This window comes from Agromyces excoecariae, from assembly GCF_051715505.1.
GTDB lineage: Bacteria > Actinomycetota > Actinomycetes > Actinomycetales > Microbacteriaceae > Agromyces.
Map to the genome: position 1 here is coordinate 55,078 of NZ_JBPSLA010000014.1, position 227,634 is coordinate 282,711.

Annotated in this window: 207 protein-coding genes, 4 tRNA genes, 1 other RNA gene and 1 pseudogene (2 of these 213 cut by a window edge); 131 read left to right on the forward strand and 82 right to left on the reverse strand. The window is 71.3% G+C overall.

Going from position 1 to position 227,634, the window contains the following annotated elements; translation table 11 throughout:
* Positions 1–38 carry the 3' portion of a lysophospholipid acyltransferase family protein gene (locus tag ACSJD1_RS13660; protein ID WP_438855837.1) on the forward strand. It extends 658 nt beyond the left edge of the window, so only the last 38 of its 696 coding nucleotides appear in the window; its start codon lies beyond the left edge, outside the window; the stop codon is at positions 36–38.
* A 142-nt stretch (positions 39–180) separates the two neighbouring features.
* Entirely contained in the window at positions 181–1,509 is a 1,329-nt protein-coding gene (locus ACSJD1_RS13665; protein ID WP_438855838.1) for a class II 3-deoxy-7-phosphoheptulonate synthase, read from the forward strand.
* A gap of 72 nt (positions 1,510–1,581) precedes the next feature.
* Here ACSJD1_RS13665 and pknB read toward each other — a convergent pair whose 3' ends face one another.
* Positions 1,582–3,453, reverse strand: coding sequence for a Stk1 family PASTA domain-containing Ser/Thr kinase (pknB, locus tag ACSJD1_RS13670; RefSeq protein WP_438856039.1), 1,872 nt, complete (start codon positions 3,451–3,453; stop codon positions 1,582–1,584).
* 125 nt (positions 3,454–3,578) lie between these two features.
* A complete protein-coding gene (locus tag ACSJD1_RS13675) occupies positions 3,579–4,739 on the reverse strand; it encodes a LysM peptidoglycan-binding domain-containing protein (protein WP_438855839.1) in 1,161 nt (386 codons plus the stop codon).
* Between the two features lie 197 nt (positions 4,740–4,936).
* On the opposite strand from ACSJD1_RS13675, the gene ACSJD1_RS13680 reads away from it, so the two are divergent.
* Complete coding sequence (locus tag ACSJD1_RS13680) at positions 4,937–5,275, forward strand: Rv2175c family DNA-binding protein (protein ID WP_438855840.1); 339 nt, start codon at positions 4,937–4,939, stop codon at positions 5,273–5,275.
* A gap of 13 nt (positions 5,276–5,288) precedes the next feature.
* On the opposite strand, the gene ACSJD1_RS13685 is transcribed toward ACSJD1_RS13680, so the two are convergent.
* Positions 5,289–6,401: a polyprenyl synthetase family protein gene (locus ACSJD1_RS13685; protein ID WP_438855841.1), complete on the reverse strand. Its 1,113-nt coding sequence runs from the start codon at positions 6,399–6,401 to the stop codon at positions 5,289–5,291.
* Between the two features lie 76 nt (positions 6,402–6,477).
* Here ACSJD1_RS13685 and ACSJD1_RS13690 point away from each other — a divergent pair, with 76 nt between their 5' ends.
* From ACSJD1_RS13690 to ACSJD1_RS13805, 24 genes are all read left to right on the forward strand, one after another.
* A complete protein-coding gene (locus ACSJD1_RS13690; RefSeq protein WP_438855842.1) occupies positions 6,478–6,867 on the forward strand; it encodes a DUF3040 domain-containing protein in 390 nt (129 codons plus the stop codon).
* Between the two features lie 410 nt (positions 6,868–7,277).
* Positions 7,278–7,709, forward strand: coding sequence for a division/cell wall cluster transcriptional repressor MraZ (mraZ, locus tag ACSJD1_RS13695; RefSeq protein ID WP_438855843.1), 432 nt, complete (start codon positions 7,278–7,280; stop codon positions 7,707–7,709).
* Positions 7,710–7,812: 103 nt separating this feature from the next.
* Positions 7,813–8,766 (forward strand): 16S rRNA (cytosine(1402)-N(4))-methyltransferase RsmH, encoded by a 954-nt coding sequence (gene rsmH / locus ACSJD1_RS13700; RefSeq protein ID WP_438855844.1) that lies wholly within the window; start codon positions 7,813–7,815, stop codon positions 8,764–8,766.
* The gene (locus ACSJD1_RS13705) at positions 8,763–9,341 is read left to right on the forward strand and encodes a hypothetical protein (protein WP_438855845.1); all 579 of its coding nucleotides are present in this window, start codon (positions 8,763–8,765) and stop codon (positions 9,339–9,341) included. The genes rsmH and ACSJD1_RS13705 overlap by 4 nt, the downstream gene beginning before the upstream one ends.
* 52 nt (positions 9,342–9,393) lie before the next feature.
* Positions 9,394–11,184: a peptidoglycan D,D-transpeptidase FtsI family protein gene (locus tag ACSJD1_RS13710; RefSeq protein ID WP_438855846.1), complete on the forward strand. Its 1,791-nt coding sequence runs from the start codon at positions 9,394–9,396 to the stop codon at positions 11,182–11,184.
* 13 nt (positions 11,185–11,197) lie between these two features.
* The gene (locus ACSJD1_RS13715) at positions 11,198–12,742 is read left to right on the forward strand and encodes a Mur ligase family protein (RefSeq protein WP_438855847.1); all 1,545 of its coding nucleotides are present in this window, start codon (positions 11,198–11,200) and stop codon (positions 12,740–12,742) included.
* Positions 12,739–14,151, forward strand: a complete 1,413-nt coding sequence (locus ACSJD1_RS13720; RefSeq protein ID WP_438856040.1) for a UDP-N-acetylmuramoyl-tripeptide--D-alanyl-D-alanine ligase — start codon at positions 12,739–12,741, stop codon at positions 14,149–14,151. The genes ACSJD1_RS13715 and ACSJD1_RS13720 overlap by 4 nt, the downstream gene beginning before the upstream one ends.
* Positions 14,148–15,242: a phospho-N-acetylmuramoyl-pentapeptide-transferase gene (gene mraY, locus ACSJD1_RS13725; protein ID WP_438855848.1), complete on the forward strand. Its 1,095-nt coding sequence runs from the start codon at positions 14,148–14,150 to the stop codon at positions 15,240–15,242. The genes ACSJD1_RS13720 and mraY overlap by 4 nt, the downstream gene beginning before the upstream one ends.
* Positions 15,227–16,783 carry a UDP-N-acetylmuramoyl-L-alanine--D-glutamate ligase gene (murD, locus tag ACSJD1_RS13730; RefSeq protein ID WP_438855849.1) on the forward strand — a complete coding sequence of 519 codons (1,557 nt, stop codon included), beginning with the start codon at positions 15,227–15,229 and terminating at the stop codon, positions 16,781–16,783. The genes mraY and murD overlap by 16 nt, the downstream gene beginning before the upstream one ends.
* A complete protein-coding gene (gene ftsW, locus ACSJD1_RS13735; protein WP_438855850.1) occupies positions 16,740–17,987 on the forward strand; it encodes a putative lipid II flippase FtsW in 1,248 nt (415 codons plus the stop codon). The genes murD and ftsW overlap by 44 nt, the downstream gene beginning before the upstream one ends.
* Positions 17,984–19,084 carry an undecaprenyldiphospho-muramoylpentapeptide beta-N-acetylglucosaminyltransferase gene (gene murG, locus ACSJD1_RS13740; RefSeq protein ID WP_438855851.1) on the forward strand — a complete coding sequence of 367 codons (1,101 nt, stop codon included), beginning with the start codon at positions 17,984–17,986 and terminating at the stop codon, positions 19,082–19,084. Before ftsW ends, murG begins: the two co-directional genes overlap by 4 nt.
* A 43-nt stretch (positions 19,085–19,127) precedes the next feature.
* On the forward strand, positions 19,128–20,534 hold the full coding sequence (gene murC, locus ACSJD1_RS13745) for a UDP-N-acetylmuramate--L-alanine ligase (protein ID WP_438855852.1): 1,407 nt from the start codon (positions 19,128–19,130) through the stop codon (positions 20,532–20,534).
* Between the two features lie 10 nt (positions 20,535–20,544).
* Positions 20,545–21,600 carry an FtsQ-type POTRA domain-containing protein gene (locus ACSJD1_RS13750; protein ID WP_438855853.1) on the forward strand — a complete coding sequence of 352 codons (1,056 nt, stop codon included), beginning with the start codon at positions 20,545–20,547 and terminating at the stop codon, positions 21,598–21,600.
* 150 nt (positions 21,601–21,750) lie between these two features.
* Positions 21,751–22,950 (forward strand): cell division protein FtsZ, encoded by a 1,200-nt coding sequence (gene ftsZ / locus ACSJD1_RS13755; protein ID WP_438855854.1) that lies wholly within the window; start codon positions 21,751–21,753, stop codon positions 22,948–22,950.
* Positions 22,951–22,996: 46 nt separating this feature from the next.
* A complete protein-coding gene (locus ACSJD1_RS13760; protein WP_438855855.1) occupies positions 22,997–23,668 on the forward strand; it encodes a YggS family pyridoxal phosphate-dependent enzyme in 672 nt (223 codons plus the stop codon).
* Between the two features lie 36 nt (positions 23,669–23,704).
* Entirely contained in the window at positions 23,705–24,181 is a 477-nt protein-coding gene (locus ACSJD1_RS13765) for a cell division protein SepF (protein WP_438855856.1), read from the forward strand.
* A gap of 10 nt (positions 24,182–24,191) precedes the next feature.
* Positions 24,192–24,509: a YggT family protein gene (locus tag ACSJD1_RS13770; RefSeq protein ID WP_166548517.1), complete on the forward strand. Its 318-nt coding sequence runs from the start codon at positions 24,192–24,194 to the stop codon at positions 24,507–24,509.
* Between the two features lie 114 nt (positions 24,510–24,623).
* On the forward strand, positions 24,624–25,292 hold the full coding sequence (locus ACSJD1_RS13775; RefSeq protein ID WP_438855857.1) for a DivIVA domain-containing protein: 669 nt from the start codon (positions 24,624–24,626) through the stop codon (positions 25,290–25,292).
* A complete protein-coding gene (lspA, locus tag ACSJD1_RS13780; protein ID WP_438855858.1) occupies positions 25,282–25,887 on the forward strand; it encodes a signal peptidase II in 606 nt (201 codons plus the stop codon). Before ACSJD1_RS13775 ends, lspA begins: the two co-directional genes overlap by 11 nt.
* Position 25,888: 1 nt before the next feature.
* Positions 25,889–26,809, forward strand: coding sequence for an RluA family pseudouridine synthase (locus ACSJD1_RS13785; RefSeq protein WP_438855859.1), 921 nt, complete (start codon positions 25,889–25,891; stop codon positions 26,807–26,809).
* A 141-nt stretch (positions 26,810–26,950) separates the two neighbouring features.
* A complete protein-coding gene (gene dnaE, locus ACSJD1_RS13790; protein ID WP_438856041.1) occupies positions 26,951–30,421 on the forward strand; it encodes a DNA polymerase III subunit alpha in 3,471 nt (1,156 codons plus the stop codon).
* Between the two features lie 48 nt (positions 30,422–30,469).
* Positions 30,470–31,783 (forward strand): histidinol dehydrogenase, encoded by a 1,314-nt coding sequence (gene hisD / locus ACSJD1_RS13795; protein WP_438855860.1) that lies wholly within the window; start codon positions 30,470–30,472, stop codon positions 31,781–31,783.
* Positions 31,784–31,807: 24 nt separating this feature from the next.
* Complete coding sequence (nrdR, locus tag ACSJD1_RS13800; RefSeq protein ID WP_129233566.1) at positions 31,808–32,281, forward strand: transcriptional regulator NrdR; 474 nt, start codon at positions 31,808–31,810, stop codon at positions 32,279–32,281.
* 47 nt (positions 32,282–32,328) lie between these two features.
* Positions 32,329–33,384 carry a quinone-dependent dihydroorotate dehydrogenase gene (locus ACSJD1_RS13805; RefSeq protein ID WP_438855861.1) on the forward strand — a complete coding sequence of 352 codons (1,056 nt, stop codon included), beginning with the start codon at positions 32,329–32,331 and terminating at the stop codon, positions 33,382–33,384.
* A gap of 78 nt (positions 33,385–33,462) precedes the next feature.
* On the opposite strand, the gene ACSJD1_RS13810 is transcribed toward ACSJD1_RS13805, so the two are convergent.
* On the reverse strand, positions 33,463–34,521 hold the full coding sequence (locus tag ACSJD1_RS13810) for an App1 family protein (RefSeq protein ID WP_438855862.1): 1,059 nt from the start codon (positions 34,519–34,521) through the stop codon (positions 33,463–33,465).
* Positions 34,522–34,629: 108 nt separating this feature from the next.
* Between ACSJD1_RS13810 and ACSJD1_RS13815 the strand changes: the two genes are divergently transcribed.
* The 5 genes from ACSJD1_RS13815 to ACSJD1_RS13835 all read left to right on the forward strand — a co-directional run bounded on the left by ACSJD1_RS13815 (position 34,630) and on the right by ACSJD1_RS13835 (position 38,552).
* Complete coding sequence (locus ACSJD1_RS13815) at positions 34,630–35,289, forward strand: TetR family transcriptional regulator (RefSeq protein WP_438855863.1); 660 nt, start codon at positions 34,630–34,632, stop codon at positions 35,287–35,289.
* Positions 35,290–35,393: 104 nt separating this feature from the next.
* A complete protein-coding gene (locus ACSJD1_RS13820) occupies positions 35,394–36,206 on the forward strand; it encodes an ABC transporter ATP-binding protein (protein WP_438855864.1) in 813 nt (270 codons plus the stop codon).
* A complete protein-coding gene (locus ACSJD1_RS13825) occupies positions 36,203–36,889 on the forward strand; it encodes an ABC transporter permease (protein ID WP_438855865.1) in 687 nt (228 codons plus the stop codon). The genes ACSJD1_RS13820 and ACSJD1_RS13825 overlap by 4 nt, the downstream gene beginning before the upstream one ends.
* The gene (locus ACSJD1_RS13830; RefSeq protein ID WP_438855866.1) at positions 36,886–37,629 is read left to right on the forward strand and encodes an ABC transporter permease; all 744 of its coding nucleotides are present in this window, start codon (positions 36,886–36,888) and stop codon (positions 37,627–37,629) included. Before ACSJD1_RS13825 ends, ACSJD1_RS13830 begins: the two co-directional genes overlap by 4 nt.
* Positions 37,626–38,552: an ABC transporter substrate-binding protein gene (locus ACSJD1_RS13835; RefSeq protein ID WP_438855867.1), complete on the forward strand. Its 927-nt coding sequence runs from the start codon at positions 37,626–37,628 to the stop codon at positions 38,550–38,552. Before ACSJD1_RS13830 ends, ACSJD1_RS13835 begins: the two co-directional genes overlap by 4 nt.
* Here ACSJD1_RS13835 and ACSJD1_RS13840 read toward each other — a convergent pair.
* From ACSJD1_RS13840 to ACSJD1_RS13850, 3 genes are read right to left on the reverse strand one after another with little or no spacing between them, the layout of a single operon-like run.
* On the reverse strand, positions 38,549–39,298 hold the full coding sequence (locus ACSJD1_RS13840) for a DedA family protein (RefSeq protein WP_438855868.1): 750 nt from the start codon (positions 39,296–39,298) through the stop codon (positions 38,549–38,551). The genes ACSJD1_RS13835 and ACSJD1_RS13840 overlap by 4 nt on opposite strands.
* 35 nt (positions 39,299–39,333) lie before the next feature.
* Positions 39,334–40,266 (reverse strand): M56 family metallopeptidase, encoded by a 933-nt coding sequence (locus ACSJD1_RS13845; RefSeq protein ID WP_438855869.1) that lies wholly within the window; start codon positions 40,264–40,266, stop codon positions 39,334–39,336.
* A gap of 1 nt (position 40,267) precedes the next feature.
* A complete protein-coding gene (locus tag ACSJD1_RS13850; RefSeq protein ID WP_438855870.1) occupies positions 40,268–40,639 on the reverse strand; it encodes a BlaI/MecI/CopY family transcriptional regulator in 372 nt (123 codons plus the stop codon).
* A 110-nt stretch (positions 40,640–40,749) separates the two neighbouring features.
* On the opposite strand from ACSJD1_RS13850, the gene ACSJD1_RS13855 reads away from it, so the two are divergent.
* From ACSJD1_RS13855 to holA, 9 genes are all read left to right on the forward strand, one after another.
* On the forward strand, positions 40,750–42,162 hold the full coding sequence (locus tag ACSJD1_RS13855; protein ID WP_438855871.1) for a cytochrome ubiquinol oxidase subunit I: 1,413 nt from the start codon (positions 40,750–40,752) through the stop codon (positions 42,160–42,162).
* 12 nt (positions 42,163–42,174) lie between these two features.
* Complete coding sequence (gene cydB / locus ACSJD1_RS13860) at positions 42,175–43,179, forward strand: cytochrome d ubiquinol oxidase subunit II (RefSeq protein WP_438855872.1); 1,005 nt, start codon at positions 42,175–42,177, stop codon at positions 43,177–43,179.
* A gap of 1 nt (position 43,180) precedes the next feature.
* Positions 43,181–44,821, forward strand: coding sequence for a thiol reductant ABC exporter subunit CydD (cydD, locus tag ACSJD1_RS13865; RefSeq protein ID WP_438855873.1), 1,641 nt, complete (start codon positions 43,181–43,183; stop codon positions 44,819–44,821).
* Positions 44,814–46,535: a thiol reductant ABC exporter subunit CydC gene (gene cydC, locus ACSJD1_RS13870; RefSeq protein ID WP_438855874.1), complete on the forward strand. Its 1,722-nt coding sequence runs from the start codon at positions 44,814–44,816 to the stop codon at positions 46,533–46,535. Before cydD ends, cydC begins: the two co-directional genes overlap by 8 nt.
* Positions 46,536–46,633: 98 nt before the next feature.
* Positions 46,634–48,103 carry an aminodeoxychorismate synthase component I gene (pabB, locus tag ACSJD1_RS13875; RefSeq protein ID WP_438855875.1) on the forward strand — a complete coding sequence of 490 codons (1,470 nt, stop codon included), beginning with the start codon at positions 46,634–46,636 and terminating at the stop codon, positions 48,101–48,103.
* An 80-nt stretch (positions 48,104–48,183) separates the two neighbouring features.
* A complete protein-coding gene (leuS, locus tag ACSJD1_RS13880; RefSeq protein ID WP_438855876.1) occupies positions 48,184–50,757 on the forward strand; it encodes a leucine--tRNA ligase in 2,574 nt (857 codons plus the stop codon).
* 108 nt (positions 50,758–50,865) lie between these two features.
* A complete protein-coding gene (locus ACSJD1_RS13885; RefSeq protein ID WP_438855877.1) occupies positions 50,866–51,570 on the forward strand; it encodes a helix-hairpin-helix domain-containing protein in 705 nt (234 codons plus the stop codon).
* Between the two features lie 24 nt (positions 51,571–51,594).
* Positions 51,595–53,988, forward strand: coding sequence for a ComEC/Rec2 family competence protein (locus tag ACSJD1_RS13890; protein ID WP_438855878.1), 2,394 nt, complete (start codon positions 51,595–51,597; stop codon positions 53,986–53,988).
* A gap of 28 nt (positions 53,989–54,016) precedes the next feature.
* Entirely contained in the window at positions 54,017–55,036 is a 1,020-nt protein-coding gene (gene holA / locus ACSJD1_RS13895; RefSeq protein WP_438855879.1) for a DNA polymerase III subunit delta, read from the forward strand.
* A gap of 66 nt (positions 55,037–55,102) precedes the next feature.
* On the opposite strand, the gene rpsT is transcribed toward holA, so the two are convergent.
* The 4 genes from rpsT to ACSJD1_RS13915 form a co-directional block, all read right to left on the reverse strand.
* A complete protein-coding gene (gene rpsT / locus ACSJD1_RS13900; protein ID WP_129235614.1) occupies positions 55,103–55,363 on the reverse strand; it encodes a 30S ribosomal protein S20 in 261 nt (86 codons plus the stop codon).
* Between the two features lie 164 nt (positions 55,364–55,527).
* The gene (locus ACSJD1_RS13905) at positions 55,528–56,289 is read right to left on the reverse strand and encodes an alpha/beta fold hydrolase (protein WP_438855880.1); all 762 of its coding nucleotides are present in this window, start codon (positions 56,287–56,289) and stop codon (positions 55,528–55,530) included.
* A gap of 3 nt (positions 56,290–56,292) precedes the next feature.
* Positions 56,293–56,919 carry a response regulator gene (locus ACSJD1_RS13910; protein WP_438855881.1) on the reverse strand — a complete coding sequence of 209 codons (627 nt, stop codon included), beginning with the start codon at positions 56,917–56,919 and terminating at the stop codon, positions 56,293–56,295.
* Complete coding sequence (locus ACSJD1_RS13915; RefSeq protein ID WP_438855882.1) at positions 56,916–58,142, reverse strand: sensor histidine kinase; 1,227 nt, start codon at positions 58,140–58,142, stop codon at positions 56,916–56,918. The genes ACSJD1_RS13910 and ACSJD1_RS13915 overlap by 4 nt, the downstream gene beginning before the upstream one ends.
* A 70-nt stretch (positions 58,143–58,212) precedes the next feature.
* Here ACSJD1_RS13915 and ACSJD1_RS13920 point away from each other — a divergent pair, with 70 nt between their 5' ends.
* From ACSJD1_RS13920 to hemW, 4 genes are all read left to right on the forward strand, one after another.
* Positions 58,213–59,049, forward strand: coding sequence for a CPBP family intramembrane glutamic endopeptidase (locus ACSJD1_RS13920; RefSeq protein ID WP_438855883.1), 837 nt, complete (start codon positions 58,213–58,215; stop codon positions 59,047–59,049).
* 68 nt (positions 59,050–59,117) lie between these two features.
* Positions 59,118–60,974: a translation elongation factor 4 gene (lepA, locus tag ACSJD1_RS13925; RefSeq protein ID WP_438855884.1), complete on the forward strand. Its 1,857-nt coding sequence runs from the start codon at positions 59,118–59,120 to the stop codon at positions 60,972–60,974.
* Between the two features lie 8 nt (positions 60,975–60,982).
* Positions 60,983–61,633, forward strand: a complete 651-nt coding sequence (locus ACSJD1_RS13930) for a DUF1990 family protein (RefSeq protein WP_438855885.1) — start codon at positions 60,983–60,985, stop codon at positions 61,631–61,633.
* On the forward strand, positions 61,633–62,859 hold the full coding sequence (hemW, locus tag ACSJD1_RS13935) for a radical SAM family heme chaperone HemW (RefSeq protein ID WP_438855886.1): 1,227 nt from the start codon (positions 61,633–61,635) through the stop codon (positions 62,857–62,859). The genes ACSJD1_RS13930 and hemW overlap by 1 nt, the downstream gene beginning before the upstream one ends.
* Here hemW and ACSJD1_RS13940 read toward each other — a convergent pair.
* Both ACSJD1_RS13940 and ACSJD1_RS13945 read right to left on the reverse strand, forming a co-directional pair.
* Positions 62,856–63,305: a DUF4870 domain-containing protein gene (locus tag ACSJD1_RS13940; RefSeq protein WP_438855887.1), complete on the reverse strand. Its 450-nt coding sequence runs from the start codon at positions 63,303–63,305 to the stop codon at positions 62,856–62,858. The genes hemW and ACSJD1_RS13940 overlap by 4 nt on opposite strands.
* 114 nt (positions 63,306–63,419) lie before the next feature.
* Entirely contained in the window at positions 63,420–63,833 is a 414-nt protein-coding gene (locus tag ACSJD1_RS13945) for a DUF4870 domain-containing protein (protein WP_438855888.1), read from the reverse strand.
* Positions 63,834–64,037: 204 nt separating this feature from the next.
* Here ACSJD1_RS13945 and hrcA point away from each other — a divergent pair, with 204 nt between their 5' ends.
* The 13 genes from hrcA (at position 64,038) to leuA (ending at position 77,386) form a co-directional block, all read left to right on the forward strand.
* Entirely contained in the window at positions 64,038–65,057 is a 1,020-nt protein-coding gene (gene hrcA, locus ACSJD1_RS13950; protein ID WP_438855889.1) for a heat-inducible transcriptional repressor HrcA, read from the forward strand.
* Between the two features lie 58 nt (positions 65,058–65,115).
* Positions 65,116–66,219: a molecular chaperone DnaJ gene (dnaJ, locus tag ACSJD1_RS13955; protein ID WP_438855890.1), complete on the forward strand. Its 1,104-nt coding sequence runs from the start codon at positions 65,116–65,118 to the stop codon at positions 66,217–66,219.
* A gap of 19 nt (positions 66,220–66,238) precedes the next feature.
* Entirely contained in the window at positions 66,239–66,973 is a 735-nt protein-coding gene (locus tag ACSJD1_RS13960; RefSeq protein WP_438855891.1) for a 16S rRNA (uracil(1498)-N(3))-methyltransferase, read from the forward strand.
* Positions 66,974–66,997: 24 nt separating this feature from the next.
* A complete protein-coding gene (locus ACSJD1_RS13965) occupies positions 66,998–67,354 on the forward strand; it encodes a histidine triad nucleotide-binding protein (RefSeq protein ID WP_438855892.1) in 357 nt (118 codons plus the stop codon).
* Positions 67,355–67,430: 76 nt separating this feature from the next.
* Positions 67,431–68,465, forward strand: coding sequence for a PhoH family protein (locus tag ACSJD1_RS13970; protein WP_438856042.1), 1,035 nt, complete (start codon positions 67,431–67,433; stop codon positions 68,463–68,465).
* The gene (gene ybeY / locus ACSJD1_RS13975) at positions 68,462–68,923 is read left to right on the forward strand and encodes an rRNA maturation RNase YbeY (RefSeq protein ID WP_438855893.1); all 462 of its coding nucleotides are present in this window, start codon (positions 68,462–68,464) and stop codon (positions 68,921–68,923) included. The genes ACSJD1_RS13970 and ybeY overlap by 4 nt, the downstream gene beginning before the upstream one ends.
* Before the next feature lie 2 nt (positions 68,924–68,925).
* Positions 68,926–70,245 carry a hemolysin family protein gene (locus tag ACSJD1_RS13980; protein ID WP_438855894.1) on the forward strand — a complete coding sequence of 440 codons (1,320 nt, stop codon included), beginning with the start codon at positions 68,926–68,928 and terminating at the stop codon, positions 70,243–70,245.
* Entirely contained in the window at positions 70,242–71,135 is an 894-nt protein-coding gene (gene era, locus ACSJD1_RS13985) for a GTPase Era (protein WP_438855895.1), read from the forward strand. Before ACSJD1_RS13980 ends, era begins: the two co-directional genes overlap by 4 nt.
* Positions 71,136–71,253: 118 nt before the next feature.
* A complete protein-coding gene (locus ACSJD1_RS13990; RefSeq protein ID WP_438855896.1) occupies positions 71,254–72,447 on the forward strand; it encodes a sensor histidine kinase in 1,194 nt (397 codons plus the stop codon).
* The gene (locus ACSJD1_RS13995; protein ID WP_438855897.1) at positions 72,444–73,112 is read left to right on the forward strand and encodes a response regulator; all 669 of its coding nucleotides are present in this window, start codon (positions 72,444–72,446) and stop codon (positions 73,110–73,112) included. Before ACSJD1_RS13990 ends, ACSJD1_RS13995 begins: the two co-directional genes overlap by 4 nt.
* A gap of 99 nt (positions 73,113–73,211) precedes the next feature.
* Entirely contained in the window at positions 73,212–73,973 is a 762-nt protein-coding gene (locus tag ACSJD1_RS14000; RefSeq protein WP_438855898.1) for an ABC transporter ATP-binding protein, read from the forward strand.
* Positions 73,970–75,370 (forward strand): ABC transporter permease, encoded by a 1,401-nt coding sequence (locus ACSJD1_RS14005; protein ID WP_438855899.1) that lies wholly within the window; start codon positions 73,970–73,972, stop codon positions 75,368–75,370. The genes ACSJD1_RS14000 and ACSJD1_RS14005 overlap by 4 nt, the downstream gene beginning before the upstream one ends.
* Before the next feature lie 240 nt (positions 75,371–75,610).
* Complete coding sequence (gene leuA / locus ACSJD1_RS14010; protein ID WP_438855900.1) at positions 75,611–77,386, forward strand: 2-isopropylmalate synthase; 1,776 nt, start codon at positions 75,611–75,613, stop codon at positions 77,384–77,386.
* Positions 77,387–77,484: 98 nt separating this feature from the next.
* On the opposite strand, the gene ACSJD1_RS14015 is transcribed toward leuA, so the two are convergent.
* Together ACSJD1_RS14015 and ACSJD1_RS14020 are read right to left on the reverse strand one after the other, a co-directional pair.
* Complete coding sequence (locus ACSJD1_RS14015) at positions 77,485–78,144, reverse strand: trimeric intracellular cation channel family protein (protein WP_438855901.1); 660 nt, start codon at positions 78,142–78,144, stop codon at positions 77,485–77,487.
* A gap of 36 nt (positions 78,145–78,180) precedes the next feature.
* The gene (locus ACSJD1_RS14020) at positions 78,181–78,927 is read right to left on the reverse strand and encodes an SDR family oxidoreductase (protein ID WP_438855902.1); all 747 of its coding nucleotides are present in this window, start codon (positions 78,925–78,927) and stop codon (positions 78,181–78,183) included.
* 125 nt (positions 78,928–79,052) lie between these two features.
* On the opposite strand from ACSJD1_RS14020, the gene recO reads away from it, so the two are divergent.
* The 4 genes from recO to ACSJD1_RS14040 all read left to right on the forward strand — a co-directional run bounded on the left by recO (position 79,053) and on the right by ACSJD1_RS14040 (position 81,565).
* Positions 79,053–79,790 carry a DNA repair protein RecO gene (gene recO, locus ACSJD1_RS14025; protein WP_438855903.1) on the forward strand — a complete coding sequence of 246 codons (738 nt, stop codon included), beginning with the start codon at positions 79,053–79,055 and terminating at the stop codon, positions 79,788–79,790.
* Positions 79,787–80,605 (forward strand): isoprenyl transferase, encoded by an 819-nt coding sequence (locus tag ACSJD1_RS14030; protein WP_438855904.1) that lies wholly within the window; start codon positions 79,787–79,789, stop codon positions 80,603–80,605. Before recO ends, ACSJD1_RS14030 begins: the two co-directional genes overlap by 4 nt.
* A 145-nt stretch (positions 80,606–80,750) precedes the next feature.
* Positions 80,751–81,416: a DsbA family oxidoreductase gene (locus ACSJD1_RS14035; RefSeq protein ID WP_438855905.1), complete on the forward strand. Its 666-nt coding sequence runs from the start codon at positions 80,751–80,753 to the stop codon at positions 81,414–81,416.
* A complete protein-coding gene (locus ACSJD1_RS14040) occupies positions 81,413–81,565 on the forward strand; it encodes a hypothetical protein (protein ID WP_438855906.1) in 153 nt (50 codons plus the stop codon). The genes ACSJD1_RS14035 and ACSJD1_RS14040 overlap by 4 nt, the downstream gene beginning before the upstream one ends.
* A gap of 129 nt (positions 81,566–81,694) precedes the next feature.
* Here the strand turns inward: ACSJD1_RS14040 and ACSJD1_RS14045 are convergent, their stop codons facing one another.
* The gene (locus ACSJD1_RS14045) at positions 81,695–82,180 is read right to left on the reverse strand and encodes an aminoacyl-tRNA deacylase (protein ID WP_438855907.1); all 486 of its coding nucleotides are present in this window, start codon (positions 82,178–82,180) and stop codon (positions 81,695–81,697) included.
* Between the two features lie 93 nt (positions 82,181–82,273).
* Here ACSJD1_RS14045 and dusB point away from each other — a divergent pair, with 93 nt between their 5' ends.
* The 12 genes from dusB (at position 82,274) to ACSJD1_RS14105 (ending at position 95,730) form a co-directional block, all read left to right on the forward strand.
* A complete protein-coding gene (dusB, locus tag ACSJD1_RS14050) occupies positions 82,274–83,428 on the forward strand; it encodes a tRNA dihydrouridine synthase DusB (RefSeq protein WP_438855908.1) in 1,155 nt (384 codons plus the stop codon).
* 2 nt (positions 83,429–83,430) lie between these two features.
* The gene (locus tag ACSJD1_RS14055; RefSeq protein WP_438855909.1) at positions 83,431–84,690 is read left to right on the forward strand and encodes a deoxyguanosinetriphosphate triphosphohydrolase; all 1,260 of its coding nucleotides are present in this window, start codon (positions 83,431–83,433) and stop codon (positions 84,688–84,690) included.
* Between the two features lie 48 nt (positions 84,691–84,738).
* Positions 84,739–86,808 carry a DNA primase gene (dnaG, locus tag ACSJD1_RS14060; RefSeq protein WP_438855910.1) on the forward strand — a complete coding sequence of 690 codons (2,070 nt, stop codon included), beginning with the start codon at positions 84,739–84,741 and terminating at the stop codon, positions 86,806–86,808.
* 215 nt (positions 86,809–87,023) lie between these two features.
* Complete coding sequence (locus ACSJD1_RS14065; RefSeq protein ID WP_438855911.1) at positions 87,024–88,658, forward strand: ABC transporter substrate-binding protein; 1,635 nt, start codon at positions 87,024–87,026, stop codon at positions 88,656–88,658.
* Positions 88,659–88,743: 85 nt separating this feature from the next.
* The gene (locus tag ACSJD1_RS14070) at positions 88,744–89,835 is read left to right on the forward strand and encodes an ABC transporter permease (RefSeq protein WP_438855912.1); all 1,092 of its coding nucleotides are present in this window, start codon (positions 88,744–88,746) and stop codon (positions 89,833–89,835) included.
* A 1-nt stretch (position 89,836) separates the two neighbouring features.
* Complete coding sequence (locus ACSJD1_RS14075; protein WP_438855913.1) at positions 89,837–90,907, forward strand: ABC transporter permease; 1,071 nt, start codon at positions 89,837–89,839, stop codon at positions 90,905–90,907.
* Positions 90,904–92,598, forward strand: a complete 1,695-nt coding sequence (locus ACSJD1_RS14080) for an ABC transporter ATP-binding protein (protein ID WP_438855914.1) — start codon at positions 90,904–90,906, stop codon at positions 92,596–92,598. Before ACSJD1_RS14075 ends, ACSJD1_RS14080 begins: the two co-directional genes overlap by 4 nt.
* The gene (locus tag ACSJD1_RS14085) at positions 92,595–93,461 is read left to right on the forward strand and encodes an ATP-binding cassette domain-containing protein (RefSeq protein WP_438855915.1); all 867 of its coding nucleotides are present in this window, start codon (positions 92,595–92,597) and stop codon (positions 93,459–93,461) included. The genes ACSJD1_RS14080 and ACSJD1_RS14085 overlap by 4 nt, the downstream gene beginning before the upstream one ends.
* Positions 93,458–94,483: a D-isomer specific 2-hydroxyacid dehydrogenase family protein gene (locus ACSJD1_RS14090; RefSeq protein WP_438855916.1), complete on the forward strand. Its 1,026-nt coding sequence runs from the start codon at positions 93,458–93,460 to the stop codon at positions 94,481–94,483. Before ACSJD1_RS14085 ends, ACSJD1_RS14090 begins: the two co-directional genes overlap by 4 nt.
* 71 nt (positions 94,484–94,554) lie before the next feature.
* Positions 94,555–94,627, forward strand: a tRNA-Asn gene (locus ACSJD1_RS14095).
* A gap of 93 nt (positions 94,628–94,720) precedes the next feature.
* Positions 94,721–95,428: an AzlC family ABC transporter permease gene (locus ACSJD1_RS14100; RefSeq protein WP_438855917.1), complete on the forward strand. Its 708-nt coding sequence runs from the start codon at positions 94,721–94,723 to the stop codon at positions 95,426–95,428.
* Complete coding sequence (locus ACSJD1_RS14105) at positions 95,425–95,730, forward strand: AzlD domain-containing protein (RefSeq protein ID WP_438855918.1); 306 nt, start codon at positions 95,425–95,427, stop codon at positions 95,728–95,730. The genes ACSJD1_RS14100 and ACSJD1_RS14105 overlap by 4 nt, the downstream gene beginning before the upstream one ends.
* A 49-nt stretch (positions 95,731–95,779) precedes the next feature.
* On the opposite strand, the gene def is transcribed toward ACSJD1_RS14105, so the two are convergent.
* Entirely contained in the window at positions 95,780–96,346 is a 567-nt protein-coding gene (def, locus tag ACSJD1_RS14110) for a peptide deformylase (protein ID WP_438855919.1), read from the reverse strand.
* A 40-nt stretch (positions 96,347–96,386) separates the two neighbouring features.
* Here def and ACSJD1_RS14115 point away from each other — a divergent pair, with 40 nt between their 5' ends.
* Both ACSJD1_RS14115 and ACSJD1_RS14120 read left to right on the forward strand, forming a co-directional pair.
* Positions 96,387–97,304, forward strand: coding sequence for a DMT family transporter (locus ACSJD1_RS14115; RefSeq protein WP_438855920.1), 918 nt, complete (start codon positions 96,387–96,389; stop codon positions 97,302–97,304).
* Positions 97,305–97,500: 196 nt separating this feature from the next.
* Complete coding sequence (locus ACSJD1_RS14120; protein WP_438855921.1) at positions 97,501–98,742, forward strand: glycosyltransferase; 1,242 nt, start codon at positions 97,501–97,503, stop codon at positions 98,740–98,742.
* Positions 98,743–98,808: 66 nt separating this feature from the next.
* Here the strand turns inward: ACSJD1_RS14120 and ACSJD1_RS14125 are convergent, their stop codons facing one another.
* Positions 98,809–99,201, reverse strand: a complete 393-nt coding sequence (locus tag ACSJD1_RS14125; protein WP_438855922.1) for a cupin domain-containing protein — start codon at positions 99,199–99,201, stop codon at positions 98,809–98,811.
* A 231-nt stretch (positions 99,202–99,432) separates the two neighbouring features.
* On the opposite strand from ACSJD1_RS14125, the gene ACSJD1_RS14130 reads away from it, so the two are divergent.
* The 4 genes from ACSJD1_RS14130 (at position 99,433) to ACSJD1_RS14145 (ending at position 103,081) form a co-directional block, all read left to right on the forward strand.
* Positions 99,433–99,506, forward strand: a tRNA-Ile gene (locus tag ACSJD1_RS14130).
* A gap of 201 nt (positions 99,507–99,707) precedes the next feature.
* Complete coding sequence (locus ACSJD1_RS14135; RefSeq protein ID WP_438855923.1) at positions 99,708–99,959, forward strand: DUF4242 domain-containing protein; 252 nt, start codon at positions 99,708–99,710, stop codon at positions 99,957–99,959.
* Positions 99,960–99,992: 33 nt separating this feature from the next.
* Complete coding sequence (locus tag ACSJD1_RS14140; RefSeq protein ID WP_438855924.1) at positions 99,993–101,729, forward strand: BTAD domain-containing putative transcriptional regulator; 1,737 nt, start codon at positions 99,993–99,995, stop codon at positions 101,727–101,729.
* A 119-nt stretch (positions 101,730–101,848) separates the two neighbouring features.
* Positions 101,849–103,081: an aminopeptidase gene (locus tag ACSJD1_RS14145; protein WP_438855925.1), complete on the forward strand. Its 1,233-nt coding sequence runs from the start codon at positions 101,849–101,851 to the stop codon at positions 103,079–103,081.
* A 49-nt stretch (positions 103,082–103,130) separates the two neighbouring features.
* Here ACSJD1_RS14145 and dinB read toward each other — a convergent pair whose 3' ends face one another.
* Positions 103,131–104,327 (reverse strand): DNA polymerase IV, encoded by a 1,197-nt coding sequence (gene dinB, locus ACSJD1_RS14150; protein ID WP_438856043.1) that lies wholly within the window; start codon positions 104,325–104,327, stop codon positions 103,131–103,133.
* Between the two features lie 198 nt (positions 104,328–104,525).
* On the opposite strand from dinB, the gene ACSJD1_RS14155 reads away from it, so the two are divergent.
* A complete protein-coding gene (locus ACSJD1_RS14155) occupies positions 104,526–104,975 on the forward strand; it encodes a hypothetical protein (protein ID WP_438855926.1) in 450 nt (149 codons plus the stop codon).
* Positions 104,976–105,044: 69 nt separating this feature from the next.
* On the opposite strand, the gene ACSJD1_RS14160 is transcribed toward ACSJD1_RS14155, so the two are convergent.
* From ACSJD1_RS14160 to ACSJD1_RS14175, 4 genes are all read right to left on the reverse strand, one after another.
* Complete coding sequence (locus ACSJD1_RS14160) at positions 105,045–105,533, reverse strand: hypothetical protein (RefSeq protein WP_438855927.1); 489 nt, start codon at positions 105,531–105,533, stop codon at positions 105,045–105,047.
* 132 nt (positions 105,534–105,665) lie between these two features.
* Complete coding sequence (locus ACSJD1_RS14165) at positions 105,666–106,922, reverse strand: Fic family protein (RefSeq protein ID WP_438855928.1); 1,257 nt, start codon at positions 106,920–106,922, stop codon at positions 105,666–105,668.
* A gap of 84 nt (positions 106,923–107,006) precedes the next feature.
* Positions 107,007–108,452 (reverse strand): MFS transporter, encoded by a 1,446-nt coding sequence (locus tag ACSJD1_RS14170; protein WP_438855929.1) that lies wholly within the window; start codon positions 108,450–108,452, stop codon positions 107,007–107,009.
* Positions 108,453–108,552: 100 nt separating this feature from the next.
* Positions 108,553–109,893, reverse strand: a complete 1,341-nt coding sequence (locus tag ACSJD1_RS14175) for a M20/M25/M40 family metallo-hydrolase (protein ID WP_438855930.1) — start codon at positions 109,891–109,893, stop codon at positions 108,553–108,555.
* Positions 109,894–109,988: 95 nt separating this feature from the next.
* On the opposite strand from ACSJD1_RS14175, the gene ACSJD1_RS14180 reads away from it, so the two are divergent.
* Positions 109,989–112,877 (forward strand): helix-turn-helix transcriptional regulator, encoded by a 2,889-nt coding sequence (locus tag ACSJD1_RS14180; RefSeq protein ID WP_438855931.1) that lies wholly within the window; start codon positions 109,989–109,991, stop codon positions 112,875–112,877.
* Positions 112,878–112,895: 18 nt separating this feature from the next.
* Here the strand turns inward: ACSJD1_RS14180 and ACSJD1_RS14185 are convergent, their stop codons facing one another.
* Together ACSJD1_RS14185 and ACSJD1_RS14190 are read right to left on the reverse strand one after the other, a co-directional pair.
* Positions 112,896–114,119 carry a TolB family protein gene (locus ACSJD1_RS14185; protein ID WP_438855932.1) on the reverse strand — a complete coding sequence of 408 codons (1,224 nt, stop codon included), beginning with the start codon at positions 114,117–114,119 and terminating at the stop codon, positions 112,896–112,898.
* A gap of 135 nt (positions 114,120–114,254) precedes the next feature.
* The gene (locus ACSJD1_RS14190; protein WP_438855933.1) at positions 114,255–115,016 is read right to left on the reverse strand and encodes a hypothetical protein; all 762 of its coding nucleotides are present in this window, start codon (positions 115,014–115,016) and stop codon (positions 114,255–114,257) included.
* A 142-nt stretch (positions 115,017–115,158) separates the two neighbouring features.
* Here ACSJD1_RS14190 and ACSJD1_RS14195 point away from each other — a divergent pair, with 142 nt between their 5' ends.
* Positions 115,159–116,895 (forward strand): bifunctional 3'-5' exonuclease/DNA polymerase, encoded by a 1,737-nt coding sequence (locus tag ACSJD1_RS14195; protein WP_438855934.1) that lies wholly within the window; start codon positions 115,159–115,161, stop codon positions 116,893–116,895.
* Here ACSJD1_RS14195 and ACSJD1_RS14200 read toward each other — a convergent pair.
* Positions 116,874–117,494: a PadR family transcriptional regulator gene (locus tag ACSJD1_RS14200; protein WP_438855935.1), complete on the reverse strand. Its 621-nt coding sequence runs from the start codon at positions 117,492–117,494 to the stop codon at positions 116,874–116,876. The genes ACSJD1_RS14195 and ACSJD1_RS14200 overlap by 22 nt on opposite strands.
* Before the next feature lie 210 nt (positions 117,495–117,704).
* On the opposite strand from ACSJD1_RS14200, the gene ACSJD1_RS14205 reads away from it, so the two are divergent.
* A complete protein-coding gene (locus ACSJD1_RS14205) occupies positions 117,705–118,226 on the forward strand; it encodes a DUF3145 domain-containing protein (protein ID WP_438855936.1) in 522 nt (173 codons plus the stop codon).
* 154 nt (positions 118,227–118,380) lie between these two features.
* Here ACSJD1_RS14205 and ACSJD1_RS14210 read toward each other — a convergent pair whose 3' ends face one another.
* The 6 genes from ACSJD1_RS14210 to aceE all read right to left on the reverse strand — a co-directional run bounded on the left by ACSJD1_RS14210 (position 118,381) and on the right by aceE (position 126,022).
* Positions 118,381–119,616 (reverse strand): beta-ketoacyl-[acyl-carrier-protein] synthase family protein, encoded by a 1,236-nt coding sequence (locus tag ACSJD1_RS14210; protein WP_438855937.1) that lies wholly within the window; start codon positions 119,614–119,616, stop codon positions 118,381–118,383.
* 86 nt (positions 119,617–119,702) lie between these two features.
* Entirely contained in the window at positions 119,703–119,951 is a 249-nt protein-coding gene (locus tag ACSJD1_RS14215) for an acyl carrier protein (RefSeq protein WP_438855938.1), read from the reverse strand.
* A 69-nt stretch (positions 119,952–120,020) separates the two neighbouring features.
* Positions 120,021–121,025: a beta-ketoacyl-ACP synthase III gene (locus ACSJD1_RS14220; protein ID WP_438855939.1), complete on the reverse strand. Its 1,005-nt coding sequence runs from the start codon at positions 121,023–121,025 to the stop codon at positions 120,021–120,023.
* A 29-nt stretch (positions 121,026–121,054) separates the two neighbouring features.
* Positions 121,055–121,975 carry an ACP S-malonyltransferase gene (locus ACSJD1_RS14225; protein WP_438855940.1) on the reverse strand — a complete coding sequence of 307 codons (921 nt, stop codon included), beginning with the start codon at positions 121,973–121,975 and terminating at the stop codon, positions 121,055–121,057.
* A 91-nt stretch (positions 121,976–122,066) separates the two neighbouring features.
* Positions 122,067–123,281: a PucR family transcriptional regulator gene (locus ACSJD1_RS14230; protein ID WP_438855941.1), complete on the reverse strand. Its 1,215-nt coding sequence runs from the start codon at positions 123,279–123,281 to the stop codon at positions 122,067–122,069.
* 14 nt (positions 123,282–123,295) lie between these two features.
* Positions 123,296–126,022 (reverse strand): pyruvate dehydrogenase (acetyl-transferring), homodimeric type, encoded by a 2,727-nt coding sequence (aceE, locus tag ACSJD1_RS14235; RefSeq protein ID WP_438855942.1) that lies wholly within the window; start codon positions 126,020–126,022, stop codon positions 123,296–123,298.
* A 161-nt stretch (positions 126,023–126,183) separates the two neighbouring features.
* On the opposite strand from aceE, the gene ACSJD1_RS14240 reads away from it, so the two are divergent.
* The 5 genes from ACSJD1_RS14240 to rnpB all read left to right on the forward strand — a co-directional run bounded on the left by ACSJD1_RS14240 (position 126,184) and on the right by rnpB (position 129,047).
* Positions 126,184–126,645 (forward strand): redoxin domain-containing protein, encoded by a 462-nt coding sequence (locus tag ACSJD1_RS14240; RefSeq protein WP_438855943.1) that lies wholly within the window; start codon positions 126,184–126,186, stop codon positions 126,643–126,645.
* Positions 126,646–126,709: 64 nt separating this feature from the next.
* Positions 126,710–126,782: transfer RNA gene (locus ACSJD1_RS14245), tRNA-Val, on the forward strand.
* Between the two features lie 198 nt (positions 126,783–126,980).
* Positions 126,981–127,802: a Nif3-like dinuclear metal center hexameric protein gene (locus tag ACSJD1_RS14250; RefSeq protein ID WP_438855944.1), complete on the forward strand. Its 822-nt coding sequence runs from the start codon at positions 126,981–126,983 to the stop codon at positions 127,800–127,802.
* A 79-nt stretch (positions 127,803–127,881) separates the two neighbouring features.
* Positions 127,882–128,619, forward strand: coding sequence for a zinc ribbon domain-containing protein (locus ACSJD1_RS14255; protein ID WP_438855945.1), 738 nt, complete (start codon positions 127,882–127,884; stop codon positions 128,617–128,619).
* 52 nt (positions 128,620–128,671) lie between these two features.
* Positions 128,672–129,047: RNase P RNA component class A (rnpB, locus tag ACSJD1_RS14260), an RNA gene on the forward strand.
* Positions 129,048–129,072: 25 nt separating this feature from the next.
* On the opposite strand, the gene ppgK is transcribed toward rnpB, so the two are convergent.
* Positions 129,073–129,828: a polyphosphate--glucose phosphotransferase gene (gene ppgK / locus ACSJD1_RS14265; protein ID WP_438855946.1), complete on the reverse strand. Its 756-nt coding sequence runs from the start codon at positions 129,826–129,828 to the stop codon at positions 129,073–129,075.
* Positions 129,829–129,889: 61 nt separating this feature from the next.
* Positions 129,890–130,753, reverse strand: coding sequence for a type I methionyl aminopeptidase (gene map, locus ACSJD1_RS14270; RefSeq protein WP_438855947.1), 864 nt, complete (start codon positions 130,751–130,753; stop codon positions 129,890–129,892).
* An 11-nt stretch (positions 130,754–130,764) separates the two neighbouring features.
* Here map and ACSJD1_RS14275 point away from each other — a divergent pair, with 11 nt between their 5' ends.
* Positions 130,765–130,950: an SPOR domain-containing protein gene (locus ACSJD1_RS14275; protein WP_344368829.1), complete on the forward strand. Its 186-nt coding sequence runs from the start codon at positions 130,765–130,767 to the stop codon at positions 130,948–130,950.
* Positions 130,951–130,978: 28 nt separating this feature from the next.
* Here ACSJD1_RS14275 and panB read toward each other — a convergent pair whose 3' ends face one another.
* Complete coding sequence (panB, locus tag ACSJD1_RS14280; RefSeq protein ID WP_438855948.1) at positions 130,979–131,866, reverse strand: 3-methyl-2-oxobutanoate hydroxymethyltransferase; 888 nt, start codon at positions 131,864–131,866, stop codon at positions 130,979–130,981.
* 87 nt (positions 131,867–131,953) lie between these two features.
* Between panB and glnA (ACSJD1_RS14285) the strand changes: the two genes are divergently transcribed.
* Both glnA (ACSJD1_RS14285) and ACSJD1_RS14290 read left to right on the forward strand, forming a co-directional pair.
* Positions 131,954–133,291, forward strand: coding sequence for a type I glutamate--ammonia ligase (gene glnA / locus ACSJD1_RS14285; protein ID WP_400998356.1), 1,338 nt, complete (start codon positions 131,954–131,956; stop codon positions 133,289–133,291).
* 13 nt (positions 133,292–133,304) lie between these two features.
* Positions 133,305–136,319, forward strand: coding sequence for a bifunctional [glutamine synthetase] adenylyltransferase/[glutamine synthetase]-adenylyl-L-tyrosine phosphorylase (locus ACSJD1_RS14290; protein ID WP_438855949.1), 3,015 nt, complete (start codon positions 133,305–133,307; stop codon positions 136,317–136,319).
* Positions 136,320–136,489: 170 nt separating this feature from the next.
* On the opposite strand, the gene glnA (ACSJD1_RS14295) is transcribed toward ACSJD1_RS14290, so the two are convergent.
* On the reverse strand, positions 136,490–137,914 hold the full coding sequence (gene glnA, locus ACSJD1_RS14295) for a type I glutamate--ammonia ligase (RefSeq protein ID WP_376928697.1): 1,425 nt from the start codon (positions 137,912–137,914) through the stop codon (positions 136,490–136,492).
* 138 nt (positions 137,915–138,052) lie between these two features.
* Here glnA (ACSJD1_RS14295) and ACSJD1_RS14300 point away from each other — a divergent pair, with 138 nt between their 5' ends.
* Complete coding sequence (locus ACSJD1_RS14300) at positions 138,053–138,484, forward strand: RDD family protein (RefSeq protein WP_438855950.1); 432 nt, start codon at positions 138,053–138,055, stop codon at positions 138,482–138,484.
* Between the two features lie 105 nt (positions 138,485–138,589).
* Here the strand turns inward: ACSJD1_RS14300 and ACSJD1_RS14305 are convergent, their stop codons facing one another.
* From ACSJD1_RS14305 to lipB, 3 genes are all read right to left on the reverse strand, one after another.
* The gene (locus ACSJD1_RS14305) at positions 138,590–139,312 is read right to left on the reverse strand and encodes a DUF4191 domain-containing protein (protein ID WP_155841635.1); all 723 of its coding nucleotides are present in this window, start codon (positions 139,310–139,312) and stop codon (positions 138,590–138,592) included.
* A gap of 89 nt (positions 139,313–139,401) precedes the next feature.
* Positions 139,402–140,391, reverse strand: a complete 990-nt coding sequence (gene lipA, locus ACSJD1_RS14310) for a lipoyl synthase (protein WP_438855951.1) — start codon at positions 140,389–140,391, stop codon at positions 139,402–139,404.
* A complete protein-coding gene (lipB, locus tag ACSJD1_RS14315) occupies positions 140,388–141,029 on the reverse strand; it encodes a lipoyl(octanoyl) transferase LipB (RefSeq protein WP_438855952.1) in 642 nt (213 codons plus the stop codon). Before lipB ends, lipA begins: the two co-directional genes overlap by 4 nt.
* Before the next feature lie 246 nt (positions 141,030–141,275).
* Between lipB and ACSJD1_RS14320 the strand changes: the two genes are divergently transcribed.
* The gene (locus ACSJD1_RS14320) at positions 141,276–142,790 is read left to right on the forward strand and encodes a hypothetical protein (protein WP_438855953.1); all 1,515 of its coding nucleotides are present in this window, start codon (positions 141,276–141,278) and stop codon (positions 142,788–142,790) included.
* Here ACSJD1_RS14320 and sucB read toward each other — a convergent pair.
* The 3 genes from sucB to ACSJD1_RS14335 form a co-directional block, all read right to left on the reverse strand.
* Complete coding sequence (sucB, locus tag ACSJD1_RS14325; RefSeq protein WP_438855954.1) at positions 142,787–144,307, reverse strand: 2-oxoglutarate dehydrogenase, E2 component, dihydrolipoamide succinyltransferase; 1,521 nt, start codon at positions 144,305–144,307, stop codon at positions 142,787–142,789. The genes ACSJD1_RS14320 and sucB overlap by 4 nt on opposite strands.
* A gap of 67 nt (positions 144,308–144,374) precedes the next feature.
* Complete coding sequence (gene lpdA / locus ACSJD1_RS14330) at positions 144,375–145,748, reverse strand: dihydrolipoyl dehydrogenase (RefSeq protein WP_438855955.1); 1,374 nt, start codon at positions 145,746–145,748, stop codon at positions 144,375–144,377.
* Between the two features lie 94 nt (positions 145,749–145,842).
* A complete protein-coding gene (locus ACSJD1_RS14335) occupies positions 145,843–147,312 on the reverse strand; it encodes a leucyl aminopeptidase (protein ID WP_438855956.1) in 1,470 nt (489 codons plus the stop codon).
* Positions 147,313–147,427: 115 nt separating this feature from the next.
* Between ACSJD1_RS14335 and ACSJD1_RS14340 the strand changes: the two genes are divergently transcribed.
* The 4 genes from ACSJD1_RS14340 to ACSJD1_RS14355 all read left to right on the forward strand — a co-directional run bounded on the left by ACSJD1_RS14340 (position 147,428) and on the right by ACSJD1_RS14355 (position 152,034).
* Positions 147,428–148,345 (forward strand): proteasome assembly chaperone family protein, encoded by a 918-nt coding sequence (locus ACSJD1_RS14340; protein WP_438855957.1) that lies wholly within the window; start codon positions 147,428–147,430, stop codon positions 148,343–148,345.
* A 295-nt stretch (positions 148,346–148,640) separates the two neighbouring features.
* Positions 148,641–150,032, forward strand: coding sequence for an RNA polymerase sigma factor (locus ACSJD1_RS14345; RefSeq protein ID WP_438855958.1), 1,392 nt, complete (start codon positions 148,641–148,643; stop codon positions 150,030–150,032).
* A gap of 8 nt (positions 150,033–150,040) precedes the next feature.
* Positions 150,041–151,297: a Mur ligase family protein gene (locus ACSJD1_RS14350; protein WP_438855959.1), complete on the forward strand. Its 1,257-nt coding sequence runs from the start codon at positions 150,041–150,043 to the stop codon at positions 151,295–151,297.
* Positions 151,294–152,034, forward strand: coding sequence for a type 1 glutamine amidotransferase (locus tag ACSJD1_RS14355; protein ID WP_438855960.1), 741 nt, complete (start codon positions 151,294–151,296; stop codon positions 152,032–152,034). The genes ACSJD1_RS14350 and ACSJD1_RS14355 overlap by 4 nt, the downstream gene beginning before the upstream one ends.
* Before the next feature lie 80 nt (positions 152,035–152,114).
* Here ACSJD1_RS14355 and ACSJD1_RS14360 read toward each other — a convergent pair whose 3' ends face one another.
* Positions 152,115–152,348: a DUF7455 domain-containing protein gene (locus ACSJD1_RS14360; protein WP_155051263.1), complete on the reverse strand. Its 234-nt coding sequence runs from the start codon at positions 152,346–152,348 to the stop codon at positions 152,115–152,117.
* 145 nt (positions 152,349–152,493) lie between these two features.
* On the opposite strand from ACSJD1_RS14360, the gene ACSJD1_RS14365 reads away from it, so the two are divergent.
* Positions 152,494–154,572 carry a DNA gyrase/topoisomerase IV subunit B gene (locus ACSJD1_RS14365; protein ID WP_438855961.1) on the forward strand — a complete coding sequence of 693 codons (2,079 nt, stop codon included), beginning with the start codon at positions 152,494–152,496 and terminating at the stop codon, positions 154,570–154,572.
* Between the two features lie 135 nt (positions 154,573–154,707).
* Here ACSJD1_RS14365 and ACSJD1_RS14370 read toward each other — a convergent pair whose 3' ends face one another.
* Complete coding sequence (locus tag ACSJD1_RS14370; protein WP_438855962.1) at positions 154,708–157,176, reverse strand: DNA gyrase/topoisomerase IV subunit A; 2,469 nt, start codon at positions 157,174–157,176, stop codon at positions 154,708–154,710.
* A 78-nt stretch (positions 157,177–157,254) separates the two neighbouring features.
* On the opposite strand from ACSJD1_RS14370, the gene ACSJD1_RS14375 reads away from it, so the two are divergent.
* A complete protein-coding gene (locus ACSJD1_RS14375) occupies positions 157,255–158,400 on the forward strand; it encodes an alkaline phosphatase family protein (RefSeq protein WP_438855963.1) in 1,146 nt (381 codons plus the stop codon).
* A 66-nt stretch (positions 158,401–158,466) separates the two neighbouring features.
* On the opposite strand, the gene ACSJD1_RS14380 is transcribed toward ACSJD1_RS14375, so the two are convergent.
* On the reverse strand, positions 158,467–159,048 hold the full coding sequence (locus ACSJD1_RS14380) for a DUF3043 domain-containing protein (protein ID WP_438855964.1): 582 nt from the start codon (positions 159,046–159,048) through the stop codon (positions 158,467–158,469).
* A 42-nt stretch (positions 159,049–159,090) separates the two neighbouring features.
* On the opposite strand from ACSJD1_RS14380, the gene ACSJD1_RS14385 reads away from it, so the two are divergent.
* The 5 genes from ACSJD1_RS14385 (at position 159,091) to ACSJD1_RS14405 (ending at position 164,263) form a co-directional block, all read left to right on the forward strand.
* Positions 159,091–160,536: a dipeptidase gene (locus ACSJD1_RS14385; protein ID WP_438855965.1), complete on the forward strand. Its 1,446-nt coding sequence runs from the start codon at positions 159,091–159,093 to the stop codon at positions 160,534–160,536.
* 119 nt (positions 160,537–160,655) lie between these two features.
* Positions 160,656–161,006: an iron-sulfur cluster insertion protein ErpA gene (erpA, locus tag ACSJD1_RS14390; protein WP_438855966.1), complete on the forward strand. Its 351-nt coding sequence runs from the start codon at positions 160,656–160,658 to the stop codon at positions 161,004–161,006.
* A gap of 198 nt (positions 161,007–161,204) precedes the next feature.
* On the forward strand, positions 161,205–162,107 hold the full coding sequence (gene ctaC / locus ACSJD1_RS14395; RefSeq protein ID WP_438855967.1) for an aa3-type cytochrome oxidase subunit II: 903 nt from the start codon (positions 161,205–161,207) through the stop codon (positions 162,105–162,107).
* Positions 162,104–163,840, forward strand: coding sequence for an aa3-type cytochrome oxidase subunit I (ctaD, locus tag ACSJD1_RS14400; protein WP_438855968.1), 1,737 nt, complete (start codon positions 162,104–162,106; stop codon positions 163,838–163,840). The genes ctaC and ctaD overlap by 4 nt, the downstream gene beginning before the upstream one ends.
* Positions 163,841–164,263, forward strand: a complete 423-nt coding sequence (locus ACSJD1_RS14405) for a cytochrome c oxidase subunit 4 (protein ID WP_438855969.1) — start codon at positions 163,841–163,843, stop codon at positions 164,261–164,263.
* Between the two features lie 32 nt (positions 164,264–164,295).
* Here ACSJD1_RS14405 and ACSJD1_RS14410 read toward each other — a convergent pair whose 3' ends face one another.
* From ACSJD1_RS14410 to ctaE, 7 genes and pseudogenes are all read right to left on the reverse strand, one after another.
* The gene (locus ACSJD1_RS14410; RefSeq protein WP_438855970.1) at positions 164,296–164,973 is read right to left on the reverse strand and encodes a class I SAM-dependent methyltransferase; all 678 of its coding nucleotides are present in this window, start codon (positions 164,971–164,973) and stop codon (positions 164,296–164,298) included.
* A 52-nt stretch (positions 164,974–165,025) separates the two neighbouring features.
* Complete coding sequence (locus tag ACSJD1_RS14415) at positions 165,026–165,715, reverse strand: methyltransferase domain-containing protein (RefSeq protein WP_438856044.1); 690 nt, start codon at positions 165,713–165,715, stop codon at positions 165,026–165,028.
* A gap of 45 nt (positions 165,716–165,760) precedes the next feature.
* Positions 165,761–165,886 (reverse strand): annotated as a pseudogene (locus tag ACSJD1_RS14420) (putative RNA methyltransferase); the annotation flags it as partial.
* Positions 165,887–165,918: 32 nt separating this feature from the next.
* Positions 165,919–167,523 carry a cytochrome bc1 complex cytochrome b subunit gene (gene qcrB, locus ACSJD1_RS14425; RefSeq protein WP_438855971.1) on the reverse strand — a complete coding sequence of 535 codons (1,605 nt, stop codon included), beginning with the start codon at positions 167,521–167,523 and terminating at the stop codon, positions 165,919–165,921.
* Positions 167,520–168,596 (reverse strand): cytochrome bc1 complex Rieske iron-sulfur subunit, encoded by a 1,077-nt coding sequence (gene qcrA, locus ACSJD1_RS14430; protein WP_438855972.1) that lies wholly within the window; start codon positions 168,594–168,596, stop codon positions 167,520–167,522. Before qcrA ends, qcrB begins: the two co-directional genes overlap by 4 nt.
* A 32-nt stretch (positions 168,597–168,628) precedes the next feature.
* On the reverse strand, positions 168,629–169,420 hold the full coding sequence (gene qcrC / locus ACSJD1_RS14435; protein WP_155051251.1) for a cytochrome bc1 complex diheme cytochrome c subunit: 792 nt from the start codon (positions 169,418–169,420) through the stop codon (positions 168,629–168,631).
* Between the two features lie 50 nt (positions 169,421–169,470).
* Positions 169,471–170,109, reverse strand: a complete 639-nt coding sequence (gene ctaE / locus ACSJD1_RS14440) for an aa3-type cytochrome oxidase subunit III (RefSeq protein ID WP_438855973.1) — start codon at positions 170,107–170,109, stop codon at positions 169,471–169,473.
* Positions 170,110–170,239: 130 nt separating this feature from the next.
* Here ctaE and trpD point away from each other — a divergent pair, with 130 nt between their 5' ends.
* Entirely contained in the window at positions 170,240–171,292 is a 1,053-nt protein-coding gene (gene trpD / locus ACSJD1_RS14445) for an anthranilate phosphoribosyltransferase (protein ID WP_438855974.1), read from the forward strand.
* Between the two features lie 54 nt (positions 171,293–171,346).
* On the opposite strand, the gene glpK is transcribed toward trpD, so the two are convergent.
* Both glpK and ACSJD1_RS14455 read right to left on the reverse strand, forming a co-directional pair.
* On the reverse strand, positions 171,347–172,861 hold the full coding sequence (glpK, locus tag ACSJD1_RS14450) for a glycerol kinase GlpK (protein ID WP_438855975.1): 1,515 nt from the start codon (positions 172,859–172,861) through the stop codon (positions 171,347–171,349).
* A 113-nt stretch (positions 172,862–172,974) separates the two neighbouring features.
* Positions 172,975–173,748, reverse strand: coding sequence for an MIP/aquaporin family protein (locus tag ACSJD1_RS14455; protein WP_438855976.1), 774 nt, complete (start codon positions 173,746–173,748; stop codon positions 172,975–172,977).
* A gap of 220 nt (positions 173,749–173,968) precedes the next feature.
* Here ACSJD1_RS14455 and dhaK point away from each other — a divergent pair, with 220 nt between their 5' ends.
* The 4 genes from dhaK to ACSJD1_RS14475 all read left to right on the forward strand — a co-directional run bounded on the left by dhaK (position 173,969) and on the right by ACSJD1_RS14475 (position 176,813).
* Positions 173,969–174,970, forward strand: a complete 1,002-nt coding sequence (gene dhaK, locus ACSJD1_RS14460) for a dihydroxyacetone kinase subunit DhaK (protein WP_438855977.1) — start codon at positions 173,969–173,971, stop codon at positions 174,968–174,970.
* Positions 174,971–174,981: 11 nt separating this feature from the next.
* Positions 174,982–175,629: a dihydroxyacetone kinase subunit DhaL gene (dhaL, locus tag ACSJD1_RS14465; RefSeq protein ID WP_438855978.1), complete on the forward strand. Its 648-nt coding sequence runs from the start codon at positions 174,982–174,984 to the stop codon at positions 175,627–175,629.
* Between the two features lies 1 nt (position 175,630).
* Positions 175,631–176,344, forward strand: coding sequence for a dihydroxyacetone kinase phosphoryl donor subunit DhaM (gene dhaM, locus ACSJD1_RS14470; RefSeq protein WP_438856045.1), 714 nt, complete (start codon positions 175,631–175,633; stop codon positions 176,342–176,344).
* A gap of 139 nt (positions 176,345–176,483) precedes the next feature.
* A complete protein-coding gene (locus ACSJD1_RS14475) occupies positions 176,484–176,813 on the forward strand; it encodes a hypothetical protein (protein ID WP_438855979.1) in 330 nt (109 codons plus the stop codon).
* Positions 176,814–177,222: 409 nt separating this feature from the next.
* Here ACSJD1_RS14475 and ACSJD1_RS14480 read toward each other — a convergent pair whose 3' ends face one another.
* The 4 genes from ACSJD1_RS14480 to ACSJD1_RS14495 all read right to left on the reverse strand — a co-directional run bounded on the left by ACSJD1_RS14480 (position 177,223) and on the right by ACSJD1_RS14495 (position 181,159).
* Complete coding sequence (locus tag ACSJD1_RS14480) at positions 177,223–177,666, reverse strand: iron chaperone (protein WP_438855980.1); 444 nt, start codon at positions 177,664–177,666, stop codon at positions 177,223–177,225.
* A 163-nt stretch (positions 177,667–177,829) separates the two neighbouring features.
* Entirely contained in the window at positions 177,830–180,214 is a 2,385-nt protein-coding gene (locus tag ACSJD1_RS14485) for an ATP-binding cassette domain-containing protein (RefSeq protein ID WP_438855981.1), read from the reverse strand.
* Between the two features lie 81 nt (positions 180,215–180,295).
* A complete protein-coding gene (locus ACSJD1_RS14490) occupies positions 180,296–180,706 on the reverse strand; it encodes a VOC family protein (RefSeq protein WP_438855982.1) in 411 nt (136 codons plus the stop codon).
* 9 nt (positions 180,707–180,715) lie between these two features.
* Positions 180,716–181,159: a helix-turn-helix transcriptional regulator gene (locus ACSJD1_RS14495; RefSeq protein ID WP_438855983.1), complete on the reverse strand. Its 444-nt coding sequence runs from the start codon at positions 181,157–181,159 to the stop codon at positions 180,716–180,718.
* A gap of 102 nt (positions 181,160–181,261) precedes the next feature.
* On the opposite strand from ACSJD1_RS14495, the gene ACSJD1_RS14500 reads away from it, so the two are divergent.
* Together ACSJD1_RS14500 and ACSJD1_RS14505 are read left to right on the forward strand one after the other, a co-directional pair.
* Entirely contained in the window at positions 181,262–182,107 is an 846-nt protein-coding gene (locus tag ACSJD1_RS14500; protein ID WP_438855984.1) for a patatin-like phospholipase family protein, read from the forward strand.
* Positions 182,107–183,159, forward strand: coding sequence for a 1-acyl-sn-glycerol-3-phosphate acyltransferase (locus ACSJD1_RS14505; RefSeq protein ID WP_438855985.1), 1,053 nt, complete (start codon positions 182,107–182,109; stop codon positions 183,157–183,159). The genes ACSJD1_RS14500 and ACSJD1_RS14505 overlap by 1 nt, the downstream gene beginning before the upstream one ends.
* A gap of 30 nt (positions 183,160–183,189) precedes the next feature.
* Here the strand turns inward: ACSJD1_RS14505 and ACSJD1_RS14510 are convergent, their stop codons facing one another.
* Positions 183,190–183,585: a hypothetical protein gene (locus ACSJD1_RS14510; RefSeq protein ID WP_438855986.1), complete on the reverse strand. Its 396-nt coding sequence runs from the start codon at positions 183,583–183,585 to the stop codon at positions 183,190–183,192.
* Positions 183,586–183,833: 248 nt separating this feature from the next.
* On the opposite strand from ACSJD1_RS14510, the gene ACSJD1_RS14515 reads away from it, so the two are divergent.
* Positions 183,834–184,442 (forward strand): HdeD family acid-resistance protein, encoded by a 609-nt coding sequence (locus tag ACSJD1_RS14515; RefSeq protein WP_438855987.1) that lies wholly within the window; start codon positions 183,834–183,836, stop codon positions 184,440–184,442.
* Between the two features lie 95 nt (positions 184,443–184,537).
* On the opposite strand, the gene ACSJD1_RS14520 is transcribed toward ACSJD1_RS14515, so the two are convergent.
* Positions 184,538–185,305, reverse strand: coding sequence for an SDR family oxidoreductase (locus ACSJD1_RS14520; RefSeq protein WP_438855988.1), 768 nt, complete (start codon positions 185,303–185,305; stop codon positions 184,538–184,540).
* A 126-nt stretch (positions 185,306–185,431) separates the two neighbouring features.
* Between ACSJD1_RS14520 and ACSJD1_RS14525 the strand changes: the two genes are divergently transcribed.
* From ACSJD1_RS14525 to ACSJD1_RS14540, 4 genes are all read left to right on the forward strand, one after another.
* Positions 185,432–185,905 (forward strand): NfeD family protein, encoded by a 474-nt coding sequence (locus ACSJD1_RS14525; protein ID WP_230386245.1) that lies wholly within the window; start codon positions 185,432–185,434, stop codon positions 185,903–185,905.
* A complete protein-coding gene (locus ACSJD1_RS14530) occupies positions 185,902–186,852 on the forward strand; it encodes an SPFH domain-containing protein (RefSeq protein WP_438855989.1) in 951 nt (316 codons plus the stop codon). Before ACSJD1_RS14525 ends, ACSJD1_RS14530 begins: the two co-directional genes overlap by 4 nt.
* A 14-nt stretch (positions 186,853–186,866) precedes the next feature.
* Positions 186,867–187,619 (forward strand): glycerophosphodiester phosphodiesterase family protein, encoded by a 753-nt coding sequence (locus tag ACSJD1_RS14535; protein ID WP_438855990.1) that lies wholly within the window; start codon positions 186,867–186,869, stop codon positions 187,617–187,619.
* An 86-nt stretch (positions 187,620–187,705) separates the two neighbouring features.
* Positions 187,706–188,071 (forward strand): RNA polymerase-binding protein RbpA, encoded by a 366-nt coding sequence (locus ACSJD1_RS14540; protein ID WP_438855991.1) that lies wholly within the window; start codon positions 187,706–187,708, stop codon positions 188,069–188,071.
* On the opposite strand, the gene lnt is transcribed toward ACSJD1_RS14540, so the two are convergent.
* The 9 genes from lnt to ACSJD1_RS14585 all read right to left on the reverse strand — a co-directional run bounded on the left by lnt (position 188,068) and on the right by ACSJD1_RS14585 (position 198,106).
* Entirely contained in the window at positions 188,068–189,753 is a 1,686-nt protein-coding gene (lnt, locus tag ACSJD1_RS14545) for an apolipoprotein N-acyltransferase (protein ID WP_438855992.1), read from the reverse strand. The genes ACSJD1_RS14540 and lnt overlap by 4 nt on opposite strands.
* The gene (locus ACSJD1_RS14550) at positions 189,750–192,179 is read right to left on the reverse strand and encodes a DEAD/DEAH box helicase (protein ID WP_438856046.1); all 2,430 of its coding nucleotides are present in this window, start codon (positions 192,177–192,179) and stop codon (positions 189,750–189,752) included. The genes lnt and ACSJD1_RS14550 overlap by 4 nt, the downstream gene beginning before the upstream one ends.
* Positions 192,180–192,191: 12 nt before the next feature.
* Positions 192,192–192,956 carry a twin-arginine translocase subunit TatC gene (gene tatC / locus ACSJD1_RS14555; protein ID WP_438856047.1) on the reverse strand — a complete coding sequence of 255 codons (765 nt, stop codon included), beginning with the start codon at positions 192,954–192,956 and terminating at the stop codon, positions 192,192–192,194.
* A 50-nt stretch (positions 192,957–193,006) separates the two neighbouring features.
* Positions 193,007–193,288, reverse strand: coding sequence for a twin-arginine translocase TatA/TatE family subunit (gene tatA / locus ACSJD1_RS14560; protein WP_438855993.1), 282 nt, complete (start codon positions 193,286–193,288; stop codon positions 193,007–193,009).
* A gap of 63 nt (positions 193,289–193,351) precedes the next feature.
* On the reverse strand, positions 193,352–194,371 hold the full coding sequence (locus ACSJD1_RS14565) for a helix-turn-helix transcriptional regulator (RefSeq protein ID WP_438855994.1): 1,020 nt from the start codon (positions 194,369–194,371) through the stop codon (positions 193,352–193,354).
* Positions 194,368–195,387, reverse strand: coding sequence for a helix-turn-helix transcriptional regulator (locus ACSJD1_RS14570; protein ID WP_438855995.1), 1,020 nt, complete (start codon positions 195,385–195,387; stop codon positions 194,368–194,370). Before ACSJD1_RS14570 ends, ACSJD1_RS14565 begins: the two co-directional genes overlap by 4 nt.
* 49 nt (positions 195,388–195,436) lie before the next feature.
* Entirely contained in the window at positions 195,437–196,378 is a 942-nt protein-coding gene (locus tag ACSJD1_RS14575; RefSeq protein ID WP_438855996.1) for an FKBP-type peptidyl-prolyl cis-trans isomerase, read from the reverse strand.
* 40 nt (positions 196,379–196,418) lie between these two features.
* Entirely contained in the window at positions 196,419–197,435 is a 1,017-nt protein-coding gene (locus ACSJD1_RS14580) for a tRNA (adenine-N1)-methyltransferase (protein WP_438855997.1), read from the reverse strand.
* A complete protein-coding gene (locus tag ACSJD1_RS14585; RefSeq protein WP_438855998.1) occupies positions 197,432–198,106 on the reverse strand; it encodes an HAD family hydrolase in 675 nt (224 codons plus the stop codon). The genes ACSJD1_RS14580 and ACSJD1_RS14585 overlap by 4 nt, the downstream gene beginning before the upstream one ends.
* 77 nt (positions 198,107–198,183) lie before the next feature.
* Between ACSJD1_RS14585 and ACSJD1_RS14590 the strand changes: the two genes are divergently transcribed.
* On the forward strand, positions 198,184–199,092 hold the full coding sequence (locus ACSJD1_RS14590) for a PAC2 family protein (RefSeq protein WP_438855999.1): 909 nt from the start codon (positions 198,184–198,186) through the stop codon (positions 199,090–199,092).
* Between the two features lie 69 nt (positions 199,093–199,161).
* On the opposite strand, the gene ACSJD1_RS14595 is transcribed toward ACSJD1_RS14590, so the two are convergent.
* Both ACSJD1_RS14595 and ACSJD1_RS14600 read right to left on the reverse strand, forming a co-directional pair.
* On the reverse strand, positions 199,162–199,983 hold the full coding sequence (locus ACSJD1_RS14595; protein WP_438856000.1) for an undecaprenyl-diphosphate phosphatase: 822 nt from the start codon (positions 199,981–199,983) through the stop codon (positions 199,162–199,164).
* A gap of 70 nt (positions 199,984–200,053) precedes the next feature.
* Positions 200,054–201,382, reverse strand: a complete 1,329-nt coding sequence (locus ACSJD1_RS14600) for a M20/M25/M40 family metallo-hydrolase (protein WP_438856001.1) — start codon at positions 201,380–201,382, stop codon at positions 200,054–200,056.
* A gap of 186 nt (positions 201,383–201,568) precedes the next feature.
* On the opposite strand from ACSJD1_RS14600, the gene ACSJD1_RS14605 reads away from it, so the two are divergent.
* From ACSJD1_RS14605 to ACSJD1_RS14630, 6 genes are all read left to right on the forward strand, one after another.
* A tRNA-Leu gene (locus tag ACSJD1_RS14605) sits at positions 201,569–201,652 on the forward strand.
* Positions 201,653–201,915: 263 nt separating this feature from the next.
* Positions 201,916–202,761: a hypothetical protein gene (locus ACSJD1_RS14610; protein WP_438856002.1), complete on the forward strand. Its 846-nt coding sequence runs from the start codon at positions 201,916–201,918 to the stop codon at positions 202,759–202,761.
* Positions 202,758–204,368 carry a DNA polymerase Y family protein gene (locus ACSJD1_RS14615; protein ID WP_438856003.1) on the forward strand — a complete coding sequence of 537 codons (1,611 nt, stop codon included), beginning with the start codon at positions 202,758–202,760 and terminating at the stop codon, positions 204,366–204,368. Before ACSJD1_RS14610 ends, ACSJD1_RS14615 begins: the two co-directional genes overlap by 4 nt.
* Positions 204,368–207,838, forward strand: a complete 3,471-nt coding sequence (locus ACSJD1_RS14620; RefSeq protein WP_438856004.1) for an error-prone DNA polymerase — start codon at positions 204,368–204,370, stop codon at positions 207,836–207,838. The genes ACSJD1_RS14615 and ACSJD1_RS14620 overlap by 1 nt, the downstream gene beginning before the upstream one ends.
* Positions 207,839–207,903: 65 nt before the next feature.
* On the forward strand, positions 207,904–209,064 hold the full coding sequence (locus ACSJD1_RS14625) for an MFS transporter (RefSeq protein ID WP_438856005.1): 1,161 nt from the start codon (positions 207,904–207,906) through the stop codon (positions 209,062–209,064).
* 56 nt (positions 209,065–209,120) lie between these two features.
* Positions 209,121–209,993, forward strand: coding sequence for a DUF3097 domain-containing protein (locus tag ACSJD1_RS14630; RefSeq protein WP_438856006.1), 873 nt, complete (start codon positions 209,121–209,123; stop codon positions 209,991–209,993).
* Between the two features lie 54 nt (positions 209,994–210,047).
* Here ACSJD1_RS14630 and ACSJD1_RS14635 read toward each other — a convergent pair whose 3' ends face one another.
* Positions 210,048–211,163, reverse strand: a complete 1,116-nt coding sequence (locus ACSJD1_RS14635) for a VIT1/CCC1 transporter family protein (protein WP_438856007.1) — start codon at positions 211,161–211,163, stop codon at positions 210,048–210,050.
* Between the two features lie 244 nt (positions 211,164–211,407).
* A complete protein-coding gene (locus ACSJD1_RS14640) occupies positions 211,408–211,884 on the reverse strand; it encodes an Lrp/AsnC family transcriptional regulator (protein WP_155049992.1) in 477 nt (158 codons plus the stop codon).
* Between the two features lie 108 nt (positions 211,885–211,992).
* Here ACSJD1_RS14640 and ACSJD1_RS14645 point away from each other — a divergent pair, with 108 nt between their 5' ends.
* Positions 211,993–213,228 (forward strand): trans-sulfuration enzyme family protein, encoded by a 1,236-nt coding sequence (locus ACSJD1_RS14645; protein WP_438856008.1) that lies wholly within the window; start codon positions 211,993–211,995, stop codon positions 213,226–213,228.
* On the opposite strand, the gene ACSJD1_RS14650 is transcribed toward ACSJD1_RS14645, so the two are convergent.
* Positions 213,174–214,574 (reverse strand): MFS transporter, encoded by a 1,401-nt coding sequence (locus tag ACSJD1_RS14650; RefSeq protein WP_438856009.1) that lies wholly within the window; start codon positions 214,572–214,574, stop codon positions 213,174–213,176. The genes ACSJD1_RS14645 and ACSJD1_RS14650 overlap by 55 nt on opposite strands.
* Before the next feature lie 80 nt (positions 214,575–214,654).
* Entirely contained in the window at positions 214,655–216,481 is a 1,827-nt protein-coding gene (locus tag ACSJD1_RS14655) for a DEAD/DEAH box helicase (protein ID WP_438856010.1), read from the reverse strand.
* 102 nt (positions 216,482–216,583) lie between these two features.
* On the opposite strand from ACSJD1_RS14655, the gene ACSJD1_RS14660 reads away from it, so the two are divergent.
* The gene (locus ACSJD1_RS14660; RefSeq protein ID WP_438856011.1) at positions 216,584–217,387 is read left to right on the forward strand and encodes an SGNH/GDSL hydrolase family protein; all 804 of its coding nucleotides are present in this window, start codon (positions 216,584–216,586) and stop codon (positions 217,385–217,387) included.
* Between the two features lie 18 nt (positions 217,388–217,405).
* Here the strand turns inward: ACSJD1_RS14660 and ACSJD1_RS14665 are convergent, their stop codons facing one another.
* Entirely contained in the window at positions 217,406–218,716 is a 1,311-nt protein-coding gene (locus ACSJD1_RS14665) for a D-alanyl-D-alanine carboxypeptidase family protein (protein WP_438856012.1), read from the reverse strand.
* Positions 218,717–218,739: 23 nt separating this feature from the next.
* Positions 218,740–219,537 (reverse strand): TrmH family RNA methyltransferase, encoded by a 798-nt coding sequence (locus ACSJD1_RS14670; RefSeq protein WP_438856013.1) that lies wholly within the window; start codon positions 219,535–219,537, stop codon positions 218,740–218,742.
* 150 nt (positions 219,538–219,687) lie between these two features.
* On the opposite strand from ACSJD1_RS14670, the gene ACSJD1_RS14675 reads away from it, so the two are divergent.
* The gene (locus ACSJD1_RS14675) at positions 219,688–220,467 is read left to right on the forward strand and encodes a Sir2 family NAD-dependent protein deacetylase (protein ID WP_438856048.1); all 780 of its coding nucleotides are present in this window, start codon (positions 219,688–219,690) and stop codon (positions 220,465–220,467) included.
* 30 nt (positions 220,468–220,497) lie between these two features.
* On the opposite strand, the gene ACSJD1_RS14680 is transcribed toward ACSJD1_RS14675, so the two are convergent.
* Together ACSJD1_RS14680 and ACSJD1_RS14685 are read right to left on the reverse strand one after the other, a co-directional pair.
* On the reverse strand, positions 220,498–221,598 hold the full coding sequence (locus ACSJD1_RS14680; protein ID WP_438856014.1) for a glycosyltransferase family 4 protein: 1,101 nt from the start codon (positions 221,596–221,598) through the stop codon (positions 220,498–220,500).
* Positions 221,595–222,503 carry an alpha/beta fold hydrolase gene (locus tag ACSJD1_RS14685; protein ID WP_438856015.1) on the reverse strand — a complete coding sequence of 303 codons (909 nt, stop codon included), beginning with the start codon at positions 222,501–222,503 and terminating at the stop codon, positions 221,595–221,597. Before ACSJD1_RS14685 ends, ACSJD1_RS14680 begins: the two co-directional genes overlap by 4 nt.
* A gap of 61 nt (positions 222,504–222,564) precedes the next feature.
* Between ACSJD1_RS14685 and ACSJD1_RS14690 the strand changes: the two genes are divergently transcribed.
* A complete protein-coding gene (locus ACSJD1_RS14690) occupies positions 222,565–223,266 on the forward strand; it encodes an exonuclease domain-containing protein (RefSeq protein WP_438856016.1) in 702 nt (233 codons plus the stop codon).
* 53 nt (positions 223,267–223,319) lie between these two features.
* Positions 223,320–223,802, forward strand: a complete 483-nt coding sequence (locus ACSJD1_RS14695) for a hypothetical protein (RefSeq protein ID WP_438856017.1) — start codon at positions 223,320–223,322, stop codon at positions 223,800–223,802.
* Between the two features lie 68 nt (positions 223,803–223,870).
* Here the strand turns inward: ACSJD1_RS14695 and ACSJD1_RS14700 are convergent, their stop codons facing one another.
* The 3 genes from ACSJD1_RS14700 to glgA all read right to left on the reverse strand — a co-directional run bounded on the left by ACSJD1_RS14700 (position 223,871) and on the right by glgA (position 226,258).
* Positions 223,871–224,119, reverse strand: a complete 249-nt coding sequence (locus ACSJD1_RS14700) for a type B 50S ribosomal protein L31 (protein WP_129233276.1) — start codon at positions 224,117–224,119, stop codon at positions 223,871–223,873.
* A 108-nt stretch (positions 224,120–224,227) separates the two neighbouring features.
* A complete protein-coding gene (locus ACSJD1_RS14705; RefSeq protein ID WP_438856018.1) occupies positions 224,228–225,016 on the reverse strand; it encodes an ABC transporter ATP-binding protein in 789 nt (262 codons plus the stop codon).
* A gap of 51 nt (positions 225,017–225,067) precedes the next feature.
* Positions 225,068–226,258 (reverse strand): glycogen synthase, encoded by a 1,191-nt coding sequence (gene glgA / locus ACSJD1_RS14710; RefSeq protein WP_438856019.1) that lies wholly within the window; start codon positions 226,256–226,258, stop codon positions 225,068–225,070.
* Between the two features lie 78 nt (positions 226,259–226,336).
* Here glgA and glgC point away from each other — a divergent pair, with 78 nt between their 5' ends.
* Positions 226,337–227,584, forward strand: coding sequence for a glucose-1-phosphate adenylyltransferase (gene glgC, locus ACSJD1_RS14715; protein WP_438856020.1), 1,248 nt, complete (start codon positions 226,337–226,339; stop codon positions 227,582–227,584).
* On the forward strand, positions 227,581–227,634 hold the 5' portion of the coding sequence (serB, locus tag ACSJD1_RS14720) for a phosphoserine phosphatase SerB (RefSeq protein ID WP_438856021.1). 609 nt of this gene lie beyond the right edge of the window; the window shows 54 of its 663 coding nt (coding positions 1–54); the start codon lies at positions 227,581–227,583; its stop codon lies off the right edge, out of view. The genes glgC and serB overlap by 4 nt, the downstream gene beginning before the upstream one ends.

Below are 227,634 nucleotides of genomic sequence, written 5' to 3' on the forward strand. Positions count from 1 at the left end.
TCCGCGAGCAGCGCGCCGCCCAGAGCTCGCCGAGGTAACGAGCCGCCGCCCCACGGTAGGCTGGAGTCACGGCGTCGCGACGTGCGGCGCCGGTCTCGTTTCCGCGCCGTGTGCGCCCGAACCCCTCAGGACACTCCAGTGGTACAGCTCGTCGAGCCGGTCGTGAATGCAGATCCCTCCGTGATTGCCGGCCTCGACTATTGGCGCACGCTCCCCATCAAGCAGCAGCCCGGTTGGCCCGATGCGGAGGCCGCGCACGCGGCATCCGCCGAACTGGCCACCCTCCCGCCGCTCGTCTTCGCCGGTGAGGTCGACATGCTCCGCGACCGTCTCGCCGCCGCGGCACGAGGCGAGGCGTTCCTCCTCCAGGGCGGCGACTGTGCCGAGACCTTCGCCGGTGCCACGGCCGACCAGATCCGCAACCGGGTGAAGACCGTCCTGCAGATGGCGGTCGTGCTCACCTACGGCGCATCGATGCCCGTGGTCAAGATGGGGCGGATGGCCGGGCAGTTCGCCAAGCCCCGCTCGAGCGACACCGAGACGCGCGGCGGCATCACGCTGCCCGCCTACCGCGGCGACATCGTCAACGGGTACGACTTCACGCCCGAGTCGCGCGCGGCCGATCCGTCGCGGCTGCTGCAGGGCTACCACATGGCGGCCTCGACGCTGAACCTCATCCGTGCCTTCACGCAGGGCGGCTTCGCCGACCTGCGCCAGGTGCACGCCTGGAACCAGGGCTTCGCGGCGAACCCGGCCAACGTCCGGTACGAGAAGCTCGCCCGTGAGATCGATCGCGCCGTGAAGTTCATGGACGCCTGCGGCGCCGACTTCGACGAGCTCCGTCGCACCGAGTTCTACACGGGCCACGAGGGCCTGCTCATGGACTACGAGCGCCCGATGACGCGCATCGACTCGCGCACGGGTACGCCGTACAACACGTCCGCGCACTTCATCTGGATCGGCGAGCGCACGCGCGAGCTCGACGGCGCGCACGTCGACTTCCTCTCGCGCGTCCGGAACCCGATCGGCGTGAAGCTCGGCCCGTCGACGACGCCCGAGGTCATGCTCGAGCTCGTCGAGAAGCTCGATCCGAACCGCGAACCCGGCCGCCTCACGTTCATCACCCGCATGGGGGCGGGCAAGATCCGCGACTCGCTGCCGCCGCTCCTCGATGCGATCAAGCGGAGCGACGCCAACCCGCTGTGGGTGACCGACCCGATGCACGGAAACGGCATCACGACGCCCACGGGCTACAAGACGCGTCGGTTCGACGACGTCGTCGACGAGGTCAAGGGCTTCTTCGAGGCGCACCGTGCCGCGGGCACGCACCCCGGCGGCATCCACGTCGAGCTCACCGGCGACGACGTCACCGAGTGCCTCGGCGGTTCCGAGCACATCGACGAGGACACGTTGGCGACGCGGTACGAGTCGCTCTGCGACCCGCGACTGAACCACATGCAGTCGCTCGAGCTCGCCTTCCTCGTGGCCGAGGAACTCGCCGCGCGCTGAGCGCCGGCGCCGTCCGACGGGCGGTCGTGGCAGACGGATGCCGCGGCCGCCCGTCGGCGTCTGCCAGGCGGACTACGGCTGGAAGTTGACGGTCACCTCGGACCCGCGTGCGACCGACGTGCCCGCGGCCGGGTCCTGTACGGATGCCACGACCGCGCCCTCGAGGAATCCGGGCACGTTCGAGGCCACCGTGAAGCCGGCCTCCTCGAGCTGCGCGCGTGCCTCCGCGACGGTCTGGCCGGTGACGACGTTCGGGACCTCCACGAGGTCGGGGCCCTTCGACAGGGTGAGGCGCACCACGTCGCCGGGGTTCATCGGATCGTCGAGCCACTCCGCCGTGATGACCACGTCGACGGCCACGTCGTTCGAGAACACCGCGTCCGCGAACTCGACGGTGAGCCCGGCGCCCTCGAGGCGCGACTGCGCGTCGCCGACGGCGAGCCCCTCGACCGGGGGCACGGGGCCGACGGACACGACGAGCGAGAGCGCGCCGAGCTCCGCGTACTCCGCGCCGACGGGCGCGCCGTCGGCGTCGAGCACCGCGAGGACGAGGCCCGATTCGACGTCGGCCGAGAACTGCTTCGCGCTCTCTCCGGCGACGGTGAAGTCGGCGAGCAGCCCCCGAGCGGCGTCCTCGGGCTGCCCGATGACGTCGGGAACCGCGAGGATCTGCGGGCCGGTGGACACGAACATCCTCACGGTGGACCCCCGGCGTGCCAGGTCGCCCGCCGGTGGGTCGGTGCCGATGACCTGTCCGACCGGCACGACGGGGTCGTTCCGCTCGGCGGGTTCGACGGCGAAGCCCGCATCCTCCAGCGCCTGCGTGGCGTTCTGGGGGAGCATGGCCGCGGTGTCGGGAACGCTCGCGAGGGCACCCGGGCCGGCGCCGAAGTACCATCCGGTGCCGACCGAGAGACCGGTCAGCAGCAGCACGAGGGCGAGGATCCAATAGCCCCGGTTCCGGCGTCGCGCCGCGGTCCGTTCGAGCACGGCCGCGTCGTCGTCATCGTCGCCCGTCGCGATCGCCGTGCCGACCGACGTGATCACGCGCGTCTCGGCCGTGGGCGCATCGGTGCCGCGCCCGATGACGAGGGTGTCGTGCATCGCCGTGTGCTGCACGGTCGGGCGGAGCGCCGGCTCGATCTCGCGCAGGCGGTCGAGCATGATGCGGGCATCCGCCGGTCGCTGGTCGGGGTCGCGCGAGGTCGCCCAGAGCACGATCGCATCGAGCTCGGGCGGCACCGACGGCGCACGGGTGCTCGGCGCGGGCACCGACTCGTTGGCGTGCTGGTACGCGATCTGCATCGGTGCCTCGCCGACGTAGGGCTGCTCGCCCGTCAGCATCTCGTACGCCATGATGCCGAGCGCGTAGATGTCGCTCCGAGCGTCGGCGACGCCGCGTGTCACGAGTTCGGGGGAGAGGTAGGCGATGGTCCCGAGCAGCGCCTGCCCGGTCGCGGTGTTCGCGCTCGCGGCGCGGGCCAGGCCGAAGTCGCCGAGCTTGATGCGGCCGTCATCGGCCAGCAGCACGTTCTCGGGCTTCAGGTCGCGATGCACGATGCCGGCCTTGTGCGCCGCGGCGAGCCCGGAGAGCACGGCGTCGAGGATGTCGACGGTCTGCTCGGGCGTGAGCCGCTTGTAGTCCTTCAGCAGGTCGCGCAGCGTGATGCCGGGCAGGTACTCCATGACGAGGTACGCCATGTCGGCGTCCTGTCCCTGGTCGAACACGTTGACCACGTTCGGATGCGCGAGGCGGGCGGCCGAGCGCGCCTCCTGCACGAAACGCGTCTTGAACGTGTTGTCGTCGGCCAGGTGGCCGTGCATGATCTTGATCGCGACCCGACGCTCGAGGCGGAGGTCGGTGGCCAGGTAGACGGTCGCCATTCCGCCCCGCGCGATGCGCGAGCGCACCTGATACCGGCCGTCGACGAGACGGCCGATCATCGGGTCGGCGGGCGGCGCGGTGGTCACCGTACGAGTGTACGAAGTGGCATATGCCGTTCGGTGAACAAACGCCGGGCCCCTGCGGAAACGAAACGGCATCGTGACGAACGGACGCCGTCCTCCGTTCAGCCGAGTTCGTCCAGCCAGCGGCGGGCGGATGCCTCCCACTTGGCGTAGAGCTTCGGGTGAGCGCTGCGCTGGACGGCCTGCGCGGCATCCGTCACCGACATCTCCGCCCAGCCCGGGATGTCGAGGAGTCCCGGGGTCCGGCCCTCGTTCGGCGTCGTCGGCCCGCCGTAGAAGGCCGTGGCGGCCCGCACGGGGTCGAGGACCTGGTCCGGGGTGCCCCAGCCCTCGCTCGGCCGCTGCTGGAAGAGCCCGAGCGAGTCGCGGTCGCCATGGCGGACGTTCCGCAGCCCCGACTCCTGCGCGGCGGCGGCCAGCGCCACGACGATGCCACGGTCGGGGACGCCGAGCGACCGGCCGACCTCGACGACGATCCGGGCGTTCGCGCGCATCTCGTCGTCGAGGCGCACGTCGAGCGCGGCGACGCTCGACGCGTCGACGGGCGCGGCTCGCACGACGACCCGCTGGCCGGGGACGATCACGCCCTCGACCTCGATCCCGTTGAGCTCGAGCAGCCGGTCGAGGCTCACGGCGTAGCGCTCCCCGATGCCGATGAGCGTGTCGCCGGTCTCGACGACGTGCACCTCGTCGACGCGCACCTCGGATGCGGCCTGCTCGGCCGGTGCGTCGACGGACACCGCCCGGCCGTCCGCGGGGATCGTGATCGCCTGCCCCGGGAAGATCAGGCTCGTCCGGCCGAGGCCGTTCGCGCTGAGCACGACGTCGACGTCGAGGCCGTACTCGGCCGCGATGGCGATCATCGTGTCGCCCGGCGCGACGATGTGCCGGGCGATCCCGGAGTCCGACTCGGTCGCGAAGTTCGGAGCCCCGCCGGGCAGCGCGAGTCGCTGGCCGGGGAAGATCAGGCTGGACCAGCTGAGGCCGTTCTCGGCGAGCACCTCGGCGGTGGACAGTCCGAACCGCTCGGCGATCGCGCTCACCGTGTCGCCCTGGACGACGACCACCTCGCTCGGGACCGCCGACGCCGGAGCCGCGTGAGGCGGCGTCGGCGCTCCGCGGGTCTCCTTCGCCCTGGGTTGACGCTTCACCTGCTGCGGTGCCGCCTCGGCGGGCTGCACGATCCCGAGGGTGACGGCCACGGCGCCGACGACGGCGACGGGGACCGTGAGGAGGCGGCGGACGCCGACGCGCCGGACCATCCGGGTCCGATCATCCGGACCCGGTTCGCCCCCCGCGGGCATGTCGTCCCGGTGCTGCCTCATGTTCCCCCTCCGCCTGCGAGCGGATGCCGTCACGGTCTCACGGCGGCGATGGCGAGTCAAACTCATCGTCGCGAGTCGCGCCGCGCGGGGCCGACCCGGTTCCGACCGGGGCCCGGTCGTGGCAGGCTGGAGTGGTGACCGACGTCGAGCAGACCGAGTGGCTGACCATACCCGAGCTGGTCGAACTGATGGGGCAGAGCCCCGGACGGATCCGGCGCCTCATCGACGACCGCCACCTGCTCGGTGCCCGGGTCGACGGCGTGCTCAAGGTGCCGGCCGCGTTCCTCCGCGACGACGCTCCGCTGCCCGAACTCCACGGGACCGCGATCGTCCTCGCCGACGCCGGCTTCTCCGACGCCGAGGCGCTGGAGTGGTTCCTCGCCGAGGAGGACAGCCTCGGGACGACGCCCATCGCGGCGCTGCGAGCCGGTCGCAAGGCCGAGGTGCGCCGGATCGCACAGGCGCTCGCCTGAGCGACCGGGCGCGTCAGCTCTCGCGTCGCGTGACGGCGTGCGCGAGGCCGGCGAGGTCTCGCGTCGCCCGCGGATCGAGGTCGCCCGAGTCGAGCGCGGCCAGCGCGCGATCGGTGTTCGCCGCGATCTCGGCCTCGACCACGTCGACGGCGCCGCAGTCGCGGATCGTTCCCTGCAGCACGCGGATCTGCTCGGCGTCGAGATCGGGATCGCCGAGAAGTTCGTCGAGCAGCCGCCGCTGGCCGGAGGCGAGTCGCTCGCGGGCGACCGCGACGAGCACGGTGCGCTTGCCCTCGCGGAGGTCATCGCCGGCCGGCTTCCCAGTGACGGCAGGGTCGCCGTAGACCCCGAGCAGGTCGTCCCGGAGCTGGAACGCGATGCCGAGCGGGAGCCCGAACGCGCGCAGCGCCTCGAGCTGCCGCGTCGAGCCGCCGGCGATGGCGCCGCCGATCGCGAGCGGGGCCTCGATGCTGTACCGCGCCGACTTGTGGACGACGACGCGCTCGGCGCGGGCGCGCTGCTCCTCCTCGGGGCGGGTGAGCCAGGCTCGCTCCTCGAGGATGTCGAGGTACTGGCCGACGGTGACCTCCGTGCGCATCCGATTGAACTCGAGGCGGCTCTCGCGCGATGCCGACGGGTCGTGCAGCGCTGCGAGCCCCTCGTCGAGGAGTTCGTCGCTCCAGCCCAGCAGCAGGTCGCCGAGCAGGATCGCGGTCGCCCGGCCGTATTCCTCGGCGTCGCCCGCCCAGCCCCCGTCGAGGTGCTGCGCCTCGTAGACGCGGTGGGCCGCCGGGGCCCCTCGGCGTGTATCGGAGTTGTCGATCAGGTCGTCGTGCACGAGCGCCGCGGCATGGAAGACCTCGAGGGCCGCCGACGCCGAGACCACGGCGTATCGCTCGGCCGACGCTGCGGGACCTCCGTCGCCGCGATCGGTACCGCGGACGGCATCGAACCCCAGGCTGCAGAACTGGGCCCGGAAGCGCTTGCCTCCGCTGAGAAACCGCTTCGAGAATGCGGCCAGCGGGTCGAGGTCGTCGGCGATGGAGCGGAGAATGGTTGCACGGTCGGCGAGGAACTCCTCGAGGCGTTCGTTCACCGCATCGACGAGTCGGGGAGCATGGGCCACCTGCCTAGCCTAGCGAGGCCGCAGAGGACTAGAATGGCGTCACGAAGCGTCGGTCCCGAGAACTGAGGGGAATGAGATGCCGCTTTCGGAGCAGGAGCAACGCCTTCTCGAGGAGATGGAGCGGAACCTCTACAAGAACGACGCCGACTTCGTCGCGACCGTCGGCGGTGGAGGCAGAGGCCGCCCCAACTATCGAGCGATCGTGCTCGGCGTACTCCTGGCCGTCGCCGGAGCCGGCGCACTGATCGGAGGCGTCGCCTCGCAGCTCACCGTCGTCGGCGTGCTCGGGTTCGCAGTGATGTTCATCGGCGTACTGATCGCCATCACGCCGTCCAAGCGTCGGAGCGCGACGCCCTCCGTCCCCGGCGCCGGCCCCGGCGCATCGGCGAAGCCCGCCAGGCCGCAGGCCGGGTTCATGGATCGATTGAACGAGCGATGGGATCGCCGACAGGAGGGCCGCGACTGACCGTCGTGGTCGGCTGACTGAACCGATCGACGGGCTGATCTCGGATCAGCCCGTCTTTTCGTGTGCGAGGGAAAGGGCGGCATCCCGTCGGGGTGCCGTGCTGATTCCGCTCCACCGCGGCCGATCCGCGGCCTCCACTTCCCCCCACGTCGTCTCGGGCCATCCGCCCGTGGGGGGTTCGGCTGCGGATGTCGCCCATGGGAGGCGGTCGGTGGCCCGATCGCACCGCCTCATCCCGGCCTCGGATCGAGGACGACCATCCACTTCCCTCCACCTGCGAGAAGCCTGAGAATCCGGGCCTCCACTGAGTTCGAACACGCGAAAACGGGGCAATGTCATTGTTCGGTGGAGGGTAGTGGAGTAAAGTGGGGACCGCACCTGGTTCCTGGCCGGAGGATGGGGGTGACGGGATGTTCCTCGGAAGCTACGAACCGAAGCTCGACGAGAAGGGTCGCGTCATTCTTCCGGCGAAGTTCCGGGATGAGTTGTCGAACGGCCTCGTGCTCACACGAGGTCAGGAGCGCTGCATCTACGTGTTCAGCGCCCGGGAGTTCGAGGACATGAGCGAGAAGATCCGCCAAGCCCCCGTCACGAGCAAGCAGGCGCGCGACTACATGCGCGTCTTCCTCTCCGGGGCCTCTGCGGAGACCCCCGACAAGCAGCATCGGGTCACCATCCCGGCGAACCTCCGCACGTACGCGGGCCTCGACCGCGACCTCACGGTCATCGGAGCGGGGAGCCGGGTGGAGATCTGGGATGCGACGGCGTGGCAGACGTACCTCGCCGAGCAGGAGGCGGCCTTCGCGGAGACGGCGGAGGAGGTGATCCCCGGACTCTTCTGAGTCCCCGGGCCCCGACTCCCAGCCGTGCGAGCCTGCTGCACTTCCCCGCAGCAGGACGAACGGATGGGGATCGGGACCCGGAGGCCCGGAAGGAGGGAGATTCATGGACATCGAACGGATCCACACCCCGGTGATGCTCGAGCGAACGCTCGAGCTCCTCGCGCCGGCACTCGAACGCGAGGGCGCCGTGTACGTCGATGCGACGCTCGGCATGGGCGGACACACGGGGGCCGTACTGGAGCGGTTCCCGACCGCGACCGCCATCGGCCTCGACCGCGACACCGACGCCCTCACGATCGCGGCCGAGCGGTTGGCGAAGTTCGGCGACCGGGCGCGCTTCGTGCACACCGTCTACGACGGCATCGCCGAAGCCGTGCACGGCGAGGGATTCACGGAGGTCGACGCGATCCTGTTCGACCTCGGAGTCTCCTCGCTCCAGCTCGATCGCGCGGAACGTGGATTCGCGTATGCGAAGGACGCGCCGCTCGACATGCGCATGGACTCCACGGGCGGCCGGACCGCCGCGGACGTCATCGCCGAGTACTCGGAGGACGAGCTCCGCCGGATCTTCCGCGACTACGGCGAGGAGAAGCTCGCTGCGCGGTACGCCCGCGCGATCGTGCGAGCGCGCGCCGAGTCGCCGATCACCCGGTCGGGTCGGCTGGTCGAGGTCCTGCACGACGCGACGCCCGCCGCCGTGCAGCGCGCGGGGCATCCGGCCAAGCGCGTCTTCCAGGCGCTGCGCATCGAGGTCAACGAGGAACTCTCGGTGCTCGAGCGTGCACTGCCCGCCGCACTCGACCTCGTCGCCGTGGGAGGCCGCATCGTGGTGCTGTCCTACCAGTCGCTGGAGGACCGCCTGGTCAAGCGCGTCCTCGCCGCGGCATCCACCTCCACGGCTCCCGCGGGGCTGCCGATGGAACTTCCGGAGCATCGCCCGCAATTCCGGCTCCTCGTGCGCGGCGCCGAGCTCGCGAGCGATTCCGAGCAGGCGGAGAACCCGCGTGCGAAGCCGGTGCGACTGCGCGCCGCAGAACGAGTGAGGAGGCCGTCGTGAGCGCAGTGCCGGCCCAGACGCGACCCGCCAGGCGGTGGGCGCCGACCGCAGCGCCCCGGCTCCGACCGGCACCCGAGCCGGGTGCGAGCCGCGCGCGGCCACGACTCGCCTACGCCGTCGTGGCACTCGCCTCCATCGGAGTGATCGCGGTCGTCCAGCTGCTCCTCTCGATCGCCATGACGCAGGGCGCGTACGAGATGGACGCCCAGCTCCTCCGCCAGGCGGAGCTGCAGCGCGAGCAGCAGAAGCTGTCCGACGATCTCGATCGACTGGAGTCGCCGCAGTTCCTCGCCGCGAACGCGGAGGCGCTCGGCATGGTGCCGAACGCTGCACCGGTCTACCTGCGGCTGTCGGACGGCGCCGTGCTCGGAGACCCCACCGCGGCGGCCGGAGCCGCCTCGTCGTCGGCCGCGCTCGTCCCGAATGCCCTGATCGACGGCGTGCCGCTCGTGACCGAGCACGACGAGGTGGAGACTGCGAGGGGCGGGGAGGGCAAGCCCGCGACGCCTGCGGACGGCGCACCCGCGGCTCCGCCGGCGCTCTCGGGCGGCCTGCCCACCCCGGCGACGCACTGACGCGCTCGACCCGCACGACCACGACCGGAAGCCGGACGGAGCGAACCAGCCGATGAACCGAGTGAGCCGCCACCCGATGCGCCGCATCGTGGCCGCAGCGCTGGCCCTCGTGCTCGTCGTCGGATGGTTCGTGGTCCGGCTCGTCGACATCCAGGTGGTTCGGGCGGCCGAGCTGAACGAGGCCTCGCAGGACGTGCGGTCCGAGACGCGCGTGATCTACGGTGAGCGAGGCGCGATCGTCGACACCAACGGGACCGTGCTCGCGGAGAGCGTGATGCGCTACAACATCACCCTCTCGCCGAAGCAGGCGATGGCCACGGAGTCCTTCGAGCGGGGCGCCGGCGACGAGGCGGTCGACGTGACCCTCGACGATGCGCTCGGCGAACTCGGCGACGTGCTCGGCCGACCAGCGGCCGAGCTTCGCACGCAGATCGAGAGCGAGCTCGCCAAGGACCCGGGGGCCGACTTCTCGTACATCGCCAAGCGGGTCGACACCGACGTCTACGAACGGGTCAAGGCACTGCGCATCCCGTTCGTCTACTCCGAGGAGGTTCCGGGCCGCCGGTACCCGAACGGTGCGGTCGCGGGAAACCTCCTCGGGTTCGTCACCGACGAGGGGGAGGCGGGCGCCGGCCTCGAGTACTCGGAGGATGCCTGCCTCGCGAGCGAGGACGGCGAGATGACCTGGCTGCACAGCCTGAAGGACTGGGTCGCGATCCCCGGCTCGGAGGTCGTGAACAAGACCTCCCACGACGGCGGCGACCTCCAGCTCACGATCGATGCCGATCTGCAGTACTTCGTGCAGCGCGTCGCCGCGGCGCGGGTCGCGGAGACCGAGGCCGACTGGGCCACCGTCACGGTGATGGAGGCGAAGACGGGCAGGTTGCTGGCGGTCGCCGACGTGCCCACGGTCGATCCGAACTCGCCCAGCGCGGTCGACGCCGCCGACCGCGGTTCGCGGGCGTTCTCGGCGCCGTTCGAGCCAGGCTCGACGTTCAAGGCCCTGACCTCCGCATCGGTCATCGACGCCGACAAGGGATCGCCGACGAGCGGCGTGACCGCCGACTACCGCTACCTCCCGCCGAACGGCGCCGACATCAACGACAGCCACTACCACGGACCGACGAACTACACGATGACGGGGATGCTCATCGACTCCTCGAACACGGCGATGTCGATGTTCGGGGAGCAGGTCAGCGACGAGCAGCGCTACCAGGACATGCTCGACTTCGGCCTCGGGTCGGAGTCGGAGGTCGGCTTCGCCGGCGAGGAGCCCGGCGACCTGCACGGCGGACCGGAGAACTGGGACAACCAGACGAAGTACGCGACGATGTTCGGCCAGGGGTTGACGACCACGGCGATCCAGATCACGAGCGCCTACCAGGCACTCGCGAACGGGGGCGTGCGGAAGCCCGTGACGCTCGTCGAGGGATGCCGCCAGTCCGATGGCAGCGTGACCGAGGTGCCCTCCGACGCGGGCCGACGCGTGGTGTCCGAGAAGGCCGCCGACCAGACGAGCCAGATGCTCGAGCAGGTGTACCTCCACGGATGGCTCGCCGACCAGTGGGAGATCCCCGGCTACCGCGTCGCCGCGAAGACCGGAACGGCGCAGGTTCCCGACGGGAACGGAGGGTACCAGTCGGGCTACCTCGTCTCGGTCTCGGGCTTCGCGCCGGTGGACGATCCGGAGTTCGTCGTTTCGGTCAGCATCATGAACCCCGTTAAGATGAACTCGTCCGCCGCATCGGCTCCCGTCTTCCAACAGGTGATGAGCCAGGTGCTGAAGAAGTATCGGACCGTTCCGTCCGGCGCCCAGGCGCCCGAGTTGCCAGCCACCTGGTGAGAAAGTTGGGTTCGTGACCGGATCGCCTCCCACGGCACTCCGGCCGCAGCACCCGAGTCCTCGATCGCTCCGCGGCCTCGCGGACGCGTTCGGATTCGAGGTGCGCGGCGGGATCGACGACCTCGACGTGACCGGCGTCGCGATCGCCTCCGGGGCGGTGCACGGCGGTGACCTGTACGTCGGCGTGCCCGGTCGTCACGCCCACGGCGCCGACTACGCAGCCCAGGCCTCGGCGAACGGCGCGGTGGCGCTGCTGACGGATGCCGCCGGCGTCGAGCGCGCCGCCGGGTCGGGCCTTCCGGTGCTCGTCACGCCCGACGCGCGCGCGGCCCTCGGCGAGGTGGCGGCGTGGATCCACCGCACCGCCGAGAACCCCGCGACCCTGTTCGGCGTCACCGGCACGAACGGCAAGACGAGCGTGGTGTACCTGCTCTACGCCGTCCTGCGGCAGCTCGGCGTCGTCGCAGGGCTCACGTCGACGGCGGAGCGCCGTATCGGCGACGAGGCGGTGACGAGCTCGCTCACCACGCCCGAGGCGAGCGAGCTGCACGCGTTGCTCGCCCGCATGCGCGAGGTCGACGTCCGGGCCGTCGGCATCGAGGTCTCGGCGCAGGCGCTCAGCCGGCACCGCGTCGACGGCATCGTGTTCGACGTCGTCGGCTTCACCAACCTCTCGCACGACCACCTCGACGACTACGCGTCGATGCTCGAGTACTTCGACGCGAAGCGGGAGCTGTTCACCCCGGAGCGCGCGCGGCGCGGTGTCGTGACGGTCGATTCCGAATGGGGCGAGCGCCTCGTCGCGGAGTCGCGGATCCCGGTCGCGACGCTCGCGATCGAGCCTGACGTCGACGCTGACTGGCACCTCGCGGTCCTCGACGAGACGCCGACGCAGACGCGGTTCCGTCTCGAGGGCCCCGACGGGCGGGCGCTTGAGACGAGCATCCCGCTCATCGGCCGGTACAACGCCGCGAACGCCGCGCTCGCCATCGTGATGCTGGTCGAATCCGGCCATGACCTCGACCTGATCGCCGGGGCGGTCGCGGAGCACGGCATCGACGCCTACATCCCCGGGCGGACCGAGCGCGTCTCCGGTGATCGCGGCCCCGTCGTCTACATCGACTACGGGCACACGCCCGACGCCTTCACGCAGGCGCTCGAGGCGATCCGGCGCACGACCGACGGCCGCGTGGTCATGGTCTTCGGCGCCGACGGCGACCGCGACACGACCAAGCGCGCCGAGATGGGCGCCATCGCCGCGCGCGGCGCCGATGCACTCGTCGTCACCGATTTCCACCCCCGGTGGGAGGACCCCGCGGCGATCCGCGCCGCGCTGATCGCCGGCGCGCGGGCCGCCGTCCCCGACCGCGAGATCCACGAGATCGCCGACCAGCGCGCCGCCTTCCGGCACGCGCTCTCCCTCGTCGGCGAGGGCGATGCGATCCTCTACGCCGGCCCCGGGCACGAGGACTACCAGGAGGTTGCCGGAGTGAAGCATCCGTACTCGGCCAGGGACGACGCCCGGCTCGCACTGCAGGAAGCGGGGTGGCTCGGATGATCGCGCTGACCATGGCCGAGATCGCCGCAGCGACCTCGGGCCGATTCGAGTCCGCGGGCACCGACGCGACACCCGAGACCGTCGTCGACGGCGCCGTCACGACCGACTCGCGCGAGGTCGCGCAGGGCGGCGTGTTCGTCGCCAAGCGCGGCGAGTTCGACGACGGCCACCGCTTCGCGCCGGCGGCCGTCGAGCAGGGCGCGGCGCTCCTCATCGTCGAGCACGCCCTCGAGCTCCCCGTCGCCCAGATCGTCGTCGCCGATTCCGTCGACGCGCTCGGCGCGCTCGCGACCGAGGTCGTCCGGCGCGTGCGCGCGCTCGGTCGGTTGAGGATCGTGGGCGTGACCGGGTCCAACGGCAAGACCACCACGAAGAACCTGCTGCGCACGGTGCTCGAGCAGGTCGGTCCGACGGTCGCCGCGCGGAAGAGCTACAACAACGAGGTCGGTGCGCCGACGACGATGCTCGAGCTGACCGAGGAGACCGAGTTCCTCGTCGCGGAGATGGGCGCATCGGGCGTGGGCGAGATCGCCCGGCTGATCCGCATGGCCCGGCCCGACGTCGGCATCGTCCTCAAGGTCGGCCTCGCGCACGCCGGCGAGTTCGGCGGCATCGAGAAGACCGTGCAGGCCAAGTCGGAGATGGTCACCGACCTGCTGCCGACCGATGTCGCGGTGCTCAACGTCGACGACCCGCGGGTGGCACCCATGGCGGAGCGGACCTCGGCTCGGGTCGTGTGGTTCGGCCTCGGCGATCGAGCGGAGGTCCGCGGATCGGACATCACCGTGCATCCGCAGGGCACCGAGTTCACGATCACCGTCCCCGGCGGCGAGTCGGCCCGCGTGCGGTTCTCGGTACTCGGCGAGCACCACGTCATGAACGCGCTGGCTGCGACATCCGCCGCCCTCGAGCTCGGCGTGCCGCTCGCCACGATCGTCGCCGGCCTCGAGCGGGTCACGCTCGCCGAGCAGTGGCGCATGCAGGTCATGGGCGGTCGCGACGACATCACGATCATCAACGACGCGTACAACGCGAGCCCCGACTCGATGGCCGCCGCGCTGAAGACGCTCGCACAGGTCAAGCGTCCGGGGGCTCGGACCATCGCGGTGCTCGGCGAGATGAGCGAGCTCGGCGAGTTCTCGGGGGAGGAGCACGACAGGATCGGCCTCCTCGCCGTCCGGCTCGGCATCTCGCAGCTCGTCGTCGTCGGCGAGGCCGCGCGTCGCCTGCACATCACGGCCATCAACGAGGGGTCGTGGGACGGTGAGTCGGCGTACGTGGACTCGGCGGACGACGCGTTCGATCTCGTGACGGCGTCGGCTCGTCCGGGGGACACCGTGCTCGTGAAATCGTCGAACTCGGCGGGCCTCCGCCACCTCGGCGACCGACTGGGAGAATGGTTCGCGTGAGAGCACTTCTGACCGCCGGAGCCCTGTCGCTCTCGTTCACCCTGTTCCTGACGCCGCTGTTCATCCGGCTCTTCACGCGACTCGGGTGGGGCCAGTTCATCCGCGACGACGGTCCCAAGACGCACCACGTGAAGCGGGGCACGCCCACGATGGGCGGCATCATCTTCATCCTGGGCACGCTGTTCGGGTACTTCGTCGCGACCGCGCTCGTGGGGGACGGCCCGACCGCATCCGGACTCCTCGTGCTGTTCATGATGGTCGGCCTCGGCCTCGTCGGGTTCGTCGACGACTTCCTGAAGACCCGCAAGAAGCAGAGCCTCGGCCTCGGCGGCTGGGCGAAGATCGCCGGCCAGACCCTCGTGGCCGCCGTGTTCGCCCTGCTCGCCCTCCAGTTCCCCAACGCCGAGGGCGCGACGCCGGCCTCGACGAAGATCTCGTTCATCCGCGACCTTCCGCTCGACTTCCTGGTGCTCGGCACGGTCGTCGGCATCATCGCGTACGTCGTCTGGATCGTGCTCATCACCGCGGCCGCCTCGAACGGCGTGAACGTGACGGACGGGCTCGATGGACTCGCCTCGGGGGCGTCGATCCTCGCGATCGGCTCGTTCATCATCATCGGCTTCTGGCAGTTCAACCAGTCGCGGTTCAGCGAGAACCTCAACCCGAGCGACCTCTACCGCAGCTACGACGTGCGCGACCCGCTCGACCTCGCGATCGTCGCCACGGCGATCGTCGGCGCCGTCGTCGGATTCCTCTGGTGGAACACCAACCCCGCCCACATCTACATGGGCGACACGGGCTCGCTCGCACTCGGCGGCGCCCTCGCCGCGCTCGCGATCACGAGCCAGACCGAGCTGCTCCTGCTCCTGGTCGGCGGACTCTTCGTGATCGAGGCCGGTTCGGTCATCGTCCAGCGCGCCTACTTCCGGGTCACGGGAGGGAAGCGGATCTTCCTGATGAGTCCGATCCACCACCACTTCGAGCTAAAGGGCTGGGCCGAGGTCACCATCGTCGTCCGGTTCTGGATCATCGGCGGACTCTTCGTCGCCGCGGGCGTCGGTGCGTTCTACTTCGAATGGCTGCAGAGTTGACGGATGCCTCGGCCGGCGCAGCGCGCCTCGACGGCCTGACCAGCTGGCACTCCGAAGGGTGGCGAGGCCTGCGCGTCGCCGTGCTCGGGCTCGGCGTCACGGGGTTCGCCGTGGCCGACACGCTCGCCGAGCTCGGCTCGCGGGTCACGGTGTACGCGGCGTCGCCCGATGACGAGCGTGCTCGCATCCTCGACGTGATCGGCGTCGACTTCGTGGTGCATCCGCTCGACGTCGTGCCCGACGAGCTCGCGACATCCGCCCCCGACCTCGTCGTCGTCTCTCCCGGGTTCCACCCCGACCACCCGATGCTGCGGTGGGCGGACGGGGCGGGTGTGCCGGTCTGGGGCGACATCGAGCTCGCATGGCGGGTGCGCGACAAGGTGAGGGCGTCCGAGTGGATGCTCGTCACGGGCACCAACGGCAAGACGACGACCGTGCAGTTGGCGGCGACGCTGGTCGCGGCGGGCGGCGCGCGCGTCGCTCCGTGCGGCAACATCGGCGTTCCCGTGCTCGACGCGGTCCGCGACCCGCTCGGGTACGACGTGCTCGTCGTCGAGCTCTCGAGCTTCCAGCTGCACCATCTGCCGACGACGGGGCCCGGTGCGGTGCACCCGGTCGCGAGCGTGTGCCTCAACCTCGCCGACGACCACTACGACTGGCACGGTTCGGCCGATGCGTATCGCGACGCCAAGGCGAAGGTGTACGCGAACACCAAGGTCGCGTGCGTGTACAACCGTGCCGACGAGGCGACCCGCTCGATGGTCGAGGACGCCGAGGTCGAGGAGGGCGCCCGCGCGATCGGCTTCGGGCTCGACACTCCCGGGCCGAGCGACTTCGGCGTGGTCGACGGCATCCTCTGCGACCGCGCCTTCCTCGAGGACCGTCGGACGACGGCGCTCGAGATCACGACGCTCGAGGAGCTCGAGCCGCTGGGACTCGCGGTCCCGCACGTCGTCGCCAACATCCTCGCGGCCGCCGCGCTCGCGAGGTCGATCGACGTGCCCGTCGCGGCGATCCACGACGCGCTCGCGGGATTCACCCTCGACGCGCACCGCATCCAGGCGGTCGCGACCGTCGGCGGCATCCGCTGGATCGACGACTCGAAGGCGACGAACCCGCACGCGGCGGAGGCCTCGCTGCAGGCCTTCAGCCCGGTGGTCTGGATCGTCGGCGGGCTGCTGAAGGGCGTGGACGCCGACGCGCTCGTGGCTCGGCACGTCGCGCGGCTGCGTGCGGCCGTGGTCATCGGACTCGACCGAGCGCCGCTCGTGGAGGCGTTCCGCCGACACGCGCCCGGACTGCCGGTCTTCGAGGTGCTCGCGGATGACACTGAGAGCGTGATGCCCGACGCGGTCGCCCTCGCGGCCTCCGTCGCCGAGGAGGGGGACACCGTGCTCCTCGCGCCCGCGGCGGCATCGATGGACCAGTTCGCGGACTACGCCGACCGCGGCCGGCGCTTCCACGAGGCCGTCCGCGACCGGCTCGGAGGGGAGGGGCATGACCAGCCCACCTCGGACGACCCGGCCGACCCAGCGGACTGAGTCGACCGGGCTCGCCGCCCGGATCCGCCTCGGCGTCTTCCGCCCCGAGTCCAAGGACTACTTCCTGCTCCTCGGCACGGTGCTCTTCCTCGTCGTGCTCGGCCTCGTCATGGTGCTCTCGTCCTCGCAGGTCGAGTCCGCGCTGGCGAACGACGGTGACTTCACGTCCCGTGCGGCGCAGCAGGCGACCTACGCCCTGATCGGGGTGCCCGTGATGCTGCTCGCGGGCCGGATGCCCGAGCGGTTCTGGATGCGGATCGCCTGGCTCGTGCTCGGAGTCTCGTGCGTCCTGCAGCTTCTCGTCGTCGCGACGCCGCTCGGCGTCGAGGTCGGCGGGAACACGAACTGGCTGAACCTCGGGCCCGTCCAGTTCCAGCCCTCCGAGCTCATCAAGGTCTCCCTCGTGCTGTGGCTCGGCCTCATCGTGACGAAGAAGCAGGATCATCTGGGCGACTTCGGCACGGGCATCATGCCGATCCTGCTCGTGGGCGGCGGGGCCATCGGGCTCGTGCTGCTCGGCGGCGACCTCGGGACCGTCATGGTCATGGCGGCGATGCTCCTCGGCACGCTCTTCCTCATCGGGGTGCCCCTGCGCCTGCTCGCCGTGCCCGTGCTCTTCGGCGGGGCGGCGTTCGCGCTCGTGGCGGTCTCGAGCGAGAGTCGGATGCGGCGGATCACCGCGTTCCTCGAGGAGGACTGCGCGAAGTACAACCTCGGCGACTGCTGGCAGATCCAGCACGGCACCTTCGCGATGGCGAACGGCGGCATCTTCGGCGTCGGGCTCGGCAACTCGGCGGCCAAGTGGTCGTGGCTGCCTGCCGCCGACAACGACTTCATCTTCGCGATCATCGGCGAGGAGCTCGGGCTCATCGGAGCCGTCGTGGTGATCGGGCTCTTCGTGGTGCTCGCGATCGCGCTCGCCCGGGTGATGCGCGGCGCGGCGACGCCGTTCGGTCGCACGGTCGCGGCAGCCGTGCTCGTGTGGGTCGTCGGGCAGGCGTGTGTCAATATCGGTGTCGTGCTCGGCGTCTTCCCCGTCCTCGGTGTCCCGCTCCCGCTCGTGTCGGCCGGTGGCACCGCGCTCCTCACGACCCTCTTCGCGATCGGCGTGGTGCTCTCCGTCGCCCGGGACCCGGGGGTGCCGGCGCGCGCCGGCGCCAGGACCCCTGCGCGTCGTCCCTCGAAGGCGGCCCGCGCGCGATGACGACGTACCTCCTCGCCGGCGGCGGCACCGCCGGCCACGTGAATCCGCTGCTCGCCGTCGCCGACCGCCTGGGGGAGCGCGACCCCGAGTCGGTCGTGCTCGTGCTCGGAACGGCCGAGGGCCTCGAAGCGCGCCTCGTACCGGCTCGGGGCTACGAACTGCTGACCATCGAGAAGGTCCCCTTTCCTCGCCGGCCGAACGGCGCGGCGCTGCGCTTCCCATCGCGCTTCCGACGATCGATCGCCGACGTGCGCGAGATGATCGCCGCTCGCGGAGTCGACGTGGTCGTGGGCTTCGGCGGCTACGTGTCGACCCCGGCCTACCTGGCCGCGCGAAGGGCGGGCATCCCGGTGGTGATCCACGAGGCCAATGCCCGGCCCGGGCTGGCGAATCGCCTGGGCGCGCGGTTCGCGGCACGCGTGGGCGTCGCCTTCGCGGGCACGCCCCTGCCGCGCGCCGAGTTCGTGGGGATGCCGCTCCGCCGCGAGATCGAGGTCCTCGACCGCGACGCGCAGCGTGACGAGGCCGCCGCGCACTTCGGACTCGATCCGGCGCGGCCGGTGCTGCTCGTCACGGGCGGCTCGCTCGGCGCACGCCGCATCAACCGCACGACGGTCGACAGCGCGTCGACGATCGTCGGCACGGGCTGGCAGGTGCTGCACGTGACCGGCGCGAAGTCCGAGGTCGACGACCCCGGCATCGCCGACTACCGGATGGTCGAGTACGCCGACCGCATGGACCTCGCACTCGCGATCGCCGATGCAGCGGTCTCACGGGCGGGGGCGGCGACCGTGAGCGAGCTCTCCGCGCTCGGGATCCCGGCCGTCTACGTCCCCTATCCGGTCGGCAACGGCGAGCAGCGCTTCAACGCCGCCGGCGTCGTCGAGGCGGGCGGCGGCATCCTGGTCGACGACGCCGAGTTCCTGCCCGAGTGGGTCGCCCGCGAGGTGGTCCCGCTCCTCGCCGATCGGGACCGCCTCGAGCGGATGGCCCGGGCCGCGTCATCCGTCGGCGCCCTCGACGGCACCGACCGCATGATCGAGCTCGTCGACGGCGCGCTGCACCGCGAGGGCGGCGCGGGCGGCGCGGGCGCGTAACGTTGAACCGACCGAACCCCTCTCCAGGAAGCACCGCGATACCGTGACCATCAAGCCCGACCCCTCCATCGCGATCCCCGCCGACCTCGGCGCCGTGCACTTCATCGGCATCGGCGGTTCGGGCATGAGCGGCATCGCGCGCCTGGCGCTCGGCGCCGGCCACCGTGTGACCGGTTCCGACGTCCGCGACTCGGCGAACGTCTCGGCGCTCCGCGAGCTCGGGGCGACGATCTCGATCGGCCACGCGGCCGAGAACCTGCCCGACGAGGTCGACACGGTCGTCGTGACGGGTGCGCTCTGGCAGGACAACCCGGAGTACCAGCTGGCGCTGTCGCGTGGCCTGCCGGTGCTGCATCGCTCGCAGGCGCTCGCCTCCGTGATCTCCGGGCAGCGGCTCGTCTCGGTGGCGGGCGCCCACGGGAAGACCACCTCGACGGGCATGATCATCACCGGGCTGCTCGCACTCGGCGAGGACCCGAGCTTCGTCAACGGCGGCGTCATCGAGGAACTCGGCGTGAGCGCGGCGTCCGGCACGGGCGGGCTCTTCGTCGTCGAGGCCGACGAGTCCGACGGCTCCTTCCTCCTCTACGACACCTCGGTGGCGCTCATCACCAACGTCGACCCGGATCACCTCGACCACTACGGCTCGCTCGACGCGTTCGAGCAGGCATTCGTCGACTTCGCCGATCGCGCGAACGAGTTCGTCGTCATCTCCTCCGACGACTCGGGCGCGACGCGCGTCCGTGAGCGGCTGTCGCACGAGCGCGTGCTCACGTTCGGCGAGGCGGCGGATGCCACCTTCCGCGTGCACTCGATCGAGACCGACGGGCCCGTCTCGTTCGCCGTCGACCACGAGGGCTCGACGTACCGGGCCCGGCTGCGGATCCCGGGACGGCACAACGCGATCAACGCCGCGGGCGCGTTCGCCGTGCTGGTGGGCCTGGGATTCGATCCGGCGTCGTCGCTCGAGGGCATCTCGCGCTTCGCCGGCACCGGTCGGAGGTTCGAGCTGCACGGCGTGATCGACGGCGTCAGCGTGTACGACGACTACGCCCACCATCCGACCGAGGTGGCCGCGGCGCTCTCGGCCGCGCGCACGGTGGTCGGCGACGGTCGCATCATCGCCGTCCACCAACCGCACCTGTACAGCCGCACGCGGCTGTTCGCGAAGGAGTTCGCCGAGGTCCTCGAGCGCTTCGCCGACGAGACGGTCGTGCTCGACGTGTACGGCGCGCGCGAGGATCCCGAGCCCGGCGTCACGGGCGCGCTGGTGAGCGAGCGCTTCGAGCACCCCGATCGCGTGGCGTTCATCGCCGACTGGCAGGAGGCCGCCGACCACACGGCGCGCATCGCCCGGCCCGGCGACTTCGTGATCACGCTCGGCTGCGGCGACGTCTACCGGATCGTGCCCCAGCTGCTCGGATCGCTCGAACGCGAGCGGGATTCCTGATCGGAGTCCGGTGAAGCGGCCGCAGGGATTCGACGGAGCGCGACCGGTTCGAGCCGGGTCCGCGCCGTCCACGATCCCGCCGACCGGCGGCTCCGGCCCGACCGCCGAGGCGACTGGCGCCCGGAAGGGCAGGCCCGCCCGGCGTCCCGCGCCGACCTCGGGCGCGAAGGACCGCGACCGGAGTGCGACCGAGCCCATCGCGCTGCCCGTGGGCGATGTCGTGGTCGAGGCAGGGCCGAAGGGCTCCGCCGGCACGCGCGGGTCGGGGCGCGGTGCGGATGGCACCGGTTCCCCCCGCGACGATCGAGCCACGCGTCGGGAGCTCGCCGCAGCCGAGCGTGCCCGACGTAGGTACGAGCGGCAGGAGGTCCGGCGATTCACCCGGCGGAGCCGGCTCCGACGCGCGACCTGGATCACCGTCGTCTCCTCGGTCGTCGCCATCGGGATCGCGGCGGTCGCGGTCGCGTACTCGCCGCTCATGGCGCTGCGCGAGGTGCGGGTCGAGGGCACCTCCCGGATCGCTGCAGCGGAGGTCAGGGCCGCGTTCGACGATCGCGTCGGCACGCCGTTGCCGCTGATCGCACCGGACGAGGTCCAGCGCGCACTTGCGGCCTTCCCGCTCATCGAGACCTATGCGACCGAGACGGTGCCGCCGGGCACGCTGGTCGTGCGGATCGTCGAGCGCACGCCGGTCGGGGTGCTCGACACGTCGTCGGGGCTGATGGCGGTGGATGCCGCGGGCGTGGTCGTGGAGCGGGTGGAGGAGATCCCGGATGGACTCCCGCTGATCGAGGTCGAGGGCGGCGTCGACGGCGCGGCGTTCATCGCGGCCGGACGCGTCCTGCGCAGCCTTCCGCCCGAAGTGCGTGCGGCGATCGCGTCGGTCACGGCCGAGTCCGCCGACGACGTCCGGTTCGAGCTGGAGGAGGGCTCGAGCGTGGTCTGGGGGAGCGCCGACGATGCGGCGCTCAAGGCGACCGTCCTGCGCGACCTGATGGCGGCCGCGCCGCCCGACCAGGTCGCGCGCTACGACGTCTCCGCCCCGCTCAGCCCGGTCACCGGATGAGACACGGCGGTCGGGATCGCGACACGCCGGGACCGGCGAGCGAACGGCCCCGTGCCGCCCCCTAACGTTCGATTCAGGAATTGCATACTCGGCAAAACTTTAACCTTCGAGTAGAGGTTCAGGGTTTAGAGTTCGCAGAGAGGGCCGGACATGTCGACAAACCAGAACTACCTCGCCGTCATCAAGGTCGTCGGCATCGGCGGCGGCGGTGTCAACGCCGTCAACCGGATGATCGAACTCGGCCTCCGCGGCGTCGAGTTCATCGCGATCAACACCGACGCCCAGGCATTGCTCATGTCCGACGCCGACGTCAAGCTCGACGTCGGGCGCGACCTGACCCGAGGGCTCGGTGCGGGTGCCGACCCCGAGGTGGGACGACGCGCGGCCGAGGATCACGCGGAGGAGATCGAGGAGGCGCTCGCGGGCGCCGACATGGTCTTCGTCACCGCCGGCGAGGGCGGCGGCACCGGCACGGGGGGAGCCCCGGTCGTGGCGCGCATCGCGAAGTCGATCGGCGCGCTGACGATCGGCGTCGTGACGAAGCCGTTCAGCTTCGAGGGCAAGCGTCGCCAGACCCAGGCCGAGCAGGGTGTCGCGCGCCTGAAGGAAGAAGTCGACACCCTCATCGTCGTGCCGAACGACCGCCTGCTCGAGATCAGCGATCGCGGGATCTCGATGCTCGAGGCCTTCGCCACCGCCGACCAGGTGCTCCTGGCCGGTGTGCAGGGCATCACCGACCTCATCACGACGCCCGGCCTCATCAACCTCGACTTCGCCGACGTGAAGTCGGTGATGCAGGGTGCGGGATCCGCCCTCATGGGGATCGGCTCCTCACGGGGCGCCGATCGAGCGATCAAGGCCGCCGAGCTCGCGGTCGCGAGTCCGCTGCTCGAAGCCTCGATCGACGGCGCTCACGGCGTGCTGCTCTCGATCCAGGGCGGGTCGAATCTGGGTATCTTCGAGATCAACGACGCGGCCAGGCTCGTCCAGGAGGCCGTGCACCCCGAGGCGAACATCATCTTCGGTGCGGTGATCGACGACACGCTCGGCGACGAGGTCCGCGTGACGGTGATCGCCGCAGGCTTCGACGGCGGCGACCCGATGCCGAGGACCGCGGAGCTCCGCCAGCCGACCGCCGTCCCGGCGGCGGTCGGAGCGTCCGCCGCCGGCGGGGCAGGCTCGGGACTCCTGGGCGGCGAGGCGGTCGAGGGCATCACCGAGATCGACATCGAGGAACTCGTCGAGACCGCCAACTGGGGCGAGGCCAGCGCGACCGCCGACCAGATCGTCTCCGATCCGGCGTTCGGCGACGAGTCGGACGACCTCGACATCCCCGACTTCCTGAAGTGATCGCTCGCGCGCCGAGGCGCCGCCCGGACCTCCCGGGCGGCGTCTCGTGAGCGGGCTCGCAGAACGGCTCGAGTCGGTCCGTTCCGGCGTCGCCGAGGCGGCACGCGACGCGGGCCGGGACCCAGGGGACATCACCACGATCGTCGTGACGAAGTTCCACCCGGAGTCGCTCATCCGCGAACTCGCGAGCCTCGGCGTCCGCGACATCGGGGAGAACCGCCACCAGGAGGCGCAGGCCAAGGCCCGTGCGCTCGCCGACCTCGACCTGCGCTGGCACTTCGTCGGGCAGCTGCAGAGCAAGAAGGCGCGGCAGGTGCGCGCCTACGCCTCGGTGATCCACTCCATCGACCGCGACTCGCTCGTGGACGCGCTGCGCTCCGACGAGGCGACCGTGGACGGCTTCATCCAGGTCAACCTGACCGTGGACCCCGGGCGCGGGGGAGTCGCCCCCCAGGTGCTCGAGCCCATGGTCGAGCGCGTCCTCGCCACGCCCGGGATCCGACTGCTCGGCCTGATGGCGGTCGCGCCGCTCGACGAGCCGGCGCGGGCCGCCTTCGCGCGCGTCCGGTCGCTGTCCGAACGCGTCCGATCGATCGCGCCCGCCGCGACGGCGTTGTCGATGGGCATGTCCCACGACTATCGCGACGCGATCCTGGAGGGTGCGACACACCTTCGGATCGGCACGGCAATCACGGGGAACCGGCCGACCGGAGGCTAGCCTCGGAATCACGGAACCACCCTGACGGAGGCAGCGATGTCGAACCCGCTCAAGAAGACCATGGTCTACCTGGGACTCGCCGACGAGGAGCTCGAGCCGGAGTCGCCTCCGGCCGCCGCGTCACCGGCGCCGGTCGTGCACGCCGCGCCCGCACCGGCACCCAAGGGCGGCGCCGCCGTCACCCCCCTCCGAAAGCACCACGTGCAACCGACACCCCCGCAGGCGGAGATGAACGAGATCCTCACGGTGCACCCGCGCCAGTACCGAGACGCCCAGGTGATCGCCGAGTCCTTCAGGGAGGGCGTCCCGGTGATCATCAACCTGTCCCAGATGTCCGACGCCGACGCACGTCGACTCATCGACTTCGCGAGCGGGCTCTCGCAGGGCCTCCACGGCAAGATCGAGCGCGTGACGAGCAAGGTGTTCCTGCTCTCGCCGGCGCACGTCGTCGTGTCGGGCGAGGCGGGCGAGGGGGAGGCCGACGTGGATTCCTCCTTCTTCTCGCACGCGTAGACTCCCGGACGTGAGCGCACTCGCTGTCGTCTGGAACCTCGTCTACACGCTCCTCCTCATCTACTTCTTCGTGATGTGGGCGCGGTTCGTCCTCGACCTGGTGCGGACGTTCAATCGATCGTGGCGACCCCGCGGGGTCGTGCTGGTGCTCGTCGAGGCCGTCTACACCGTGACCGACCCGCTGGTGCGCTTCTTCCGACGGCTGATCCCGCCGATCCGCCTCGGTCAGGTGGCGCTGGATCTCGGTTGGAGCGTCGCCATGCTCGTCGTCATCATCGCGATGACCGTCGTCTCGTGGCTTGCGGCGGGCGCCGCAGCGGCCGCCTGAGTCGAGCGCGATCGGGGCGCGCCATCCGGCCGACGCTCTGCGGCAGCGAGGTTCTCTTTGCTACCGTTAGCAGAACGTGATCGAACCGTTCGACAGATTTGAGGGTGGGAAGCCATGGCGCTAACTCCGGAAGATGTGGTCAACAAGCGCTTCCAGGCGACGAAGTTCCGGGAGGGCTACGACCAGGACGAAGTCGACGACTTCCTCGACGAGGTGGTCGTCGAGCTGCGCCGCCTGAACCAGGAGAACGAGGAGCTTCGCCAGCGCCTCGCCGCCGCCGAGTCGCGCTCCACGGAGGGTGCCGGAGCCCCCGCCGCAGCGCCGGCTCCGGCCCAGACGTACGCCGAGCCGGCCGCGGCTGCTCCGACCGTCGCGGTGCCCACGCAGACGGCGATGCCGCAGTCCGAGATCGACGAGCAGACGAGCACCACGAACCTCCTGCAGCTGGCACGTCGACTCCACGAGGAGCACGTGCGCGAGGGTGTCGAGAAGCGCGATGCGCTGATCGCCGAGGGGCACGCCACCGCCGCTCGCATCGTCGCCGAGGCCGAGGCCAAGCAGCGCGCGCAGATGGGCATCCTCGACCAGGAGCGCGTCGCGCTCGAGAAGCGGGTCGACGAGCTCCGCGTGTTCGAGCGCGACTACCGCGCGAAGCTGAAGAGCTACATCGAGGGCCAGCTGCGCGACCTCGACACGGCGCAGCCGGTTCAGGTCGGCGGTGGCTACGCCCCGACGACGTCGGGCGAGCAGCCCGCCCCGACCTTCCAGGGCTTTGGCGGCTGAGCGAACGGCCAGGCTCGGCGTCACCGCACTGCTGGTCCTGGTCGGCGTCGCGATCACGGTCTACGCCGTCGACCAGGTCAGCAAGTACTTCGTCGTCACGACCCTCGCCGAGGGTGAGACCGTTCAGGTGATCGGCGACCTGCTGCACTGGCAGTTCGTCCGGAATCCGGGGGCGGCGTTCTCCTTCGCGAGCGGCATGACCTGGGTGTTCACGATCCTCGCGGCGGGCGTGATCACCTTCATCATCTGGTTCGCCCGTCGCATCCGCTCGATCGCCTGGGCGCTCGTGTTCGGGCTCCTGCTCGGCGGCGTGCTCGGCAACCTGACCGACCGCCTCCTCCGAGAGCCGGGCTTCGGCATCGGACACGTGATCGACTTCATCTCGACGCCCTGGATGCTGCCGGCGATCTACAACGTGGCCGACATCGCCATCGTGTCGAGCATGATCCTGTTCATGATCCTGACGATCCGGGGCATCGGGCTCGATGGTTCGCGACCGGTGCGCGACGGCGACGGTTCGGACGCCACGGCGCCCGAGCCGGGCCGTGAAGCGCGAGGCGGCGGCTCGCCGGCCGAACTCGCACGCGAGTCCTGACGTGGAGCACCGCGCACTGCCCGTCCCGGACGGGCTCGACGGCGTTCGCGTGGACGCCGGGATCGCGAAGCTGCTCGGCTTCTCCCGAACCCAGGCCGCGGAGTTCGCCGAGGCGGGTGGCGTCAGCCTCGACGGACGAGCCGTCGACAAGTCCGACCGACTCCGCGCCGGCGCCTGGCTCGAGGTGAGCTGGGCGCCGCCTCGGACACTCGAGATCGAGCCGATCCCGGTGCCCGACCTCGGGATCGTCCACGACGACGAGCACATCGTCGTCGTGGACAAGCCGGCCGGGGTGGCCGCCCACCCGTCGCTCGGCTGGGAGGGCCCGACCGTGGTCGGTGCGCTCGCGGCATCCGGCTACCGGATCTCGACGTCCGGCGCCCCCGAGCGCCAGGGCGTCGTGCACCGACTGGACGCCGGCACGAGCGGCCTGATGGTCGTGGCCAAGTCCGAGACGGCGTACACCGCGCTCAAGCGCGCGTTCCACGATCGCGAGGTCGAGAAGATCTACCACGCAGTGGTTCAGGGGCTGCCGGATCCACTCGCGGGCACCATCGACGCCCCGGTCGGGCGGCATCCGCGTTCCGAGTGGAAGTTCGCCGTCACGGTCGACGGCAAGCACGCCGTGACCCATTACGAGACCATCGAGGCGTTCCCGTACGCCTCGCTGCTCGAGATCCACCTCGAGACCGGCCGGACGCACCAGATCCGCGTCCACATGTCGGCGCAGCGGCACCCGTGCGCGGGCGACACGATGTACGGCGCCGATCCCACGCTGAGCGCGCGGCTCGGGCTCACCCGGCAGTGGCTGCACGCGCGGCAGCTCTCGTTCACGCATCCGGGCACGGGGGAGTGGGCGACCTACGAGTCCGACTACCCGGACGACCTGCAGCACGCGCTCGACGTGCTCTCCGGCGACTGACCCTCCGCCGCGCCGACCGCTCGGTGCCGGTGGCGGCCAATAGACTGCAAGCACCCCCAGAACCGCTCGCTGCACCATTCGATGAGGAGCCCTGTGGCCGCCGATTCCTTCGTCCACCTGCACGTCCACTCCGAGTACTCGATGCTCGACGGGGCGGCCCGGGTGGGCGAGCTGATGAAGGCCGCCGCGGCCGAGGGCATGCCGGCCGTCGCCGTGACCGACCACGGCAACGTGTTCGGCGCGTACGACTTCTGGAAGCAGGCGACGGATGCCGGGGTGAAGCCCATCATCGGGACCGAGGCGTACCTCACGCCGGGCACGCACCGGAGCGACAAGACGCGCGTCCGATGGGGCAACGGCGGCGGCGACGACGTCTCGGGTTCCGGTGCGTACACCCACATGACGCTGCTCTCGGAGACCACCGAGGGCATGCACAACCTGTTCCGGCTCTCGAGCCGGGCATCGATCGAGGGCTACTACTTCAAGCCGCGGATGGATCGCGAGCTGCTGCAGACCTACTCGAAGGGGCTCATCGCCACGACCGGCTGTCCGTCCGGCGAGGTGCAGACCCGGCTGCGGCTGGGACAGTACGACGAAGCGGTCGCCGCGGCGGCCGAATTCCGCGACATCTTCGGCAGGGAGAACTTCTTCGCCGAGATCATGGATCACGGGCTCGGCATCGAGAAGCGCATCATGGACGACCTGTTGCGGCTGGCCAAGCAGCTCGACCTCCCGCTGGTCGCCACGAACGACCTGCACTACACGCACGCGCACGACGCGAAGAGCCACGCCGCGCTGCTGTGCGTCCAGTCGGGATCGACCCTCGACGACCCGAATCGCTTCAAGTTCGACGCCGACGAGTTCTACCTGAAGTCCGCGACCGAGATGCGGCACCTCTTCCGCGACCACCCCGAGGCGTGCGACAACACGCTGCTCATCGCCGAGCGATGCGACGTGCAGTTCAACACCAGCGCGAACTACATGCCGCGCTATCCGGTCCCGTCCGGGGAGGACGAGCAGAGCTGGTTCGTGAAGGAGGTCGAGAAGGGCCTCCACGAGCGCTACCCGGCGGGCATCCCGGACGAGGTGCGGAAGCAGGCCGACTACGAGGTCGGCGTCATCTCGCAGATGGGGTTCCCCGGCTACTTCCTCGTCGTCGCCGACTTCATCAACTGGTCGAAGGACAACGGCATCCGGGTGGGTCCGGGTCGTGGCTCCGGCGCCGGCTCGATGGCGGCGTACGCCATGCGGATCACCGACATCGACCCCCTCCAGCACGGCCTCATCTTCGAGCGCTTCCTGAACCCCGACCGCGTCTCCATGCCCGACTTCGACGTGGACTTCGACGAGCGTCGTCGCGGCGAGGTCATCAAGTACGTCACCGACAAGTACGGCGACGAGCGCGTGGCGCAGATCGTCACCTACGGCACGATCAAGGCCAAGCAGGCGCTGAAGGACTCCAGCCGCGTGCTCGGGTTCCCATTCGGCATGGGGGAGAAGCTGACGAAGGCGATGCCCCCCGCGGTGATGGGCAAGGACATCCCGCTCTCCGGCATCCTCGACAAGGACCACCCGCGCTACAAGGAGGCCGGCGACATCCGCGCCCTCATCGAGACGGATGCCGAGGCGAAGACCGTCTTCGACACGGCGCTGGGGCTCGAGAACCTCAAGCGCCAGTGGGGCGTGCACGCCGCGGGCGTCATCATGTCGAGCGAGCCGCTGATCGACATCATCCCGATCATGAAGCGGGAGCAGGACGGCCAGATCGTCACGCAGTTCGACTACCCCGCCTGCGAGTCGCTCGGCCTGATCAAGATGGACTTCCTGGGCCTCAGGAACCTGACCATCATCGACGACGCGCTCGACAACATCGAGGCCAACCGCGGCTTCCGCCCCGTGCTCGAGGACCTCGAGCTCGACGACCCCGAGGCGTACGCGCTCCTCTCCCGCGGTGACACGCTCGGGGTCTTCCAGCTCGACGGCGGTCCGATGCGATCGCTGCTGCGGCAGATGAAGCCCGACAACTTCGAGGACATCTCGGCCGTCATCGCGCTCTACCGTCCGGGCCCGATGGGCGCGAACTCGCACACGAACTACGCGCTGCGCAAGAACGGGCTGCAGGAGATCACGCCGATCCACCCCGAGTTCGCGGAGTCGCTGAAGGACATCCTCGACACCAGCTACGGCCTCATCATCTACCAGGAGCAGGTCATGGCCATCGCGCAGCGCGTCGCGGGCTTCAGCCTGGGCCAGGCCGACATCCTGCGTCGCGCGATGGGCAAGAAGAAGAAGTCCGAGCTCGACAAGCAGTACGAGGGCTTCTCCGGCGGGATGAAGGCGAACGGCTACTCGGATGCCGCGATCCAGAAGCTCTGGGAGATCCTGCTCCCCTTCTCCGATTACGCGTTCAACAAGGCGCACTCCGCGGCCTACGGCGTGCTCAGCTACTGGACCGCCTACCTCAAGGCGCACTACCCCGCCGAGTACATGGCGGCCCTGCTCACGAGCGTCGGCGACGCGCGCGACAAGCTGGCGCTCTACCTCAACGAGTGCCGCCGGATGGGCATCAAGGTGCTTCCGCCCGACGTGAACGAGTCGATCGGATTCTTCGCCGCCGTCGGCGACGACATCCGCTTCGGCCTCGGTGCCGTCCGCAACGTCGGCTTCAACGTGGTCGATGCGATCCGCGCGTCGCGCGACGCGAAGGGGCGCTTCGAGACCTTCCACGACTTCCTGAAGAAGGTGCCGACGCAGGTCGCGAACAAGCGCACCGTCGAGTCGCTCGTGAAGGCGGGGGCGTTCGACTCGCTCGGCCACACGCGACGCGCGCTCGTCGAGATCCACGAGGGCGCCGTCGAGGCGGCCGTGAAGGAGAAGCGCGCCGAGGAGAACGGCGACGTCGGCTTCGACTTCGACAGCCTCTTCGAGGACCACGAGAAGGAGGCCGCGCCGTCGCCGGTGCCCGATCGGCCGGAGTGGGCCAAGCGCGACAAGCTGGCCTTCGAGCGAGAGATGCTCGGCCTCTACGTCTCAGACCACCCGCTCGCGGGGTTGGAGGCGACGCTCGCGAAGCACGCCTCGACGACGATCACCGACCTGATGAGCTCCGACGGTACCCAGGACGGCGACGTCGCGACGATCGCCGGTCTCGTGACGAGCGTGCAGCATCGCGTCGCCCGCCAGTCCGGCAACCAGTACGGCATGATCCAGGTCGAGGACTTCTCGGGCGAGATCACCGTGATGTTCATGGGCAAGGCGTACCAGGAGTTCGCGCCCGCCCTGAAGGGCGACTCGATCGTCGTCGTCCGAGGCCGGGTCAGCATGCGCGACGACGGCATGAACCTGCACGCCTACAGCGTCTTCGAGCCCGAGGTCGGACAGGACGACGGCACCGGGCCCGTCGTGATCTCGCTGCCCGACGTGCGGGCGACCACCGACACGATCACGGCGCTCGGCGACGTGCTCATCCGCCACCGCGGCGACACCGAGGTGCGGCTGAAGCTCACGAAGGGACGGACCGCACGCGTGTTCGAACTGCCGTACCCGGTCGCGGTGAGCGCCGACTTCTACGGCGAGCTGAAGAGCCTCCTCGGGCCGAACTGCCTCACGTGACGTCGCTCCCAGCGGCCGTTCCGCACGGATCGCTAGGCTGAGCGGGCCATGCTACGCACGATCGACCTCCGAGGCACCCGTCCGACCGCGTCCGAGCTGCTCGAGCTCGTCCCGAGGGCCGCGACCGACGTCGCCGCCGCACTCGAGCCCGCACGGGCGCTCATCGACGACGTGCGCGCGCGGGGGGAGGCGGCGCTGCTCGACCAGGCCGAGCGGTTCGACCGGGTCCGGCCGCGGGCCGTTCGGGTGCCGGCCGGCGAGCTCGCCGCCGCGCGGGACGCACTGCGGCCCGACGTGCGTCGCGCCGTCGAATCGACCATCGACCGCGTCCGTGCCGCGAGCGCCGCGCAGGTGCCCGCGCCCGAGCGCACGGTGCTCGCGACGGGAGCGGTCGTCGAGCAGCGGTGGCAGCCGGTCGGCCGCGTGGGGCTCTACGTGCCTGGCGGCAAGGCCGTCTACCCGTCGAGCGTCGTCATGAACGTCGTACCGGCCCAGGTCGCCGGCGTGCGGTCGATCGCCCTCGCCTCGCCCGCGCAGGCCGCGCACGGCGGGCGGATCCATCCGACGATCGCCGGGGTCGCGGGCCTCCTCGGCATCGACGAGGTCTACGCGATGGGCGGCGCGGGGGCCATCGGCGCGTTCGCCTTCGGCGTGCCCGAACTCGGCCTCGAGTCCGTGCAGCGGGTCACCGGCCCGGGCAACGTCTTCGTCGCCGCCGCCAAGCGCGTCGTGCAGGGCGTCACGGGCATCGACGCCGAGGCAGGGCCGACCGACATCCTCGTGATCGCCGACGACGCGGCCGACCCCGACTTCGTGGCATCCGACCTCGTCAGCCAGGCCGAGCACGACGAGCTCGCCGCGGCCGTGCTCGTGACGGACTCGGTCGGCTTCGCCGAGCGGGTCGCCGAACGGCTCGTCGTCCGCTCGACCGAGACCCGCCACTCCGATCGGGTGCGCGCGGCGCTCGAGGGCGTGCAGTCTGCGGTCGTACTCGTCGACGACCTCGCGCAGGCCGCCGACTTCGCGAATGCGTTCGGCGCCGAGCACCTCGAGATCCAGGTCCGGGATGCGGACGCGGTGCTCGCCCGCATCGAGAACGCGGGCGCGATCTTCATCGGGCCGTACTCGCCGGTGAGCCTCGGCGACTACGCCGCGGGCTCGAACCACGTCCTGCCCACGGGCGGCCAGTCCCGCCACGCAGCTGGGCTCTCCGCGGCGACGTTCCTGCGTCCGCAGCAGGTGGTGCGCTACGACGAGGCCGCGCTGCGCGCGGTCGCGCCGATCATCGCGACGCTCTCCGAGGAGGAGGACCTCCCGGCCCACGGCGAGGCGGTCGGCGCCCGCTTCGGAGAGCGGCACTGATCCCGGCGCTACGCTGAGAGCACCATGTACTGCCCCTTCTGCCGCCATCCCGATTCCCGCGTCATCGACTCGAGGACGAGCGACGACGGCCTGTCGATCCGCCGCCGCCGCCAGTGCCCGGAATGCGGTCGTCGATTCTCGACCACCGAGACGGCGAGCCTCGCCGTGATCAAGCGCTCGGGCGTGATCGAGCCGTTCAGTCGCGAGAAGGTCGTGCTCGGTGTGAAGAAGGCCTGCCAGGGCCGGCCCGTGACCGACTCCGACCTCGCCGTGCTCGCGCAGAAGGTCGAGGAGACGATCCGTTCGACCGGCGCCTCGCAGATCGAGGCGAACGACATCGGGCTGGCCATCCTGCCGCCGCTGCGGGAACTCGACGAGGTCGCCTACCTGCGCTTCGCGAGCGTGTACCAGGCGTTCGAGTCGCTGGACGACTTCGAGTCGGCGATCGAGGCCCTCCGCGAGGAGCACGGCCGGCTGCCGGCCCGGCCCGCGGAGTGACGAGGGCGTCGGGCGCCCCGACCCCGCTCCGGTAGCCTGATCCAGGCATGTATCGACTCCTCTTCTCCCTGGTCTTCTCGCGCATGGACCCCGAGCGCGCCCACCACCTCGCGTTCCGCGTCATCCGCGCGCTCCCGACGCTCGGAGTCGGCCGGCTCGTCGAGCGTGCGACCGGCCCCGCACCCGAGCTCGCCGTCGAAGCGCTCGGCCTGCGCTTCCCCTCCCCGTTCGGCGTCGCCGCCGGCTTCGACAAGGACGCGCTCGCGGTCGTCGGCCTCGGCAACCTCGGCTTCGGCCACGTCGAGGTCGGCACGATCACCGCGCTGCCGCAGCCCGGCAACGAGCGCCCGAGGCTCTTCCGCCTGATCGCGGACCGCGCGCTCGTGAACCGGATGGGCTTCAACAACGGCGGGGCGGATGCCGCGGCCGGCCGGGTCTCGCGGCTGTCGCGTCGTCGTCATCGCCCCGTGCTCGGCGTCAACATCGGCAAGAGCAGGGTGACGCCCGTCGAGGAGGCGACCGAGGACTACGTGCGGAGCACGAAGGTGCTCGCCCCGCACGCCGACTACCTCGTCGTGAACGTCAGCTCGCCGAACACGCCCGGCCTGCGCGGCCTGCAGGAGCTCGACGCGCTCGCGCCGCTGCTCGAGGCCGTCCGCGCGGCGGCGGGCCGGACCCCGCTGCTCGTGAAGATCGCGCCGGACCTCGAGGATGCGGAGCTCGTGCGGATCTGCGAGCTCGTCGTCCGACTCGGCCTGGACGGCATCATCGCCACGAACACCACGATCTCGCGGGCCGGGCTCGTCACGCCCGCGGCGGAGGTCGAGGCGATCGGCGCCGGCGGACTGTCCGGTGCGCCGCTGGCGGTGCGATCGCTCGAAGCGCTGAAGCTCATCCGCGAACAGGTGCCCTCCGGCCTCTGCGTCGTCTCCGTGGGCGGCGTCGAGACCGCCGAGGACGTGCAGGAGCGGCTCGACGCGGGCGCGACCCTCGTCCAGGGCTACACCGCGTTCATCTACCGAGGACCGCTGTGGGCGCGGCAGGTCAACCGCGGGCTCGCGCGGATCCGCCGCGAGCGCCGGGCCGCGGCATCCGTCGCCTGAGCCGCCCGCGCACGGGGGCCGGCGCGATCCGGTCGGCCGGGCCGGCCGCGGAGTGATCCGGGCGCGGGTGCGACGGCCTCAGAGCATCCCGACGTCGGAGAGCCGGTCGGCGAGCGTCGCACCGTCGCTCGCGGAGACCCACGGCACGTCGGCGCCGTGCTGCTCCGACTTCGTGCGCCCACCCGCGAGGACGGCCTCGCCGGGCGAGAGCTCGCGGATCGCGATCGCCGCGACGTTGTCCGGATGCTCGCGCGCGAAGGCCGCGTAGAGTTCCTCGTCGTGCTGCCCGTCGTCGCCGATCATGAGCCAGCGGACGTTCGGGAACTCATCCGCGAGGCGACTGAGGTTGTCGGTCTTGTGCTCGCGTCCGCTGCGGAACCATCGATCGTGGGTCGGGCCCCAGTCGGTGAGCAGCAGGGGGCCGGCCGGATAGAGGTTGCGGGAGAGGAACCGGGTGAGCGTGGGGGCGACGTTCCACGCACCCGTCGAGAGGTAGATCACCGGCGAGCCCGGATGGCGACGCGCGAGGCGCTCGTACAGCACCGCCATGCCCGGAGTGGGGCTGCGCGCGTGCTCGTCGAGGACGAACGTGTTCCACGCCGCCACGAACGGCCGGGGGAGGGCGGTGACCATGACGGTGTCGTCGACGTCGGAGATGATCCCGAAGTCGACGTCGGGTCCGACGACCCGGATGGGCGCCTCGACGGGCTCGGCGCCGTGCGTGTGGAGCACGACGTGGTTCCACCCGGGCTCCAGGTGCACCGGGATCTTCGTGTCGACGACGCCGCCGCGGTCCGCGAGGACCTCGATCCGCTCGCCTCCGACCTCGATGGTCACCGGTACGTCGCCGACCGGAACGCTCGTGAAGCTCCGCCACCCCCGGATGCCCTGCTCACGCCGCTGACGGCGGCGCTTGGACGTGTCGTCCGGCCGGATCGGCTTCGAGAGGAGCACGCGGCAGAGCACGCGCACCCATTCCGTGGAGCCGTATCCGGTGTACGGAACCACCGTGGGCACGTGACCACGGCTGCGCGCCCACCGTTCGCGGACGTCGTGGATCCAGTCCTCGGCGCGTGCGGCACCGTGCCGGGCCGGCCGACGCCGGGGACCGGCCGGGTCGGGGGAACTCACCGGCATCACGCCAGTCTTTCACGTACCCGCGCGTCGAAGCCAAACCCGCCGCCCCCCGAAGGCGGGACTTCCGCTCGGTCCCGGGTAGAGTGGTCCGGCGAACAAGGAGGACCCGTGCCGAACATCGACCTGATCCTGGGGGCCGATCACGGGCGGAGGCGCTCGGTGCGAACCGAGCCCACGCAGCGACGCAGCTCCCAACGGCTCGACGCACTGCTGGATGCCGCCGCCGAGATCGTCGACGAGCTCGGATTCGAGCGGCTGACCACGCAGATGGTCGCCGAACGGGCCGGCGCCTCCATCGGCACCGTGTACCGGTACTTCCCCGACCGCGTCGCGGTGCTCCACGCCCTTCGCGAGCGGAGCGTCCGGCGCTTCCGCGAGCGGCTGGCCGAGGCCGTCGACGTCGCGGAGCTCGCCGCCTGGTGGGACGTCATCGACCTCGCGCTCGACGTGTGCGCCGACCTCTACCGCGAGGAGCCGGGGTTCGCCGTGGTGTACTCCGCCCCGCGCGAGGCGTCGGAACTCGACGGCGAGCCCGAGATCGCGCACCGCGTCGCACGGCTCCTCGAGCACGACTTCGGCGTGATCGACGACCCCGAGGTCCGGCTCCGGCTCGGCATCGCCCTCGAGATCGGCGCGACGCTCATCCACCGCGCGTTCGTCCGCGACGCCGCCGGTGACGCACGGTACCTCGACGAGGCGCACCGCGTGGTGCGCGACTACCTCGGTCGGCACCTCGCCGACCAGCTCGCCGCCGCCCCCGCAGCCTGAACATCAGCGGCGAACCGCCGCGCCCCCCGTTGCTCCGCCGCGGCGGAGGTGTTTGGCTGGGGGATGCGGCGCCGGTCGGCGCTCGGGACCGACGGAGAGGCAGCATGATCGAGTTCCGCGGCGTCACCAAGCAGTTCCCCGACGGCACGGTCGCCGTGCACGACGTGGACATCGTCATACCGCCCCGCAAGACGACGGTCCTCGTCGGCTCGTCCGGATCCGGCAAGACGACGTTGCTCCGGATGATCAACCGGATGGTCGACCCGACCGCCGGGCAGGTGCTCATCGACGGCACGGATGTCGCGACGGTCGACCCGGTGCGGCTGCGACGCGGCATCGGCTACGTCATGCAGAACTCCGGGCTCCTGCCGCACCGGAAGGTGATCGACAACGTCGCGACGGTGCCCCTGCTCCGTGGCGAGTCTCGGCGTGCCGCACACGCTCGAGCACTCGAACTGCTCGACACCGTCGGGCTCGACCGGTCGCTCGCCGACAAGTACCCGGCGCAGCTGTCGGGGGGCCAGCAGCAGCGCGTCGGGGTCGCCCGCGGCCTGGCCGTCGACCCGAACATCCTGCTCATGGACGAGCCGTTCGGCGCCGTCGACCCCATCGTCCGCGCGGAACTGCAGCAGGAGCTCCTCCGGCTCCAGGAGGAGCTCGGCAAGACGGTCGTCTTCGTGACGCACGACATCGACGAGGCGTTCCTGCTCGGCGACCAGGTGGTGATCATGCAGCAGGGCGGGCTGATCTCGCAGGCGGCCTCGCCCGCCGAGATCCTCGCGCATCCGGCCGACGCGTTCGTCGCCGACTTCGTGGGTGCCGACCGCGGCAAGCGGGCGCTCCACCTCACCGAGGTCGACGGCCGTCGGGTCGTCGTCGACGCCGACGGCCGGGCGGCGGGAGTCCTGGCCCCGTGAACTGGCTCTGGTCGAACCTCGACCTCGTCGGGGAACTCATGCTCGTCCACCTCGCGTTGTCGGTGCCGGCGATCATACTGAGCTTCGTGGTCTCCGTGCCGATCGGCTGGCTCGCCCACCGCTACCGGTGGTCGAGGGGCGTTCTGCTGTCGCTGTGCGGACTCCTCTACGCCATCCCCTCGCTCGCGCTGTTCATCGCCCTGCCGGCGTTCACCGGCCTCAGCCTGCGATCCCCGGTGAACCTCGTCATCGCACTCACGCTGTACGGCATCGCCGTCATCGTGCGCACCTCCGCCGACGCGTTCGACTCGGTCGAGCGCGACATCCGCCAGTCGGCGACCGCCGTCGGCTACTCGACGACCGGCAGGTTCTGGGGCGTCGAGCTGCCGCTGGCCGGGCCGGTGCTGCTCTCGGGACTCCGCGTCGTGATCGTGAGCACCGTGAGCCTCGCCACCGTCGGCGCGGTGATCGGGGTGCAGAGCCTCGGCAGCCTGTTCACCGACGGCTTCCAGCGCGGCATCCAGGTCGAGATCATCACCGGCATCGTCGCGACGATCGTGCTCGCGCTCGGGCTCGACGCGCTCAGCGTGATGCTGGGTCGACTCCTGATGCCGTGGACCCGGCCCGCGGCGTCGAACGGAGGGGTCGCAGCCTCCCGGCGCATCCGGAGGGAGACGGCGTGAACCTCTTCCTCGACGCGTTCGCCTGGCTGGCCGACCCCGCGAACTGGACCGGACCCGGCAGCATCCCGCAACGGATCGCCGAGCACCTCTGGGTCTCCGCCCTCGTGCTCGTGATCGCCTCCGCCATCGCGCTGCCGATCGGCGCGCTCGTCGGCCACACCGGCCGCGGGCGCGAACCCGCGGTGATGATCTCCGGGGGTCTTCGCGCACTGCCCACCCTCGGCGTGCTGACCCTCTTCGGCATCTGGATCGGGATCGGGCTCGCGGCCCCGATCATCTCGCTCGTCATCCTCGCGATCCCGCCGCTGCTCGCGGGCGCCTACGCCGGATTCGAGTCGGTCGACCGGCGCACCATCGACGCCGCCCGGGCGATGGGCATGCGCGAGCTGCAGGTCGTCGGCAAGGTCGAGCTTCCGCTCGGCATGCCGATCGTCGTCGGCGGCATCCGTTCGGCGACGCTCCAGATCATCGCGACCGCGACCCTGGCGGCGTACATCGCCGACGAGGGCCTCGGCCGCTTCATCTTCGCGGGGCTGAAGACCCGCGACTACGGCGAGATGCTCGGCGGGTCGATCCTCGTGATCCTCCTCGCCCTCGTCATCGACGGATGCTTCGCGCTCACGCAGCGCGTCGTCGTCCCCGCCGGCGTCCGTGCGACGCGAACCGCAGAGCTCCGTTCGAGGCCGACCCGGTCGCGAACGGTCGTGGGGCGACCCAACACCGAAGGGAATCAGGAATGATCACAGCAGGAAAAGGCCGGCTCGTTGCGCTCGCAGCGGTCGCGGTCGGGGCGACAGTGGCCCTGGCAGGGTGTGCATCGGGCGATCCGCTCGACAGCGGATCGGGTGACGGCGGGGCCACGGGCGAGACCATCGTCGTGGGTTCGCAGGACTACTACTCGAACGAGATCATCGCCGAGATCTACGCCCAGGCACTCGAGGAGAACGGCTACACCGTCGATCGGCAGTTCCGCATCGGCCAGCGCGAGGTGTACATCCCCGAGATCGAGTCGGGCGCGATCGACGTGTTCCCCGAGTACACGGGCAACCTCCTCCAGTACTACGTGCCCGACACGACGGCCACGACGAGCGACGACGTCTACGCCGAACTCTCCACCTCGCTGCCCGACGGGCTGCGCGTGCTCGACCAGTCGCCGGCCACCGACCAGGACTCGTACAACGTGACGAAGGCGTTCTCCGAGGAGAACGGCGTCACGAGCCTCGCCGACCTCGCCGACGTCACGACGCCGATCACGCTCGGCGGCAACTCCGAGCTCGAGACCCGGCCGTACGGGCCCGAGGGCCTGAAGTCGGTGTACGGCGTCGACGTGGCGTTCACGCCGATCGAGGACAGCGGCGGGCCGCTCACCCTCAAGGCGCTGGTCGACGACCAGGTGCAGATGGTCAACATCTACAGCGCCGACCCGAACATCGCGGCGAACGACCTCGTGACGCTCGAGGACCCGGAGGGGCTCTTCCTGGCGTCGAACGTCGTGCCCGTCGTGAGCGAGAAGGTGACCGACGACATCGCCGAGATCATCGACACGGTGAGCGCTGCGCTCACCGCGGAGGACCTCGTGGCGCTGAACTCCCTGAGCGTCAACGAGCAGCAGTCCGCGGACCAGATCGCAAGCGACTGGCTCGCGGAGCAGTCGCTGTTCTAGGGGACGGTGTCCTCGCGTGAGGGGTCGGTCGCTCCGGCGGCCGGCCCCTCCGCCGTGTCCGCCGGCGAGATGTGCGGCGGGACCGCGGGGTGCGGCGCCGGTGCGGCGGCATCCGTCATGTGCCGTGCCTCGAGTCGGAGCAGGAGCTTCTTGCCGAGCCAGGCGAGCACGAGGAACAGGACGATGGCGCCGACGAAGAGGTAGCCCGCCCAGTGCAGGTTCTCGCTGAGCTCGCGATAGCCGCCGGCGGCCGCCGAGCCGACGCCGACGTAGGCGAACGACCAGATGATGCACGCCGGCGTGGTCCACGCCATGAACCGCCGGTAGGTCATGTCGCTCATGCCCACGGTGAGCGGGACGAGCGAGTGCAGCACCGGAAGGAACCGCGAGATGAAGACCGCCGGTCCGCCGCGCCGCGCGAGGTAGCGCTGCGCCCGGTGCCAGTTGTGCTCGCCGATGCGGCGACCGAGTCGCGAGTGCTGGATGTGCGGGCCGAACCATCGGCCGAGCGCGAAGCCGATGCTCTCGCCCGCGAGCGCCCCGATGATGACCGCGATGGCGAGCGCGACGAATTCGACCGCGCCCTCGACACCGGTCGCGGCGACGAGGACGATCGTGTCGCCCGGCACGATGAGGCCGACCAGGACCGACGTCTCGAGCAGGATGCCGAGCCCGGCGAGCAGCGTCCGCACGACGGGGTCGACGCCCTGCACCGTCGCGAGGATGCCGTCGAGCAGCTCGTTCACGGTTCAGAGCCTATGGGCTGAGGCAGGGAAGTCGATCAGAATGCGATCGCCGCGAGGACGCAGACGGGAACGGCGACGATCCCGGTCGCGAGCAGCCAGGTCGCGTTCCGCGCGCGAGCGTCGAGCGGGTGCAGGTCGGCCTCGAGGCGGGCCAGGCGGCGTTCGAGCACGCGCTCGTCGGGATCGACGGCGTCGATCGGCGAGGTCCCGTACGCCGCGGCGGCGCCCGAACCACCGACCCTGAGCAGGGCCGTGCGCAACGGCTCGAGGCCCACCCTGCGTCGGGGTGCGTCGTCGGCGAGCATCTCGGTGAGCGTCGCGACGGATCGTTCGGCGCGGTTCGCGATCGGGAACCATGGCAGCGCGGCGTGCCAGGCACGGAACGCGAGCAGCACGAGGTGGTGCAGCTGGTCGAGGTGCGCGCGCTCGTGGCCGACGACCGCACGCAGCTCGTCCTCGTCGAGGAGGTCGACGAGTCCGTCGGTGACGACGGTGGCCGTGCGGAATCCGGGGACGCAGTAGGCGACGGGCACTGGATGCGAGAGCACGCGCGCTCCGGTCGAGTCGTTGGCGGGGCTCGCGAGCAGGTCGATCAGCCGGTGCTGGCGGCGCCGGGTGCGCTCCGCTCGGACGGCGGTCGTGCCGAGGTTGAGGGCGAGGTGCACCGCGAGCCCGACGGCGAGCGTGAGTGCGGCGAGGTGGACGACCCCGAACCCGTCGGGGATCGGTCCGGCGTCGAGGACGGGAAGCAGCGCGGTCGCCGCGGCGGACAGCGAACCCGCGGGTGATGCGCCGAACGCCAGGAGTGCGCCGATCATCGAGAGGCCGCCGCCGAGGGCGATGCCCTGCCAGAGCGCGAGCGCCGTGGCGGGGGAGCGGGCGGGCCACTCGGCGCGGGACAGCGCGACGGGCACGGGCCACGCGAGCGCGAGGGCGAGGGCGCCGAGCGCCAGGGCGGCGGCGATCACGTCAGTGGCGCACCAGGTCGTCGAGCAGGCGGCGCAGCGTGTTCGCCTCGCCGGCGCTCACGGTGCCGACGAATCGTGCGAGGGCGGCGTCGCGGTCCGACGACGAGGAGAGCACCTCGTGCATGAGCTCGGCCGTGTGCTCCGCGCGCGAGAGGAGGGCGCTGTACCGATGGGGCCTCGTGTCGCGGCTGCGCCCGACGAACCCCTTGCGCTCGAGGCGGGAGAGGACGGTCAGCACCGTCGTCGTCGCGGGGCCGTGTCCGGGCGCCGACACGAGCGCCAGCCGGTCTCGGACCTCGTTCGCGGTGAGCGCCGAATCGGTCATCCAGAGCTGCTCCATCACGGAGCGCTCCAGCTCGCCGAGACCTGCCATAGGTCGAGGATACCGCGCAAGGGCCCAATGGTTCTACATCGTGTAGAAAACATGCTCTACGCTCTGTAGAAGAATCGCGTCGACGATCGTTCCCATGAAAGGGGCCCCGCGTGAACGAGTTGCTCGATCCGCTCCTGCTCGCCAGGTGGCAGTTCGGTCTCACCACGGTCTACCACTTCCTGTTCGTCCCGATCACGATCGGGCTCGCGACCTCCGCGGCGATCTTCCAGACCGCCTGGGTGCGCACGGGAAAGGTCGAGTACCTGCGCATCACGCGGTTCTTCGGCACCATCTTCCTCATCAACTTCGCGATGGGCGTCGTGACCGGCATCGTGCAGGAGTTCCAGTTCGGCATGAACTGGTCGGAGTACTCGCGCTTCGTCGGCGACGTGTTCGGCGCTCCGCTGGCACTCGAGGGCCTGCTCGCGTTCTTCCTCGAGGCGACCTTCATCGGGCTCTGGATCTTCGGCTGGAACCGCCTGCCCCAGAAGCTGCACCTCGCCACGATCTGGGCGACGGCGATCGGCACCATCCTCTCGGCGTACTTCATCATCGCGGCGAACGCGTTCATGCAGAACCCGGTCGGCTACGAGATGAACGCCGAGCGCGGGCGCGCGGAACTCGTCGACATCTGGGCGCTCCTGACCAACCCGGTCGCGCTCGCGGCGTTCCCGCACACGATCGCGGCCTCGTTCATGGTCAGTTCCGGCCTCATCATCAGCGCGGCCGCCTGGCATCTCGCGCGCAACCAGCACCTCGACACCATGCGACCCGCCCTGAAGTTCGGCCTCTGGGGCATGCTCATCTCCGGAGCGCTCACCACGTTCTTCGGCGACCAGCTGAGCCTCGCCATGGTCGCGACGCAACCGATGAAGATGGCCGCGGCCGAGGCGACCTACGACACGGTCTGCGGGGCGGATGCCTCGTTCTCGCTGTTCACGCTCGGCACGCCCGACGGCACGAGCGAGCTCTTCTCCATCCGCGTCCCGTACCTGCTCTCGCTGCTGTCGACGCACTCACTCGACGGGTGCGTGGAGGGCATCAACGACCTGCAGGCGCAGTACACCGAGCTCTACGGCCCGGGCGACTACGCGCCGATCATCTGGGTCACGTACTGGGCCTTCCGCTGGATGATCGGCCTCGGCGTGCTGCACGTCCTCATCGCACTCGTCGGGCTGTGGCTCACCCGGGGCGACCGGATGCCGAAGCAGCGCTGGGTCTGGACCGTCGCCGTGTGGAGCTTCCCGCTCTCGCTCGCCGCGATGATCGTGGGCTGGGTCTTCACCGAGATGGGCCGGCAACCATGGATCGTCTTCAGCCTGCTGCCCACCGAGTCGGCGGTCTCGCCGAACGTCACCGGCCTCGACGTGCTCATCTCGCTCGTCGCGTTCACGCTCATCTACGGCATCCTCGCCGTCGTCGAGGTGAAGCTCATCGTCCGGGCGATCCGGAAGGGCCCGCCGGAGATCGCGCCGCCCGACCCGGAGACGGGCAAGGTCGAACACACCGCAACGGTCTACTAGGAGGACACGGACATGGATCTCGCAGTGCTCTGGTTCTGGATCGTCGCCTTCCTGTTCGTCGGCTACTTCGTGCTCGACGGGTTCGACTTCGGCGTCGGAATGTCGCTGCCCTTCCTCGGGAAGGACGACACCGACCGTCGGGTCCTCATCAACACCATCGGCCCGGTCTGGGACCTCAACGAGACCTGGGTCATCGTGGCCGGCGCGGCGCTGTTCGCGGCGTTCCCCGAGTGGTACGCGACCCTGTTCTCGGGGTTCTACCTCGCGCTGCTGCTGATCCTGCTGGCGCTCATCGCACGCGGCGTCTCGTTCGAGTACCGGCACCAGCGCCCGGAGGACGCGTGGAAGCGGCGCTTCGACTGGATGATCATCGTCGGCTCGGCCGTGCCCGCCCTCCTCTGGGGCGTCGCGTTCGCGAACATCGTGCAGGGCGTGCCGCTCGACGCCGACCACAACTACACGGGCACGCTGTTCGACCTGCTGAACCCGTACGCCCTGCTCGGCGGGCTCACGACCCTGATGCTGTTCTTCACCCACGGGGTGGTGTTCGTCGCGCTCAAGACGGATGGCGACATCCGTCAGCGTGCGCGTCGCCTCGCGACGCGGGCGGGGCTCATCACGATCGTGGTCGCCGCAGCGTTCCTCGTCTGGACCGGGTTCGCCCACGGCACGGCCTGGTTCTGGGGCCTCGCGGCGGTCGCCGCGCTGGCGCTGATCGGTTCGTGGCTCGCGAACGGCCGCGGCGCGGAGCGGGTCGCGTTCACCCTGATGGCCGTGACGATCGGGGCGGCGGTGTTCGCCCTGTTCGCGGCGCTGTTCCCGGACGTCATGCCGGCATCGAACGACCCGGCGAACAGCCTCACGATCGAGAACGCGTCCAGCACCCCGTACACGCTCACGGTGATGAGCTGGACCGCGCTGATCTTCCTGCCGCTCATCGTCGCCTACCAGGGTTGGACCTACTGGGTGTTCCGCAAGCGCGTCACGCGGCAGACGATCGACGCCGCAGCGCACTGACGTGCGCCCCCTCGATCCCAGACTGCTCCGGCGCTCGCGCGCCGCACGCGGCTTCATCGCCGCGGGCGGCGCGCTCGCGCTGCTCCAGGCGGGCGCGACGGTCGCATTCGCGTGGGCGCTGTCCACGCTCGTCGTCGGCCTCATCGAGGGCGAGTCGCCCGGCGGTGCCACCGTGCTCGTGCTCGTGGCGGCGGCATCCGTTCGCGCCCTCGCGGGCTGGTTGTGGGAGTGGCTGGGCTCGGCCGGGGCGATGCGCGTCAAGGCCGAGCTGCGCGACGCGCTGCTGAGGCGACTCGAGGACCGGGCCGGACGGCGGGGCGTCACGACCGCGCGCGCCGCGACGCTGCTCGGGCCGGGACTCGACGCGCTCGACGAGTACTTCGGGCGCTACCTCCCGCAACTCGTGCTGACGGCGATCGCGACGCCCGTGCTCGTCGTCGCCGCGTGGGGCGCGGACTGGGTCTCCGGACTGATCCTGGTCATCGTGCTGCCGCTCGTCCCGGTATTCATGGCGCTCATCGGAATGGCGACCGAGGTCGTGCAGCGACGCCAGTGGGACCGGCTTCAGGCGCTGTCCCGCGGGTTCCTCGAGGTGCTCGGGGGGCTGTCGACGCTCATGGTCTTCGGTCGCGCCGAGCGACAGGCGCGTCGGATCCGCACGGTCACCGACGAGTACCGGTCGAGCACGATGAAGGTCTTGCGCGTGACCTTCCTCTCCGGGTTCACGCTCGAACTCGCCGGGAGCCTCTCGGTCGCGCTCGTCGCGGTCTCGATCGGGCTGCGGCTCGTCGCGGGCGACATGGCGTTCGCGCCCGGGCTCTTCGTCCTGGTCCTCGCGCCGGACGTCTTCCTGCCCGTGCGGAACGTCGGCGCCGCATTCCACTCCGCGACGGCCGGGCTCGAGGCCTCGAAGGATGCCCTTGACCTCCTCGAGGACGTGCCGACGGTGGCGTCGCCGCACCGAGCGGATGCCGCGGCATCCGACGACGCGGGCCGGAGCGCAGCCGACGCGGAGAACGGCCTGCGCGTCCGCGATCTCGTCGTCGTGCGGGACGGGACGCCCGTGTGCGCGCCGCTCCACCTCGAAGCCGAGCGCGGCGAGCTCGTCGCACTGACGGGTGCGAGCGGCTCCGGGAAGTCCTCCGTGCTCGCCGCGATGCTCGGGTTCGCCGATCGCGCCGGCGAGCTCGAGCTCGACGGCGTCGCACTCGGCGCGGGAACACGACGGCACGTCGCCTGGGCGGGACAGTCGCCGCAACTCGTCGAGGGCACGGTCGCGGAGAACGTCCGCCTCGGCTCGGAGGACGCCGACCCGGACCTGGTCGTGCGAGCGTTCGCCGTGGCCGGCGTCGACGTCGACGCCTCGATGCCGCTCGGACCATCCGGTGCCGGACTCTCCGGAGGGCAGGCGCAGCGGGTGGCGGTGGCGCGAGCGATCCATCGTGCGCTCGCGACCGACGCGCCGCTCGTCCTCCTCGACGAACCCACGTCCGCGCTCGATCCGGAGCGGGAACAGGCGATGGCCGTGGCGCTCAGGGAGTTCGCGCGATCCGGCCGGATCGTGATCGTCACGACGCATCGCGAAGGGCTCGGCGGCGCGGCCGATCGCGTCGTGCGGCTCCGGGAGGTCGTCCGTGCCTGATCGTTCCCGTTCCGTCCTCCGGCAGGCCGTCCCGCCGGTGCGCCGCCTCCTGCCGTCCGTGCTGCTGGGAGTGCTCGCGGGGCTCTCGAGCGTCGCGCTGCTCGCCTCCAGCGCCTGGCTGATCGCGCGAGCCGCCGAGCAGCCGCCCATCCTGTTCCTCTCGCTCGGCGTCGTCGGGGTGCGCGCGTTCGCGATCGGGCGGGCGGTGTTCCGGTACCTCGAACGACTCGCCGGCCACGACGCCGCGTTCCGGCAGCTCGCCGAGATCCGGGTCGGGGTGTTCGAGCGGATGCTTCCGCTCGCGCCTGACGGGCTCACCTCCTCGCGGCGGGGCGACCTCCTCTCGCGCTTCGTCGGAGACGTCGACGAGCTGCAGAACGTGTCGCTCCGGATCGTGCAGCCCGTCGCGAGCGCGATCGTGGTGCTCGTCGCCGCCCTCGCCGGGCTCGCGTGGCTCGCGCCCGGCGCCGCTGCGGCCGTGGGCGTCGTCCTGGTGCTCGGCATCGGGGGCGCCGCGATCGCGCAGGCGCTGCTCGCCGCCCGCGCGGACGATCGGCTCGCGCCGCTCCGCGGCGAGCTGCAGGCGGCGATCGTCGAGCACGTGCAAGCGCTCGACGTGCTCGTGGCGTTCGACGCGGCCGACGCCGGTCGCGAGCGCATCCGATCGCTCGGCCGCAGACTCGAACGTGCCACCCGTGCCCGTGCGTCGGCGATCGGTTTCGCGGCGGCCGCAATGAGCGCCGTCGGGGCCTTCGCCGCGGCGGCGAGCCTCGGCGCCGCGCAGCCGCTGCTCGAGGGCGGGCGGATCGACGGGCCCACGTTCGCCGTCCTCTGCCTCGTCCCGCTCGCGATCGCCGAGGTCGCCGCCGCGATCCCGGTCGCCGTGGGCTCGTTCCGCGTGGTGCGTGCGAGTGCGCGTCGTGTGGCTGATGCGGTCCCGGCGACGGTCCCGGCCGAGATTCCGGCACGGCCCGTCGCCGTCGACGACGACGCTGCGTCGGTCCGCACGCCGACCGCACGACGGGTTCCCGCGATCCGCCTCCGCGGTGCGAGCGCGCGATGGCCGGCGATCGGCGTCGACGAGGCGACGGAGGGTGCCGCGGCATCCGCCCGGCCATCGCTCGCGCCCCTCGACCTCGATCTCGAGCCGGGGGAGCGGGTGCTGGTCAGCGGTCCGTCGGGCGCGGGCAAGACGACGCTCGCGCACCTGCTCGTCCGCTTCCTCGAGTACGGCGGTTCGTATCGACTCGACGACGTCGAGGCGCGCGACCTCGACCCGAGGCAGGTCCGCACCAGGGTCGGACTCGTCGAGCAGCGGCCGTGGCTCTTCGACGAGGACCTGCGCCAGAACCTGGTCTTCGCGCGCGACACCGCGACCGACGCGGAACTGCTCGAGGTGCTCGCCCGCGTCGGCCTCGGGGAGTGGGTGGCCGAACGCGGAGGGCTCGACGCGCGGGTCGGCGAGCGCGGCGCCCTCGTCTCCGGCGGTCAGGCGCAGCGCATCGCGCTGGCGCGGGCGATGCTCGCCGACTTCCCCGTGCTCGTTCTCGACGAGCCGACGGCGAGCGTCGACCCGGCGCAGGCCGACGCCCTGCTCCGGGACTTGCTCGGAGCGGCCGGCGACGAGCGGACGGTGCTGCTGATCTCCCACACGGGTGCGCCGGCGGGGCTCGTGGACCGGTCGATCGAACTCGCCGCCGGCTCGCCCCGTTGACCGGGGGCCCCGCCCATCCTGAGACGTCTGGCGGGTGCCCACGGACCGCGCCCGGCGTCGCGTCCCGTCCGAGCGCGGCGCGGCCCTAGGCTGAGGGGATGCCGCGACGAATCCGCAGCACGGTGCTGCCCGAGTGGCGCGATCCGCGGTCGGTGTTCCTCGCCCTCGCGGCGGATGCCGCCCGCGTGGCCTGGCTCGACGGCGGCGACGACGCGACCACCGGGCGCAGCGTCATCGCCGTGGCCGACGGCGACGCGCCCGTCGTTCGAGCGGGTCGCGACGCCGACCCGGATGCGGTGTACGCGGCGCTGGGCGCGGAGATCGGCGGCCTCGAGCCCGACCCCGGTCGGCACGGCGATCGCGCGGCCGTCGGGTGGCACGGCTGGTTCGGGTACGAGTTCGGCGCGCGGACGCTCGGCGTGCCGGCAGCGGACTCGGCAGCGCCGGATGCGGCGTTCTTCCTCGCCGATCGCGTGGTCGTCTTCGAGCACGCCGCGCGGACGGTTCGCCTGGAGTGGATCGAGGGCGAGGCCGGACGATCGGCCGGCACCGACCGGTGGATTCGGCGGACGACGGTGCGGATCGGGGAGATCGGCTCGGCCGGGGCATCCGTCGACGATCGGTCGCGCGCCGCAGCAGCGATGGCGGCGCCCGCCCGGACGCGCTGGCGCCACTCGCCCGAGGAGTACCGCCGCATGATCGCCGAGTGCAAGGCGGCGATCACGCGTGGCGACGCCTACCAGCTGTGCCTCACCAACCGGGTCGAGGTCGACGTGCGGCCCGACCCGATCGCCGCCTACCTCGCGCTCCGCGCCTCGAGCCCGAGCCACCACGGCGGTCTCGTGCGCATCGACGACATCGCACTGCTCAGCGCGTCGCCCGAGCAGTTCCTCCTCGTCGAGCGCGGAGGCACGGTCTCGACGAAGCCGATGAAGGGCACGCGGCCGCGGTCGGCCGATCCGGCGACGGATGCCGCGCTCCGCGCCGAGCTCCACGCCAGCGAGAAGGAGCGCGCGGAGAACCTCATGATCGTCGACCTCATGCGCAACGACCTCGGCCGCATCGCCGAGCTCGGCACCGTCCGCGTGCCGCACCTGCTGGAGGTCGAGGAGTACCCGCACGTGCACCAGCTCGTCTCGACCGTGACGGCGCGCCTGCGGCATCCGCTCACCGCCCTCGACGCCGTACGCTCGGCCTTCCCCGCCGGGTCGATGACGGGCGCGCCGAAGCTGTCGGCCATGACGATCCTGCACGGGCTCGAGCACGGACCGCGCGGGGTCTACTCCGGGGCGTTCGGATGCCTCGGGGTCGACGGCACCGCCGACCTCGCCATGGTGATCCGCTCGATCGTGCTGACGCCCGACGGGGCGTCGATCGGCACGGGCGGCGGGATCACCGCGCTCTCCGACCCGGACGAGGAGGTCGAGGAGACCCGGGTGAAGGCGCGCGCGCTCATCGCCGCGCTCGGGGGCGTGTCGCCGGGCCCGTGGACGGGGCGTGCCGACGGCGACCACCCGACCGGTGCGCCCGGCGCGAACGCCCGACGCACCGCTCCGGGCATTGAGTAGGCTTGATCCTCGGGCGCCCGTCGTGCGCGCCCGCATCCGGGCGAGTCGCCCGACCCCCGCGCATCACGATTGAGAGTCACGTGGCACACGAGCAGGACACCCCCCAGGCCGAGGCAGGCACCTACGACTTCGCCGCGATCCAGGCGAAGTGGGGTCCGGTGTGGGAGGAGCTCGAGCCGTTCCGCGCGGCGCAGCCGGGTGACACGCGTCCCCGCAAGTACATCCTCGACATGTTCCCGTACCCGTCGGGCGACCTGCACATGGGCCACGCCGAGGCGTTCGGCTTCGGCGACGCCGCTGCGCGGTACTGGCGCCACCAGGGCTTCGACGTGCTGCACCCGATCGGGTGGGACTCCTTCGGCCTGCCCGCCGAGAACGCGGCGATCAAGCGCGGCGCCGACCCGAAGGCGTGGACCTACGCCAACATCGAGCAGCAGAAGCGCTCGTTCAAGCAGTACGCCCCGTCGTTCGACTGGACGCGGGAGCTCCACACGAGCGACCCCGAGTACTACAAGTGGAACCAGTGGCTGTTCCTGAAGCTGTACGAGAAGGGCATCGCGTACCGCAAGGCCGGCCAGGTCAACTGGTGCCCCAACGACCAGACCGTGCTCGCGAACGAGCAGGTCGTCGACGGCCACTGCGAGCGCTGCGGGTTCGTCGTCACGAAGAAGGCGCTGACCCAGTGGTACTTCCGCGTCACCGACTACGCCGACCGCCTGCTCGACGACCTGAACCAGCTCGAGGGCAAGTGGCCGAACAAGGTCCTGACCATGCAGCGCAACTGGATCGGCCGTTCTTCGGGCGCCGACGTCGACTTCGCCATCGAGGGTCGCGACGAGCCGGTCACCGTCTTCACGACGCGCCCTGACACGCTCTACGGTGCGACGTTCATGGTCGTCGCACCCGACTCGGCGCTGGCCGAGGAGCTCGCGGCCGGCGCCTCCGACGAGGTGCGCGCCCGGTTCGAGGGGTACCTCGAGTCGGTGCGGGCCGAGAGCGACATCGACCGACTCTCGACCGATCGGCCGAAGACCGGCGTGTTCCTCGAGCGCTACGCGACGAACCCGCTGAACGGCGAGCGGCTGCCGATCTGGGCCGCCGACTACGTGCTGGCCGACTACGGCCACGGCGCGATCATGGCGGTCCCCGCGCACGACCAGCGCGACCTCGACTTCGCGCGCGCCTTCGAGCTGCCCGTCCGCGTGGTCGTCGACACCAACGCGGCCGTCACCGGGGTGATCCCCGTGATCCCGGTCGACGAGCACGGCGTGCCGCTGCCGCTCGACGACCTGCCCGCGCTCGACCCCGCCGGCACGGGCATCGCCCTCGCGGGCGAGGGCCGGCTGACGAACTCGGGGCCCCTGAACGGCCTGAGCAAGACCAACGCGATCCGACGCGCGATCGAGATCCTCGAGGAGCGCGGCGTCGGTCGCGCCGCGAAGAACTTCCGTCTGCGCGACTGGCTCATCTCCCGCCAGCGGTACTGGGGCACCCCGATCCCGATCATCCACTGCGAGCACTGCGGCGAGGTGCCGGTGCCCGAGGCCGACCTGCCGGTCCGGCTGCCGGATGCCGCGGGGCTCGACCTCAGCCCCAAGGGTGCGAGCCCGCTCGGCGCCGCCGAGGAGTGGGCGCGCGCGACGTGCCCGAACTGCGGGCGCGACGCGCGTCGCGACTCGGACACGATGGACACGTTCGTCGACAGCTCGTGGTACTACCTGCGCTACCTGAACCCGAGCGACGACGAGAAGGCGTTCGACCCGGCCGAGGCCGAGAAGTGGATGCCCGTCGACCAGTACGTCGGCGGCGTCGAGCACGCCATCCTGCACCTGCTCTACTCGCGCTTCGTCACGAAGGTGCTCTTCGACCTCGGCTACCTCGGGTTCACCGAGCCGTTCACGTCGCTGCTCAACCAGGGCATGGTCATCATGGACGGCACCAAGATGTCGAAGTCCAAGGGCAACTTGGTCGAGTTCGCGTCGGAGCTGTCGGCGCACGGTGCCGACGCGCTGCGCGTCACGCTGGCGTTCGCGGGCCCGCCCGAGGACGACATCGACTGGGCCGACGTGTCGCCGGTCGGCGCCGCGAAGTTCCTCGCGCGTGCGTGGCGCATCTCGGGCGAGGTCACCTCGAGCCCCGACGTGGAGTGGAAGTCGGGCGACCCGGCGCTGCGCCGGATCACCCACCGGCTGCTCGCCGATGCCCCGGGCCTGGCCGAGTCGTTCAAGTTCAATGTCATCGTGGCGCGCCTCATGGAGCTCGTGAACGCCACTCGCAAGGCCATCGATTCCGGGCCCGGCGCGGGCGACGCGGCCGTCCGCGAAGCCGCCGAGGTCACGGCCATGGTCCTCGACCTGTTCGCACCGTACACGGCGGAGGACATGTGGGAGCGGCTCGGCTACGAGCCGACGGTCGCGAACGTCGTGTGGCGCAAGGCCGACCCCGCGCTCCTCGTCGAGGAGTCGGTCACGGCGATCGTGCAGGTCGACGGCAAGGTCCGCGACCGGCTCGAGGTCTCGCCGAAGATCGGCGCCGATGAGCTCGAATCGCTCGCGCGGGCCTCGGCCGCGGTGACGCGTTCGGTCGGCGAGCGCGAGATCGTGAACGTCATCGTGCGTGCGCCAAAGCTCGTCAACATCGCCACTCGCGGCTAGGTCCGTCGCGGGGCCGAGTCCTCCTCCACATCGGGAGGGCTCGGCGGACGGCATGCGCACGGCACGGCGGCGCCGACGATGGCCGTGCGGCGACCGTAGCGTCGGTGCGTGACCGATGGACCCCGCGCTGATGCGCTCGCCCCGCTCGCCGGCTCGCGAGCTCGACCGCGGGCTCGCGTCGCGGTCGGCGCGGCCGTCGTGCTCTTCGTCGCCGCGGTCGCCGTCTCCGCGGTCCTCTCGATCGGGGCCGGCGGTGGGGGAGCGCAGGGAGAGATCGTGCGCGTCGACGGCGGCGGCGGGGCCGGCGACGGTTCGACGTCGGGGCGGGTCGTCGACGGCGACGCGTCGACCGGTCCGGGCGATGCCGGGGCGCCGACGATCCTGGTCCACGTGCTCGGCGCGGTCGCCGAGCCGGGCATCGTCGAACTGACGACGGGCGCGCGTGTCGTCGATGCGATCGCCGGGGCCGGCGGCCTCGTCGACGACGCCGACCCGGGCGGTGTGAACCTGGCGCGACTGCTCGCCGACGGCGAGCAGTTGGTCGTTCCGCGAGAGGGCGAGGTGGCGCCGCCGGTCGGCTCCGGCCCCGCAGGCGGAGGGAGCGGCTCGAGCGGCCCGGGCGGCCGGGTCAGCATCAACCGGGCGGATGTCGCGGGCCTCGACACCCTCCCCCGGATCGGGCCGGCACTGGCACAGCGCATCATCGACTGGCGCGAGGCGAACGGACCGTTCACCGACGTCTCGCAACTGATGGAGGTCGCGGGCATCGGCGATGCCGTGTACTCGGGGCTCGTCGACCTCGTGAGCCTCTGAGTGCGGGGGCACGACGTCCGCCTGTTGGGCCCCGCCGTCGTCGCCTGGGCGACCGCGTGGCTCGCGACGACCCTGCCCGATTCCGGCGTGCCGAGCTGGATCGCTCCGACCGTCTCATGGGGTCTCGCCGGGCTCTCGTTCGCGACCCTCCTGCTCGTCGGCGGGCGCATCCGCGGCGGGCGCGGCGGCTCCGATGCCGTCGGCCGCGCCCGCAGGTTTCGGACCGAGGCGGTTGCGGCGGTCCTCCTCGCCGCGACGGCTGCGGGCATCGTCGCCACGTCGGCGTGGGGTGCGCTCGAGCGCCGTCATCCCGAGGTCGTCGCTGCGGCGGCCTCGGCGCGCGAGGTGGTCCGCGCCAGCGTACGGCTGGACGCCGCACCGCGGCCCGCGAACGCGACGCCCTGGTCGGGCGAACCACGGCTGCGAGCCGCCGCGACGCTGCTCGCCCTCTCGAGCGGCGACTCCGGAGCCGGGATGATCGAGGTCCCCTCGGTGCGCCTCGACCTGTCGACGCCCGGCGACGTCGGCGGCGCGGGGTTCGGGTCGACCCTCGTCGTCGAGGGGCGGCTGTCGGAGTTGCCGGCCGGCTCGCGCGCGGCGTACCGCCTCACGGCGTCGACGCTCGTCGGGGCCGGCGCGGCGCCTGCGGCGCTCGCCTGGACCCACCCGCTGCGCGCTGGGCTGGCGGACGCATCCGCCGGGCTCGGCGGCGACGGCGGCTCGCTCGTGCCGGGTCTCGCGATCGGCGACACCTCGCGCGTCGCCGACGACCTGCGCACGGCGATGACCACCGCGTCGCTCACCCACCTCACCGCGGTCTCGGGAGCGAACTGCGCCATCATCACGGCGTTCGCCTTCTGGCTCGCCGGGCTCGCCGGGCTGCCGCGCCCTGCTCGGGTCGTCGTCGCCCTCGTCGCGCTGGGCGGATTCGTCGCCCTCGTGACCCCCGAGGCGAGCGTGGTCCGCGCCTCGGCGATGGCGATCGTCGTGCTCACGGCCTGCGCGACGGCCCGCGCGGCCGGCGGGGTCCCCGCACTCGGCCTCGCGGTCGTCGCGCTCCTCGCGATCGACCCGTGGTACGCCTCCGACGCGGGCTTCGCCCTCTCGGCGTGTGCGACGGCGGGACTCGTGCTGCTCTCGGGGCCGCTCGCGATCGCGCTCGCGAGGTGGATGCCGCGACCTCTCGCCACCGTGACGGCGATCCCCGTCGCAGCCCAGCTCGCCTGCCAACCCGTGCTCGTGCTGCTCGAACCCGTGATCCCGGTGTACGGCGTGCCGGCGAACCTCCTGGCCGCACCCGCCGCGCCGATCGCGACCATGGCGGGCCTCTTGGGGTGCCTGCTGTCGCCGGTGCTTCCATCCGCCGGACTCGCTGCGTTGCAGGTGGCGTGGGTGCCGGCGTCGTGGATCGCCCTCCTTGCGCGCGGCGTCGAGCGGATGCCGCTCACCGGCGTGCCGTGGCCACCGGACGTCGGTGGGGCATCGCTCGTCGCGGCGGCCACCGCGGCCGGTCTCGTGCTGGTGCTCGCCCCGGGGCCGACCGCGCGCCCGACCCTCCGGCGCGGGATACGGCGGGTCGCGTGCGTCGTGCTCTGCCTCAGCGTCGCCGTCCCGCTCGGTTCCGCTGCTGGTCCGACGATCGTCGCGAACGCGTCCCGCCCGGCCTCATGGGACGTCTGGCAATGCGACGTCGGCCAGGGTGACGCCGTCCTCGTCCGGAGCGCCGGGGCGGTGATGCTCGTCGACGCCGGCCCCGATGCCGATGCCCTCGACCGCTGTCTCGCGAACGCCGGCGTCGACCGCATCGACCTCGTCGTGCTCACGCACTGGGACGCCGACCACGTCACGGGCACGGCCGCCCTCGCGGGGAGGGTCGGGACCGTCCTGCACGGACCGCTCGACGGCGCGCGCTCCCGCCGTGCGCTGGAACCGCTGCTCGACGGGGGCGCGACGCACGACGAGGTCGGCGCCGGTGCGACCGGCACGCTCGGCGATGCCCGCTGGCGCGTGGTGTGGCCGCGGGCCGGCGCCGCTCCGGGCAACGACGCGAGCGTCGTCCTCCATCTCATCGCCCCCGGATACCGGGCGATCTTCCTCGGCGACCTCGGTCGTGAGGCGCAGGACGCGATGCGGCGATCGACGGACCTGCCGCAGGTGGATCTCGTGAAGGTGGCGCATCACGGCAGCGCCGACCAGAGTGCCGACCTCTACCGCGAGCTCGCGGCATCCGTCGGGCTCATCGGCGTGGGAGCGGAGAACGGGTACGGGCACCCGACGGCATCACTGCTCGACCTGCTCGACGATGCGCGAACGGCGCCGGTGCGGAGCGACGTGGCGGGCGATGCGGCGCTGCAGGTCGTGGAGGGCGGGTTCGCGCTGTGGGCCGAACGCGACGCCGGTGTCGCCGGCGCTCCGTAGACTGGACCGGCACGACGGAAGGAGCGCGGTGGCGGCACGACAGGGCACCAGCAGGTCGTCGAAGACCGCGATCCCGCAGCTGGCATGGAGCGAAGCACGGCCGGCACCCATCGTCCTGGTCTCCGGCGGTGAAGACGTGCTCGCTGAGCGAGCCCTCACGATGCTGCGCGAGACACTCCGCGCCGAGGACCCGTCACTCGAGGTGAGCGACCTCGAGGCCGACGGCTACACGCGTGGCACCTTGCTGACGCTCGCCAGCCCGTCGTTGTTCGGCGAGCCGCGGCTCATCCGGGTCGCAGGCGTCGAGAAGTCCAGCGACGAATTCCTGCTCGACGCCCTCGAGTACCTCGCCGCGCCGGCCGAGGGCACGACCGTCGTGCTCCGCCATCGCGGGGGCAACCGCGGCAAGAAGCTGCTCGATGCGCTCCGCGCCGGCGAGGGCGGCGGGATCGAGGTCGTCTGCGCCGAGCTCAAGCGCGACGCCGACAAGCAGGACTTCGCGGCGGCCGAGTTCCGGCTCGCCGGCCGGCGCATCGCCCCGGCCGCGCTGCGCGCCCTCGTGGGCGCCTTCAGCGACGACCTCGGCGAACTCGCGGCAGCGTGCCGGCAGCTCATCGCCGACGCCTCGGGCGACATCGACGAGGCGACCGTGCGCAAGTACTACGGCGGCCGCGTCGAGACCAGCGCCTTCGAGGTCGCCGACGCGGCGATCGCCGGCCGTCACGGCGAGGCCCTCATCGCGCTCCGGCACGCACTCGACTCGGGCGCCGACCCCGTACCGATCGTCGCGGCCTTCGCCATGAAGATCCGCACCATGGCGAAGGTCGCGGGCTCGCGCGGCGCGTCGGCGTCGTCGCTCGGTCTCGCGCCATGGCAGGTCGACCGTGCGCGCCGCGACCTCGGAGGGTGGAGCGACGAGGGACTCGGCGTCGCCGTGCAGGCCCTCGCTGCGGCCGATGCCGCCGTGAAGGGCGCCGAGCGCGACCCGGTCTTCGCGCTGGAACGACTCGTCGGCATCATCGCCTCACGCGGTCGCGCCCTCGCCTGAGCCGCCGCAACCGGAACGACGAAGGCCCCGCACCGTTCGGTGCGGGGCCTTCGGAGGATGCTCTGATCAGAGCGCGGCGACCTGCTTCGCGATGGCCGACTTGCGGTTCGCGGCCTGGTTCTTGTGGATCACGCCCTTGCTCACGGCCTTGTCGAGCTTGCGGGTCGCGACGCGGAGGGCGGCGGTGGCCTTCTCCTTGTCGCCCTCGGCGACGGCCTTGCGGGTGGCGGTGATGACGGTCTTGAGCTCGCTCTTCACGGCCTTGTTGCGCTCCTGCGCCTTCAGGTTGGTGCGGATGCGCTTGATCTGCGACTTGATGTTTGCCACGTGGTTCGTCTTTCGTGTGTTCTGCGGGTACCGGAGTTGCCGCAATCGGTAGAGGGGCCGTCGCGGCGCATCGTGCGGGGTGGGACCCACACGCAAGCCAACAGGCAACGATACCAGCAACGCCCGTGCGGCAGCAAAGCGACGCGGGACGGGCTCTCGCCGCGTCAGCCGGGTCCGCGCGACACGGCGGCGGCACCGTGTCGGATCTCCCGCAGTTCGAGTTCGGCCACGGCGCCGAGCACGGCCGCGGTGAACTCCTCCGGGCGGGCGAGGCTCACGAGGTGCGTCGCCCCTTCGATGTGCACGAGCCGGCCGTCGGCGGCCGCCCGCAGCATCCGTCGCTCCTCGAACCGGAAGTGGTCGTAGCGCCCGTTGACGAACCAGAGCGGGACCTCGATTCGCGCGATCGAGGCCTCGAGGTCGAGCCGGCCGATCGCCGTGATCGCCGGACGCATGACGTCGAGCGCGACGCCGCCGGCCACGATGTCGTCGACGGCCGAATGGGAGAGGAAGAGGCGCGCCGTCCGGTCGTTGAGGGCTCGACCCTGATCGGGGAGCCGGCCGATGGCGTCGGCGAGACGCAGGTAGCCGTGCAGTCCGGGCCCACGCGGTCGAGTGCCGCACGAGGCGGCGACGAGACCCTCGAGGGCGTGCGGATGCCGCGCCGCGAACTCGATCGACAGGTACCCGCCGAGGCTCAGTCCCACGAGCAGCCGCGGCACGCCGGGCACCGGGTCGCCCAGCGCGTGGCCGATCACGTCGAGCGCGTCCTCGAGCGTGAACGGCTCGCCGAGCCGGGCCCCGTGACCCGGCAGGTCGACGGGCACGACCTCGAGGTCGTGGCGCTCGAGCCGCCGCACCTGACCGCGCCACATCGTGGCCGACGTGCGGATGCCGTGGACGAGGACGACGCGGGCGCGCGGCATCCGTCAGCCCGCCCGGATCGCCCCGAGTTCGCGGGCGCGTGCGACCGCTGCGGTGCGCGACCCGACGCCGAGCTTGGTGAAGATGTGCACGAGGTGCGACTTCACGGTCGCCTCACTGAGGAAGAGCGACTGGCCGATCTCCCGGTTCGTCCGCCCGGCGGCGACGAGGGCGAGCACCTCGGCCTCGCGCACCGTGAGCCGCTGGTCGCCGGAGCGCTGGGACTCGTCGAGCCGCGAGGCGACCGTCGGGGCGAGCGCGGACTCGCCGGCCGCCGCGGCGCGGATCGCCGCCACGAGTTCGCCCGGCGGGGCGTCCTTCAAGAGGTACCCGCTCGCACCGGCCTCGATCGCGCCGAGGATGTCGGCGTCGGTGTCGTAGTTCGTGAGGACCAGCACGCGCGGCGCGTTCGGCATGGAGCGGATCCGGCGGGTCGCGTCGACGCCCTGCAGCGCGCCCGGGAACTGCAGGTCCATCAGCACGAGGTCGACGCCGGGGGTCTCCGCCAGGCGCACGGCCTCCTCGGCGCTCGAGGCCTCGCCCACGACATGGAGGTCGTCCTCGGCCTCGAGGAGCGCGCGCATGCCGGCGCGCACGACGGGGTGGTCGTCGCTGAGCAGCAGCCGGATCATGCGGTGGCCACCGGGATCCGCACCGACAGGGCGGTGCCGCCGCCGTGCGTGGACTCGACGTCGACCGTGCCACCGAGGCTCTCCGCACGTCGACGGATCGCTCGGAGGCCGAAGGACGGGGCCTCGTCGTCGTCCCCGGAGAGCGCCGACGGCTCGAAGCCGACGCCGTCGTCGACCACGTCGAGCGCGACCTCGTCGCCGAGGTAGCTCAGCGTGAGCTCGGCACGCGCGGCGTCGGCGTGCTTGACGACGTTCGACAGCGACCCCTGCGCGATGCGCAGCAGCGTCGCCTCGATCGACATCGGCAGCGCGACCGGATCGCCGCTCAGCGAGAACGCGATGCGCGTGCGCGTGCCCGCCTGCCGCGCCTGCTCGTTCGTGGCGTCGGCGAGTCGTCGGAGGGCGCTCGGGAGGGTCTGCTCGTCGAGCGCCGGCGGTGTGAGCTCGCGGATGAATCGGCGGGTCTCCTGCAGGTTGTCGGCGGCGGTCTCGCGGGCGAGGCGGAGCTTGTCGCGCGTGCCCTCGTCGGCGATGTCGCGCTCGGCCGCGTGCAGCAGCATCTGGATGCTCGAGAGCCCCTGGGCCACGGTGTCGTGGATCTCACGCGCGATGCGCTCGCGCTCGGCGAGGGTGCCGGCCTCGCGGCTGGCCGCGGCGAGCTCCTCGCGCGTGGCGAGCAGGTCGAGGATGAGCGACTGGCGTTCGCGCGTCTCGACCGCCATCGCGCGGTAGCCGAGTCCGATGATGACGGCGACGCCCGCCGAGATGAACGGACCGAGGACGCTGCCGACCTCGAGGCCGAGCTGCGAGGTCGAGCTCCACACGCTGATGAGGAAGGTCACGCCGACGAGCGGCACCGCCCACCGCGCGGGGAGCACGTGCAGCTCGAGGAAGAAGAGCGGGAACGCGAGGAACGCCGCGTCGGGCGTCAGCGCGCTGAGCCCGAGCCAGAGCCCGAGCAGCATGATCAGCCAGGCCGCCCGCATCCATGGCGTCACCACCTGGTGCGCGGTGACCACGCCGACGAGGTACGCGCCGATGAAGGCGATCGAGAGGATCGAGATCGCGATCAGCTGGTCCCCGCCGACGAGCACGGCCCTGGCGAGGACGAACATCGTCAGGCCGACGACGAGCACGTGGAGGCCGACGCGCAACGAGACGAAGACAGGGCGCAGGGCGGACGGCTGGACCCGTCCGACGAGTGGGGCATCGAGCACGGTCATGGTGAGATTCAGCGTAGTCCGGGGCCCCTCGGGCGGCATCCGTCGAAAGTGGGATCGCACGCATGGGAGCATGGGCAGTGACGTGAGCCACCACGACGCACCGGACCCGGGCGTCGCCGGGGCGGGAGATGCTCGCCGCCGGCGACCGCTGCTGTTCCTCGGCCTGACCATGGCCGTGTCGCTTCCCTTCTTCGGCCTGCTCGCACTGGACGCGCCCATGCCGTTCGGGCTGCCGCCGACGGTCGTCGTGATCCTGGCCCCGGCCGTCGTCGCCACGTCGATGTCCGCGGCCGAGGGCGGTCGTGCGGCGGTCGGCCGCCTGTGGAGGTCGCTCGACCCACGGCGAGCGCGCACTCCGTCTGCCTGGCTGGCGGCCTTCCTCGTCGTCCCGGCCATGGGTCTGCTCGAGTGGCTGCTCCGCGCCTCGTCCGGGTCGGGCGCGGGCACCGGCGGACCGCCGACCTCCTTGACGATGGCCCCGGCGTTCTTCCTCGTCTTCATGCTCGGCGCGATCCCGGAGGAGATCGGCTGGTCGGGCTACGCGACGGGTCCGCTGGCCGAGCGCTGGGGCGTCCTGGCGGCCGGGTGCGGCATCGGGCTCGTGTGGGCGGCATGGCACTGGGCTCCGTACCTCGCCCAGGGCCGTGACCTCGGTTGGATCGCGGGACAGACCCTCCTCGACCTCGCCCTCCGCACCCTCATGGTGTGGGTCTTCGTTCGTGGAGGCGGCAGCACGCTCCTGGTCTGCGTCGTCCACGCGCTCGGGAACACGGTCGCCCTGTATCCGAGCGGGTTCGCCGACTCGGATCCGTGGGCGCAGCTGTGGGCCCTGCTGGTCGTCGGCGCGGCATGGATCGCCGTCGTCCGCCTGATCGACGCCCGCCGCGGCCGCACCCGATCCGCCTGAGCGGATCGGTCGAGGGCCGGGGACGAGCGCGTGCGGGGCCCGCGCGAACTCATGGGAGAATCGTGGGGATGTCTCCGAGAGCCGCCCACCCGCCGGTGCCCGCCGCCACCGATCCTGCGCTGATCCGCAACTTCTGCATCATCGCGCACATCGACCACGGCAAGTCGACCCTCGCCGACCGCATGCTGCAGATCACGGGGGTGGTCGCCGACCGCGACATGCGCGCGCAGTACCTCGACCGCATGGACATCGAGCGCGAGCGCGGCATCACGATCAAGAGCCAGGCCGTGCGCATGCCGTGGGAGCTCGGCAGCACGGGCTACGCGCTGAACATGATCGACACCCCCGGCCACGTCGACTTCAGCTACGAGGTCTCGCGCTCGCTCGCGGCGTGCGAGGGCGCCATCCTGCTGGTGGATGCCGCGCAGGGCATCGAGGCGCAGACGCTCGCGAACCTCTACCTCGCCCTCGAGAACGACCTCGAGATCATCCCGGTGCTGAACAAGATCGATCTCCCCGCCGCCGAGCCCGAGAAGTACGCGCGCGAGCTCGCCGACCTGATCGGCGGCTCGCCCGACGACGTGCTGCGGGTGTCGGGCAAGACCGGCATGGGCGTGGAGGACCTGCTCGACCGGGTGGTCGAGCGCATCCCGGCACCGACGGGGAACGCGGATGCGCCGGCGAGGGCGATGATCTTCGACTCGGTCTACGACAGCTACCGCGGCGTCGTCACCTACGTCCGCATGGTCGACGGCCAGCTGAACCCTCGCGAGCGCATCCAGATGATGTCCACGAAGGCGACGCACGAGATCCTCGAGATCGGCGTGAGCGCCCCGGAGCCGACCCCCACCAAGGGCCTCGGCGTCGGCGAGGTCGGCTACTTGATCACCGGCGTGAAGGACGTGCGGCAGTCGAAGGTCGGCGACACGGTCACGAGCGCCGCGAAGCCCGCGCCCGACGCACTGGCCGGCTATACCGAGCCGCTGCCGATGGTGTTCTCTGGCCTCTACCCGATCGACGGCAGCGACTACCCCGAACTGCGCGAGGCGCTCGACAAGCTCAAGCTCTCCGACGCGGCGCTCGTGTACGAGCCCGAGACGTCGGTCGCCCTCGGCTTCGGCTTCCGCTGCGGCTTCCTCGGCCTCCTGCACCTCGAGATCGTCACCGAGCGGCTCCGCCGCGAGTTCGACCTCGACATCATCGCGACCGCGCCGTCCGTGGTCTACGAGGTGACGACCGAGGACAAGAAGTCGGTCACGGTCACCAACCCGAGCGAGTTCCCGACCGGCGGAAAGATCGCCGAGGTGCGGGAGCCCATCGTGAAGGCGGCCATCCTCGCCCCGAAGGACTACGTGGGCACCATCATGGAGCTCTGCCAGTCCCGTCGCGGCACGCTGCTCGGCATGGAGTACCTCGGCGAGGACCGGGTCGAGATCCGCTACAACATGCCGCTCGGCGAGATCGTGTTCGACTTCTTCGACAACCTCAAGTCGAAGACCGCCGGATACGCCTCCCTCGACTACGAGCCTGCGGGCGACCAGGCCGCCGACCTCGTGAAGGTCGACATCCTCCTGCAGGGCGAGCAGGTCGACGCGTTCAGCGCGATCGTGCACCGCGACAAGGCCTACGCGTACGGCGTGCTCATGACGGGGCGCCTGCGCGAACTCATTCCCAGGCAGCAGTTCGAGGTGCCCATCCAGGCGGCGATCGGGGCGCGCATCATCGCGCGCGAGTCGATCCGCGCCATCCGGAAGGACGTGCTCGCGAAGTGCTACGGCGGTGACATCACCCGCAAGCGCAAGCTCCTCGAGAAGCAGAAGGAGGGCAAGAAGCGCATGAAGATGGTGGGCCGCGTCGAGGTGCCGCAGGAGGCGTTCATCGCCGCCCTCTCGGGGGAGACCGAGAAGAAGGACGCGAAGAAGTAGGGGGAACGATGACCCGGCGACGCACGTTCACCGATCAGTCGGTCACCTATGGCGCGATCGGCGCGACACTCGACCCCGACCTGCTGCGCTACCCGCCCGCCGGCTTCACGCCGTCGGAGGACTCGGTGCGGCTGGGGTCGGGGCGCGAGCGCTTCGACGCCTCGGCGGAGGCGCTCATGACGTGGGGCATCCAGCAGGGCGCCGGCTTCACCGTGGTCGATGCCTCGCCCGGCACGGGTGCCCAGTACACGGGCCTGACGTACGACGAAGCCGGCGCACCGCTCGCGGAGCAGCCCGCACCGCGCGCCGAGCAGCGGTTCGGGCCCGACGGCACCCCGTACATCAGCGCGGGGATGACCGCGACCCTGCGGCGGCGGGGGCGCCTGCGCACGCGCTCGACGCCGGTCCTCGTCGTCTACGTCGTCGACGAACCGAACCGCAAGGGCTTCGCCTACGGCACCACCGGCGACGCCTCCGAGAACGGCGAGGAGTCGTTCATCCTCGAGCACCGGGACGACGACTCGGTGTGGCTGACCATCCGCTCGGCGTTCGAGCCGAACGGCGGAGTGCGGCGCGTCTTCGGCCCGCTCGTCCGGCGGCGCCGGCGCGAGCTGACCAGGCGCGAGCTCCGCGCGCTGCATCCCGCCTTCCCCGTCTGATGGCGGGTCCACTGCCGATCGCCGACCCGGCGCCGGCCGACGGGCTGCTCCCCGCGAGTGCGACGACGGATGCCGCGTCCCGCGCCTTCGGCGTCTACCTGCACGTGCCGTTCTGCCGCGTTCGCTGCGGGTACTGCGACTTCAACACGTATACGTCGGGCGAGCTGCGCGGCGCGCGGCAGGAGGACTTCGCCGACCAGGCCGCGGCGGAGGTCGGGTTCGCCCGGGAGGTGCTCGCGGCGTCCGGCGCGCCCGATCGCCGGGCGTCGACGGTCTTCTTCGGGGGCGGCACGCCGACCCTGCTGCCCGCGGCCGACCTCGTCCGGATGCTCGGCGCGGTGCGCGAGTCGTTCGGCATCGCGGACGACGCCGAGGTCACCACGGAGGCGAACCCCGACTCGGTCGACGCCGACGACCTGCGGCGCCTCGCCGGCGGCGGGTTCACCCGCGTCTCGTTCGGCATGCAGTCGGCCGTGCCGCACGTGCTCGCCGCGCTCGACCGCACGCATGACCCGGCGCGGATCCCGCTCGTCGTCCGGTGGGCTCGCGAGGCCGGACTCGACGTGAGCCTCGACCTCATCTACGGCACGCCGGGGGAGTCGCTCGCGGATTGGCGAACGAGCCTCGAGGCCGTGCTCGCCGAGCGCCCCGACCACGTGAGCGCCTACGCGCTCATCGTCGAGGACGGCACGAAGCTCGCACGGAGGATCCGCCACGGGGAACTCGAAGCGGTCGACGACGACGTCGCGGCCGACATGTACGAGCTCGCTGACGACCTGCTCGAGCGGGCCGGCTACGAGTGGTACGAGGTCTCGAACTGGGCGACCGATGCCGCGCACCGGTCGCGGCACAACCTGGGCTACTGGCGGGGCGACGACTGGTGGGGTGTCGGTCCGGGGGCGCACAGCCACGTCGGCGGCGTCCGGTGGTGGAACGCCAAGCATCCCGCGGCCTATGCGGAGCGCCTCGCCTCCGGCGTCTCGCCGGCGGTCGGCCGCGAGACGCTCGACCACGCGACGCGCGAGACCGAGCGGGTGCTCCTCTCCTCGCGCATCCGCGAGGGGCTCGCGATCTCGAGCCTGCACGTCGGGGGCCGGCACGCGGTCGCCGGGCTCATCGCCGACGGGCTCGTGGACGCGCGAACCGCCCTCGCCGGGCGGCTCGCGCTGACCCGACGAGGGCGGTTGCTGGCGGACGCCGTCGTGCGGCGCCTGCTGGAGGACTAGCTGACGAACTTGATGGCGACGGGGTAGACGTAGTACTCGCCGTTGTTCGCCTTGATCGCCGCGATGATGCCGAACACGATCGCGGCGATCCAGGCCGCGATCAGCAGGAAGATGCCGATGATCACGAACGTGAGGATCGAGCCCACGACGTAGGCGATCAGCAGCGTGATCTGGAAGTTCAGCGCCGTCGCTGTGTGCTCGCGGATGAACGGCCCCTTGTCCTTCAGGACCAGGTACCCGATCAGGGCCGGCAGGAAGCCGAACAGGATGCCGCCGATGTGGATCAGCGTGGCCCAGAGCTTCTCGTCGGCGGGGCTGAGCGGCTGGCTCTGCTGGTAGGCGCCGCCTCCCGGCGGCGGAGGCGTGGGGCCACCGGGCGGGGGCGGGGGCGGCGGAGGGCCGCCTGCGGGCGGCGTGGGCGGGGTGGGAGGTGGTGCGTCGGACATGATGCCTGCTCCTCTGTGGTGGCGCCCGGACAGGGGTCGTTCCCCTCATGCTGGCACACGACGACGCGCCGGTCGAGGCAGGCTCGACCGGCGCGTCGGAGGCTCGTCCGCGACCTACTTGATCAGGCGCAGGGCGAACGGGTAACGGTAGTGGTTGCCGTCCTTCGCGGTCATGAAGGCGATGATCGAGAAGATCACGCCGAGGATCCACGGGATGTAGGTGAGGAAGCCGACGAACGCCCCGAACCCGAGCGTGACGACGGTGATGATCGTGGTGAGCACCCAGAGCGCGACGGTGGCGAGCACCAGCGTGATCTGGAAGTTCAGCGCCTCCTTGCCCTCGGTGTTCGTGAACGAGCCGCGGTCCTTGAAGACGAGCCAGATGATGAGCGACGGCAGGATGCCGAGGATGCCGCCGAGGTGCGCGAACGATCCCCACTGCACGTCCTGCTCGTGCGAGAGCGGCGCGGCCGGGGACGGCTGCGGTGCGGCGTTCGGATCCTGCGGAGGGAGGTTGGAGTCGGTCATTTCGGGAGCCTTTCGATGTGGGGAAGCGCACGGTCGCCGGCCGGTCACGGCCCGTGCGTGTGCGGGATGATGCACACGTTATCGGCGCGGCGGACCGCCCGGCAACGGTGTGGGCCCTGAATATCGCGATATGATTAGCAGTCACGTGGGCGGAGTGCCAAGCACGCGTCGTCCGGGTCCGATCGGTCGAGGGAAGCGAGGGTCATGGTCTCCGAACGCAGCCTCGCGGTGCTCCGCGCGATCGTGCAGGACTACGTCGAATCGCGCGAGCCGGTCGGCTCGAAGACGATCGTCGAACGCCACCACTTCGGCGTCTCCGCCGCGACCATCCGCAACGACATGGCCCTCCTCGAGGAGGAGGAGCTCATCGCGGCACCGCACACGTCGTCGGGGCGCATCCCCACCGACAAGGGCTACCGCGTCTTCGTCGACCGGCTGGCCGACATCCGCCCGCTGTCGGCGACGCAGCGACACGCCATCGAGACCTTCCTCGGCGAGTCGAACGACCTCGACGAGCTGCTCGGCCGCACCGTCCGCCTCGTCTCGCAGCTGACGAGGCAACTGGCCGTCGTGCAGTACCCGAGCTTCGCGCGGGCCCGCGTACGGCACGTCGAGCTCGTCTCGCTCGCGCCGACCCGCGTGCTCTGCATCCTCATCTCCGACAGCGGCCAGGTCGAGCAGCGGCTCGCCGAGCTCGACCAGCCGGCCGACGAGTCGACGCTCGCGCGGCTCCGCGACCGCCTCAACGAGGTCGCCGCCGGCCTCACGATGGCGGATGCCGCGACCGCGCTCTCCGCCGAGACCGAGCACGCCGACCGCGCCCACGCCGAGGTGCTCCACACCCTCGCGGCGACGCTCGCCGACCAGGCGAAGATCACCCGGTCCGATCGACTCGTCGTCGCCGGCGCCGCGAACCTCGTGCGCACCGAGCAGGACTTCGCCGGGAACATCCTCGGCGTGATGGAGGCCATCGAGGAGCAGGTCGTGATCCTCCGGCTCTTCGGCGAGATGGCCGCCGACGAGGGCATCGCCGTGCGCATCGGTCGCGAGAACGCCGCCTACGGCCTCGGCGACACCTCCGTGGTGTCGACCGCGTTCGCCGTGCCGGGGCGCGACGTGTCGCGACTCGGCATCGTCGGCCCCACCCGCATGGACTACTCCCAGAGCATGGCCGCCGTCCGCGCGGTCGCCCGCTACCTCTCCCGCACGCTCGGCGAGAGCTGAACCGCACGGGGCCGCCACGCGGCATCCGTCACCGGCAATCGAAAGGAACCCGCCTCACGTGGCCGACCACTACGAGGTCCTCGGCGTCGCACGCGACGCCTCCCCGGACGACATCAAGAAGGCGTACCGCCGGCTCGCACGCGAGCTCCACCCCGACGTGAACCCCGGCGCCGAGGCGTCCGAGCGGTTCAAGGAGGTCACGCACGCGTACGACGTGCTCTCGGACCCGAAGCAGCGCCAGCAGTACGACCTCGGCGGTCAGGGCGGGTTCGGCGGCGGAGGCGCGGGCTTCGGCGGCTTCGGCGACATCTTCGAGACGTTCTTCGGCGCGGGGCAGGCCAGTCGCGGGCCGCGATCGCGCCGGGAGCGCGGCCAGGACGCATTGATCCGGCTCGAGGTCGGGCTCGACGACGTCGTCTTCGGCACGCACCGCGACATCGAGGTCGACACCGCGGTGGTGTGCGAGACCTGCCACGGCTCGTGCTGCCGGCCGGGCACGTCGCCCGTGACGTGCGACATCTGCGGCGGCTCCGGCCACATCCAGAGAGCGGTGCGGTCGCTCCTCGGCAACGTGATGACCTCGAGCCCGTGCGGGTCGTGCCGCGGGTACGGCACGATCATCGCGACGCCGTGCGTCACCTGCCAGGGCCAGGGCCGCGTCCGGGCGCGCCGCACGGTGCCCGTCGACGTCCCGGCGGGCGTCGACACGGGTGTGCGCCTGCAGATGCCGGGCTCCGGCGAGGCGGGCCCCGCGGGCGGCCCGAACGGCGACCTCTACCTCGAGATCAAGGTCAAGAACCACGAGGTCTTCAGCCGCAACGGCGACGACCTGCTGTGCACGCTCGAGGTGCAGATGACGGATGCCGTGCTCGGCACGTCGACGACGGTCGCCGCGCTCGACGGCGACGTCGAGCTCGAGTTGAAGCCCGGCGTGCAGTCGGGCGAGATCCTCACCGTCAAGGACCGGGGGATCACCCACCTGCGGGGCAGCGGTCGCGGCGACCTCAAGGTCGCGGTCCACGTCGTCACGCCGACCAAGCTCAACCACAGGGAGCGCGAGCTCGTCGAGCAGCTGGCGAAGCAGCGCAAGGCGCAGCCGCCGCAGCTCGGGCACTTCCAGCAGGGGCTCTTCGCGCGCCTGCGCGATCGGTTCCTGGGCTGAGCAGCGGGCGGATGCCGCGATGAGCCACCTCTACCTCGACGAGACGCTCGACCTCGACTCGGTGCGCCCGGGCGACGCGGTCGGGCTCGACGGCGACGAGGCACGGCACGCCGTGACGGTGTCGCGGCTCCGCGTCGGCGAGCGGGTCTCGATCGGCGACGGTCGCGGCCGAGTGGTGCACGGGCCCGTGACCGGCGCCGAGCCGCGGCGGCTCGAGATCGAGGTCGAAGCCATCAGCGACGAGCCGGCCCCGTCGCCTCGCCTCACGCTCGTCCAGGCGCTCGCGAAGGGCGACCGCGACGAGCTCGCCGTCCAGGCGGCGACCGAGCTCGGCGTCGACCGGATCCTGCCGTGGTCGGCGACGCGATCGGTGTCGCGCTGGGAGGGGCCGAAGGCCGAGAAGGGCCGCGCCCGCTGGGCGAGCATCGTGCGCGAGGCCGTGAAGCAGTCGCTGCGCGCCCGGATCCCGGAGGTCGAGCCGGTCGCGGCGACGCGCGAGCTCGCGGCGCGGCTCGAGGGCGAGCGGATGCTGCTGCTCGTGCCCGGCGCGGAGACGCCGCTCAGCGGCATCCGCCCGGACGGTCGCGACCTCGCACTCGTCGTGGGACCGGAGGGCGGCATGGACCCGGCGGAGATCGCCCGGCTCACGGAAGCCGGAGCGGAACCGGTGCGCCTCGGCGACTCGGTGCTCCGCACGTCGACGGCGGGGCCCGCGGCGATCGCCGTGCTCTCGGTCGCGCTCGGGCGGTGGTGAGCCATCCGTCGCTACGATGGAAAGATGAGTGGAACGGCTGAGCCCACGGTCTTCGAGCGCATCGCGGCCGGGGAGATCCCGGCGAAGATGGTCGCCGAGACCGATCGCGTCATCGCGTTCCACGACATCTCGCCGCAGGCGCCCGTGCACGTGATCGTGACGCCCCGCGTCGGCCGACACCGCGACGTCGTCGAGCTCGCCGCCGACGACCCCGACCTGCTCGCCGAGCTCGTGTCGGTGGCCAAGGGCATCGCCGACGAGCTCGCCGACGGGCAGTTCCGTCTCGTCTTCAACACCGGCCCCGAGGCGGGCCAGACCGTGTTCCACGTGCACGCCCACGTCCTCGGGGGCGGCCTCAGGGAGGGATCGCTTGGCGGCTGACGACGCGGGGGACCTCCCGCTCACCGGATCCGAGGTCCGCTCCGACGAGGAGCGACTGCAGATCGACGGCATCGCCATGGTCCGGCTCCTCGGACCGCAGGACCGCCTCCTCACGACGATCGAACGGGAGTACCCCGGCGTCGACGTGCACGTGCGCGGCAACGAGATCGCGATCCGCGGCGAGGCCGAGGACCGCGTCCGCGTCCGCCGGCTGGTGGAGGAGCTCCTCGAGCTCGTCCGCGGCGGCGGCGACCCGACACCCATCGAAGTGAGGAGCTCGGCCCGCATGCTCGACGCCGACCCGAATGCCCGACCCTCCGAACAGCTCGGACAGGTGATCCTCTCCGCGCGAGGCAAGTCGATCCGCCCGAAGACCGAGGGCCAGCGCGCCTACGTCGACGCCATCGACGAGCACACGATCGTGTTCGGCATCGGCCCGGCCGGCACCGGCAAGACCTACCTCGCGATGGCGAAGGCCGTCCAGGCGCTGCAGCGCAAGGAGGTCAACCGGATCATCCTGACCCGGCCGGCCGTCGAGGCGGGAGAGCGGCTCGGCTTCCTGCCCGGCACGCTCACGGAGAAGATCGACCCGTACCTGCGCCCGCTGTACGACGCGCTGAACGAGATGATGGATCCCGAGATCGTGCCGAAGCTGCTCGCGACCGGCACGGTCGAGGTCGCGCCGCTCGCGTACATGCGCGGTCGCACGCTGAACGACTCGTTCGTGGTGCTCGACGAGGCGCAGAACACGACGCCCGAGCAGATGAAGATGTTCCTCACCCGCCTCGGCTTCGGCTCGAAGATGGTGGTCACCGGCGACATCACGCAGGTCGACCTGCCGGGCGGCTCGAGCGGGCTGCGACTGGTCACCCGGATCCTCGACGGCGTCGAGGACATCCACTTCGCCCGGCTGACCAGCGACGACGTCGTTCGGCACACGCTCGTCGGCCGCATCGTCGACGCCTACACGGAGTACGACCAGCGCGCGCAGGCGCAGCGGTACGAACGTGAACAGGCGCGCGAGTTCGCGAACCGCGCCGAGCGTCGCGGCGCCGACCGGCGCGGCGCGGCGGGACCCCGTGACCACCTCCCGAGGAAGAGGCAGCCGTGAGCATCGAGATCAACAACGAGTCGTCGATCGAGGTCGACGAGTCCGCGCTGCAGCGACTCGCGGTGTACGCGCTCGACATGATGCACGTGCACGCCGACGCCGAGCTCGCGATCGTCCTCGTCGACGAGGGCGCGATGGAGCAGCTGCACGTGCAGTGGATGGACGAGCCGGGTCCGACCGACGTGCTGAGCTTCCCGATGGACGAGCTGCGGCCCGGCACGGCCGAGGAACCGGCGCCGCCGGGGCTGCTCGGCGACGTCGTGCTCTGCCCGCAGGTCGCCGACACGCAGGCGCGGGCCGCCGGTCACGCCCTGATCGACGAGCTGCTCCTGCTCACCACGCACGGCATCCTCCACCTCCTCGGCTTCGACCACGCCGAGCCCGACGAGGAGAAGGAGATGTTCGGGATCCAGCGCGACATCCTCGTCGGGTTCTCGATGCAGGAGCGACGCCGCTGACCATGCTGCCCTGGCTCTTCCTCGCGGCCGCCTTCGTCCTCGTCGCGTTCGGCGGCCTCATGGCCGCGGTCGACGCGGCGATCGGAGCGACCTCGCGCGCCGACCTCGTCGAGCTCTCGGTCGGCGCTCGCGCCGAGCGCTCGCTCCGCGCCATCGCCGACGACGCGGGCGCGCACGTCAACGCCGTCAACTTCATGCGCATCCTCGCCGAGACCACGGCGGCCGTGCTCGTGACGCTGTCGTTCACGTTCTTCATCGACGACGTCTGGCTCGTCCTGCTGGTCTCCGCCGCCGTGATGACGGCGGTCTCGTTCGTGCTCGTCGGCGCGAGTCCACGCAGCGTGGGGCGGGCGCACCCCGCCACCGTCCTGCGACTGTCGGCGCCGCTCGTGCGATTCGTCCGAGTGCTCCTCGGCCCGCTCGCCGGCGCGCTCGTCTCGCTCGGCAATCGCGTGACGCCCGGCCGCATCCGCTTCGCGGGCGTCTCGAGCGAGGAGCAGCTGCTCAGCATGGTCGACGAGGCGACCGAGCTCGAGGTGCTCGAGCAGGCCGATCGCGAGCTCATCCACTCGGTGTTCGAGTTCAGCGACACGCTCGTCCGCGAGGTCATGGTGCCGCGCACCGACATGGTGACGATCGAGTCGTCGGCGCACCTGCCGCAGGCCATGGCGCTGTTCCTCAAGGAGGGCTACTCGCGCATCCCCGTCATCGATCGCGAGGCCGACGACATCGTCGGCGTGCTGTACCTCCGCGACCTCGCCCGATTGGGCTTCGAGCGCCCGCTCGACGCCGCGACGCTGACGGTCGCCGACCTCGCGCGCCCCGCCGCGTTCGTGCCCGAGTCGATGGGCGCCGACGCGCTGCTCCGCCAGATGCAGCTGGAGTCGAACCACCTGGCGATGGTCGTCGACGAGTACGGCGGCATCGCGGGCCTCGTCACGCTCGAAGACCTGATCGAGGAGCTCGTCGGCGACATCTCCGACGAGTACGACCGCGAGGCGGCCCAGGTCGAGGAGCTCGGCGAGGGCCGCTACCGGGTGAACGCCAGACTCCCGGTCGACGAGCTCGGCGAGCTGTTCGGCCTCGACCTGGAGGACGAGGACGTCGACTCCGTCGGGGGCCTGCTCGCCAAGGAGCTCGGCCGGCTGCCGCTTCGCGGCGACCGGGTCAGCGTCAGCGGGCTCCTGCTCGAGGCCGAACGCACCGAGGGGCGTCGCAAGCGCATCGCGACGATCCTCGTCGAGGCCGACCAGGCCCTCATCGACGTCCGCGCGGCCTTCGCCGACGACGAGCCAGCCACCCACGAGGGGATCCGCCCATGACCGACTACCGCGCCGGCTTCGTCTCCTTCGTGGGGCGCCCGAACGTCGGCAAGTCCACGCTCACGAACGCGCTCGTCGGCGAGAAGGTCGCGATCACGAGCTCGAAGCCGCAGACGACGCGGCGCGCCATCCGTGGCATCGTGCACCGCCAGTACGGCCAGCTCATCGTGGTCGACACGCCGGGCCTGCACCGGCCGCGCACCCTGCTCGGCGAGCGCCTGAACTCGCTCGTGCAGTCCACGCTCGGCGATGTCGACGTCATCGGCTTCTGCGTGCCCGCGAACGAGGCGATCGGGCCGGGCGACCGCTTCATCAACGAGCAGCTCGACCAGTACTCGCGGGCGAAGAAGGTCGCGATCGTCACGAAGACGGATGCGGCGGTCAAGGCGAAGGTCGCCGAGCAGCTGCTCGCGGTCTCGCAGCTGCGCGAGTGGGACGCGATCATCCCGGTCTCCGCGCCGCGGGGCGAACAGCTCGACGTACTGGTCGACGAGCTGCTCCAGCTGATGCCCCAGTCGGAGCATCCGCTCTACCCGGCCGAGACCACGACCGACGAGGACACGGCCGAGCGGATCGCCGAGTTCGTCCGCGAGGCCGCGCTCGAGGGCGTCTCCGACGAGCTGCCGCACTCGATCGCGGTCACGGTCGACGACATGATCGAGCGGGACGACAAGGACCTGCTCGAGATCTACGCGAACCTCTACGTCGAGCGCGACAGCCAGAAGGGCATCATCATCGGCAAGGGCGGTGCTCGCCTGCGCGAGGTCGGCGAGCGGGCCCGCACGCAGATCGAGGGGCTGCTCGGCCGCAAAGTCTACCTCGCACTCCACGTGAAGGTCGCGAAGGACTGGCAGCGCGATCCGAAGCAGCTCGGCCGGCTCGGGTTCTGAGCCGCGCCCGCGCCGGCCGACCGGATGCGGCGCCCGTCGGCGTCGGCCGCGTCAGCCGATCGGATGACTTCGCAGGCGACCCGGGGTCGGCGGCGCGACGAGGGCGTAGCGTGGTGCGGTGAGCACCTCGAGCCCCCGGGCGACGCTGGTCGTCGACGGCGTCCTGGCCGTGCTGTTCCTCGCGGTCTGCTCGCTGTTCGCGCTGGTCGGCGGCTGGCAGGACGTGATCGTCACGGTGCTCTTCGCCGCCGCGCTGGCGATCCGCCGCATCGCGCCCGCCGCGTCGCTCGTGGTCGCCTGGGTCGCGGCCTGCGTCCAGATGCTGCTGCTGCGCGACCTGCAGCCGGCGGACGTGGCGGTGTTCGGCGTCGTCTACTCGACCTCTGCGCACGGGTCACGGGCGGTGCGCTGGTGGGGTCTCGGGTCCGCCGGCGCGGGCGCGGCCCTCGCAGCGGTGTACCTCGCGCTCGTGAAGCCGTTCGTCGACGGGTTCGCCGGAGTCGCGACCTCGGAGAACCTGGCACAGCTGGCATGGTCCGCGCTCCTCTTCGGCGCCGCACTCGCAGGGCTCGTGCTCGCCTGGACGATCGGGCTCCTCGTGCGCACCGTGCGCGACGCGCGCGAGCAGCGCCGACGCGCGGAGTTCGACCGCCGGGAGCGCGAGCACGCCGAGTACCGGTACGTCGTCGAGCAGGAGCGCTCGCGCATCGCGCGCGACATGCATGACGTGGTTGCGCACTCGCTCGCGGTGGTGATCGCACAGGCGGACGGCGCCCGCTTCGCCGCGCGAACCCGCCCCGAGGCGGCATCCGAGGCCCTGCAGACGATCTCCGGGGTGGCGCGCGACGCGCTGGGCGACGTGCGGATGCTCCTCGGCGAGCTCAGGCACCGCGAGGGCACGTCGCCGCAGCCGGCGCTCGACGACCTCGACGAGCTGGTCTCGCAGGTCCGCTCGGCCGGCCTCGACGTGCGCCGGACGGAGCGCGGCGAACGGATCGCGCTCGGCACGGGCCACCAGATCGCCGTGTACCGCATCGTGCAGGAGGGACTCACGAACGCCCTCCGCCACGGCGACCTGGCCGCGCCGGTGCTGCTCGACCTCGACTGGGACGCCGACGGCGTCGCCGTGCGCGTCGAGAACGCCCTGGGCGGCGCCGCCGACGGCGACTCGTCGGGCCGATCCGCGGCGCCCCGGCACGGCATCCCCGGCATGCGCGAGCGCGCCGAGCTCGCCGGCGGGTCGTTCGACGCGGAGTCGACCGGCGGACGGTTCGTCGTGACCGCGCGGATCCCGGCGCAGGCGGCGGCATGAGCGCCATCCGCGTCGCACTCGTCGACGATCAGGCCCTCTTCCGCGCGGGCATTCGCATGCTGGTCGAATCGCAGGACGACCTCGTGTTCGCGGGCGATGCCGCCGATGGCCGCGGGGCGGTTGCACTCGCGGCCCGGAGTCGGCCGGATGTCGTGCTCATGGACGTGCGGATGCCGCAGCTCGACGGCATCGCGGCCACCGAGCGCATCCTGGCCGAGGCGGAACGCGACGGTCGGGAGCCGCCGCGGATCCTCGTGCTGACGACGTTCGACCTCGACGAGGCCGCGGCACGCGCGATCCGCGCGGGCGCCAGCGGCTTCGTGCTGAAGGACGCGGATCCGGAGTTCCTGCTGGCCGCGATCCGGACGGTGCACCGCGGCAGTGCGGTCATCGCGGCGAACGCGACGCGCGACCTCATCGCGCACGCCGCACGGGGGACCGGCAGGCGGCCCGCGCCCGCGGCGTGGGGCGACCTCACCGCCAGGGAGCGGGAGATCTTCGCGCTGGCCGCGAAGGGGCTCTCGAACGCCGAGATCGCCGCGGCCGAGTTCCTCGGTGAGGCGACCGTGAAGACGCACCTCAGCCGCGTGCTCGGCAAGCTCGGACTGCGCGATCGCGTGCAGCTCGTCGTGTTCGCGTACGAGCACGATCTGCCCGCAGGCTGAGCCGGGCGGGCGTCGGGCGGGGAGGTCATCCCAGCGGATGACGCGGGCGCGACGATCGGCGGACGCGGGCCCGCGGATCCCGTCCGTACCGTCGGCGACATGGAGATCCAACCCTCAGACCTCGGACTCGTCGCCCGCGTCGCCGGCCTCGGCAAGCGCTACGGAACGGGCGTCGGCGCCGTCACGGCACTCGAGAACGTCTCGCTCGGCCTGCGCCGCGGCGAGTTCACCGCCATCATGGGCCCGTCGGGCTCGGGCAAGTCCACCCTCATGCACATCATGGCCGGGCTCGATTCGCCGACCGCGGGGCGGGTGTGGCTCGGCGACACCGACATCACCGAACTGCCGGACGGAGCGCTGACGGTGCTCCGCCGACGCCGCGTCGGCTTCGTGTTCCAGGCCTTCAACCTCGTGCCCACGCTCGACGTCGAGGGCAACGTGTTGCTGCCGTTCGAGCTCGACGGACGGCGGCCGAGCCGGGAGGAACGCGCCGCCATCGATGCGTTCGTCGAGCGCCTCGGCCTCGCCGATCGGCTCCGGCACCGGCCGCACGAGCTCTCCGGCGGGCAGCAGCAGCGCGTGGCCATCGCCCGGGCGCTCGCGACCCGCCCCGACCTCGTGTTCGCCGACGAACCGACGGGCAACCTCGACTCGGGGGCCGGCCGCGAGGTGCTCCTGATCCTCGCCGACGCGAGCCGCACGCACGGCCAGTCGATCGCCATGGTCACGCACGACCCGATCGCCGCGAGCCACGCGGATCGCATCCTGTTCCTCGCGGACGGGCGGATCGTCCGCGACGCCCAGCGCACGAGCGCCGAGGAGATCGCGACGTACATGCTGTCGATGGAGCGGGCCGCGTGAACGGGCGACTCCGCACCGAGCAGGGCCCGACGCTCCTCGTCGCGACGCTCGCCTCCTCGTTCGGCGTCGCACTGCTCCAGGTCACCGGCTACCTCGGCTCGGCCATGCGGGCCGACGACCTCACGGGGTCGAGTGGCACGGCGGCGCTGATGCTCGCGATCGTCGCCTGGGTGTTCATCGTGATCGCGATCTACGTGAGCGGCGTCGTCACGGCCAACACGGTCGCCACGGTCGTCGCCGGCCGGACCCGGCAGATCGCGCTGTTGCGCCTGCTCGGCTCGACCGCCCGCGCGCAGCGCGGCGCGATCGCACGGGAGGGCCTCGCCATCGGCGCGATCGGCGCGGTGCTCGGCCTCGTCGTCGGCACGCTCGTCGCGATCGGGCTCGCCGAGTGGGCGGCCGCCGCCGACGTCATGCCTCGCGTCGACCACGCATGGGTCGACCCCGTCGTGTCGACGCCGGCCATCGTCGCCGTGCTGACGACGTGGCTCGCCGCGTGGGCGGGTTCGCGGCGCGTGCTCGCCGTCCGGCCCTCGGAGGCGCTCGGCAACGCCGCCGCACGCTCCCAGGAGGAGCTCGCCCGAGGGCGCGGACGCAACGCGACCGCCGCGACACTTGCGACGGTCGGCACCCTGCTGCTCCTCGCCGGCGTCGCGCTCGGGCTCGTCACGCCGCTCGGCGTCCTCGTCGGGCTCGTCGGCGGGGTGCTCTCGTTCACGGGCGTCGTGCTCGGTGCGCACCTCGTGATGCCACCGATCCTCCGGCTGGTCGGGCGCGCGCTCGGCACGTCGCCGTCGGCACGGCTCGCCGCGGAGAACGCCGTGCGCCATCCGGAGCGGAGCTCCCGCATGACCGTCGGGCTCGTCATCGGCGTGACGCTCGTGACGATGTTCGCGGTCGCCATGGAGTCGTATCGCGACCTGCTCCTCGCGGCCACCGACGACCGACCGGACCTCCGCGCGGGCATCGAGCAGATGGTCACCGCGACGGTCGCGGTCTTCGGGGTGCTGGTCGGCTTCAGCGCGCTCATCGCCGCGGTCGGGCTCGTGAACACGCTGTCGCTGAGCGTGCTGCAGCGGACGCGCGAGCTCGGGTTGCTCCGCGCGCTCGGGTTCGAGCGCCGGCAGCTCCGGGCGATGGTCCTCGCCGAGAGCGCCGCGCTCACGGCCGCGGCGACGGTCACGGGGCTCGTGCTCGGCACCTTCTACGGCTGGGCGGGGGCGCAGTCGATGCTCGGAAGCGTCCAGGGCGAACCGCTCGTCATCCTTCCGTCGATCCCGTGGGGGGTCGTGGGCGTGCTCGTCGTCGCGGCAGGCGTCCTGACGCTCGTCGCGTCGCTCGCGCCCTCGCGCCGGGCGACGACGGTATCTCCGGTGGCGGCGCTCGCCATCGAGTGACGGGGGGCGGATGACCCGGGGCGGGTGCCGGCACTGGGGGGCGGCACCCGCTACGTGCCGTGTCGCCCCGCGGCATGCATCGTCGTCATCTTGCGCTCGCCCGCGCGCGCGGTGTTAGCCTTGTCCCGTGCTTCACGGCCTGCTTCTCCTTAGCTGCCGCAGCGAGTCCTAGTTCACAGGCCTCCCTCGCTGCGGAGTTCGTCGTCGGCTGAAACCCCCGAATAGCGAGAAGAGCACCCCATGCAGAACCAACAGAAGCCGTCTCCGATGCCCGTGCATCGGTATCGCCCGTTCCACGAGCAGATCCGCGTCGAGCTGCCCGATCGCACGTGGCCGTCCAAGCGCATCGAGAAGGCGCCGCGCTGGTGCGCGGTCGACCTGCGCGACGGCAACCAGGCGCTCATCGACCCGATGAGCCCCGAGCGCAAGCGCATCATGTTCGACCTGCTCGTGAAGATGGGCTACAAGGAGATCGAGGTCGGCTTCCCGAGCGCGAGCCAGACCGACTTCGACTTCGTCCGCAGCCTCATCGACGAGGGCGCCATCCCCGACGACGTCACCATCCAGGTGCTGACGCAGGCGCGCGACCACCTGATCGAGCGCACCTACGAGTCGATCCGCGGTGCGAAGCAGGCGATCGTGCACCTCTACAACTCGACGAGCGTGCTGCAGCGCGAGGTCGTCTTCCGCACCGACAAGCAGGGCATCATCGACATCGCCCTCCACGGCGCACGCAAGTGCCGCGAGATGGAGGCGAGCGTGCCCGGCACGACCGTCTACTACGAGTACTCGCCCGAGAGCTACACCGGCACCGAGCTCGAATTCGCGGTCGACGTGTGCAACCAGGTCCTCGAGATCCTCGAGCCAACCCCGGAGCGGAAGGTCATCATCAACCTGCCCGCGACGGTCGAGATGGCCACGCCCAACGTCTACGCCGACTCGATCGAGTGGATGAGCCGGCACCTCGCGCACCGCGAGAACGTCCTCCTGTCGCTGCACCCCCACAACGACCGCGGCACCGCGATCGCGGCCGCCGAGCTGGGCTACATGGCCGGCGCCGACCGGATCGAGGGCTGCCTGTTCGGCAACGGCGAGCGCACCGGCAACGTCGACCTGGTCGCGCTCGCGATGAACCTCTTCACGCAGGGGATCGACCCGCAGGTCGACCTGTCGGACATGGACGAGGTCAAGCGCACGGCCGAGTACTGCAACCAGCTGCCGGTGCCGGAGCGCAGCCCGTGGGCGGGCGACCTCGTCTACACGGCGTTCTCGGGTTCGCACCAGGACGCCATCAAGAAGGGCTTCGAGGCCATGGAGGCCAAGGCCGCCGACCGCGGCGTCTCGGTCGACGACCTCGCGTGGGCCGTTCCGTACCTGCCGGTCGACCCGAAGGACATCGGCCGCAACTACGAAGCCGTCATCCGCGTGAACTCCCAGTCGGGCAAGGGCGGCGTCGCCTACCTGCTGAAGACCGACCACGCGCTCGACCTGCCGCGTCGGCTCCAGATCGAGTTCTCGGGCGTCGTGCAGGCGAAGACGGATGCCGAGGGCGGCGAGGTCACGAGCGAGCAGATCTGGGCGATCTTCAACGACGAGTACCTCCCCGCGCCGCAGGAGCGACCCGACGAGAAGTGGGGCCGGTTCGAGCTGCTCTCGATGCGGAGCGAGAGCGACCTGACCGGCGAGGTCCGCGTGCGCGTCGGCCTCCGCGACGGAGACGAGCGCGTCGACGCCGACGGCTCCGGCAACGGCCCGGTCGCCGCGTTCCTGTCGGTGCTCGCCGCCGAGGGCGTCGACGTGCGCGTGCTCGACTACAGCGAGCACGCGATGTCCGCCGGCGGCGACGCCATCGCGGCGGCCTACGTCGAGTGCCAGGTCGAGGGCCGCACGCTCTGGGGCGTCGGCATCGACGCCGACATCTCGACGGCGTCGCTGAAGGCCGTCGTCTCCGCCGTGAACCGCGCGCTGCGCGCGGTGCGGGTGCGCGAGGAGTCCGCAGAGCCCGCGCTCGCCTGATCCGATCGTGCGCGGGCGGGCGCGGCATCCGTCGCCGCCCGCCCGCGGTACGCGGCGCCCTCACCGGCGTCGCGCGACGCGGACGTCTCCGGCCGGGATCAGGCGCGACGCCACACGCGCCAGCTGCCGATCGCGCGCTGCTCGGGCAGGCTCCACCCGAACCGGACCGACAGCAGCCGGATGACGGTCGTCACGACGACGCAGGCGATCGCCGCGACCAGGATGTTCGCGCCGACGAGCACCATCGTCACGAGGAGGACGGTGCCGCCGGCCGCGGCGATCGCGTAGAGGGATCCGACGTGCATCAGTGCGATCGGCAGGTTCAGCGCCACGTCCCGCAGGATCGAGCCGCCGACCGCCGCGACCACGCCGACGAAGACCGCCGGTACCTCCGGCACGCCGTAGGCGAGCGCCTTCGTGGTGCCGATCGCGGCGAACAGCCCGATGGTGACCGCATCGAGGGCGATGATCACGGAGTTCAGGCGGTCGAAGATCCGGATCAGGAGCATTCCCACGAGCGCCGCGGCGGTCGCGACCACGAGGTACCAGTTGCTGCGCATCGCCGCGGGCAGCTGGTTCAGCAGCAGGTCGCGGAGGAGACCGCCGCCGAGCCCGACGATGATGCCGATGAGCGCGACGCCCAGCAAGTCGATGCGGTGCTCCTTGATCCGCGACGCGAACATGGCGCCCTGGAGGGCGCCGATGCCGACCGCCGCGAGGTCGGCCCAGAGCGGGATCGTGAAGGGCGCGACGGTCATGCACCGGTTGTACCACGACGGATGCCGCGGCTCGGGTCAGCGCGCGCGGGCGAGGTACTGCTCGAAGGTGATGGTGCCGTACGGCTCGCCCTCCACGAGGTTCGCGCCGGACCGGAACGCCTCGAACCGCGTTCCCGGCAGGCGGAACGCGGCGGTCGGCCGTCGCGCGCCGCGCGCGGCGAGCCAGGCCCGGGCGAGGTCGCGCGCGGTGCGCACCTCGGGCCCGCCGATGTCGGGCGCGATGCCGAGCACGTCGTCGTCGAGCAGCTCGATGAGGCGTCCGGCGACGTCGTCGACCGACACGGGCTGGAACGAGAACGCCGGGGCGAAGACCACGGGGGAGAAGCGCTGCACGCTGAAGAGGGTCTCGACGAAGTTGTGGAACTGCGTGGCCCGGAGTGTCGTCCACCGCAGGCGCGATTCGGCGATCATCCGCTCCGAGGCGCGCTTGCCGCCGTAGTACGCGAGGGGGATGCGGTCGATGCCGACGATCGAGGAGTAGAGCATCCGCGGCCGACCCGAGTGCTCGGCGAGGCGCACGAGGCGGCGGGTGATCTCGGTGTCATCGCGGTTGGTCGTGGCGAGGTGCATCACCGCCCCGACGCCCTCGAGCGCGGCCTCGACGCCCTCGCCGGTCTCGAGGTCGCCGCGGACCGTGTCGGGCGCGCCCGATCGGCTGAGCACGCGGACCTCGTCGCCCCGAGCCCGGAGCTGCCGCACCACGGCACGCCCGAGCGAGCCGGTGCCTCCGGTGACGAGGACGGGTGCGGACGGCGAGGTCACCCGACCATTCTGCCTCCCCGGCGAGGGTCCTGCCCCACCGCGGGGCGAGGCTTCCGTCGTCGTCGCGGCCGGGTTCGCGGCGCGGTCGCGGACCGGGTGGGGGCGGGCGGTGGGAGAATCGACGGGTGCCCGTGTACCGAGATGACGCCGTCGTGCTGCGCACCCACAAGCTGGGCGAGGCCGACCGCATCGTCACGCTGCTGACGCGTCGCCACGGCAAGATCCGTGCGGTCGCGCGGGGCGTGCGCCGCACGGCGTCGAAGTTCGGGTCGCGGCTCGAGCCGTTCATGGTCGCGGACCTCCAGCTCTACGAGGGCCGCACGCTCGACGTCATCACGCAGGCCGAGTCGATCGGCGCCTACGGCGCCGACATCAGCCAGGACTACGCCGCGTACACCGCGGCGAACGCGATGGTCGAGGCGGCCGACCGGCTGACCGAGGCTGAGGGGTCGCTGCAGCAGTACCTGCTGCTCGTCGGCGCCCTCCGCTCGCTGTCGCGCCGCGAGCACGGGCCCGATCTCACGCTCGACTCGTACCTGCTGCGCGCGCTCGCGATCGCCGGCTGGGCGCCGAGCTTCGAGGACTGCTCGCGCTGCGGTGCGCCCGGCCCGCACACGGCCGTCGTCGTGCAGCTCGGCGGCGTCGTGTGCGACGCGTGCGCCCCGCCCGGCACGCCGCGGATCTCCCCGACGACGGTCCACCTGCTCGGTGCGCTCCTCGCGGGCGACTGGCAGGTCGCCGAGGCGGCATCGCAGCGCGATCGCGGACAGGCGAGCGGTATCGTCGCCGCGTACGCCCAATGGCACCTCGAGCGCGGCCTGCGCTCGCTCTCCCACGTCTCCCGAGGAACGGCTCCAGAGTGACCCCCAAGCCCTACACCCACAAGGACGCGGTGCCCTACCGCCCCCTCGACTGGACCGGCCTCACCCCGCCCGCGTTCCCGAGGGGCGCCGTGCCCGAGCACGTCGCGATCGTCATGGACGGCAACGGGCGGTGGGCGAACCGGCAGGGCCTCACGCGCATCGAGGGCCACAAGGCCGGCGAGGAGGTGCTGCTCGACGTCGTCGCGGGTGCCATCCAGGCCGGCGTGAAGCACCTCTCGGTGTACGCGTTCTCGACCGAGAACTGGAAGCGCTCGCCCGACGAGGTGCGCTTCCTGATGGGCTACAACCGCGACGTGCTCCACCGCCGCCGCGACCAGCTCAACGAGTGGAACGTGCGGATCAAGTGGGCCGGCCGCCGGCCGCGGCTCTGGAAGTCGGTCATCGACGAGTTGCAGGTCGCCGAGCGGCTCACGGCCGGCAACACGGGACTGCAGTTCACGATGTGCGTCAACTACGGCGGCCGCAACGAGCTCGTCGACGCCGTCCGCGCCATCGCCGACGACGTCGCCGCCGGCCGCATCCGCCCGTCGGCCGTGTCCGAGAAGCTCATCGAGCGGCACCTGTACGTGCCCGACATGCCCGACGTCGACCTGTTCGTCCGCAGCTCCGGGGAGCAGCGCACGTCGAACTTCCTGCTCTGGCAGTCGGCGTACGCCGAGATGGTGTTCCTCGACACGCTCTGGCCCGACTTCAGCCGCGCCGAGCTCTGGAGGGCGATCGAGCTCTACGCCTCGCGCAACCGCCGCTTCGGCGGCGCGATCGATGCGCCGACCGCCGCTCCCGAGGGCCTGTAGTCGGTCGAGCGCACGGTGTCGGAGAAACCGCACGACACGCCGCGAGGCGCCGGCGCGCCGGCTGACATCTCCTTCGATGCGCGCGCCCGGGTCGATTCGTGCCGTTCGGGGAATACTCGCGCCGAAGCATCCGTTCGCATACGTCGTGAGTTCCCCCATCAAGATCGACATCTGGTCCGACATCGCCTGCCCGTGGTGCTACATCGGCAAGCGCCACCTCGAAGCCGGGATCGCCGCGCTCGGCGACGACGCGCCCGAGGTCGAGATCGAGTACCACTCGTTCGAGCTCTCACCTGACACCCCGCTCGACTTCGAGGGGTCGACGACCGAGTACCTCTCGAAGGCGAAGGGCCTGCCGCTCGACCGGGTCGAGCAGATGCTCGAGCACGTGACCGGCGTCGCCGCGCAGGCCGGCCTCGAGTACCACTTCGAGACGGTCGCCCACACGAAGACGCTGAAGGGCCACGAGCTGCTGCACCTCGCGAAGGCGCACGGCGTGCAGCTCGAGATGAAGGAGCGGCTGCTGAAGGCGTACTTCACCGACGGTGGTCGGGTGAACCGCATCGACGAACTCGTCGGCTGGGCCGAGGAGCTCGGCATCGACGGGGCCGAGGCGCGCGAGGCGCTCGAGTCCGGCCGGTACGCCGACGACGTGCAGGCCGACATCGCGCAGGCGCGGGCCTACGGCATCCAGGGTGTGCCCTTCTTCGTGTTCGAGGGCAAGTACGGCGTCTCGGGCGCACAGCCCGCGGAGGTCTTCGCGCAAGTGCTGCAGCAGGTCGACGGCGAACGCGACGGGGCCGCTGCGTGAACGGCGTGCCGGCGCCGACGGATGCCGCTCCCGCGCCGTTCACGATGGTGGTGGGCGACCCGAACGCACTCGTCTGCGAGGGCGACGCCTGCGTGATCCCGTCTGCCGTCGCCGTCGCGGCCGTCGAGGCTGGCGTCGCGACGGAGTGACGGAATCGGATCCTCCGGCGCGCGAGATCGATCGTTGGCGTCAGTCCGGTGAGGCGCGCACCTCGGCCGGGCGCGCCGGGCGAGACCGATCGGGGCGAGATGACGGCAGCAGATGGGGCAGCCGAGGGGCTACTCGGGGTCGCTGATGTCGGCGACGGTCGCGTCGAGCGCGGCGATGAGCGCGTCGGCATCCACGAACAGGCTCCGGCCGTGCTCGCCGGCGCCCATGGATACCCGACGGCCGACGATGGTCTCGTCGGCGACGACCGGCCACTCGATGCTCGAGCCGAGCGGCGTGATCGTGCCGCGTTCGTAGCCCGTCGCGGCGAGCGCGAGCGACGCGTCGGGCAGCTGGAGCTTGTTCACCGCGAGGAGTGCGCGGAGCTTCGGCCAACTGATCTTGCGGCCGCCGGGCACGAGCGCGAAGACGTACGTGTCGTCGCTGCGCTTGACCACGAGCGACTTCACGATGTCGGCGGGCTCGATGCCGAGGAGCTCGGCGGCTTCTTCGAGGCTGCGCGCCGCCGGGCGCTCGATCACCTCGATGGGGAGCCCTCGCGCAGAGGCATCGGCCTGCACCCGCTCGACCCCGACCATGCCGTCGAATCGCGCCATCCCGTCCTCCCCGGTGCCATCCTGCCCGCATCCTATGCGCCGACGCCGCGAGCCCGGGCGGATCCGCTCGGTCGTCTGGGAGAATCGAAGGCGATGCCAACGACCACGACCCCCGCCCGCCCGCTCACGATCGGCGGCCTCGACCTCGAGGTGCCGGTCGTGCTCGCGCCCATGGCGGGCATCACGAACACGGCGTTCCGGCGGCTCTGCCGCGAGTTCGGCGCCGGCCTGTACGTCTCCGAGATGATCACGAGCCGCGCGCTCGTCGAGCGCACGCCCGAATCGATGCGCCTCATCACGCACCACGAGTCCGAGACGCCCCGCTCCATCCAGCTCTACGGCGTCGACCCGAAGACCGTCGCCGAGGCCGTCACGATGCTCGTCGCCGAGGACCGCGCCGACCACATCGACCTGAACTTCGGCTGCCCGGTGCCGAAGGTCACCCGCAAGGGCGGGGGAGCGGCGCTGCCCTGGAAGTCGGGTCTCTTCCGCGACATCGTCGAGGGTGCGGTGAAGGCCGCGGGCGACATCCCACTCACCGTGAAGATGCGCAAGGGCATCGACGCCGACCACCTCACCTACCTCGAGGCGGGGCGCATCGCCGAGGCCGCGGGCGTGGCCTCGATCGCGCTGCACGCCCGCACCGCGAGCGAGTTCTACTCGGGTCACGCCGACTGGCCCGCGATCGCCAAGCTGAAGGAGACGGTCACGAGCGTTCCGGTGCTCGGCAACGGCGACATCTGGTCGGCCGACGACGCCCTGCGCATGGTCGACGAGACCGGTTGCGACGGCGTGGTGGTCGGGCGCGGATGCCTCGGGCGACCGTGGCTCTTCGGCGACCTCGCCGCAGCCTTCCGCGGCGAGCAGGCGAAGGCCGAGCCCTCGCTCGGCGACGTCGCGCGAACCTTCCGCCGGCACGCGGAGCTGCTCACGGAGTTCTTCGACGACGAGGGCCGCGGATGCCGCGACATCCGCAAGCACGTCGCCTGGTACTTCAAGGGCTACCCGGTCGGCGGCGACCTGCGTGCGAAGCTCGCGACGGTCGACACCCTCGCCCACCTCGACGACCTGCTCGGCACGCTCGACTGGTCGATGCCGTACCCCGGCGAGGGAGCCGAGGGTCCGCGCGGCCGCGCCGGCACGCCGAAGAACCCTTCGTTGCCCGACGGCTGGCTCGACTCCCAGGACCTGGCTGGCCACGACCGGGCGACGCTCGTCGGCGCCGAGCTCGACACGAGCGGCGGCTGAGCGTGCGCGACCGACTGTTCGGCGGCTACGACGACGCCGACGCCGAGCGCTTCCTGCCCGAGCAGCACGAGAACCGCCGTCGCAGCGACTTCGCACGCGACCGCGCGCGCCTCCTGCACTCGAGCGCACTGCGCCGCCTCGCGGCGAAGACCCAGGTGCTGAGCCCGACCTCCGGGCTCGACTTCGCCCGCAACCGGCTCACGCACTCGCTCGAGGTCGCGCAGGTCGGCCGCGAGCTCGCCGCGAGCATCGGGCTCGACCCCGACGTCGTCGACACGGCCTGCCTCGCGCACGACCTCGGCCACCCGCCGTTCGGCCACAACGGCGAGAAGGCCATGAACGCCTGGGCGGCCGACTTCGGCGGCTTCGAGGGCAACGCGCAGACCCTGCGGATCCTCACGCGCCTCGAGCCGAAGGTCTTCTCGCCAGATGGGCGCTCGCTCGGGCTCAACCTCACCCGCGCGAGCCTCGACGCGAGCTGCAAGTACCCCTGGCCGGAGCGCTCGGGCGTCGGCGACCCCAGCGGCCGCACCAAGTTCGGGTTCTACGCCGACGACGTCGACGTGTTCGAGTGGATGCGCCGCGGCGCCCCCGAGCGTCGACTCTGCGTCGAAGCGCAGGTCATGGACCTCTCCGATGACATCGCGTACTCGGTGCACGACTTCGAGGACGCGATCGTCGGCGGCTACATCGACGTGGCCGCCCTCGGCCGCCGGGTCGACCACGACGAGCTCGTCGACGCGATGGTCGAGTGGATCGGCGGCGCGTTCGGCCACGACGAGCTCATCGCCGCGTTCGACCGGCTCGACTCGCTCGACGCGTGGATCTCCGAATGGACGGGGAGCCGGCGCGACCAGGCGGCGCTGAAGAACCTCACGAGCCAGCTCATCGGCCGCTTCGCGCACGCCGCGACCGAGGCGACCCGTGCGCACCACCCGGTCGCGAGCCTCATCCGGTTCGACGCCGACGTCGTGGTGCCGCGGTCGATCCAGGCCGAGATCGCCGTGCTGAAGGGCATCGTCGCGGCGTTCGTGATGTCGAAGAACACGCGACAGCCGATCTACTCGCAGCAGCGGCAGGTGCTCACGGCGCTCGCCGACGCGCTCTGGGAGACGGGCGATGCGCACCTGGACGCGGGCTTCGCCGAAGACTGGCGGGCGGCGACGGATGACACGGCGCGCCGCCGCGTCGTCGTCGACCAGGTCGCGAGCCTCACCGACCAGTCCGCGCTGTCGTGGTACGAACGCCTCGTGCAGAGATGACGCGCGTGCGGGGCCGCCCGGCGGCATCCGCGGAATAGGATTGACGACATGGCGGGCCGCATTCGACAGAACGATGTCGAGGAGGTCAAGGCCCGCACGAACATCGCCGACATCGTCGGCGAGCACGTCTCGCTGAAGTCGGCGGGTGTCGGCTCCATGAAGGGGCTCTGCCCGTTCCACGACGAGCGCAGTCCGAGCTTCCACGTGCGACCCCAGCTCGGCTTCTACCACTGCTTCGGCTGCGGTGAATCGGGCGACGTCTACACGTTCCTCCAGCGCATGGACCACGTGACGTTCACGGAGGCCGTCGAGCGCCTGGCCGGGCGAATCGGCTACGAGCTCCACTACGAAGACGGCGGCGGCCCGGCCGAGGGTGCGGGCAACCGGGCGCGCCTCCTCGCGGCGAACCGCGCCGCAGAGGAGTTCTTCCTCGAGCAGCTCGGCACGCCCGAGGCCGAGGTCGGGCGGAGGTTCCTCGGCGAGCGCGGCTTCGACGCCGAGGCCGCGCGCCACTTCGGCGTCGGCTTCGCACCGAAGAGCTGGGAGACGCTCACCAAGCACCTGCGGGGCAAGGGCTTCACGACCGAGGAACTCGCCGCGTCGGGCCTCGTCTCGCAGGCCGACCGCGGCGTCTACGACCGGTTCCGCGGCCGGCTCATCTGGCCGATCCGCGACGTGACCGGCCAGACGGTCGGGTTCGGCGCCCGCAAGCTGCTCGAGGACGACCCTGGCCCGAAGTACCTCAACACCCCCGAGACCGCCGTGTACCACAAGGCGCAGGTGCTCTACGGGCTCGACCTCGCCAAGCGCGAGATCTCGAAGACGCACCGGGTCGTCGTCGTCGAGGGCTACACCGACGTGATGGCGTGCCACCTCGCCGGCGTGACGACCGCGATCGCCACGTGCGGCACCTCGTTCGGCGTCGACCACATCAAGGTGCTGCGGCGCGTCCTCGGCGACGACTCGGGCGTCGGCGAGGTCGTGTTCACCTTCGACGGCGACGCCGCCGGCCAGAAGGCCGCGATGCGCGCCTTCGCCGAGGAGCGGCGGTTCGCGGCCCAGACGTTCGTCGCCGTCGCGCCCGACGGGCTCGACCCGTGCGACCTGCGACTCGCGCGCGGCGACGGCGCCGTGCGCTCGCTCATCGAGACGAAGACGCCGATGTTCGAGTTCGTGATCCGCACGACGCTCGCCCGGTTCGACCTCGAGACCGTCGAAGGGCGGGTGGCGGCGCTCCGTGCTGCGGCGCCGATCGTCGCCGACATCCGCGATCCCGCGCTCCGGCCCGGGTACACGCGGGAGCTCGCCCGCATGCTCGGGATGGAGCTCGAGGAGGTCGGTCGGGCGGTCCGCGCGGCGGGCGCGCGAGCGCGCGACGGGGAGCGCGAGCGCGGACGGGATCGTGACGACGGGCGAGCGCGCCGTGGCGAGCGGAGCAACGGCGATCGCCGCCCCGACGAACCGAGGCGGCAGGGGAATACGGACCCGGGTACCCGGCCGCGCCGGATCCCCGACGACGCGCGACCGGACGGGTACGTCCCGGCAGGTGGAGCGGCACCATCCGACGGCGCCCCGCCCGCGGCATCCGACCGGCCCTTCTCGATCACGATGCTGCCGAACGACCCGGCGACCCGCCTCGAACGCGACGCGCTGCAGGTGATGCTGCAGTATCCCGAGCTCGTCGGCGACGACCTGCTGCGCCACGGCGTCGACTGCCGGTTCGGCAACGGCACGCTCGCGGTGGTGCGCGACGGGATCGCGTCGGTGCTCGCCGCCGCATCCGTCGAGTCGAACTCGTCGGGGGAGACCGCGACGTCCTCCGCGGTGGCGACCCGTCCCGTGACCGTCGATCGCGTCGTCGCCGAGGTGCCGCCGCCGTTCGGCTCGATCGTGCAGCAGCTCGCCGTGCTGCCCGTGCCGCAACGCGACGGCGCCGAGCTCACGGCCTACGTCCGCGGCGTCGTCGGTGCGCTCGTCGACCGCGAGCTGCTGCGCCAGAAGCAGGAGCTGCTCGGACGGCTGCAGCGCACCGATCCGGCCGACACGACGACGTACACGATGATCCAGCGCGCACTGGTCGACCTGGAGCGCGAGCGTCGCGCGCTTCGCGGCGACTGAACGCGGGTCCGAGGGCGGATCGACCCGCACCGGATCCGAGGACTGCTCATCCTGTGCTGTGGGGTGCGACGCCAAAGTTGCAGATCGATCACATTCGGGCCTCCGGGGCCCTCGCTCCGGGCGTCACGACCAGCCTCATGTGCTAGCTCTGAGAGATACACGATCGCGACGCGGCGAACCCGCGCGCGCTCACCGACAGGAAGAGGTAGACGGATATGGCATCCGCATCCACGAACCGCCGGCGCGGCCTCGCACTCGCCGCGGGCTTCTCCGCAGCAGCCCTCGCCCTCGCGGGCTGCTCCGCCGGCGGCGGCGACGAGGGCTCGTCCGGTGGCGGCACGCTCACCATCGGCACGACCGAGCAGATCACCGCGCTCGACCCGGCCGGCTCGTACGACAACGGCTCCTTCGCCGTCATGAACCAGGTCTACCCGTTCCTGATGAACACGCCCTACGGCAGCCCCGACGTCGAGCCCGACATCGCGGAGTCGGCGGAGTTCACCTCCGAGAACGAGTACACGGTGAAGCTCAAGGAGGGCCTGACCTTCGCCAACGGCAACGAGCTCACCTCGTCCGACGTGAAGTTCACCTTCGACCGCCAGCTCGCGATCGCCGACCCGAACGGCCCGTCGTCGCTGCTCTACAACCTCGAGAGCGTCGAGACGCCCGACGACCTCACCGTCGTCTTCACGCTGAAGTCGCCGAACGACCAGATCTTCCCGCTGATCCTCTCGAGCCCGGTGGGCCCGATCGTGGACGAGGAGGTGTTCGCCGCCGACGCGCTGACGTCGGACGACGACATCGTCGCGGGCGAGCCGTTCGCCGGCCAGTACACGATCACGAGCTACGACTTCAACAACCTCGTGGCGTACAAGGCCAACCCCGACTACGACGGCATCCTGGGCGAGGCGAAGACCGACACGGTCAACGTCAAGTACTACACCGATGCGTCCAACCTGAAGCTCGACGTCCAGGAGGGCAACATCGACGTCGCGCACCGCACGCTCAGCGCGACCGACATCGAGGACCTCCGCGGCAACGACAACGTCAAGGTCGTCGACGGTCCCGGCGGTGAGATCCGCTACCTCGTGTTCAACTTCAACACGATGCCGTTCGGTGCGACCACGGCCGAGGCCGACCCGGCGAAGGCCCTCGCAGTGCGCCAGGCGATCGCCGACCTCATCGACCGCGACGCGATCTCGGAGGACGTGTACAAGGGCACCTTCACGCCGCTCTACTCGTACGTCCCCGAGGGGCTCACAGGCGCGAACGAGGCGCTGAAGGACCAGTACGGCGACGGCTCGGGCCAGCCCGACGCCGACAAGGCCGCGCAGCGCCTGGAGGACGCGGGCATCGAGACGCCGGTCGACATCTCGATCCAGTACGTCGCCGAGCGCTACGGCCCGTCGTCGTCCGACGAGTACGCGATCATCAAGGACAACCTCGAGGCGAGCGGCCTGTTCACCGTGAACCTGCAGTCCACCGAGTGGGTCCAGTACTCCGACGACCGTGTCGCCGACCTGTACCCGGCCTACCAGCTCGGCTGGTTCCCGGACTACTCCGACGCCGACAACTACCTGTCGCCGTTCTTCCTCACGGAGAACTTCCTCGCCAACCACTACGAGAACGCCGAGGTCAACGACCTCATCCTCGAGCAGTCGGTGACCGGCGACCCCGACGCGCGCGCCGCGCTCATCGGTGAGATCCAGGACAAGGTGGCCGCCGACCTGTCGACCATCCCGTACATGCAGGGTGCGCAGATCGCGGTCGTGGGCGCCGACGTCGAAGGTGCCGAAGACACCCTCGACGCGTCGTTCAAGTTCCGCTACGCGGCGCTCTCGAAGGGCTGAGTCCCGACTAGAGTCGTCGCAGCACGACGACGGGGGCGATCTGCTACCGCGGGTCGCCCCCGTTCCCCTGTACCCCGAGGAATCCATGAGCACCGTAGACACGATCTCGACGGCGGAGGGTCCGGCCAGCGGCCGACCGAAGCCGAAAACGCAGGGGGGCGGGTTCGGGCGATACCTGCTCATCCGCTTCCTGCTGATCTTCCCCACCATCTTCATCCTCGTCACCGTCGTCTTCTTCCTGGCTCGCACGACGGGCGACCCGATCACTGCCGCCCAGGGCGGACGGCTGGGCCCGGAGGCACTCGCAGAGCTGCGAGCCGCCGCTGGCTACGACCGGCCGCTGATCGTGCAGTACCTCGAGTACCTCGCCCAGCTCGCGACCGGTGACTTCGGCCGGACGCTGACCACGAACCGACCGGTGATCGAGGTGCTGACCACGTACGGTCCGGCGACCTTCGAGCTGGTGTTCTACTCGCTCATCGTCGCCTTCGCCGTGGGCGTGCCGCTCGGGCTGTACGCGGCCTACCACCGCGACAAGGCGCAGGACGCGATCGCGCGCGTGCTCGGGATCATCTGGTACGCCGTGCCGATCTTCTTCGCCGGCCTCCTGCTGAAGCTCGTCTTCGCGGTCTGGCTCAAGTGGCTGCCCGTCGCGGGCCGTGCCAGCGTCAGCGCGGAACTCCAGATGCAGACCCTGCCCGACCCGACCGGCTTCTACACGATCGACGCGATCCGCACCGGCAACCCCGCGGTCCTCGGCGACGTGCTCGCGCATGCGGTGCTCCCTGCGATCGCGCTGGGACTGCTCACCGCGGGCATCTTCCTCCGCCTGGTGCGGACCAACGTCATCGGCACCCTCGCGACGGACTACGTCGACGCCGCCCGCTCGCGCGGCGTCGCCGAGTCGCGCCTGCTGCGCAAGCACGCGTACCGTCCTGCGCTCATCCCGATCATCACCGTGATGGGCCTCCAGATCGCGCTCCTGCTCGCGGGCGCGGTCCTGACGGAGACGACGTTCGAGTGGAAGGGGCTCGGCTTCATCCTCGCCGAGTTCCTCGAGTCGCGGGACTTCGCCGCAGTGCAGGGCATCGTCGTGCTGCTCGCCGTGATCGTCGCGCTCACGAACTTCGTCGTCGACGTGATCGCGGCGTTCATCGACCCGCGAGTGAGGTACTGACATGGCCGTCGCCGTCTCTTCGCGCCCCGGACACCGCTGGCGCGATCGCATCCCCGTCGTCCACCAGGTTCGCCAGAGCGTCGGGCTCCAGCGCGGCATGCTCGTCGCCGGCCTGCTGATGCTTCTCGTCTTCGTGCTGTGCGCCATCTTCGCGCCGCTGCTCGCGCCGTACGGGTTCGCCCAGCGCGCCGACGCATCCGGCGGGTTCGGCACGCAGCAGCCGCCGTCGCCGGCACACCCGTTCGGCACCACCGTCGGGGGCTACGACGTCCTCTCGCGGGTCATCTGGGGCACCCAGACCGCGATCCTCGTGATCATCGTCGCGGTGCTCCTCGCGATCTTCATCGGCGTCGCGCTCGGTCTCTACGCCGGCTACTTCGGCGGATGGCTCGACCGGATCCTCGTCGTCATCTTCGACGCGATCTACGCCTTCCCGTCGCTCCTGCTCGCCATCGTGCTCTCGATCGTGATCTCGGGCGGGCAGTCGAACCTCTGGGGCGGCGTGCTCGCCGCGGCGGGTTCGATCACCGTCGTCTTCATCCCGCAGTACTTCCGCGTGATCCGCGCCGAGACCGTGCGGATCAAGGCGGAGGCGTACGTCGAGTCGGCGAAGGTGCTCGGTGCGCCCAACCGCCGCATCGTCTTCCGGCACGTGTTCCGCAACGCGACGCGCACCCTTCCGCTGATCATCACGCTGAACTCATCCGAGGCGATCCTGACGCTCGCCGCGCTCGGCTTCCTCGGCTTCGGCATCGAACCGACGGCGGCCGCCGAATGGGGCTACGACCTGAACAAGGCGCAGTCGGATGTCACGAGCGGCATCTGGTGGACGGCGCTCTTCCCCGGCCTCGCGATCGTGTTCACGGTCCTCGCGATCACGCTGGTGGGCGAGAGCCTCAACGACCTCGCCGACCCGCGCCTGCGCGGGCGGCGCCGGGTCGCCCAGGCGGCCGGCGAGGTCGCCGAGACCTCGGTCGTGCCGGGCGGCACCCTCGACGCCGGTCCCGGAGGGATCGCAGGCCTCGAGGACGGGGAGACGTTCGACGAGCACGGGATCGAGGTCAAGCGATGAGCACGGTGGTCGACATCAGGAACCTCGGCGTCTCGTTCTCGACGGATGCCGGGGCGGTCAAGGCCGTCGACGACGTAAGCCTGTCGGTCGAGCGCGGCGAGGTGCTCGCCATCGTCGGCGAGTCCGGTTCGGGCAAGACCGTGACCGCGAAGACGATCCTCGGGCTCCTGCCCGAGACCGCGACGACGAGCGGCGCCGTGGTGCTCGCCAACCGTGCGGGCACGGGCGAGCACGACGTGGTCTCGCTGACCGGCGCACAGCTCCGCCGCGTCCGCGGTACCGACGTCGCGATGGTCTTCCAAGAGCCGTCCACGGCCCTGAACCCGGTCTACACGGTCGGCTGGCAGATCATGGAGGGCCTGCGCGCGCACGGGAAGGTGTCGAAGGCCGACGCCCGCAAGCGCGCGATCGACATCCTGGGCAAGGTCGGCATCCCCGACCCCGAGCACCGCATCGATCACTACCCGCACCAGTTCTCCGGCGGGCAGAAGCAGCGCATCGTCATCGCCATGGCGCTCGTGCTCGAGCCGGGCCTCATCGTGGCCGACGAGCCGACGACCGCGCTCGACGTGACCGTGCAGGCCGAGATCCTCGACCTGCTGCGCCGCGTGCGCGACGAGTTCGGCACCGCGATCGTGCTCATCACGCACAACATGGGCGTCGTCGCCGACCTCGCCGATCGCGTCGCCGTGATGTACCAGGGCAAGGTCGTCGAGGAGGCGCCGGCGCGCGAGCTCTTCGCCGACCCGAAGGCCGACTACACGAAGGCGCTCCTCGCGGCCGTGCCGTACGTGGGTCACGGCGTCGCCCGCGCGGCGGAGCGGGCCGCCGCCCGCCCCGCCGACTGGGCCGACCAGACGCCGGTCGTCGAGGCGCGCGGGCTCGAGATCGAGTACCCGGGCCGGTTCGGCCGTGCGGGCTTCCGCGCGGTGGACGGCGTCGACCTCGTGATCCGGCCGGGCGAGGTGCTCGGCCTCGTCGGCGAGTCCGGGTCGGGCAAGACGACGATCGGTCGTGCGATCGCGGGCCTCACCAAGGTCACGGGCGGTTCACTGAAGGTGCTCGGGCACGAGATGCTCGGTATCCGCGAGCGTCAGTTCCGGCCGACGCGCAGCCGCATCGGCTTCGTCTTCCAGGACCCGGCGTCGAGCTTCAACCCGCTGCTCACGATCGCCGAGTGCGTCGCCGAACCCCTCGTGATCCACGATCGCGCGGTCGATGCGCGCGATGCGCGGGCCCGGGTGAACGAGCTGCTCGAGGCGGTCCAGCTTCCCGCTGCGTACGGCGACCGGTACCCGCACGAGCTCTCGGGCGGCCAGCGGCAGCGCGCGAGCCTCGCCCGTGCGATCGCACTCGAGCCCGAGCTGCTGATCGCCGACGAGCCCACGTCGGCGCTCGACGTGTCGGTGCAGGCGCGAGTGCTCGAGCTCTTCGCCGAGCTGCAGCGCGAGTTCGGGTTCGCGTCGCTGTTCATCAGCCACGACCTCGCGGTCGTCGATCTCCTCGCCGACCGCATCGCCGTGCTCTACCACGGCCGGCTCGTGGAGGAGGGGACCGGCGCCGAGGTGCTCGGCGCGCCGTCGGACCCGTACACCCAGCGACTGCTCGCGTCCCTACCGGTGCCCGACCCCGTGGCACAGGCCGAGCGACGCGAGGAGCTCCTCCGGCTCCGCGGGGAGGCCGCGCGATGAGCCGCGACGCGGCGCACGGCTACCCGGTGGTGGTCAGCGACCTCTCGGTCGAGTACCCCGGGCGCGGGCCCAGCGCCGCGCACGTCGCCCTGCACGGCGTGAACCTGCGGGTCGCGCCCGGCGAGGTCGTCGGCGTGATCGGCTCGGCCGGCAGCGGCGCCTCGACGCTCGCGCGAGTGCTCTCGGGTGCCGCGTTCGAACCGACCCTCGCGAGCGGTGAGGTCCGACCGGTCATCACGGGCGGCGAGGCGATGGTCCTCGGTACGCCGCTCCGCGGCGTCTCGAAGCGCAAGCTGAACGCGCTGCGGTTCCACGTCGGCTACCTGGCGCAGGACGCCGCCGCGCGCCTGCCCGCCGACCGGACGGTCGCAGAGATCATCGGCGAACCGATCCTCGAACGCGACCACCGGTACAACCGGGCCGCGCTCGCGACGCGCGTCGCGACGATGCTCGACTCGGTGCGCCTGCAGCTCGGCATGCTGGAGAAGTTCCCCTACGAGTTGAGCGGCGGGCAGCGCCAGCGCGTCGCACTCGCCCGTGCGCTCGTGCTCGGCCCGAAGCTGCTCATCGCGGACCAGCCGACGGCGGGCATCGACCTCACGGTGCGCGACGCCGTCGCGGGGCTCCTCACCGAGCTCCGCTCCGGCCACACGTTCTCCGCGATCGTGATCTCGCACGACCTGCCGGTGCTGCGCCGCATCGCCGACCGGATCGCGGTGCTCGACCGGGGCGAGCTGGTCGCGGACGGCACGATGGAGGCGGTCCTCGACGACCCGCTGCACCCGTACGTGAAGGCGCTCGCCGGCGCGATCGACGAGGGCCACGCGGTGACCGACGACGTGTCCTCCGACGGACGGCAGTGACCACGGCGGGCCGCCGTCGAGCGCGCCACGAGCCGGTCGCCGGTGCGCCCGGCGCCGTCCTCACGGCCGCGACGCGCCGGCACGGCGGGCTCCCGGAGGTCGGCCCGATCGCGATCGTCCCCGACGCCGACCGGACGTTCGTCGATGCGGTCACCTCCGCCGGCGGACGCGTCGAGCCCCTGTCGGCAGCGACGCGCGGGCTGGTCTGGACGAGCTCGGCGGAGGCGGAGCGCCTCGAGCGGACCCTCGCCGAGCACCCCGCGATCTCGTGGGTCCAGCTTCCGTGGGCCGGGGTCGACGCGTTCGCCGACCTCCTCGCGCGTCACCGCGACGACGGCCGGGTGTGGACGAGCGCGAAGGGCGCCTACGCGCAGCCCGTCGCCGAGCACGCGCTCGCCCTCGCGCTCGGCGTGCTCCGGGAGTTCCCCCGGCGCGTGCGCGCGACCGGGTGGGAGGCCGACGAGCGCGGCCGCAGCCTCTACGGCGCCGACGTCGTGATCGTCGGGGCCGGCGGCATCGCCGTCGAGCTGCTGCGGCTCCTGGCCCCGTTCCGCGTGCGCACCACGGTGGTGCGACGATCGGATGCCGCGGTACCCGGCGCGAACCGGACCGTCACGACCGATCGACTCGCCGACGTGCTCGGCACCGCCGAGATCGTGATCGTCGTCGCCGCCCTCACGGAGGAGACCCGCGGCCTGGTGGGAGCGGCCGAGCTCGCTGCCCTCCCGGACGGGGCCGTGCTCGTGAACGTCGCACGCGGGGGACTGGTGGACACCGACGCGCTCGTCGCGGCGCTCGAATCGGGACGGCTCGGCGGGGCCGGGCTCGACGTCACCGACCCGGAACCGCTGCCCACGGGGCATCCGCTCTGGAACGCGCCGAACACCCTCGTCACACCGCACGTCGCCGACACCGAGGCCATGACGGTGCCCCTGTTCGCGCGGCGGATCGGGGTCAACGTCGCCGCCTTCGTCGGCGGTACGGCGTTCGACGGACGCATCGACCTGGACGCCGGATACTGACGGCAGCTGAGCCCGGCTCGGATTGGGAGTCCGGCGCTCGCTTTGCTACAGTATCTCTGCGCCCAGCGTGATCCTCCATAGCTCAATTGGCAGAGCAATCGGCTGTTAACCGATAGGTTCTTGGTTCGAGTCCAAGTGGGGGAGCTTCCCCGGCCCGGACCGACAGGTCCGGGCCGTTCTCGTTCTCCGGTCGCCCGGATTTGCGCGCAGACGCCGCCTGCGGGTCAACTTGGAGTCGTGCCCGGATCCGACGTCGACGCCGCGATCAGCGGTGCCCGACGCGATGGCATCGCCGTGGGACTCGCGACCGCCGCGTACGGCATCTCGTTCGGCGCACTCTCGGTCGCGTCGGGGCTCGACGTCTGGCAGACGTGCTTCCTCAGCCTCGTGATGTTCACGGGCGGATCGCAGTTCGCGCTCGTCGGCGTGCTCGGTGCCGGTGGAGTCGCCGCGGGCGGCTCCGCGATCGCGGCCGCCGCACTGCTCGGCGTGCGGAACGTCGTCTACGGAATGCGCATGCGCCCGGTCGTGGGCGACCACGGACTCGCGCACCGGATCGCGGCCGCGTGGCTGACGATCGACGAGTCGACGGCCGTGTCGCTCGCGCAGGCGAACGAGCGGGCCGCGCGCGTCGGCTTCTGGGTGACCGGCCTCGCGATCTTCGTCGGGTGGAACCTCACCACGCTCCTCGGTGCGCTCATCGGCGATGCACTCGGCGACACACGCGCCTACGGCCTCGACGCCGCGGCGGCCGCGGCGTTCCTCGGCCTGCTCTGGCCGCGCCTGAAGCGCGTGCAGGCAGGCGCGACCGCCGTGCTCGCGGCGGTCGTCGCGACGGTGGCGACGCCCGTCCTGACGCCCGGCCTGCCCGTCCTCGTGGCGGCCGTCGTCGCGCTCGTCGTGGGCTGGTTCGACCTGTTCCGCAGGCGGGAGGCCGTCCGGTGACCGTCTGGCACGTCATCCTGCTGGCGACCGCGGCGACGCTCGCGCTGAAGCTCGCCGGGCACCTGGTGCCCGCCTCGTTCGTCGAGCGCGAGCGGCCGGCGCGCATCGCCGACCTGCTCACGGTCGCGCTCCTCGGGGCGCTCATCGCCGTGCAGACGCTCGCGATCGGCCAGGCGCTCGTCGTCGACGCGCGCGTTCCGGCGCTGGTGGTCGCCGCGGCGCTCTACGCCGTTCGCACGCCGTTCATCGTCGTCGTGGCCGTGGCAGCCCTCGTGGCGGCGGGCACCCGCCTCTTCGTCTGAGCGACTGCGGGTCGGCGCCGCGGCGACCGAGGCGAGCGGATGCCGTGGCTCACCCCTCGAGGTCGTCGACGCCCGGCATCCAGCTCGAACCCGGCCGACCCCAGCCTCGCTTGCGCGTGATCTTCTGCACGATGCGCTGGTCGTGGTCGTCGAGCCGGTCCATGTAGAGCACGCCGTCGAGGTGGTCGTACTCGTGCTGGAAGATGCGGGCGAGCCATCCGTCGGCGACGATCTCGAACGGTTCGCCCTCGAGGTCGGTGGCGCGCAGGATGGCGCGTTCCGCGCGCCTCAGCCCGAATCGCTCGCCCGGGAACGACAGGCACCCCTCGGACTCGTCGTCCTCGTCGGGCATGCCGGGCACGGGCGGCGAGATCCACAGCTCGGGGTTGATCGCGACGCCGCGCCACTCGCGGTCCTCCTCGTCCGTCCAGCCGAAGGTGAACAACCGGAGCGGGACGCCGACCTGCGGACCGGCGAGACCGACGCCGGGCGCGGCATCCATCGTCTCGAACATGTCGCGCACCAGCGTGCGGATCTCGTCGTCGATGGTCTCGACCGGCGAGGCCGGCGCGTGGAGCACGGGGTCGCCCGTGATTCGGATCGGGAGCACGGCCATTCGCCAAGGATATCGGCGGGGCAGCCGGTAGGGTCGAGGGGTGGATCCGGACCTCAGCGAACTCACCGAGCTGATCCCGCTCGATCCGACGCAGTTCATCGGAATCCCGCTCGCGCTCGTCGGGGCGGTCTTCCTGTCACTCGGAGCCCAGTTCCAGCACCGCGGCGTGGTCAAGGTCGAGGCGAACACCGCCGACACCCTCGGCAAGGGGCTGAACGGCAAGCAGCTCGCGCTGCTGCTCGCGCGACCCTCGTGGGTGCTCGGCACGCTCATGCTCGGGCTCGCGATCGTGTTCCAGCTCTCGAGCCTCTACTTCGCGCCGCTCATCGTGGTGCAGCCGCTCGGCGCGCTGGCGCTGGTCATCACGTCGATCCTGAACTCGCGCATCAACAAGGTGAAGCTGAACCGCAAGTCGATCATCGCCATCGTGATGTGCGTCGGCGGCGTGTTCGTCTTCGTCGGCGTGGCGGCGTTCACGGCGGTCGACAAGCCCGTGCAGGTGCGCCAGCTCATCACGATCCTCATCGTCCTGCTCGTGGTGCTCACCGCGGCGGCGATCACCTTCGCCCTGTTCCGTCGCCGCATCCGCGCGGTCTTCTACGTGCTGATGGCGGGCGTGCTCTACGGCTTCGTCGCGACGCTCGCCAAGGTCGTGCTCTCGCGCGTCGACCAGGGCGAATTCGACTGGCTGACGGTCCTCTGCGTGATCGCGCTGCTCGCGGCGACCGGTCTCGGCGCGTACTTCGTGCAGAACGCGTACGCGAGCGGCCCGCCCGACCTCGTGATCGCCGGGCTCACCGTCGTCGACCCGATGGTCGCGGTGCTCATCGGCATCGTCGTGCTCGACGAGGCATCGCAGGCACCGCCGTGGGCGATCGCGGTGTTCGTCCTCACGGGCGCGATCGCGATCTGGGGCGTCTTCCTCCTGGCGAAAAACCATCCGCAGACGCGGCTCTGACGCGCCCGCCGTCCGGCCGCCGATGCGCCCGCTGATGCTCATGCGAGCGCCGTTCGGCGCGTGAGATCGGCGCTGCGCCGCAGGCTCTCGTACACTAGGGTCGGATGAACCCAGCCCACGAGGCCCGTCGGCATCGTCCTGCGGGCCCCGCATCGGCCCACCACCCCGTTCCACGAACAGCGAGGTACAGCACCACGTGTCCGACTCATCGAGCGTGTCCGCCGATCCCGGCCCGGAGCGCCCGCTCCGGATCCTGATCGGCGCCGACACCTTCGCGCCCGACGTCAACGGAGCCGCGCGCTTCGCCGAGCGCCTCGCCGCCGGACTCGTCGAGCGCGGCCACGACGTGCACATCGTCGCTCCCGCCGCGAGCCGCAAGCACGGCACGTGGAAGGAGGTCCACGAGGGCCAGGAGCTCACCGCGCACCGCCTGCTGAGCTGGCGCTGGTACCCGCACGACTGGCTGCGCTTCGCGCTGCCGTGGCGGATCAAGCAGAACAGCGCGCGGATTCTCGACGAGGTGAAGCCCGACGTCGTGCACTTCCAGTCGCACATCGTGGTCGGTCGCGGCCTCTCGATCGAGGCCGCGAAGCGCGGCATCCGCATCGTCGGCACCAACCACTTCATGCCCGAGAACATGCTCGAGTTCACGCTGATCCCCAAGGCGTGGCAGGACTGGGCCGTCGGGCTCGCCTGGAAGGCCGCTCGACGCACGTTCGGGCGGGCCGAGTCCGTCACGACGCCGACTCGTCGGGCCGCCGACTTCCTCGAGAAGTACACGGGCCTGCGCGGCGTGCACGCCATCTCGTGCGGCATCGACGCGCACAAGTACTCGCCGAACTGGGAACCGCGCACCGAGAACCGCATCGTGTTCGTCGGCCGCGTGACCGGCGAGAAGCAGATCGACGTGCTGCTCCGAGCCGTGACCCTTCTGCCGGCCGAACTCGACGTGAAGGTCGACATCGTCGGCGGGGGCGACCAGAAGCGCAACCTCGAGCATCTCGCCGTCGAGCTCGGCATCGCCGACCGCGTCACCTTCACCGGCTACGTCACCGACGAGGAACTTCGCGAGGCGTACCACCGGGCGTCGGTGCTCGCGATGCCGTCGATCGCCGAGCTGCAGAGCATCGTCACGATGGAGGCGATGGCCTCCGCGCTGCCCGTCGTCGCCGCGAACGCGATGGCCCTGCCGCACCTCGTGCACCACGGCGAGAACGGCTACCTGTTCGAGCCCGGCGACCCGCAGGACCTCGCCGACAAGCTGCGCACGGTGCTCGAAGCCACGCCAGACGACTACAACGCCCTCAAGGCGCAGTCGCTCAAGCTCATCAAGGCGCACGACATCACCCGCACGCTCGACACCTTCGAGAGTCTGTATCGTGGTCAGCGCGTGACCGATCCGGTGACCGAGTCGATCCCGGTGATCGTGCCGGAATGAGGTCGCTCGCGGGCTGAGGAGCACGACCGTCTGGTCGTGGCCCGTTTGCCGGGTCGCCAGCGGCCGTCAGGGCGACGGAACCGTCGGTCGCCACGGTCCCTCGATCACCGTGGCCTCCGCGTCTCCCGGCCACGGCGGCATCGTCACGCAGAGGAACCGGAGTGGTTCGTCGCTGTCGCAGCGGTACTGGAACGCGGTGCCGACCGGGATGTCGATCGATACCCCCTGCTCGAGCTCAGTCGTCAGTTCGCCGGTGGCGTCCCGTCGCCAGAGCCGCCCGGAACCGGAGAGGATGTACCAGAATTCGCTCACCGTGGCATGGACCGTCCCTCGGTTCACTTGTCCGGGTGGGACCGTCGAGTGGATCATCCCGCCGGCCGCGCCGTCGATCAGGTACCGGATCTCCGCGCCGGCGGGGGAGCGGTCGTCCGGGGTGGGAGGGAACTGACGAGTCTGCATCGGAAGCCTCCTGTGCTCTCCCGTATTCTCCCAGCCGCCCCATCCGTGATCGCGTCGGCCCGTTCTGATCCGCTCGCATTCGGGCAGCGACGACCCCGCTCGGACAGGATGACGACGCGCACGACATCACGTGAATCATCGACGCGTTCGAGATTCTGTATCGTGGTGAGCGCGTGACCGATCCGGTCACCGAGTCGATCCCGGTCATCGTGCCGGAATGAGGTCGCTCGCGGGGCGGTAGCTCAGCCGGTTAGAGCAGTGGACTCATAATCCATCGGTCACGGGTTCAAGTCCCGTCCGCCCTACTCGTACCGACGGCGACGAGTTCTCGGAGCCGGTCCGCCGCGCGGTCGGCGATCAGCGGGCCACGCACGGCCTCGCCCGGGTGAATCGTCGAGCGCGAGGTCGCGGCATCCGCGTCAAACCCGGCGTCAAACGCCGAGGTGCTGTGCTGTCAGCACGAGATCCGGCGAGTCGCGTCGGTCGTGACGAGGAACGAGCACATCATGTCGCTGTTCATGGACGTACACACCATCGATGGAGGCGTTTCGGAAGCGGATGTCGCCAGCGCGCACCAGGCCGACCTGGCCACCCAGGGCGCGCACGGAGTCAACTACCTGCGCTACTGGGTGGATCAGCAGGCGGGGAAGATCTTCTGCCTGGTGGAGGCGCCAGATGCGGATACCGCCCACACGGTGCACCGCGAGGCCCACGGCCTCGTCGCCGACGAGATCTACGCGGTGCACGAGCATTCCTGACCATTCCTCAGGGATGTGCGGGAGTATGGGGTCATGGCGGCGGACATCGATCGTCCGAGCCTGACCGTACAGCTCCTCGGACACCCCCGGATCATCCGGAGCGCCGGGGAGGCGTACGAGTTCCGCAGCCGCAAGAGCTGGGCCGTGCTGGCGTGCCTGCTCCTGAGCGAGCGGGCGCCGAGTCGCGTCCAGCTCACCGGGATGCTGTTCGGTGAAGCCGACGACCCGGCTCGTGCGCTGCGCTGGTGCCTCGCCGAGATCCGACGAGGACTCGGTGGGGACGCCTCCGTCGACGGGGACCCCGTGGCGTTGACCCTGCCCGCCGCCGCCGTGGTCGACGTCCACGTGCTCCTTCGCGGCACGTGGGCCGAGGCGGTTCGCCTTCCCGGTCTGGGCGAGGAGCTCCTCGCCGGCCTCAGCCTCCGCTACGCCGGTGCCTATGAGACCTGGCTCGTCTCGAAGCAACGTCACGTCGCGGCGGTCTCCGAGGCCGTCGTGCACGAGGCCGCGCTCGGATCGATGTCGAGCGGCGACCTGAATGCGGCACTCGGCTACGCGGTGCGCGCAGCGAACATGAGCCCGTTCGACGAGAACCATCAGGCGCTGCTCATCCGGCTGTACCGGCTCGCCGGGGACGACGAGGCGGCGGAGCGTCAGTACGCCGCCTGCGTGGAGATGCTCCGAGGAGAACTCGGCGTCCCGCCGGGACCTGCGCTCGATGCGGCGTATCGAGAACGCGTCCAGCTGCCTGCCTCGGCGGCAGACGAAGCCGCGATCGATGCGCTCATCGAGGCGGGTTCGGCCGCCGTGGCCGCCGGCTCGACCGAGGGGGGCATCGTGTCGCTCGGTGCCGCCGCAGAACTGGCGGACCGGGCCGGCGAACCGCGACGACAGGTCGTCGCCCGCCTCGCCCTGGCGAAGGCGTTCATCCACGGGCTCGGCGGCCTCGACCAGCAGGGTCTGGCTCGCCTGTACGAAGCCCACGAGATCGCGCGAGCCTCGCAGTCGTGGACGGCGGTAGCCGAGATCCAGGCCGAGCTGGGGTTCGTCGACTTCCTCCGCGCCCGCTACGACCGCGCCGAGCGTTGGCTGAACGATGCGCTCTCATACGCGCACGGCGCGCCGGCGGTGCACGCGAGGGCCACCACCTACCTCGGAGCGGTGGCGAGCGACCGGGGCGACTTCGGCCGTGCGCGCGTACTGCTCGAGTCGGCGGTGGCGCGCTCGGAGGCTGCGGGCGAACCCCGTACGCAGGCGTACGGTCTCTCCATGCTCGGGCGCGTGGCACTGCTGACGGGTCGTCTGACGGAGGCGGAAGCGTGGCTCACCCGGTCGATGACCGTCGCGCAGGAGGACCACTGGCTCGCATTCCTTCCCTGGCCGCAGGCCGTCCTCGGCGAGGTGAAGCTCGTCCAGGGCGACGTCGCGGGCGCGTCGACGGTCTTGGAGCAGGCGTTCGCTCGCGCGTGCCAGCTCCGGGATCCCTGCTGGGAGGGGATGTCCGCCCGTGCGCTCGCCCTCGTCGCCGAGGCCGAGGGCGAGCCCGATCGCGCGCTCGCCATCATGATGGACGCGCACGCCCGCTGCAGGCGCCTCGCCGATCCGTACGTCTGGTTGGAGGGATACATCCTCTCCGCGCTCTGCGAACTCGGTCGTGCACACGGGCATCCGCGGACGCAGGAGTGGACGGATGCGCTGGCGGTGCTCACCGATCGGACTCGGATGCGGGTTGAGCACGCCCCGGGTCCGACTCCTCAGCTCCGACCGTGATCGCGCGACGGCCGCGACGCTCCGGCCGATTGCGACGATCAGCGCTGCGACGCGACGCGACGCAGGAGGCGATCGCGCCGGCGATGTGCCACGGTGGAGGCACCGACCGGGAGGCCACCATGCCGAGTGAAGGGCAACTGCGGGACTACGCGCGCGTCGCGATCGAGGTGGGGCTGGGGGTGGAGCCCGGCGATCGGGTGCTCATCTCGGCGCCCGTCGTGCGACCCGAGTTCGCGCGGATGGTGGTCGAGGCCGCCTACGATGCCGGGGCGATCTCGGCCGACGTGCTCTGGTTCGACGATGCGGTCGATCGGTCGCGGTTCACCCACGGCTCGGCCGACGCCGCCGGCGCGCTGCCGGGGAGCGCCCTGTTCCGCCTCGCCGACTTCGAGGCCGGCGCCTCGTTCCTGCGCATCCACGCGGCCGACCCGGCCAAGTTCGCCGGGGTCGACCAGGCTCTCGTGCAGCAGCAGAACCGCCGTGAGATGGAGTACCTCCGCCCTCAGATGGAGGCGATGGGCATCGGGCACGTGCCCTGGACGGTCATCGGGGTGCCGATCCCCGCGTGGGTGTCGAGCGTGTTCCCCGACGATGACGCCGAGGAGGCGGAGGAGCGCCTGTGGCAGGCGATCCTGCGCGCCACCCGCATCGACACGCCGGATCCGGTCGCCGGGTGGCGCGCGCACATCGCGGACCTGGAGGCGCGGGCCGCGCACCTGGACTCCCGCGACTACCGCCGGCTGCGCTACGAGGGCCCCGGGACCGACCTCGTACTGGGCATGACGGATCGCGCTCGCTGGGGCGGCGGCGGCCTGACGACCCCCGCCGGGAAGCGCTTCGCACCCAACCTGCCGACCGAGGAGGTGTTCACCTCCCCGCACCGGATGAGGGCGCAGGGCACGGTCCGCGCGACGAAGCCGCTGAGCTACTTCGGCGACCTCATCGAGGACTTCTCGTTCGAACTCTCGGAGGGGAAGGTCGTCGGTTCGCATGCCGGCGTCGGCGAGGCGACGCTGCGGGCGATCCTCGGCAGCGACGAGGGAGCCGTGCGCTTCGGCGAGGCCGCGATGGTGCCGCAGTCGGGCGCGGTGGCCGCCGAGCACCTGGTGTGGAGGAACATCCTCTACGACGAGAACGACGCGTGCCACATCGCCCTCGGACAGTCGTATGCGTCCTGCTACGACGGCGCCGACGCCCTGAGCCCCGACGAGCGGCTCGAAGTCGGCCTCAACCGCAGCTCGGTCCACGTCGATTTCGTGCTCGGTTCCCCCGAGCTGAGCGTGTTCGGCGTGCTCGACGACGGCAGCGAGGAGCCGATCATCGCCGCCGGCGAGTGGGGGTTCAGCGTCTGAGGCGGCGGCGGGCGGGCCCGGATGGGGCACCCCGACGAGTGGGCACGACTCACTCGTGTTCGGGCAGCATCGGCGCCGACCAGCCCGGATCGCGACCGAGCTGCGCAGCACGGGCGACGGAGGTCGCGCCGAAGCGATCGCGGACGGCGTCGAGCACCGTGTCGAGGCGCTCGCCCTCGTCCCAGTCGATCGGCAGCTCGGGCTGGAGGCGATCGCCGCGCGCCAGATGCGAGAACGAGACGCCGAGGAGGGTGATGCCGCGCTCGGCGATCTCGGGCAGGGCGGCGGCGAGCAGTTCCCGCGCGATGGCGAGCAGGACCGCGGTGCGGTCGGTCGCGGAACGGAGGGTGCGAGATCGGGTGGCCCTCGCGAAGTCGCCGTAGCGGAGTCGCAGCACGACCGTGCGGCACCCCCGGTCGCCGTCGCGGAGCCGGCGGGCGAGTCGGTCGATGATCTGGGTCAGGATGAGGTCGAGTTCGTCGGCCGTACGGGGGCGATTGCCGAGCGCGCGTTGCGAGCCGATGGACCCCCGGCGGTGCGTGGTGTCGACCGGGCGCGGATCTCGGAGCCGTGCCAGCGCGTGCAGGTGCGCACCCGCCGCCCGGCCCAGCAGTCGCTCCGCGGTCGCGGCTTCGAGCTCCGCCAGTTGTCCGACGGTGCGGATGCCGAGGCGGTGCAGCTTCTCCGCAGTGACCGCCCCGACGCCCCACAGCCGTTCCACCGGCAATGGGAGGAGGAATGCGGACTCCCGCTCGGGCTCGACGACCAGGAGCCCGTCGGGCTTGCTCACCGCGCTCGCGACCTTCGCGAGGAACTTGGTCCGCGCGATCCCGACCGAGATGGCCAGCCCGACCTCCGCACGGACCCGCTCGCGCAATCGAATCGCGATGTGCTCGGGCGTGCCCGCGATGCGCCGAAGGCCGCCGACCTCCAGGAACGCCTCGTCGATGGAGAGTCCCTCGACGAACGGCGTCGTGTCGCGGAAGATCGCGAACACGGCTCGACTGGCCTCCGAGTACGCCTCCATCCGCGGCGGGACGACGACCGCATCCGGGCAGAGGTCACGAGCCTGCCGGCCGCCCATCGCGGTGCGCACCCCGCGGGCCTTCGCCTCGTAGCTCGCCGCCAGCACCACCCCGCCGCCGACGATGACCGGCCGGCCGCGCAGCTCGGGCGCGTCGCGCTGCTCGACCGAGGCGTAGAACGCATCGAGATCGGCGTGCAGCACGGTCGCCTCGCCCCGCATCCCGTCCTCCCGCCGATCATCCGTCACGCGGATCGTCGCACGCACCGGGGACACGGGATGCCCCGTCGACACGACGAGGGAGGGCGGTGGCGTGCAGATTCACACCAGAAATGGGGGTCGGCGATGGTTGACGAACCACCACACGCCTGAGTACTTCTGGTATGCGAAGCCTCCAAGCCGCTACGAGAGGAACATCTCATGCCGAAGATGCGTAGGATCACCGAGCACCCATCGCTGCTTCCGGGCTGGACGATCGAGTTCGGCGATGACGGACGCACGATGACCGTGATCGCGCCGGAGGGCGTGCGCCTGACCGGCGACCTGCTGCGCGGCATCGGATGGGCCGACGCGGTCGAGGCCGCAGGCATGAACTCGCCCGAGGTCGATGCGCGCTGGCTGGAGGCGTTCACGTCCGAGCGACCCCTGCGGCGTCCCCGCGGCGGGTCCGAGGAATTCGACGCCGAGGTGGGGCGGCTCTACCGAAAGGCGGTGCTCGCGGGGCTGACACCACGCGAGGCCATTGCGGCGTTGCACGGGGTCGACGCGCAGACGGCGGGCAAGTGGATCACCGAGGCCAAGCGCAACGGGGTCATCGGTTCGCTCACCGAAGAGCGATCACGCGCGCTGCGCGAGATCGAGGAGGGCTGAGTCGCACGGGGTGGCGCGGCGACGTCGACCACCTCGTCGAGCCGGGATCCTGCGGTGGATCGCCTGCCGTCAGGAGCGGCGAGCCGCGGCATCCGGCCCTCTGACCAGGGCGCGCACGAACGCGACGCCCGCCGCGACGATGCCGATCGCGGATCCCACGATCGCGAGGATGAGGAGCGTGCGCACGACGATCTCCCACGGGAAGGTCGAGGCGCCGAAGTCGAAGGGGAAGACCGCCCAGAGCCGGATCGTGGCGACGAGGCCGACGCTGGTCGTCGCGACGTCGCCGAGCGCCTTCAGCCACGCCCGGTCGAAGACGAGGTCGATGAGGTTGACGAGAACGCCGGTCGCGAGGGAGGCGTTGATCCAGGGGAGGACCTCGGCGGTCTCGGCAGTGAGGAACGGGAGCACCTGCCACCCCGGCCAGACGTTGCCCAGGTAGATCAGCAGCAGGTTCACGAACACCGCGACCGCGAAGCCGAATCGTCGCGCCGCGGGACCGCGCGGCTCACGCGGTCGCGGCGCATGGCGCGGGATCTCCGGCGAGTCCGAGGTCATGCGTCCCAGCCTGCCGGTCGACCGGATCGCGCACCGGGCCGAACGACCTTCGTGCGCGGGGTCGGGCCGGACTCGCCCCGAACGGAGCGACCTTCGCGTCGACCGCGAGGAGGCGCCGCCGCGACACCCGGTTCAGCGATGACGCGTCGAGCGGCGGATCTCCGCGGCGTAGTCGTCGAGCGCGTCGAGGATGCCTGTGTGCTGCCAGATCCGATTGCGCGCCCGCCCGGAACGCTCGACGAGGATGCCGCGATCGACGAGGGTCTCGATCGTGCGCTTGGCGGTGACGTCGTTGAAGCCGAGCTCACGGGTGAGGTACCGGCTGTTGACGATCGGCTGCGCGATCAGGCGAGGGAGAAGCGCCCACGCCTTCGAAACCGACCTGACGCCGGCGAGCTTCTGCCGGGAGACCTCGAGCTGGTCGGCGAGCGCGTCGACCAGGGCACGCCCGGAGGTCGCCGCATAGCGGGATGCGTCGGCGAAGCTGTGCGCGATCGGGCCCGCGTCGCCGTCGCGGAAGGCCCGGAGCGCCTCGAAGTATCGGCCCACGTCGACGAGCAGCCCGGCCGAGAGCGGCACCGTGGTGTGCGTGGCGAGGCCCTTGTTGCGCAGCATGGCCTGGGCGAGTGCGCGGCCGGTGCGGCCGTTGCCGTCGACGAACGGGTGGATTGACTCGAACTGGGCATGCGCGACGGCGATCTGCAGGAGCGCGGGCAGGTCGACGCGCCCGGCGAAGGCGACGAGATCGTCGATCGCGGCCGGAATCCGCTCCGGTTGCGGCGCGATGTAGTCCGCACCGCGCGGGCCGGCGTTGTCGCGACCGCCGATCCAGACGAGCTCGGTCCGGAAGGTTCCGGCGTGGTCTTCGAGCCCGACCTGACGTCGGAGGAGTTCGCGATGCATCGCCAGGATGCTGTCGGCGTCGAGATGCTCGGACAGCGCGATCGCCGCCTCCATCGCCCGGACGTTGCCGATCACGGTGGAGGCGTTCGCGCGATCCCCCTCCTCGATCTCGGCGAGGGCGAGCTGTCGGGCCGAGGCGGTCAGATGCTCGATCTGACTGCTCGAGGCGCTCTCGGTGCGGAGCAGGATCGCCGACATCGGTCCGAGTGCCGGATGCTCCGCACCGAGGCGGATGAGGGCATACCGGTCGAAGTCGGCGAGCGCCAGAGCGGCCTCCTCGATATCGGCCGTGTCGATTCCCGAGAGTCTGGGCGACCATTCAGCGATGCTCGCCGTCCGCGCGGAGAAGTATGGGCCCGTTTGGCGGCGGACCTCGGCGTTGGAGAAACCCGCCGGATTCCGTGGTCGCCACTCGCGGGGCTCGGGGGCGACCGGAGGGATCTCGATCCGGAGGCTCGCGACATCCGGCACCGCATCTGACACCATGAGGGAAGTTTATCAACACATAACCCGCTATGTGTAAGTAAGAGGGGAGAATGGCCTGCCGTCGACGGATGCCGCGGCGATGCGTCAGCGGACCGCGGCCGCCTCCACCTCGGGGGCGTCGGAGAACGCGAGCTTCGGCACGAAGGCGAGCACGACGGCGGCGACCGCTGCGGTCAGGCCGCAGACGAGCCAGACGGTCACGTAGCCGGCGAAGCTCCCGGCGGTGCCGGTGGCGGCCTCGCCCGCCGCGCCGAGCAGCGCGATGCCGAACACGCATGATGCGATCGCCCCGCCCACGGTCTTCACCGAGTTCGTGAGGCCGGTCGCGACGCCCGTCTGCTGCTGCGGGGCCGCGGCCGCGGCTGCCGCCGGGAGTGCCGCCACCAGCGCACCGGAGCCGATACCCGCGATGATCATGTTCGTGAGCGCCTGCCAGTACGCATCGTGGAACGGCAGGAAGAGCAGGTAGCCGACCGAGACCAGCGTGCTCGCCCCGATGAGCGCCACGCGCGGCGACAGCCAGCGCGTGACGAACGGGAACAGCATGGCGCCGACCACGAGCGAGAGCACGTACGAGCCGATCAGCAGTGAGGTCTGGAAGCTCGTCGCGCCGAGGCCGTAGCCGTAGGTCGCGGCATCCGTCCTGGCGAACGTCGAGAGCGGAGCCTGCGCGCCGAGCACGCTGACGCCGAAGAGGCCGGCGGTGAGGAAGACCGGCCACAGCGTCGGCGAGCGGAACATGCGCACGTCGATGAGCGGGTCCGGATGCCGCAGCTCGTAGCGCACGAAGGGCACGACGAGCAGCAGGCCGAGCGCGACGAGCGACCACGAGAGCAGGTCGCCCGGGCCGTTCAGGCGCATGAAGCTGAGACCGCCCGTGAGCGCGATGAGCGACAGCGAGATGAGCACGAGACCGCCGGTGTCGAGCGTGCCGCCCGTGAGGTCGGGCGACTCCTTCACGCCGAACAGGATCACGAAGAAGCATGCGATGACGGCGACCGCCGGCACCAGCAGCAGCACGCGCATCGGCAGCGCCTCCGCGAGGGCGCCGGCGGAGAGCGCGCCGGCGATGGCGCCGAGCTCGAGCGCCGCGACGAGGAGCCCGGCCGCCCGTCGCGTCATCGCCGCGGGTCGGTCGGCCGACCGGCTGCGCGACCAGACCAGGGCGATCTCGAGCGGGAGCCAGACCACGTAGAAGCCCTGCAGCGCCCATGCGACGAGGAACACCCAGAAGACGTCGGTGAACGCGAGGGCCGTGGACGCGATGGCCGTGATCGCGGTCGACCAGACCAGCATCCGCTTGTGGCCCACCATGTCGCCGAGCTTCGCGAACGCCGGCACCACGAGCGCGGAGAGCATGAGCTGCGAGCCCTCGAGCCAGTTCACGTCGGCGTCGTGCACGCCGAGGTGGCGGGCGATGTCGGTCAGCAGTGGCGTGTAGTAGCCCTGGATGATGCCGCTCGTGAACTCGACGAAGGCGAGGAAGCCGACGATCGCGGCGACGGGTCCGAGTTTCGCAGCGCGCTTCATTGCGGGTCCTTCGGGTGGGTCGTGGAGCAGGGGCGGGGTGGTGCAGGGGCCGATCCGGGGGCGGATCCGAGGGTGGATTCACCCTAGTGCGTCGGATGCCTCATTCCGGCAACGAACGGATGAGCGCACGGTGGAACCGCTCGCCCCGTTCGAGGCTGTCGATGGCCACGCGCTCGTCGACCCCGTGGATGGAGGCGCGCTGGCTCGCGGTCATCGCGAGCGGCGCGAAGCGGTAGACCGCCGGCGCGAACCGGTGGAAGTGGCGCGAGTCGGTCGCCGCCATCATCAGGTACGGTGCCGTGATCGCGTCGGGGTACGAGACCGCGACCGCGTCGGCGATCGCACGGAACTGCGGGGCGTCCACCGGTGACTCGGGCGAGGGGTCATCGCCCTCGAGCACGTCGACGACGACGTGACGGTCGCGGATGACGCGGCGCAGGCGCCGGACGACGGAGGCCACGTCCTCGCCGATGGCCACCCGCAGGTTGATCGTCGCGGACGCCTCGGCGGGCAGTACGTTCGCCGCCGAGCCGCCGCCGAGCATCGTCGGTGCGACCGTGGTCTGCACGAGCGCGGCGGGTTCGCCGCCGAGCCGCGCGAACACGTGCGCGGTGAGCCGGGGGAACGCGGTCAGCAGGCGGAGGAGCAGGCGGGCGCCGCCCCTCGCGTGCGGAGTGAAGGTCTGGAGCATCGAGCGCATCGACCGCGGCATCCGCTTGGGGAACGGGTTGGGGGAGAGTCGCGCGACCGCTCGGGCGATCCGACCCGCCGCGGTCAGACGAGGCGGCGCCGAGGCGTGCCCGCCCTCGCCGCGCGCCCGCAGGCGCACGGTCATGACGCCCTTCTCGCCGACGCCGACCATCGCAGCGGGCACCTTCAGGAACGGCAGTGGTGCGTCGACGACGGCGCCGCCCTCGTCGAGCACGAGCCAGGGGATGACGCCCCGCTCGCGCAGGAGCTCGGCGGCGGCGATCGCGGCGCCGCCGTACGATTCCTCGTTGCCGCCGAACGAGAGGTAGACGTCGCGGGCGGGGACGAATCCCTCGGCGAGCAGGTTCTCGACGGCCTCGAGCAGCACCAGCAGCGGTCCCTTGTCGTCGAGGCTGCCCCGACCCCACACCGACCCGTCGTGGATGCGCCCGTCGAAGGGTGGGAACGTCCATCCGTCGGCCGCGTCCGCCGGGACGACATCGAAGTGCGCCATCAGCACGACGGGGTCGCCGTCGCCCCGACCCCGCCATCGGTAGAGCAGCCCGAGGTCGGTCACGCGCTCGAACGCGAGGTGCTCGTGGACGAGCGGGTACAGCTCGGCCAGCAGGTGGCGGAAGCGATCGAAGTCGGCGAGGCCGCGCCGGTCGAGTTCGGCGGAGACCGTCTCGAGCCTGATCATGCGCGCGAGCCGCTCGGGGGCGCCGGGGCGGACCGCGGGGGAGTGGGACATGCGTCCCACACTAGGCCGCCGGCCGCGCCCGGCCGACCGATCACCCCCGCGCGGGGCACGGACGGATCGCGGCGCCCGATGGGACAATGGCTCCGATGAGTGGCGTCCCCACGGCAGCCATGATCGGACGCGAGCCCGAGATGCACGCGCTCCGAGCGGCGTACGTGCGCTCCCGCGATGGCGATCCATCCGTCGTCGTGATCGGCGGCGAGGCCGGCATCGGCAAGACGCGATTGGTCGAGGAGTTCCTCCGCCTCGTCGACGCCGACGCGCTGGTCGCGCGCGGCCAGTGCGTCGAGCTCGGGGATGACGGGGCGCCGTTCATCCCGATCCGCGCGGTGATGCGCTCGATCGTCGACCTCGCCGGAGCGGACGCCGTGCGCACCGCCGCCGGCGCGGCGCTCGACACGCTCGCGCCGCTGCTCCCTTCGGAGATCGGCGGGGGTGTGCCGGAGGCGGACCTGCGCGTCGGGCGGCTGCACGACGAGTTCACCCGGATGGTCGAGCGCGTCTCGGACCTCGACCCCGTCGTGGTCGTCGTCGAGGACGTGCACTGGGCGGATGCACCGACCATGCAGTTGCTGCGGTACTTCGCGCGCATGCTCCACGACGGCAGGGTCATGCTCGTCATGACCGCACGAACCGCGGAACTGCCACGACGCCATCGACTCAGGGAGGACCTCGCCGAGCTCGAGCGGCTCCGCAGGGTCTCGGAGCTCGAGCTGCCGCGACTGTCCCGCGACGAGGTGTCGCGGATGGTCGCGACGTCGGCGGCCGCATCGGATGCCGAGGAGCTCTTCGAACGCAGCGGCGGCGTGCCGTTCTTCGTCGAGGAACTGCTCGGGGCGGGCACGGACGGTGCGCTCCCGCGACGGCTGAGCGACCTGCTCGCCGCGCGCTACGAGCGCGCCTCCGCCCCCACCCGCGCCGTCCTGCGACTCATGGCCGTCGGCGGTGCACGGGCCGAGCACGACCTGCTCGAGCAGGTGTACGGCGGTGACCCGATCGACCTGGACGCCGCCATGCGCGAGGCCGTCGAGGTGGGTCTCGTCGTCGCCGACGACTCGGGCTACGCGTTCCGGCACGCGCTCGTCCGTGAGGTCGTCGAGGCCGAACTGCTTCCCGGCGAGCGGGCGCGTCACCATGCGACCTACGCCCGCGTGCTGGAGGCGGGCGCTGCTCGTCCGGGCCTCTCCGTCGAGGTGTCGACGCACTGGCTGGCCGCGCGACGCTTCCCGGAGGCCTTCGATGCGGCGGTCGCCGCGATGCAGGAGGCGTCGGCGAGCTACGCGCTCACGACGGCGGCCGCCATGGGGGAGCGGTGCCTCGACCTGTGGGAACTCGTCGACCGGCCCGAGGAGCGCGCGGGCGTCGACCGCGCCGGGATGGCGGGCCGGACCGCGCGGGCGCATCGTCGCGCAGGGGACATGGAGCGCTCCGTCGCCCTGGCCGACCTCCGGATCTCGCTGGCGGATCCGGGAGATCCCGTCGAACGGGCGGACCTGATGTTCGAGAAGGCGCTCGGCATGGGCCTGATGGGGATGCCGGGCGCCGCCGACGTGCTCCTCGAGGCGCTCGGACTCGTGGCCGACCGCGAGGAGGCCCGGGCCCTGGCCGTCCGGGCCCGCGTGCGCTCCGAGCTCGCCGCTCGACGGATGCTGGCCGGCGACCTCCGCCAGGCGATCGACCAGGGTATGCTCGCCGTCGCGGACGGACTCGCGGCCGGCGAGGACGGGCGGCGCGCCGCCTCGATCGCGGCCAACATCGCGGCGACATCGATGGCCGACCTCGACGACGCCGGGCCGGAGGAAGTCGCCCGCGCCCTCGAGCTCTTCGAGCGGGCGCGCGAGTACGCCGGAGACGACTGGGATGCCCGGGTGCGCCTTGCGATCAACCGGTCCGACACGCTGATCAAGCTCGGTCGCTACCACGACGCGCTCGAGGTCGCGCAGGAGGCGCTCGACGAGGCGCGTCGCCGCGGCGAGGAGGGGAACGTCGGAGCCATCCTCGCGACCAACGCGATCGAGCCGCTCATCGCGCTCGGCGACTGGGATCGCGCGCGGACCCTGGTCGACCGGGCCCTGCGCTACGAGACGCCGCTCGTGTTCCGCCTCGGCCTCGAGGACCTGAAGCTCGAGCCGATGATCTGGTCGGACGCCCTCGACGACGCCCGCGAGTTCATGGCCCAGATCCGCGAGCGCCACGCGGAGCTGGCCCGAATCGACCGCCAGATCGAGTTCGGCTGGGTTCGCGACCAGTGCGAGCTCCATCTCGCGCTCGATGAACCCGAGCAGGCCTGGGCCGCGGTCGAGCCACTGCTGTGGGACGGCCGGACCGAGCGGCCCACCGACCGGATGCGGCTGCTGGCCTTCGCCGCCCGCGCGCACGCCGCCATGCGGCGTCGCGGATTGGAGCCCTCGAGGACGACGGCGGCGATCCGCTCGGCGATCGGCGAGTTCGAGGCGTGGGAGCCAGGCGAGGCGTGGCGTGAGCTCTGCGAGGCCGAGATCGCGGACGATCCCGCCGAGCGTGCGACGAGGTTCGGTCGTGCAGCCGAGTTGCTCGGTTCGGGACGGGGATGGCGCCACCTCGCCGGCTACGCGCTCGTGCAGCGAGCGGTGGCGGAGCTCGAGTCCGGCGACCGTGCGGCGGCCGAACTGAGCCTCGACGCCGCTCGTGCGGCTGCGGCGGAGGTCGGCGCGCATCTCGTCGAGCGGATGGCGCACGAGGTCGCCGCACGCGGTCGGCTCACCGGGGATCGCGCGGGCGGTGGCGACGAGTTGACCGCCCGCGAGCGACAGGTGCTCGAACTCGTCGCTGACGGCCTCTCCAACCGGCAGATCGGCGAGCGGCTGTTCATCAGCACGAAGACCGTGTCGGTGCACGTGTCGGCGATCCTGCGGAAGCTCGGCGCCGCGAGCCGCACCGAGGCCGCGGCGATCGCGCGGTCGCACGGCATCGCACGCGCATCGGAAGCCGGCTGAACGAGCGGGGCGATGGAGCTATCGAGGCTCGCTCGGCGTCGGGTGCCACGCCAGTCCGGTCCAGTCGCGGGTGCCGAGGTCCGGGACGATCCGCCGTGCGCCCGAGCCGTCCCGGTTCATGGTGACGAGGCTGTGGACGCCCGGCGTGGCGTGGTCGATGGCGGCGATGCGCTCGCCGTCGGGGGACCACGCGGCCGCGATGAAGTGGCCCGAGGCGATGGGCTCGGGGGCCGGCGCGGGCCCGACCGGGCCGGGATCCGCGTCGACCAGGTAGAGGCCCATCTCCAACGGACCGAGGTGCGGATTCACCATCGCCTTGCCCGTCACCTCGAACCACGGTCCGGCGACGACGAGGAGCTGACCGCCGCTCGGCGACCACGTCAGGTGCCTGATAAGGCCGAGTTCCGGGCCGAGCACCGCTCGGTTCACGCCCGTCACGAGATCGACGACGTGGACGGACGTCGGCTGAGGTTCCGTGTCGACGTCGTCGGCCACGACGATCGCGATGCTGGACCCGTCGGGCGACCACGCGTGTGTCGGCGCTGACGGACCCTCCGCGGCCCCGAGCGCCGGATCGACGGCGATCACGCGCGGTTCGGTGAGACCGCTGACCTCGCGGAGCTGGAGGCGACCCGGCGCGACGAACTCGAAGGCGGACCTGCCGTCCGGGGAGAGCCAGGCGGCGGAGACGAACGTGCAGCATCCCTGCGTCGATCCGGCCGCGGTCAGCCTGCCTCTGGCGTCGAGGACGTAGAGCTTCCCGGCGTCTTCGGAGGTGAGGGCGAGTCGGGTTCCGTCGGCCGACCAGCCGGACACCATCGCCTTGGGGTCCACGTCGTCGGGGAGCGCCACCCGTTCGATGTCGGTCGGATCGGCGGGGTCGACGGCGCGCAGCTCATGGCCTGCGGCCCAGACGATGCGACCGCGTATCGGCTGGAAGATCCCGAGTGCCGTCTCGCTGACTGGGCCGCTGAGTGCCGTGCTTCGATCGTCGGGCGTGCCGGCGCCGTCGAGTGCTGCGGTGAGGGCGATCGCCGCGGCGGCCACGGCCACGATCGCGACCGTGCCGATGACCTGTCGGCGGCGTCGTGCGCGATGTCTGGCTTCCTCGATCAGCACCTCGACCGGTGCGCGCGGCGCGGACTCGTCGAGGATGGCGCGAGCCGTCGGCGTGCGCAGTTCGGAATCGTTCGGCTCGGACGAAGTCGACGGCGGTGACGGGAGCGGGGTCGTGGTGGTCATCAGGACACCTTGCTTTGGTGCTAATGGTACTAGCATCATTACCCGTGTCAAGCGCGATCGAGCCGACGATGCCTCCGCCTCGGTCAAGCGAAGACGGTCCTCACCCCCGCGGCCGGGATCGCCGGCACGCCAGCCTCACGAGGCGGCCGCGGGCCTGACGAGCAGGGCGTCGACCGCTTCGTCACCGCGGATCGTGCGCAGGAGCCGCACGACCTCGTCGGCGACCGCCCCGGTGACGCCACGGCAGGGGATGCTGTACGGCCCGAGCGGCGCCAGGCCGCCGCCGCGGATGCGGATGACCTCCCACCCGACCTCGCGAAGCGCCTCGTCCTTCTCGACGTCGGAGCCCTCCTTCAGCCCCCGGTGCGCGCGCCCCGACCGCCCCGGATCGTCGTACTCGATCGCGACGCGCAGCTCGGCCACGAGGATGTCGGGCCAGACCTCCTGGCGGCCGTGGAACATCCGCGCGGTCCGCACCGCGTTGGCGCGATGGTGGAGCCGGATCCGCTCGCCGAGCAGCACCCTGAGCCGCTGCTCCGTCATCGACGTGCCGACCCGGAGGCCGTGCTTCATGAAGGGCATGCCCGCCTCACGAGCCGCACCGGGCGCCGCGGCGTTCGCACGGCACTTCGCGCAGCCGGTGCCGGTGAGCACCTCCATCACGCTCGCGCGGTAGCGGTCGTGGCCGCGGGCGCAGTTCCAGTCGTACTCGGCGCCGATCCGCGTCTCGGCGGCGAGCCGACGTCGCTGCGCGGGAGCCACCCGGCCGAGGAGCTCTCCGCGGCTGCGCTGCGTCTCGTGCACGAGCATGCAGACCGGGCAGGCGCGCCGCAGCGCGACCGCGGCCGCATCGTCGGCATCGGCGCCGTGCCCGCACCCGAACCTCACCGCGACCATGTCACCCGCCGTCCGCCCATGCCCACATGCTCGCGGATGCCACCGACACGCCCCGCGCGGCCGTGGCCGGCGGCGGTCCACCGACTGCCCCGCGCGCGGCCGTCGGCAGGCCGGTGTCGGCGGTGCGGAGCAGAATCGACGTGTGCGGATCGCGATCGCGAGGACGAGCGCGGGGCGCGTGGAGTTCCTCGACCCCGACGGGGGCCTGCACCTCGAGCGCGATGAAGCCGATGTGGCGCTCGAGGTCGCGCGGCTCGAGGCGGAGGCCGCGCCGCGGTGGGTCTGGCGCGACACGCGCGAGTGGGCGCCCGCGCTCCTCGACGCAGGCGTGCGCGTGGGCCGGTGCCACGACCTGCGCCTGTGCGGGGCGATCCTGGCGTCGTCGACCGCGACCGCCGGGGCCGGGTCAGTCGTCCGCGACCGTCCCCGCTGGTTGCCGGTCGGACCCGCCGAGGCGGCCCGCGTCGCCGCGGCGCCGGTGGCGTCCGTCGATCGCGGCCCGGCGCTGTTCGAGGTCGAACCCGAATCCGGGGCGGAGCAGGCGGCGTCGCCGTCCGCCGCCGACCTCGTCGTCGAGCACGATCGCCAGACGGCCCTCGCTGAGGCATCCGACCGGCCCTCGGCGATGCGGCTGCTGCTCGCCGCCGAATCCGCGGGCGCCCTCGTCGCCGCCGAGCTCCGCCGCGCCGGCCTGCCGTGGCGACGCGCGGTGCACGAGCGCGTGCTCGAGGAGGCCCTCGGCCCGCGTCCACCGCTGGGGCGCAAGCCCGCTCGGATGGACGAGCTCGCCGCGCGCGTGCGTCGCGAACTCGAGGCCCCATCGCTCCGCCTCGACTCCCAGGTCGACCTCCTGCGCGCCCTGCGCGCGGCGGGCATCGGGGTCGACTCGACCGCGAAGTGGGAGCTGCGCGAGCACGACCATCCCGCCGTCGCCCCGCTCCTGGCGTACAAGCGGCTCGCGCGACTTCTCTCGGCGAACGGCTGGGCGTGGCTCGACGAGTGGGTGGTCGACGAGCGGTTCCGCGCGGACTACGTCGCGGGCGGTACCGCGACGGGTCGGTGGGCGACCTCAGGCGGGGGAGCCCTGCAGCTGCCGAAGGCCGTGCGGGCGGCGGTGGTCGCCGACCCCGGGTGGAGCCTGGTCGTGGCGGATGCCGCCCAGCTCGAGCCCCGCGTCCTCGCCGCACTCGCGCGCGACCCCGCGATGGCCGCGGCGGGCCGTGGCCGCGACATGTACCGCTCGATCGTCGACGCCGGGGTGGTCGCGACCCGTGACGAGGCCAAGGTCGCGCTGCTCGGTGCGATGTACGGGGCGACGACCGGCGACAGCGGCCGGCTCGTGCCGCAGCTCGCGCGCGCCTACCCGCGCGCGATGGCGCTGGTGGACCGCGCAGCGCGCGACGGCGAGGCCGGCAGGCAGGTGACCACGCTCCTCGGCAGGTCCTCGCCGGTGCCGCCCCTGTCGTGGCACGAGGCGCAGGCGGCCGCATCGCAGCCCGATGCGACGGCGGCCGACGAGCGCCGCGCCCGGTCGGCGGCTCGCGACTGGGGTCGGTTCACGCGCAACTTCGTGGTGCAGGGCACCGCCGCGGAGTGGGCGCTCTGCTGGCTCGCCGGCGTGCGCACGCGGCTCGCCGAGCTCGGCACGGGCCGCTCGCGCGCCGCGGCGTCCGGCGCGGTCTTCGAACGCGCGCCCCACCTCGTCTACTTCCTGCACGACGAGCTCATCGTGCACACGCCGTCCGAGACGGCCGACGCCGTGGCCGATGCGGTGCGCGAGGCGGCCGAGGAGGCGGGGCGCCTCCTGTTCGGAGCAGCCCCCGTGGAGTTCCCGCTCGACCTCGCCGTGACCGAGAGCTACGCGTCGGCCGACGCCTGATCGACGGCGCTGAGGGGCGATCGCGTAGGCCGGCGGCCGCGCCTCGGGCGCTCGGCGCTCGGCGCGAACGCCGCGGCGTCGAGGTCGGATGCCCCGATCACGGCGAGCCACGACAGCATCGTGTCCGAGCGAGCGACATCCGCCTTGGTGGCGGCGGCTGCGAGTCGTGCGCGCGGGTCGGCGTCGCTTGGACCGCCGTCCGTCGTCGGTGACGCCGTCGCGCCATCGCGTCGGCGCCGCCAGCGTTCCCGCTCCGCCTCGATCACCGGTCCAGCATCGATGGACGGCATCGACACCGCGATGAGCACGCGGTCGACGCTCTCGTGCCACGGATCGGCGCCCGCGCCGTCGGCACCGCCCAGCCACGCATCGGCCGCGATCCGCCCGGCCGGCGTGAGACGGTGCAGGGGGAGTCCGTCGTCCGTCGACCCGGCCGGCTCGACCAGGCCCTGCGTCGTCAGCCGATCGAGCGTGGAGTACGTCTGCCCCACGTTCACCTGGCGGCGCCCGCCGGTGCGAGCCGCCAAGTCGCCGTGCAGTTGGAAGCCATAGGCGGGGCCGTTCATGAGCAGCACCAGCAGTGCATCGCGGACGGCCACGTCGCCTCCTCGGGATCGGATGGAATCACTCACCGAGTAGGGAGTTTAGCGCCTGCGCCGCGGATCGCCGCGGATTCTCCTTGTCAGGCCGGGCGAACCGCGGCATACTCGACCTGACGACTCGCTCGTCACAACCGAACACGCCACCGCCGCCAGGCTCGTTCCAGAGGTCGTAGGGGAAGACGCACCTCAGGAGGAACGGAGCAGGAGATGGCGGAACAGGTCACGCGGGCCCAGCGCGCCGCGCGAGGTGTGCTGTTCGTGCACTCGTCCCCGCGGGCCGTCAGCCCGCACGTCGAGTGGGCCGTCGGTCGCGCACTCGGCACTCCGGTGAACTTCGAGTGGACCGAGCAGCCGGTGCTTCCGGGAACGCTCCGGACCGAGTTCGCATGGACCGGCGAACCCGGCGTAGGTGCCCGCATCGCATCCGCGTTGCGCGGCTGGGAGCAGCTCCGCTTCGAGGTGAGCGAGGATCCCGGTGCCGAGTCGGACGGGGCCCGCTGGATGCACACTCCCGAACTCGGCGTGTACTACGCGCAGACCGACACGGCGGGCAACGTCGTGATCCCCGAGGACCGCATCCGCTACGCGATGGAGGTCGCCGCGTTCGACGCGGCCGAGCTGCATCGCGAGCTGAGGCTCGCGCTCGGCCAGGCGTGGGACGACGAGCTCGAGCCGTTCCGGCACGCGAGCGACTTCGCCCCGGTGATCTGGTTGCATCGCGTGGGCTGACGCGCACCGCGCGGTGGCGCGACGCGTCGTCCGGTCGACCGAGGTCCTGGAGGCGTACGAGCGAAACCGCAGGCGGTGGACTGCATCGGGCCCCGACGCCGTGAGGCGATCGGGGCCCGATGCATGCGACGGATGCCGCGGCACCCGCTGTTCGTCAGACGGCGCGGAACGCGGCGACCGCGTTGTGCCCGCCGAAGCCGAACGAGTTGCTGATGGCGATGAGGTCGCCCTCGCCGAGCGATCGCGGCGAGGTCACCACGTCGAGCGGGATCTCCGGGTCCTGGTCGTCGAGGTTGATCGTCGGGGGAGCGGTGCGCTCGTGGAGCGCGAGCACCGTGAAGATCGATTCGATCGCGCCGGCTCCGCCGAGCAGGTGCCCGGTCGAGGCCTTCGTCGCGGTCACCGCGATGTCCTCCAGTGCGTCGCCGAAGACCCGGCGCAGCGCGTTGTACTCGGCGATGTCGCCGACCGGCGTGCTCGTCGCGTGGGCGTTGACGTGCCGCACATCGGCCAGGCTCGCGCCGGCACCCTCGATCGCCGCCGTCATCGCGCGCGCGGCGGCCGATCCCTCGGGGTCGGGCGCCGTGATGTGGTACGCGTCGCTCGTGATGGCGCCGCCGAGCAGCTCGGCGTAGATGCGCGCGCCGCGCGCCTTCGCGTGCTCCTCGGTCTCGAGCACGAGCGCAGCCGCGCCCTCGCCCATGACGAAGCCGTCGCGACCGACGTCGTACGGACGCGAGGCGATCGCCGGGTCGTCGTTGCGGCGCGAGAGCGCCTGCATCGAGGAGAAGGACGCGATCGTGACCGGGTGGATCGCCGCCTCGGAGCCGCCCGCGATGACGACGTCGGCGACGCCGTCCTGCAGGTGCTCCCAGGCGTTCACGAGCGACTCGGTGCTCGAGGCGCAGGCCGACACCACGGTCCGGATGCCGGCTCGCGCGTGCAGGTCCATGCCGACCGCAGCGCCCGGGCCGTTCGGCATGAGCATCGGAACGGTCATCGGCAGCACGCGGCGGGGGCCTCGCTCGCGCAGGGTGTCCCAGGCGTCGAGGAGCGTCCAGACGCCCCCGATGCCGGTCGCCCAGTCGATGGCGAGTCGCTCCGGGGCCACCTCGGGGGCACCGGCATCCGCCCATGCCTCGCGTCCGGCGATGAGGGCGAACTGGCTCGACGGGTCGAGACGCTTGATCTCGTGGCGTGCGAGTACGTCGACGGGCTGCACCTTGGCCGTCGCGGCGAAGGTCACGGGCAGGTCGTACTGCCCGACCCACTCGTGCTCGAGCGTGCGCGCGCCGGACTCGCCGGCGAGCAGGGCCTTCCAGCTGTCACGGGCGGTGCCGCCGATCGGCGTGGTCGCACCGATGCCCGTGATCACGATCTTCTTGGTCATACGAAGTCACTCCGATGGGGCGAGGGAAACGAAGGGCGTGCGAACGGAACGGACGGGCCGGCGCACGCCGGCCCGTCCGCACGTCACTAGGCCTGCGCGTTGACGATGAAGTCGACGGCGTTCCCGACGGTCTTGAGGTTCTTGACCTCTTCGTCGGGGATCTTGACGTCGAACTTCTCCTCGGCGTTGACGACGATCGTCATCATCGAGATGGAGTCGATGTCGAGGTCGTCGGTGAACGACTTGTCGAGCTCGACCGTGTCGGTCGCGATGCCGGTCTCGTCGTTGATCAGCTCCGCCAGGCCGGCAAGCACTTCTTCGCGGGTCGATGCCATGGTTCTTCTCCTTGCAGGGGTGTGTCTCGTATGACCGAGACACAGTCTAGATGGACGGGGGTCGGCGGCTCAGGGCAGAACCACCACTTGGGCTCCGAACACGAGTCCGGCGCCGAAGCCGATCTGGAGGGCGAGGCCTCCGGAGAGGTCGGGGTGCTCGTCGAGCAGTCGGTGCATCGCGAGCGGGATCGAGGCGGCGGACGTATTGCCGGTCGTCGCGATGTCGCGGCCGATCACGACCGTGTCGGGCAGCTTCAGCTGCTTGGCGAACTCGTCGATGATGCGCATGTTCGCCTGGTGGGGGATGAAGGCGGCGAGGTCGTCGGCCGTGATGCCCGCGGCATCCAGCGCCTGCTTCGCGACCTTCGCCATGTCCCACACCGCCCAGCGGAAGACGGTCTGGCCCTCCTGGCGGAGCGTCGGCCATTCCGTCGCGCCGTCCCGGAACTCCACGAGCGTGTGGTTCATGCCGACGGCGCCCGCCTTCGACCCGTCGGAGCCCCAGACGGTCGGCGCGATCGCCGGCTCGTCGCTCGGGCCGACGACGACGGCGCCCGCGCCGTCGCCGAGGAGGAACGAGATCGTGCGATCGGTCGGGTCGACCACGTCGGAGAGCTTCTCGGCGCCGATGACCAGCGCGTAGTGCGCGGCGCCGGCGCGGATCAGCGCATCGGCCTGCGCCACCGCGTAGGCGTAGCCCGCGCACGCGGCGTTCATGTCGTACGCGGCCGCGGGGTTCGCGCCGACCCGGTCGGCGACGACGGCCGCGATCGACGGCGTCTGCTGCACGTTCGAGATGGTGGCGACGATCACGAGGTCGATCTCGTCAGCCCGCACGCCCGACCGCTCGATCGCCTCGCGCGCGGCATCGGTCGCCAGGTCGACCGCGAGCACGTCGGCTCCGGCTCGTGCCCGGGTGATGATGCCCGTTCGCTGTTGGATCCACTCGTCGGAGGAGTCGATCGGACCGACGAGGTCGTCGTTCGGGACCGCGTTCTCGCCGCGCGCGGCGCCCACCGAGTAGAGGCGGGTGTAGGCGGGACCGGTCGACTGGCTGAGCGTGGGGTGCGTCATGCGTTCTCTCGTGTCGTGTGGAGCGGGGTTCAGGCGGCCTGCTCGATGAGCTCGATCGCGGCGGGGAGGTCGTCGGGCGTCTTGACGGCGACGGTGGGCACGCCCTTCAGCGCGCGCTTGGCGAGGCCGACGAGCGCACCGGCCGGGGCGAGCTCGATGATGCCCGTCACGCCGGCGTCGGCGAACGAGCCCATGCAGCGGTCCCAGCGGACGGGCGACGCGACCTGGCCGACGAGCAGGTCGACGAAGGCGGCGCCGGATGCCACGGTCGAACCGTCGCGGTTGGTCCAGAGGGTCAGTTCGGGGTCGGCCGGCGAGAACCCGGCAGCCACCTCGGCGAGGCGCTCGCGTGCCGGCTGCATGTATCGCGTGTGGAATGCACCGGCGACCTGCAGCGGGATGACGCGTGCGCCGGCGGGCGGCTCGGCCTTCAGCTGCTCGAGCGCGTCGAGCGCGCCGGCGACGACGATCTGGCCGCCGCCGTTGAAGTTCGCGGGCTCGAGGCCGAGCGCCTCGAGGCGGGCGAGCAGGTCGGCCTCGTCGGCGCCGATGACGGCGCTCATGCCCGTGGCGACCAGTGCGGCGGCATCCGCCATCGCGCGCCCGCGCTCCCCGACGAAGCGCATGGCGTCGGCGTCGCCCAGCACGCCGCTGGCGGCGGCCGCCGTGATCTCGCCGACCGAGTGGCCCGCGACGCCGCCGAGGCGGGCGGCGCGACCATCGGCCGTCAGCGCGTCGAAGGCGAGGATGCCGGCGGCGACGATGAGCGGCTGGGCGATCGCGGTGTCGCGGATCGTCTCGGCGTCGCTCTCGGTGCCGTGCAGCGCGAGGTCGACGCCGGCGGCCTCGGAGAGCCCGGCGAGGCGCTCCGCGAACGTGGGCTCGGCGAGCCAGGGTGCGAGGAAACCGGGGGTCTGGGAGCCCTGACCAGGGCAGACGACGACGATCACCGTCTCAGTCTGCCAATCCCGCTCGGACGATGTGTGTGCACCCCGTACAAGGTATTCGCCGTACCCTTGTCCCGCTCGCACATACTGCGCGTCAGTTCGTCGGACGTCGGCGCGGCGCCGACTCGTGGTCGCTCATCGACCCGATGATGAGCGCCGATTGCAGGATCAGGGCCTCGCGTGCGCCCGTGGCATCCCACCCGATCACGTCGGAGACGCGCTTCAGGCGGTACCGCACCGTGTTCGGGTGCACGAACAGCTCGCGGGCGGTCGCCTCGAGCGACCGGCCGTTGTCGAGGTAGCTCCAGAGCGTCGTGAGGAGCTCGGTCGAGTGCGCCTGCAGCGGACGGTAGATGCGGTGCACGAGCGTCGCCCGGGCGAGCGGGTCGCCGGCCAGCGCGCGCTCGGGCAGCAGGTCGTCGGCGTGGACCGGCCGCGGGGCGTGCCGCCACGAGCGGGCGACGGCGAATCCGGCGAGCGCCGCCTTCGCGCTCTTCGAGGCGTCGACGAGGTTCGGCACCTCGTGTCCGAGGACCAGATGCCCTGGGCCGAAGTTGGACTCCAGCTGGGTCGCGATCTCGATGAACGACAGCGCGGGCGCAGTGCCCACCGACTCTTCGGACTCCCCGCCGCGCGGTTCGGCTCGGCCGATCACCACGACCAGCCGGTTGCCCTGCACGCCGATGAGCACGTCGGCGTGCATGTGCCGAGCCGCTCGGCGCACCTGGTCGACGTCGAACAGCTTCGGCGCCGTCCCGACGAGCACGGCGACCTCGCCGTGGCCGTGCCAGCCGAGCGCGGCGATGCGGCTCGGCAGCTCGTCGTCGTACTCGCCCGACAGGATCGAGTCGACGACGAGCGCCTCGAGGCGCGCGTCCCAGAGGCCGCGCGCCTCGGCGGCACGTGCGTACACGTCGGCCGCGGCGAAGGCGATCTCCCGCGAATACAGCAGGATCGCCTCGCGGAGCGGCTCGCCGCCGTCCTTGACCCGCTCCTCGACGACCTCCACCGTCACCCGGATGAGCTGCAGCGTCTGCTGCAGGCTCACCGAACGGAGGAGTTCCCGGGGCGCTGCCCCGAACACGTCGGCCGCGATCCACGGCGTCGACCGCGGGTCGTCGAACCAGGCGATGAACGAGGAGATGCCCGCCTGCGCGACGAGGCCGACCGCCGAGCGTCGGCTCGGCGGCATCTCGCCGTACCAGGGCAGCGTGTCCTCCAGACGCTTCAGCGTCTGCGTCGAGAGCTCACCCGAGATGGTGCGCAGCCATGCGAGGGTCTCCGCCTTGGTCCTGGGCTTCGTCGCCACCGTCGGAACGCCTGCTAGCTCTCGCCGCCGGCGTTGCCGGTGGTGCCCGCGTTCACGTCGTGGAGCCGGTACCGTTCGATCGCCTGCGCGGGGAGCGAGCGGTCGACCTCACCGCGCTCCGCGAGCAGCTGCAGGGTCCGCACCACCACCGATGGTCCGTCGATCTTGAAGAAGCGACGGGCGGCGGGGCGGGTGTCGGAGAAGCCGAAGCCGTCGGCGCCGAGCGTCGCGTACTGGCCGGGCACGTACGGGCGGATCTGCTCCTGCACGGCGTGCATGAAGTCGGATACGGCGACGAACGGGCCGCGGGCGCCCGCGAGCTTCTGCGTCAGGTACGGCACGTGGCGATCAGCCTCGGGGTGGAGGAAGTTGTGCTCGTCGGCGGCGAGGCCGTCGCGTGCGAGCTCCGACCAGCTGGTCACCGACCACACGTCGGCCGAGATGCCCCAGTCCTGCGCGAGCAGGTGCTGCGCCTCGATGATCCACGGCACCGCGACGCCCGAGGCGAGCAGCTGGGCCTTCGGGCCCTCGCCCGCGCCCTCCGAGATGCGGTGGATGCCGCGGACGATCCCGTCCACGTCGACCGACTCGGGCTCGGCGGGCTGCACGAGCGGCTCGTTGTAGACCGTGAGGTAGTACATGACGTTGGGATCGGCGTGATTGCCGCCGTACATGCGGTCGAGGCCCGAGCGCATGATGTGCCCGATCTCGTAGCCGTACGCGGGGTCGTACGAGACGACCGCGGGGTTCGTCGCGGCGAGCAGCGGCGAGTGGCCGTCGGCGTGCTGCAGGCCCTCGCCCGTGAGCGTGGTGCGGCCCGCGGTCGCGCCGATGATGAAGCCGCGCGCCATCTGGTCGCCGGCCGCCCACATCGCGTCGCCCGTGCGCTGGAAGCCGAACATCGAGTAGAAGACGTAGATCGGGATGAGCGGCTCGCCCTGCGTCGAGTACGACGTGCCGACGGCCGTGAACGCGGCGAGTGCGCCCGCCTCGTTGATGCCGACGTGGACGATCTGGCCCTGCGGGCTCTCCTTGTAGGCCAGGAGCAGCTCGCGGTCGACCGACGTGTAGTGCTGGCCCATCGGGTTGTAGATCTTCGCGTTCGGGAAGAACGCGTCCATGCCGAACGTGCGGGCCTCGTCGGGGATGATCGGGACGATGCGGTTGCCGAAGTCCTTCGACCGCATGAGGTCCTTCAGGAGACGGACGAACGCCATGGTCGTCGCGACCTCCTGCGTGCCCGAGCCCTTCTTCGCGATCGCGTAGGCGGAGTCGTCCGGCAGCGAGATCGCCGTGTGGTTCGAGCGGCGCTCAGGGAGGTAGCCGCCGAGCTCGCGGCGACGCTCGTGGAGGTACTGGATCGCCTCGTCGTCGTTGCCGGGGTGGTAGTACGGCGGGAGGTAGGGGTTCTCCTCGAGCTGCGCGTCGGTGATCGGGATGCGCATGGTGTCGCGGAACGTCTTGAGGTTGTCCAGCGTCATCTTCTTCATCTGGTGCGTCGCGTTGCGCCCCTCGAAGGCCGGACCGAGGCCGTAGCCCTTGATGGTCTTGGCGAGGATGACGGTGGGCTGGCCCTTGTGCTCGGTCGCCGCCTTGAATGCCGCGTAGACCTTGCGGTAGTCGTGGCCGCCGCGCTTGAGGTTCCAGATCTGCTCGTCGGAGAGGTCCTTGACGAGCTCGAGCGCGCGCGGGTCGCGGCCGAAGAAGTTCTCGCGCACGTACGCGCCCGACTCCGCCTTGTAGGTCTGGTAGTCGCCGTCGGGCGTGACGTTCATGAGGTTGCGGAGCGCGCCGTCCTGGTCGCGTGCGAGCAGGTCGTCCCACTCGCGACCCCAGACGACCTTGATGACGTTCCAGCCGGCGCCGCGGAAGAAGCTCTCGAGCTCCTGGATGATCTTGCCGTTGCCGCGGACCGGGCCGTCGAGGCGCTGCAGGTTGCAGTTGATGACGAACGTGAGGTTGTCGAGCCCCTCGTTCGCGGCGACCTGGAGCTGGCCGCGGCTCTCGACCTCGTCCATCTCGCCGTCGCCGAGGAACGCCCAGACGTGCTGGTCGGAGGCGTCCTTGATGCCGCGGTTCGTGAGGTACTTGTTGGCCTGCGCCTGGTAGATCGCGTTGATCGGACCGAGGCCCATCGACACCGTCGGGAACTGCCAGAACTCCGGCATCAGGCGCGGGTGCGGGTACGACGAGAGGCCAGCCGGCGCGTGCGACTTCTCCTGGCGGAAGCCGTCGAGCTGGTCGGTCGACATCCGGCCCTCGAGGAACGCTCGGGCGTACGTGCCGGGGGAGGCGTGGCCCTGGATGAAGATCTGGTCGCCGCCGCCGGGGTGGTCCTGGCCGCGGAAGAAGTGGTTGAAGCCGACCTCGTAGAGCGCGGCCGACGACGCGTACGTCGAGATGTGGCCGCCGACGCCGATGCCGGGACGCTGCGCGCGGTGCACGAGCATCGCGGCGTTCCAGCGGATCCAGGCGCGGTAGCGGCGCTCGAGCTCCTCATCGCCGGGGAACGCGGGCTCGTTCTCGGGCGCGATCGTGTTCAAGTAGTCCGTGGTCGGCACCATGGGGACGCCGAGGTGGAGCTCCTTCGAGCGCTTGAGCAGGCTGAGCATGATCTCGCGCCCGCGCTGGTGGCCCTTCTCGGCGACGAGGGCGTCGAGGGACTCCGCCCACTCGTTGGTCTCCTCCGGATCGGAGTCCATCGCCTCGACCGAGTACGGGTCCTGGTCGTTGACAGTCACACTCGACCTCTCTCTTCAGCAGATCGTGCCTCTGAACCGTGCGGTGCGCACGACGAAGACCGGGTCACGGTCGGGGGGCACCACGCCATCCTAGTGATTCTACGGCGACGCATGGCGGGCTAGGCTGGCGCGCGTCCAGCCGGAACCCGAGGGAGGGGCTCATGATCCTCGGCCCCGGGGCGCTCGCCCCCGAGTTCGCGCTCCCCGATCAGCACGGTGCGCCGCAGCGCCTCGCCGACCGTCGGCGCCTCCGACCGGTGGTCCTGGCGTTCGTCCCCTTCGCCTTCTCCCGTGTCTGCACGCGAGAGCTGGGCGAGCTGGATGCCGCTGCGCCGATGTTCGAGGCCGCCGGCGCCGACCTCTTCGTCGCCTCGACCGATTCGAAGTACGCGCTGCGGGCCTGGGCCGAGGAGGAGACGGTCGGGCTCTCCCTGCTGTCCGACTTCTGGCCGCACGGCGCGGTCGCCCGTGCCTACGGCGCGTTCGACGGGGAGGCGGGGTTCGCGCGGCGCGCCTCGTTCGCGATCGGCGCAGACGGGGTCATCCGCTCGTCCTTCGAGGTCCCGGCGGGGGAGGCGCGCCCGCTCGAGGCCTATCGCGAGGCGCTCGCGACCGTCGCGTGAGCATCTGCCGGGCGGATGCCGCATCCGCGCGACGCTACGATCGAGGTACCGCCGCACGCGGTGGGGGCCTTTAGCTCAGTTGGTAGAGCGCCACGCTTACACCGTGGATGTCGTCGGTTCGAGCCCGGCAGGGCCCACTTCGCCGGCCGCGCGATCGCGCCGCGGGGCCGACCAGACCGGGGGCACCCATGCGTCCTCGTCGATGATCGGGATCGTGCGCCCATCGCCTGCCACTCCCGCGATCGACACCCCGGCACCGCGGACGCTGGTCAGCCGCGGTGCGCGCGGCAACCGGGCTCCCGGCCCGCCGCACGGTTCGGCGTAGGCTGGGGCGCGTGCCAGTCCGCCTGACCGACGTCCTCTCGACCGTGGAGCGCCTGTGGCCCGCATCCGGCGCGGAGCCGTGGGATGCGCCCGGTCTCGTGACCGGCGACCCGGCGCGGGAGGTCTCGCGGGTGCTGCTCACGGTCGACGCCGTCTCCGCGACCGTCGACGAGGCCGTCGAGAGCCGCGCCGACCTGATCGTGGCGCACCACCCGCTGCTGCTCCGCGGCGTCACCTCGATCGCCGAGGACCGCTACAAGGGCGCACTGCTCGCGAAGCTCGTCCGCGCCGACTGCGCGCTCGTCGGCGCGCACACCAATGCCGACGTCGTCGAGACCGGGACCTCGGCAGTCCTCGCCGCGCGCCTCGGCCTGGTCGACCCGGTTCCGATCGTGCCCGATTCGACGGATGCCGCGCGCGGCCTCGGTCGCGTGGGGCGCCTCGCCGAGCCGACGACGCTGGGCCGGCTCGCGCGCCGGCTCGCGGAGATCCTCCCGCCGACGGCGACGGGCGTGCGCGTCGCGGGCGGGTTCGACGATCCCGTCGAGACGATCGCGGTCTGCGGCGGCGCGGGCGACTCGCTGCTCGCGCATGAGGCCGTGCGCTCCGCCGATGCGTACGTCACGGCCGACCTGCGGCATCACCCCGCGTCGGAGGCCCGCGAGCAGGCGATGCTCGGCGGCGGCCCGGCGCTCGTCGACGTCTCGCACTGGGCGAGCGAGTGGCTGTGGCTCGAGGCCGCCGCCCGCGAGCTGCGCGAGGCGCACCCCGACCTCGAGGTCGCCATCAGCGACCTCCGCACCGATCCGTGGGACTTCCAGGTCGTCCAATGACCGACCCGAGATCGATCGCACCCGCGTCAGCACGACCCGCACCAGACCGCCCCGCCCCGAACGACACGAGGAGCACCACGTGAAGGCCAGCCCCGCCGACCAGGAGCAGCTGCTCCGCCTCCAGGCGATCGACACGCGACTGCAGCAGCTCGCGCACCGCCTGCGATCGCTCCCGCAGACGGCCGAACTGGCCTCGCTCGGCGACCGCGACACCGCGGTCCGCGGCCGCCGCGCCGAGGCCATCGGGGCACTCGAGGACGCCCGCGCCGAGCTGGGTCGGATCGAGTCCGACGTCGAGGTCGTCGAGAAGCGCATCGCACGCGACGGCGACCGGTTGACGCACACGTCGTCGATGAAGGACGTCCAGGCGCTGGAGGCCGAGCTGGTGTCGCTGCGCAAGCGCCTCAGTGACCTCGAGGACGCCGAGCTCATCGTCATGGAGAAGGTCGAGGCCGCCGAGGCGCACGTCGCCGGGATCGATCGAGAGCGCGCCGAGCTCGCGGAGTCGACCGCCGCGCTCGAGGCGGCGCGCGACGAGGCCGCCGGCGGGCTCGGCACCGAACGCGAGCAAGCCGAGCGCGACCGCGGGACGATCGCATCGACGGTGCCCGACGACCTCCTCCGCTTCTACGAGGATCGCCGCGTCCGCGGCGGGGGCATCGGCGCGGCCCTGCTCCGGCAGCGGACGTGCGGGGGCTGCACCATCACGCTCACCGGCTCCGACCTCGAAGCCGTGCGCCGCGCCGCGGACGACGAGGTCGTGCAGTGCCCGGAGTGCGACCGGATCCTGGTGCGCACGAGCGAGTCGGGGCTCTGACCCGGGCACCGATCCACGTGGCTCCGCCCGCGCGGTAGCCTTGAGGGGCGAGCGGGTCGGCAAGACGGCCGCGTCGCCCGAGTGATCGGGTGCCGAGGAACGTCCGGGCTCCGCAGGGCAGGACGGTGGGTAACGCCCACCCGGGGTGACCCGCGAGACAGTGCCACAGAAAGCAGACCGCCACGGGCTCCGGCCCGCGGTAAGGGTGAAACGGTGGGGTAAGAGCCCACCAGCGGCCGCGGTGACGCGGTCGGCTCGGTAAACCTCGTCCGGAGCAAGGCCAGACAGAACACCATGGGGCGGCCCGTCCCGTGTTCGGGTAGGCCGCTGGAGGGTTGCGGTGACGCAACTCCGAGAGAGATGGCCGTCCAGCCGGTGTCGCGCAAGCGCCCGGTGAACAGAACCCGGCGTATCAGCCGGCCCGCTCGCACTCCGGCCCGCGTCGTGCGGCGCTCAGAACCGGGCGGCGAGCGCCGCGGCGCCGAGGATGCCCGCGTTGTTGCGGTGCACGGCCGGCACGATCGGCGTCGTCAGGTCGAGCAGTGGCAGGAACTGCTCGTGGTGCTTCGAGACACCGCCGCCGACGACGAACAGGTCGGGGGAGAACAGGAACTCCACGTGCGAGTAGTACCGCTGGAGCCGCTTCGCCCACTGCTCCCACGAGAGGCCGTCGCGCTCCATGGCCGAGTACGCCGCACGCGACTCGGCGTCGTGCCCGTCGAGCTCGAGGTGGCCGAGCTCGCTGTTCGGAACGACGACGCCGTCGAAGATCAGGGCCGAACCGATGCCGGTCCCGAGCGTCGTGAGGATGACCAGGCCGTCCTCGCCCTTCGCGGCTCCGAACCTCGCCTCGGCGTAGCCGGCGGCATCCGCGTCGTTGATGAAGTGGATCTCGCTGCGGAGCTCCTGCTCGAACATGCGCTCCGCCTCGAGTCCGATCCACTCGTCGGAGACGTTCGCGGCGGACAGCGTGCGACCGAGCTTCACGATCGCGGGGAAGCACACGCCGAGGGGCAACGACGAGTGGCCCCGGTCGGCGATCTCCGAGAGCAGCTCGCCCGTCGCCGCCAGGATGTCGACCGGCCGGCCGCCGGGCGGCGTCTTCACCTTGATGCGGTCGGTGACGAGTTCACCGGTGCCGAGATCGACCACCGCGCCCTTGATCCCGGTGCCCCCGATGTCGATGCCGATCGCACGTTCAGTCGCCATGGCGCCACGATACCGCGCGGTCGTCGTGCGACCGGGGACGACCCGGTCGGCCGCCCTGCGATCACGGCTCGGTGAGGATCTCCGCACCGCGTTCGGTCACGACGAGCGTGTGCTCGAATTGGGCCGTCAGCGAACGGTCGCGCGTCACGACCGTCCAGTCGTCGGCCCAGAGGTCCCAGTCGGTCGTGCCGAGGGTCAGCATCGGCTCGATCGTGAAGACCATGCCCGCCTCGAGGACCGTGGTGGCGTTCGGGTCGTCGAAGTGGGGGATCACGAGCCCGGTGTGGAACGCCCGCCCCACCCCGTGGCCGGTGTAGTCGCGCACGACGCCGTAGCCGAAGCGCTTCGCGTACGACTCGATCGCGCGACCGACGACGTTAACCTGCCGGCCCGGGGCGACCGCGCGGATGCCTCGGGCGAGCGCCTCGCGCGTCCGATCGACGAGCAGCCTGGTCTCCTCGTCGGCCTCGCCGACCAGGAAGGTGGCGTTCGTGTCGCCGTGCATGCCGTCGAGGTAGGCGGTCACGTCGAGGTTCACGAGGTCGCCGTCGGCGAGCACGGTGTCGTCGGGGATGCCGTGGCAGATGACCTCGTTGACCGACGTGCACGAGGACTTCGGATACCCGCGGTAGCCGAGCGTCGACGGGTAGGCGCCGTGCGCGACGACGTACTCGTGGGCGATGCGGTCGAGCTCGTCGGTCGTCACGCCGGGACGGATCGCCGCGGCGGCGGCCTGGATCGCGCCCGCCGCGACGCGCCCCGCCGCGCGGATCCGCTCGACCTCGTCGGTGGAGTACCGGTCGCCGCCCGTGTTGGGGGAGGGTGCCGTGCGCCCCACGTACTCGGGTCGGGGTATCGACGCCGGCACGGCGCGCAGGGGTGAGGGTCGGCCGGGGATCAGGTGGCCGGCGGCGTCCTTGGGCATAGGATCAGCCTATGTCGAGGGACGTCGAGCATCAGTTCTGGTACAACCTCAACACCGGCGAGGTCGAGGAGGGGTTGGTCTCGCCGGCCGTCGAGCGCGTGGGTCCGTTCGAGACGCGCGCCGAGGCCGAGCAGGCGCTGGAGATCCTCCGCGCGAACAGCGCGAAGTGGGCTGAGGAGGACGCCGCCGAGGAGTGACGCCCGCGCCGACGGGCCCGCCGGCCCGTCAGTACGAGTGCTCCTCCGTGGGGTAGGCGCCGGAGGCGACATCCGCCGCCCACTCGCGTGCCGCATCGCCGAGGATGCCCGCGAGGTTCGCGTACTGCCGGACGAACCGCGGGATGCGGCCGGTCGTCAGGCCGGCCCAGTCGGTCCACACGAGCAGCTGGCCGTCGCAGTGCGGGCCGCCGCCGACCGAGATCGTCGGGATCTGCAGCAGCTCGGTCACCTGACGCGCGGCGTCGGCGGGCACCATCTCGAGCACGACCGCGAACGCGCCCGCGTCCTGGATCGCCTGCGCGTCGGCGAGCAACTGCTTCACGCCCTCGCCCCGGCCCTGGATGATGTGTCCGCCGAGGCCGTGCTCGCTCTGCGGCGTGTAGCCGATGTGCGCCATGACCGGGATGCCGGCGCCGACGATGCGGCGGATCTGCTTCTGGCTGCGTTCGCCGCCCTCGAGCTTGACTGCGTGCGCACCCGCCTCCTTCATGAAGCGGATGGCGGTGTGCAGCGCCTCGTCCGGTCCGTTCTCGTACGAGCCGAACGGCATGTCGGCGATGACGAACGCGCGCTCGACGGCGCCGGCGACCGCCCGCGTCAGGGGGATGAGCTCGTCGACGGTGACGGGCAGCGTGGTCTCGTAGCCGAGCACGTTGTTGCCCGCCGAGTCGCCGACGAGCAGGAAGTCGATGCCCGCCTCGTCGAAGATGTGCGCGGTCAGCTGGTCGTAGCTCGTGAGCCCGGTGATCTTGATGCCGTCGCGCTTGGCGGTCTGGAAGTGCCTGGTGCGGACGCGCTTCGGGCCGGTGGGGGTGCTCGATGCGCCGCCGTACGGGTTCTCGCCCACAGGGGTCTCGGAGGGGTTCGCTGCGCCGTCGGATGCGTGGTCGGACATGGCGCCAGTCTCGCACAGCAGGGGCGTCGTCCGGGCGGGTCGGACGACCCCGACCGACTACGCTGAGAGCATCGAGGAAGGGTGTGCATGGACAAGCAGCGCGACTTCGTTCTCCGGACCATCGAGGAACGAGGAGTCAAGTTCGTCAGGCTCTGGTTCACCGACGTCGTCGGCACGCTGAAGTCGGTCGCGATCGCGCCGGCCGAGGTCGAGGGCGCGTTCACGGAGGGGATCGGATTCGACGGCTCGGCGATCGAGGGCCTGAGCCGGACCTTCGAGTCCGACCTGCTCGCCTTCCCCGACCCGACGACGTTCCAGACGCTGCCGTGGCGCGGCGACATCGACCCCACGGCGCGCATGTTCTGCGACATCACGACGCCCGACGGAGAGCCGGCGGTCGCCGATCCGCGGAACGTCCTGAAGCGCACGCTCGCGCGCGCAGCCGACGCCGGGTTCACGTTCTACACCCACCCCGAGATCGAGTTCTACCTCCTCAAGTCGTCGAAGTACGGGTCCGAGGGACCGCAGCCGGTCGACTCGGCCGGGTACTTCGACAATGTTCCGGGGGGCACCGCGCACGACTTCCGTCGACGCTCGGTCCGGATGCTCGAGGACCTCGGCATCTCGGTCGAGTTCAGCCACCACGAGGCCGGTCCCGGCCAGAACGAGATCGACCTCCGGTACGCTGACGCGCTCACCACCGCCGACAACATCATGACCTTCCGGACGGTGGTGAAGGAGGTCGCGATCGAGCAGGGCGTCTACGCGACGTTCATGCCGAAGCCGTTCTCCGACAAGCCCGGCTCCGGCATGCACACGCACCTGTCGCTCTTCGAGGGCGACGCGAACGCGTTCTACGAGCCCGGTGCGCAGTACCAGCTCTCGAAGATCGGCCGTCAGTTCATCGCGGGCCTCCTCCGTCACGCCAACGAGATCTCGGCGGTCACGAACCAGTTCGTGAACTCCTACAAGCGTCTCTGGGGCGGCGACGAGGCCCCGAGCTTCATCTGCTGGGGCCACAACAACCGCTCGGCCCTCGTCCGGGTGCCGCTCTACAAGCCGAACAAGGGGCAGAGCGCTCGCGTCGAGTACCGCGCCATCGACTCCGCGGCGAACCCCTACCTGGCCTTCTCGCTGCTGCTCGCCGCCGGCCTCAAGGGCATCGAGGAGGGCTACGAGCTCCCCTCCGAGGCTGAGGACGACGTGTGGGCGCTGACCGACAGCGAGCGTCGCGCGCTCGGCTACCGACCGCTGCCCGCGAGCCTCGACCACGCGATCGAGTACATGGAGACCTCCGAGCTCGTCGCCGACACGCTCGGCGAGCACGTCTTCAACTACGTGCTCGCGAACAAGCGCGCCGAGTGGCGCGACTACCGCACGCAGGTCACGCCGTTCGAGCTGCAGCGCAACCTCGAGATCCTCTGACGGTCGGCACCGGATGACGCGCACCGCACCGACCCTCGGAGCGCTGGCGCGCGCCGGATTCGCGGACCTCGACGCTGCCGCGGCGCACTCGGCGGAACTGGCGGACGCCGCAGGGGTCGAGCCCGAGGCCCTGGTCGACGCGCTCGGCTCGGCGGCCGACCCCGACCAGGCGCTCGCCGAGCTCCGCCGCCTCCACGAACGAGCGCCCGAGGCGGTCGCCGCGATCGTCGGCGATCCGGACGCGCTCGATAGGGCGGCGCGCCTGCTGGGCGCATCCCGCGGCTTCGCCGAGTTCTTCCTGCGGAACCTCGATGAGCTCGCGCTGCTGCACGCGTCACCGGCTCCGCCCCCTTCGGCGGAGGACGCCGCATCCGAACTCGTCGCGGTCGCGGCATCCGTCGAGGCACCCGTGTCGAGGTTGGCGGACGCCGGAGCGCGCGCGCTCCGCGTGCGGTATCGACGGCTGCTGGCCGCACTCGCGATCTGGGACCTCACGCGCAGCGACGCGGTCGACGCGCTCGACACGGTGGCGGCCGGCCTTGCGGACCTCGCCGGCGGGGCGATCGAGGCGGCACTCCTCCTCGCACGGCGGCTCGCGGGGCGTGAGGCGGGCGAGCCCGCGGCGCCCGGTCGGTATCCGGCGACCGAGGTCGCCGCCACGCGCCTGGCCGTGATCGGCATGGGCAAGGCCGGCGCACGGGAACTCAACTACGTCAGCGACGTCGACGTCATATTCGTCGCCGAGTCGGCCGACGAGGAGGTCGCATTGACCGCACGTGCCCTCGAGATCGCCACGAAGCTCGCGATGGCGATGATGCGGGCGATCGGCGAACCCGGGATCGAGCCGCCGCTCTGGGAGGTCGATCCGAACCTCCGTCCCGAGGGCAAGGACGGCGCCCTCGTGCGCACCCTCGACTCGCACCTGCAGTACTACGACCGGTGGGCGAAGAGCTGGGAGTTCCAGGCGTTGCTCAAGGCCCGGCCGCTCGCGGGCGACCCCGACCTCGGCGGGCGCTACGCCGCCGGCGTCGCGCCGAAGGTCTGGTCGAGCTCGTCGCGCGAGGGCTTCGTCGAGTCCGTCCAGCGGATGCGCGAACGGGTCACGGACCACATCCCGACCGACGAGGTCGACGTCCAGCTGAAGCTCGGACCCGGCGGACTCCGCGACATCGAGTTCACCGTCCAGCTCCTCCAGCTCGTGCATGGCGCGACCGACGAGGCGATCCGCCAGGCAGGAACCCTGCCGGCCCTCGCAGCGCTCGCCGAGCACGGCTACGTCGGCCGGGAGGAGGCCGGCGAGTTCTCGCGCGACTACCGGGTGCTGCGCGTCCTCGAGCATCGCCTGCAGCTCGCACGTCTCCGCCGAACGCACCTGATGCCGCGCGACGACGCGGAACGCCGCGTGCTCGCGCGTGCGTCGGGACTCGCACGCACGTCGGGCGAGCTCACCGAGACCTGGCAGTCGACGCGGCGCCGTGTCCGCGGCCTGCACGAGCGCCTCTTCTACCGTCCCCTGCTCTCTGCGGTCGCGGCGCTTCCCGCGGACGGGCTCGGACTCACCAGCGCCCAGGCCGAGGCGCGGCTCGCCGCGATCGGCTTCCACGACCCGCGCGGTGCGCTCGCCCACATCGCGGCCCTCACCGCCGGCGTCTCGCGACGCGCCACGATCCAGCGTCACCTCATGCCGGTGCTGATCTCGTGGTTCGCGGACGGCGCCGACCCCGACTACGGCCTGCTCGCGTTCCGCCGGATCAGCGACGCCCTCGGTACGACGCACTGGTACCTGCGACTGCTGCGCGACTCGTCCGACGCCGCGCTGCGCCTCACGCGCGTGCTCTCCGGCTCGCGCTTCGCGGGAGAACTGCTCGAGCGAATCCCGGAGGCGGTCGCGTGGCTCGAGGATGTCGACGAGCTGCGGCCCCGACCGCTCGCGGCACTCCGCGAGGAGGGGGACGCAGTCCTCGCCCGCCATGGCGAATCGGATGCCGCCGCCAAGGTGCTCCGGGCGATGCGACGACGAGAGGTCCTCCGGCTCGCCCTGGCGTCGATCCTCGACGTGTGCACGGTGGAGGAGCTCGGATACGGGCTCAGCGATGTGGTCGAGGCCCACCTCGAGTCGTTGCTCCGCGCCATCCGCCGCGGCGACGACGGCATCGAGTTCGCAGTGATCGGCATGGGCCGGTTCGGCGGACGGGAGCTCGGCATCGCCTCCGACGCCGACATCCTGTACGTGTACCGCGCGACGACGGCCGAGCCCGACGCGGCGCACACCCGAGCCCTCAGGATCGTCTCCGAGCTCGTGCGCACGAGCGAGGACGCCCGTCTGCCGTTCGAGCTCGATGCGGGCCTCCGCCCCGAGGGGCGCAACGGGGTCGTCGCGCGATCGCTCGACGCCTACCGCGCCTACTACGCCCGCTGGTCGCTCACCTGGGAGGCGCAGGCGCTGCTTCGGGCGCGCGGCGTCGCGGGCGATCGCACCCTCGTCGACGACTTCACCGAGTTGGCGGACACGGTCCGCTACCCGAGCGGCATCGCCGACCAGGAGGTGCGAGAGGTCAAGCGGATCAAGGCGCGCGTCGAGAACGAGCGCCTCCCGCAGGGCGCGGATCCGACGCGCCACCTGAAGCTCGGCCGCGGGTCGCTGAGCGACGTCGAGTGGTTCGTCCAGCTCATCCAGCTCGAGCACGCCGCGGAGGTTCCCGCGCTGCGCACGACGTCGACGCTCGACGCGCTCGGCGCATCGGTCGAGGCGGGGCTCGTCGAGGCGTCCGATGCGGAGACGCTGCGGGCGGCCTGGATCATGGCCTCGCGCGCCCGTTCGGCGCTGACGCTCTGGCTCGACAAGACCACCGACGTGCTGCCGGTCGAGCGCACGCAGCTCGAGGGCATCGCCCGCATCATGGGCTACCCGCCCGGCTCGGCGACCGCGCTCGAGGACGACTACCTCGCCGTCACCAGGCGAGCGCGAGCCGTGTTCGAACGCGGCTTCTACGGGCTCGAGCCCCGTCGCGAGCCGACGGTCGGCTGAGCGACCGGCGTACGGCGACCGGCTCGAGCGGGGCGCACCGGCGCTCCGAGCTCGCACGCCAAGCTCCGCGGACCCGACTCGGGGTCTTCGGCCGCCCGGGAGCGACACGAGGGCCCGTGTCGCAGAACGCGACACGGGCCCTCGGCTCTCTGGGGGATGGGGGAGAGAGACTAGACGCCGAAGTACAGCTCGAACTCGAACGGGTGCGGACGCTGGGCCAGCGGCTTCAGCTCCTTCTCGCGCTTGTAGTCGATCCAGGTCTCAATGAGCTCCTTGGTGAACACGCCGCCCTCGAGCAGGAAGTCGTGGTCGGCCTCGAGCGCGTCGAGCACGGCGTCGAGCGAACCCGGCACCTGCGGGATCGCCTTGGCCTCCTCGGGCGGGAGCTCGTAGAGGTCCTTGTCGACGGGCTCGTGCGGCTCGATGCGGTTCTTGATGCCGTCGAGGCCGGCCATGAGCTGCGCGGCGAAGGCGAGGTACGGGTTGCCCGAGGCGTCCGGCGCGCGGAACTCGATGCGCTTGGCCTTGGGGTTCGTGCCCGTGATCGGGATGCGGATCGCGGCGGAACGGTTGCCCGCCGAGTACACGAGGTTGACGGGCGCCTCGAAGCCCGGCACGAGGCGGTGGTACGAGTTCACCGTCGGGTTCGTGAAGGCGAGCAGCGCGGGGGCGTGGCGGAGGATGCCGCCGATGTACCAGCGAGCGACGTCCGACAGGCCGCCGTAGCCGGCCTCGTCGTAGAACAGCGGCTTGCCGTCGTTCCAGAGCGACTGGTGCGTGTGCATGCCCGAGCCGTTGTCGCCGAAGAGCGGCTTCGGCATGAACGTCGCCGTCTTGCCCCACTCGTTCGCCGTGTTCTTCACGATGTACTTGAACTTCAGGATGTCGTCCGCAGCGTGGACCATCGTGTCGAACTTGTAGTTGATCTCGCCCTGGCCGGCGGTGCCGACCTCGTGGTGCGAGCGCTCGACCTCGAGGCCGGCCTCGATGAGCTTGAGCACGATGTCGTCGCGGAGGTCGGCGTGCTGGTCGACCGGCGAGACGGGGAAGTAGCCGCCCTTGTACGCGGTCTTGTTGGCGAGGTTGCCGCCCTCCTCGGCGCGGCCCGAGTTCCAGGCGCCCTCGCTGGAGTCGACGGAGTAGAAGCTCGCGTTCTGCTTCACCTCGTAGCGCACGTCGTCGAAGATGTAGAACTCGGCCTCCGGGGCGAAGAACGCGGTGTCGGCGATGCCGGTCGAGGCCAGGTACTTCTCGGCCTTCTTGGCGACCTGGCGCGGGTCCTTGCCGTAGATCTCGCCGTTTCGGGGGTTGTAGATGTCGAAGACCATGATCAGCGTCCGCTCGGCGCGGAACGGGTCGACATAAGCCGTCGAGACGTCCGGGATGAGCTGCATGTCGGACTCGTGGATCGATGCGAAACCGCGGATCGAGGAGCCGTCGAACAGCTGGCCGACGGTGAAGAAGTCCTCGTCGACGGTGGAGGCCGGGATGTTGAAGTGCTGCTGCACACCCGGGAGGTCGGTGAAGCGGATGTCGAGGAACTTGACGTCCGTCTCCTTGATGAACTTGAGGACTTCGGAAGAATCACTGAACATGTGACGGTGCTCCAAGGGAAGGTTGGGGACGAGGACGCAGTCGTTCGACCGGTTGCGACGCTATCCGGGCGGGGTTTCCCTCCCATGACACCGATGTTTCGACCGTGTTACACAGTGCCCGATCGGTAGACTCGTGCGGTGCCAGACCCCGCGACGCCGACCGGCGACATCCCACCCAGCACCTATCCGGGCGAACGCCTCGGCCTGCCCGAGGATGGCGTGGGATCGGTCGGGCGCATCGGGCGCCGGATCGCGGCGATCATGATCGACTGGCTCATCGCCAACGTGATCGCGCTGCTCGTCGGCCCATACGCCACGACGGCGCAGTCCTGGGCGGCGCTCGGCATCTTCGCGCTGATGCAGGTCCTCTTCATCCCGACGATCGGCGGGAGCGTCGGCCATCGCCTCCTCGGAATGCGCGTCGTGCCGATCCGCGGGGGATGGATCGGACTCTGGCGTCCGATCGTCCGCACACTCCTGCTCGTCGTGGTCGTTCCCGCACTCGTCTGGGATTCGGACCAGCGCGGCTTCCACGACAAGGTCGCCGGCACGATCCTGATCCGCGCCTGATCGCAGGCGCGCCGGATACGAGCTGCGCCGGATCGGGACACCGGCCGGCGCAGATGACTGCGGCATCCGCTCTGGTGAACGGATGCCGCAGGGAGTCGTCGCGGGTCAGCGCATGCGACCGCGCTGCGGGCGCACCCGCATGGGGTCGACGCCCTTCGGGATGGGCAGCGGGGCCTGCAGGGAGTTGAGACGGTTCGTGACCGCGAGGACCTCGGGCTTGGTGAGGCTTCGCTTGGTCTTCCGCAGCGTCGCGGCGAGGCGGTGCAGCTCGACCGAGCCCTCCTCGTGTCCGACCGAGAAGGTGGTCACGGGAACGTTCGGGAGGACGCGTTCGACCTTGCGCTTCTCGTCGGCGAGCATCCGCTCGGTCCGCGAACGCGGTCCTTCACTGATCAGTGCGACGCCGCCGCGCCCGACGGCGCGGTAGACGGCATCCTGCGTCTTGCCGTTCACGGCGACGGGCATCTCGTTGCCGACCCAGCTGCCCCGGAGGCCGCTCCGGAGGACGGCGCCTACGGCGCCGGGCTGGCCGTCGATCTGCGAGTAGGCGGCACGCTCGGCGCGTCGCCCGAGGATCACGAGGGCGATGAGCAGGCCGGCCAGGACGCCCGCGATGATCCACAGGGCGATCGTGAAGCCGTTTCCGCCGCTCAGCCACAGCGCGAGGCCGAGGCCGACGGCGACGGGCGCCAGGAAGCCGAGGAGCATGAGCCACTGGGCGCTCGAGTCGTAGCGGCGGGTCATCTGGAAGACCTGCCACATCTGCTTCATGCGGCCGGGCTCCTTCGGGGGCTTGGGAGCGGACCCGGCGTCCTTGGTGCGTGCCATGCGTCAAGGATACCGGCGGCGACGGGGCCGCTCGGACCGCGGGGTGCGGATCCGAACGGCCCCGTGCCGTCCGCCGATCATGGCGTCGATCAGCCGACCGCCTGCGCGAATCCGAGCGACGCGTCGGCCAGGTGCGCGAGCTCGGGCGGGAGGTCGCGGCCCTTCGCCTGCATCGACTGCGCCCAGAGGCGGCCGGCGCGGTACGAGGAGCGGACGAGCGGCCCGGAGAGGACCCCCAGGAACCCGATCTCCTCGGCCTCCGCCTTCAACTCGACGAATTCCTCCGGGCGCACCCATCGTGCCACCGGGAGGTGGCGCGGGCTCGGCCGGAGGTACTGCGTGATGGTGATGATGTCGGTGCCGGCATCGTGCAGGTCGCGGAGCGCCTGCGACACCTCGGCACGCTCCTCGCCCATGCCGAGGATCAGGTTCGACTTCGTGATCAGTCCCGCGTCTCGTCCCTGCGTGATCACGTCGAGCGAGCGCTCGTATCGGAACGCCGGGCGGATCCGCTTGAAGATGCGCGGGACCGTCTCGACGTTGTGTGCGAACACCTCGGGCCGGGCGGAGAACACCTCGCCGAGCAGCTCGGGATTCCCGGAGAAGTCGGGAACGAGGATCTCCACGCCGGTGCCCGGGGACTGGGCGTGGATCTGGCGGATCGTCTCGGCGTACAGCCACGCTCCCTCGTCGGGCAGGTCGTCGCGCGCGACGCCGGTGACGGTCGAATAGCGCAGCTGCATCCGGACCACCGACTCCGCGACTCGACGCGGTTCGTCGACGTCGTAGTCCGCCGGCTTCCCGGTGTCGATCTGGCAGAAGTCGCATCGCCGGGTGCACTGCGAACCACCGATGAGGAAGGTCGCCTCGCGGTCCTCCCAGCACTCGTAGATGTTCGGGCAACCCGCCTCCTGGCAGACCGTGTGCAGTTCCTCGCTCTTTACGAGCTGTTGGAGCTGGCGGTATTCCGGCCCCATCTTCGCGCGGGTCTTGATCCATTCGGGCTTGCGCTCGATGGGCGTCTCGGCGTTGCGCACCTCGAGTCGAAGCATCCGTCGACCGCCGGGATCGGCGCTCATGCGGCCACCGCCGGGGCGAATTCGGCGTCGAGTCGTGCGCGCACGGCGTCTGCGACGTCGGCGGGTGCGACGGTGCGGCCGAGGACTCGCGACATGGTGGTCACGCCGGCGTCGCGGATACCGCAGGCGACGATCTTCGCGTACGGCTCGAGCGAGTTCGAGCAGTTCAGGGCGAAGCCGTGCATGGTGACGCCCTCGGCGACGCGGATGCCGATCGCGGCGATCTTCTCCTCGACGCCGTCGCGGACGATCCAGACACCCGACCGGCCGTCGACACGGCGGCCGTCGATGCCGAACCCGGCGAGGACGGCGATGAGCACGCCCTCGAGGCGACGGACGTAGCCCACGACGTCGATCGGTTCGGCCAGGCGCAGGATCGGGTAGCCGACGAGCTGGCCCGGACCGTGCCAGGTGATCTTGCCCCCGCGGTCGACGTCGACGACGGGGGTGCCGTCGGTCGGACGTTCGTCGGGCGAGGTCCGCTTGCCGGCGGTGTACACCGGCTCGTGTTCGAGGAGGATGACGGTGTCCGGTCGCTGACCGGAGACCACCGCCTGGTGGACGGCGCGCTGGAGGGAGAGTCCCTCGCTGTACGGCACGGAGTTGGCGCTTAGCCCCGTGTCGACGTAGTCGAGCATGCCGTCCAGTCTAGGTGGCGTCCCGTCCTCCACCGTCCGGTCGCCGGAACGGTCGTCCACGATGCACCGGTCGGCCCGCCGCCGATCCGGGAGCCTGCGGCATCGTCGGTCGATATGGCTCATCGTTCGCGCTGCGCGGCCCGCTCCGTCGGGCACCCCGGCATCCGACCCGTTCCCGACCCGCCGACCGCCGATCCTCCGACCGCGCCCTCCGCCGTGCTCGCGGGGTACCGTCTGCTTCGGCGGTTGGGGTCCGGCGATCGGGCCGACGTGCACCTCGCGGTCGCCGAGCGAGCATCGGATGACTCGCCCGACGCGCCCGAACCGGCCCCCGCGCTCGTGGTGATCCGGATCTACGACCGAACTGCCGACGACGAGGCGATCACGACCGAGATCGACGCGATGGAGCACGATCCGACCGGGACGGTCCCTCGGCTCCTCGACATCGCGACGCTCCCCGACGGCCGGGCGTGCGTCGTCGTCGAACGCATCGACGGCCGGTCGCTGGCATCGATGCTCGACGTGGCGGACTTCTCACCCGGCCAGGTGGTCACCGCGCTCGCGCCGCTGGTGGTCGCCACCCGGGACCTGCGACGTCGCGGCCTCGTACACGCCCGCCTCGCCCCATCCGACGTGCTCATCGACGCGACGGGACGACCGCGTCTGATCGGGCTGGGCGCGCTCGAACGCATCGGCGAACGCACTGCCGCCTCGCAGCGCACCGAGCGCGCGCAACGTGCTCATGCCGCGCTGCTCGCACTGATGGAGACCGTTGTCGCCGCATCGCGCGAACCCACTCGATTCGTACCGGCGATCGACCTCGCGCGCCGAATGCTCGACGAGCGCCCGTTCACCCCCGACCACGAGCGGATCGAGCGCGCACTGTTCGCCGTCGCAGACCCGACGCCGCTGATCCTGCCGATACGACCATCGAACGGGGGAACCCTGCCATCGCGTGTGATTCCGGTGCGCTCCCCGGGCGTACCCGAACCCAGCGAACACACCGACGTGCCGACGCATCCGCTCGCGGCGGGGGGCGAGCCGGCGGCGGTCCGATCGGCCGCCCCGGGCGAACGCGACGCGCACCGGAGTGCCGCTCGCCGGCTCGCCGAGCTGGCCCAGTTGCCGGGCCTCGGCGACGTGCTGGCGGAGGGCGTCGAGGGTGGACTGGGTTCCGCGACCCGCCGACGGCTCGCGGCGTGGGCGCGGCCCCGCCGAGCGGTGCTCGCGACGGGCGGGTTCGCGGGCGCGGGTGCGCTCGTCCTCCTGCTCACCGCGGTGCCACCAGCGGCCACCGAGGCTCGCGGTCCGGATCTCCCGGAGCCGTCGTCGGTCGAAGCGGCTCCCGCCACCACCTCGACCATGGGAGCGTCGGCGGCCGCGGGGGCCGTTGCCCCTGCACCGACCGATGCCAGGGCGGGCGCGGACGACGGCGGTGCGACCGGGACGGCGCAGTCGGACCCGCTCGAGGCGGCGGCCTCGCTGCTCGAGATCCGTGCCGGATGCCTCGTGGGTCGCGACTTGGCGTGCGTCGCCTCGTACGCGCAACCCGGCGGTCCGATCGAGGCGCGAGACCTTGCCGCGATCGCGTCGCACGAGTCGGTCGCCCCGACGACGACCGACCTCTCGGCGATCTCGGTGACCGCCGAGCTCGGCGACGCGGTCGTGGTCAGCGTGCCGCGCACGGGCGGACGCGAACCGGCCTCGCTCCTCATGGTGCGGAGCGAGGCCGGTTGGCGTCTGCGGGAGTGGTTCGACTAGATGCCGAGGTCGCCCTCGAAGTCGCCCTCCTCGAGGCGGGCCTTGACCGCGGTCAGGAAGCGGGCCGCGTCGGCGCCGTCGATGATGCGGTGGTCGTACGAGAGGGCGAGGTAGACCATGGAGCGGATCGCGATGGCGTCGGAGCCGTCCTCGGAGATCACGACTGGGCGCTTCACGACGACGCCGGTGCCCAGGATAGCGGTCTGCGGCAGGAAGACGACCGGGGTGTCGAACAGCGCGCCGCGCGAACCCGTGTTGGTCAGCGTGAACGTGCCGCCCGCGAGCTCGTCGGGCTTGAGCTGGTTGTTGCGGGTGCGATCGGCGAGATCGGCGATCTGGCCCGCGAGACCGGCGATATCGAGCTCGCCCGCATCTCGCACGACCGGCGTCAGCAGGCCGCGCTCCGTGTCGACCGCGATGCTGAGGTTCTCGCGCTCCGGGTAGACGATCGCGTCACCGTCGACCGTCGAGTTCACGATCGGATAGGCGCGGAGCGCCTCGACGGCAGCCAGGGCGAAGAACGGCAGGAACGACAGCTTCGTCCCCGTCTTCTCCTGGAACGAACCCTTGACGCGATCGCGGAGACGGGCCACGCGGGTGACGTCGACCTCGACGACGGAGGTGAGCTGTGCCGTCGACTGCATCGAGACGACCGCGCGCTCGGCGACGACCTTGCGCAGGCGCGTCATCGGCTGCGTGGTGCCGCGCAGGGGCGAGGTCTCGAGCGGCTGGCGCTCGGCCTTCGCAGCGGGCGCCTCGGCGGCGGGAGCGGGCGCACCCGCCGAGAGCACGTCCTGCTTGCGGATACGGCCGCCGACGCCCGTGCCGGTGACCGAGGCGAGGTCGACGCCCTGCTCGTTCGCGAGCTTGCGGACGATCGGGGTCACGTAGCCCGAGGTGCCGGCGTGCGCACCGCCCTGTTGGGCGGCGGGAGCCTGCTCCGCCGCCGGAGCGGGGGCCGCGGGCTGGGCGACCGGTGCCTGCTCGGGCGCCGGAGCGGGGGCTGCCGGCTGAGCCGGGGCCTCCTGCGCGGGCGCCTGCTGCGGCGCCGGAGCCGGGGCAGCGGGGGCCGCGGCCTGTGCCTCCTGAGGCGCAGGCGCGGGCTGCGCCGGCGCCTCCTGCGCCACGGGCTGCGGAGCGGGCGCCTCCTGCGGAGCAGGGGCCGGCGCCTCCTCGCTCGCCGGCGCCGGTGCTGCCTCGGGGGCCGGTGCGGCCTCGGGAGCCGGAGCGGCCTCGGCCTCGGCCTGCGGCTCCTCTCCGGGGGCCTCGCCACCGCCCGAGCCATCGCCGATGGTCACGAGCGCAGTGCCGACCTCGACGGTCTCGTCCTCCTGGACGAGGATCGCCTCGATGACGCCCGCGACGGGCGACGGGATCTCGGTGTCGACCTTGTCGGTCGAAACCTCGAGCAGCGGCTCGTCGACCTCGACCCGGTCTCCCACGTTCTTCAGCCAGCGGGTGACCGTGCCCTCGGTGACACTCTCGCCGAGTGCCGGGAGGCTGACGGATTCGCTCATTCGCTTGTCTCCTTCACAGCGTGTGACGCGTTCTAGCTTATTGCAGTCGTATTTCCGCGCGACCGGGTCAGAGCGCGTGGAGCGGCTTGCCCGCGAGCTTCAGGAACGCCTCGCCGAGCGCCTCGTTCTGCGTCGGGTGCGCGTGGATCAGCGGCGCGATGTCCTCGGGATAGGCCTCCCAGTTCACCGCGAGCTGAGCCTCGCCGATGAGCTCGCCGACGCGGGCGCCGATCATGTGCACTCCGACCACCGGGCCGTCGTTGACGCGCACGACCTTGATCGATCCGCTCGTCTCGAGGATGTGGCTCTTGCCGTTGCCCGCGAGGTTGTACTCGTATGAGGACACCTGGTCGGCGCCGAACTTCTCGGCGGCGCGCGCCTCGGTGTACCCGACCGAGGCGACCTCGGGCTCGGAGTACGTGACCTTCGGGATGTTCACGTCCTCGACGATGATCGGGTTCAGGCCCGCGATCTCCTCGGCGACGAAGATGCCCTGCTGGAATCCGCGGTGGGCGAGCTGGAGTCCGGGGACGATGTCGCCCACGGCGTAGACGCCGGGGACGCTCGTCTCGAGACGCTCGTTCGTGATGACGAATCCGCGGTCGACGGTGACGCCCGCCTCCTCGTAGCCGAGGTTCGCGGTGACCGGGCCGCGGCCGACCGCGACGAGCAGCAGCTCGGCCTCGACCGTGTCGCCGTTCTCGAGCGTGACGACGACGCCGTCGTCGTGCTGCGTGACGCCCTGGAAGCGCACGCCGAGCTTGTAGTCGATGCCGCGCTTGCGGAACGCGCGCTCGAGCTGCTTCGAGATCGACTCCTCCTCGTTGGGCACGAGGTGGGGGAGCGCCTCGATGATCGTGACCTCGGAGCCGAACGACCGCCAGACGCTGGCGAACTCCACGCCGATGACGCCGCCGCCGAGGATGGCGACGTTCTTGGGCACGAAGTCCAGTTCGAGCGCCTGCTCGCTGGTGATCACGCGGCCGGCGATCTCGAGGCCGGGGAGAGAACGCGAGTACGAGCCGGTCGCGAGGACGACGTTCTCGCCGACGAGGCGCTGGTCGCCGACGACCACCGTCTTCGGGCCCTCGAGACGGCCCTCGCCTTCGACCACGGTGATGCCGCGCGCCTTGATGAGGCCCTGCAGGCCCTTGAACTTGCTGGAGACGATGCCCTCGCGATAGCGCGTCACGGCCGCGACGTCGATGCCCTCGAAGGTCGATCGCACGCCGAACTTCTCCGACTCGCGCGAGTTGTCGGCCACCTCGGCGGCGTGGAGCAGCGCCTTCGTCGGGATGCATCCCCGATGCAGGCACGTGCCGCCGAGCTTGTCCTTCTCGACGAGGGCCACGTTGAGGCCGAGCTGGACGGCGCGCAGCGCCGCTGCGTACCCTCCGCTGCCGCCTCCGAGGATGACGAGGTCAAAGTTCTGCTCGGACAAACGGAATCTCCCTTGCGCATCGGATCTGCGGCGCGAGTCACCCGGTTTCGTGGCCGGGGAACGTCTCGGGCGCGAATCGCCCCTGACGACTGTACTACCTGGCGGAGACCTGCTCGCCCAGCGCGATCAGGGTGCGCACGGCGGCTCCGGTGCCGCCCGCACCGGTGAATCCCCAGGGCGCCGCGGTGTTGTACGACGGTCCGGCGATGTCGAGGTGCGCCCACGGGATGCGGGGGGCGTCCTCCCCGTCGCGGCGACCGACGAACTGCTGCAGGAAGACGCCCGCGAGGAGCATCCCCGGCACGACGGTGCCGAGCTTGGTGTTCGCCAGGTCGGCGACATCCGACTTCAGGAGGGGCAGGAGGTCGTCGGGCAGGGGCATCGGCCAGGTCGGCTCGCCCGCGGCATCCGCTGCGGTGCGGATCGCTCCCACGAGCTCGTCCTCGCCCATGAGACCCGTGATGCGGTTGCCGAGCGCGACGACCTGGGCGCCGGTGAGCGTCGCGACGTCGACGATCGCGTCGGGCTGCTCCTCGCTCGCCGCGGCGAGCGCGTCGGCCATGACGAGGCGGCCCTCCGCGTCGGTGTTCAGCACCTCGACGGTCGTGCCGCCCTTCATGCGGATCACGTCGTTCGGACGCGCCGCGGTGCCCGAGGGCATGTTCTCGGCGAGGCAGAGCCATCCGGTCACCCGCACGGGCACGTCGAGCTCGGCGAGCGCGACGACGGCCGAGAGGACGGCTGCGGCGCCCGCCATGTCGGACTTCATGCCGACCATCGAGGCGCCCGGCTTCAGCGAGAGCCCGCCGGAGTCGAACGTGATGCCCTTGCCGACGAGTGCGAGGTGGGCGGATGCCCCGGCCGGGGCGTACTCGAGGCGGACGAGTCGCGGCGGGCGCGACGAGCCGGCACCGACGGCGAGGACGCCGTTGAACCCGCCCTCGGCCAGCGCGGCCTCGTCGTACACGCGGACCATGACGCCGGCCGACTCGGCGGCCTGCGACGCGAGGTCGGCGAACACGGCCGGGGGCAGGTCGTTGGGAGCGGTGTTGACGAGGTCCTTCGTCCGCGCGACCGCGGCCACGACGCTCCGCACGCGGTCGAGCCGCACTGCGTCCGCGTCGTGCGCGGTGTGGAGGGTGAGCGCGTCGGGGCCGGTCGGACCCTCGCGGTACTCGGTGAACGTGTACGCCCCGAGGGCGGCGCCCTCGACGAACGCCTCCGCCAGCTCGGTGTCGAGCCCGTCCCCCGCGAGGGCGACCGACGTCGTGGAGACGAGGGCGCGCAGGGCAGCCCCTCCCGCGTGACGCAGTGATGCGGCATCCGTCGTCTCGCCGACACCGGTCGCGACCACCAGGCCGTCGCCCTCGGGAGCCGGGAGCTTGGTGACCTCGTCGAGCCCGCCCTTGGCGCCAAGCCGCGCGAGGGCCGGGCCGACCCACTCGAATCCGCCCTCGACGAGCGGCGCAGGGCCGTCGCCGCTGCGGCGGACCGGGACGACGACGGCGTCGGCGTCGGACGTGCTGGCGGGGGAGGGCGCGAGTTCGATCGAGGGAACGGACATGGCATCGATCGTAGGTGCTCGCGCTGCCGTCTCCGCACCGGCGTGTTCGCTCCGAGCGTGGTCGACGCGACCCGCGCGCGGCCGGGCGGCGGCCGCCCGTCGGTACCCTTGAGCTATGCGCGATCCCCGCTCCCTGTACGAGCTGAATGCCGACGTCGAGGTGCCGCTCGGACTCCCGCTCGTCGCCGGGCTCACGGGGTTCGCCGACGCGGGATCGGCGGTCGCCCAGACCACCGAGTACCTGCTGACCACCCTCGACAGCGAGGTCGTGGCCACGTTCGACGCCGACGAGCTGCTCGACTACCGAGCCCGGCGACCGGTGATCCTCTTCGAGGGCGACCACCTCACCGACTACCGGCCGCCGCGGCTGACGCTCGACCTCGCGCGCGACGAGCTCGGCCAGCCGTTCCTGCTGCTGACCGGGTTCGAGCCCGACTTCCAGTGGGAGCGCTTCGGGGCCGCGGTGCTCGACCTCATCGAGCGCTTCGAGGTGTCCTCCACGACGTGGATCAACTCGATCCCGATGCCGGTGCCGCACACGCGGCCGATCGGCGTCACCGTCAGCGGGAACCGGACCGACCTCATCGAGGCGATGTCGGTGTGGCGACCGACGACCCAGGTGCCGGCGAACGCCCTGCACCTCGTGGAGTACCGGCTGCAGACGCAGGGCCACCCGACGACGGGGTTCGTGCTGCTGGTGCCGCACTACCTGTCCGACGCGGAGTTCCCGTCGGCCGCGGTGACCGCTCTCGAGGCGGTGAGCGCGTCGACGGGCCGGATCTTCCCGACGGATTCGCTGCGCGAGCAGGGTCGCGAGTTCACGGCACGGATCGACGAGCAGGTCGCCGAGAACGGCGAACTCGCCAAGCTCGTGCACACGCTCGAGGAACGGCACGACGACTACATGGAGGGCACGACCCTGCGTTCACCGCTCACCGACGAGGACGGCGAGCTGCCGTCGGCGGACGAGATCGGCGCCGAGCTCGAGAAGTTCCTCGCCCGGCGGCGCAACCGAGACGTCGGCGACGGCTGAACGCGTCGCGCGGGAAGCCGCGAGGGGAATGCCGGCGCGTCGGCGGACGTTGGAGTCTGTGCAGGTCGAATCGCGCCCCGAACCCGTGTCGTCGCGGGCGGTCGACGCGCCACGGCCTGTATAATGGGGGGAAGGACCCGTTCTGGTCCGCCGTGCGACTCGCGTCGCCGCAGCTGCGGACTTGACATGGGTCCTCATCGTGTCCGAAATCACCGGGTCGCGACGCAGTCAGACCGCTCGGCGGGCCCACCCAGGGGCATGCGCCGCGCGACGGTGAGGAAGAGGTTCAGTACACATGGCAGCCAAGACCACCACGCCGGCGACCGACGAGTCGGCCGAGGCGCCCCGCGCCGGCGGCTCGACCAAGCGGGCGTCGACGTCGAAGTCGACGAAGGCCACGGCCACCAAGGCCGCACCCGCCAAGGGCACCGCGGCCAAGACCGCCGCCGCCGCGGGCGGGGCCAAGGGCAAGCGCACCGCGACGGCATCGAAGACTCCGCGCACCTCGACCGCGAAGGGCGGGAAGGCGAAGGGCGCCAAGGCGGGCGCGACCGGATCCGCGGACGAGGAGCTCGACGACGACGCCGAGCTCGAGGATGCCGCCGACGACGCGACCGACGACACGTCGACGGCCGAGGAGTCGACGGATGACTCGAGCGACGACGAGGAGACCAAGCCCGCCGCCGTCGAGCCCCACCCGACCGGTGCGATCGTGCTCCGCGCGTCCGACGACGAGGACGAGATCCCCGTCTACTCCACGACCATCACGGGCGCGACGGCAGACCCGGTCAAGGACTACCTGAAGCAGATCGGTAAGGTCGCGCTGCTGAACGCGGCCGAAGAGGTCGAGCTGGCGATGCGGATCGAGGCCGGCCTCTTCGCCGAGGAGAAGCTCTCGCACATGTCCGACGCCGAGAAGCGCTCGCAGCTCGGTCGCGAGCTGCAGTGGGTGGCCCGCGACGGCCAGCGCGCGAAGAGCCACCTGCTCGGCGCGAACCTGCGCCTCGTCGTCTCGCTCGCGAAGCGCTACACGGGCCGCGGCATGCAGTTCCTCGACCTGATCCAGGAGGGCAACCTCGGTCTCATCCGTGCCGTCGAGAAGTTCGACTACACCAAGGGCTTCAAGTTCTCGACCTACGCGACGTGGTGGATCCGCCAGGCGATCACGCGCGCCATGGCCGACCAGGCCCGCACCATCCGCATCCCGGTGCACATGGTCGAGGTCATCAACAAGCTCGCACGCGTGCAGCGCCAGATGCTGCAGGACCTGGGCCGGGAGCCCACGCCGGAGGAGCTGTCGAAGGAACTCGACATGACCCCGGAGAAGGTCATCGAGGTGCAGAAGTACGGTCGCGAGCCGATCTCGCTGCACACCCCGCTCGGTGAGGACGGCGACAGCGAGTTCGGCGACCTCATCGAGGACACGGAGGCGGTCGTGCCGGCCGACGCGGTCGGCTTCACGATGCTGCAGAAGCAGCTCGAGTCGCTGCTCGACTCGCTGAGCGAGCGCGAGGCCGGCGTCATCCGCATGCGATTCGGACTCGGCGACGGCATGCCGAAGACGCTCGACCAGATCGGCGACACCTTCGGCGTGACGCGCGAGCGGATCCGCCAGATCGAGTCCAAGACGATGGCGAAGCTCCGCCACCCGTCGCGGTCCCAGTCGCTCCGCGACTACCTCGAGTAGGCCGCCCAGTGAAGTACGCGCCGGCGATCCTCGTCGGCCGGCTCACCAGGATCGCCGCCCGGCTGCGCAAGCCGGGCGGCGGTTCGGCGGTGCCCGGCCTCGCCGTCAACACGATCGCGCCCGGCTATCTCCGTACGACCCTCTCCGGGTTCCCGCGAGGCCTCGTCGTCGTCTCGGGCTCGAGCGGCAAGTCGACCACGACGAAGATGCTCGTCGCCATCCTCCGTGCACACGGCGAGTCGGTCTTCACCAACCCGTCGACCGCGAACATCAGCCAGGGACTCACCTCGGCGCTCCTCGAGCAGGCCGACTGGCGCGGCCGCGTTCCGGGCGACGTCGCGGTACTCGAGATGGACGAGGGCCACGGCGCCCGCGTCATGGAGGGGGTCGACGCCCGCGTCGTGACCCTGACGAACGTCATGGTCGACCAGATCGACCGGTTCCACGACTCCGAGATGGTCGCCGGGATGCTCGCGAAGATCGCGGCGCGCGCACACGGCTCCGTCGTGGTGAACGCCGACGACGCTTACCTCGAGCGGATCGCCGCCGGGCTCGGCGACGGAGTCGGCGTGCGGCGCTTCGGCGTCGCGTCCGAGGTCCTCTCCGCCGCGCCGCGCGGGCTCGGGCACACCGAGACCAGTCCGACGCGCCTCGACCCTGCCGCGGGCGTCGTCGTGGCGTCCGTCGACGGCGCGTCGGCCGTCCTCGCCGACGCCGGTCGCGACATCGCCATCGGGCTGCCGGCCCGCGGCACCCACTACGCGGTCGATGCGGCCGCCGCCTACGCGACCGCGCGCGCCGTCCTCGGCGAGCAGTTCGACCCGGAGGTGGCCGCACGCGCGCTGAGCGCCATCCCGGCGGTCTTCGGACGCGGCGAACGGGTGAGCATCCGCGGTCAGGAGGTCGACTTCGTGCTCGTGCAGAACCCCGCCAGCTATCAGCTCAACGTCGACAGCATCGCACCGGGCACCGAGCAGATCCTCTTCGCGATCGGGTCGGACGTGCGCGACCCGTCGTACTTCTGGCCGACGGATGCCTCGTCCCTCGGCCGCGTCTCGATCGTCAGCGGCTCGAAGGCCGACGAGGCCGCACTGATGCTCGCCTACGACGGCGTCGGGATCGATCGGGTCGAGCACGACCTCGGCCGAGCGCTCGACGACTTCCTGGCCGCGCCCGCTCCGGCGACCGGGGTGAAGACGATCGTCTTCACGGCCGACGCCATGCGTCGGACGCGCGCGCACCTCGGCCTCACGGGAGCGGAATGACCCTCACGATCGTCTCACTGCTGCCCTCGCTGCAGAACACGAACGGCGACGCGGAGAACGCCGCCGTGCTCGCAGCGCGTGCCCGCTGGGCGGGCCTCGACGTGCGCGTCGTCCCGGTCGAGACCGCGGGCGACCTCCCCGATCGCGTCGACGCGGTCGTCCTCGGTTCGGGCAGCGACTCGTCGCTCGAACGGAGCCGCGAGGCTCTGCTCGGACTGCACGACGAACTCCGCCGCTGGGGCACCGAGGGCGTGCCGATCCTCGCGGTCGGCACGGGGTGGGAGCTGCTCAGCTGGGGTATCGAACTCGACGACGGTCGCACGATCGAGGGCCTCGGCATCCTCGCGGGGCGCGCCGTGCCGCGCGAGGGCCGCGTCGCGGGCGACCTCGTGGTCAAGGCCTCGGGAGGGCTCGGACTGCTCGTGGGCTTCGAGAACCACGCCCGGGACTACGTCGGCGCGGAGGCCTCGCCCGTCGGACGCGTCCAGGCCGGGTCGGGCAACGGTCGCGGCTCAGGCCAGGAGGGCGTGCGCATGGGCGACGTCATCGGCACGCACCTGCACGGTCCCGTCCTCGCGAAGAACCCGCAGCTCGCCGACGCGATCCTCGGGCGCGCGTGCGAGCGAGCCGGGCTCGAGTACGCGCCGGGGGAGCGGACGCACCGGGTCGACCGCTACGCCGAGGCCGCACGGAACCTGCAGCTCCGCAGCGCGGGCATCGCGGCATCCTCCACCTGAGGCACGGTGCACCGCCGCATCCCCACGAACGCGACGAACGCCCCCGGATTGCTCCGGGGGCGTTCTCGTCGTGGGACGCGTCAGTTGCGCGTGTCGGTGAGGAGTCGGCTCGACTCGTCGTGCCAGCTGTGGGCGATCTGCGAGAGCTTCTCCTCGTGCTTGCGGCCGTGGTGCGCGCAGAAGAGGAGTTCGCCGCTCGCGACGACCACGCGGATGTAGGCCTGGGCGCCGCAGGCGTCGCAGCGATCGAGCGCCGTGAGCTCGTGCGGGGTGTCGAGTTCGTCGACCGCACCGGTGTCGGTGGTCTGGTTCATGGCGCCTCCTCCGTAGATCACGAGCCGTTTCCGTCACTCAATGAAAACACGACTCCGCCTGCGAACCTTCCGTGCGACCCCGCATTTCGCTCTGCGCGAAGCGCCTGAGCCGGGAAAGGGGTGGCCCTCACTAGGCTTGTCCGACGTGAGCTCCGACTATTCCGCCCGTCATCTCTCCGTCCTCGAGGGCCTCGAGGCGGTCCGCAAGCGACCGGGCATGTACATCGGCTCGACCGACTCCCGCGGCCTCATGCACTGCCTCTGGGAGATCATCGACAACTCGGTCGACGAGGCGCTCGCGGGATACGGCACCGAGATCGACGTCGTGCTGCACGCCGACCAGAGCGTCGAGGTGCGCGACCGCGCCCGCGGCATCCCGGTCGACGTCGAGCCGAAGACGGGCCTCACCGGCGTCGAGGTCGTGTTCACGAAGCTGCACGCCGGCGGCAAGTTCGGGTCGGGTTCGTACTCGGCCTCGGGCGGCCTCCACGGTGTCGGCGCATCGGTCGTCAACGCCCTGTCCGAGCGCCTCGACGTGCAGGTCGACCGAGGCGGGAGCACGTGGGCGATGTCGTTCCACCGCGGCGAGCCCGGCATCTTCGACGACGCAGGATCGCCGTCGCCGACCGCGTCGTTCCGCCCGTTCGAGCAGTCCAGCGAACTTCGCAAGGTCGGGCGTGTCGCCAAGGCGGTGACGGGCACGCGCGTCCGGTACTGGGCCGACCCGCAGATCTTCACGCGCGGAGCGAGCTTCCAGCTCGAAGACCTCTTGAACCGGGCCCGGCAGACGGCGTTCCTCGTCCCCGGCCTCGCGATCACCGTGTCCGACGAGCGCGGCGACGAGCCGGAGACGCACCGCTTCCACTTCGAGGGCGGCATCTCCGAGTTCGCGGAGCACCTCGCCGTCGACGGGCCGGTCACCGACGTCTGGCGTCTGACCGGTGATGGCCGCTTCACCGAGACCGTCCCAGTGCTGAACGACCACGGGGCGATGATCCCGACCGACGTCGAGCGCCACTGCCACGTCGACATCGCCCTCAGATGGGGCACGGGATACGACACGGTGATGCGCAGCTTCGTCAACATCATCGCGACGCCCAAGGGCGGCACGCACCAGTCCGGTTTCGAGCAGGGGCTGCTGAAGTTCATCCGCCAGCAGGTCGAGCAGAACGCCCGTCGCCTCAAGGTCGGCAACGACAAGCTCGACAAGGACGACGTGCTCGCCGGCCTCACGGTGGTCCTCACCGTGCGCCTGCCCGAACCGCAGTTCGAGGGCCAGACGAAGGAGGTGCTCGGCACCCCCGCGGTGCGCTCGATCGTGGCATCCGTCGTGCAGAAGGCGCTCGGCGAGCGGTTCGCGTCGACCAAGCGCGACGACAAGGCGCAGACCTCGATGCTGCTCGAGAAGGTCGTCTCCGAGATGAAGGCGCGCATCTCCGCACGTACGCACAAGGAGACGCAGCGCCGCAAGAACGCCCTCGAGACCTCGTCGCTTCCGGCGAAGCTGGTCGACTGCCGGTCGACGGATGTCGCGCAGAGCGAGTTGTTCATCGTCGAGGGCGACTCGGCCCTCGGCACCGCCAAGCTCGCGCGCGACAGCGAGCACCAGGCCCTGCTGCCGATCCGCGGCAAGATCCTCAACGTGCAGAAGGCGTCGATCGCCGACATGCTCGGCAACGCGGAGTGCGCGTCGATCATCCAGGTGATCGGCGCCGGCTCCGGGCGCAGCTTCGACCTGTCGGCGGCAAGGTACGGCAAGGTCATCATCATGAGCGACGCTGACGTCGACGGTGCGCACATCCGCACGCTGCTGCTCACGCTCTTCTTCCGCTACATGCGACCGATGATCGAGGACGGCCGCGTCTTCGCGGCGGTCCCGCCGTTGCATCGGGTGGTGGTCATGAATCCCGGCTCGAAGCCGAACGACGTGATCTACACGTACTCCGAGAAGGAGTTGGCGGGCGTGCTGGCGACGCTGCGGAAGCAGGGCAAGCGGTACCAGGACCCGATCCAGCGTTACAAGGGCCTCGGCGAGATGGATGCCGACCAGCTCGCCTCGACCACCATGGACCGGCAGCACCGAACGCTCCGCCGGGTGGGCGTGGCCGATGCCGAGAACGCCGGTCGTGTGTTCGAGCTCCTCATGGGCAACGAGGTCGCACCGCGCAAGGAGTTCATCGTCGACAGCGCGGCGGCGCTCACGCGCGACCGCATCGACGCCTGAGCGGCCTCGCCTGAGAGGCCTCGTTCCGGGCGGACTCCACCCGGAACGAGCGACTGACGCGACGGCGCGGGCCGCACCTCGGCGCGGCCGGCGCCGTCGACTCGTGGACGTCACGCGGGCCGGACGAGGGCGAGGTCAGCGGATGGCGCGCCCGATCACCTGCACGACGGCGTCGAGCGTCTGACCCGAACCGTCGCGCTTCGCGCCTCCTTCGGGAAGCGTACGCAGCGAGCCGTCGGTGCCGAGCGCCCGCGCGGGTCCCGGGCCGACCCACGCGACCGACAGTCCGTCCTGCCCCTTGAGGAAGCGGTGCGCACGGACGCCGCCGGTCGCTCGCCCCTTGCCGGGGAACTCGGCGAAGTCGGAGACCTTCGCCGCGCCGGGGTCGGCGCCGAGCAGCGTGTCAGCGGCCGCCGCGACGGTGACCACGACGGACGACTCGACGTCGGCCCGGGCGAGCACCGTGAACGAGACCACACGTGCCGCCGCATCGAGCTTCACACCCGCCATCCCGCCCGCCGGGCAGCCCTGCGGCCGCACGGCCGACGCGGGGAAGTGCAGCAGCTGCGCGTCGCTCGTGACGAACACGAGTTCGTCGTCGTCGCCGCCCTGCGATGCGCCGACGACGCGATCGCCCGGCTTCAGGGCGATGACCTCGAAGTCGGGTCGGTTGGGGTAGTTCCCGGGCGCGACGCGCTTGACCACGCCCTGCTCGGTGCCGAGCACGATCGGCTGCTGGGAGTCGAGCGAGACGACGGCGAGCACCTGCTCGGCCCGGTCGGGCAGTGCCAGGTAGTCGGCGACGCGCACGCCGGCCCCGAGCTGCACCGAGTTCGGCGGCAGTGCCGGCAGGTCCATCGGCGAGAAGCGGATCAGGCGACCCTTGGAGGTGACCGCGCCGATCTCGGTGCGGCTCGTCGTCACGACCTCGGAGCGCACCGCGTCGTGCTTGGACCGCCGGCTCGGCGGCGTGAGCGTGACGGATGCCTCGCCCTCGGGTGCGTCGACCCGGGCGATCCGCCCGGTGGCCCCGAGGATGACCCGGCACGGCACGTCGGCGTGCTCGAGCGTCGCCGGGTCGACCGCCTTGCGCGTCTTCGGCTGGACCCGGGCCTCGGTGAGCATCGTGCGGCGAGGGGTCCCGAACAGGTCGGCGGCGCGGTCCAGCTCCTCCGCGACCTGCTCGCGGATGCGCACGTCGCTCGCGAGGAGTTCCTCGAGGGCGGCGATCTCGGCGAGCAGCTGGTCGCGCTCGGCCTCGAGCTCGATCCGGGAGAACTTCGTGAGCCGACGGAGGCGGAGCTCGAGGATGTACTCGGCCTGAAGTCGGCTGAGGTCGAACACCTCCTCGAGTCGCGTGCGGGCGGCCTCGGCGTCGTCGCTCGAGCGGATGACCTGGATGACCTCGTCGATGTCGAGGATCGCGATGAGCAGGCCCTCGACGAGGTGCAGGCGTTCGCGGCGCCGAGCGAGCCGGAACTCCGATCGTCGGGTGATGACGCGGATGCGGTGGGCGAGGTAGACGTCGAGCAGTTCGCGGAGGCCGAGGGTCTGCGGCTGCCCGTCGACGAGCGCGACGTTGTTGATGTTGAAGGAGTCCTCGAGCGGCGTCATCCGGTAGAGCTGCTCGAGCACGGCCTGCGGGTTGAACCCGGTCTTGACGCCGATGACGAGGCGCAGGCCCTTCGTGCGGTCGGTGAGGTCGGCGACGTCCGAGATGCCCGTGATCTTCTTGGCGTTGACGCCGTCCTTGATCTTCTCGATGACCTTCTCGGGGCCGACCAGGTAGGGCAGTTCCGTGACGACGAGGCCGGCCTTGCGCGGCGTGAGCTGCTCGACCGACACCTTCGCGCGCGTCTTGAACGAGCCGCGCCCGGTCGCGTACGCATCGCGCACGCCCGACAGGCCGACGATCGTGCCGCCCGAGGGGAAGTCGGGGCCGGGCACGAACTCCATGAGCTCATCGAGCGTCGCCTCCGGGCTCCGGAGGAGGTGTCGTGCGGCGGCGACGACCTCGACGAGGTTGTGCGGCGCCATGTTCGTCGCCATGCCGACCGCGATGCCGCTCGCGCCGTTGACGAGGAGGTTCGGGATCGCGGCGGGCAGCACCTCGGGCTGCTGGTGCGAGTTGTCGTAGTTGGGAACGAAGTCGACGACGTCCTCGTCGAGGTGCTCGGTCATCGACACGGCCGCCGGGGCCATGCGGGCCTCCGTGTACCGGGCGGCCGCGGGGCCGTCGTCGAGCGAGCCGAAGTTGCCGTGGCCGTCGACGAGCGGAACCCGGAGCGTGAAGGCCTGGGCGAGCCGCACGAGGGCGTCGTAGATCGCGCTGTCGCCGTGCGGGTGGAGCTTGCCCATGACCTCGCCCACGACGCGCGCCGACTTCACGTGGCCGCGCTCGGGGCGCAGGCCCATGTCGCTCATCATGTAGAGGATGCGGCGCTGCACCGGCTTCAGGCCGTCACGGGCGTCGGGGAGTGCGCGCGAGTAGATGACGGAGTACGCGTACTCGAGGAACGACCCCTGCATCTCTTCGGCGACGTCGATCTCGTCGATCCGCTCGGCGATGGGTGATGAGGAGGGTTCGCTCTTGCCTGGGGTCATTCGTCGTCTCTGCGCAGGGCGTGCACGGGCACGCGCGGGGAACGGGGCCGCGCCCGGCCTTGTGCCAGACTGGGCGCGATGCCAGCAATGCTACCGGTGCCCGCCGACGGAGCCCCGCGGCTCACCGGGGTGCTGCCCGCCGCCCTCGCCTCGATCGGCGGGGGTGCCGGCGCCTTCGACCTTCCACGGGTCGAATCGGCGGTGGTCGTGCTGGTCGACGGGCTCGGGGTCGCCAACCTGCGCGCCCGTGCCGGCCACGCGCGCTTCCTCGCCGGCATGACCGCCAGGCGCGACGTGATCCGCACGGTGTTCCCCTCGACGACGGCCGCGGCCATCGCGAGCTTCGCGACCGGCCTCATGCCGGGCGCGCACGGCCTCATGGGCTATCGAGTCCCCGACCGCGCCAACGACCGCGTCGTGAACCAGCTGAGCGGATGGGACGACCGGATGGTCCCCGAGGCGTGGCAGCCGCACGACACCGTGTTCGACCGCGCGGGGGAGCGGGGCGTGCGTGCGATCGCGATCGGCGGCACCCGCTACGCCACCTCGGGCTTCACCCGGGCGGTGCTGCGCGGAGCGGAGTACCGGGCGGGAGCCAGGATCCCCGACCGCTTCGCCGAGGCCCTCCGCGTGCTCGCCGAGGGGCCGGCGCTCGTCTACGTCTACGTCTCGGAACTCGACCAGGTCGCGCACGCGCACGGCTGGGAATCCGACCGGTGGATCGCGGCGCTCGAGACCCTCGATGCAGAGGTGGCCGACTTCGAACGACGGATGCCGCAGTCCACGGGACTGCTCGTCACCGCCGACCACGGAGTGCTCGACGTGCCGCCGCACCGGCACGTCTTCGTCGACGCGGTGCCGGGCCTGCTCGACGGCGTGCGCCATGTCGCCGGCGAGCCCCGCTGCCTCGGCCTCGTCCTGGAGCGCGATCTCGACGGGGACGCCCGCGCCGCCGTCGCCGATCGTTGGCGGGAGGCCGAGGGGGATCGCGCGTGGGTCCTCACCCGCGACGAGGCGATCGCCGCGGGCCTCTACGGCGATGTCGAGCCGGGCAACGTCGACCGCATCGCCGACGTGCTCGTGGCGGCCCGATCGGGCGTCGCGTACTACGACCGGCGCGAGCCGGATCGCCGCGGCGAGGAGATGGTCGGCCAGCACGGCTCGCTCACCGACGAGGAGACGCGGATCCCGCTCATCCGCCTCGGCGCCTACCGCCGCGACTGACGCGGCCCGACCGACGAGAACGACGGATGCCACGGCGCGAGGCCGCGGCATCCGTCGTCGCAGTCGTCAGCTCGGGTACTGGCCGCGCTTGACCTGCGGCTTCGGCAGGCGGAGCGGGCGCAGCTGCAGGGCGCGCATCGCGGCGTACCAGCGGAAGCGCTCGACCTTGGTCGCGCCGAACTTCGCGGCGAGCTTCCGCTGCAGGGTGAAGCCGAGGATGATCACGTCGACCACCGAGATCAGGAAGAAGCCCCAGAGGGCGAAGATGCCGATGGTCTGGACCTGGTAGCTCGGAACGAACGTGAGCACGATCACGGCGAACATGACCGGGATGAGGATCTCGCCGATGCTGAAGCGCGCATCGACGTAGTCGCGCACGTACCGCTTCTGCGGACCGCGGTCGCGGGCGGGCAGGTACCGCTCGTCGCCGGCGGCCATGCCGAGGCGGGCGCGCTCTCGGGCCTCGGCGGCCTTGGTGCGCGCCTGCCGGGCGGCCTCCTTGCGGTCGTTCGGCACGAGCGGGCGCTTGTTCGCGGCCTCGCGCTCGGCGCGGGTCGGGGTGGGTGCGCCCTTGCCGACCCTGGGCGTCGCGGATGCGGCGTCGTCGGGTGCGGAGGCGGGCGTCTCGGTCTTGGGGTGCTTGGCCACGGGGGAGTCCTCGTCGAATCGGTTCCTCTTAAGATTAGCCGCATGAGCCAGACTCGCCCCGACCCTTCCCCGAGCGCCACCGCCACCGAGCCGACCGACCCGTCGCAGGTGGTGGAGAGACTTCGCGATGCGGTGGAGGCGGGCTTCCCGTCGACCGTCGCCGACCTGACGGATCTCGTTCGGATCCCCTCGGTCTCATGGGGGGCGTTCGATCCCGAGCACGTCGCGCGGAGCGCGGAGGCGGTCGCCGGACTCGTCCGGGGCCTCGGCGTGTTCGACGTGGTCGACATCCGGCGTGCGCCGGTCGACGACGGCGACGAGCTCGGCCAGCCCGCGGTGGTGGCCCGCCGCGTCGCCCGGAACGGCCGGCCGACCGTCCTGCTCTACGCGCACCACGACGTCCAGCCGCCCGGCCGCGACGAGGACTGGGAGTCGACGCCCTTCGAGCCGACTCTCCGCGGCGACCGTCTCTACGGCCGCGGCGCCGCCGACGACAAGGCCGGCGTCATGGCCCACGTGGCCGCGATCCGCGCGCTGGTCGATGTGCTCGGCCCGGACCTCGACCTCGGCATCGCCCTCTTCATCGAGGGGGAGGAGGAATTCGGCTCGCGCTCGTTCTCGGCGTTCCTCCGCGAGAACCGCGAGCTGCTCGAGGCCGACGCGATCGTGGTCGCCGACTCGAACAACTGGGACGTCGACACGCCGGCCCTGACCGTCGCGCTCCGCGGCAACGTGACCTTCCGGCTCACGATCTCGACGCTCGATCACGCGTCGCACTCGGGCATGTTCGGCGGCGCCGTCCCCGACGCGATGCTCGCCGCGGTACGGCTCCTCGGAACCCTGCACGACGAGGATGGTGCGGTCGCCGTCGCCGGGCTGTCGTCCGCCGACCTCGAGACTCCGCCGTACGACGAGGCCCAGCTGCGCGCCGAGACGGGCCTCCTCGACGGAGTCGCGCCCATCGGCCGGGGCACGATCCTCTCGCGCATCTGGGCCCAGCCCTCGATCACGATCACCGGGATCGATGCGCCGACGGTGGCGAACGCCTCGAACACGCTCATCCCACGCGTCGCGGTCCGGATCAGCGCCCGCATCGCGCCGGGGCAGGACGCCGCGGAGGCGCTCGAGGCGCTCCGCGCGCACGTGCGCGCCAACGCGCCGTTCGGGGCCCACGTCGAGATCGACGACATCGACACCGGCCAGCCGTTCCTCGTCGACACCTCGGGCTGGGCGGTCGCCGAGGCCAAGTCCGCCATGGCCGAGGCATGGGGTGTCGAGCCCGTCGACATCGGCGTCGGCGGCTCGATCCCGTTCATCGCCGAACTCGTCGAGGAGTTCCCGCGGGCGCAGATCCTCGTCACGGGCGTCGAAGATCCCGATTCCCGTGCGCACAGTCCGAACGAGTCCCTCCATCTGGGCGTGTTCCGGCGCGCGGTGCTCACCGAGGCGGCGTTGCTCGCACGCCTTCAGGCCCGCGCGGGGGAGTAGGGTTCCGACGCCGCCGCGGGCGGCCGCGACCGGACCACTGGCAGGGGGATGCGACCTCAGGGCCAACGCGCATGCTGCGCGGGTACAATCGGCGTGACCGATCTTCATCGAGGAGCGATATGAGCGACACGATCACCGACGCCGTCCACGGCGTGAAGCTGAGCGATCCGGCTGCCGACAAGGTGCGCAGTCTCCTGACGCAGGAGGGGCGCGACGACCTTCGCCTGCGCGTGGCCGTCCAGCCCGGCGGATGCTCCGGCCTCATCTACCAGCTGTACTTCGACGAGCGCCTGCTCGACGGCGACGCGGTCGTGGACTTCGAGGGCGTCGAGGTCGTCGTCGACAAGATGAGCGTCCCCTACCTCGACGGCTCGACGATCGACTTCGAGGACACGATCCAGAAGCAGGGCTTCACGATCGACAACCCGAACGCGCAGGGCAGCTGCGCCTGCGGCGACTCGTTCCACTAGACGCACGCGACCACGCGACGAGGGAGACCGCCACGGCGGTCTCCCTCGTCGCGTTTCCCGCCGTCGGAGCGCACTTTCGATACACATCCGGCTGAAAGCGCGCTGATGGTGCACGAGCGGGCCCTCGACTCGGAGTAGGCTAGGGCTGATCAATGCGCTTCGCTGAGAAGCGCCTTCGAATCTCCCGAAAGGTCACCGGTGCGCCACAATCGCCGTCTCCGATGGGCTGCTGTTCCGATCGCAGCGACGCTCAGCCTCGTCCTCGCCGGATGCACGCAGGCTCAGCTGAACGGATTCCTCCCCGGCTTCGTCGAGGGCGAGGAGCCCGTGACGAACCACACCGAGCGGGTCTCGGGACTGTGGGTCACGTCGTGGATCGTGCTGCTGGTGGTCGGCGTGGTGACCTGGGGTCTCACGATCTGGGCCGTCGTCGCCTACCGTCGGCGCAAGGGCCAGACCGGCCTCCCGGTGCAGCTCCGCTACAACATGCCGATCGAGGTGTTCTACACCGTCGTCCCGCTGATCCTGGTGCTCGGGTTCTTCGCCTTCACCGCCCGCGACCAGCAGGTGATCGAGGCGCGATTCGCGGAGGACGACATCGACGTGAAGATCGAGGCCATCGCGAAGCAGTGGGCGTGGGACTTCAATTACGTCAATGAAGACGTCTACAGCGCGGGGATCCAGGCGCAGCTCGACGACGAGGGCCCCGCCGGCTCGGTCAAGCAGGACGAGCTGCCCACGCTGGTCCTCCCGGTCGGCGCCAACGTCGAGATCGCCCTCGAGTCGCGCGACGTGATCCACTCCTTCTGGGTCGTCGACTTCCTCTACAAGAAGGACATGTTCCCCGGCAAGACGAATTACATGTCGTTCGTCCCGGAGCGCGAGGGCACGTACGCCGGCAAGTGCGCCGAGCTCTGCGGCGAGTACCACTCGCTCATGCTGTTCAACGTCGAGGTGGTCTCGCAGGCCGAATACGACGACTACATCGAGGAGCTCCGCGACTCCGGCAACGAGGGCCAGCTCTCGACCGAGTACGACCGGAACCAGAACCTGCCCGGCACGGGCGAGCCCGAGAAGATTGAGGAGCACGCAGGCGAATGAGCACCACCACCGCAGCGGCGCGCCCCACGGCATCCTCGCAGCCGTTCGGCGCAGCGAAGGTCGAGCGCAAGGGGAACGTCCTCGTCAAGTGGATCACCTCCACCGACCACAAGGTCATCGGGTACCTCTACCTGATCACCTCGTTCATCTACTTCTGCATCGGCGGCGTGATGGCCCTCATCATCCGCGCGCAGCTCTTCGAGCCCGGCCTCGAGGTCATCCAGACCCGTGAGCAGTACAACCAGCTGTTCACCATGCACGGCACGATCATGCTGCTGATGTTCGCGACCCCGCTGTTCGCGGGCTTCGCGAACGTGCTGATGCCGCTCCAGATCGGCGCGCCCGACGTCGCCTTCCCGCGCCTGAACGCGTTCGCCTACTGGGCGTTCAACTTCGGCTCGCTGATGGCCGTCGCCGGATTCTTCACGCCGCAGGGAGCCGCGTCGTTCGGCTGGTTCGCCTACCAGCCGCTCGCGTCGACGACGTTCTCGCCAGGCGTCGGCGGCAACCTCTGGATGCTCGGCCTCGGCCTGTCCGGCTTCGGCACGATCCTCGGCGCGGTCAACTTCATCACGACGATCGTCACCATGCGCGCTCCCGGCATGACGATGTTCCGGATGCCGATCTTCACCTGGAACACGCTCGTGACGTCGATCCTCGTGCTGATGGCCTTCCCGGTCCTCGCCGCCGCGCTCCTCGCGGCCGCCGCCGACCGCGTGTTCAACGCGCACATCTACGACCCCGAGAACGGGGGAGTGATCCTGTGGCAGCACCTCTTCTGGTTCTTCGGCCACCCCGAGGTCTACATCATCGCCCTGCCGTTCTTCGGCATCGTGTCCGAGATCTTCCCGGTCTTCAGCCGCAAGCCGATCTTCGGGTACAAGACCCTGATCTACGCCACGATCGCGATCGCGGCGCTCTCGGTCACCGTGTGGGCGCACCACATGTACGTCACCGGTTCGGTCCTCCTGCCGTGGTTCGCGCTCATGACGATGCTCATCGCCGTACCCACCGGCGTGAAGATCTTCAACTGGATCGGCACGATGTGGCGCGGCTCGATCACGTTCGAAACGCCACTGATCTGGTCGCTCGGCTTCCTGATCACGTTCGTCTTCGGCGGTCTCACGGGCGTCATCCTGGCTTCGCCTCCGCTCGACTTCCACGTGTCCGACACGTATTTCGTCGTCGCGCACTTCCACTACGTCGTCTTCGGAACCGTCGTCTTCGCGATGTTCGCCGGCTTCTACTTCTGGTGGCCGAAGTGGACCGGCAAGATGCTGAACGAGACCCTGGGCAAGTGGCACTTCTGGCTGCTGTTCATCGGCTTCCACACGACGTTCCTCATCCAGCACTGGCTGGGCGTGGTCGCGATGCCGCGTCGGTACTACTCGTACCTGCCCGAGGACAACATCACCTGGATGAACCAGCTGTCGACGATCGGAGCGTTCATCCTCGCGATCTCGCTCATCCCGTTCTTCCTGAACGTCTACATCACCGCGCGTCGGGCGCCCAAGGTGACCGTCAACGACCCCTGGGGCTACGGCGGATCGCTGGAGTGGGCGACGAGCTGCCCGCCGCCGCGGCACAACTTCACGTCGATCCCGCGCATTCGCTCGGAGCGTCCGGCATTCGACCTGAACCACCCCGAGGCGGGCATCCCGGTCGGCATCGGCCCAGCCAAGGACGCGCCGCACGCCCCCGTCATCGACGCAGAGACCAAGGAAGTCAAGTAGATGCGCGCCAATGTCATCCTGTTCTGGGTCCTGACCGGCTTCTTCGCCCTCTCGGCAGCGGTCTACATCTTCTGGACGGCGATCGACCAGCGTGAGCCCGGAGTCGAGTGGGTCGGCCTTGTGGCCATCTCGCTCAGTGCTGTGCTGAGCGCCTTCATCGCGTTCTACCTCGGACGCGTGCACAAGGAGCAGGGCGGGGAACTCCCCGAGGACCGACTCGACGCGAACATCGACGACGGCGACGCTGAGCTCGGCTTCTTCAGCCCGTGGAGCTGGTGGCCGGTCCTCCTGGCGGCTTCGGCGGCGCTCGTCTTCCTCGGACTCGCGGTCGGCGTCTGGATCTCCTTCCTGGCGATCGGCCCGGCGCTCGTCAGCCTCGTCGGCTGGGTCTACGAGTACTACCGGGGCAACTTCGCCCGCTGATTGAGTCGCGGATTTCTCCGACGTCCCCGGTGCTACGGCACCGGGGACGTCGTCGTCTCGGTCCGGTGCGCTCTCGCAATGCGCCAGGTGCCGGCACGCACGACGTCGTCGATGGTGAAGCCCGCGGAACGGAGCGCGTCGTACATCACCGCGGGGGAGTGCACGTACCCGCGATACTCGCGGCGACGAACGCGCATCGCCGCGTTGACGGCTACGGTGAGCAGCCGACTGGTCCAGGTTCGGGGCGGATGGCTGAACACGACGGAACGGCGTGCGTGGGCCGCCGATGCAGTGAGCAGCGCGTCAGCGTCGGGATAGCAGCACACCACTCGGTGCAGGACGACGTGGTCCGCCACCGGCACCCTGCCCCCGTCGGTCGCGAGGTCGAGGCCGACGACACGGCGAACGTGCCCACGCATTCCCGCCTCGTCGATGAGCGCGTTCGCTGTCGGCTCGTACGCGCTGGACAGCTCGAGGTTCGTCGTGTCGGCAGCGCCCTGACGGAGAAGCTCGAGCTGGATCGCGCCGATCCCTCCACCCACCTCGAGGACCGACGTGCCGGCGACCTCGCCTGCTGCGACGCATTCGGCGACGCGGCGCTCCGGCCGCGTCAGGCCGCGCCGACGGTATCGGCGTGCGAGATCGCCCGCGAACCGGACGTCGAACACCTCGTCGTATCGTGCCCGGCCTCGACCGCAGCAGTCGTCCATGCGCCCAGTATGCACCCCATGTGCGCCCGTCCGGTGCGGGCAACGGTCACGGTCAGGTGCCGTCGACGGCGAACGAGAGGACGTCGACCGAGACCGTGATCGAACGTCTCGTCGCGGTCGCGGTCGCGGCCTCGGTCGAGCCGAGCTCAGCCGCATGGCGCGCCGACGGGCCCATGCCGACGAGATTCGCCTGCAGCGCGGCATCCGCCTGGATGACGTACTCGACGCGCCGCGCGGCTGACTGGGCGAATCCGGCCGGCCGCAGCTGCTCGGAGACCGTGGTGGCCTTCTCGGCGGGGATGTCGAGCATCTCGCCGGATGCGCGGAGCTCCCCGAGGTGCACTGCGGTCGGCACGACGACGATGAGCCGACCCCCGGAACGGATGATCCGCCGGAACTCGGCGGGGTTACGCGGCGCGAACACGTTGAGGATCACGTCGGCCGTGGAATCCCGGATCGGGAGTGGGCGCCAGATGTCGACGACGATGCCGCTCGCGCTCGCAACGGCCCTGAGCGCCATCCGCACTGCATCCGGCGAACGATCAGCGAGCAGGAACTCTGCGTCCGGAACCGCATCCCCGAGCCGCGTCGAGTAGTATCCCGTGCCGCATCCGAGGTCGGCGATGCGAAGCCGATGCTCCGGCTCGCGGTTCGGTCCGTCTGCCGTCGCGAGGGCGACGACCGCATCCGCGATCGGGGAGAACGTCCCCGCGGCGAGCAACTCGGCCCTCGCGGTCAGCATGGTGCGATCATCGCCGACGGTGCGCGGCGCCTTCGGCGGAAGCAGTGTCAGATAGCCGTGCCTCGAGCGATCGAACCGATGCCCGTGCTCGCAACCGAAGGTGCCCTCATCGACGGGGTCGAGTGCGGAGAAGCAGTTCGGGCACCGGAGCCAGGTCGAATCGATCGACATGGTCCGGTGCCCGAACTCAGTTGGTGCGGCGATCAGTGGTGATCGTGGTGCGCGGCCTCGAGCTCGCCCTTGGTGACGGGAGCGATTCGGTCCTCGAAGAACCAGCGCGACATGCCGGCGCGCAGACGCTGGCCGACCGTGATCTTGCCCCGCGCGTTGGGACGGATCATCAGGGGCTCGTACGAGTCGTAGCTCACGAGCTTCCAGCGGTCGTACTCGTCGAGCGGCTGGTGCACCTCGATGAACTCGCCGCCGGGCAGCTTCACGATGCGTCCGGACTCGTAGCCGTGGAGCACGATCTCGCGATCCTTCTTCTGCAGGGCGATGCTGACGCGCTTCGCGACGAAGTATGCGACGATCGGGCCGAGGAAGAGGAGCGCCTGGAGCGAGTGGATCACGCCCTCCATCGTCAGCTTGAAGTGCGTGGCGATGATGTCGGAGCTCGCGGCCGCCCAGAGCACGGCGTAGAAGGTCACGCCGGCGGCGCCGATCGCGGTGCGCGTCGGGTTGTTGCGCGGACGGTCCACGATGTGGTGCTCGCGCTTGTCGCCAGTGACCCACGCCTCGATGAACGGGTAGATCAGCACCGTCGCGATGAACAGGCCGAGCCCGATCAAGGGGACGAGGATGTTGAACGACCAGGTGCGGTCGAACAGCACGAACTCCCAGCCCGGCGGGATCAGGCGCAGCGCGCCATCCGCGAAGCCGATGTACCAGTCGGGCTGGGTACCCGCGGAGACGGGCGACGGGTCGTACGGGCCGTAGTTCCAGATCGGGTTGATCGTGAACAGCGAGGCGATGAGCGCCAGCACGCCGAACACCAGGAAGAAGAATCCACCGGCCTTGGCCGCGTAGATCGGGAGGATCGGCGGGCCGACCGCGTTCTGCTGGGTGCGACCGGGCGCGGCGTACTGCGTGTGCTTGTGCACGACCACGAACATCAGGTGCAGCGCGATGAGCGCGAGGAGGATCACCGGAAGCAGCAGGATGTGCAGCGAATACAGTCGTCCGACGATCGCGGTGCCCGGGAACTCGCCCCCGAAGAGCAGGAACGAGGTCCACGTGCCGATGAGGGGAATGCCCTTGATCATGCCGTCGATGATCCGTAGGCCGTTGCCCGAGAGCAGGTCGTCGGGGAGCGAGTAGCCGGTGAAGCCCTCGCCCATCGCGAGGATGAACATCACGAAGCCGATGACCCAGTTGAGCTCGCGCGGCTTGCGGAATGCACCCGTGAAGAAGATGCGCAGCATGTGCAGCCCGATGGCGGCGACGAACATCAGCGCAGCCCAGTGGTGCATCTGACGGACGAAGAGCCCGCCGCGGATATCGAACGAGATGTCGAGGGTGGAGGCCATGGCCACCGACATCTCGACGCCCTTGAGCGGCACGTACGACCCGTCGTACTCGACCTCGGCCATCGAGGCCTGGAAGAAGAACGTCAGGAAGGTACCGGTGATCAGGATGACGAGGAAGCTGAAGAGCGCGACCTCGCCCAGGAGGAAGGACCAGTGGTCGGGGAACGCCTTGCGACCGAGTTCCTTAACGAACGTCGAGACGCTCGTCCGCTCATCGATGTAGTTCGAGGCGGCCGCGGTGAAGGTACGACGCTGCGGCTCGCGTGTGGTTGCGGTGCTCAATGACGCTCCCAGAAGCTCGGGCCCACGGGTTCGGTGAAATCGCTCTGCGCGACGAGGTAGCCCTCGTCGTCGACCATGATCGGCAGCTGCGGCAGCGGCCGGGCGGCCGGGCCGAAGATGACCTCGCAGTGGTTGGCCACGTCGAACTGCGACTGATGGCACGGGCAGAGCAGGTGGTGCGTGTGCTGCTCGTAGAGGGCCACGGGGCAGCCGACGTGCGTGCAGATCTTCGAGTAGGCGACGATGCCGTCATACGACCACGACGCACGGTCCGGGAGCTCGTTGAGCTCGTCGGGGTTGAGGCGCATCAGCAGAACCGCGGCCTTGGCCTTCTCTTCGAGCTTGCCGTGATGCAGTTCGCTGAGCCCCTCGGGGATCACGTGGAAGGCGCTGCCGATGGTGACGTCGGCGGCCTTGATCGGAACACCGGACGGGTCGAGCGTGAGCCGCGTTCCCGCCTTCCACATCGTGTGGCTGAGGAGTTCGACCGGGTTCTCGTCCTGCGGAGCGAGGCCGCGGAACAGGACGACCGCGGGGAGCGGGAAGACGAGGAGCGCGCCGATGAGGCTGTTGCGGATGACCGCGCGGCGCGTGAAGCCGGACTCCCGATCGGCATCCTGGAAGACCTTGACCGCACCCTCGCGGGCGACCTGGTTGCCGCCGACCTTGTGGCGCTCGTCGGCGATCTCCACATCGGTCATGACCGCCTTCGCCCAGTGCACGGCACCGAAGCCGATGCCGAGCAGGGCGAGCGCCGCGCCGAGGCCGATGAACAGGTTGTTCAGCCGGACGTCGCCGACGTCGTTGCCCTCCATCGGGAAGAGCATGTACGCCGCGATCGCCCAGATGCTGCCGAGGATCGACAGGTAGAAGAGCGTGTACACCGTGCGCTGTGCACGCTTCTCCTTCTTCGGGTCCTCATCCGTGACGCGCGGACGGTGCGGCGGGAAGCCGGGGTTCTCGAACGCGTCGGACTGGATGAGGGCGGTGCCCGTCTTCACGGCGGGGACGGTCTCGGCGTGCGACGAGTCGGCAGCGGCGAGTTCGGTGCCGCTGTGGTCGTCCTGTGCCATGGTTCTCCTTCTTCGCTACTTCGGTGCGGGCCCTAGTTGGACTTCGCCGTGATCCACACGGTGATCGCGACGATGGCGCCGAGACCGAAGATCCAGATGAACAGACCCTCCGCGACCGGGCCGAGCGAGCCGAGCTCGAATCCGCCGGGCGAACGGTTGTCCTGCACGTACTGCAGGTAGGTGATGATGTCGCGCTTGTCTTCCGGCGAGATGTTCAGGTCGTTGAAGACCGGCATGTTCTGCGGGCCGGTGACCATGGCCTCGTAGATGTGCACGCCCGAGACATCCGTCAGCGGGGGAGCGAACTTGCCCTCGGTGAGCGCACCGCCGGCGCCGGCCACGTTGTGGCACATAGCGCAGTTGATGCGGAAGAGCTCGGCGCCGTTCGCGGCATCGCCGCCGCCGTTGACGAGGCTGTCGGCGGGGATGTCGGGGCCGGGGCCGAGGGAGGCGACGTAGTAGGCGAGCTGCTTGACCTGCTCGTCGGTGAACTGCACTGGCTTCTGCTCGGCCTGCGGCCCCTGCATCTGCATGGGCATGCGACCGGTGCCGACCTGGAAGTCGACGGCGGCGGCTCCGACGCCGATGAGGCTCGGTCCGTCGTTCGTGCCCTGCGCCTCGAGGCCGTGGCAGGTGGCGCAGTTGGCCTGGAAGAGCTTGCCACCCTCCTCGATCGTCTCCTGCGACGTGGGGGAGGGCTCGGCCTGTGCGGTCGTGGTGCTGAAGGCGGCGTACGCGCCTCCGGTGAACACGAGGCCGAGCGCGAGCAGCGCGGCGGTGGCGAGCGGATGCCGGCGGCCGGTGCGTCGCTTCGAGCGGTTCATTGATCTCTTCCTGTTCACGGGCATTGCGGGGTTGGCGCTCCTGGCTCGGACTACTTGAGGACGTAGATGACGAGGAAGAGGCCGATCCAGACCACGTCGACGAAGTGCCAGTAGTACGACACGACGATCGCGCTGGTGGCCTCCTTGTGGCCGAAGTTCTTGACTGCGAACACGCGGCCGATCACGAAGAGGAAGGCGAGGAGTCCGCCGGTGACGTGCAGGGCGTGGAAACCGGTCGTGAGGTAGAAGGCCGAGCCGTAGGCGTTCGAGTCCAGCGCGATGCCCTCGGCGACGAGCTGCGCGTACTCGAGGGACTGGCCGGCGACGAAGATCGCACCCATGACGTAGGTGACGAAGAACCACTCGACCATGCCCCAGTCGCGCAGCTTCCAACTCGTCCGGTACGGCTGCATGCGCTCGGCGGCGAAGACGCCGAACTGGCAGGTGAACGAGGACGCCACGAGGATGAGCGTGTTGACGAGCGCGAACGGCACGTTGAGGCGGCCCGCCTCGAAGTCCCACAGCTCCGGCGACGTCGAACGCAGCGTGAAGTAGATCGCGAAGAGGCCGGCGAAGAACATGACCTCGCTGCCAAGCCACACGATGGTACCGACCGCGACGGTGTTCGGCCGCTTGATCGCAGGCGCACTCGTCTGAAACGTCATTGAGGTGCTCGTCACGTTCACCATTATGGCTGATCCTCGGACGTGTTTTCGGACGGGGCGGGTCCGGATGTCGGACATCATCCACCGCGCGCCGCCGAATCCGCTGGTCGAATCCCGTGAAAACGCCTCGAATCGCGTCGATAGGATCGACTCCATGCCCTCCATGCAGACCTGGCCGGATGTCCTGAACTCGCTCCTCGCGGGCGAGGACCTCAGCGTGTCGGATGCCGCGTGGTGCATGGAACAGGTCATGACGGGCGTCGCGACGGACGCGCAGTTGGCGGCGTTCCTGATCGCCCTGCGCGTGAAGGGGGAGACCGTCGACGAGATCGTCGGCTTCCGCGATGCGATCCTCGAGCACGCCGTGGAGCTGCCGGTCGATGCCATGGCCCTCGACATCGTGGGCACGGGCGGTGATCGCTTCGGCACGGTCAACGTCTCGACCATGGCCTCAGTCGTCTGCGCGGCGGCCGGCGTTCCGGTGGTCAAGCACGGCAACAAGGCGGCGAGTTCCGCATCGGGCTCGTCCGACGTGCTCGGGGCCCTCGGCATCGACCTCACGATGCCCGCGCACCGCGTGGCCGAGGTGCTCGACGAGACGGGCATCACCTTCGCCTTCGCCGCGGCCTTCCACCCCGGCTTCAAGCACGCAGGTCCCGTCCGGGCCCAACTCGGGGTTCCGACTGTCTTCAACTTCCTCGGGCCGTTGTGCAACCCGGCCCGGCCCGAGGCGTCCGCGGTCGGCGTCGCCCACCTCGACCGCGTGCCGCTCATCGTCGGCGTGTTCCAGACGCGCGGTGCGACCGCGCTGGTGTTCCGCGGCGACGACGGCCTCGACGAGCTCACGACGACGGGTCACAGCCACATCTGGGAGGTCTCGCGCGGCACGGTCAAAGAGCACGACCTGGACCCGCGCGAGCTGGGCATTCCCCGTGCCGGTATCGACCAGCTCAAGGGAGGGGACGCGCAGCACAACGCGGCCATCGTGCACGAGGTCTTCGCCGGCGCGCGCGGACCGGTCCGCGACATCGTCGTGCTGAACGCGGCCGCCGGCCTCGTGGCGTTCGAGCTCGCGAACGATCCGAGCCAGTTCCAGCGCACGATCCTCGAACGGTTCCACGAGAAGATGGCCGTGGCCGAAGGCGCGATCGACAGCGGAGCGGCCGCGCGCAAGCTCGAGGACTGGGTCGCGGCGACCCGGCGCTGAAACGGCGGACGGGGCCCCGCCGAAGCAGGACCCCGTCCGACGATCGGGCGAAGGTCAGTTGACGTCCTCGTCGACCCAGTCGAAGGTCTTCGTGACGGCCTTCTTCCAGAGGCGGAGTTGCCGGTCGCGCTCGTCGGCGTCCATCTGCGGCTCCCAGCGACGGTCCTCCTGCCAGTTCGAGCGGAGGTCGTCGAGGCCGGACCAGAAGCCGGTCGCGAGTCCGGCGGCATAGGCCGCGCCGAGCGCGGTCGTCTCGGCGACGACCGGGCGTACGACGGGCACGCCGAGGATGTCGGCCTGGAACTGCATCAGGGTGTTGTTGGCGATCATGCCGCCATCGACCTTCAGCTCCGTGAGCTCCACCCCCGAGTCCGCGTTCACCGCGTCGAGCACCTCGCGCGTCTGGAACGCCGTCGCCTCGAGTGCCGCCCGCGCGATGTGCCCCTTGTTCACGTAGCGGGTCAGGCCCACGAGCGCGCCGCGGGCGTCCGGACGCCAGTAGGGGGCGAAGAGCCCCGAGAACGCCGGCACGAAGTACGCGCCGCCGTTGTCCTCGACCGACTTCGCCAGTTCCTCGATTTCCGGCGCGCTCGAGATCATCCCGAGGTTGTCGCGCAGCCACTGCACGAGCGACCCGGTGACCGCGATGGCACCCTCGAGGGCATAGTGCGCGGGCTGGTCGCCCAGCTTGTAGCCGAGCGTGGTGAGCAGCCCGTTCTTCGAGTGGACGATCTCGGTGTCCGTGTTGAAGATCAGGAAGTTGCCCGTGCCGTAGGTGTTCTTCGACTCACCGGCATCGAACGCGGCCTGGCCGAAGGTGGCGGCCTGCTGGTCGCCGAGGATGCCCGCGACCGGCACCTCGCGGAGGAGGCTCGACGACTCGACCGTGCCGTAGACCTCGGAGGAGGACTTGATCTCGGGCATCATCGATCGGGGCACGCCGAAGGCCTCGAGGATGTCATCGCGCCACGAGAGCGATTCGAGGTCCATGAACATCGTGCGGCTCGCGTTGGTGACATCCGTCGCGTGCACGCCGCCGTCGACGCCGCCGGTGAGGTTCCACAGCACCCAGCAGTCGGTGGTGCCGAACAGGAGGTCGCCGGCCTCGGCCTTCTCGCGCGCACCGTCCACGTTCTCGAGGATCCAGACGATCTTGGTGCCCGAGAAGTAGGTCGCGAGCGGCAGGCCGACGTCCTGCTTGAAGCGCTCGACGCCGCCGTCCGCGGCCAGGCGGTCGACGATCGGCTGCGTGCGGGTGTCCTGCCAGACGATCGCGTTGTACACCGGTTCGCCCGTGTTCTTGTCCCAGACCACGGCGGTCTCGCGCTGGTTGGTGATGCCCACGGCCGCGATGTCGTGGCGGGTGAGGTCGGCCTTGCCGAGCGCCTGGCCGATCACCTCGCGGGTGTTCTTCCAGATCTCCTTCGGGTCGTGCTCGACCCAGCCGGCCTTCGGGAAGATCTGCTCGTGCTCGAGCTGCCCGGTCGAGACGATCGACCCCTTGTGGTCGAAGATGATCGCGCGCGTGCTGGTGGTTCCCTGGTCGATCGCCAGGATGTAGTCGGCCATGTCCATGCGTCCTCTCTGTCGCAGTGGTGGATTCGTCCATCCGGCGGGCCACGGGCGAGGTCACGTGGTGCGGACGGACGAGGGGCCGGTCGTGTGACCGGCCCCTCGGATGATCAGCCCAGGAGCGGGAGCGCGACGATCGCGGTCCAGCCCGCGAGCACGCCGCCGATGATCGGACCCACGACGGGGACCCACGAGTAGGACCAGTCGCTGCTGCCCTTGCCCTGGATCGGCAGGATGGCGTGCGCGATGCGCGGCCCGAGGTCGCGGGCCGGGTTGATCGCGTACCCGGTGGGGCCACCGAGCGAGGCGCCGATGCCGATCACCAGCAAGGCGACGGGCAGTGCACCCAGCGCAGCCAGGCCGGAGCCGTCGCCGTTGCGGCCGAAGCCGATCACGACGAAGACCAGCACGAAGGTGCCGATGATCTCGGTCACGAGGTTCCAGGCGTACGAGCGGATGGCCGGGCCCGTCGAGAACACGCCGAGCTTGTTCGCGGCCTGGGGTTCCTCGTCGAAGTGCTGCTTGTAGGCCAGCCAGCAGACGATGGCGCCGAGGATGGCGCCGATCAACTGCGCACCGATGTAGGTGAGCACCGACAGGGCGTTCACCGGCACCGTGGTGCCGAGGGCCGGGTTGCCGAACTCGGTCGCGCCGTTGGCGACGAGTCCGAGGGTGACCGCGGGATTGATGTGCGCGCCCGACGCGTACGCGACGATGACGCCGGCGAAGACCGCGAATCCCCAGCCGATGGTGACCATCAGGAATCCGCCGTTGTAGCCCTTCGTCTTCACGAGGGCGACGTTCGCCACGACTCCGCAACCGAGCAGCACGAGCATCGCCGTGCCGACGAGTTCGGAGAGGAACAGCACTCCGAGATTGTCCACGTTGACCTTCCATCCTTTTCGCCGTGCCCGAGGGCCGCGCCCCAGGGCGGATCAGCGCCCACCCTACTCGCGTGGCCGAGATGCGCGGAAGGGCGCGCGGGAATCACGGGATAGCCCTTTCATCGCCGGGCCTCGCCGGAGTAGTTTTGCGGGGGAGTGCCGCGTCAACGTCGACAGGCGACGGGCCGGGCGGGTGCGGCCGAGGGGAAGGGACGTTTTCGTGAAGAAGATCATCAACGATCCCAAGCGCGTGGTCGACGAGTCAGTCGCAGGCTTCGGCCTCGCGCACGCCGACCTCGTGAGGGTCGAGACGGATCCCATCCACGTCGTGCGCGCCGACGCGCCGGTGGCGGGCAAGGTCGGCCTCGTGTCCGGTGGAGGCAGCGGGCACGAGCCGTTGCACGCGGGCTACGTCGGTCCGGGAATGCTCGACGCCGCCGTGCCCGGCGCGGTGTTCACCTCGCCGACGCCCGATCCGATCCTCGCGGCCACCAAGGCCGTCGACGGTGGCAAGGGCGTGCTCCACATCGTGAAGAACTACACGGGCGACGTGCTGAACTTCGAGACGGCGGCCGACCTCGCCGCCGCCGACGGCATCGAGGTCCGCGCCGTCGTGACCAATGACGACGTCGCGGTGAAGGACTCCCTCTACACGGCGGGGCGCCGCGGCGTCGGCGGCACGGTGCTCGTCGAGAAGATCGCCGGTGCGGCCGCCGATCGCGGCGACAGCCTCGACCAGGTCGCCGAGATCGCCGAGCGCGTGAACGCGAACGTGCGGTCGATGGGCATGGCACTGACGCCGTGCATCGTCCCTCACGCCGGCGAGCCGAGCTTCACCCTCGCGGAGGACGAGGTCGAGATCGGCATCGGCATCCACGGCGAGCCCGGGCGCGAGCGCATCAAGCTCGAGCCCGCGGACGCGATCGTCGACCGGCTGCTCACGCCGATCATCGAGGACCTGCCGTACTCCTCGGGCGATCGGGTGCTCCTGTTCGTCAACGGGATGGGCGGCACCCCGCAGATCGAGCTCTACATCGCCTACCGACGCGCCGCCGAGGTGCTCGCCGAGAAGGGGATCACGATCGAGCGCTCGCTCGTCGGCAACTACATCACCTCGCTCGAGATGCAGGGCTTCTCGATCACGGTCCTGAAGCTCGACGACGAGATGATCGGCCTCTGGGACGCCCCCGTGCACACGGCGGCGCTGCGGTGGGGTCGATAGGGGCGGCCGCGGTGGGATTGGACATCACCTGGGCGGTGGACTGGGTCAGGCGCGGCGCCGAGTCGATGGCGGAGCATCGGATCGAGTTGATCACGCTCGACCGGGAGATCGGCGACGGCGATCACGGGGAGAACATGGACCGCGGCTTCCAGGCCGTGCTGCCCAAGCTCGACGACCTGCCGGCGGGCTCGACTCCGGCCGACGTGTTGAAACTCGTCGCGACGACGTTGATCTCGACGGTCGGCGGTGCCGCGGGGCCGCTCTACGGGACGGCGTTCCTCAGGGGCTCCGGTGCGATCGCCGGCGAGTCCTCGATCGACGCCGCCGGCGTCGCGTCGTTGGTCGAGGCCGCGCGCGACGGCATCGTCTCGCGCGGCAAGGCCGAGTCGGGCGACAAGACCATGGTCGACGCGTGGACGCCCGCGGTCGATGCGGCACGCGCCGCCGCCGACGGCGGTGCGAGCGCCGCCGAGACGCTTCGGGCTGCAGCGGATGCCGCGGCGGCCGGTTCCGACGCGACGATCCCGCTCGTCGCCCGCAAGGGCCGGGCCAGCTACCTGGGCGAGCGGTCGGCCGGCCATCGCGATCCCGGCGCGCAGTCCACCGCATACCTCCTCGAGGCGGCCGCTGCCGCGGCCTCCAACGGGACCAGTGCCTGAGATGTCGGATCGGGAGCGCATCGGGATCGTCGTCGTCTCTCACTCCGAGCAGCTCGCCTCGGGAGTGGTCGAACTGGCGCACCAGATGGCGCCGAACGTCCGCATCGAGCCGGCGGGAGGGACGGACGACGGTCGCATCGGCACGAGCTTCGAGCGCGTGACCGCGGCGATCGGCGCCGCGGACGCCGGGACCGGCGTCGTCGTCCTGTGCGACCTCGGGTCCGCCATCCTGACCGCCGAAACGGCGATGGACTTCCTCGACGACGACCAGCGGGACCGGGTCCGGATCGCCGACGCGCCGCTCGTGGAGGGCGCGGTCGCGGCATCCGTCGCGGCGGAGTCGGGCGATTCGCTCGAGGTGGTCGTGCGTGCGGCCGAATCGGCCGGCGGGGGAGCGTCGGCCCCGGCGGAAGTCGCGGGCGACTCCGCCGGGGCGTCACCCGACGCCGGGGAGACCGGGGCGATCAGCCGCCGGATCACCCTCACCAACTCGGATGGGCTGCACGCGAGGCCGGCGGCGGAACTCGTGAAGCTCGCGAGCACCTTCCCGCAACGCGTGACCGTGAACGGCATCGACGCGAAGAGCCTGCTCGCCATCATGGCGCTGGGGCTCGTCAAAGGCGACGAGGTAGAGATCGCGACGGATGACCCCGGAGGGATGGACGCGGTCGAGGCGCTCGCCGACCTCGCGTCCAGCGGATTCGGCGAGCACTGACCGAGGGGGCGGCTTCAGGGCATGGCTGCCGTCGACGCCGTGCCGACGGCAGCACAGCGCCCCGAATCCGGATATTGGATAGTTTCACTATCCGAATCCGGCTCGCACGGAACGCGACGCCGGGAGTACCATCGGCGCCATGGCACGCGAAGAGGCGGGCCACGGCGACGGGAACGCGTTCACCAGGTTCTTCGACCGGGTGGATCGGGTCATGACCCCAGCGTTCGAGTCGCCGCGGATGGCCCCGGAGGAGCCCGACGACCGCAGTCAGTCGGGGGAGAAGCCGTGTCCGCTCTGCGGACACCCGATGTTCGAGCACCGCATCGACGAATCGACGCCGAACGTCCTGCTCGAATGCCCGACCGATGTCCGCCTGCCGGAACCCGCCGCAAGCGGGCCGCTGAACGAGTTCGGCATGCCGGCCAGCGAGGAACGCGTGGAGAAGCTCAGGCGCCACGAACGCGCCTGATTCGTCCTGCACACAAGGGGAGTGGTCGCCGTCGGCGACCACTCTGGAGGCGCGAGTCGACACGGTGAGGACACCACATCGTGAAGCCGATTCACGATGTTGGTCCGCAGCACTTCATTCGGACATAATGTGCATTATCGGCGCGCGGCTCAGGAGTCACACGAAACCCGCCGAGCGCCCGAATCCGGGGCGCTCGGCGGGGCCTCGGTCAGCCGCGCAAGCCGCGGGATTCGCGTGACAGGTTGAGCGTCACGTCCGACAGGCGACGACGAGGATTCCCATCCACCGACCCGACGTCGCAACCACCATGGCTCGAACCCCATCGGCGAGATCGGGCCCGCATCGGCCGTGAGTCGCGAAATGTGGAGAAGATCCTCCGATGGGCCGCGACCGCCATCGGAGAATCAGCTCAGCCGATCGCGCGGGTCACGAGCTCGATGATGCGCTGCTCCCCCGCCGGAGTCAGCTCGGTGAGCGCGTAGGAGGTCGGCCAGAGCTCGCCATCGTCGAGCGCCGCGTTGTCTTGGAAGCCGAATGTCGCATAGCGCGTCTTGAACTTCAGCGCGGGCTGGAAGAAGCACAGCACCTTGCCGTCCTTCGCCCAGGCGGGCATGCCGTAGTACGTGCGCGGCGCCAGCGTCGGTGCATGTTCGGTGATGAGCTCGTGGAGCCGTTCGGCCATCGCTCGATCGGCACCCTCCAACTCGGCGATCTTCTCGAGCAGGTCGGCCGTGCCGTCCTTCTTCCTGCCGCCGCGCACCTCCCTGGCACGTTCCTTCATCGCCGCGCGTTCCTCATCGGTGAAGCCCTCCGGCTCCTCGTCGCGTGCCGCCGTGCGCTTCGTCTCAGCCATGGTCTCTTCCCTTCGGTTCGGTCGACGCGGGTTCGGTCGATGCTGTCGGTCCAACGGAGGGCACTTCGGTCGCGAGGTCGCGGGCGTAGACCACTCCCCCTGCTTCGTACGCCGAATGCAGGCACATGTCGGCCTCCTCGGGACCGGAATACGGGTGGGGGTATCAGGTGCCGACGTACTCCGCGAGGTGCTCCCCCGTGAGCGTCGCGCGGCTCGCGACGAGGTCGGCGGGTGTTCCCTCGAACACGATGCGCCCGCCGTCGTGCCCGGCGCCCGGCCCGAGGTCGATGATCCAGTCGGCGTGGGCCATGACCGCCTGGTGGTGCTCGATGACGATCACGGTCTTGCCGGCGTCGACGAGACCGTCGAGCAACCGCAGCAGGTTGTCGACGTCGGCGAGGTGGAGGCCGGTCGTCGGCTCGTCGAGCACGTAGACGTCACCCGTCTCCCCCATCGCGATCGCGAGCTTCACGCGCTGGCGCTCCCCGCCCGACAGGGTCGACAACGGCTGCCCGAGGCTCAGGTAGCCGAGCCCGACGTCTTCGAGACGGCCCAGGATCGCGGCCGCGGCCGGGATCTTCGCCTCGCCTGCGGAGAAGAACTCGCGCGCCTTCGCGACCGGCAGGTCGAGCACCTCGGTGATGTCGAGCCCGCCGAGCGTGTACTGGAGCACGCCGGCCTGGAAGCGCTTGCCCCCGCAGTCCTCGCAGGGCGTCTCGATCGAGTCCATGAACCCGAGCTCGGTGACGATGACGCCCGCCCCCTTGCACGTCGGGCACGCGCCCTCGGAGTTCGCGCTGAAGAACGCCGGCTTCACGCCGTTCGCCTTCGCGAAGGCCTTGCGGATCGGCTCGAGGAGGCCGGTGTAGGTCGCCGGGCTGCTGCGTCGCGAACCCTTGATCGCGCCCTGGTCGATCGAGACGATGCCCTCGCGCTGCGAGACGGACCCGTGGATGAGCGAACTCTTCCCCGAGCCCGCGACCCCGGTGACGACCGTGAGCACGCCGAGCGGGATGTCGACGTCGACGTCGACGAGGTTGTTCTCGTCGGCGCCGCGCACCTCGATGGCGCCGGAACCGCGACGCACCTCGGGCTTGATCGACGCCCGGTCCTCGAGGTGCCGCCCCGTGATCGTGTCGCTCGCCTTGAGCTCGTCGACCGAACCCTCGAAGCCGATCTCGCCGCCGTCGCGGCCCGCACCCGGGCCGAGGTCGACGACGTGGTCGGCGATGGCGATCGTCTCCGGCTTGTGCTCCACGACGAGCACGGTGTTGCCCTTGTCGCGGAGTTGCAGCAGGAGCGTGTTCATGCGCTGGATGTCGTGCGGGTGCAGCCCGATGGTCGGTTCGTCGAAGACGTAGGTGACATCCGTCAGCGACGAACCGAGGTGACGCAGCATCTTGATGCGCTGCGCCTCGCCGCCCGAGAGCGTGCCCGACGGCCGCTCGAGGCTGAGGTAGCCGAGCCCGAGCGTGACGAAGGCGTCGAGGTTCGCGCCGAGGGCCTCCAGCAGCGGGCCGGCGTCGGGACGGTCGAGACTCCGGATCCAGGCGGCGAGGTCGGTGACCTGCATCCGGCACGCGTCGGCGATGCTGACCCCGTCGATCGTCGACGACCGGGCCGCCTCGGTCAATCGGGTGCCGTCGCACTCGGGGCAGCGGGCGAAGGTCGCCACGCGCTCGACGAAGGCCCGGATGTGCGGCTGGAGCGCATCGAGGTCCTTCGAGAGCATCGACTTCGTGATCTTGGGGATCAGCCCCTCGTAGGTCATATTGATGTTCTGGATCCGGACCTTCTTCTGCTCGCTGTAGAGCAGCGCGTGGCGTTCCTTCTCCGTGAACTCGGCGATCGGCGTGTCGGGGTCGTAGAACCCGGACTCGGCGAACCCGCGCACCATCCACCCGTCGGCCGTGTACCCGGGGACCATGATGGCGCCCCCGTTCAGCGACTTGGTCTCGTCGATCACCTGCGAGAGGTCGATGTCGGACACGGAGCCGCGACCCTCGCAGCGCGGACACATGCCGCCGAGGTAGACGACGTCGCGCACGATCGTCTTCTCGCCGGTCGCCGACGTCATGACCCCGCTGGCCTTCTGCGTCGGGATGTTGAACGAGAACGCGGTCGGCCCGCCGATGTGCGGCTCGCCCAGCCTGCTGAACAGGATCCGCAGCATCGCGTTCGCGTCGGTCACGGTGCCGACCGTGGAGCGCGGGTTCGCACCGAGCCGCTCCTGGTCGACGATGATCGCGGTCGTGAGTCCGTCGAGCACGTCGACATCGGGGCGCGGCACCGACGGCATGAATCCCTGAACGAACGCGCTGTACGTCTCGTCGATGAGGCGCCGCGACTCGGCGGCGATCGTGTCGAACACCAGCGAGCTCTTGCCGGAGCCGGACACTCCGGTGAACACGGTGAGTCGCCGTTTCGGCAGCTCGACCGAGACATCCTTCAGGTTGTTCTCGCGTGCGCCCTGCACCCGGATCCGGTCGTGCGAGTCGGCCGGCGGCCGGGCGGATGCTCCGGGGTCGACGTTCGGGGTCGTGGTCATCGTGCCTCCATCGGGGTCGGGTCCGATCCAATCACCGCGGCATCGCGAACGCCCGGAGGCGCCGCGAGACCGGCCGACGGGTCACGCGACCTGCTGGATCCGGATCATGTTGCCTGCGGGGTCGCGGAACGCGCAGTCGCGCAGCCCGTACGGCTGGTCGACCGGCTCCTGGACCACCTCGGCGCCCGCCGCCTCGAGCCGCGCGAAGGTCGCGTCGAGTTCGGTCGACGCGAGGTTCACGCCGAAGTAGCTGCCCTTGGCGATGATCTCGAGGAGGGCGTTCCGATCGTCGTCGGTCATGCCCGGGCCGACCCCGGGCGGGTGCAGCACGATCGCCGTGTCGGGCTGGTCGGCGGGGCCGACCGTGATCCAGCGCATGCCCTCGTAGCCGACGTCGTTGCGGACCTCGAAGCCGAGGACGTCGCGATAGAAGGCGAGCGAGGCCTCCGGGTCGAGGTGCGGGAGGAAGCTGGAGTGGATGGTCAGGCTCATGGGGCCACGCTAGCCACCGCCGCCGACGGTCGCTTCTCGATTCCTGATCGGCTTGGTCACCTGCTTCGCCACGCACGGGAGCATGCCGAGCGTCGCGCCCGCGTACCGATCGCGGTAGACGCTGGGCGGCACGCCGACGAGCTCGGCGAAGCGGGTGCTGAAGGTGCCGAGCGAGGTGGAGCCGACCTCGAAGCAGACCTCGGTGACGCTGAGGTCGCCCCGTCGCAGCAGCGCCATCGCTCGTTCGATGCGACGGGTCATGAGGTACGAGTACGGCGACTCGCCGAACGCGGCGCGGAACTGCCGGCTGAGGTGGCCCGACGACATGTTCGCCCCGCGCGCGAGCGCCTCGACGTCGAGCGGTTGCGCGTACTCGCGGTCGATGCGATCGCGCACGCGCCGGAGGACCGCGAGGTCGCGCAGCCCGTCCGGGCCGATGGTTCGGCTGCCCACGAGCGCGATGCTCCCACCTCGCGGGCGGGAAGTCCAGCGACCGATCCGGAGGGCGGGCCCTTCGTTCCGTGCTGCCGCGTCGCGCGGTGCCAGAATGGCGCCATGGTCTCCGGGAAGGTGGCGTTCGTCCTCGGCGGCGGCGGCGTGCTGGGGGCCGTGCAGGTCGGGATGCTCCGGGCGGTGCTCGAACGCGGCATCCGCCCAGACCTCGTCGTCGGAACGTCGATCGGCGCGATCAACGGCGCGATCATCGCCGCCGGCGTGGATCGCAGCCTCGAACGCCTCGAGGAGGCGTGGACCTCGAAGGACGCTCGTGCGATCACGACCGGGATGGGCCTGCGCCCCGGTCGCGCCCACGTCATGTCGACCGAGCCGCTCCGGCGGATGCTCGGGCACGGGCTCGCGGGCGCCGGCGCGTTCGAGGACCTCGAGATCGAGTTCAGGTGCTGCGCGGCGAGTGTCGAGCGGGCGGCCGAACACTGGTTCACCTCGGGCCCGCTCGTGCCGGCCGTGCTGGCCTCGGCGGCGCTGCCCGGCCTGTTCCCGGCGGTCCGGATCGGCGACGAGCACTTCGTCGACGGCGGGATCGTGAACTCGATCCCGGTCGGCCAGGCCGCCGATGCCGGCGCGACCGACATCTACGTCATGCAGGTCGGCCGGATCGAGCACGCCCTCACGCCGCCCCGGAACCAGTTCGAGAACGCGCGCGTCGCGTTCGAGATCTCCCGGCGGCATCGCTTCGCTCGCGACAGCGCCGCCCTCGCGGCGGGTACCCGGATGCACGTGCTCCCGACCGGGACGGCCTCGCCGAAGGAGAACCGCGTCACGCGGAACCTCTCCCCCGCGTCGCTCCGCCGTCGGATGACGACCGCCTACGGCGCGGCATCCGCCTACCTCGATCGCGAGGACGAACCCGGCGGCGAGCCGGAAGATCGGGCCGCGGACTGATGCGGCTGCCGCCGAAGTGGGTGCGCCGCGGCGTCCTCGCGCCGGTCGTGGTCGCGCTCGCGCTCGTCGTCGTCGCGCTGCTGCCCGCGTGGCTCTCCGTCGCGCTGATCGTTTCGATCCTGGTGGAACCGCGGCTGCGGACGCCGCGGCTGCTCGTCATGGTCGCCGTGTATCTGCTGTGGGATGCCGCGGCCATCGTCGCGCTGTTCGTCCTGTGGGTCGCCTCCGGGTTCGGCTGGCGGATCCACTCGCACGGGTTCCAGCGCGTGCACTACCGGTTCGTCGCGCGGATGCTCGGGTTCCTGTTCTGGAACGCGCACTGGGTGCTGCGGCTGGACATCGACGTGCGCGTGCCGGAGGGGTTCCACGACGACGACGAGCCGCGCGTCATCGCGAGCCGGCACGCCGGCCCGGGCGACTCGTTCATCCTCATCCACGCCGTGCTCAACTGGTTCGACCGTTCGCCGCGGATCGTGCTGAAGGACACCATGCAATGGGACCCGGCCGTCGACATCGTCCTCAATCGACTGCCCAATCGGTTCATCGCCCCGCCGCCCGTCGCCGGCGAGGTCGGCCGCGGCGCCCGCCGACGGACGGTGCGCGCCGCACCCGCCGTGCCGCTCACCGAGCGCATCGCCGAGCTCGCCGATGACATGCGCGCACGCGACGCCCTCGTGATCTTCCCCGAGGGCGGCAACTTCACCCCGGAGCGCAGGGCCAGGGCGATCGCCCGGCTCCGCGCCGCCGGTCTCGACGCCGCTGCGGCACGCGCCGCCCACCTCATGAACGTCATGGCACCGCGACCCGCCGGCCTGTTCGCGGCACTTGATGCGGCCCCCCACGCCGACGTGTTCCTCGTCGCGCACACCGGCCTGGACCGGATCCGGACCATCGGCGACGTGTGGCGCGAACTGCCGACCGACAAGACCATCACCATGCAGGTCTGGAACGTCCCGCGTGACGAGATCCCCGACGACCACGATGCTCGAACCGATTGGCTGATGGGCGAATGGGAGCGGATCGACGACTGGATCGCGGCGCGGAACCACTGATCCACGGCGGTCGCGGTCACCGCGCCGGGGTCAGGCGCAACCTCCGATGGGCGTGCCACCGGAGCCGGAAACTGCGACGGACTCGATCCCTTCGCCGGCGTGCGAGGCGAGCGCGAATCCCATGACCGACCCGCACAGCTGCATGGCCGTCGGGATGCCGCTCTCCGGGTCGAGGTCGGTCGCGATGTCGAGCCTGCTCCCGGTCGCCTCCATGCCGATGATGTGGGAGTACCACGAACTCTCGTTCCCCGAGCCCCCGAAGCTCGCCTCGAGCTCGGCGCGGAACGCCGAGACGTCGATCGCGGGTGGCGGCGAGGACTCGGCCCCTCCGCCGTCGGAGGTCGTGGCGGACGGGCGCTCCGCCTCGACGTCGGAATCAGCGGTGCACCCGCTCGCCACGAGGCCGAGGGCGATGAGACCGATCATCACCATCATCGTTCGCGACACCCGACTCACCTCCAAGGACGCGGCGGGGTCGGGTCGTCTGCTGCGAACGTGCCACCCCGGGGTCGGGTCGTGCGACCGATGTTCGCAGGCCGGAGATGCGAACGTCAACGATCCGAGTACATCGCGACACGCCGGGAGGGCGGGACCAACGGCTCCCGCGGTCGGCTCATCGCTGGGAATACGCTGAACCCGAGCGCGCCACTCCGGGTGCGCCGGAAGGAGTCGCAATGTCCTCCCCGCAGTCCAACAGCATGTTCGCGGCGTTCGCCTTCGATTCGGCCGAACTCACGAAGTCGGCGGTCAACTCGATCCGCATCGCGCTCGGCGTGACGGGGGTCATCGCCCTGATCATCGGCGTCTTCATCACGTTCTGGCCGGAGCGGTCGGCCGTCGTGCTGACGGTGATGCTCGCGATCTACTTCCTCATCGCGGGACTCGCCTACGTCGGCATCGGCATCTTCTCGAGGTCGATCTCCGGCGGCGCGAGGGCGCTCGACATCATCCTCGGCGTGCTGTTCCTGATCGGCGCGATCGTCATGTTCTCGAACCCGACCGAGAGCGCCGTCGTGATCGGCATCTTCCTCGGCATCCTCGTCGGCATCCTCTGGATCGTCGAGGGCGTGGTCGCGCTCGCCCAGTCCGGCAACTCCTCGTCACGGGGCTGGAGCATCTTCTTCGGCCTGCTCAGCATCATCGCGGGCATCGTGCTGCTGTTCTCGCCGCTCTGGGGCGTCGCCATCCTCTTCTGGGTGACGGGCGTCGCGCTCATCGTGCTCGGCATCGTCCAGATCGTCCGCGCGTTCACCTTCGGCCGCGGCATGCAGCTCTCGTCATGACGCACTGAGACCCACGAGACGCCGCGAGGGCGGGACCGGCCGGACCGGTCCCGCCCTCGTCGCATGCGTCCGCCTCTGGGCGGCGCGTCGGCGGATCAGCTCGCGGGTGCGAAGCCCGAGACATCCCCCACGTAGCGGGTGTGGTCGGCCGGAACGGGATCGACCGCGGCCGACGCCACCTCGGCCGCGAACTCGGCGACGTTGTAGAGCTTGCCCGCGTCCTCCTTGCGGGCGGCGATCGCGCCGGGGTTGGCCCGCTCGAGCAGCGTGGCGGTGATGGTGCCCTCGATCATGTCGCCCGACACGACGACGAACTCGACGCCCTTCGCGTCGAACTCCGGCAGCTTCGCCCGGAGCGCGTCCTCGCCGGCGCGCTTGGAGAGCGCGACGGGCTCGTACTCGGGCATGGTCGGCGTCGTGCGGATGAAGTGCGCCTGGTGGCTCGTGACGAACACGATGCGCGCGCCGTCGGCGAGGTGCGGGAGGGCGTTGTCGACCACGTTGACCTGTGCGTCGCGATTGAGCCGCATGGCGTAGTCCTCGCCCATGCCGGACTCCATGCCGCCGGAGGCGTTGAGCACGAGGAGGTCGACGGGGCCGAGCTCCGAGACGGCGCGCTCGAACATCGCCCGCACGGACGCGGCATCCGTCAGGTCGGCGCCGACGGCGATCGCCCGGCCCCCAACCGCGACGATCTCGTTCACGACCTTCTCCGCGCGAGGGGCCTTGCTGCGGTAGTTGACGACGACCGCCGCGCCGGCCTCGGCGAGGTAGCGGGCGGTGTCCGCGCCGATGCCGCGGGACGATCCCGTGACGAGGGCGACGCGGCCGTCGAGCGATCCGGGGGCGAGCGGGTTGGTCACGTTTGGGCTCCTCGAGTGGTGCGGATGTCGCGGGCGCGCGCTGCGCGCCGCACCGAGACTACCAACTCCCCCACCGGCGCCCCATGCGCTGCTAGGTTGACAAGCGGGGGCCCGAAGGAGACCAACTTGGATGTTCTGACCCAATACGCGTGGATCGCCTGGCTCGTCCTGATCCTCGTGTTCGCCACCATCGAGGTGTTCACCCTCGAGATGACCTTCCTCATGCTCGCCCTCGGGAGCGTGGCGGGGCTGCTCTCCGGGCTGACGGGCATCCCCTGGTGGGCGCAGTTCATCGTCGCGGCCGTCGTCGCCGTCCTGCTGATCCTGACGCTGCGACCCTCGCTGCTCCGGATGCTCCGGCGTGGAGCCGATCCCGCCCGCAGCAACGTCGACGCATTGATCGGAGCCGCCGGCACGGTGGTCCGGACGGTCGGGCCGGCCGGGGGCCAGGTCCGGCTGCAGAACGGTGACGTCTGGACGGCACGGCTCTCGCCGGTGACCGAGCAGGCGGATGTCGCCGTGGGCGAGAACGTGCTCGTCACCGGCATCGACGGGGCGACGGCGGTCGTCGTCCCGATGGAGAGGAGCACCCAGGCGTGAACGACGTCGGACCCATCATCGCCCTGATCGTCGTCGTCGCGATCGCGATCTTCGCGATCGTGGTGATCGCGAAGTCGATCCGGATCATCCCGCAGGCGTACGCGGGCGTCGTCGAGCGACTGGGGCGGTACCACAAGACCCTCACGCCCGGCCTGAACATCCTCATCCCGTTCATCGACCGCCTGCTCCCGCTGGTCGACATGCGCGAGCAGGTCGTCTCGTTCCCGCCGCAGCCCGTCATCACGGAAGACAACCTGGTGGTCTCGATCGACACGGTCGTCTACTTCCAGGTCACCGACGCGCGCGCAGCGACCTACGAGATCAACAACTACCTCGGCGCGGTCGAGCAGCTGACCACGACCACGCTCCGAAACGTCGTCGGCGGGCTGAACCTCGAGGAGGCGCTCACCAGCCGCGACAACATCAACGGGCAGCTCCGCATCGTGCTCGACGAGGCCACGGGCAAGTGGGGCATCCGGGTCTCCCGGGTCGAGCTCAAGGCGATCGACCCGCCCCTCTCCATCCAGGACTCGATGGAGAAGCAGATGCGCGCCGAACGGGACCGCCGCGCCGCCATCCTCACTGCCGAGGGCACGAAGCAGTCGGCCATCCTCGAGGCCGAGGGCTCCCGGCAGGCCGCCATCCTCAAGGCGGAGGGTGACGCCAAGGCCGCCGTCCTCCGAGCGCAGGGCGAGGCCGAGGCGATCCTCACGGTCTTCGACGCCATCCACAAGGGCGACCCCGACCCGAAGCTGCTCGGCTACCAGTACCTGCAGATGCTCCCGCAGCTCGCCGAGGGCGCGTCGAACAAGCTCTGGATCGTGCCGAGTGAGCTCACCGAAGCCCTGAAGGGCATCGGGCGCGCGTTCACGCCGAACGGCTCCGGCGACGGTGCGACCGGCTCGACCGCGTCGGGCGGGCCGGCGCGGCCCGGGTCCCCGGGCTGAACCCGGCTGCCCGGGTGGACGGCGGCTGGTTCGAGCCATCCGCTCCCCGCGTCCTCGCACACCGCGGGCTCGCGCTCACGGTGCCCGAGAACACGCTGGCGGCATTCGAGGCCGCCGTGCGGGCGGGAGCGCAGTACCTCGAGACCGACATCCATCCGAGCGCCGAGGGTGCGGCCGTGCTCGCGCACGACCCGACGCTGCGACGCGTCGCGGGGCGAGCCGACGCCGTGTCCGAACTCACGCTGGAGGAGCTCCGCGCCGTCGACCTCGGCGGAGGCCACGGCTTCGGCACGCTCGACGAACTGCTCCACGCGTTCCCCGAGGCGCGCCTCAACATCGACGTGAAGACGGATGCCGCGGTCGCGCCGACCATCGAGGCGGTCCGTCGAGCCGCCGCCGCCGACCGGGTCCTGCTCACCGCCTTCGCCGACGCGCGGCGACGCCGGCTCGCCGCCGCGGTACCCGGCTCGGTCACGTCGGCCGGTCGGACCTCGGTGCTGCGCGCCGTCGCGGCATCCCGCACTCGCAGCGCAGGCGCGATGCGTCGCGCGGTCGCCGGCGCCCGCGCCCTCCAGATACCCGAGCGGGTCGGCCGGCTGCGCATCCTCTCCCCCGCGCTCCTGGAGACGGCGCACTCCGCAGGACTCGAAGTGCACGTCTGGACGGTGAACGACGAGGCGGAGATGCGGCGTCTGCTCGCCCTCGGCGTCGATGGGCTCGTGACCGATCGCGTCGACCTCGCGCTGCGCATCGTCTCGGAAATCTGAGAGTTCCCCGGCAAAACCTCAGGCGGCGGGAAGAAGATGCCCAGCTTGATCGTCTATACCTGATTGACGATCGAGAGGAGTACGCCATGGCGGACCGGAGCCTTCGAGGCATGCGTATCGGCGCCCAGAGCCTGCAGAGCGAGGACGGCGTCATCTTCGCCGACCGCGCCGACTACACGTACCGCTGCGAGACGTGCGGTCGTGACACCGTGATGACCTTCTCGACCGAGGCCGAGCTTCCGGAGACCTGGGAGTGCCGTCACTGCGGCAACTCCGCCGTGCTCCTCGTCGACTCCAAGCCCGTCGAGATCGACCGTTCCGGCGAGAAGGTCGCCCGCACCCACTGGGACATGCTGCTCGAGCGCCGCACGCGCGCCGAGCTCGAGGAGATCCTCGAGGAGCGTCTGCAGTACCTGCGGGCCCGACGAGGTCAGCAGAAGATCGGCGCCTAGCCCTCCAGCGCAGGCTCACGCCCGGCCCCGGACCCCGTCCGGCGCCGGGCGTTCCGCTGTGCGGCGATGCCAGCCCAGGCGAGCCCGGCGAGTGATCCCAGGACGAGCACGAGCGGGACGGCCGCGCCGAGGACGACCGACGGCGTGAGCCCGGTTCGCAGATCCACCTCGGTCACCATCGCACCGGCCTCGTACGCGGGCAGCGCGTCGATCGTGCGCCCGGAGGGATCGATCACCTGGCTCGTCCCGACCGTCGAGATGTTCACGACCGAGCGGCCGGTCTCGATCGCCCGGAGTCGCGCAATCGCGAGCTGCTGCTGGTTCTCGTCGGTGCCCCGGAAGTCGGCGTTGTTCGTCTGGAGCATGTAGAGCTCGGCGCCGTCGCGGGCGCCCTCCCAGATGAGGTCGTCGTAGATCACGTCGAAGCAGATCGCGAGCCCCGTGACGGTGTCGCCGAGGTCGAACACGGGCGGCTCGGTTCCCGGCGAGTACCCGCGCTGGATGAGACCGGTGAGCTCGGGCACGATCGAATCGTAGAACCAGCGGTCGGGGATGTACTCGCCGAACGGGACCGGGTTGCGCTTGGCGAACCGATCGACGGCGCCCTCGCCGGCCTCCCAGAGGAGCGAGGTGTTGTAGAAGCGTTCCTCGCCCTCGTCGCCCTCGACCGTCACCGTGTTCAGGATGACGGGGGCATCGAGGTCGTCCGACAGGCGGTCGAAGATGCGGGCGACCGACGGGCTGCGCGTGGGGTCGATGTCGGACCCGCCTTCGGGCCAGAGCAGCACGTCGACGTCCTCGCCGAGTACCGGTTCGGTCGCCTCCAGCTGCGAACGCAGCACGTCCCCCTGCTCGCGTCGGTCGAAGTACCCGGCGGGTCCGTCACCCTGCACGCTCGCGACCCGCAGCTCACCGGCCGACGTGGTCGGGAAGGCCGGAAGCGCGACCGCCACGACGAGGAGTGCGGAGACCGGGATCGCGGTCCGGAGGTCGCGCCATCCGCGCGCCCGCACCCACTCGATCGCGGCCGCCGTGATCGCGACCATCACGAAGCCGAGGCCCGACGACCCGATCCAGGACACGACGGGCGCGAACGGGCTCTCCGACTGGCTGAGTGCCGCGCGACCCCAGGGGAACCCGCCGTACGGGAAGGTGCCGGTGACGCTCTCGCGCACGATCCAGAGGCCGGCCACGAGTGCCGGCAGCGCGATGAGCTGCAGCCAGCGGGAGCGACCGGCCTGCGGGACCCACCGGTACGCGAGCGTGATGAGCACCGCGCCGCCGGCCACGAAGAGCGACTCGAGGATCGACAGCGCGAGCCACGGGATCGGGCCGAGGTACAGCGCCGTCCACGACACGTGCGAGAGGTAGAACGCGAGCCCGAATGCGAGCCCGACGTGGAAGGAGGCGAGCAGCGATCGGCCGATGAGCGGCACGAGCGCCATCGCGATCCCGGCGAACGCGAGGGGCCAGACGCTCGCGCCGGGGAAGCCGAGGTCGTACACGAACCCGCCGAGCGCCGAGACGATGAGCGCGGCCCAGAGCGGCAGGATCGGGCGGGGGCCCCGAGGGGCGGCGACCGCATCTACCTCGGAGTTCGCGCTCCCGCTTTCGGCGGCGGCCGCCGGACCCTGGCCGACGGCGGGAGGTTCCGCCGCCGTCGCGGCGGGTTCCGCGCTCATGTCGCCGCTCCGTATGCGACGACCCCGCGCCGGACGGCATCGATCGCCGCACGAGCGGTCGCCCCGAGCTCCGCATCCGCCACGATCGAGACCTGGTCGAGCAGGTCGACCACCTGCTTGGAGAGCCGCACGAAGTCTCCGGCGGCGAGTTCGGTGTCGGCGAGCACCTGCGCGAGACCCGCCCCGCGAGCCCACGCGTGCATCGCCGTCGCGAGCGCCGGCGAGGGCTGCTCGCTGCCGGGGAGCCGGTGGTCGCGCTCGACGTCGTCGAGTTCGCTCCACGCGTCCAGCGTGCGCTCGAAGGCCTCGCGGAAGCCGCCCTTCGGCAGTCGGTACTGCACGCTCCGGTCGTCGCGACGCGGCTCGTAGACGAGCGCCGCGGCGATGGCGGCGACCGAGGGGACGTCGAGGCCGTCCCACAGCCCGCGGCGCAGGGCTTCGGCGACGAGCAGGTCGCGCTCGCCGTAGATGCGCTTGAGGGTCCGACCCGCGGCTGTCGAGACCAGTCCGCCGCTCCCATCGCGCTCGAGGTAGCCCAGCTCCTCGAGCACCTCGGCGACGCGGTCGAACCGCTTCGCCACCTGCCCCGTGCGCGAACGGATCTGCCGCGAGAGGTCGTCGTGGTCACGCTTCAGCCGCCACCAGCGCTCGGCCCAGCGTGCGTGCTGCTCGCGCTCGGCGCACCCGTGGCACGGGTGGGCGCGGAGGCGCTTGCGTTCGGCGGCGAGGTCCCGCTGCAATCGTTCGCGCTGGGCGTGCGTCGGATTCCCCTTCGACGACTGCCGCTCGAGGTCGCCGATCCGGCGCCGGATGCCGGCGTACTCCGCGAAGTCGCCGAGGTGGCAGCGCATCGCCTCCTCGAACCCCGCCATCGACTCCTCCTGCTTCCGGAGGGTGCGGGCGAGGTCGACCACCGCGCGGTCGGCCTGGAACTGCGCGAACGAGAGTTCGAGGATCTGCCGGGTGCGGTCGCGACCGAACTGGTCGACGAGGTTCACGGCCATGTTGTAGGTCGGCGTGAAGCTCGAATTCAGGGGGTAGCTCCGCCGGGACGCGAGCGAGGCGACGGCCTCGGGGTCCAGTCCGTCGACCCACTGGATGACCGAGTGCCCCTCGACGTCGATCCCCCGTCGCCCCGCACGGCCGGTGAGCTGCGTGTACTCCCCCGGCGTGATCGGCACGCGCGCCTCGCCGTTGAACTTCTCGAGCTTCTCGAGCACGACCGAGCGCGCGGGCATGTTGACGCCGAGCGCGAGGGTCTCGGTCGCGAAGACGACCTTGAGCAGCTTCCGCTGGAAGAGGTCCTCGACGATCTCCTTGAAGGTCGGAAGCATGCCGGCATGGTGCGCGGCCACGCCGCGCTGCAGGCCCTCGAGCCATTCCCAGTACCCGAGCACGGCGAGGTCGTCGTCGCGGAGCAGGTGCACGCGCTCTTCGACGATCTCGCGGATCTCCGCGCGCTCCTCGGTGTCGGTGAGGCGGATGCCGCTGCGCAGCACCTGTCGGACGGCCTGGTCGCACCCCGCGCGCGAGAAGATGAAGAAGATCGCCGGCAGCAAGTGCTTGCCGCTCAACAGGTCGACGACCTCGGAGCGCTCCGCACGACCCCCGCCGGGCGCGGGTCGGTGGTAGCGGCCGCGATCGCTGCCGCGACGACCGCGCTGCGAACGACCGCCGATCGATCGGCCGCCTGCGCGGGCGAGCCGCTGCAGTTCGGGATTCACGCGATGGGACGCCGCCTGTCCCGACGAGTCGAACAGGTCGACGAGCTTCGAGCCGACCAGCACGTGCTGCTCGAGCGGCACGGGTCGCTGCTCCGACACGATGACGTCGGTGTCACCGCGAACGGCCTGCAGCCAGTCGCCGAACTCCTCGGCGTTCGACACCGTCGCGCTCAACGAGACGAGCCGGACGTGTTCGGGGAGGTGGATGATGACCTCCTCCCATACCGCGCCGCGGAACCGGTCGGCGAGGTAGTGCACCTCGTCCATGACGACGAACGAGAGCCGTTCGAGGAGCGGCGAATCGGCGTAGAGCATGTTCCGCAGGACCTCGGTCGTCATCACGACGATCCGAGCCCCGGGGTTGATGTTCGTGTCGCCGGTCAAGAGGCCGACGCTCTGCGAGCCCCACGCCTGCACGAACTCCTGGTACTTCTGGTTCGACAGCGCCTTGATGGGGGTCGTGTAGAACACCTTCTCATCGCTGCCGTGCATCGCGAGGTGGACCGCGAACTCGGCCACCACGGTCTTGCCCGCGCCCGTCGGCGCGGCGACGAGGACGCTCCGCCCCTCGTCGAGGGACGCGCACGCGGCCCGCTGGAACGGGTCGAGGTCGAAGGAGAGGCCCGCCGCGAACTCCTGGAGTCTCGGCTGCCGACGTTGCTGCCGGGACAGTGCGTACCGTTCCGCCGGCGAGGGGCTCATCACCCCTCCAGCCTAGACAGCGTCGCCGAACTCCAACTGATTGCGCTTGGCGACGCGGCGGTCGTGCAGGTACGCGAGCCCGTACGCGGCGAAGTAGAGCCCGATCATCGGCACGGCGAGCATGAACATCGAGACGATGTCGGCCGACGGCGTCGCGAACGCCGTGAACAGCACGATGACGAGGATCGCGATGCGCCACGACTTGATGATCGACTGCGCGCTGATGATCCCGGCGAAGTTCAGCAGCACGATGAACACCGGCACCACGAAGGCGATGCCGATGGCGACGACGAGCTTCAGCACGAAGTCGATGTACTCCTTCGCGGTGAGCAGTGTCTCGGCGCCCTCGGGCACGAACCCCGTCATCAGCTTCACGATGTTGGGCAGCACGAACCACCCGGCCGCGCAGCCCGCGAAGAAGAGCGGGATCGCGGTGGCGAAGAACGCGAACGTGTACTTGCGTTCGCGGGTGTTCAGCCCGGGGACGAGGAACGCGAAGACCTGGTACAGCCAGACCGGCGCGGAGATCACGATGCCGAGCGTGAACGCGATCTGCAGTCGCAGGTCGAACGCACTGGAGATCGTCGGGAAGATGATGCCCGTCGACGCCGCGTCGGTACCCTGCTGCGCCTCGACGACGAGGTTGACGGGCTCCTGGATCGCCTGCCACACGAACGCGTCCGTCAGCCACCAGCCGACGGCCATGCCGACGACGATGGCGATCGCCGACCGGAAGAGTCGCTTGCGCAGCTCGACGAGGTGCGCGCCGAGCGACATCCGCTTCTCGCGGTTCTTCTCCCCGCGATCCTTCACCGCGGTCATGCGGCTCAGGCGCTCGGGCCGGAGTCCGCGCGCTTCGGCTGCTCGACCTGTCCGGGCGTCGTCGACGCGGGCGCCGACGTGGTCGTCGAGGCGGGCGCCTCGGTGCTCGCCGCAGCGCCGTCCTTGGCGTCGGCGTCGTCTCCGTCGGAGCGGACCTCGTTCTTGAGGATCTTCATCGACTGGCCCAGGCTCCGCGCGAGCGCGGGAAGCTTCGGCGCACCGAACAGCAGCAGGATCACCAAGAGGATGATCAGCGCGTGCCAACCGGTGAAGGCGTTTCCAAACATAGGTGCTCGTCCATTCTGGCGGGATGGTGCGGCCAGTCTACCTGCTCGCGCGAGGGGGTGCCCTCACGCCTCTGCTTCGATCGCATCACGATCGGACTGGTCGTCCGGATAGCCGGAGAGACCGGCCTCGGCCCACGCGGCGACCGCCTCGCGCGCCTCCTTCGGGGCGATCACGGTCACGAGGCCGGGCAGGCCGGCCACGAGTCGCTTCAGGCCGTGCACGTGCGCGAGGCGCAGGGTCACGCGCAGCCGCCCGTCCACCTCGTCGGAGGTCGAATCAGCGAGGTAGTCCGCGAGGAGCGGCAGGCTCTCGGGGGCGACGTCCACGACGACCTCCAGGTCGTCCGGCGAGGCCTGGAAGAGCGTCTCGGGGATCACCCGCCCGGTGTGGTCGCCGATCGGCTCATCGGTGACGCTGAGCCCGCTCATGCGGTCGATGCGGAAGTTGCGCACGTCCTCCCGGAGCTGGTCGAACGCCTGCAGGTACCAGTCCGCGCCGAGCGATGCGATCCGGAGGGGGTCGACGCGGCGCCGCCGGTGCTCCCCGCGCGCGTTGAGGTAGTCGAACTCGAGTCGGTGGCCGGATGCGACGGCCCGTCGCACCTCGGCGAGGGTCTCGTCGACGGCCTCCTCGGCGACCGCGATCCGGCTCGGCTCGCCCGACGCGCCGGCACGCAGCTTCTCGGTGAGGGCGGCGAGCGACGCGCTGCCCGCGTTCTCGGGCGCCGCGGAGAGGTAGCGGAGGCCCGCGATGAGCGCGGCGGCCTCGCGTGCCGAGAGCTTCGGGGCGTCGTCGATCGCGACGTGGTGGACGATGACGATGACGTCGTCCTCCTCGAACGCGTCCCAGTCGATGTCGAACAGGTCGTTCGGCTGGTACGTGCCCGTCGCCCCGGGAAGCCCGGAGGTCGCGATGAGCATCACGGCGTCGCGGATCTCCTGCTCCCCGACGCCGAAGTGCGCAGCCGCATCGGCGACGTCGACCACGCGCTGGTCGAGCAGGTAGGGCACCAGCGAGAGCAGGAAGACGAGCTTGTCGGGCGCGCGCAGTCCGGCGGGCCGCCGCGGCGGGCGAGCGCTCATGCGGCTCCTCCTGCGCGGTGCGCGGCCGCCACCGTCGCGAGCCGGGCGCGCACGGCCTCCCGCAGCGATGCGGGTGCGATCACGCGCACCTCGGGTCCGTACGAGGCGAGCTCATCGGCGAAGACGACCGCGTCGGTGTAGTGCAGGCGGATGACGCCGGCATCGTCGTCGGACTGCACGGCGCGCTTGCCCAGCCGCACCTCCGCGTCGGAGCCCGCGCTCACCGCGAGGTCGGCCGCGTTCGCGAGCCTGAGCGCCTGCAGGTCGGCGAGCACGCGGTCCTGGACATCGGCGGGTGGCGGCTCGAACGGCGCACCGGGCAGGGCCTTCACGTCGCCCACGATCCGCGAGAGCAGGAAGGTGCGCGGCGCCGCCGCGTCGACGTCGCGTCCGTGCAGGTGCCAGCGTCCCTCGTGGAGCACCACCGCGTACGGTTCGACCGTGCGCAGGCGCGGTGCCTGCTCGCCGGGCTTGAGGTAGTGGAAGCGCACGCGCTGCCGCTTGTCGAGTGCCTGGCGCAGGGGCTCGAACGCGGCATCCCGCACCCGCAGCCGCGGCGCGTAGCCGATCACCGGCTCGCGCGGCTCGATGCCGAGCGAGCGCAGCTTCGTGAGTGCGCGCTGCGAGTCGGCCGAGAGCGAGGCCTCACGCCAGACCTCGGCCGCGAGCCCGAGCAGCGCGAGCTCGTCGGCGGTGAAGCGCACGTCGACGGGCAGGTCGTACTCGCCCTTCGGGATGCGGTACCGAAGGGCCTGGTTGTCGCCGGGGCGGTCCGGGGACTCCACAGTCTCGAGCGGGATCCCGAGGTCGCGGATGTCGTCCTTGTCGCGCTCGAACTGGCGCTCGAGGTTCGCGTTCCCGCCGCGCGGATCGTATCGTTCGGCGTAGCCGCGCACGGTCGAGAGGATCTCGGACTTCAGCAGCCCGGTCTCGGTCGCGAGCAGCGCGAGGACGAGGCTGAACAGCCGGTCCTCGACCGGGATCCGCGACTCCCCCGCGGGCTTGGATGACGCCACGTCAGCGATCATACTGAAGCGCCCGCGGCGGCACGGCAGCCGCCCGGCCTCACACCACGCCGAGGATGTCGATCACGAAGAAGAGCGTCGACCCGGCCGGGATGCCCGCCTGCTCGGCGTCGCCGTAGCCGTCCTCCGGGGCGACCACGACGCCGACCTGCGAGCCGACCTGCTGGCCGATCAGCGCCTCGGCGAAGCCCGGGATCACCTGCGAGCCGGAGCCCTCGCTCACGACGAAGGACGCGGGAGCACCGCTCTCCCAGCTCGAGTCGAACACGGTGTTGTCGTCCCAGAGCACGCCCGTGTAGTGCACGACGACCCGATCGCCGTCCTCGACGGTCTGGCCGGAGCCCTGCTTCAGCACCTCGACCTCGGTCGTCTCGAACGGGTCGCGGTCGGGCACGGTGATGCCCGGGCGCCCGTCGGGCGCGGTCACGACGGCCGGGAAGCCGTCGCGGGTGATGCGCGGCGAGCCGTTCGCCTTGGGCAGGAAGGCCTGCTGCACGTCGAAGATCACGACGAGGCTGTCGTCGGGGCCGATGCCGAGGGACGCATTGCCCTCGTCGCCGAAGCCGTCGGCCGGCGGGATGACGACCGCGACCCGCGATCCCTCGCGGGCGCAGCTCAGTCCGGTGCGGAGCCCGGTCAGCGTGTTCGCGCCCAGCACGACCGGAACGGCGTCCTCGTCGCCGAAGCCGGTGACCTGGATCTCGTCGCCGGTCGACCCGTTGTAGACCGCGAGCCCGACCAGTGCCTCCTGGCCGTCGACGAGGTGGTCGCCCGAGCCCTCGATGAGCTCGGTGCACTGCGTCGTCGCGGGCACCAGCGGCGTCGGGAAGTCGACGCGGGGCGTGTCGCCGAAGTCGCCGCGGACCTCGACGAGGTCGGACGATCCACCGGGCTCCGCCTGCGGCTCGGGCGCCGAGGCGCAACCGGTCAGGGCGAGCGCGACGACGGTCGCGGTGGCGGTGAGTGCGAGCGGGAGGCGCACGGATCCTCGTTTCGTCTCGGGTGGAACGGGCGCAGACAGCCTAGTCGGCGTCGGCGGGGTCGGTGGCGGGCTCGTCGGCGAGGTCGCCGCGCGAGCTGCGCGCCGCGGCATCCGCCGCCCGTGCCCGCTTGCGGAGGACCTTGTCGCTGACATTGCGTTCGCCGAGCGCGCCGGGCGTCCACGCCTCGACGTCCTCGTCGCTGAACTCGGTCTTCGACGGTCGGCGCTTGAGCTCCGGGAGGACCGTGTCGGGCGCGAGCCGGCGCGCCGTGATCAGGAAGCCGGTGTGCGCGATCATGCGGTGGTCGGGCCGGACCGCGAGGCCCTGCACGTGCCATCCGCGCACCATCGTCTCGTTGGCGACGGGCTCGGTGTACCAGCCGGTCGCCCGGATCGCCTCGGCCACGCGCGAGAGCTGCGTCACCGTCGCGACGTAGCAGAGGAGCACGCCGCCCGGCTTCAACGCGGTCGAGACGGCGTCGATGCACTCCCAGGGCGCGAGCATGTCGAGCACGACGCGGTCGACGGATGCCGCCCCCGCCCGCTGCGGGAGCGCCTCGGCCAGGTCGCCGAGCGTGATCGACCAGTTCGCCGAGTCCTCGCCGTGGAAGGTCGCGACGTTGCCGCGCGCGACGTCGGCGAACTCCTCGCGGCGCTCGAACGACATCAGGCGGCCGGTGGGGCCGATCGCGCGGAGCAGCCACAGCGAGAGGGCGCCGGAGCCGACACCGGCCTCGACCACGGTCGCCCCGGGGAAGACGTCGGCCTGAGCCAGGATCTGCACCGCGTCCTTCGGATAGACGATGGCCGCGCCGCGCGGCATCGACATGACGAAGTCGCTGAGCAGGGGTCGGAGCGCGAGGTACTCGACCCCGACCGCGTTCGCGACGACCGAACCGTCGGGCAGGCCGATGATCTCGTCGTGCGCGATGGTGCCCTTGTGGGAGTGGAAGACCTTGCCGGGCTCGAGCGTGATCGTGTGCATGCGGCCCTTCGGGCCCGTCAGCTGCACGCGGTCGCCGACGCGGAACGGCCCGCTCGCCTCGCCGCGGCTCACGCGCGCGCCCGCTTCGTCGTCGCGACGGCGACGAGGTCGTCGAGCGTGCGGCCGTCGAGGGTGTCCCACACCACGTCGGAGGGCGCCTCCTCGAGCGAGAGCATGTGGGGGACGCCGATGACGACGGCGCCGGCGGCGGTCGCCGAGGCGAGGCCCGTCGGGGAGTCCTCGATCGCGACGCAGTCGGCGATGTCGACCCCGAGTCTGCCGGCGGCGGCGAGGTACGGCTCGGGGTGCGGCTTCGGCGCCGCGACCTCGTCGCCCGTCACGAGCTCGTCGAACGCGACGAACGGGATGGCGCCCACCACGTCCTCGGCCATCGACCGGATCGACATCGTCACGAGCGCGGTCGGCACGCCGGCGTCGCGGAGTTGCCTGAGGAGCGCCCGGGCACCGGGCTGCCACGGCACGCCGTGCTGGGCGAGCTGCTCCCGCACCCGCTCGGTGAGGCGCTCGACGATCGCGTCGGCGGGCAGGTCGACGCCGGCGCGCCGGAACACCTCGGCAGCGTCCCAGAGGCCCATGCCGACCATCTGCAGCGCGTCCTCGTGGGTCCAGGTTCGGCCGAACTCCTCGACGAGTTCGATCTCGGCCCGCATCCAGTACGGCTCGGTGTCGACGAGGGTGCCGTCCATGTCCCAGAGGACGGCGGCGGGAAGGCGCTTGGTCACAACGGGCGATTCTATCGGCACGGCCTATTGTGGAGGTGAGTCCGGACGTTCCGGGCTCGGGAAGCGGGGCGGACCGAGTGCAGCAGCCGACCGGGTTCGAGGGCGGACGACTCCTCGTCGTGGCATTCGAGGGATGGAACGACGCCGGCGAGGCGGCCACCGGGGCGGCGCGACTCCTGGCCGAGCGACTTGGACTCGTCGAGATCGCCGCCGTCGACCCCGAGCTCTACTTCGACTACCAGTTCACGCGCCCGACGATCGAGAACGCGCCCGACGGGACCCGCCGCCTCAATTGGCCGGGCGCCGCGATCCTCGGTCCGAGCGGCGAGCCGCGCCCCGACGACGACGAGGTCGTCACGGGCCCCGGCGCCGACCGGCTGCACGTGCTCCTCGGCGCGGAACCCGCACGCACCTGGAAGGGCTTCGCCGCCGAGCTCATCGACGCCGCGCTCACCGCCGACATCGAGGGGATCGTGCTGCTCGGCGCGATGCTCGCCGACGCCCCGCACACGCGGCCCCTCTCGGTCTTCGCGTCGAGCGAGAACCCCGAGGTGCGTGCGGCGCTCGGTGTCGACCGCTCGTCGTACGAAGGGCCGGTCGGCATCCTCAGCGTCATCGCCGACCAGGCCGAGCGCGTCGGGATCCCGACGGTGTCGCTGTGGGCGTCGGTGCCGCACTACGTGCACAACGCTCCCTCGCCGAAGGCGGTGCTCGCGCTGCTCGGCAAGGTCGAGGAGCTCACCGGGCTCAGCATCCCGCGCGGCTCGCTCGAGGAGGAGGCGAAGGCCTGGGAGTCGAGCGTGGACGCGCTCGCCGCCGACGACGAGGAGATGGCCGGGTACATCACCCAGCTGGAGCAGGCCCGCGACGCGGTCGACGCGCCCGAGGCATCCGGCGAGGCGATCGCCCAGGAGTTCGAGCGCTACCTCCGCCGGCGCGGCGACCAGCCGGGCGGCGGCCCGTGGCGTCCGCGCGACGGCGGCTGACGAGGCATCCGCCCACCCGAGCCGGCGAGGTCGCAGCCGTAGCGCTCGCGTGCCCCGGCCGCGCGCCGATCAGAACGGCTCGAGGACGCCGGTGCCGAGCAGCACGAAGACCGTCGCGCCCAGCGCGATGCGGTAGATCACGAACGGCAGGAAGCTGTGGCGTGAGATCCACTTCATGAAGAAGGCGATGACGAGGATCGCCACGACGAACGCGACGGCGGTCGCGGCGGCGGTCTCGAGCGGGCCGTAGACGGCCGGCTCGCCCCAGCTCTTGAACAACTGGTAGAAGCCCGAGCCGAACACCGCGGGGATCGCGAGCAGGAACGCGTAGCGGGCGGCGGCCGCGCGCTCGTAGCCGAGCAGGAGGCCCATCGTGATCGTGCCGCCCGACCGGGAGACCCCGGGGATGAGCGCGAGCGACTGGGCCAGGCCGAAGTAGATGCCGTGCGGGTAGGTCAGCTCGTCGAGCTTGCGGCGCTTCGCGCCGGCCCAGTCGGCGAGGCCCAGCACGATGCCGAAGACGATCAGCATCGTCGCCACGACGTAGAGCGAGCGGAACACGGTCTCGATCTGGTCTTGGAAGAGGAGGCCGAGCACGACGATCGGGATCGAGCCGACGATGATCAGCCAGCCCATCCGCGCATCGGGGTCGTTCCGGGGCACGCGGCCGGTGAGGGCGCCGAACCACTGGCGGACGATCCGCACGATGTCGCGCCAGAAGAAGACGACCACCGCCGCCTCGGTGCCGAGCTGCGTGATCGCGGTGAACGCCGCTCCCGGGTCGGCCGCGTTGGGCAGGAACTCCCCCAGGATGCGCAGGTGCGCGCTCGAGGAGATCGGCAGGAACTCGGTGAGTCCCTGCACGAGGCCGAGGATCAGGGCTTCGATCAAGGGGCATCGCCTTCCGCCCCTCGACGCGCGAAGGGCACGGGACCGTCGTGGTCGTCGAACGAGTAGGGCGTCAGTACGCCAGGAGGAGGTCCTTCAGGACCTGCCTACCGAAGACTAGTGCGTCGAGCGGCACGCGCTCGTCCACGCCGTGGAACATCGCAGGGAAGTCGAGGCCGTCGGGCAGGCGCAGCGGTGCGAAGCCGTAGCCGGCGATGCCGAGCCGCGACAGGGACTTGTTGTCGGTGCCGCCGCTCAGCAGGTACGGGAACACCGCGGCCTCGGGGTCGTGCGCGTGGAGGGCGTGCGAGACCGCGTCGACCAGCGGGCCGTGCGTGGGCGCCTCGAGGCCGACGTCGCGGTGCACGATCTGGATCTCGACCTCGGGTCCGATGAGCTCGGCCAGTTCGGCGAGCACGCCGTCCTCCTCGCCCGGCAGCGTGCGGATGTCGACGAGCGCCTCCGCGCGGTCGGGGATGACGTTGTGCTTGTAGCCGGCCTGAAGCAGCGTCGGGTTCGACGTCGTGCGGAGGGTCGCCGTGATGAAGCCCGAGGCCGACCCCGTGGCGAGCGCGAGTTCGTCGGGCGAGACCTGCTCGGGGTCGACGCCGAGTGCGCCGGCGATCGCCGCGAGCAGCTCGCGGGTCGTGCCCGTCAGCCGGATCGGCCATTCGCGTCGGCCGATCCGCGCGATCGCCTGGGCGAGCTTGGTCACCGCGTTGTCGCGGACGAGGCGCGAACCGTGCGCGGCGGTGCCGTGCGCGACGAGCCGAACCCAGACGAGCGACTTCTCGCCCGTCTGCAGCAGGTAGGCGCGCTTGCCTCCGACGGTGATCGAGTACCCGCCGACCTCGCTGATCGCCTCGGTCGCGCCCGAGAAGAGCTCCGGGTGCTCATCGACGAGCCAGCTCGCGCCGTACAGCCCGCCCGCCTCCTCGTCGGCGAAGAAGCCCAGGATCAGTTCGCGCTCGGGCGACCGCCCCGCGGCGAGGATGTCGCCGACCGCGGTGAGGATCATGGCGTCCATGTCCTTCATGTCGACCGCACCGCGGCCCCAGAGCATGCCGTCGCGGATCTCGCCGGCGAACGGGTCGACGCTCCAGTTCCGGGGATCGGCGGGCACCACGTCGAGGTGGCCGTGGAGGACGAGCGCGGGCTTGTCGGGGTTCGCACCGGGCACGCGGGCGACGACGTTCGCGCGACGCGGCGCCGACTCGTGCACGACCGGATCGAGGCCCATCGCACGCAGGCGCGCCTCGACGTACTCGGCGGCCTCGCGCTCGCCGTTCGAACGCCCCTCGCCGTGGTTCGTCGTGTCGAACCGGATGAGGTCGCGCGCGATGATCGCGGTCTCGTCGAGCTCGGGCTGGGGCTCGGTGGTCGTCGGGAGCGTCTCGGCCATGCGGTCCACGCTATCGCGAGGCCCAGGCTTCGCGGACGGCGGCGGATGCCTCGGAAATCCGGCTTTCCGGGTCTGACCTGCCCCGACCTCTGCACGTGGGAGTCGCCCGGCGCCGAGTGGTCTGAGGCCCCTGCAAACCGTGCTAATGTCTTCTACGGCCGCTGAGCGATCGGAGGCCGAGACAACGCGCGGGTGGCGGAAATGGCAGACGCGCTAGCTTGAGGTGCTAGTGCCCTAACGGGCGTGGGGGTTCAAGTCCCCCCTCGCGCACGCGTTGTCGAGAAGGCCGGATCTTCGGATCCGGCCTTCTCGCGTTAACCCGGTATCCTCGCCCGTCGCGTCGCGAAACGGGAGGATGTTCCGCGGACCCCGCGGCGTGTCGGCCCGGGACACGCCGGCGAGCTGCCGGAACGTCCTCCCGAAGGTTCCGGCGTGCCGCCGCGACCGCCACGCGGCCCCCGCTCGGGGGCGTGGACGCGTGGCATCCGCGACTTGCCTCATTCGAACATGTGTTCGAACATTGAGGAGTGACGATGACCGCTCCCCTCCCCGCGCCCGACGGCGCGACCGCGGTCGAGCCGCCGCCCGCCGCGCGGCTCGACCGGGTCGAGGAACTGCAGGCGCGCATCCGCGGCATGCAGGCGACGCGGCTCGACACCAGGGCCCTGCCCACGCATCCGGCGCTCGCGAGCGTGCTGCCGGGCGGAGCGCTCCGCGAGGGCGCGATCGTGCAGGTCGAGGGGTCGATCACGCTGCTCATGGCGGCGCTGGCCGGGCCGTCGCGGAGCGGACGCTGGGTCGCGGTCTCCGGCATGCCCGAGTTCGGCGTCGAAGCGGCGGCACGGTTCGGCATCGACCTGGAGCGGCTCGTGCTCGTGCCCGACCCCGGTCGGCAGTGGCTGACGGTCGCGGCCGCGCTCGCCGACGTGATCCCCGTGGTCGCGGTGCGCCCGACCGCGCGGCTCGCACCGGCCGAGGCGTCGCGATTCGCGGCACGGCTCCGCCAGCGCGGAGCGCTCCTGCTCGTCGACGGCGACTGGCCGGGCAGCGACGCCCGGCTCGAACTCGAGCGGAGCGACTGGACGGGGCTGGAGCGCGGGCACGGCCATCTCGTCGAGCGCGAGGTCGTGGTCCGCGTCACGGGGCGCGGCGAGGTCGGTCGGGGCGCCCGGCGGCGCCTTCGGCTCCCTGCGGGCGACCTCGGGTTCAGCGCGGTCGACGAGACGGAGGCGCCGGCCGCGATCCGCGCGATCGGGGCGGATGGGGCGAGGCCCGACGAGGCACTGCGCGCGCCCGACCCGGGCGAAGCGGAGGTCGCGGCCGCGGCATCCGCCCACGGTGTCGTGCATCGACCCGAGTTCACGGCGAGGGCCTCGTGAGCGCGGGCGTACGCACCGTCGTGCTCTGGTGCCCCGACTGGCCGGTGCTCGCCGCGTGCCGCGAGCACGGCATCGATCCTGCGCTGCCCGTCGCGCTCACCGAGAAGGGGCTGGTGCACTCATGCTCCCCCGCGGCCCGGCGCGACGGCGTGACGCGGGGGCTGCGCCTCCGCGAGGCGCAGTACCGCTCGACCTCGCTCGCGGTGCTGGAGTACGACGCCGCGCTCGACCATCGCGCGTTCGAACCGGTCGTGCGCGGCATCGAGGCGATCGTCCCGGGCGTGCAGGTGCTGCGGCCCGGCACGCTGGCGATGCGAGCGCGCGGTCCGGTCAGGTACTACGGCGGTGAGGATGCCGCGGCGCGGGCGCTCCTCGAGGCGGCCGCGGTGCTCGGCATCTCCGGCGCGCGCGTGGGCATCGCCGACGGCCCGTTCGCCGCCGAGCAGGCGGCCCGTGCCGCGGGCACCGCGCGGGCGGAGGGCGCAGGGGGTGCCGTCGATGCGGCGAGACCGACCGATGCGGGCGACGCAGCCGACGCGGTGCGCGCGGTGCCTCCAGGGGGCTCGGCGGCCTTCCTCTCGCCCCTTCCGGTCGCGCTCGTGGCCGACGCACGCACGACGACGCTGCTGCACCGGCTCGGGGTGCGCACGCTCGGCGAGTTCGCGGCGCTCCCCGACGACGACGTGCGGCGCCGGTTCGGCGCGGCGGGCGCGTTCGCGCACGATCGGGCCGCCGGGCGCGAGCAGTCACGCGTGGCGCCGCGGACTCCCCCACCCGACTTCGAGGCCCTGCAGCACTTCGAGCCGCCGCTCGAGCGCATCGACCAGCTCGCGTTCGCGTTCCGCGTGCGGGCAGAGGAGTTCATCGAGCGGATGCGGGCCGTGCGGCTCGTGTGCACCGGCATCCGCGTCGAGCTCGACGACGATCGCGGCGGGCACTCGAGCCGCAGCTGGCTGCACCCGCAGTGGTTCACGCCCGCCGACGTGGTCGACCGCGTGCGGTGGCAGCTGCAGGGGTCCGGCGCGGCCGACGCGGGGCTCGAGGCCGCGATCGTGCGCCTGCGGATCGTGCCCGAACGCGTCGACTCGACCGGCAACCACGAGGAGGGGCTCTGGGGCGGCGGGCCCGACGAGCGCGTGCACCACGGACTCACGCGCGTGCAGGGCATGCTCGGGCACGAGGGCGTCGTGACCGCGGCGATCGGCGGCGGGCGCATGCTCGCCGACCGGCAGGTGCTCGTGCCGTGGGGGGACCGGGCGCCCCAGCGCGTCGCCGCTGAGGCGCCGTGGCCGGGGAGCCTGCCCGCGCTCGCTCCGGCGAGCGTGTTCCGCGAGCGGCGGCCGGTCGTGCTCGTCGACGCCGAGGCAGTGCCCGTGGCGGTCGACGGGCGCGGGGCGATCTCGGCACCGCCGGCCTCGTTCGCGGTCGGCGGCGCTCCCACGGCGCCCGTACGGGCTTGGGCGGGCCCGTGGCCCGTGGTCGAGCGCTGGTGGGACGCCGAGCGCGCACGCCGCGTGCACCGGTTCCAGGTGGTCGACCACGACGGCTGCGCCTGGCTGCTCGTGCGCGACGCCGATGGCTGGTGGGCCGAGGCGAGGTACGACTGATGGGCTGGAACAACCCCGAGATCCCCTGGTCGGAGCTCGAGCGGCGACTCTCCGACCGGCAACGCCCGGACGGAGCGGCGGCCGGGCGCTCGAAGGTGCTGGGCGACGGCGGCGACAGTCCGGCATGGAGCCGGAAGCGGCATCCGTACCGCCCGCCGGAGGTCGACGAGCCGACGGTCGCGCCGGAGGCCGGACCGGTCGTGCCCTACGCCGAGCTGCATGCGCACTCGACGTTCAGCTTCCTCGACGGTGCGTCGGGGCCGGAGAAGCTCGTCGAGGAGGCGCACCGACTGGGCCTGACGGGGCTCGCGATCACCGACCACGACGGCTTCTACGGCATCGTGCGCTTCGCCGAGGCCGCCGAGGCGTATCCCGAGCTCGAGACCGTCTACGGCGCCGAGCTCTCGTTCGGCCTCACCGAGCCGCAGATGGGCGCCGCCGACCCCGAGGGCGACCACCTGCTCGTGCTCGCCGCGCGCGAGGAGGGCTACCACCGGCTCGCGTCGGCGATCACGGCGGGGCAGCTCGCCGGCGGCGAGAAGGGCCGGCCGGTCTACGGCCTCGAGGAGCTGGCCGCGCGCGCCGACGGGCACTGGGTCGTCTCCACCGGATGCCGCAAGGGCGCGGTGCGCCGGGCGCTCGCGAGCGAGGGCGGGGCGGATGCCGCGTGGCGCGAGCTCGACCGGCTCGTCGCGCTGTTCGGCCGCGACCACGTCGTCGTGGAGCTCACCGACCACGGCGACCCCCTCGACCAGGTGCGGAACGACGCCCTCGCGGAGCTCGCGGCCCGCGCCCGCGTGCCCGTGCTCGCCACGAACGCCGCGCACTACGCGACGCCCGGCGAGCACCGCCTCGCCTCCGCGCTCGCCGCCGTCCGCGCCCGGCGGAGCCTCGACGAGCTCGACGGCTGGCTGCCCGCGACCGACGGCCGGCACCTGCGCTCGGGCGCCGAGATGCGCGCGCGGTTCGACCGGTACCCCGGCGCCGTCGAGCACTCGGTGACGCTCGCGCACGACCTGTCGTTCCGGCTGCGGAGCGCCAGGCCGAGGCTGCCCCGTCAGGAGGTGCCGGAGGGGCACACGCCCATGTCCTGGTTGCGCGAACTCGTGTGGCGGGGCGCCGATCGCCGATACCCGGGCGTGCCCGACCACGTGCGCGAGCGCCTCGCGAAGGAGCTCGACGTGATCGAGCAGAAGGACTTCCCCGGGTACTTCCTCATCGTGCACGACCTCGTGCAGGAGGCGCGCCGCCGCGGCATCCTCTGCCAGGGTCGCGGGTCGGCGGCGAACTCGGCCGTCTGCTACGTGCTCGACATCACGGGCGTCGACTCGATCTTCTACGAGCTGCCGTTCGAGCGGTTCCTGTCGTCGCTTCGCGACGAGGAGCCCGACATCGACGTCGACTTCGACTCCGACCGTCGCGAGGAGATCATCCAGTACGTCTACGGCAGGTACGGCCGGCACAACGCCGCGCAGGTCGCGAACGTGATCAGCTACCGGCCGAAGGGCGCGGTGCGCGACATGGCGAAGGCGCTCGGCTACTCCACCGGCCAGCAGGACGCGTGGTCGCGCCAGGTGGAGCGCTGGGGGTCGGTCGTCGAGACCGACGACCACGACATCCCCGACTCCGTGATCGAGCTCGCCGAGCAGCTGCTGACCTTCCCGCGCCACCTCGGCATCCACTCGGGCGGCATGGTGCTCACCGACCGGCCCGTCGGCGAGGTGTGCCCCATCGAGCACGCCCGCATGGAGAACCGGACCGTGCTGCAGTGGGACAAGGACGACTGCGCCTGGATGGGGCTCGTGAAGTTCGACCTGCTCGGGCTCGGCATGCTCGCCGCGCTGCAGTACACGTTCGACCTAGTGCGCGAGCACACGGGCGAGGAGTGGGAGCTCGCGACGATCCCGAAGGAGGAGCCGGCCGTCTACGACATGCTGTGCCGGGCCGATTCGATCGGGGTCTTCCAGGTCGAGTCGCGCGCGCAGATGGGCACGCTCCCCCGGCTGCAGCCGCGCTGCTTCTACGACCTCGTCGTCGAGATCGCGCTCATCCGCCCGGGCCCGGTGCAGGGCGGTGCCGTGCACCCCTACATCCGCCGCCGCACGGGCGAGGAGCAGGTCGCCTACCTGCATCCGAAGCTCGAGCCCGTGCTCCGCCGAACGCTCGGGGTGCCGCTCTTCCAGGAGCAGCTCATGCAGATGGCCGTCGCCGTCGGCGACTGCGACGCGGCCGACGCCGACCTGCTGCGCCGGGCCATGGGCTCCAAGCGCGGCGTCGAGAAGATCGAGCGGCTGCGGGCGAAGCTCTACGCGGGCATGGAGCGCAACGGCATCGACCCCGAGACCGCCGACGCCATCTACGCCAAGATCGAGGCGTTCGCCAACTTCGGCTTCGCCGAGAGCCACGCCATCAGCTTCGGCCTGCTCGTCTACGCGAGCTCGTGGCTGAAGCTGCACTACCCGGCGGCCTTCCTCGCCGCGCTGCTGCGGGCGCAGCCGATGGGCTTCTACTCGCCGCACACGCTCACCGCCGACGCCCGGCGGCACGGCGTCGAGCTGCTCCGGCCAGACCTCGCGCACTCAGGCGTGCACGCCGGGCTCGAGGCGCTCACCGCCGGCGAGACGGCGACGGATGCCGCGGCGGGGGCGCGCGGCATCCGTCGCCCCACCGGCATGCCGACCTGCGCCCACGAACCCCAGCCGACCGTGGGGCCGTTCGACCGCGACGCGCCCGACCGTTCGGCGGAGCACCGCCGGGACGGCGCGTTCGCGGTGCGCCTCGGGCTCGCCGACGTCACCTCGATCGGCGGGAAGGTCGCCGAGCGGATCGTCGCCGAACGCGACGTCCACGGCCCGTACCGCGACATGGCCGACCTGTCGCGCCGCGCCGGCCTCGATGCGACGCAGCTCGAGGCGCTCGCCGCAGCAGGCGCGTTCGAGTGCTTCGACCTGCAACCGCGGCAGGCGCTCTGGCTCGCCGGCGAGGCCGCGCAGGACCGCGCCGACTACCTCCCGGGGGCGGTCGTGGTGGTGCAGCCGCCCCTGCTGCCGATGCTGAACGACGCCGAGCAGGTGGTGTACGACCTGTGGGCGACGGGCATCTCGCCCGACGACCATCCGATCCGGCACGTGCGGGAGCGCCTGGACGCGCGCGGCGTCGTGCGCATCGACCTGCTGCACGAGGCCGAGTCGGGGCGCCGCATCGAGGTCGGCGGGGTCGTCACGCACCGGCAGCGGCCGGCGACCGCGAGCGGCATCACGTTCATGAACCTCGAGGACGAGTCGGGCACCCTCAACGTGATCGCGAGCGTCGGCGTCTGGACCAGGTATCGCCGGATCGCCAGGGAGGCACCGGCGATGGTCGTGCGCGGCATCCTGGAACGCTCGCGCGAGGGGGTCGTGAACCTCGTCGCCGACCGGTTCGAACCGCTCACGGTGTCGACCACGAACCGCTCGCGCGACTTCCGCTGACCCGGCCCGCGATACGCTGGCGTTGGCCCGGAAGCGCGACGGACTCGGCGCGAGGAGGTGGCCGCATGGCCGGATCGACGCGGGAACCGCTCTTCACGAAGCCCTTCATCGCCCTCTCGGTCGCGGAGCTGGCCTACTTCACTGCGGCCGGCGTCGCCGTCTTCGCGCTCCCCCTCTACGTCACCGGGCCCGTCGGCGGCGACGAGGCCTCCGCAGGCCTCGCGGTCGGCGTGTTCGCCGTCTCCGCGCTCGTGCTCCGGCCGTTCGCGGGTCGGGCATCCGATCGCTTCGGACGTCGACCGCTGCTCGTCGGCGGCGCGCTCCTGGCCGCGGCGGCCCTGCTGCTGCTCACGGCGACGGAGGATCTCGCCGCCATCATCGGCCTCCGACTGCTCGCCGGCGTCGCCGAGGCCGCCTTCTTCGTGTCGGGCTTCGCCGCACTCGCCGACCTCGCACCGGCTTCGCGCGTGGGCGAGGCGCTCTCCTACAACTCGCTCGGCCTGTACCTCGGCATCGCGTTCGGGCCGCTCATCGGCCAGGTGCTGCTGGACGCCGGGGGGTTCCGCGCCGTCTGGCTCGGCGGCGCGGCGCTCGCCGTTCTGGCCGTCGGCCTCTCGCTCCTCGTCGGCGAGACCCGGACCGCGCCGCCCGAGATCGGCAGCCGGCTGCGGATCGTGCACGTCCCGGCGATCCCGGCCTCGATCGGGTTCCTCAGCTCGCTCGCGGCGGTCGGAGGCTTCATCGCATTCGCGACGCTGTGGGCCGAGCGGATCGACCTGGCATCGCCGAGCATCGCCCTCTTCGCCTACGGTGCGGTCGTCGTCATCTGCCGCATCGCGTTCGCCCGGATCCCCGATCGACTCCCGCCGCTCCCCCTCGCGGCCGCATCGCTCGTGGTCATCGGCGTCGGCCTGGTGATCGCCGCGGTCTGGCAGGACTGGATCGGGCTCCTCGTCGCCGTCGTCCTCATGGGCGTCGGCATCACCTTCACCACGCCGGCGTTCTTCGCCGCGATCTTCGCGACCGCCTCGCCGTCGGAGCGAGGCATCGCCTCGGGCACGGCCAGCGCCGCGCTGGATCTCGGGCTCGGGCTCGGGCCGATCGCGCTCGGGTTCATCGCAGCGCCCTACGGCATCCCGTGGGCGTTCGCGCTCGCCGCGACGATCGCGTTCGCGGGAGCGGTGTGGACCGCATGGCTGGTTCGTCGGACGCCGGTCCGGACCTGACCGGTGCTCCGCCGTGTCGGCGCAGTGCGACGCGGCCGGTTCGCTAGCCTCGACCGGTGCCCCCATCCTCGAACGACCCCTTCGGCCCCGACCGCTACGGCCAGGACGTCCTCGCGGGCGACTGGCGCGCCGCGGGTCGCCGCACCATCCCCGAGGTTCCGGCGACCCGCGACCTCGTCGTCGAGCTGGCCGCCGACGGCTACTGCGGTGCCGTGGTCGCCGTCGAGAAGAAGACCGTGACGCTCGAGGACCGGCACGGCCGGACGCGCATGTTCCCGCTCGGCCACGGTTTCCTCGTCGACGGCGAGCCGGTGCGACTCGTCGCGCCGACGCCGACCGCGCCGCGCGGGCGAGTGCGCACGGCATCGGGTTCCTACGCCGTCGAGTCCGGCCGCCAGGCCAGGGTCGCCCTGCCGAGTCGGATCTTCGTCGAGGGTCGGCACGACGCCGAGCTCGTCGAGAGGATCTGGGGCGCCGACCTGCGGGTCGAGGGCGTCGTGGTCGAGTACCTCGAGGGCGTCGACGACCTGGCGGCCATCCTCGACGAGTTCGAGCCGGGACCGGGTCGCCGCGTCGGCGTGCTCGTCGATCACCTGGTCGCGGGATCGAAGGAGCAGCGCATCGCCGAGGCCGTCATGCGCGGCCGGCACCGCCGACACGTCCTCGTGGTCGGGCATCCGTTCATCGACATCTGGCAGGGCGTGAAACCGGCTCGCCTCGGTCGCGACGCGTGGCCGGTGATCCCGCGCGGTACGTCGTGGAAGCACGGCGTGTGCGCCGCGTTCGGCTGGCCGCACGAGGACCAGGCCGACATCGCGCGCGCATGGCAGCGCATCCTCGGGCAGGTGCGGGGGTACGGCGACCTCGAGCCGGCCCTGCTGGGGCGTGTCGAGGAGCTCATCGACTTCGTGACGGGCCCGACCGACTGAGGGGCAGGGCGACCAGGGCACCGGATGTCGGACTCGCCTCGCTCCCGTCGAGGACTACCCGATCGTCGTGCCGAACGCGAGCCCGAGCGCGTAGGTGACCGCCGCCGCGCCGAGGCCGATGGCGAGCTGGCGGAGGGCCCGCTTCAGCGGTGACGCGCCCGACAGCAGGCCGACGGTCGCTCCGGTCAGCAGCAGCGCGATGCTCACGAGGAACGTGGCCGTCACGGTCGCGGCGAGTCCGGACATCCCGAACAGCCACGGCAGCACCGGGATCAGTGCACCCGAGGCGAAGAACAGGAAGCTCGAGATGGCGGCGCTCATGCCGGTTCCGACGGCCTCGTCGTCGTGTTCGAGCGCGCCGATCGCGTCGGTCGGTGCCTGCTGCCGCTCGGCGGCCTGGACGCGCGCGAGCACGAGCGCCGCGTGGTCGACGGCTTCGTCCGGAGCCATGCCCCTCGCGCGGTAGACGAGGGCGAGCTCGTTGGCGTCGAGGTCGAGGTCGCCGAGCGCGTCGCGGGCCCCGGGGTCCGGGGCGGATGCCTCGAGGAGCTCGCGCTGCGAGCGCACCGACACGTACTCCCCGGCACCCATCGACAGTGCGCCGGCGAGGAGGCCGGCGACGCCGGTGAAGAGCACGACGGGCGCCGGAACGCCGGTCGCGCCGATGCCCAGCACGAGGGCGAGGTTCGAGACGAGGCCGTCGTTCGCACCGAAGACCGCGGCCCGGAACGTGCCCGCGAGACGACGACGGCCGCGCGATGCGAGGCCGCGGACGACCTCGCCGTGGATCCGCTCGTCCGCCGCCATCGCCGCCGTGGCGTGCGGATCGGTCGAGTACGGCGAGCGGGCCTCCGCGCGCTGGGCCAGCGCGAGCACGAAGATCGAGCCGAACCGGCGGGCGAGGCCCCCGAGCATGCGGGTGCGGATGTCGGCCCTCGGGATGCCCGTCTCGTCGCCGTCGAGCAGGCTCAGCCAGTGCGCCTCATGACGGCCCTCGGCGGCGGCCAGGGCCAGGAGGATCTCGCGCTCCTCGCCCTCGCGGCGTGCGGCGAGCTCGCGGTAGACGGCGGCCTCGGCCCGTTCGTCGGCGAGGTACCTCAGCCAGCGGTGGCGTTCGGCCGCCGTGCCCCCTGCGGCGGGTCGGGCGGGGGGCGCGGTGTCGTCGGTCATGGTGTCGGCTCCATCGGGTCGCAGGCGCCGCTGCCCGGTGCGTCGGCAGCGGAAGCGCCCGCGTCGTCGCGTGTCGGGCCCGGCAGGGCCCTGCGAAAGGCTAATCGGGCGGATGCGGCGGCGTCGCCTCCGAGCGCGGGATTGGCAGCATTTCGGACCGCCGAACCGCGCTCCGTCCGGCCGACGCGTCTTCGGGCGCGTTCGTCCGCCGACGTGCGGTGCGCCGGCGCGCCGACGAGTCCGCTCAGCCGACGAGCTTCTGCCAGCCGTCGCCCTCGGCGTGCTCGAAGATGAGGTTCGTCTCGGTGTGGGCGACGGCCGGGTGCCCGGTGAGGTGGGCGAGCACGAACTCGCGCAGTTCCTCCGCATCGCGCGCTGCGACGTGCAGCAGGTAGTCCTCGGCGCCGGCCATGTGGAACACGCCGATCACGCCGGGCAGGTGCGGCACCGCGTTGCGGAACGCGTCGATCTCGCTGCGGTCGTGCTTGACGAGCCGGATCGCGATGAGCGCCTGCAGCGAGACCCCCAGGGAGGCGAGGTCGACGTCGACGCGGTACCCGCGGATCGTGCCGAGGCTCTGCAGTCGGCGGAGGCGCAGCGACACGGTCGATTCAGCGACGCCCACCTCGGCGGCGAGCGCGGCGCCCGATGCCCGCGCGTTCTTGGACAGAGCCGTGAGCAGTGCCCGGTCGACCCGGTCCAGTTCCGCTTTCTGCGCCATGGTCGAGATCCTCTCGGTCGTGCGTGAAGCTTCTGCATGAATTCTTGCCGATTCGCAAGCATCTTCGCAAGACACCCGAAATGGTGACAGATTCTGTAATCTGCTCGCATGCTGACACCGTCGTCGAACCTCGAGACCCGTGCCGTCCACGCAGGAATGGAGGGGGTGCGCGAGCAGGGCTCCCACGTTCCCACCATCGATCTTTCCACGACGAATCCGCTCGGCGACGTCGAGAACGGCGGAATGTCGTACGAGGAGCTCGCGACCGGCGGCTGCCTGACGGACGGCCGTTCGGCGGTGTACCAGCGGCTGTGGCACCCCGGAGTCGCCCGCTTCGAGACCGCGCTCGCCGACCTCGAGGGCGCTGAGGGCTCGGTGGCCTTCGCGAGCGGCATGGCCGCGCTGGCGGCGACGCTCATCGCCGCGACCACGGCGGGCACGCCGCACGTCGTCGCCGTCCGACCGCTGTACGGGGGCAGCGACCACGTCCTCGAGAGCGGGCTGCTCGGCACGAGCGTCACGTGGACCGACGTCGACGGCATCGCCGCCGCCATCCGCCCCGACACCGGCCTCGTCATCGTCGAGACGCCCGCGAACCCGACGCTCGAGCTCCTCGACCTGCGCAGGGTGGCGGATGCCGCGGGCAGCGCGCCGCTGCTCGTCGACAACACCTTCGCGACCCCGGTGCTCCAGCGCCCGCTGGAGCACGGCGCGACGCTCGTGCTGCACAGCGCGACCAAGTACCTCGGCGGGCACGGCGACGCGATGGGCGGCGTCGTCGCCGGGCCGACGGAATGGGTCGAACGCCTGCGCCGGGTCCGCGCGCTGACCGGCGGGCTGCTCCACCCGATGGGGGCCTACCTGCTCCACCGCGGCATCCGCACCCTGCCCGTGCGCGTGCGCGCGCAGCAGGAGACCGCCGGCGAACTCGCGCGTCGCCTCCAGGCGCATCCCGCCGTGGCGCGGGTGCGCTATCCCGGCCTCCCCGGCCAGGACCCGCAGGGCCTGATCGGACGCCAGCTCGCCGGTCCCGGCTCGATCATCGCGATCGAGCTCGCAGGGGGCTTCGACGCGGCGTGCCGGTTCACCGAGGCGTGCCGGCTCGTGACGCACGCGGTCTCGCTCGGCGGCGTCGATTCGCTCGTCCAGCACCCCGCGTCGCTCACGCACCGGCCCGTCGCGGCGCACGCCAAGCCCGACGCCGGCGTCGTGCGCCTCTCGATCGGCCTCGAGCACGTCGACGACCTGACGACCGACCTCATGGCGGCCCTCGACGCCGCCGCCGACGCTCAGGCCCTCGGGCGTTCGTCGGAGCTCGCCGAGCCGGTCGACGCGCTGGGCTGACCCGACGGCGTCGGGTTCCGGATGCCGATCCACGACACCACGCCGCCGACGAGGAGGAGCACCGCCGTCACGACCGCCGTGCGGCGGTAGCCCTCGACGTCGAGGTCGCCCGCGACGATCACCCCGATCGAGGCGACCGACACGAGTCCCGCGATCCGGGCGACCGCGTTGTTCACGGCCGAGCCGATGCCCGCGCGCGACGGGTCGACGGCGCCGAGGATCGCCGAGGTGAGGGGGGCGACCGTCATGGCCATCCCGAGCCCGACCACGACCATGCCGGGGAACACCTGCCACCAGTACTGGACCGGGATGTCGACGACGACCGTCATCAGGTAGCCGACGCCCACCACCACTGGCCCGGCCGTCATGAAGAGCCGTGGACCGACCCTGCCGCCGAGCGTGCCGAACCAGGAGCCGAGGGCGACGAGCATCGCGGTCGGCGGCAGCGTGGCGAGGCCGGCGAGCGTCGCCGGGAATCCACCGACCTCCTGCAGGAAGATCGGCAGCGCGAAGAGACCGAGCATGAACGCGGCGTAGATGAACCACGTCGCGAGGTTGCCCGCGGCGAAGTTGCGCGCGCGGAACAGCGACAACGGCAGCATCGGCGTCGGCGCGCGTCGCTCCCAGAGCACGAAGGCCACCAGCGCGATGACGCCGACGGTCGCCGGGACGAACACGAGCGGATCGGCCCAGCCGAGCCGGCCCTGCTCGATGAGCGCAAACACCGTGCCGCCCAGTCCGACGACCCCGAGCGAGGCACCCAGCCAGTCGACCCGCGCGCGGTCGGGGTTCGGTTCGTCGCGGCCGAGCGGATGCAGCATCACGAGCGCCGCGGCGATGGGCAGCACGTTGATCGCGAACACGAGCCGCCACGACACGAGGTCGACGAACGCCCCGCCGAGGATCGGCCCGATGAGGAAGGCACTCGTGGTCCACGCCGTCCACCGCCCGATCGCGCGACCCTGCTCGGCGTGCGGGAAGTTCGCGATGATCAGCGCCAGGGAACTCGGCACGAGCAGTGCTCCGGCAGCGCCCTGGAACGCGCGTGCGACGACCAGCACCGTGCCGTCGGACGCGATCGCGCACGCGATCGAGGTGATGCCGAACCCGATGAGGCCGATGCGCAGGATCCGGAGGCGACCGAACGAGTCGGAGAGCGACCCGGCGAGGAGGATCAGCGACCCGAGGGTGAGCAGGTAGGCGTCGACCGCCCACTGCTGGAGCGTCAGGCCGCCGCCGAGTTCCGCCTCGATGGCCGGGAGGGCGATGTTGATCACCGCGCCGTCGAGGAACGCGATGAAGGCCACGACGATCGCGATGACGAGCACACGCGTCCGTCGGTCCATGCGCGCCATGCTACGCCGGGCCCGTGTCGGCGGCGGCGACCCGGGTCGGGGTCGGCGCTCCGGTGGGCGACGGCCTCCGTTCAGCGTCCGGAGAGCCGCTTCCGGAGCATCTCGATACGCGACTGGAGCTGCGTCACGGTCGCTTGGGCGACCTCGGGTCCGCCGGACGCGCGCCGGAGCTCGGCGTGCACCAGCGAGTGCGCCTGCCCGGTCTGCCGCGCGTACAACCCGACGAGGCTGTTGAGCAGCGACCGCTGCTCCTTCAGCGTGCGGTACAACGCGACCGGCTCCGCCCGCTGCTCGCCGCCGCCGTCGGACTCGCCCGCAGCCAGCGCGTGCTTGCGCCGGTCCGACGCGCGACGGGCCTGGCGCGCCTGGCGGTGGCGCAGCAGTTCGTGGACCTGCTCGGGCTCGAGGATGCCGGGGATGCCGATGAAGTCGAGCTCCTCATCGCTGCCGGGCTCGGCGAACGTGCCGAAGTCGGTCCCGTCGTAGACGACGCGGTCGAACGTCGCGTCGGATGCGAGCGCCTGCCAGGTGAACTCGTCCTGGAGCTCGTCGGACCCCTTCTCCTCGCGGTTGGCCGCCTCGAGCAGTCCGTCGTCGAGACCCGCATCGTCGCCGTCGCCGCTTCGCCGGTCGAGGGCGTGGTCGCGCTGGCGCTCCAGCTCGCCGGCGAGCGCCATGAGCACCGGCACGTTCGGGAGGAACACCGACGCCGTCTCGCCGCGCCGCCGGGCGCGCACGAACCGCCCGATCGCCTGCGCGAAGAACAGCGGCGTCGACGAACTCGTCGCGTACACGCCCACCGCGAGGCGCGGAACGTCGACCCCCTCGGAGACCATGCGCACGGCGACCATCCACCGGCTCGTGCCCTCGGAGAACTCCTCGATCCGAGCGGACGCCTCCTTCTCGTCGGAGAGCACCACGGTGACCTTCTCGCCGCAGACGCCCTCCAGGATCTCGGCGTAGGCGCGCGCGGTCGACTGGTCGGTCGCGATCACGAGGCCGCCGGCGTCGGGGATCGCGTGCCGCACCTCGGTGAGCCGCCGATCGGCGGCCTGCAGGACCGACGGGATCCACTCCCCCGTCGGCTCGAGCGCGGTGCGCCAGGCGGCCGAGTGGATGTCCTTCGTCGCGTCCTCGCCGAGGCGCGCCTCCATCTCGTCGCCGGCCTTCGTGCGCCAGCGCATGCTGCCCGCGTAGACCATGAAGAGCACGGGGCGGACGACGCCGTCCTGGAGGGCGCGGCCGTAGCCGTAGTCGTAGTCGGTCCGGGAGACCCGGACACCCTGCTCGTCGGGCGCGTACTCGACGAACGGGATCGGCGCGGTGTCGCTGCGGAAGGGCGTGCCGGTGAGCGAGAGGCGACGGGTCGCCGGCTCGAACGCCTCGCGGATCGCATCGCCCCACGAGAGCGTGTCGCCGCCGTGGTGCACCTCGTCGAGGATCACGAGCGAGCGCCCCGAGAGGGTCAACTCGCGGTGCAGCGCGGGCCGAACCGCGACCTGCGCGTACGTCACGGCGACGCCGTGGTAGTGCCGGGCTGAGCGCCCGTGGGCGTTGCGGAACCCCGGGTCGAGCCGGATGCCGACGCGGGCCGCGGCATCCGCCCACTGCCGCTTCAGGTGGTCGGTGGGTGCGACCACCGTGATCCGGTCGATCGTGCGACGGGCCCGGAGTTCCGCCGCGAGGCGGAGCGCGAAGGTCGTCTTGCCCGCGCCGGGGGTCGCTGCGGCCAGGAAGTCGCGCGGTTCGGCGGCGAAGTACTGCTCGAGCGCCTCGGCCTGCCAGGCGCGGAGCTTCGACGCGGTGCCCCATGGCGCGCGGGCCGGGAACGAGGGTGAGAGGTGCTCGGCGGCCGAGGTGCCGGGCAGGTGGCTGCCGGTTGGGGTCGCGTTGCTCACTCTGCAGCACTGTAGTCGAGTCGACCGACACGGATGTCGCGCGGCGCACGCACGTGCAGCCACACGCCGCACCGCCGACTCGCGGGCGTGCAGAATGGAGGGATGGTCACCCAGCAGCATCCCTGGTCGAGGTACGTCGCGATCGGCGACTCGTTCACCGAGGGCATCGGCGACCCCGAGCCCGGCGTGCCGGGCGGGCACCGCGGCTGGGCCGACCGCGTCGCCGAGGTGCTCTCGCAGGGCGCCGATGACTTCGCGTACGCGAACCTCGCGATCCGCGGCCGCCTGATCCAGCAGATCATCGACGAGCAGATCGAACCGGCGCTCGAGCTCCGGCCCGACCTCATCACGATCTCGGCGGGCGGCAACGACGTCATCCGCCCTCGGACCGATCCCGACGAGATCTCCGCGCGCTTCGAGTACGCGGTCGAGCGACTCGCGCGGGACCGCGCGACGATCGTGATCTTCACGGGCGTCGACGTCGGCTTCTCCCCCGTGTTCCGCGGCATCCGCGGCAAGGTCGCGATCTACAACGAGAACCTCCGGGCGATCGCGCAGAAGCACGACTGCCTCGTCGCCGACCAGTGGGCCCTCGCCGAGATCCAGGACCAGCGGATGTGGGACCGCGATCGCCTGCACCTGAACGCGCTCGGTCACCACACGGTCGCACGCATGGTGCTGCAGGCGCTCAACGTCGAGAACGACCTGGAGCCCATGAAGCCCGAACCCCTGCCGGAGCGGACCTGGCGTGCGGCCCGCACGGAGGACCTCTCGTGGGCCCGCGAGTACCTCGTGCCGTGGGTGATCCGTCGGATCCGGCACCAGTCGTCGGGCGACCTCGTCACTCCGAAGCGACCGGCGGCAGGGCCCTACGCCTCGCGCCCGGAGGCGCCGGCCGGCGACTGAGCCGGCCGGCGCCGCGTCTCAGCCCGCGTGCGGCGCGTCGGCCGCGACGCCCTCGTCGAGCGCTCCCGGGTTCGACAGGCGCCACCAAGCGCCGGGGTCCCGGAGCGCGCCGTCGACCTCGAGCGGCACCTCGATCACCTTCGAGCCGGCGGTGACGGTCGCGACCCCGACCTCCTGGCCATCGTCGACCAGGCGGAGCGCATCCGCCTGCACTGCGACGTCGACCGGGGTGTCCGACCAGACGACGACCGTCGCGCCCTCGGTGGCGCGCGCCTCGGTGGTGTCGCCCCACGGGGTCGCGTACGCCGCGAGCGGCCGGCCCGCCTCGAGTGCGACGACCTCGTGGAACCCGGGGCCGATCGAGTCGACGAGCCCAGCGACCGCCGCGCGAACGATCGCGTGCGTGTCGCCCCCGAGCACGACGCCGACCAGCGTGACGGATGCCTCGCCCACCGCGACGTCGGCGGAGAACAGCAGGTTCGCCGCGTCATCCGTCGTGCCCGTCTTGATGCCGTCGATCCCGTGCGTGCCGAGCAGGTGGTTGGAGTTCTCGATCGTGCCGAGCTCGGGGATGGCGACGGACTGCGTCGCGACGATCTCGGCGAGGGTCGGGTTCTCGAGGGCGATCTCGCCGAGGCGGACGAGATCGGCCGCGGTGCTGACGTCGTCGAGCGAGAGCCCGCTGGTGTCGACGACGCGCGTCGCGGTGAGGTCGTGGTCGGCGAGCCATGCGGTCGCGCGCTCCACGTAGGCGTCGACCGAACCGAACGCCCAGTTCGCGAGCGAGATGCTGTAGTTGTTGCCCGAGGGCAGCATCATCGCCTCGAGGCTCTCCTTGAGCGAGAGCTCGGAGCCCGCGACCACGGGCGCGACCGACCCGTTCTGGGCGATCATGTCCCAGTAGATGTCGACGTCGGCGTCGGTGTACGCGATCTGCGGGCCGCCCTCACCCGCGGGGATGGGGTGCTCCTCGAGCACGACGAGCGCCGTGATCACCTTGGCGATGCTCGCCATGGGCATCGGCGAGTCCTCGCCGCCCGCGGCCATCAGCCCGTCGAAGCCGACCGCCCCGACCGCCCAGGTGCCGAACCCGGGCTGGTCGACGGCCTGCGCCGCGGCGGCGACGGGCGCGGGGTCGTCGATCGCGGGCTCCGCGACCGGGATCGGAGCGCCGAGCGCCGTCGACGTGTAGATCCCGCCCCCGACGAAGACTGCGAGGAGCGCGGCGAGGATGCCGACGGCGACGATCCGCCGTCGCCGGTACACCGCGGCCGACGGTTTCGTGGGTCGCGTCGGGATGGGCGGAGCCGGGTCGAGCGTGCGAGACATCCGTTGCAGGATACCGAGCGGACCTATGCGATCGCGTACAACGCCACGGCCGCGGCGGCCGCCACGTTCAGCGAATCGACGCCGTGCGCCATCGGGATCGTGACGATCACGTCGGCAGCGGAGAGCGCCTGCCGCGAGAGCCCGTCGCCCTCGGCGCCGAGCACCAGCGCGAGGCGCTCCGGCGGATCGGCCGCGAGTTCGCGGAGCGTGACGGCGTCCTCGGCGAGGGCGAGCGCAGCCACCGTGAACCGATGCGCGGTGAGGAGGTCGCGCGCCTCGGTCCACTCCGGGAGCCGGGTCCACGGCACCTGGAACACCGTGCCCATGCTGACCCGTACGCTCCGACGGTAGAGCGGGTCGGCGCAGCGCGGCGTGACGAGCACGGCATCGGCGCCGAGGGCGGCGACCGAGCGCAGGATCGCGCCCACGTTGGTGTGGTCGACGATGTCCTCGAGGATCACGACCCGTCGGGCGTCGGCGAGGAGCGACGCGGGGTCGGCCGGCTCGGGCCGTTCGAACGCCGCGAGCGCGCCGCGGTGGACGCGGTAGCCCGTGATGGCCTCGAGCCCGGCGGAACCGGCGAGGTGCACCGGGATGTCGAACGGCGCGAGGTGCGGCTCGAGGTCGGCGAGCCACTTCTCCTCCATCAGCACGGACCGCGGCGTGCACCCGGCGGCGATCGCGCGGCGGATGACCTTCGCCGACTCGGCGATGAAGATCCCGCGCTCCGGCTCGGTGATGCTGCGGAGGGCCACGTCCGTCAGGCGGGCGTAGTCGGCGACGGCGTCGGATGACGCGTCGGTCACGTGTTCGATGCGCAATGGGTCCTCCCGGTTGCAGCCGTGATCCGGAAACATTCCGGAAAAGCCGCACGTCTAGAATCGCAGCACCGTCGAAGGGAGACGCGCGTGGTCACTGGGATCGAGGCTCCGGCGCCGTCCGACGTGCTGCTCGACGAGGCGATCCGCCTCATGCGCGGGTCGCGCGTGGCGGTCCTCACGGGAGCAGGCGTGAGCACGGACTCCGGGATCCCCGACTACCGCGGCGAGGGCGCTCCGGTGCGCACGCCGATGACGGTGCAGACCTTCCTCGCTTCCGAGACGGCGCGCAAGCGCTACTGGGCGGGCAGCCACCTCGGCTGGCGGACCTTCGGCACGGCGCAGCCGAACGACGGGCATCGGGCGCTCGCGCGGCTCGAGGAGTCGGGAGCGGTGTCCGGGGTCGTGACGCAGAACGTCGACGGCCTGCACCGCCGCGCGGGCAGCTCGCACGTGGTCGAGCTCCACGGCGCGACCGACCGCGTGGTGTGCCTGACGTGCGGGCAGGTGTTCGCGCGGCAGTCGATCGCCGACCGTCTGACCGCCCTGAACCCGCACATCGACCTCGACATGGCGATCCGGCCCGCGCCCGACGGCGACGTCGAGGTCGACGACGTCGAGTCGATGGTGATCCCCGCGTGCACGGTATGCGGCGGCACGCTGAAGCCCGACGTGGTCTTCTTCGGCGAGTTCGTGCCGACGCCCGTGTACCGGCAGGCCGCCGCGCTCGTGCAGCGCGCCGACGTCCTGCTCGTGGCCGGCTCGTCGCTCGTGGTGAACTCCGGGGTGCGACTGCTCGAGATCGCCCGGCGTCGCCGGGTGCCGATCGTGGTCGTGAACCGCGGCATCACGAAGGGCGACAGCCGCGCGACGGTGAAGCTCGACTCGGGTGCGACCGAGACGCTCACCGCGATGGCGGCCGCGCTCACCTGACGCGCCGGTCCGGCAGCCCGGAGTGGCGCCTCAGCGCCGCCCGCGGGCGTGCGCGGCGCGCCGATTGGTGCCGCCGACCTCGGTGAGCACCTCCAGCAAGCGTTCGGCCGATGCGCTCCACGTGAATCGCTTCGCGGCCTCGACGGAGGCCGCCGACCGGCGCTCCCACTCCCCGGGCGCGTCGAGCGACGTGATCGCGCGGGCCGCGGCATCCGCGTCGTCGACGGTGAAGTACGTCGCCGCCTCGCCGCCGATCTCGCGGAAGATCGGGATGTCGCTGACGACGACGGGCGTGCCGAGCCGCATCGCCTCGACGAGCGGGATGCCGAAGCCCTCGGCCTTCGACGCGGTGACGAGCGCGGTCGCCCCGGCGAGGACGCTCGCGTACTCCTCGTCGGTCGCTCCGTCGTGGAAGACCAGGCGCGCCTCGGGCGCGACGCGCGTGAGGCGCCGCCGCTGCTCGTCGCTCACGCGGCTCATGAGGTGCAGTTCGTGGTCGGGCAGCTGCGCGACGGCTCGCACGAGCGTCTCGACCCCCTTGTACGACATGAACGACCCCATGTACACGAGCCGGCCGCCCTCCGGTCGCGGTCTGGGCAGGTCGGGCGTGCCGATCTCGTCGGCGGCGTTCTGCACGACCGCGAGCGGCCGCTTCGTGAGGCGGTGCCTCCGGATGAGTCCGGCGCTCGTCTCGGACACGGTGACGACCGCATCGGCCCGGTTCAGCAGCATCCGCTGCGGCCACCACATCAGGTGGTAGAGGCGCCACAGCACGCGCACGAAGGCCGGGAGGTCGCGCGGCGGGGTCCGGTTCTCGTAGTAGATGAGGTCGTGCAGCGTGAGCACGAGGCCGTAGTCGCGTCCCCACGAGCCCATGGTCTGCATGGGCGAGAACACGACGTCGGGCCGGAGCTTGCGGACCTGGCGCGCGACCCACGGTTCGCGCACGCTCGTCGGTCCGCTGACGAGCTCCCACGGCAAGGCGGGCAGCTTGTCGAGCTGCCGGTGGTCGCTGATCAGCATGGTGAGCGGATGCCGCTTCGCGAGTTCGGCCACGATGCCCGCGGTGAACCGGCTGATGCCGTCGTGGTGGTCGATCCGCACGTACCGGCAGTCGACGAGCAGCCTCACGCCCGCTCACCCTCGACGAACACGCGGATGTGCCCTGCGGCCTCGCCGGGGGTCTCGTAGTGGACGAGGTGCCCGACGTCGGGGATCACGGCGAGCGTCGCGTCCGCGAACAGCGGATGGAGCCGGTACTGGGCCTCGATGGGCGTGACGTCGTCCTCCTCGGCGACGACCAGCAGCGTCGGGGTCTCGATCGCGGGCGCGTACTCGCGCACGTCGTGCCCGACGGACGCCTCGAACGCCTGCAGCACGGCGTCGCGATCGTCGAACGCGGAGAAGTACCGGTCGTGCTGGTCGTGGATGAACCGGCGGAGCCCGGGATCGCGGGTCTTCGCCATCGTGACGCTCATCACGCGCACGATCGCGCGGTTGCGGAGCAGCGCGAAGCCGGCGCGCTCGGGGAGCGCGGCGGCGGCACGGTAGTAGGCGACGGCGAGCCTGGTCATGATCGCGCGCGGCCCCTCGAGGGCGGGCGCACCGATCGGGTTGACCAGGATGAGCCGGTCGGGCGCGAGGCCGGCCGCCACGGCGGCGCTCGTGACGATCGAGCCGAACGAGTGGCCGAGCAGGGTCCAGGCGCCGGCGTTCGCGACGGCATCCGCCACCCCGGTCTCGGCGACGAAGGCGACGAGCCAGTCGCCGTAGGCGTCGATGTCGTGCGGCCGGTCGGCGAACGTGGAGGACGCGCCGAAGCCGGGCAGGTCGGGGATGATCACGCGATAGCCGGGGAGCTTCGCCACGATCGGCTCGAGGCCGTGGTGGTCGCCGCGGAAGCCGTGCACGGCGACGATGACCGGGGCGTCCTCCGGTCCGTACTCCCACCATGCTGTCTCGCTGCCCGTGACGAGGGCGCGGTGCTCGCGGACGGGGATCCGCTCGAGGTCGACGGCGTACGGTGAGGCGATCATCCCCAGCATCCTACGGCGCGCCGGCTGAGCGCTGTCGGAGGCCGCGGATACCGTGGCGGGCATGGAGCACTCCCCCGTCGCATCCTGGGCCGACACCCTCGCGGTGTTCGACCTCGAGACCACCGGCATCGACATCGACACGTGCCGTATCGTCACCGCCCACGTCGGCGTGATCGGGGCGGATGGCGCGGTGCTCGAGCAACGCGAATGGCTCGTCGATCCCGGCGTCGAGATCCCGACGGCGGCGAGCCTGATCCACGGGGTGACGACCGAACGCGCCCGCCTCGAGGGGCAGGCGGCAGCGACGGCGGTCGCCGAGATCATCGACGCCCTCCGGGATGCCGCGGGCCGCGGCCACCCGATCGTCGCGTACAACGCGGCCTACGACCTCTCGGTGCTGCACCGCGAGGCCGAGCGGTACGGGCACGAGGCGTTCCGCGGACCGGGGTTCGTGATCGACCCGCTCGTCATCGACAAGGCCGTCGATCGCTTCCGGCGCGGCAAGCGCACGCTCACGGCGGCGTGCGAGCACTACGGCGTCGAGCTGACCGCGGCGCACGACGCGGGTGCCGACGCGATCGCCGCCGGCCGGGTGGCGCAGGCGATCGCGCGAGCCTTCCCCGAGCTCGCGGCGACCGCGATCGCCGAACTGCACGCCAGCCAGGTCGACTGGTCGCGCGAGCAGGCCGAGAGCTACCAGGAGTGGCGTCGCATGAACGGCGAACCCGAGTTCACGACCTCGGGGGCCTGGCCGCTCCGCTGAGCTCGGGTCGGAAGTCCGTCGCGCCGCAGCGCACGACATGCGAGTCTTTAGCCATGTCGGAACGGCTCCCGGTACGGTCGGCGACGGACGCGCTCGTCGAGTCGAGCGCCCTCTGGATCCTGGGCGACAGCCCGCCCGGCTTCCTCGTCGACGCCGCCGTCGAGGCGACGGTCGCAGGTCTCGACTCGCCGGCGCTGCACGAACTCGCCGGAATGTCCGACGCCGACTCGCCGTGGGACCTCCGCGAGGCCCTGGGCCGTGCGCTCGCGGAGCTCGGCGCGACGGTCCCCGACCCGCGCGATCCGGCCACGCTGCAGCTCGCGCTCCGCGAGCTCGCCGCGCAGTTCCTGCACGAGCGCATCTCGATCCGCGAACTCGTCGACCGCGCGCGGTCGGTGATCGACGAGGGCACGGGCACCCCCGACGAGGCGGGGGCGTTGCTGGCGGCCGGTGAGGCGCTCGACGCCGGTCGGATCACGGCGCACCAGGCGCAGCTCGACGCACTGGACTGGGCGGCCGGGCTCACGCGTGCGTGACGATGGCATGAGCCGGGCACGACGAAGGGGCGGACGACCGGAGTCGCCCGCCCCTCTCGTGGAGCGTCTTACGCGCCGAAGCCCTTGAAGCGCTTGTTGAACTTCTCGACGCGGCCGGCCGAGTCCATGATGCGCTGCTTGCCCGTGTAGAACGGGTGCGAGGCCGACGAGATCTCGACGTCGATCACCGGGTAGGTCTCGCCGTCGAGCTCGATGGTCTTGTCGCTGGTCACCGTCGAGCGGGTGAGGAACGTCTCGCCCGAGGCGAGGTCGCGGAAGACGACGGCGTTGTACTCGGGGTGGATGTCGGTCTTCATGAGAATCCTTGCTTGATCGGATGTTGGGGTCGCCCCGCCTCGAGGGCAGGGAAGTGTGTCGGCCTTTGGCCAAAACACGATTCTAGCAGAGACGAGCGTCTCGGTGCGTCACCGCGCGGCGCGCGCCGTGTAGCGGCCGTCGCGCTCGGTGAGCTCGATCGGCATGCCGAAGGTGTCGCTGAGCGTCTCGGACGTGAGCGCCTCGGTGATCGGTCCCGCAGCGCGGATCGCCCCGTCGGCGAGGAGCATCGCGTGCGTGAACCCCTCCGGGATCTCCTCCACGTGGTGGGTCACCATGACGATCGCCGGCGACGACTTCGACGACGCGTACCCGCCGAGCAGGGCCACGAGCTCCTCGCGCGCGCCCAGGTCGAGGCTCGCGGCCGGCTCGTCGAGCAGCAGCAGCTCGGGGTCGGTCATGACCGACCGCGCGATCTGCACGCGCTTCTGCTCGCCGTCGGAGAGGCTGCCGAACCGGCGCCCGGCGAAGCCGTCGAGGCCCCACTCCTTCAGCACGCGCTGCGCGCGGCGGTCGTCGATCGACTCGTACTCCTCGTTCCATCGCCCCGTGACCGAGTAGGCGGCGGTGAGCACGGTGTCGAGCACGCTCTCGTTCCGCGGGATGAGCCGGGCCATCGCCGTCGAGGCGAACCCGATCATCGGTCGCAGCTCGAAGACGTCGACCTTGCCGAGCGATTCCTGCAGCACCTCGACGGAGCCCTTCGTGGGGTGCATCGCGGCGGCCGCGATCTGCAGCAGCGTGGTCTTCCCCGCGCCGTTCGGCCCGAGGATCACCCACCGCTCGTCGGATGCCACGTTCCAGTCGATGCCGTCGAGGATCGTGTTGCCATCGCGAACCACCGACACATGCTGGAACTGCAGAACCGTAGACGCCATGGTCTCCAGCCTAGCGGGACCGGGGAGGCCGGCCTGCGCGCGCGTGCGGCGTCACCGACCGGCGAGCAGACGCTCGTACAGCGCGCGCGTGTCGGCCGCGATCGCGTCCCACGCGAAGTGCTCCTCGGCGCGCCGACGGCCCGCGGCACCCATTTCGCGAGCACGCGCGGGGTCGGCGACGACCCGCTCCAGCGCGGCGGCGAGGTCGGCGACGAAGCGGTCCGGGTCCAGCGGCGTTCCCGTGCCGTCGTCGTGCTGCTCGATGGGCACGAGGACGCCCGTGACGCCGTCGTCGACGACCTCGGGGATGCCTCCGGTCGCCGTGCCGACGACCGCCGCACCGCAGGCCATCGCCTCGAGGTTCACGATGCCGAGCGGTTCGTAGACCGACGGGCAGACGAAGCAGGTCGCCGCGGTGAGGAGCGCCGTCAGTTCGACCCGCGGCAGGTGCCGGTCGATCCAGACGACGCCCTGACGGGTCGCTGCGAGCTCGTCGACGAGGCCCGAGACCTCGGCCATGATCTCGGGGGTGTCGGGCGCGCCGGCGCAGAGCACCAGCTGCACGTCCTCGGGCAGCGTTCGCGCCGCGCGGAGCAGGTAGGGCAGCCCCTTCTGCCGAGTGATCCGGCCCACGAAGACGATCGACGGACGATCGGGGTCGACGCCGAGGGATCGCGCCAGGTCGGGGTCGTCGTTCGCGTGCCAATCGGTCAGGTCGATGCCGTTGTAGACGACCGAGACCCTCGCCGGGTCGATGTCGGGATAGGACCGCAGGATGTCGCGGCGCATGCCGTCGCTCACGGCGATGACCGCGTCGGCGTCCTCGAACGACGTGCGCTCGACCCAGCTCGACACGCGGTAGCCGCCGCCGAGCTGCTCGGCCTTCCACGGCCGGAGCGGCTCGAGGCTGTGCGCGGTCACGACGTGCGGGATGCCGTGCAGCGCCTTGGCGGTGAAGCCCGCGAAGTTCGCGTACCACGTATGGGAGTGCACGAGGTCGGCCCCCGCGGCATCCTGCGCCATCAGCAGGTCGACGCCCATGGTCGACAGGGCCGCGTTCGCGCCCGCGAACTCGGACGGGGTCGCGTACGCGGTGGTGCCCGCCTCGTCGCGCGGGGCGCCGAAGCACCGGACCTGGACGTCGATGTCGCGGCGGAGCGCGCGGACGAGTTCGGCGACGTGGACCCCCGCCCCTCCGTAGATCTCGGGCGGGTATTCGCGCGTGAGCAGGTCGACTCGCATGCGGCAACGTTAGCCCCAGTCGGTCACGCGCCGTCAACCATCTGTCGTCGGCGGGGTCCGGCTGACTACGCTGGGCACATGCCTACGCGGAAGATCTTCGGAATCGTGCTCGCGGGCGGCGAGGGCAAGCGCCTCATGCCCCTGACCGAGGACCGCGCCAAGCCGGCGGTGCCGTTCGGCGGGCAGTACCGCCTGATCGACTTCGCCCTGTCGAACCTGATCAACTCCGGCCTGCAGCAGATCGTGGTCCTGACCCAGTACAAGTCGCACAGCCTCGACCGGCACGTGTCGCAGACCTGGCGCCTCGACGGCATGCTCGGCTCGTACGTGGCTCCGGTACCGGCGCAGCAGCGCCTCGGGAAACGCTGGTTCTCGGGCTCGGCCGACGCGATCCTCCAGAGCCTCAACCTGATCTACGACGAGCAGCCCGACATCATCGTCGTCGTCGGTGCCGACCACGTCTACCGCATGGATTTCAGCCAGATGATCCAGGCGCACATCGACTCGGGCGCCGAGGCGACCGTCGCCGCGATCCGCCAGCCGATCTCGCTCGCGAACCAGTTCGGGGTCATCGAGGTCGACGCGACCGCCCCCGACCGCATCCACCGCTTCCTCGAGAAGCCGAGCGACCCCGAGGGCCTGCCCGACTCCCCCGGCGAGGTGCTCGCCTCGATGGGCAACTACGTCTTCAACGCCGACGCGCTGATCGACGCCGTGCTGCGCGACGGCGAGCGCACCGACTCCAGTCACGACATGGGCGGCGACATCATCCCCGCGTTCGTCTCGCAGGGCAAGGCCGGGGTCTACGACCTCAAGGGCAACGACGTGCCCGGCTCGACCGACCGCGACCGCTACTACTGGCGCGACGTGGGAACGATCGACTCGTTCTTCGAGGCCCACCAGGACCTGATCTCGGTGCTGCCGGTGTTCAACCTGTACAACCAGGAGTGGCCGATCTTCAGCCAGCAGGTCAACTCGCCGCCAGCGAAGTTCACCCGCGACGCGCGCGGGTCGCTCGGCACCGTGATCGACTCGATCGTCTCGCTCGGTTCGGTCATCTCAGGCGCACACGTCGAGCGCAGCGTTCTCGGCCCGTGGGCCATCGTCGGCTCGGGCGCGAACGTGTCCGACTCCATCCTGTTCGACCGCGCCCGCATCGAGGCGGGCGCGACGGTGCGTCGCGCCATCCTCGACAAGGAGGTCGTCGTCGAAGCGGGAGCGCACATCGGCGTCGACCGCGCGGAGGACCGCGCCCGCGGCTTCGTCGTGACCGACAGCGGCATCACCGTCGTGGGCAAGGGGTCCCTCGTGCGGAAGCACGCGTGAGTCAAGCCACCGTCGGCCGCTCCGGCGGCCTCCTCGTCGTGCTCGACGCC

Excerpts from the sequence above, each read along its gene's own strand:
- dnaG (WP_438855910.1), top strand. The coding sequence starts at position 84,739 with ATGGCGGGCCGCATTCGACAGAACGATGTCGAGGAGGTCAAGGCCCGC.
- ACSJD1_RS14475 (WP_438855979.1), top strand. The coding sequence starts at position 176,484 with ATGGCACGCGAAGAGGCGGGCCACGGCGACGGGAACGCGTTCACCAGG.
- rsmH (WP_438855844.1), top strand. The coding sequence starts at position 7,813 with ATGGACATCGAACGGATCCACACCCCGGTGATGCTCGAGCGAACGCTC.
- ACSJD1_RS14600 (WP_438856001.1), bottom strand. The coding sequence starts at position 201,382 with ATGGCCGAGACGCTCCCGACGACCACCGAGCCCCAGCCCGAGCTCGAC.
- lepA (WP_438855884.1), top strand. The coding sequence starts at position 59,118 with ATGTCTCCGAGAGCCGCCCACCCGCCGGTGCCCGCCGCCACCGATCCT.
- ACSJD1_RS14700 (WP_129233276.1), bottom strand. The coding sequence starts at position 224,119 with ATGAAGACCGACATCCACCCCGAGTACAACGCCGTCGTCTTCCGCGAC.
- ACSJD1_RS13720 (WP_438856040.1), top strand. The coding sequence starts at position 12,739 with ATGATCGCGCTGACCATGGCCGAGATCGCCGCAGCGACCTCGGGCCGA.
- ACSJD1_RS14080 (WP_438855914.1), top strand. The coding sequence starts at position 90,904 with ATGAGCACGGTGGTCGACATCAGGAACCTCGGCGTCTCGTTCTCGACG.
- ACSJD1_RS13690 (WP_438855842.1), top strand. The coding sequence starts at position 6,478 with ATGCCGCTTTCGGAGCAGGAGCAACGCCTTCTCGAGGAGATGGAGCGG.
- dusB (WP_438855908.1), top strand. The coding sequence starts at position 82,274 with ATGCCAACGACCACGACCCCCGCCCGCCCGCTCACGATCGGCGGCCTC.
- map (WP_438855947.1), bottom strand. The coding sequence starts at position 130,753 with ATGCCCAAGGACGCCGCCGGCCACCTGATCCCCGGCCGACCCTCACCC.
- ACSJD1_RS13910 (WP_438855881.1), bottom strand. The coding sequence starts at position 56,919 with ATGATCCGGCTGCTGCTCAGCGACGACCACCCCGTCGTGCGCGCCGGC.
- ACSJD1_RS14540 (WP_438855991.1), top strand. The coding sequence starts at position 187,706 with ATGGCGGACCGGAGCCTTCGAGGCATGCGTATCGGCGCCCAGAGCCTG.
- ACSJD1_RS14240 (WP_438855943.1), top strand. The coding sequence starts at position 126,184 with ATGATCCTCGGCCCCGGGGCGCTCGCCCCCGAGTTCGCGCTCCCCGAT.
- qcrC (WP_155051251.1), bottom strand. The coding sequence starts at position 169,420 with ATGAACCGCTCGAAGCGACGCACCGGCCGCCGGCATCCGCTCGCCACC.
- glnA (WP_400998356.1), top strand. The coding sequence starts at position 131,954 with ATGGACAAGCAGCGCGACTTCGTTCTCCGGACCATCGAGGAACGAGGA.
- tatC (WP_438856047.1), bottom strand. The coding sequence starts at position 192,956 with ATGTCGCTCGGCGCGCACCTCGTCGAGCTGCGCAAGCGACTCTTCCGG.
- cydB (WP_438855872.1), top strand. The coding sequence starts at position 42,175 with ATGGATCTCGCAGTGCTCTGGTTCTGGATCGTCGCCTTCCTGTTCGTC.
- mraZ (WP_438855843.1), top strand. The coding sequence starts at position 7,278 with ATGTTCCTCGGAAGCTACGAACCGAAGCTCGACGAGAAGGGTCGCGTC.
- ACSJD1_RS14085 (WP_438855915.1), top strand. The coding sequence starts at position 92,595 with ATGAGCCGCGACGCGGCGCACGGCTACCCGGTGGTGGTCAGCGACCTC.
- hemW (WP_438855886.1), top strand. The coding sequence starts at position 61,633 with ATGGCGGGTCCACTGCCGATCGCCGACCCGGCGCCGGCCGACGGGCTG.
- dnaE (WP_438856041.1), top strand. The coding sequence starts at position 26,951 with ATGCTCGACGGGGCGGCCCGGGTGGGCGAGCTGATGAAGGCCGCCGCG.
- ACSJD1_RS14335 (WP_438855956.1), bottom strand. The coding sequence starts at position 147,312 with ATGTCCGTTCCCTCGATCGAACTCGCGCCCTCCCCCGCCAGCACGTCC.
- ACSJD1_RS13920 (WP_438855883.1), top strand. The coding sequence starts at position 58,213 with ATGGGCAGTGACGTGAGCCACCACGACGCACCGGACCCGGGCGTCGCC.
- ACSJD1_RS14340 (WP_438855957.1), top strand. The coding sequence starts at position 147,428 with ATGCGCGATCCCCGCTCCCTGTACGAGCTGAATGCCGACGTCGAGGTG.
- ACSJD1_RS14510 (WP_438855986.1), bottom strand. The coding sequence starts at position 183,585 with ATGATCGGTCTCATCGCCCTCGGCCTCGTGGCGAGCGGGTGCACCGCT.
- ACSJD1_RS14705 (WP_438856018.1), bottom strand. The coding sequence starts at position 225,016 with ATGGCGTCTACGGTTCTGCAGTTCCAGCATGTGTCGGTGGTTCGCGAT.
- ACSJD1_RS14665 (WP_438856012.1), bottom strand. The coding sequence starts at position 218,716 with ATGTCTCGCACGCTCGACCCGGCTCCGCCCATCCCGACGCGACCCACG.
- ACSJD1_RS14045 (WP_438855907.1), bottom strand. The coding sequence starts at position 82,180 with ATGGCGCGATTCGACGGCATGGTCGGGGTCGAGCGGGTGCAGGCCGAT.
- ACSJD1_RS14375 (WP_438855963.1), top strand. The coding sequence starts at position 157,255 with ATGCCAGCAATGCTACCGGTGCCCGCCGACGGAGCCCCGCGGCTCACC.
- ACSJD1_RS14685 (WP_438856015.1), bottom strand. The coding sequence starts at position 222,503 with ATGATCGCCTCACCGTACGCCGTCGACCTCGAGCGGATCCCCGTCCGC.
- lipB (WP_438855952.1), bottom strand. The coding sequence starts at position 141,029 with ATGCTCGACTACGTCGACACGGGGCTAAGCGCCAACTCCGTGCCGTAC.
- ACSJD1_RS13905 (WP_438855880.1), bottom strand. The coding sequence starts at position 56,289 with ATGCCGCGCGCCCGCGTCGTCCTCGTCCACGGCATCCGCACGTCGGCC.
- ACSJD1_RS13940 (WP_438855887.1), bottom strand. The coding sequence starts at position 63,305 with ATGTCCGACGCACCACCTCCCACCCCGCCCACGCCGCCCGCAGGCGGC.
- ACSJD1_RS14690 (WP_438856016.1), top strand. The coding sequence starts at position 222,565 with ATGGAGCACTCCCCCGTCGCATCCTGGGCCGACACCCTCGCGGTGTTC.
- ACSJD1_RS14355 (WP_438855960.1), top strand. The coding sequence starts at position 151,294 with ATGACCCTCACGATCGTCTCACTGCTGCCCTCGCTGCAGAACACGAAC.
- trpD (WP_438855974.1), top strand. The coding sequence starts at position 170,240 with ATGCCCTCCATGCAGACCTGGCCGGATGTCCTGAACTCGCTCCTCGCG.
- ftsZ (WP_438855854.1), top strand. The coding sequence starts at position 21,751 with ATGTCGACAAACCAGAACTACCTCGCCGTCATCAAGGTCGTCGGCATC.
- ACSJD1_RS14220 (WP_438855939.1), bottom strand. The coding sequence starts at position 121,025 with ATGACGCACCCCACGCTCAGCCAGTCGACCGGTCCCGCCTACACCCGC.
- ACSJD1_RS14145 (WP_438855925.1), top strand. The coding sequence starts at position 101,849 with ATGCCGAGTGAAGGGCAACTGCGGGACTACGCGCGCGTCGCGATCGAG.
- ACSJD1_RS14165 (WP_438855928.1), bottom strand. The coding sequence starts at position 106,922 with ATGGTGTCAGATGCGGTGCCGGATGTCGCGAGCCTCCGGATCGAGATC.
- ctaD (WP_438855968.1), top strand. The coding sequence starts at position 162,104 with ATGAGCACCACCACCGCAGCGGCGCGCCCCACGGCATCCTCGCAGCCG.
- sucB (WP_438855954.1), bottom strand. The coding sequence starts at position 144,307 with ATGAGCGAATCCGTCAGCCTCCCGGCACTCGGCGAGAGTGTCACCGAG.
- ACSJD1_RS14415 (WP_438856044.1), bottom strand. The coding sequence starts at position 165,715 with ATGCTGACCGCGAGGGCCGAGTTGCTCGCCGCGGGGACGTTCTCCCCG.
- ACSJD1_RS13675 (WP_438855839.1), bottom strand. The coding sequence starts at position 4,739 with ATGGTCCGGCGCGTCGGCGTCCGCCGCCTCCTCACGGTCCCCGTCGCC.
- ACSJD1_RS13710 (WP_438855846.1), top strand. The coding sequence starts at position 9,394 with ATGAACCGAGTGAGCCGCCACCCGATGCGCCGCATCGTGGCCGCAGCG.
- ftsW (WP_438855850.1), top strand. The coding sequence starts at position 16,740 with ATGACCAGCCCACCTCGGACGACCCGGCCGACCCAGCGGACTGAGTCG.
- ACSJD1_RS14125 (WP_438855922.1), bottom strand. The coding sequence starts at position 99,201 with ATGCAGACTCGTCAGTTCCCTCCCACCCCGGACGACCGCTCCCCCGCC.
- ACSJD1_RS14505 (WP_438855985.1), top strand. The coding sequence starts at position 182,107 with ATGCGGCTGCCGCCGAAGTGGGTGCGCCGCGGCGTCCTCGCGCCGGTC.
- ACSJD1_RS14660 (WP_438856011.1), top strand. The coding sequence starts at position 216,584 with ATGGTCACCCAGCAGCATCCCTGGTCGAGGTACGTCGCGATCGGCGAC.
- ACSJD1_RS14675 (WP_438856048.1), top strand. The coding sequence starts at position 219,688 with ATGCGCGGGTCGCGCGTGGCGGTCCTCACGGGAGCAGGCGTGAGCACG.
- def (WP_438855919.1), bottom strand. The coding sequence starts at position 96,346 with ATGGCCGTGCTCCCGATCCGAATCACGGGCGACCCCGTGCTCCACGCG.
- glgA (WP_438856019.1), bottom strand. The coding sequence starts at position 226,258 with ATGCGAGTCGACCTGCTCACGCGCGAATACCCGCCCGAGATCTACGGA.
- ACSJD1_RS14485 (WP_438855981.1), bottom strand. The coding sequence starts at position 180,214 with ATGACCACGACCCCGAACGTCGACCCCGGAGCATCCGCCCGGCCGCCG.
- ACSJD1_RS14075 (WP_438855913.1), top strand. The coding sequence starts at position 89,837 with ATGGCCGTCGCCGTCTCTTCGCGCCCCGGACACCGCTGGCGCGATCGC.
- dinB (WP_438856043.1), bottom strand. The coding sequence starts at position 104,327 with ATGCGGGGCGAGGCGACCGTGCTGCACGCCGATCTCGATGCGTTCTAC.
- ACSJD1_RS14370 (WP_438855962.1), bottom strand. The coding sequence starts at position 157,176 with ATGACCCCAGGCAAGAGCGAACCCTCCTCATCACCCATCGCCGAGCGG.
- ACSJD1_RS14695 (WP_438856017.1), top strand. The coding sequence starts at position 223,320 with ATGTCGGAACGGCTCCCGGTACGGTCGGCGACGGACGCGCTCGTCGAG.
- ACSJD1_RS14160 (WP_438855927.1), bottom strand. The coding sequence starts at position 105,533 with ATGACCTCGGACTCGCCGGAGATCCCGCGCCATGCGCCGCGACCGCGT.
- ACSJD1_RS13945 (WP_438855888.1), bottom strand. The coding sequence starts at position 63,833 with ATGACCGACTCCAACCTCCCTCCGCAGGATCCGAACGCCGCACCGCAG.
- ACSJD1_RS14410 (WP_438855970.1), bottom strand. The coding sequence starts at position 164,973 with ATGGACGACTGCTGCGGTCGAGGCCGGGCACGATACGACGAGGTGTTC.
- nrdR (WP_129233566.1), top strand. The coding sequence starts at position 31,808 with ATGTACTGCCCCTTCTGCCGCCATCCCGATTCCCGCGTCATCGACTCG.
- ACSJD1_RS14135 (WP_438855923.1), top strand. The coding sequence starts at position 99,708 with ATGTCGCTGTTCATGGACGTACACACCATCGATGGAGGCGTTTCGGAA.
- ACSJD1_RS13820 (WP_438855864.1), top strand. The coding sequence starts at position 35,394 with ATGATCGAGTTCCGCGGCGTCACCAAGCAGTTCCCCGACGGCACGGTC.
- ACSJD1_RS13930 (WP_438855885.1), top strand. The coding sequence starts at position 60,983 with ATGACCCGGCGACGCACGTTCACCGATCAGTCGGTCACCTATGGCGCG.
- ACSJD1_RS14360 (WP_155051263.1), bottom strand. The coding sequence starts at position 152,348 with ATGAACCAGACCACCGACACCGGTGCGGTCGACGAACTCGACACCCCG.
- ACSJD1_RS14290 (WP_438855949.1), top strand. The coding sequence starts at position 133,305 with ATGACGCGCACCGCACCGACCCTCGGAGCGCTGGCGCGCGCCGGATTC.
- ACSJD1_RS14515 (WP_438855987.1), top strand. The coding sequence starts at position 183,834 with ATGTCCTCCCCGCAGTCCAACAGCATGTTCGCGGCGTTCGCCTTCGAT.
- pabB (WP_438855875.1), top strand. The coding sequence starts at position 46,634 with ATGCCGCGACGAATCCGCAGCACGGTGCTGCCCGAGTGGCGCGATCCG.
- ACSJD1_RS14180 (WP_438855931.1), top strand. The coding sequence starts at position 109,989 with ATGAGTGGCGTCCCCACGGCAGCCATGATCGGACGCGAGCCCGAGATG.
- ppgK (WP_438855946.1), bottom strand. The coding sequence starts at position 129,828 with ATGGCGACTGAACGTGCGATCGGCATCGACATCGGGGGCACCGGGATC.
- hisD (WP_438855860.1), top strand. The coding sequence starts at position 30,470 with ATGCTACGCACGATCGACCTCCGAGGCACCCGTCCGACCGCGTCCGAG.
- ACSJD1_RS14405 (WP_438855969.1), top strand. The coding sequence starts at position 163,841 with ATGCGCGCCAATGTCATCCTGTTCTGGGTCCTGACCGGCTTCTTCGCC.
- ACSJD1_RS14170 (WP_438855929.1), bottom strand. The coding sequence starts at position 108,452 with ATGAAGCGCGCTGCGAAACTCGGACCCGTCGCCGCGATCGTCGGCTTC.
- panB (WP_438855948.1), bottom strand. The coding sequence starts at position 131,866 with ATGTCCGACCACGCATCCGACGGCGCAGCGAACCCCTCCGAGACCCCT.
- ACSJD1_RS13850 (WP_438855870.1), bottom strand. The coding sequence starts at position 40,639 with ATGGCAGGTCTCGGCGAGCTGGAGCGCTCCGTGATGGAGCAGCTCTGG.
- ACSJD1_RS14550 (WP_438856046.1), bottom strand. The coding sequence starts at position 192,179 with ATGAGCCCCTCGCCGGCGGAACGGTACGCACTGTCCCGGCAGCAACGT.
- qcrA (WP_438855972.1), bottom strand. The coding sequence starts at position 168,596 with ATGGCACAGGACGACCACAGCGGCACCGAACTCGCCGCTGCCGACTCG.
- erpA (WP_438855966.1), top strand. The coding sequence starts at position 160,656 with ATGAGCGACACGATCACCGACGCCGTCCACGGCGTGAAGCTGAGCGAT.
- ACSJD1_RS14205 (WP_438855936.1), top strand. The coding sequence starts at position 117,705 with ATGGCGGAACAGGTCACGCGGGCCCAGCGCGCCGCGCGAGGTGTGCTG.
- ACSJD1_RS14610 (WP_438856002.1), top strand. The coding sequence starts at position 201,916 with ATGACCGCTCCCCTCCCCGCGCCCGACGGCGCGACCGCGGTCGAGCCG.
- ACSJD1_RS13970 (WP_438856042.1), top strand. The coding sequence starts at position 67,431 with ATGGTCCGGCTCCTCGGACCGCAGGACCGCCTCCTCACGACGATCGAA.
- pknB (WP_438856039.1), bottom strand. The coding sequence starts at position 3,453 with ATGATCGGCCGTCTCGTCGACGGCCGGTATCAGGTGCGCTCGCGCATC.
- murD (WP_438855849.1), top strand. The coding sequence starts at position 15,227 with ATGGCTGCAGAGTTGACGGATGCCTCGGCCGGCGCAGCGCGCCTCGAC.
- glnA (WP_376928697.1), bottom strand. The coding sequence starts at position 137,914 with ATGTTCAGTGATTCTTCCGAAGTCCTCAAGTTCATCAAGGAGACGGAC.
- ACSJD1_RS14000 (WP_438855898.1), top strand. The coding sequence starts at position 73,212 with ATGGAGATCCAACCCTCAGACCTCGGACTCGTCGCCCGCGTCGCCGGC.
- glpK (WP_438855975.1), bottom strand. The coding sequence starts at position 172,861 with ATGGCCGACTACATCCTGGCGATCGACCAGGGAACCACCAGCACGCGC.
- ACSJD1_RS14185 (WP_438855932.1), bottom strand. The coding sequence starts at position 114,119 with ATGACCACCACGACCCCGCTCCCGTCACCGCCGTCGACTTCGTCCGAG.
- ACSJD1_RS14645 (WP_438856008.1), top strand. The coding sequence starts at position 211,993 with ATGCTGACACCGTCGTCGAACCTCGAGACCCGTGCCGTCCACGCAGGA.
- murG (WP_438855851.1), top strand. The coding sequence starts at position 17,984 with ATGACGACGTACCTCCTCGCCGGCGGCGGCACCGCCGGCCACGTGAAT.
- ACSJD1_RS14635 (WP_438856007.1), bottom strand. The coding sequence starts at position 211,163 with ATGACCGACGACACCGCGCCCCCCGCCCGACCCGCCGCAGGGGGCACG.
- ACSJD1_RS14175 (WP_438855930.1), bottom strand. The coding sequence starts at position 109,893 with ATGTCCCACTCCCCCGCGGTCCGCCCCGGCGCCCCCGAGCGGCTCGCG.
- ACSJD1_RS14140 (WP_438855924.1), top strand. The coding sequence starts at position 99,993 with ATGGCGGCGGACATCGATCGTCCGAGCCTGACCGTACAGCTCCTCGGA.
- glgC (WP_438856020.1), top strand. The coding sequence starts at position 226,337 with ATGCCTACGCGGAAGATCTTCGGAATCGTGCTCGCGGGCGGCGAGGGC.
- ACSJD1_RS14650 (WP_438856009.1), bottom strand. The coding sequence starts at position 214,574 with ATGGACCGACGGACGCGTGTGCTCGTCATCGCGATCGTCGTGGCCTTC.
- ACSJD1_RS14565 (WP_438855994.1), bottom strand. The coding sequence starts at position 194,371 with ATGAGCGCTCGCCCGCCGCGGCGGCCCGCCGGACTGCGCGCGCCCGAC.
- ACSJD1_RS13765 (WP_438855856.1), top strand. The coding sequence starts at position 23,705 with ATGTCGAACCCGCTCAAGAAGACCATGGTCTACCTGGGACTCGCCGAC.
- lipA (WP_438855951.1), bottom strand. The coding sequence starts at position 140,391 with ATGAGCGCCGATCCCGGCGGTCGACGGATGCTTCGACTCGAGGTGCGC.
- ACSJD1_RS14070 (WP_438855912.1), top strand. The coding sequence starts at position 88,744 with ATGAGCACCGTAGACACGATCTCGACGGCGGAGGGTCCGGCCAGCGGC.
- ACSJD1_RS14275 (WP_344368829.1), top strand. The coding sequence starts at position 130,765 with ATGTCGAGGGACGTCGAGCATCAGTTCTGGTACAACCTCAACACCGGC.
- dhaM (WP_438856045.1), top strand. The coding sequence starts at position 175,631 with ATGTCGGATCGGGAGCGCATCGGGATCGTCGTCGTCTCTCACTCCGAG.
- ACSJD1_RS13980 (WP_438855894.1), top strand. The coding sequence starts at position 68,926 with ATGCTGCCCTGGCTCTTCCTCGCGGCCGCCTTCGTCCTCGTCGCGTTC.
- ACSJD1_RS13960 (WP_438855891.1), top strand. The coding sequence starts at position 66,239 with ATGAGCCACCTCTACCTCGACGAGACGCTCGACCTCGACTCGGTGCGC.
- lnt (WP_438855992.1), bottom strand. The coding sequence starts at position 189,753 with ATGAGCGCGGAACCCGCCGCGACGGCGGCGGAACCTCCCGCCGTCGGC.
- ACSJD1_RS13805 (WP_438855861.1), top strand. The coding sequence starts at position 32,329 with ATGTATCGACTCCTCTTCTCCCTGGTCTTCTCGCGCATGGACCCCGAG.
- ACSJD1_RS14215 (WP_438855938.1), bottom strand. The coding sequence starts at position 119,951 with ATGGCATCGACCCGCGAAGAAGTGCTTGCCGGCCTGGCGGAGCTGATC.
- era (WP_438855895.1), top strand. The coding sequence starts at position 70,242 with ATGACCGACTACCGCGCCGGCTTCGTCTCCTTCGTGGGGCGCCCGAAC.
- ACSJD1_RS14210 (WP_438855937.1), bottom strand. The coding sequence starts at position 119,616 with ATGACCAAGAAGATCGTGATCACGGGCATCGGTGCGACCACGCCGATC.
- ACSJD1_RS14015 (WP_438855901.1), bottom strand. The coding sequence starts at position 78,144 with ATGACCGTCGCGCCCTTCACGATCCCGCTCTGGGCCGACCTCGCGGCG.
- hrcA (WP_438855889.1), top strand. The coding sequence starts at position 64,038 with ATGGTCTCCGAACGCAGCCTCGCGGTGCTCCGCGCGATCGTGCAGGAC.
- ACSJD1_RS14625 (WP_438856005.1), top strand. The coding sequence starts at position 207,904 with ATGGCCGGATCGACGCGGGAACCGCTCTTCACGAAGCCCTTCATCGCC.
- ACSJD1_RS14155 (WP_438855926.1), top strand. The coding sequence starts at position 104,526 with ATGCCGAAGATGCGTAGGATCACCGAGCACCCATCGCTGCTTCCGGGC.
- ACSJD1_RS13835 (WP_438855867.1), top strand. The coding sequence starts at position 37,626 with ATGATCACAGCAGGAAAAGGCCGGCTCGTTGCGCTCGCAGCGGTCGCG.
- ACSJD1_RS14305 (WP_155841635.1), bottom strand. The coding sequence starts at position 139,312 with ATGGCACGCACCAAGGACGCCGGGTCCGCTCCCAAGCCCCCGAAGGAG.
- ACSJD1_RS14500 (WP_438855984.1), top strand. The coding sequence starts at position 181,262 with ATGGTCTCCGGGAAGGTGGCGTTCGTCCTCGGCGGCGGCGGCGTGCTG.
- ACSJD1_RS14190 (WP_438855933.1), bottom strand. The coding sequence starts at position 115,016 with ATGGTCGCGGTGAGGTTCGGGTGCGGGCACGGCGCCGATGCCGACGAT.
- ACSJD1_RS14620 (WP_438856004.1), top strand. The coding sequence starts at position 204,368 with ATGGGCTGGAACAACCCCGAGATCCCCTGGTCGGAGCTCGAGCGGCGA.
- ACSJD1_RS13995 (WP_438855897.1), top strand. The coding sequence starts at position 72,444 with ATGAGCGCCATCCGCGTCGCACTCGTCGACGATCAGGCCCTCTTCCGC.
- tatA (WP_438855993.1), bottom strand. The coding sequence starts at position 193,288 with ATGTTTGGAAACGCCTTCACCGGTTGGCACGCGCTGATCATCCTCTTG.
- ACSJD1_RS13965 (WP_438855892.1), top strand. The coding sequence starts at position 66,998 with ATGAGTGGAACGGCTGAGCCCACGGTCTTCGAGCGCATCGCGGCCGGG.
- ctaE (WP_438855973.1), bottom strand. The coding sequence starts at position 170,109 with ATGGTGAACGTGACGAGCACCTCAATGACGTTTCAGACGAGTGCGCCT.
- ACSJD1_RS14065 (WP_438855911.1), top strand. The coding sequence starts at position 87,024 with ATGGCATCCGCATCCACGAACCGCCGGCGCGGCCTCGCACTCGCCGCG.
- ACSJD1_RS14640 (WP_155049992.1), bottom strand. The coding sequence starts at position 211,884 with ATGGCGCAGAAAGCGGAACTGGACCGGGTCGACCGGGCACTGCTCACG.
- ACSJD1_RS14490 (WP_438855982.1), bottom strand. The coding sequence starts at position 180,706 with ATGAGCCTGACCATCCACTCCAGCTTCCTCCCGCACCTCGACCCGGAG.
- ACSJD1_RS13775 (WP_438855857.1), top strand. The coding sequence starts at position 24,624 with ATGGCGCTAACTCCGGAAGATGTGGTCAACAAGCGCTTCCAGGCGACG.
- ACSJD1_RS13810 (WP_438855862.1), bottom strand. The coding sequence starts at position 34,521 with ATGCCGGTGAGTTCCCCCGACCCGGCCGGTCCCCGGCGTCGGCCGGCC.
- ACSJD1_RS14345 (WP_438855958.1), top strand. The coding sequence starts at position 148,641 with ATGGCAGCCAAGACCACCACGCCGGCGACCGACGAGTCGGCCGAGGCG.
- ACSJD1_RS14385 (WP_438855965.1), top strand. The coding sequence starts at position 159,091 with ATGAGCCAGACTCGCCCCGACCCTTCCCCGAGCGCCACCGCCACCGAG.
- ACSJD1_RS14480 (WP_438855980.1), bottom strand. The coding sequence starts at position 177,666 with ATGGCTGAGACGAAGCGCACGGCGGCACGCGACGAGGAGCCGGAGGGC.
- leuA (WP_438855900.1), top strand. The coding sequence starts at position 75,611 with ATGCAGAACCAACAGAAGCCGTCTCCGATGCCCGTGCATCGGTATCGC.
- ACSJD1_RS13915 (WP_438855882.1), bottom strand. The coding sequence starts at position 58,142 with ATGACCGTGCTCGATGCCCCACTCGTCGGACGGGTCCAGCCGTCCGCC.